General features: G+C 73.0%; 71 protein-coding genes, 1 tRNA gene and 4 pseudogenes (1 of these 76 running past the window's edge). 45 read left to right on the top strand and 31 right to left on the bottom strand.

Annotated features, from left to right (window positions below; all coding sequences use genetic code 11):
• The first annotated feature begins 72 nt into the window (after positions 1 to 72).
• From ACFVXG_RS22415 to ACFVXG_RS22395, 5 genes are all read left to right on the top strand, one after another.
• Positions 73 to 405, top strand: coding sequence for a hypothetical protein (locus ACFVXG_RS22415; protein WP_387930006.1), 333 nt, complete (start codon positions 73 to 75; stop codon positions 403 to 405).
• A 143-nt stretch (positions 406 to 548) separates the two neighbouring features.
• Entirely contained in the window at positions 549 to 1,427 is an 879-nt protein-coding gene (locus tag ACFVXG_RS22410) for a segregation and condensation protein A (RefSeq protein WP_387930005.1), read from the top strand.
• Positions 1,428 to 1,699: 272 nt separating this feature from the next.
• On the top strand, positions 1,700 to 2,293 hold the full coding sequence (locus ACFVXG_RS22405) for an SMC-Scp complex subunit ScpB (RefSeq protein ID WP_387930014.1): 594 nt from the start codon (positions 1,700 to 1,702) through the stop codon (positions 2,291 to 2,293).
• Positions 2,294 to 2,357: 64 nt separating this feature from the next.
• Positions 2,358 to 3,740 carry a pseudouridine synthase gene (locus ACFVXG_RS22400; RefSeq protein WP_387930003.1) on the top strand — a complete coding sequence of 461 codons (1,383 nt, stop codon included), beginning with the start codon at positions 2,358 to 2,360 and terminating at the stop codon, positions 3,738 to 3,740.
• Positions 3,741 to 3,965: 225 nt separating this feature from the next.
• Entirely contained in the window at positions 3,966 to 4,973 is a 1,008-nt protein-coding gene (locus ACFVXG_RS22395) for a helix-turn-helix domain-containing protein (RefSeq protein ID WP_387930002.1), read from the top strand.
• A 43-nt stretch (positions 4,974 to 5,016) separates the two neighbouring features.
• Here ACFVXG_RS22395 and ACFVXG_RS22390 read toward each other — a convergent pair whose 3' ends face one another.
• Genes ACFVXG_RS22390 through ACFVXG_RS22380 form a run of 3 tightly spaced genes read right to left on the bottom strand, consistent with a single transcriptional unit; the run spans position 5,017 to position 9,294 of the window.
• Complete coding sequence (locus ACFVXG_RS22390) at positions 5,017 to 5,379, bottom strand: DUF952 domain-containing protein (RefSeq protein ID WP_387930001.1); 363 nt, start codon at positions 5,377 to 5,379, stop codon at positions 5,017 to 5,019.
• A 54-nt stretch (positions 5,380 to 5,433) separates the two neighbouring features.
• The gene (locus ACFVXG_RS22385) at positions 5,434 to 7,029 is read right to left on the bottom strand and encodes a mucoidy inhibitor MuiA family protein (RefSeq protein WP_387929999.1); all 1,596 of its coding nucleotides are present in this window, start codon (positions 7,027 to 7,029) and stop codon (positions 5,434 to 5,436) included.
• Between the two features lie 3 nt (positions 7,030 to 7,032).
• On the bottom strand, positions 7,033 to 9,294 hold the full coding sequence (locus ACFVXG_RS22380; RefSeq protein ID WP_387929997.1) for a DUF4139 domain-containing protein: 2,262 nt from the start codon (positions 9,292 to 9,294) through the stop codon (positions 7,033 to 7,035).
• Positions 9,295 to 9,662: 368 nt separating this feature from the next.
• On the opposite strand from ACFVXG_RS22380, the gene ACFVXG_RS22375 reads away from it, so the two are divergent.
• The 4 genes from ACFVXG_RS22375 to der all read left to right on the top strand — a co-directional run bounded on the left by ACFVXG_RS22375 (position 9,663) and on the right by der (position 14,434).
• Positions 9,663 to 10,748, top strand: a complete 1,086-nt coding sequence (locus ACFVXG_RS22375) for a prephenate dehydrogenase (RefSeq protein ID WP_387929996.1) — start codon at positions 9,663 to 9,665, stop codon at positions 10,746 to 10,748.
• 91 nt (positions 10,749 to 10,839) lie between these two features.
• Positions 10,840 to 11,988, top strand: a complete 1,149-nt coding sequence (locus tag ACFVXG_RS22370; RefSeq protein ID WP_387929994.1) for a DUF4419 domain-containing protein — start codon at positions 10,840 to 10,842, stop codon at positions 11,986 to 11,988.
• Between the two features lie 120 nt (positions 11,989 to 12,108).
• The gene (gene cmk / locus ACFVXG_RS22365; RefSeq protein WP_380531289.1) at positions 12,109 to 12,822 is read left to right on the top strand and encodes a (d)CMP kinase; all 714 of its coding nucleotides are present in this window, start codon (positions 12,109 to 12,111) and stop codon (positions 12,820 to 12,822) included.
• Between the two features lie 160 nt (positions 12,823 to 12,982).
• Positions 12,983 to 14,434 (top strand): ribosome biogenesis GTPase Der, encoded by a 1,452-nt coding sequence (der, locus tag ACFVXG_RS22360; protein WP_387929992.1) that lies wholly within the window; start codon positions 12,983 to 12,985, stop codon positions 14,432 to 14,434.
• Positions 14,435 to 14,576: 142 nt separating this feature from the next.
• Here der and ACFVXG_RS22355 read toward each other — a convergent pair whose 3' ends face one another.
• On the bottom strand, positions 14,577 to 15,278 hold the full coding sequence (locus ACFVXG_RS22355) for a hypothetical protein (RefSeq protein ID WP_387929990.1): 702 nt from the start codon (positions 15,276 to 15,278) through the stop codon (positions 14,577 to 14,579).
• Between the two features lie 115 nt (positions 15,279 to 15,393).
• The gene (locus tag ACFVXG_RS22350) at positions 15,394 to 16,284 is read right to left on the bottom strand and encodes a hypothetical protein (RefSeq protein WP_387929989.1); all 891 of its coding nucleotides are present in this window, start codon (positions 16,282 to 16,284) and stop codon (positions 15,394 to 15,396) included.
• Positions 16,285 to 16,877: 593 nt separating this feature from the next.
• On the opposite strand from ACFVXG_RS22350, the gene ACFVXG_RS22345 reads away from it, so the two are divergent.
• The 7 genes from ACFVXG_RS22345 (at position 16,878) to ACFVXG_RS22315 (ending at position 22,882) form a co-directional block, all read left to right on the top strand.
• On the top strand, positions 16,878 to 17,657 hold the full coding sequence (locus tag ACFVXG_RS22345) for a transglycosylase family protein (protein ID WP_387929987.1): 780 nt from the start codon (positions 16,878 to 16,880) through the stop codon (positions 17,655 to 17,657).
• Positions 17,658 to 17,872: 215 nt separating this feature from the next.
• Entirely contained in the window at positions 17,873 to 18,250 is a 378-nt protein-coding gene (locus ACFVXG_RS22340) for a transglycosylase family protein (RefSeq protein WP_387929985.1), read from the top strand.
• Positions 18,251 to 18,371: 121 nt separating this feature from the next.
• Positions 18,372 to 19,019 (top strand): alpha-ketoglutarate-dependent dioxygenase AlkB family protein, encoded by a 648-nt coding sequence (locus ACFVXG_RS22335; protein WP_387930012.1) that lies wholly within the window; start codon positions 18,372 to 18,374, stop codon positions 19,017 to 19,019.
• Positions 19,020 to 19,250: 231 nt separating this feature from the next.
• Complete coding sequence (locus ACFVXG_RS22330) at positions 19,251 to 20,111, top strand: acyl-CoA thioesterase (protein ID WP_387929983.1); 861 nt, start codon at positions 19,251 to 19,253, stop codon at positions 20,109 to 20,111.
• Between the two features lie 214 nt (positions 20,112 to 20,325).
• A complete protein-coding gene (locus ACFVXG_RS22325) occupies positions 20,326 to 21,114 on the top strand; it encodes a DUF1684 domain-containing protein (RefSeq protein ID WP_387929982.1) in 789 nt (262 codons plus the stop codon).
• 196 nt (positions 21,115 to 21,310) lie between these two features.
• On the top strand, positions 21,311 to 22,657 hold the full coding sequence (locus ACFVXG_RS22320) for an MFS transporter (protein ID WP_387929980.1): 1,347 nt from the start codon (positions 21,311 to 21,313) through the stop codon (positions 22,655 to 22,657).
• A gap of 151 nt (positions 22,658 to 22,808) precedes the next feature.
• Positions 22,809 to 22,882 (top strand) — tRNA-Pro (locus tag ACFVXG_RS22315).
• Positions 22,883 to 23,273: 391 nt separating this feature from the next.
• On the opposite strand, the gene ACFVXG_RS22310 is transcribed toward ACFVXG_RS22315, so the two are convergent.
• Entirely contained in the window at positions 23,274 to 24,518 is a 1,245-nt protein-coding gene (locus ACFVXG_RS22310; RefSeq protein WP_387929978.1) for a tyrosine-type recombinase/integrase, read from the bottom strand.
• A gap of 560 nt (positions 24,519 to 25,078) precedes the next feature.
• Here ACFVXG_RS22310 and ACFVXG_RS22305 point away from each other — a divergent pair.
• Positions 25,079 to 25,459, top strand: coding sequence for a hypothetical protein (locus ACFVXG_RS22305; RefSeq protein ID WP_387929976.1), 381 nt, complete (start codon positions 25,079 to 25,081; stop codon positions 25,457 to 25,459).
• 60 nt (positions 25,460 to 25,519) lie between these two features.
• On the opposite strand, the gene ACFVXG_RS22300 is transcribed toward ACFVXG_RS22305, so the two are convergent.
• The 8 genes from ACFVXG_RS22300 to ACFVXG_RS22265 all read right to left on the bottom strand — a co-directional run bounded on the left by ACFVXG_RS22300 (position 25,520) and on the right by ACFVXG_RS22265 (position 42,223).
• Complete coding sequence (locus ACFVXG_RS22300) at positions 25,520 to 25,891, bottom strand: hypothetical protein (RefSeq protein WP_387929974.1); 372 nt, start codon at positions 25,889 to 25,891, stop codon at positions 25,520 to 25,522.
• 47 nt (positions 25,892 to 25,938) lie between these two features.
• Positions 25,939 to 27,096, bottom strand: coding sequence for a hypothetical protein (locus ACFVXG_RS22295; RefSeq protein WP_387929972.1), 1,158 nt, complete (start codon positions 27,094 to 27,096; stop codon positions 25,939 to 25,941).
• Between the two features lie 205 nt (positions 27,097 to 27,301).
• Positions 27,302 to 28,765 (bottom strand): hypothetical protein, encoded by a 1,464-nt coding sequence (locus tag ACFVXG_RS22290; RefSeq protein WP_387929970.1) that lies wholly within the window; start codon positions 28,763 to 28,765, stop codon positions 27,302 to 27,304.
• A gap of 44 nt (positions 28,766 to 28,809) precedes the next feature.
• Entirely contained in the window at positions 28,810 to 30,627 is a 1,818-nt protein-coding gene (locus tag ACFVXG_RS22285; protein ID WP_387929968.1) for a discoidin domain-containing protein, read from the bottom strand.
• Positions 30,628 to 30,675: 48 nt separating this feature from the next.
• On the bottom strand, positions 30,676 to 31,197 hold the full coding sequence (locus tag ACFVXG_RS22280; protein ID WP_387929966.1) for a hypothetical protein: 522 nt from the start codon (positions 31,195 to 31,197) through the stop codon (positions 30,676 to 30,678).
• A gap of 37 nt (positions 31,198 to 31,234) precedes the next feature.
• Positions 31,235 to 35,248 carry a discoidin domain-containing protein gene (locus ACFVXG_RS22275; protein WP_387929964.1) on the bottom strand — a complete coding sequence of 1,338 codons (4,014 nt, stop codon included), beginning with the start codon at positions 35,246 to 35,248 and terminating at the stop codon, positions 31,235 to 31,237.
• Between the two features lie 12 nt (positions 35,249 to 35,260).
• Positions 35,261 to 37,453: a hypothetical protein gene (locus ACFVXG_RS22270; protein ID WP_387929962.1), complete on the bottom strand. Its 2,193-nt coding sequence runs from the start codon at positions 37,451 to 37,453 to the stop codon at positions 35,261 to 35,263.
• A gap of 6 nt (positions 37,454 to 37,459) precedes the next feature.
• A complete protein-coding gene (locus tag ACFVXG_RS22265) occupies positions 37,460 to 42,223 on the bottom strand; it encodes a DUF6603 domain-containing protein (protein WP_387929960.1) in 4,764 nt (1,587 codons plus the stop codon).
• Positions 42,224 to 42,893: 670 nt separating this feature from the next.
• Between ACFVXG_RS22265 and ACFVXG_RS22260 the strand changes: the two genes are divergently transcribed.
• From ACFVXG_RS22260 to ACFVXG_RS22230, 7 genes are all read left to right on the top strand, one after another.
• The gene (locus ACFVXG_RS22260; RefSeq protein WP_387929958.1) at positions 42,894 to 43,268 is read left to right on the top strand and encodes a YidB family protein; all 375 of its coding nucleotides are present in this window, start codon (positions 42,894 to 42,896) and stop codon (positions 43,266 to 43,268) included.
• Between the two features lie 632 nt (positions 43,269 to 43,900).
• Complete coding sequence (locus tag ACFVXG_RS22255) at positions 43,901 to 44,725, top strand: hypothetical protein (RefSeq protein ID WP_387929956.1); 825 nt, start codon at positions 43,901 to 43,903, stop codon at positions 44,723 to 44,725.
• Between the two features lie 41 nt (positions 44,726 to 44,766).
• Entirely contained in the window at positions 44,767 to 45,762 is a 996-nt protein-coding gene (locus tag ACFVXG_RS22250) for a TauD/TfdA family dioxygenase (RefSeq protein WP_387929955.1), read from the top strand.
• A gap of 10 nt (positions 45,763 to 45,772) precedes the next feature.
• The gene (locus ACFVXG_RS22245; RefSeq protein WP_387929953.1) at positions 45,773 to 46,036 is read left to right on the top strand and encodes a DUF1259 domain-containing protein; all 264 of its coding nucleotides are present in this window, start codon (positions 45,773 to 45,775) and stop codon (positions 46,034 to 46,036) included.
• A gap of 85 nt (positions 46,037 to 46,121) precedes the next feature.
• Positions 46,122 to 46,733: a DUF5753 domain-containing protein gene (locus tag ACFVXG_RS22240; protein WP_387929951.1), complete on the top strand. Its 612-nt coding sequence runs from the start codon at positions 46,122 to 46,124 to the stop codon at positions 46,731 to 46,733.
• Positions 46,734 to 46,832: 99 nt separating this feature from the next.
• Positions 46,833 to 46,997, top strand: a complete 165-nt coding sequence (locus ACFVXG_RS22235; protein ID WP_387929949.1) for a hypothetical protein — start codon at positions 46,833 to 46,835, stop codon at positions 46,995 to 46,997.
• A 225-nt stretch (positions 46,998 to 47,222) separates the two neighbouring features.
• Positions 47,223 to 48,227: an SEC-C metal-binding domain-containing protein gene (locus ACFVXG_RS22230; protein WP_387929947.1), complete on the top strand. Its 1,005-nt coding sequence runs from the start codon at positions 47,223 to 47,225 to the stop codon at positions 48,225 to 48,227.
• Between the two features lie 293 nt (positions 48,228 to 48,520).
• Here ACFVXG_RS22230 and ACFVXG_RS22225 read toward each other — a convergent pair whose 3' ends face one another.
• Entirely contained in the window at positions 48,521 to 49,780 is a 1,260-nt protein-coding gene (locus ACFVXG_RS22225; RefSeq protein WP_387929945.1) for a hypothetical protein, read from the bottom strand.
• 337 nt (positions 49,781 to 50,117) lie between these two features.
• Here ACFVXG_RS22225 and ACFVXG_RS22220 point away from each other — a divergent pair, with 337 nt between their 5' ends.
• A complete protein-coding gene (locus tag ACFVXG_RS22220) occupies positions 50,118 to 51,569 on the top strand; it encodes a hypothetical protein (protein WP_387929943.1) in 1,452 nt (483 codons plus the stop codon).
• 135 nt (positions 51,570 to 51,704) lie between these two features.
• Here the strand turns inward: ACFVXG_RS22220 and xerC are convergent, their stop codons facing one another.
• The 6 genes and pseudogenes from xerC to ACFVXG_RS22190 all read right to left on the bottom strand — a co-directional run bounded on the left by xerC (position 51,705) and on the right by ACFVXG_RS22190 (position 55,592).
• On the bottom strand, positions 51,705 to 52,694 hold the full coding sequence (xerC, locus tag ACFVXG_RS22215; RefSeq protein WP_387930010.1) for a tyrosine recombinase XerC: 990 nt from the start codon (positions 52,692 to 52,694) through the stop codon (positions 51,705 to 51,707).
• A 51-nt stretch (positions 52,695 to 52,745) separates the two neighbouring features.
• Positions 52,746 to 52,955 (bottom strand): annotated as a pseudogene (locus ACFVXG_RS22210) (Arm DNA-binding domain-containing protein); the annotation flags it as partial.
• Between the two features lie 1,100 nt (positions 52,956 to 54,055).
• Entirely contained in the window at positions 54,056 to 54,346 is a 291-nt protein-coding gene (locus tag ACFVXG_RS22205; protein WP_387929941.1) for a DDE-type integrase/transposase/recombinase, read from the bottom strand.
• A gap of 161 nt (positions 54,347 to 54,507) precedes the next feature.
• A pseudogene (locus ACFVXG_RS22200) lies at positions 54,508 to 54,759 on the bottom strand (IS3 family transposase); the annotation flags it as partial.
• Complete coding sequence (locus tag ACFVXG_RS22195) at positions 54,756 to 54,896, bottom strand: hypothetical protein (RefSeq protein WP_387929939.1); 141 nt, start codon at positions 54,894 to 54,896, stop codon at positions 54,756 to 54,758. The gene ACFVXG_RS22195 and the pseudogene ACFVXG_RS22200, both read right to left, overlap by 4 nt.
• A gap of 534 nt (positions 54,897 to 55,430) precedes the next feature.
• Positions 55,431 to 55,592 carry a hypothetical protein gene (locus ACFVXG_RS22190; protein ID WP_387929937.1) on the bottom strand — a complete coding sequence of 54 codons (162 nt, stop codon included), beginning with the start codon at positions 55,590 to 55,592 and terminating at the stop codon, positions 55,431 to 55,433.
• 37 nt (positions 55,593 to 55,629) lie between these two features.
• On the opposite strand from ACFVXG_RS22190, the gene ACFVXG_RS22185 reads away from it, so the two are divergent.
• Genes ACFVXG_RS22185 through ACFVXG_RS22170 form a run of 4 tightly spaced genes read left to right on the top strand, consistent with a single transcriptional unit; the run spans position 55,630 to position 62,627 of the window.
• Complete coding sequence (locus tag ACFVXG_RS22185) at positions 55,630 to 57,156, top strand: macro domain-containing protein (RefSeq protein WP_387929936.1); 1,527 nt, start codon at positions 55,630 to 55,632, stop codon at positions 57,154 to 57,156.
• Positions 57,153 to 57,815, top strand: coding sequence for a hypothetical protein (locus ACFVXG_RS22180; protein ID WP_387929934.1), 663 nt, complete (start codon positions 57,153 to 57,155; stop codon positions 57,813 to 57,815). Before ACFVXG_RS22185 ends, ACFVXG_RS22180 begins: the two co-directional genes overlap by 4 nt.
• A gap of 4 nt (positions 57,816 to 57,819) precedes the next feature.
• Positions 57,820 to 58,473, top strand: coding sequence for an RES family NAD+ phosphorylase (locus ACFVXG_RS22175; RefSeq protein ID WP_387929932.1), 654 nt, complete (start codon positions 57,820 to 57,822; stop codon positions 58,471 to 58,473).
• The gene (locus tag ACFVXG_RS22170) at positions 58,470 to 62,627 is read left to right on the top strand and encodes a CHAT domain-containing protein (protein WP_387929930.1); all 4,158 of its coding nucleotides are present in this window, start codon (positions 58,470 to 58,472) and stop codon (positions 62,625 to 62,627) included. Before ACFVXG_RS22175 ends, ACFVXG_RS22170 begins: the two co-directional genes overlap by 4 nt.
• 19 nt (positions 62,628 to 62,646) lie before the next feature.
• Here ACFVXG_RS22170 and ACFVXG_RS22165 read toward each other — a convergent pair whose 3' ends face one another.
• Positions 62,647 to 64,539, bottom strand: coding sequence for a caspase domain-containing protein (locus ACFVXG_RS22165; RefSeq protein ID WP_387929928.1), 1,893 nt, complete (start codon positions 64,537 to 64,539; stop codon positions 62,647 to 62,649).
• 337 nt (positions 64,540 to 64,876) lie between these two features.
• On the opposite strand from ACFVXG_RS22165, the gene ACFVXG_RS22160 reads away from it, so the two are divergent.
• The 8 genes from ACFVXG_RS22160 (at position 64,877) to ACFVXG_RS22125 (ending at position 74,487) form a co-directional block, all read left to right on the top strand.
• Positions 64,877 to 65,212 (top strand): hypothetical protein, encoded by a 336-nt coding sequence (locus tag ACFVXG_RS22160; protein WP_387929926.1) that lies wholly within the window; start codon positions 64,877 to 64,879, stop codon positions 65,210 to 65,212.
• Positions 65,213 to 65,264: 52 nt separating this feature from the next.
• Positions 65,265 to 67,055, top strand: coding sequence for a hypothetical protein (locus tag ACFVXG_RS22155; protein ID WP_387929925.1), 1,791 nt, complete (start codon positions 65,265 to 65,267; stop codon positions 67,053 to 67,055).
• The gene (locus ACFVXG_RS22150) at positions 67,052 to 67,237 is read left to right on the top strand and encodes a hypothetical protein (RefSeq protein WP_387929924.1); all 186 of its coding nucleotides are present in this window, start codon (positions 67,052 to 67,054) and stop codon (positions 67,235 to 67,237) included. The genes ACFVXG_RS22155 and ACFVXG_RS22150 overlap by 4 nt, the downstream gene beginning before the upstream one ends.
• A 20-nt stretch (positions 67,238 to 67,257) precedes the next feature.
• Entirely contained in the window at positions 67,258 to 67,839 is a 582-nt protein-coding gene (locus ACFVXG_RS22145; RefSeq protein WP_387929922.1) for a hypothetical protein, read from the top strand.
• 66 nt (positions 67,840 to 67,905) lie between these two features.
• Positions 67,906 to 69,480: an AAA family ATPase gene (locus ACFVXG_RS22140; protein WP_387929920.1), complete on the top strand. Its 1,575-nt coding sequence runs from the start codon at positions 67,906 to 67,908 to the stop codon at positions 69,478 to 69,480.
• A 574-nt stretch (positions 69,481 to 70,054) separates the two neighbouring features.
• Complete coding sequence (locus ACFVXG_RS22135) at positions 70,055 to 70,543, top strand: DUF2690 domain-containing protein (protein ID WP_387929918.1); 489 nt, start codon at positions 70,055 to 70,057, stop codon at positions 70,541 to 70,543.
• Complete coding sequence (locus tag ACFVXG_RS22130) at positions 70,543 to 73,584, top strand: hypothetical protein (protein WP_387929916.1); 3,042 nt, start codon at positions 70,543 to 70,545, stop codon at positions 73,582 to 73,584. The genes ACFVXG_RS22135 and ACFVXG_RS22130 overlap by 1 nt, the downstream gene beginning before the upstream one ends.
• A 480-nt stretch (positions 73,585 to 74,064) precedes the next feature.
• Complete coding sequence (locus tag ACFVXG_RS22125; protein ID WP_387929914.1) at positions 74,065 to 74,487, top strand: hypothetical protein; 423 nt, start codon at positions 74,065 to 74,067, stop codon at positions 74,485 to 74,487.
• 159 nt (positions 74,488 to 74,646) lie between these two features.
• Here ACFVXG_RS22125 and ACFVXG_RS22120 read toward each other — a convergent pair whose 3' ends face one another.
• The 6 genes and pseudogenes from ACFVXG_RS22120 to ACFVXG_RS22095 all read right to left on the bottom strand — a co-directional run.
• Complete coding sequence (locus ACFVXG_RS22120; RefSeq protein ID WP_387929912.1) at positions 74,647 to 75,147, bottom strand: hypothetical protein; 501 nt, start codon at positions 75,145 to 75,147, stop codon at positions 74,647 to 74,649.
• Positions 75,144 to 81,776: an RHS repeat-associated core domain-containing protein gene (locus tag ACFVXG_RS22115; RefSeq protein WP_387929911.1), complete on the bottom strand. Its 6,633-nt coding sequence runs from the start codon at positions 81,774 to 81,776 to the stop codon at positions 75,144 to 75,146. The genes ACFVXG_RS22120 and ACFVXG_RS22115 overlap by 4 nt, the downstream gene beginning before the upstream one ends.
• A 259-nt stretch (positions 81,777 to 82,035) precedes the next feature.
• Positions 82,036 to 82,773 carry a hypothetical protein gene (locus ACFVXG_RS22110; protein WP_387929910.1) on the bottom strand — a complete coding sequence of 246 codons (738 nt, stop codon included), beginning with the start codon at positions 82,771 to 82,773 and terminating at the stop codon, positions 82,036 to 82,038.
• Positions 82,774 to 83,078: 305 nt separating this feature from the next.
• Positions 83,079 to 83,555, bottom strand: a complete 477-nt coding sequence (locus tag ACFVXG_RS22105; protein ID WP_387929909.1) for a hypothetical protein — start codon at positions 83,553 to 83,555, stop codon at positions 83,079 to 83,081.
• A 1,074-nt stretch (positions 83,556 to 84,629) separates the two neighbouring features.
• The gene (locus tag ACFVXG_RS22100) at positions 84,630 to 85,451 is read right to left on the bottom strand and encodes a tyrosine-type recombinase/integrase (protein ID WP_387929907.1); all 822 of its coding nucleotides are present in this window, start codon (positions 85,449 to 85,451) and stop codon (positions 84,630 to 84,632) included.
• Between the two features lie 8 nt (positions 85,452 to 85,459).
• Positions 85,460 to 86,238 (bottom strand): annotated as a pseudogene (locus tag ACFVXG_RS22095) (integrase core domain-containing protein); the annotation flags it as partial.
• 448 nt (positions 86,239 to 86,686) lie between these two features.
• On the opposite strand from ACFVXG_RS22095, the gene ACFVXG_RS22090 reads away from it, so the two are divergent.
• On the top strand, positions 86,687 to 88,762 hold the full coding sequence (locus ACFVXG_RS22090; protein WP_387930008.1) for a DUF2075 domain-containing protein: 2,076 nt from the start codon (positions 86,687 to 86,689) through the stop codon (positions 88,760 to 88,762).
• 56 nt (positions 88,763 to 88,818) lie between these two features.
• Here ACFVXG_RS22090 and ACFVXG_RS22085 read toward each other — a convergent pair whose 3' ends face one another.
• The 3 genes from ACFVXG_RS22085 to ACFVXG_RS22075 form a co-directional block, all read right to left on the bottom strand.
• Positions 88,819 to 88,947 (bottom strand): DUF6408 family protein, encoded by a 129-nt coding sequence (locus ACFVXG_RS22085; protein ID WP_387929905.1) that lies wholly within the window; start codon positions 88,945 to 88,947, stop codon positions 88,819 to 88,821.
• A gap of 566 nt (positions 88,948 to 89,513) precedes the next feature.
• Positions 89,514 to 91,415: a DNA/RNA helicase domain-containing protein gene (locus ACFVXG_RS22080; RefSeq protein WP_387929903.1), complete on the bottom strand. Its 1,902-nt coding sequence runs from the start codon at positions 91,413 to 91,415 to the stop codon at positions 89,514 to 89,516.
• Between the two features lie 515 nt (positions 91,416 to 91,930).
• The gene (locus ACFVXG_RS22075) at positions 91,931 to 92,959 is read right to left on the bottom strand and encodes a methyltransferase (RefSeq protein ID WP_387929901.1); all 1,029 of its coding nucleotides are present in this window, start codon (positions 92,957 to 92,959) and stop codon (positions 91,931 to 91,933) included.
• A 279-nt stretch (positions 92,960 to 93,238) separates the two neighbouring features.
• Between ACFVXG_RS22075 and ACFVXG_RS22070 the strand changes: the two genes are divergently transcribed.
• The 7 genes and pseudogenes from ACFVXG_RS22070 to ACFVXG_RS22040 form a co-directional block, all read left to right on the top strand.
• Positions 93,239 to 93,910 carry a DUF1707 domain-containing protein gene (locus tag ACFVXG_RS22070; protein WP_387929899.1) on the top strand — a complete coding sequence of 224 codons (672 nt, stop codon included), beginning with the start codon at positions 93,239 to 93,241 and terminating at the stop codon, positions 93,908 to 93,910.
• A 487-nt stretch (positions 93,911 to 94,397) separates the two neighbouring features.
• Positions 94,398 to 108,761: a type I polyketide synthase gene (locus ACFVXG_RS22065; protein WP_387929897.1), complete on the top strand. Its 14,364-nt coding sequence runs from the start codon at positions 94,398 to 94,400 to the stop codon at positions 108,759 to 108,761.
• Positions 108,762 to 108,800: 39 nt separating this feature from the next.
• Complete coding sequence (locus ACFVXG_RS22060; RefSeq protein ID WP_387929896.1) at positions 108,801 to 118,424, top strand: type I polyketide synthase; 9,624 nt, start codon at positions 108,801 to 108,803, stop codon at positions 118,422 to 118,424.
• A 61-nt stretch (positions 118,425 to 118,485) separates the two neighbouring features.
• A complete protein-coding gene (locus ACFVXG_RS22055) occupies positions 118,486 to 138,213 on the top strand; it encodes a type I polyketide synthase (protein ID WP_387929894.1) in 19,728 nt (6,575 codons plus the stop codon).
• A 154-nt stretch (positions 138,214 to 138,367) separates the two neighbouring features.
• Positions 138,368 to 153,340: pseudogene (locus ACFVXG_RS22050) on the top strand (type I polyketide synthase); the annotation flags it as partial.
• A gap of 41 nt (positions 153,341 to 153,381) precedes the next feature.
• On the top strand, positions 153,382 to 170,094 hold the full coding sequence (locus ACFVXG_RS22045) for a type I polyketide synthase (protein WP_387929892.1): 16,713 nt from the start codon (positions 153,382 to 153,384) through the stop codon (positions 170,092 to 170,094).
• A 31-nt stretch (positions 170,095 to 170,125) separates the two neighbouring features.
• Positions 170,126 to 182,803, top strand: partial view of an SDR family NAD(P)-dependent oxidoreductase gene (locus ACFVXG_RS22040; protein WP_387929891.1) — the 5' portion only. It continues 2,136 nt past the right edge of the window; the window shows 12,678 of its 14,814 coding nt (coding positions 1-12,678); it begins with the start codon at positions 170,126 to 170,128; its stop codon lies beyond the right edge, outside the window.

Below are 182,803 nucleotides of genomic sequence, written 5' to 3'. Positions count from 1 at the left end.
GGCCCGCCGGCGCGGCCCCCCCCCCCCCCGCGGGCCGCCGGGGCCCTGGCCGCCGCCCCGGCCGGCCCCCCCGTGTCCCCCGCCCGCGCCCCCGCCCCCGCGTCGGCCGGCCGCGCCCACCCGGGCGCGGCCGAGGAGCAGCCCGGCGCCAACGGACGCGCCCGGCCGCGCGGCCGCGCGCCGCGCCGCCCGAGCGGGCGCGAGCGGCACGACGAGAAGATCACCGTGTACGTGTCCGCCGAGGAGCTCATGGACCTGGAGCACACCCGGCTGGTGCTGCGCGGCGAGCACGGCCTGGCCGTGGACCGCGGGCGGATCGTCCGGGAGGCCATCGCGGTGGTCCTGGCGGACCTGGAGCAGCGCGGCGAGGCCTCGATCCTGGTCCGGCGGCTGCGCGGCCGCTAGGCCCGTCTGCGGGCGGCTCCGGCCCCGGGAGGCGCCCGGGCTGCCCGTGGTGGCGTGCCGAGGGCCCGTGGCGGGCCCGTGGACGGCGTGTCGGCGGCCCTCCGGGCGGGACGGCCGGTGCGGGCGGGCGAAGATGGAACGTCATGCCGAGCACCGTCGAGCCAGCCGCCAGCGCCGTGAACGCCACCGAGGAGGAGTCCCGGGGCGGGTTCCGGGTGCGGCTGGACAACTTCGAGGGCCCCTTCGACCTGCTGCTCAGCCTGATCGCCAAGCACAAGCTGGACGTCACCGAGGTGGCCCTGGCCACCGTGACGGACGAGTTCCTGGCGCACATCCGGGCGATGGGCCCGGACTGGGACCTGGACGCGGCGACCGAGTTCCTGGTGGTGGCCGCCACCCTGCTCGACCTCAAGGCCGCCCGGCTGCTGCCGGTGGCCGAGGTCGAGGACGAGGCGGACCTGGCCCTGCTGGAGGCGCGTGACCTGCTGTTCGCCCGGCTGCTGCAGTACCGGGCGTACAAGCGGGCGGCGGCGCTGTTCGGCGAGCGCTGGGCGGCCGAGCTGCTGCGGCGCCCCCGGACCGTCGGGCTGGAGCCCCGGCACGCGGAGCTGCTGCCCGAGGTGGTCATCACCATCGGCCCGGAGGGGCTCGCCCGGCTGGCGGCCAAGGCCATGGAGCCGAAGCCGGCGCCGGTCGTGTACGTGGACCACATCCACACCCCGCCGGTGAGCGTGCGCGAGCAGGCCGCGCTGGTGGCGGCGCTGCTCACCGGGCTCGGCGAGGCCTCCTTCCAGCAGCTGGTCGCGGACGCGCCGGACACCCTGGTGGTGGTCGCCCGCTTCCTGGCGCTGCTGGAGCTCTACCGGGAGCGGGTGCTGGCCTTCGAGCAGCCGGAGGCGCTCGGCGAGCTGCGGGTGCGCTGGGTGGCCGAGGAGGGCCGGGGCCCGGTCGAGGTGACGGACGAGTTCGACCGGCCCGCCGGCGGGGCGGAGCGGGCCGAGGAGGAGGACGGGCGGCGATGAGCGGCGGGAACGACGGCGGGCGGCCGGTGCGGCGCCCGCTCGGGCTGCCGGGGCGGCCGCGGGCGGAGGAGTGGCTGGAGCCGGCCTTCGAGCTGCTGCCGGAGCCGGTGGCGGCACCGGCGGCCGGGGACGCCGAGCTGCGGGTCGTGCACCAGAAGTCGGCTCCGTCGACTTCCGGTGCGACTTCCGGTGCGCCGGAGCCGGTCGGATCCGAGCCGGTCGAAGCGGAGCCGGTCGGGCCGGGGCTGCGGGCCGAGCTGGAGGCGATCCTGATGGTCGTCGACGAGCCGGTCGGCGAGGAGCGGCTGGCCGGGGTGCTGGAGCGGCCGCGGGCCGAGGTGGCCGCGGCGCTGCGCGCGCTGGCCGCCGAGTACGCGGCCCAGGGGCGCGGGTTCGACCTGCGGCTGGTGGCCGGCGGCTGGCGGTTCTACAGCCGGGAGAGCTGCGCCGAGGCGGTCGACCGCTTCCTGCTGGACGGCCAGCAGGCCCGGCTGACCCAGGCCGCGCTGGAGACCCTGGCGGTGGTCGCGTACCGGCAGCCGGTGTCCAGATCGCGGGTTTCCGCCGTCCGCGGTGTGAACTGTGACGGCGTGATGCGTACCCTGGTACAGCGAGGACTGGTGGAAGAGGCCGGATCCGAGCCCGAAACAGGTGCGATCCTGTATCGGACGACGAAATACTTCCTGGAACGGATGGGGCTCCGCGGCTTGGACGAGCTGCCGGAGCTCGCTCCCTTCCTGCCCGAGGTCGACGACGTGGAAGCGGAGTCCCTGGAGGGCACGATGATCGCGGAGGCGGTCGCCACCGCTGCCGTGCAGGCCGCGGACGGCAGTGGCGAGGCCGATCGGGCAACGCCCGATCGGTAGGGGGAGGTGAGGTCGGCCGAAACGACCGCACATCCCAGACGAAAAACGACGTACGGACACTTTGATGCGTAGCAGTGGCAACGGCAGGAACGGCAGCGGCGGCGGCAGCGGCAGCGCTCGCGGCGGACAGGGCGGGGGCCGGGGCGGCTCCTACGGCGGTAGCAGCGGCGGCGGTCGCGGCGGCTCGGGGTCGGGTTCGGGCTCGCGCGGCGGTTCGTACGGCGGCGGTTCGTACGGCGGCAGCGGCGGCGGCGGTTCGTACGGTGGCGGCTCGGGTTCGCGGGGCGGCTCCTACGGCGGCGGCTCGGGCGGCGGCGGTTCGTACGGTGGCGGCTCGGGTTCGCGGGGCGGCTCCTACGGCGGCGGCTCGGGCTCGGGTTCGAGCTCGCGCGGCGGCTCCTACGGGCGTGACGGCGGCCGCCGGGACGACCGGCGCGACGACCGTCGTGACGACCGCCGCTTCCCGGACCGCCCGCTGCGGCCCGAGGAGCGCAAGTACGACCGCCCCGAGTTCGGCGGCGGCCCGAACGCCACCCCGGCCCGCGGCGGCTTCACCGGTCGACGCCCCAGCCCGGCCCCGCGCCCGCGCCGGGAGGGCCAGGGCGCCCCGGGCGACCCGCGCCGCCAGCCGCAGCGCTCGCGCGAGCTCCAGGCCAAGATCGAGGACGCCGTGCTGGCCCGGCACGACAAGCCGGCCGTCAAGCTGCCCAAGACCTTCGGCGAGCCCGAGGGCGAGCGCCTGCAGAAGGTGCTGGCCCGGGCCGGCATCGGCAGCCGGCGCGCCTGCGAGGAGCTGATCGAGCAGGGCCGGGTCGAGGTCAACGGCAAGCTGGTCACCGAGCAGGGCAAGCGGGTCGACCCGGAGAAGGACGAGATCAAGGTCGACGGCCTGACCGTCGCCACCCAGTCCTACCTGTTCTTCGCGCTCAACAAGCCGGCCGGCGTGGTCTCCACCATGGAGGACCCGGACGGGCGCCAGTGCCTGGGCGACTACGTGACCAACCGGGAGACCCGGCTGTTCCACGTCGGCCGGCTGGACACCGAGACCGAGGGCATCATCCTGCTCACCAACCACGGCGAGCTGGCCCACCGCCTCACCCACCCGAAGTACGGCGTGACCAAGACCTACCTGGCCGCCATCCAGGGCCCGATCCCGCGTGACCTGGGCAAGCAGCTGGCCAAGGGCGTGGAGCTGGAGGACGGCTACGCGCGGGCCGACAGCTTCAAGGTGATCTCGAACGTCGGCAAGAACTACCTGGTCGAGGTGACCCTGCACGAGGGCCGCAAGCACATCGTCCGCCGGATGCTGTCCGAGGTCGGCTTCCCGGTCGAGAAGCTGGTGCGCACCCACTTCGGTCCGATCGCCCTCGGCGACCAGAAGTCGGGCTGGCTGCGCCGCCTGACCAACCCCGAGGTCGGCCAGCTGATGCGTGAGGTCGGTCTGTAGGACCCCGGCCGTACGGCCGTTGTTCGTCGGAGGGTCCCCCGCCCGTGGTGGCGGGGGACCCTCCGACGTGTGTGTGAGCCGGGACGCAACCGCTGGTCACGGCCTTGTCAGCGCCATGATCCGTGGCAGAGGATGGCCACCGGACCACCGCCCCGCCGAGTGGCGGGACTGCGCCAGGACCGGCGCCGGAGGGGTGTTCCGCGGCGAACAGGGGGAGACGGCGTCGTGTCCGATGCAGCACTGGGGCGGTCCGCCGGACATGCGCTCGGCCCGTTGGGGCTGGCCGAACCGGACGGGCGGGTGTACGCGGCGCTGGTCGCCAATCCGCAGTCCACGGCCGAGGAGCTGGCCGGGAGCTGCGGCCTGACGCTCCAGCAGGGCGTGCGCGCGCTGGACCGGTTGGCGCAGCAGGGGATGGCCACCCGGGCACCGGTGGACCGGGAGCGCTACCTGCCGGTCGCCCCGGACGTGGCGATAGGGACCCTGATCGGCCACCGGGAGTCCGAGCTGCGCAGTGCCCGGGCCGAGATGCACCGGCTGATGGACGCCTTCCGGGAGGCCTCGCGGTACACCGACCCGGCGCACTCGGTGGAGGTGCTGACCGGTGGCGAGGCGATCGCCCAGCGGCTGGAGCACATCACCGGGACCAGCCAGTACCAGGTCCGGGGCTTCGACCGCCCGCCGTACATCCAGGACCCGGTGGCGGCGATGCCGCTGCAGCGGCGGCGGATGCGGGAGGGCCTGCGGTTCCGGACCGTCTACGACCGGGAGGCGGTGGCCTGGCCCGGCCGGCTGGAGAAGAACATCCTGGTCGGCGTCGCGGACGGCGAGGAGGCGCGGGTGCGGCCGACGCTGCCGATGAAGATGATCATCTCGGACGACCGGATGGCGATCATCCCGATCAGCGTCGGCGACAGCGTGCTGGACGCGGCCTACGTCATCCACCCCTCGGCGCTGCTGCAGGCGCTGGACACGCTGTTCGAGGCCGAGTGGGAGCGGGCCGTGCAGCTGCAGGCCGCGATCGGCACCGGGGAGGCGTCGGGGGAGCCGGACGCCGACCACCGCAAGCTGCTCGGACTGCTGGCCGCCGGGCTGACCGACGAGTCGATCGCCCGGTCGCTGGGCTGGAGCGCCCGGACCACCCAGCGGCGGCTGCAGGCCCTGATGCGCTCGCTGGGCGCCACCACCCGCTTCCAGGCCGGGATGGCGGCCCGGGAGCGGGGGTGGCTGTGAGTCGGAGCGGTTGTCGGCCGGGAGGCGCGCTCTGGTCGGCTGCTCAGCTCCAGGGGCTGAGCGAGGCCCAGCGGCCGTCCGGGCCGCGCTCGACCTTCTCCAGGCCGACCACCGCGGAGCGGTTCAGCCGCCCGTAGATGTGCGGGAACAGGACGCCGGGGGTGGCGCCGGGCGGCGGGGCGCCGTGCGCGGCCTCCCACTTGACCATCGGCTCCACCAGTGCCTCCTCGATCAGCAGCACCATCAGCGGGTCCGGGGTGTCGGCGTAGAAGGAGTTGGCCACCGCGAGCGCCGTCTGCTCGTCCGCCGAGCAGTGGATGAACCCGTCGGTGAGCAGCGAGGCGGTGGCGTACGGGCGGCCGGGGTCGGACAGCCAGTCGTCCAGGGGAGCGAGATGGAGGATCATGTTCCTTTTGTACCCGCTTTCCGGTCCTGAGCGGTCGTCACGGGCCCTCCGGCGTCACAGCCCGGCCACCTTGGCGGCGGCCGAGACCTCGTACACCAGGGTGAGGCTGCGGCGGGCGCCCGGGCCGAGCGGGACGTCCCAGCGGACGATGCCCTCGGCGTCGAAGGAGTCCGGCGCCGGGGAGCACTCCTCCTTGCGCAGCCGCACCTCGACCGCGGCCACCTCCGAGACCGGCACCCGCTCGCGGACCGTGACCAGCTGCTCGTCGTGCTCCTCCGGGCCGGAGAAGCGGGACAGGTGCAGCCGGACGGTGCGGGTGGTGGTCTGGCGGCCGCTCAGGGCGGCGGTGCTGCGGCGCTCGTCGGTCTCCCGGACCACCCGGTAGCCGTCCGTACTGCCGAAGGACAGCTCGGCGTCGGCGCCGGCGGCGGTGAAGCGCAGCTCGCCGCGGCCGGTGAAGCCGCTGCCGCGGACCAGCTCGACCGGGCCGGCCAGCAGCGGGTGCCCGGCCGCGTTGCGGAACCGGACCACCTGGGTGACCAGCGGGGACAGCTCCGGGGCGCAGGCGTACTCGCTGCTCGCCGGGCCGGTGAAGGCGCCCAGCGGGACCCGGTGCGCCCGGCCGTCCGAGGGGACGGTGGCCGGCGCGGGGGCGGGCAGCACCCGGACCTCGCCGCCGTCGTCCAGGCCGGGGACGGCGGCTCCCGGGCCCAGGGTGGTGACCTCCTCCTCGCGCAGCTCGACCTCGACGGTGCGGCGCTCCTCGTCGGTGCGCTCGCGCAGGCTCAGCAGGTCCTCGGTGAGCGCGGGCGGGTCGGTGGCGAGGGCGGAACGGGCGGTGGAGAAGGTGAGCCGGGCGCCGGTCCAGTCCTCGCCGGTGCGCTGCCAGACCACCGCCTCCGACTCCAGGCGCAGCCCGGCGCCGTCCAGGACGGCCCGGTACGAGGGGCGCCACAGCGCGCAGGGCACCAGGTGGTGGACGGTCAGCGCGGCCGGGCCGGGGCGCTCGGCCTCGACCGTGAGCTCCAGGTGGGCGTGCAGCTCGGCGGGCTCCTCCTCGGCCTCGTCCAGGGCCAGCAGGGCCTGGGAGCGCTCCTGGTCCAGGCGGCGCAGCCGGGAGCGGGCGGCGCGCAGCTCCTCGGCGTAGCGCTCGCGCTCGGCGTCCACCCGGTCCAGCTCGCGGGCCCAGCGGGTGCGCTCGATCTCGCCGACGCCGGCGCCCTCGCCGACCTCGCGCAGCAGGTCCGCGGAGAGCTGGGCGAGCAGGGCGAGCCGGGCCTCCAGACGGGCTCGGGTCTGGTCCGCGAGGCGTGCCTCGGCCTCCAGGCCGTGCAGCTGGTGGCGCAGCGCGGAGTCCGCCGGGCCGGGCGGCAGCGGGGCGCGCGGGGACCAGGAGCGCACCAGCCGGGCCTCCAGCACCCGGGTGCCGGGGGCGGCGGACTCCGCGCGCAGGGTGCGGTCGACGGCGAGGGCGGTGAGCGGGCCCAGCCGCAGCCGCTGGACGCCCGCGGCGAGTTCGACGGTCACCGTGCGTTCGACCTGGGCGCGGTCCTCCAGGCAGGTGACGGCGGTGACGGGGAGCGGAACGGCGAGCGGGAGGAGGAGCGGGACGGGGAGGGGGTCTTGGAGGGGAACGGTCTCTTCGGTCATCTGTCAGTTCCTCCGGTTTCCGCCGACGATGGCCTTTCCGGCCGGGATCTTGATCTGGTAGCCGCCGTCCAGCTCGGTGCGGCCGCCCGGCGGCAGCTCCACCCGCCAGAGCCGGGTGCCGGCCGGGCACTCCGGGGTCGGGACGGTCGGGGCCTGCCAGTCGGCGCGCTCCTCGATCCGGATCTCGGCGTCGGAGGCGACCGGAACGCGTTCGCGGACCTCGACCGTGACGGGGCGGCCGAGCCGGTTCGCCAGCTGGACGTGCACCCGGTGGTCGAGCACGGTGCTGTTGCCCTTCAGCATGCCGGTGGCGGACTCGTGCAGCTCGGTGCGGCGCGCCACCTCGACGCTCTCCGTGACGCCGATGCCCAGGCTCCGGGTGCCGCCCGGGGCGAGGGTCGGCAGGGCGGCGGTGAGCAGGAACTCGTCGTCCACGGTGACCTCGACCGGGCCGGCCAGCACGGCGCGGTCGGTGTGGTTGACCAGCACCAGGGTCGCGTACACCTTCTCCTCGACGGCGGGGACGGTGACGTACTCGGGGCGGACGGAGAGCGGGATCTCGTCCACCGTGACGGTGTGCCAGGTGCCGTCGGAGGGGACGTCGGCGCGGGCGGCGGCGTCGAAGCGGTGGTCGAAGGAGCCGGCCGACGCGCGGGGCGGGACGGCGTGGCGGGGGAGGGTGAGGCCGGTCAGGCGGGGGCCCTGGTGGAACCGCTGCCGGGTGTCGTGCCCGGCCCGGGCCGGGTCCGGGCGCAGGGTGCCGCGGCGGCCGGCGGGGGCGTCGGGGCCGGCCAGCTGGAGGCCGGGGTAGTCGAGCAGGTCGGCCTCGGGGACGAAGCCGGTGCCGGGCGGCGGGGTCGCGCTGCGGCGGCCCCTGGAGCGGCGGGCCTCCTCCTGCGGGGCGTCGCCGAAGGCCTGGGCCATCGGGGCACCGCCGGGGGCCGGCGGCACCGGGGCGGCGGCCGGGCTGACGGCCGGGGCGGGGGCGCTGGGCGCGGGCGGGCCGGCGTAGCCGCCGTAGCCGGCGAAGCCGGGCGGTACGGGGGCGGAGGGCGGCTCCGGGACGGCGAGCATTCCGCCGTCGGACGGGCCGGCGGGCGCCGCCTCGTCCGCGAGGAACTCGCCGCGGGGGCCGGCCGGGCGGGCGCCGCCGAGCCGGGCCGAGAAGCGGGGGCCGGGCTTGGGCGCGCCGGGTGGGACGGGGAGCGGGACGCCGGTGCGCTTGGTGCGGTGGGGGGCGGGGCGGTCGGCCGTGGCCGTGTCGTAGCCGGTGAAGAGGTCGGACAGGCCGGCCGGGGGCTCGCGCCAGCCGGAGGGCGGCGGGGTGGGCTGGCTGCGGCCGATCCGCAGCGAGGCGAGTCGGGGCAGGTCGGTGCGGCGCTCGAGGTCGGCGGTGGACAGGGCCAGCCGGACGCCCGTCCAGTCCTCGCCGGTGTGCTGGGCGACGGCGGCGCGCAGGACCAGCTGGGCGGTGTCGGCGCCGGTGCGGTGGCTGAGGCGGTAGGCGGGCACCCAGCGGGCGGTGGGGACGCCGTACTCCAGCTCCAGTTCGATCCGGTCGGGGGTGGGGGTTGGGACTGGGGTTGGGGTTAGGGCGGTGTCGGTGGCGGGGGTGGTTTCGGGGTCGGGGGTGGTCAGGGTGAGCAGGACGGTTTCGGTGGTGCCGACCGGCTCGGTGCGCTCGGCGGTGGACGTCCGGTCCAGCCGGTCGGCGGCCAACTGGCGCTCGTGGTCGGCGAGTTCGATCTCCCGGGTGAGCTGCTCGGCGCGCTCCTGGAGGCGGGCCAGTCGCTCGTCGACGAAGTCGGCGAGCTCCAGCCAGGCGTCCGCCGGGGTGCGGCGCAGCGGCTCCTCACGTCGGCGCTGCGGCGGGACGGCGCGCAGCGCGGCGGTCTCGGCGATCGCGGCCAGGACCAGCCGGTGGCGCTCGTTCAGTGCGCTCAGACGTTCTTCGGTCTCGTCCAACTCGCGCCGCAGCTCGGGGAGTTCGCCCGGATCGCGGAGCTCGGCGAGCGCTTCGAGGCGGGCCTCGACCACCGCCGTGCCGGCCGGACCGGAGAGCACCCTGGCCCGCAGCGAATCGGCCCGCAGCGAGTCGGGCAGGCCGGTCAGCCGCAGCCGTCCGCCGGGCGGGAGCGGCACGGTGGCCCGGCGTCGGCACACCGCGCCCTCGGCGTACACCACGACGGAGTCCAGGACCGACGGGTGGGCCGGTACGGTCGGCCGTTTCGACGGCCCGGTGTGACTGCTGTGCTGATCGTCCATGCGCATCCCCTTCGTTCGCGTCCGGTCGCCCGGTGTGCCGCGGCTCGCCCCGTCGCCCCCCGGGCGGCCAGTCTGCCCCGCCCGGGGCCGGGCGTCGCCGGATTTGCCGGGGCACGGCGTGTGCACTGTGGGGGACGGGACGCGGAGCGCGGTGGTTGCCGGGGTCGGGGGTCGGCGGGGGTCGTCGGGTGGGAGGATGGGGCGCGGGCGCTCCCGGTCGGGCCCGGTCGGGCACGTTGGTCGAGCACCGTCCGTCGTTGGGCAACACCTGTCGTCGAGCACCGCCTGTCGTCGAGCACCGCCTGTCGTTTGAGCACCGCCGTGAGAACCGTCCAGTCGAGAACCGTGATCGAGGAGAGCCACCCGCCATGCGCACTGCCGTCGTCGTCGGCACCGGACTGATCGGCACCTCCGCAGCCCTGGCCCTGGCCGCACGCGGGCTGACCGTCCATCTGGAGGACGCGGACCCGGACGCCGCCCGCACCGCCGAGTCGCTCGGCGCCGGCATCACCGAACCGGCCGAGGGCCCGGTCGACCTGGCGATCATCGCCGTCCCGCCGGCCCTGGTCGGCAAGGTGCTCGCGGACTGCCAGCGCCGCAACCTGGCGCACTGGTACACCGACGTGGCCAGCGTGAAGTCCGGCCCGGGCGGCGAGATCGCCGCGCTCGGCCTCGACACCGTCCACTACATTGGCAGCCACCCGATGGCCGGCCGCGAGCGCTCCGGGCCGCTGGCCGCCCGCGCCGACCTGTTCGAGGGCCGGCCCTGGGTGCTCACCCCGACCGCCGACACCGACACCGACACGCTCAACGCCGCGCTGGAACTGGTCGCGATGTGCGGCGCGGTGCCGATCGTGATGGACGCCGCCGCGCACGACCGGGCCGTGGCCCTGGTCTCGCACGCCCCGCAGCTGGTCTCCTCGCTGGTCGCGGCCCGGCTGGAGCACGCCGACGAGACGGCCATAAGGCTCTCCGGCCAGGGCGTGCGCGACGTGACCCGGATCGCCGCCTCCAACCCCGGGATGTGGGTCGACATCCTCTCCGCCAACGCGGGCGCGGTGGCCGACGTGCTGGCGGAGGTCGCCAACGACCTGGGCGAGACCGTCACCGCGCTGCGCGCCCTGGCGGCCGAGGAGGAGGGCGCGCGCCGGTCCGGCGCCGAGGGCATCGAGGCGGTGATGCGGCGCGGCAACACCGGGCAGGCCCGCATCCCCGGCAAGCACGGCGCCCCGCCCACCCGGTACGAGACCGTCGCGGTCGTCCTCGGCGACCAGCCGGGCGAGCTGGGCCGGCTGTTCGGGGAGGTCGGCGAGGCCGGGGTCAACATCGAGGACGTCCTGATCGAGCACTCGGACGGGCAGCAGGTCGGCTTCGTCCAGCTGTCGGTGGCGCCGATGGCGGTCAAGCGGCTCACGGCGGCGCTGCGCGCGGGCGGGTGGAGCGTCCGGGACTGACAATCCGGGACTGATGTTCCGGGGTGGTCGGTGAGGGGCCGGTCGGTGACGGGCCGGGTGGTGCGGGGCCGGGTGGTGAGGGGGAGCGGGCGTGATCATCGAGTTGCCGCTGGGGGAGACCCGGCACGGGTTCGCGGGTGAGCCGGTGGACCTCGGGAACGAGCGGTTCCTGCGGGCGGTGGTGGGCGGCGGGTTCCTGGTCCGCCACCGCAGCGTGGCGGCGATGGTGGAGCGGCCGCGACCGCGGCCCGTCCGGCCGGAGTTCTCCGCGCCGGAGCCGGCCGAGCCCGAGCCGACCTGGAGCCTGCTGCTGCGCGCCGCCCACACCGCCTTCGCGGAGCACCTGCCGCTGAGCCTGTCGCCGGACGTGCTCTGGTACGCGGTGGTGCACGAGGTCGCGGTGCACGTACGGATGTACCCGCCGCGCTACCGGGCGCTGTTCGGCGCGGCCGACCGCTCGCGGGTGCTCGTCGTGCGGGACGACACGCTGGTGGGCGGCGACGCCGACTGGGCGCGGTCGGTGCGGCTGGTCCGGGAACCGCTGACGGCGGCCCTGGGCGCGGAGCTGGTCGAGCTGTTCCGGCCCGGGTTCTCGACCACCACGCCGGACGACGAGGCCTCGGCGCTGGTCGCGCTGATGGACGTGGTCAGCCCCTACTACGACTTCCGCTGGGAGACCCGCTGCGGCATCCCCCGGATCCGGCTGGAGGGCACCGCCGAGGACTGGGCGCTGCTCGCGGACCGGGTGGACGTGCTGGCCGAGCGCTTCGACTGGCTGGTGCCGTGGTTCGCCGAGCTGCGCCCGGTGCTGGCGGAGATCGCGGCCACGGCGGCGGGCGGCCCGGTGGACGAGGGCTTCTGGCGCTCGCTGTACAAGTGGGAGTCGGTGTCCGGCGGCCCGCTGGTGACCGGCTGGCTCACCGCCTTCTTCGCCCACACCCAGACCCCGGACGGGCCCCGGCTGCGGCAGACCTTCTGCTGGCGCGAGGCCGCGGGCACCTCGTACCACCGGGACGCCTTCGCGGTGAACGACTTCCCCTCGCACCTGTCCACCGTGCCGTTCGTCTGGGACCTCCTGGGCGTCGAGCGGTCCATGGTGCTGGTCGGCGGGGTGCTCGGGATCGAGCGGGACGGGGAGTTCCTGCGGCCCCGGCTGGGGCACGCGGTGCTGGAGGTGCAGCGGGAGCCCGTCGACCCGGCGGACGAGCAGGCGGACGTCCTGCCCGGGACGGGGTGGTGATCGGCCCGGGACGGGGTCCGGCCGCGGTCCATTAACCTTGAGGGAGACAATCCCCGGCCGTCCGCCCCCACAGGCGTCCGGCTCCCATGTTCTCAGCATGCTCAGAGAGAGGTTCGCCCCGTGGACACTGCCGACCGAGCGCACGCCCCGGTCGTCGTCGCCATCGACGGACCCTCCGGCTCCGGCAAGTCGACCGTCTCGCGGGCGGTCGCCGCCCGGCTGGGCCTGAGCTTCCTGGACACCGGCGCCATGTACCGGGCGATGACCTGGTGGATGCAGGCCAACGACGTGGACGTCGACGACCCGGAGGCGGTGGCCGTCGCGTGCGGCAAGCCCGTCATCGTGTCCGGTACGGACGCCGACGGGCCGACCATCACGGTGGACGGCCAGGACGTCTCCGGCCCGATCCGGGGCCCCGAGGTGACGGCGCAGGTCAGCGCGGTCGCCGCGGTGCCGGCCGTGCGGGCCCGGCTGGTGGAGCTGCAGCGCGGCTGCGCCGAGGTCGCCGAGCGCGGCATCGTCGCCGAGGGCCGGGACATGGGGACCGTGGTGTTCCCGCAGGCCACCGTCAAGGTGTTCCTGACCGCCTCCGAGTCGGCCCGGGCCGCGCGCCGGGCGGCCGAGCTGCGGGCCAAGGGCGTGGACGAGGCGACCATCACCGCGATGGCCGCCGACCTCGCGCGCCGCGACGCCGCCGACTCCTCCCGGGAGACGGCGCCGCTGACCCAGGCCGCGGACGCGGTGCTGGTGGACACCAGCGAGCTCACCCTGGAGCAGGTGATCGGCCGGATCACCGCCCTGGTGGAGGAGCGGGCCGGGCTGTCGTCGGTCTGACCGGCTGACCATTTTTTGGTCGTATCGGCCGACCGGCCGATCATTGAACGAACCGCGGGCCGTCAGGCGCCGCGGACGAAACCATCGCGCTGCCCCAGCGGGGCAGGTACGCACGGCACGCCCCTGGGAAGGGCCGGGCCGGGAAACGGAACAGACGAACATGACCGAAGAGCACTCCGCCGGCCCCGGCGAGCTGGACGCCGCCGACTACGCCGAGTACATGGCCCTGGCCGCCGAAGAGGGCTTCGACCTCGACGGCTTCGACGGCGTGGACGGCGCCGAGCTCGTCCGCCTGCCGGTGCTGGCCGTCGTCGGCCGCCCGAACGTCGGCAAGTCGACCCTGGTGAACCGCATCATCGGCCGCCGCGAGGCCGTCGTCGAGGACAAGCCGGGCGTCACCCGCGACCGGGTCACCTACGAGGCCAGCTGGAACGGCCGCCGCTTCAAGGTGGTCGACACCGGCGGCTGGGAGATCGACGTCCTCGGCATCGACGCCATGGTCGCCGCGCAGGCCGAGCTGGGCATCGAGCAGGCCGACGCGGTCCTGTTCGTCGTGGACGCCACAGTCGGCGCCACCGACACCGACGAAGCCCTGATCAAGCTCATCCGCCGGGCCGGCAAGCCGACCGTGCTGTGCGCCAACAAGGTCGACGGCCCGTCCACCGAGGCCGAGGCCGCCTACCTGTGGTCGCTGGGCCTGGGCGAGCCGTTCCCCGTCTCCGCCCTGCACGGCCGCGGCTCCGGCGACCTGCTGGACGCCGTCATGGACGCGCTGCCCGAGGCCCCGCCGCAGACCTTCGGCGACGCCGCCCCCGGCGGCCCGCGCCGGATCGCGCTGATCGGCCGACCCAACGTCGGCAAGTCCAGCCTGCTGAACAAGGTCGCCGGCGAGGAGCGGGTGGTCGTCAACGAGCTGGCCGGCACCACCCGCGACCCGGTCGACGAGATGATCGAACTCGGCGGCAAGACCTGGAAGTTCGTGGACACCGCCGGTATCCGCCGCCGGGTCCACCTGACCGCCGGCGCCGACTTCTACGCCTCGCTGCGCACCTCCGCCGCGCTGGAGAAGGCCGAGGTCGCGGTCGTCCTGATCGACGCCAGCGAGACCCTCGCCGAGCAGGACACCCGGATCATCACGATGGCCGTCGAGGCCGGGCGCGCCGTCGTCGTCGCCTACAACAAGTGGGACCAGATCGACGAGGAGCGCCGCTACTACCTGGAGCGCGAGATCGAGCGCGACCTCGTCCAGGTGCAGTGGGCCCCGCGCGTCAACGTCTCGGCCAAGACCGGCCGGCACATGGAGAAGCTCGTCCCGGCGATCGAGACCGCGCTGGCGGGCTGGGAGACCCGCATCACCACCGCGCGTCTGAACGCCTTCCTCGGCGAGCTGGTCGCCGCCCACCCGCACCCGATCCGCGGCGGCAAGCAGCCGCGCATCCTGTTCGGCACCCAGGCGGGCATCCGTCCGCCGCGCTTCGTGCTCTTCGCCTCGGGCTTCCTGGAGGCGGGCTACCGGCGCTTCGTCGAGCGTCGTCTGCGTGAGGAGTTCGGCTTCGTCGGGACGCCGATCTCGATCTCGGTGCGGGTCCGGGAGAAGCGCAAGCGGAAGTAGCAGTGAGCAGGTAGTAGTAGCAGTACGAGCTGGAGGGCTCCGTCACCGGTGGTGGCGGGGCCCTTCGGTCGTTCCGGGACCTGCTGAGCCAGGGGCGTCGGTGCCGCGCGGGCCCGTCAGCGGTGCCGACCGCGCGGGTACGTCAGCGGTGGTCGCCGGTGCGGCCCGGGGGGAGCGAGAGCATCTGGCGGTGGCGGCCGCCGGTGGGGGGCGGGGCGGTGGCGAGGCCGGTGGCGGTGCCCAGGACCGGGGAGGGGGCGGGCGGCGGGGCGGGCACCGTGTGCGGGGCCGCGCCCAGGTAGCCGGCGGCGACCCAGCCCTGGCCGTGACCGCCGCTGGTGGCGGAGGCGGCCGTGGCGGCGACGGGCTCGGGGTGGGGGTGGGCTTGGGGCTGGGGGTGCGGGTGGGCGTGGCTGTGGCCGTGGTGGTGGGACTGGGCGTGCGCCGGGTGCTGGTTGTGCGTCGGGTGCTGGGTGTGGTGCTGGTGCGGGGAGTGGTGCTGGGTGTGGGGCTGGTGCGACTGCGCCGGCATGAACGAGGGGAGGCCGGACGGCTGGCCCCCGTAGGTGTGGACGGCCTGGTGCTGCGCCGACGGGTACGGGCGCTGCTCGCCGAGCAGCGGGTAGCCGTCGCGGATCGCGAAGCCGGTGAACCTCAGGTCCTCCTCGCCCGAGCGGTCGCCGGGCAGGGCGCGGAACAGCCGTCGGTACTCGGAGTACAGCTCGTCGTAGATCGGGGTCGTCGAGTGCGGGTGCTCCGCGTCGTACGACGGGCGCATGCCCGGGATCGAGCGGGGGGCGGTGGTCGACCGTCCGGCGGGTGCGGAGACGTCGTAGCTGTACACGTAGGGGCCAACGAGTGAGAGGCGGCGGGGATGCGGGGGCGTTCGGCGTACGGAGGGGCGGGCGGGAGGCCGTAGCCGGGCCGCGGCCGCCCGCCCGTCGCACCGGGGCGGCGGATCAGGTGCCGGCGAGCGGGAGGGAGGCGGCGACCACCTGGCCCAGCGCGACCGCCCGCTCCAGCGCCTGGCGCAGCAGGTCCTCGCGGGGCTGGCGGCCGACCATGCCGGCCGGGACGGCGTACATGGTCACCTCGGAGAGCTGGCTGGCGGCCATCCGCCAGGCGTCGGTGACCTGGAGCGGCTGGTGGGCCTGCCACCAGCCGGTGCTGCCGCCGGCCGCGGCGGGCTGCAGGATCGCGTGCAGCTTGCCCATGGCGACCAGGACCGACCAGCCGGGCAGCTGCTCTGGGGTCTCGTCGAGGTCGGCGACCGGCTGGAAGCCCGCGTCCTGGAGCAGGTCGAGGAACTCGTCCTCGCCGGAGGTGCTGCCGGGACGGCCGACCGGGCCGGTGGGCTCGACCACCAGGGAGGCGTGGCCGACCTTGCCGTGCAGTACGAGCCCGCAGGTGATGCCGAGGATGGCGGCCTGGCCCGGGGCGGTCGGCTGGGTCACGGGACCGCCGGGCGCGGTCGGCGCCGGGACGGAGAGGTCCGGGGCGGTGAGGTCCGGGACGGCGAGGTCCGGGCCGGTGAGGTGCGGGGCGGGGACGGTGAGGCCCGGAGCGGCGGGCTGCGTCTGGTTGATGCTGCGGACGGCGCCGACCAGCTGCTCCTCGGCGACCGGCACCACCTGCGAGGGGATGCAGCGGGCGTGGGCGAAGGCCAGGACCGCCGTCTCGTCACCGACGAACAGCACCGTGCTGGTGGGCTCCACGTGGGTGTCGCCGGGGGTGCGGCAGGAGGTGCATTCGTAGCTGTCGGGGGCGCGGTCGCCGCCGAGTAGGCGGTCGGCCTCGTCGTCGCCGATCTCGGACCGGACCTCGTCGCTGACGTCGAGCATGCGCGGCACGGGTTCTCCTCGGATGGGTGCGGGTGGGGTCATGGGGGCGGACACGGGGAGGTCGCCATGCCCAACGGGCCCTTGTGTCAGGCGTCACGGGTGCCCGACGAGGCTGACGGGAATTGCCCCGGATCCGACCGCGCCGCGTGTTCTCCTGGTCGCAATCTGTCGATGTCGGTGACAGGACTGCCGGATTGAAACGGTGAGGTGAGTCACGCCGACTCGATGTTTGATCTAGGAATCAATGGCCAAAGTGGACATTTCGGGCATGATTGTGTGGCTATTACCGCCGGTAACCCTTCGCTGAGCTGGGAAGACCGGTGGAGTTTTGGTTTCCCCACCGACCGGCACCTAGCTTTCTTGGCGGCGCAACGAGCGCCACCCGGGTTCACCCCCGACGCACCGCTCCCCGGTTCCGACCGGGCGCGGCAGGTGCCCGCCGACGCGATCGCTCGAACAGGTCGCCGGCGAGCGGCTGGGTGGCCAGGGCGGCAGAGGCACGTCCGACACGTGCACGGCCGTCCGACGGACGCGGCAAGTGAACGAGGCCCTTTCCAGGGTCTGGTTCCGCATGCCCGCCCGGGGCTGTCGAGAGGAACCCCATGACCTTCCGTAACGAGAACGCCGCTGCCACCACCACCGCCGCCACCAAGCGCAACCGCGTTCGGATGGCCGTCGTGGCGGGCGCCGCTGTCGCGGCCCTGCCGGTGGCCGGCCTCGTCACGGCCACTTCGGCCTCCGCCGCCCCCGTCTCCACCTGGGACGCTGTCGCCCAGTGCGAGAGCGGCGGCAACTGGGCCATCAACACCGGCAACGGTTTCTACGGCGGTCTGCAGTTCACCTCCAGCACCTGGGCCGCCTTCGGCGGCACCGCGTACGCCGGCCAGGCCAACCAGGCCACCAAGGCGCAGCAGATCTCCGTCGCCGAGAAGGTCCTCGCCTCCCAGGGCCCCGGTGCCTGGCCGGTCTGCTCCGTCAAGGCGGGCCTGACCAAGGGTGGCGCCCCGGCCGCCGTCGACACCACGGCCGGCACCTCCGCCGCCAAGCCGGCGCAGACCCCCGCGCCGAAGACCGCCACCCCGAAGGCCGCGGCCGCCCCCAAGGCCGCCGCGCCGAAGGCCGCTGCCCCGAAGGCCGAGGCCGCCCCGAAGGCCGCTGCGCCGAAGGCCGACGCCGCGCCGAAGAAGGACGCCGCCAAGTCCTGGACCGGCTCCAACGACGCCAAGCCGGCCAAGGGCGACTACACCGTCAAGTCCGGTGACACCCTGAGCTCCATCGCCGCCGCGCAGGGCCTGGACTGGCACGAGCTGTACAAGAACAACGCCAAGGTCGTCGGTGGCAACCCCGACCTGATCTTCCCGGGTCAGACCCTGAGCATCTGAGGCAGGCTGAGCTGACCCCTGGTCGCTCGCCGGTCCGTCACGGCCGCTCCTCCGCCACGCGGGGGAGCGGCCGTCGGCGTTCCCGGCGTGTCGGGGCGGTGTGGCGGCAGACCTCTCTAGGGTCGGCTGCCGTGCCGCATTCGTATGACGATCGGACAGGTCGGGTTGTGGTCCGGGCCGTGGTCCGGGCTGTGCTCCGGGTGGGTGCCGCTGCGGTGGCCGCCGTAGTGGTGGGGGTGGCCGCGGGGGTGGGTGGCGTACGGGCCGGTGCGGCCGTGCGGGTCGCGGACCTCATCTGGGACGAGCTCGCCGACTGCGAGAGCGGCGGCGACTGGCGGGCCGACACCGGCAACGGGTTCTACGGCGGTCTGCAGATCCGGCCGACCACCTGGGCGGACGCCGGCGGGCTGCGCTTCGCCGACCGGCCCGACCACGCGGGCCGGCGGGAGCAGACCACCGTCGGGGAGGAGATCCTGCGGCAGCAGGGGTGGGAGGCCTGGCCGGCCTGCGCGCGGGAGCTGGGGATGATCGGGCCGGGGGAGGGGGCGCGGCTCGTGCGGGAGGATGGAGGATGGTGGGGTGATCCAGGGTGAGCTGTTCGGTGACCGGTTCGGTGACGAGTTCCGTGACCCGTCGGGTGACCTGTCGGGTGAGCGGCCGGGTGAGCCGGCCGGTGACCCGTCGGGTGAGCGGCCGGGTGAGCGGACCGCCCGGGTGCGGTCCGAGTCGGCTCCCGGGGCCGTGCTGCTGCCCGGTTGGCTGGACCGGGCCGCGCAGCTGCGACTGGTCGCCGCCTGCCGGGAGTGGGCCCGCCCGCCGGCCGGGCTGCACAGCGTGCGGATGCCCACCGGCGGGGTCATGTCGGTGCGGATGGTGAGCCTCGGCTGGCACTGGTACCCCTACGGGTACGCGCGGACCGCCGAGGACGGCGCCCCGGTCAAGCCGTTCCCGCCCCTGCTCGGGGAGCTCGCCCGGCGGGCGGTGGCGGAGGCGTACGGCGACGCGGTCGGGGAGGTGGCGGGCGCGGCGGCCTACGAGCCGGACACCGCGATCGTCAACCACTACCCGCACGGCGCGAAGATGGGCCTCCACCAGGACCGCGACGAGCGCGCGGACGCGCCGGTGGTCTCGTTCTCGCTGGGCGACACCTGCGTCTTCCGGCTCGGCAACACCGAGACCAGGACCCGGCCGTGGACGGACCTGGAGCTGCGCAGCGGGGACCTGCTGGTGTTCGGCGGGCCGGCCCGGTTCGCGTACCACGGGGTGGTGCGGACGCTGCCGGGGACGGCGGATCCGGGGCTGGGGCTGGACCTGGTCGGGCGGCTCAACGTCACGGTGCGGCAGTCCGGGCTGGGGGCGTAGCCCGGGGGCCGTCCGTTCGTCCGTCCGCCCGTCCGCCCGTCCGTTCGTCCGTCCGTTTGTCTGGGCTGTCGTCCCGGCTGTCGTCTCGTCTGCTCATGGTTCGTTCATTCGTTTCGTTTACTCGTTCGAGTGAATCGGCCGTTGGGAGTCGGTGAGCGGGAATGTCCCGGGTCGCTGGAGAATTCGAGTGAGCTGGAGAACTCGATCGGAATCACGAGAGGGAGCGCGCGCATGGGTACCCCCGTCGACGACCTCGTCGATCTGCTCGACCTGGAGCAGATCGAACTGAACATCTTCCGCGGGCGCAGTCCCGAGGAGGCTCTGCAGCGCACCTTCGGTGGCCAGGTCGCCGGGCAGGCGCTGGTCGCGGCGGGGCGCACGATCGAGGACGCGCGCCCCGTCCACTCGCTGCACGCGTACTTCCTTCGCCCCGGGCTCCCCGGCGTGCCGATCGTCTACCAGGTCGACCGGCTCCGCGACGGCCGTTCCTTCAGCACCCGCCGGGTGCTCGCCATTCAGGGCGGTCGGTCGATCTTCGCGCTCACCGCCGACTTCCACAGACCGGAGGAGGGCAGCATCGAGCACCAGTACCCGATGCCGGAGGTCCCGGCGCCCGAGAGCCTGCCCAGCGCCCTGGACGAGGTGGGATCCCGGCTCGGCGAGCTGCCCCCGTTCATCAGCCGCCGCCAGCCCTTCGACATCCGCTACGTCGAGCGCCTGCGCTGGAACAAGAAGGACCTGGTCGACGTCGAGGCGCGCAGCGGCGTGTGGCTGCGCACCAACGGCCCCCTGCCGGACGACCCGCTGATCCACGTATGTGCTCTCACCTACGCCAGCGACATGACGCTGCTGGACGCCGTGCGCGCCCCCGTCGAGCCGCTCTGGGGCACCCGGCACTTCGACATGGCCTCGCTCGACCACGCCATGTGGTTCCACCGGCCGTTCCGGACCGACGACTGGCTGCTCTACCAGCAGGAGTCCCCGATCGCCCACGGCGCGCGCGGCCTGGCCCGCGGCCAGATCTACGACCGGTCGGGGCAGCTGGTGGTGTCGGTGGTGCAGGAGGGCCTGTTCCGGCCGTTGAAGGGCTGACCGTCGGTGTTGAAGGGCCGGCCGTCGGTGTCCCGGCCCGGGTGTCGGTGCTCCAGCTGCCGTCTGTTGCCGCCGCATTGCAGTCTCCTTTCGGGTGCGGCGGCCTGCCCGGTCCGTGGAATGATCCGCACCGGCGGTCGGTGTTGTGCAGGATGACCGATACGGACGGCCCGAACGGCGGGCCGTCCGCGGACCGGACCGGGAGGGTTGACCGATGACGGCGACGGCCGCGGAGGACTGGAAGCACTGGAGTGACGGGCGGGCGGCGTCGGTGAGCGCGCTGCACGGCCAGCTCGCACTCACCGGCACGCACTGGCTGGAGCCCGAGCCGGTCGAGGTCCCGGGCCTGCCCGGGCTCTGGTGGGCCGACGCCGAGGGCGTCCGGGTACGGGCGGCGGCCGGCGACGGCATCACCGTCGACGGCGCCGACGGGCCGGTGGACGGCGAGGTGCTGCTGCGCCCGGACACCGACCCGGCCGCCGACACCGCCACCCTGGGCGACCTGCTGCTCGTCCCGATCGAGCGGGAGGGCGAAATCGCCCTGCGGGTCTTCGACCCGTCCGCGCCGAGCCGGACCGGCTTCGCGGGCATCTCCGCCTACCCCTACGCGCCCGAGTGGGCCGTCCCCGCCGTCTACACCCCCTTCGAGGAGGAGGGGCAGTCGGTGGTGGTCCCGAACGCGGACGGCAAGGACCGGCCGCTGGCGATCACGGGCCGGATCGAGTTCACCGTCGCCGGTGAGCACCGCACCCTGACGGTCGGCCGCTCCGGACAGCACCTCACCGGCGTCATCGCCGACGCCACCAGCGGTATCGACACCTACCGCTTCCGGTTCATCACCCTGCCGGCGCCGGACGACGAGGGGCGGACGGTCCTCGACCTCAACCGGGCCTACCTGCCGCCCTGCGCCTTCGCGGACCACTTCATCTGCCCGTTCCCGCCGCCGGGCAACCGGCTGGACTTCGCGGTGGAGGCGGGGGAGAAGCAGGTGCTCACCAGGTAGTCCGCGGGGGCCGGGGCGGCGTGCCCGGTCTGTTGTGTTCGGTCTGCTGTGCTCGGGTCGTCGTGCCCGGTCCGTCGTGCTCGGTCCGTCGCGGCGGGCCGAGCACGGGTGGGGGCCGTGCCTTCCCGCCGATTGAGGTGTGCAGGGCGGGACCCGGTGTCGGGTGCGGCGGGGGCCGGGGCAACCATGGACCGTTGTGACCAGCAACCAACCTCCTGATACCCCGACCGCCGACGCCGCTTCTGCCCCCGAGCCCGTCGCCGTCCCCTCTTCCAGCCCCTCCTCCCGTCCCTCCCCCTCTCCGGCCGTCCCCTGGTACCGGCGGGCCTTCGCCGACCTCAGCCCGCTGCGCGAGAACGCCGACTACCGCCGGGTCTGGTCCGGGCAGGCGGTGTCCTCCATAGGCCAGCAGATGACCGCGGTGGCCGTCTCCGTCCAGGTCTACGACCTGACCGGCTCCGCCTTCGCGACCGGCCTGGTGGGACTGTTCTCGCTCGTCCCGCTGGTCGCCTTCGGCCTGTACGGCGGCGCGATCGCCGACACCGTCGACCGCCGCAAGCTGGGCCTGGTCGGCTCGGCCGGCCTGGCCGCCGTCTCCGCCCTGCTCGCCGCCCAGGCCCTCGCCGGACTCAGCCTGGTGGCGCTCCTCTACGCCGCCGTCGCCCTCCAAGCCGGGTTCTTCGCGCTCAGCTCGCCCGCCCGCTCGGCGATGATCCCCCGGCTGGTCCCCGCCCACCAGCTCCCGGCGGCGAACGCCCTGAACACCGTCAGCATGAACCTCGGCCTCACCGTCGGTCCGATGCTCGGCGGCGTCCTGATCGGCGCCTTCGGCGCCCAGGCCGCCTACCTCGTGGACACCGTCGCCTTCACCGGCACCCTCTACGCCGTGTGGCGCCTGCCCGCCATGCGGCCGGAGGGCGAACGCAAGGGCCGCGCCTCCGTCCTCGACGGCCTGCGCTTCCTGCGCGAGCAGCCCAACCTGCGCACCAGCTTCCTCGCCGACCTCGCCGCGATGATCTTCGGCATGCCCCGCGCCCTCTTCCCGGCGATCGCCGCCACCTTCTACGCCGGGGACGCCCGCACCGTCGGCCTGCTCGTCTCCGCCCCGGCCATCGGGGCCCTGATCGGCGCGCTCTTCTCCGGCTGGGTCGGCCGGGTCCGCCGCCAAGGCGTCGCGATACTCGCCGCCGTCTCCGCCTGGGGCCTCGCCATCGCCGCCTTCGGCGCCCTCCACAACCTCTGGCTCGGCCTCCTCCTGCTCGCCGTGGCCGGCTGCGCGGACACCGTCAGCATGATCTTCCGCAACACGATGATGCAGGTCGCGGCCCCCGACGAGATGCGCGGCCGCCTCCAGGGCATCTTCATCGTCGTCGTGGCCGGCGGCCCCCGCCTCGGCGACTTCGAATCCGGCGCCGTCGCCGCCCTCAGCAACCCCGCCACCTCCGTCATCACCGGCGGCCTCGCCTGCGTCGCCTGCGTCCTCCTCCTCGCCGCCCGCCGCCCCGCCTTCCTCACCTACGACGCCCGCCACCCCACCCCCTGACCCCCCACTCCACCCCACCCCCGAAACCTGGCAGCGAGCACCCCCCGACGTGCTGTATTGTTTTCCACGTCGCCGGGACAACAACCGGAGACAAGGTCGAGAAGCCAAACCGGCAAGGCCCCCCAGGCCCCACCGCAAGGCACCGAGACCACGGGACGTGGCGCAGCTTGGTAGCGCACTTGACTGGGGGTCAAGGGGTCGCAGGTTCAAATCCTGTCGTCCCGACTGTGAAGTCGGTTGTGAGGGCGGGTACTTGGGAAACCGAGTGCCCGCTCTTTTGCTGTGGTGGTCGCAGTGTGGTCGCGGGCGCTCGTTCGCGTCATTCCAGGGGGCGCATTTGGGGGCGTGGGGCGCTTAGATGTAATCGATATGCGGCTTTTGCCTGTTCGGTCGAGGTGACTGAGCGTAGTTCTTCGTTGAGTGGGCTTCTGCCCCGTGTCGAAGCGGCATGAGTTCCCGGAAGTGGGCATACCTGTGGAGCCCGCGGCGTCAGGTGTGGTGACTCCGGGGCTGAGTGGATGTCAGTGATGGACCGGCGGTTCCGGCCGTTTAGCTGGTCCTTGCCGCCTTCTGGGCGGGCCCGGCGGACCGGGGTGGCTATAGCCGTGCGGTTGTGTCAGGCCGCGTGACTGAACAGCGGGTTCGGCAAGGGACTGGCGAGGGTGTCGGCGCCGTATCGGGCGCGGGCTTCGGCGAGGTGGAGCCTGGTTTCGATGGTGTGGACCGCGGCCATGGCGACATCCCAGGTCAGGTGGCTGTAGATGTTCGCGGTGGTCGACAGGGTGGAGTGCCGCAGGGTCTTGGAGATCACGGCCATGGACACGTTGCCCTCCAGAGCGAGGGTGGCGGCGAGATGGCGAAGGTCGTGGATGGTGACGTGGGGGAGTCCGGCCTGTTCGCGCAGTTCGTGGAAGCGTCGGCGGACGGCGGCGGGGTGGAGGGGCTTGCCGTCGGTGTCCTGGAAGACGTGGCCGTTGCCCGGGGAGGTGTTCTTGGCCATCGCGCGTTCGAGGGCGGCGGCGACGCGGTCGGACAGGGGTACCCAGTTGCGGCTCTTCTTGGTCTTCGGTGCGGTCAGGACGAGTTCGTGGTTGTCGATCGCGGAGAGGGTGTGGCGGATGTACATGACGCGGTCGTCGAGCCGCACGCACGGGCGCTGGAGGCCGAGGGCCTCTCCCTTGCGCAGGCCGGTGCCGATGATGACCTCGAAGAGGTCGGCGAAGGCGGGGTCGACGCCTCGGCAGTGACTCAGGAAGGCGACGGCCTGTTCCGCGGTCCAGGGGACGCGTTCGGCGGCTTGGGGCCTGCGCATGGGCAGGGGCTGGGCGGCGTTGTAGGGGAGGCGGTGGGTGCGCACGGCGGTGCCCAGGGCGCTGGAGAGTGTGGCGAGGCAGTGGTAGACGGCCTGGCGTCCGCGGCCGGCTTCGAGCTGCTGGTGGGTGTAGGCGGCGATGTGGTCGTGGGCGAGCTCCTCCAGGCGCAGCTTGCCGAAGACGGGGATGAGTTCGCAGAGCGCGTAGGTGCGGTAGCGGGCGTAGGTGGTGGGCTTGAGCAGGAACTCCATGCCCTTGAGCCACTTCGTGAGGTAGGCGGCCACAGTCTCGTGCGGGTCGGCGTCGAAGCCCAGCAGACGCCCCTCCAGGAAGCGCCGAAGCGCCGTCTCGGCGTACCACTCGTCCTCGAACCCGCCTCGGCGTATGGTGCGCCTGCGGCCCGTGAGGGAGGGGATGTCGACGGCGAAGGTCCACGTGCCGTGATCCTGCTCGGCGAGGCGTGGGCACCCGGCGCCGAGTTGGCGCCGGTCGGCGTCCCGGCATCCGCAGCGGCGGTAGACCCGGCCCGGCCGTCCTGACGTGCGCACTTCGTGTACCTCCTGTGGCTGTGACTTCTTGATCAGTTCACGGAGGCTACCTACGCCGAGATTGGATGATCGTCTGCGACCACCATGCGATCACCAACGCGGAAATGGGGCTCTGACCTGCGGTTCACGGTGAGGACCCGCACCTGGGCGTGCCAATGGACGGGCAGGCTGCCGTGGTGCCCGTCATGGTCGATGCGGGCACGCGGAAACCGTCACCGTACGTGACTGCCTGGGGCCCTGTTCTGGAGGCCCGTCCGGGCGGCAGGGGCTGTCTCCTGCCCCGACGTGGCTACGCAGTGTGAACGGCCAGTCGGGGTGCCCGGCCGTGCGCGGCATTGGGCCGCCGAGGCCGGGGTGCCCTGATCCGCGACAGGTGGTTGCGGCAGGCGATTCAGGTGAGCCGGCCGCGGTGGGCGGCCGCGGCTTCGCGAACGAGTTGGGCGAAGTGGCTGTGGCTGCGGTTCTGACGCTGTTCCGCCTGCTCGTCGTTCCAGTCCTCCAGGCCGTCGTCGAGGTCGTCCTCGTCGTCGTATTCGTCGTGGAGGAGGTGGCAGCCGTGGATGCCGGCGAGGAGGTCTTCGAGCAGGTCGGGGGGCGGGTCGTTTGGGGTCGAGCGGGGTCAGGCGCAGGCCGGTGTCCTCGGGGTCGGTGTCCGGGCCGGTGTACTGGGCGAGGTCGTCGTCGATGTCTTCGAGTTGTTCGCGCAGGCCGGCGGGGTCGGGGAGGAGGCCGTCGGCGATGTGGAGGGCGTGCCGCACGAGGCCGGTGACCGCGTCGTACGGGGAGGCGCCGGCTTCGAGGAGTTCGAGGACGAGGGCGGGGGTTTCGTGGCGGAGAAGGCGAGGAGTGGTCGCAGCGGGCATGGGGCCGGCTCACGCGATGGACGGCAGACGACACCCGTGGGAGCCGACTGGATGCCGCATCTCCCGACTGCTGCCTGACCAGCGTCTATGGGGAAGCGGCGTTTGCGAGAGTAGCGGCGGCGAAGGTGTACAGGGCCTTCACGGTGGTGCTGAGCGGGGCCCTGGTGTCCAGAGTGAGCGCGGGCTGTTCGGGATCGGACCAGGACCGCCGCTGCTGTTGTGCACCGCCCGCACGCACCCCGCGCAGGCCAGGTTGCACAGGTCGGTGAGTTCCACCTGCAGGAACTGGGGAGTTGGCGTCGGCCGCCCTGGTTCGAGCCCGTAGCGGTCGAAGCCGTCGGTGACGAGGAACTTCCGAAAGCGCTCCTGCACCTCGATCGGCCGCGCCTGCTCGGGCATCACCCTGGTGACCGTTGGCCATTTGCCGATGGAAAGATCCTGCCCGATCCCGGAGAACCCGAGGCCGTGTTCTGCCTGGACGAGTTCGGCCCGCTCGGCCTCCAGCCCCATCCTCACAGCACGGCGGGGGAGTTCGTCGGCGAAGACGAATCGCGGGATCAGGCGCTTCCGAGGGGGACCCAGTAGAAGGCGGGGTTTGAGCTGGGGGACTTGGCGAGGGTGAATGATTCGCCCTTGCGGACCATGAGCATCGTCACGGCATTGCCCCCTGAGTAACCCGGGGTCTGTCCTGGCGGCTTCAGGTTCGGTGTCGTGTGGGCGGAGACCTGGGTGGGTCCGGCTGTGATGGTGAGGCTTGAGGGGGAGGTGGCCACCACGGTGGCGATCTGGCCGATGAGCAGGCCGGCGGTTCCGGCGGTCATCGGTCCGTGGGGGGCCGTGTAGGTCTCGTACGGCCCGAGCGAGTCCCAACTGCCGTTCTGCTCAAGGTTTCCGTTGACGGTGAGCGCGCCGTCGACGGTGGTGCCGGGGATCTCGATGCGCTCGCCGCTGCCGGCGTCCATGCGGTCGGTGAAGACCGTGGAGGTCGGGCCGATCTCGGGGAGGCGGACGTTGCCGGTGACGGTGATGTCGTTGAGGAAGTAGATGGGATTCCTTGAGGTGCCGGAGGTGCTGAGGAACTTGCTTGCCTGGAGGGTCCCTTGGAGGGTCAGGTTGTTGGCTTCGACGTCGGACTCCCGAACGGTCACGGTGGTGGAGAGGTAGTGGTGGATCACCTGGCCGGTGGCGCTGCGGGTTCGGGCGTCGAGGACGAAGGTGGTGGTTCTGTAGAGCGGGTGGGTGGTGTAGCTGGGGCCGGTGACCTCCTTGCTGGTGTCGTCCCAGGAGAGGTGGTACTCGGTGCCCACCGGGCTTCCTTCCCAGACGAGCGTGGCCCGTTGGCCGTGGAGGACCTGAGGCTTGAGGCAGCAGAAGTCACGGAAGAAGAAGGTGGTGTCGTTGGTCGCCACGACGTGGGTGGTGGTGGAGCGGGTTGTCCAGTCGGTGCCGGTTGCGGTGTCTTCGGTGACGGTGATCTGCGCGTCGGCGGCACTGCGGGTGGCGGGGATGGAGGACAGGACGAGGGTGAACTTGCGGCTGTCGTCGAAGGTGACGTCCTCGTGCACGGTCTCAGGGGTGCAGGTGTAGGTGGCGGTGCCGGGGGTCGTGCTCCTGACGATGCGCCAGGTGGTGCCCTTGCTGTCCTGGCAGGCCGCTCCGACCGGCGCGATGTCCTGGGTGAGGTCGGACTCCTGGGCGCCGAAGGGGAGCGTCACAGCGATTCCGCGGCACTTCACCCCAGTCGATGAGGCGGTGTCGGCCGGTCGGGAGAAGGTGAGTTGGAGCGTGGTCGTCATTCCTCCGTCAGGACCTGACCCGGTGAACCGGCGGGAGACGATGTCGAGTTGCAGGAGGCTTGTGCCGGGACTGGCAGCCAGAAACATGGGTGAACCTCGCGGCGTATCGGGGTACCGGGTGCGGTTACGGGGCAGGGGTTCCGTCTGCGGCGGTGTCCGGGCCGCTGGGGGTGCTCGCCCCTCCTGCTCCGGCGAAGCCGAACGGAATCCAGTAGAAGTGGGCGAGGGTGGGATTCGAGTTGTTGCCCACCTCGTCGTGGTGGGTGATGGTGAAGGATTCGTTCGGGCGGACGGCGAGGACGGCGGTGCAGGCCACCTCGGGGGACGAGGACGGTGTCGCGTTCTTCGTCGCGCTCGCGTGGACCGTTCGCCCGCCGGCCTCGATGGTGATCATGGAGGCGATCCAGTCGGCCCTCTGGAGTTCTGCCCAGCCGATCACCAGGCCGGCGCTTCGGGCGGTGATGGGGCCTGCTTTCCCGCCCACTCTCAGCGTGTAGAGGGTGCCGGCTCCGATGAGGTCCGCGCTGCCCTTCAGCTGGAACTGCCCGGCGACTCTCAGGAGGTCTGCGCCGGTGGAGACGTTCGCGGCGATGTCGATGGGTGACTGGTTCTTGCCGCTGATGTTTCTGGTGTAGAGCGTCCCGCCTCTGCCGATGCTGAGGTCTCCGTGGGCCAGGACGGGGCCGGAGATCTGAAGGAGGCCGGGGAAGGTGATGGGGCGGATTCGGTCGGTTCGGAGGGTGCCCCGCACGGTCATCGCGGCGGCCCGGACGTCCGAGTCCTTGACGATGACGGTGGTGGAGAGGAGGTGATGGATGACCTGACCGGTGCTGCTGCGGGTCCGGGCGTCGAGGACGAAGGTGGTGGTCTCGGTCAGCTCGTGGGTGACATAGCTGGAGCCGCTGACGACCTTCGTGCCGCTGAAGGCGTCCCAGGAGAGGTAGTACGTGGTGCCGGCGCCGTGGCTCCCGTCCCAGATCAGGGTTGCGGCCTTGCCCCGCTCCACCCGGGGACGCAGGGCGGAGAACCGGCGGAAGAAGAAGATGCTGCCGGATTTGTTGATGGCCGGGATGACCAGCGAGCGGGGCTTCCAGTCGTTGCCGGTGGCCGTTTCCTCGACGACGGTGAGTTGGACGTCGCCCGGGGTCGGGTTGATGGGGATGGAGCCCAGGATCAGGGTGAATCTACGGACGCCCTCGAAGGTGACCTGCTCCGTGGGGTTGTCGGGGACACAGGTGAAGACGATCTCGGTCCCGCTGGTGGCGGGAGTGACGCGCCACGGGGTGCCCTTGCTGTCGTGAAAGCCCGGGTCGATGGCGGCGGGGTTGTCGGTGAGGTCGGTGGCGTCGGGGCCGATGGGGAGGGAGACGGTGATCTTGCGGCACTTGACGGCGGGCGCGTTCGGGTCGACCGGGGTGTCCGGGTCGCCGGGGTAGTAGCGGCTGCTGGTGCCGTCGCCCGGCTTGGAGAAGGTGAGCTGGAGGGTTCCCTCTTCGGTCCTGCCCGGGGTGGAGACCGCGAACTGCGGTGGATCGGAGACGAGTTCGAGTCGGAGCAGGGCTTCGGAGGGGCCGGAGTCGAGGATCATGCGGACCTCACGGGGGAGGGGGCAGGGGTTCTGGGCACGGCGGATCAGGTGGTGGTGCGGGTGCTGTCCGCGAAGCCGAAGGGAATCCAGTAGAAGTGCGCGGGCGCGGAGCTTGATGCGGCCCCCTTGTCGATGTGCGCGATGACGAACTTCTCGCCCTTGCGGACCGCGAGCACGGCGCAGGACCTGTCTCTTCTCCCGATGTCGAAGGTGCAGGCGACGGCGCTGACGGTTTGGCTCCCCGAGGTGATCCTGATCAGGGACAGCCTGTTCGCCGGCTGCCCGGTGACCTCCGCCTGGCCGATCACGAGGCCGGAGGTCGTGGCGGTGACCGTCTGCTCCTGGCCCGCGCGCAGCGTGTAGGGCGTGGACGGTCCGATGATGTCCACGCTCCCGCCCACCTGGAGCGGTCCGTTGACCGTGAGGGTCTTGCCCGCGGCGATGATCGCGCTGTCGGTGATGCGCAGCGGTACGGTGCCGCTGGGAGCGATGCGGTCGGTGCGGAGGGTCTTGCTGTGGCCCAGCGTCAGGGAATCGCCCAGGGTGACGTTGCCCTCGATGGTGATCCCGCCGGCGTTCGTGGCCGCGACGTTGTCGACGCCGACGGTGCGCTCGTGGTGCACGGTCACGTTGCCTGCTCGGATGTCGGGGTTCCTCACGGTGACGGTGGTGGAGAGGTAGTGGTGGACGGTCTGGCCGGCGCCGTCCAGACTCTGGGCGTCGAGGACGAAGGTGGTGGTGTCCGTGAGGTTGTGGGTGGTGTAGGTGGGGCCGGTGACAGGGATCTGCTTGCCGGAGCCGTCGGTGACGGTTTGGTCGTCCCAGTAGAGGAAGTACTCGGTGCCGACGGCGTTTCCCTCCCAGACGAGGGTGGCGGGCGCCCCTCGCTCGACCTGGGGGCGCAGGCACGAGAAGGAGTCGAAGAAGAACTCGCTCGTCTCCTTGTTGACGGTGGCGATTCCAGTGGTGACGGTCTCCCAGTTCTGCGGGAGGGCCGCGGCCTCGAAGACGCTGATGACGGCCGGGACCGGGGAGTCTTCGAGCATCTCCAGGCGCAGATAGCGGACGGGGATGGGGGTTTCGGCGTGGGAGCCGTAGGGGAGAGGCCACCAGATGGAGACCGGCCCGGTGCCGTTGTGGAGCTCGGTCCAGGTGTCGCCGTCCGCGGAGGCTCGCAGGCTCATCGGGCGAGGAGCCGGTGCGGGATCGCCGACCCGCATGCAGATGACCCGTGTGGAGATGACCGGCTTCGCGCTGCCGAGGTCGATGGTGATCCGGTCCCCGCGTCGGGGCGCGATGCCGCTGTTGTGGGCCGTACTCCAGTCTCCGTCCAGCATGAGGTCGAGGGGCGTGGTGTTCCCGTTGACCGGAATGGTGGAGGTGGCGGTGGCCGGAGGAACCTCGTACACGGCGGCGGTCTTCGCGGTGACGGTGAGTTGGGCGTCCCCGGGGCTCCTGTTGACGGGGATGTTGCTGAGGACGAGGGTGAACGTCCGGCTCGTGTCGAAGACGACCGACTCGGTCGGATTGTCGGGAACACAGGTGAAGGTCGCCGCGCCGGCGGAGGTGGCCCGCTCCACACGCCAGGGGGTGCCCTTGGTGTCGCGGGCGACCGCATGGATGTCGGCGGGCCTGGCGGTGAGATCGGCGGCCTTGTCGCCGACCGGCACGGTGACGGTGATCGCGCCGCACCGGGTGTGAAAGCCGGTAGTGGTGTGGCGGAGGGTGAAGTGGATGTCGCCCGTCTTGTCCTCGGTTGCCGTGGAGGTGGTGAACTGCCTGGGCACGGTGGTGGTTTCGAGGCGGAAGGCGTGCGGAGCACGGGAGGGTAGTTCGTCGTCGGGGTCGGTGGTCGGTGGCATGAGTGCCTCCAGGGCGCCGGCGTTCGGGGCCGCACGGGGTCGCGCGCGTCAGCTGTTGCGGTCGGCGGGGCGGGTGCCGATGGGCAGGGCGATGGTGTGGGTGCGGTAGGAGGCCGGCGCCGTGGCGGTGTCCTCGGTGATGCGGAGGTGGGCGGTGACACCGGTGGTCGTGGTGAGGGGGAACCCGTCGAGGGTCAGGGTGAGGGCCCAGGTGCCGTCGAAGACGGCTTCCTGCCGCGGGTTCTCGGGGGTGCAGGTGAACAGCGTGCGGTCCTGGTGGGCGGTGTTCTTGAGGATGTGCCAGGAACGGCCCCGGGTGGCGCTGTAGGTGGTGTCGATGCTCTCGGGCTGTGCGGTCAGGGCTCCGGGGTGCGTGCCGGTGGGCAGTTCGAGGGTGATGCCGCGACACCTGACGGAGCCCGGGGCGTTGCGGCTGCGCGTCACGGTGATGTCCAGACGGCCGTACTGCGGATGCTGAGGCGTGCTGGAGGTGAGGACCTCCGGGACGGTGGCGAGGGTGTAGGTGAGGTGCCCGCTGGTCTCGGGCTCGGTGGTGCCGGGTGTCGTCATGGGCGGTCGTCCTTCGGCGAGCGGACAGGTGGTGTGGTCAGGGCTGCGGGTCGGGTTCGGCGGCCGCGGGCCGGAGCTGGAGGTATCCGGCGCGGGCGGTCGGGGCCGGGTCGTCGGGGTGGGCGAGGTGGTCGGCCGGGACCAGGGGCAGTTCGTCCCAGGCGAGGGGACCGGTGTCGGTGGCCTGCGGCTGGGCCCAGGTCCAGGTGCCGTAGCGGCTGGAGAGCGGCGGGACGACCAGGGCGTCGTCCTCCGGGGAGTCCGGTGTCGTCGCGCGGTTGCTGCGGACGGGTGCGAGCAGCGGGTTCAGCCGGAACGAGGCGCGGATCTCCGCGAGCGCTTGGTGCACGAGGTCGGCGTCGAGTTGCAGGCTGTGCACCGGCAGGATGTCGGTGGTGGCGTGGACGGGCAGGTGGGGGTGGGCCAGCAGGGTGAGGCGGCGGGTGCGGGGGTGGTCGGCCGGGCGGGCGGGCAGGGCCAGGTCGGTGCCGTCCGTGATGCGCTGGAGGTAGGGGTCGCTGCCGACGGGGTCCACCGCGTGGAGCCGCCGGTAGTCGACGTCCTGGTCGGGTTCGGCGCGGAAGTAGCCGATGAGTCCGTCGTCCAGGTCGAACGGGTCGCCCAGGCGGATCGCCCAGGTGTCGTCGGTGTACGGCGCCTGGAGCGTGTCGGGCACGGTCGGCCAGGAGGGGTCGGTCAGCGGGGGGCCTTGGAGCTGTAGGTCCAGGGCGGTGTGGATCAGGGCGACGGGGCGGCCGATGAGCACACCGGGGAGCCGGTCGTCCGTGGGGACGGGGTCGACGATGGCCCGCAGGCTCTTGTCGACGGTCTTGACCAGGGCCTCGAAGGCGGCTGGGGTGTCCTTGGGCAGGGCGGCCAGGAACCCGTGCAGGTGCGGGTGGTCCTCCTTGAACCGCCCGTCGCTCAGGCCGGTGTAGGGGGAGTGCGGCAGTGGGGTGTACGCGGGGGCGCGGGTGCTCCCACCGGTCGTGATCACGCGCAGTTCGCCGAGTGCCTCTCCGGCGGGCCCGTAGACGCCCACCGTCTGGTCGAGGTAGTTGACCAGGAGCCAGCCCGCGAGCCTGGGGGTGAACGCGAGGCGGGTGTCCTGGAGCAGGCGCGGCGGCAACTGGACGAACCGCTCCGGGTTGTTGGGCGGAGGGGATGTGTACAGGGGCCGGTTGGGCGTGACCGAGGCGGTACGTACGGGGTACTGGTCGTACTGGCGGCCTGAGACGACCAGGTCGATGCGGCGGCCGAAACGGTCGACGATGCTCAGGTCGGTGAAGGCGAACTGCCCGGCACGGACGGGCTGGAAGCGCCGCTCGTTGCGGCCGCCGGCGCCGTCGGGCACGTGGTTCTGGTCCCCGGTGAGGCCGGCGATGCCGGCCTCGGTGGGGAGTTGGGCGCCGCCGTCGAGCTGCAGGAGCCAGTCGTTGAACCCGTCGAGGGTCTGGGACAGGACGTCGAGTTGTTCGAGCTCCTCGCGCAGCGCGGTCAGGGCCGCGGTGTCGGCGCCGGGGTAGGTGGCCAGGTAGCGGGCCAGCTGGGCGCGGGCGACGAAGACGGTGGTGGGGGCGAGGAAGGAGCGGGAACGGAACAGGCGCTGCAGGCGGTCCGGGTGCTCGCCGCCCGTGAAGTCGGCGGGCGGTGCGCCGGTGCCGTTCCAGGTGTAGCTGTAGGAGTCCGGGCCGCTGCCGGGTTCGGGCGCGCGGAAGGTCCAGTGGTAGCCCGCCTCGGTGCGGTAGGGGGTGGGGAAGTAGTTCAGCTTCCACATCAGGAACATCGGCAGCCAGGCCTGCTCCCACGGCTCGGTGTACTCGGCCAGCGGGCCCTCGGCATGCGTGCCGGGGTTCTCGATGATGGTCTGCAGGGCGGTCCGGCCGGAGACGCGGGTGAAGGCCGCACGGTGCAGCAGCGAGAACTCCGCGAGCAGGGCGGCGCAGGGGGCGGGCAGTCCGGCGATGCCCGGGTCCAGGGGTGCGCCGTCGTCTGGACCGGGCTTCCAGCTGTCGCCGATCCGGACCTTCCGCAGCAGGTTGGACGGCAGGCGGCAGGGGAGCGGGTCCTCCTCGTCGCGGGTCAGCGGCCTGGCGGCGCCGGCGGAGCCCTCGACCAGCAGGACCGGGTCGGAGGGCCGGTAGAAGCCGTCCTGTGCGGTGCGCTGGAGCTGGAGGTGCCCGGCCAGGCCCCGGCCGGAGGCCCAGGCGTCGATCGCGGCTTGCGGGTCCTGGCCCGCGGGGATGTTCGGGAGCTCGGCCCGCAGGGCGGCGACGAGCTCCAGCTGGGTCGCGGTCGACGCGGCCAGGCTGCCCTCCCGGTCGGGATCGACCTGGTAGGCGCAGTCGGCCTCGAAACCGGGATCGAGGTCGTCGGGGCGCTGGTCGACGGGCGTGCGGTAGAGCCACCACAGGGCCCACAGCCGCCATTGGCGCTCCGCCAGGACGGGCAGCGCGGCGTCGTGGGCGGCCTGGTCGGCGTTGAGCTGCTCCAGCCAGGCAGGAACGAGGTCGGACCGGGACGCGGGCGAGGTCGGCGGTTCGGCGCCGGGGCGCGGGACGATCCGCCAGGTGTGGCCGCCGTCGGAGCCGGCGAACCAGCTCTTGTGGGTGATCTCCTGGAGGTCGCGGTCCCCGTCGGCGCCGTCGAAGGTGTCCAGCGTGCCGTGGAACAGCGCGCTGAACAGCCGTGCGGTGCGCGGGGATCGCGTCTGCCGGTCGACCAGGGCGGGGGCGGCTTCGCCGAGGCTGTGCCCCAGGGCGATCTTGAGGACGTCGACCTGTTCGGGGCGCTTGTCCGGGGCGGGGGCCTGTCCGTCGCGCTGCCAGGTCAGGCCGAGGGCGGTGCCGCTGTACAGCGTGCGGCTCACCGCAGGGGCGGCGGTGGCCTGGAAACTGCGCACCGCGATTGGTTCGGGGCTGTCCGCGAGCAGTTCGATCCGCAGGTAGCGGGCCGTCAGCGGGGCGGCGGGGGCGTACTCCAGGACCGGGCTTCCCGCCGCGAAGTCCTGGTCGTACGGGGCGGGCCAGGTCGTGCCGTCCAGGGACGCCTGGAGGCGCACGGCCGGGAGCAGGTGCTCGCCGCGCGGATCGCCGAGCCGGACCCGGACGGCGCTGACCTGCTGCTCGCTGCCCAGGTCCAGGGTGATCCGGCCCGAGCGCGCCGCAGGGCCCGCGCTGAGGTAGTAGGTGTCCGAGCGGTGGTCCAGGATGTTCTCGATGCCGTGGGGCTCGGTGGTGCCCAGGGTGGTGGCGGCGGTGCGTCCGGCCAGGGTCCAGCCCAGGGCCCCGATCACCTCGGCGGGTGAACCGGTGCTGCCGGGCGGCAGCAGCCCGGGGATGTCGGCCGCCTGGCGGAGGATGTCCTTGGAGACGTCGCTGTACCAGCCGACGACCAGGTAGCTCAGGTCGGCGGGAGGCGGATAGCTCTCCGACTCCTTGAGGTCCGACAGGTCGTCGTGGATCGAGAAGACCTTCTCGTGGTACGGCTGGTAGGCGGCGAAGGTGGGCAGGCCCGCGCCCACCGCGGTCAGGAACAGCTCGTGGTCACCGCGTTCGCGCCACGGCCCGTCGGCGAGCAGGTGGATGCGGCCCAGCCAGTCGACCTGCGGCTTCTCCAGCCGGGGGTTGAGGTAGCTGTTGATGAACAGGGTGCCGTCTTCGTAGTCGTCCTCGTCCTCGGGGTGGTCGCTGAGCAGGTAGTCGCTGTGCACGATCCAGCCGGCCGCCTTGCTGACACCCCGCACCTCGGAGTACCGCACGACCAGCCACCGGTTGGGCACCAGCGGGAAGCGGGTCTGCCCCGTGCTTTCGTCGACGAATCCCTCGGTCAGCGCCTCGGGCAGCTGCCACTGGACGTGGACCCCTTCGAACGTCTCGTCCAGGTCGACGCGGTCCCCGTTGGAGAAGGCTTCGGGCTCGGCCGCCGTCTTGTCGCGCAGCATGGCCCGGAAGCTGGGCCGGACGCGGTAGAAGGGATGGGTCGTCCGCACGGTCTGGTTGGCCAGCAGGGCGTGGACCTCGACCGGCACGATCAGTTCGGTGTCGCTCATGACCGCCTCCTTCTAGAACGTGCTGCCAGGAGGCAGCAGCCGCTGCTCCAGCGGGGCGTTGACCAGCTCCAGGGCGAACTGGCTCGGGGAAAGGTCGGGCAGCCCGAGGAAGGCGGCGAGGGCCGGGACCAGGCCGCCCGCGCCGCGCAGGTTCAGCACGTCCGGCTGCGCGCCGGCGCGGCCCGGCCGCAGGTGGGCGCTGAAGACGTCGGAGGTACCCGGTGCCGGGAACTCCGTCCCGGCGTCGTACCCGAGGTCGGGGCCGGTCAGGTTGCGCAGGCTGATCCGCTGCTCGCCGTTGATGCCGAAGTGGATGCCCTGGCCGGGTTCGCGGATGACGACCTTGTCGGGGACGGCGTCCCACAGCAGGAGCAGCACGTCGGGGCCGAGGTGGTCGCGGCGCAGCTCGCTGACGGGCTCCGCGCCGGGGCCGCAGGTGGCCAGGAGGTCGAAGTCGGGCCAGGCGGGGACAAGGGCGGAGCGGATGAGCAGGCCCGCCACCGGCAGCTCGGTGCTGCGGGCGCGGCCGAGGCGTTCGCACAGCAGCGGGTTCAGATCGCGGTCCACGCTGGTGTGGGCGCCGACGTCGGTCGCGCCGGCGACCAGGGCCGCGATCCAGTCGGGGTCGATGCGGAAGGCCCGCATGCTCTCCGGGGGCAGCATCCGAATGTCGGGGACCAGATGGTCGAACGGCACCCCGTGCAGCAGGCCGAGGCGTTCGAGCCACTGCGGCAGGGTGGGGGTGCGGGCGTCGGCGACCGTGCTCAGGGACTGGCGGACGCGTGGGTCGGCGAGCAGCGCCGGCAGGTCCGGGCGGGCGGTGCGCACCTGCGGGGGAGAGGGCGGGGCCTGGACGAGCGGGGCTTGCAGGGCCTGGACGAGCCCCCGGAAGGTGTCCGTGGCCAGGTCGCGCAGAGCCGCCGCGCCGGGCAGGGCGTCGGGGTCGTTCGCGGCGCGGGCTGTATCGGTGGCCAGCGCGGCGAGGGTGGCGGCGCGGTTGGACAACTCCCGGCGGGCGGCGGTGAGTTCGCCGGTGTAGTCGGGGTCGGCCAGGGCGATGGTGCGGCCCAGGGTCCACGCGGAGGCGTAGCTGACGTCGAACAGTCCGTGCTCGCGGTCGTAGATGAGGGCGTGGTCGGCGGTGGTGTGCGGTCCGGGGGTCGCCGGGGCGGGCACGGGGGGCGCGGTGAGCGGGGTGAACGGGCCCCGGTACCAGGCGTAGGTGTCCTCCCCGGACAGTGCGCGGTAGGCCACGGGGGCGTAGCCGTTGCGCAGCCGGGTCCTCGCGTACCGCTGCTCCGGGGTGTCGGCCACGGTGTCGGCCACGGTGGTGGCCGGGGTCAGGCGCAGGGCCAGGTTCTCCGGATCGTCCGGGTCGGGGGCCGCCAGGTGGCGCAGCAGCTCGCCCGGGTTGACGTGGCCGTCGGGGTCGTTGGTGAAGGCCCAGGACCACAGGCTGCACAGCCGTACCCGCTGGGTGCCGGGTGGCAGGGTGGTCAGGTGGTCGAGGTGTCCCTGGAGGGAGACCAGGTGCGCCGCGTAGGCACCCGGGGCGCGCGGGAACCGGTTGGCGGCGAGCACCCCGTACCGGCCCTCGGTGGGGACCTCGCCGCGATGCCGCGAGGGGGTGCGCACGTCGCGCATGTGGGCCAGGTAGAACAGCTCGTTCTGGCGGGGCACCACCGCGGTGAACACCTCCGCGGGTACGTCGATGGTGCGGCACTCGCTGTCCTCGTCGACCGGTCCGGTCAGTACCGGGCCGACGGTGCCCCGCTCGCCCGGCTCACGCAGCGCGCGCACCGTGCGCCGGGTGAACTCGCCCTGGGCGGACGGGTCGTCGTCCACCTCGCCGGCGGCGAAGACGAGCAGCGCCAGCCACGGCTCGTGCGCCTCGGCGGTACGGCCCGGCAGTTGCCGCTCCCAGGGCAGGAGGGCCCGGTTGAAGGTGATGTGCGGCAGGACGTGGGTGTAGTGGCCCGCCGAGCCCGCCGGAGGGTAGGTGGCGTGGACGGTGGTGGGGTCCAGGAAGAACTGGGCCCCGCGGACCTCGTAGCGGTCCTCGGCCACCGGGAGCGGGTCAGCGGTGTCGACGGGCACGCCGTTGCGGGTGAGGACCTGCCGCACTCTGATCGTGTAGACGCCGGCCGACGCTGCGGGCTGCAGGTAGTCGTAGAACGTGACGTCCAGATCGGGGGGTGTGGTCATGGCAGGTCACCTCGCGCCGGTCGTGGTCAGGTACGGGGGGTCGGTCAGGGTGGAGGCGGCCAGGTCGGCGTAGCGGTCGAGCGGGCCGTCGGTGCCGGGTGCGACTCCGAAGGCGGCCAGGGCCTGGTGCACCTTGCTGCGTGTGGCCGAGGTCGCGGCGAGGGTGCTGGTGATCACCCCGACGCTGCGCGGGTCCGCGACGGGCGGCGGACCGGCGACGGAGGTGTCGCGCAGGGGGAGGTTCCCGCCGGGCACCAGCGTCACGCCCAGGGCCGCGGAGGTCACCGGGCCCAGGTGCGGGCCCAGGGTCGGGCCCGGGACCTCGATGGTCAGGCCGGTCAGGCAGTTCGGGATCAGGCCCGGCTGCTCAAGCTCACGCCTGGTGTCGTCCAGCGGCGGCTTGCCCCAGAGGGCCTGCGGTACGCCGTCGGTGACGGCGGTGATCTTCCAGTCGTTCTGCTGCCATCCGTACTCGCTCTCCCCCGGGCTCAGGATCTGGACGCGCTGCTCGCTGACCACGCCGGTCAGCCGCATCGGCCGGATGTCCACGCGGGCCTCGTCGCTGCCCGCGATCAGGTGCCCGTTCACGGTGATCTTCGAGGAGGGCAGCGCCGATTCGACCCCGATGGTGAACCCGTCCATGCGCACCAGGACCGGTGCGTTCGCCGCGGCGCGGGCCCGGGCTTCGCCGGGGCTCACGTCGGGCAGTTCGCAGCCGTTCTTGGGTACGGTGCGCAGGGGTGCCGGGAGCTGGATGCTGAACTGCTCCCAGGGGATGGCGGGTGGTCCTTGGCGGTCGGCGCCGAATCCGAGGGTGAAGGAGATGAACCAGACCTTGACCTTCGCGCGGCCGCCGAGCGGGGGCAGCCACAGGTCCAGGCTGACACCGACCTCCAGGGAGATGCGCTTCCGGATGAACCACACCTTGACGGTGGCGGCGACCCCGATGCGCATCCCGTAGGAGATGTCCGCGTAGAAGGGCTTCCACTGCACCAGGGCGTCGAAGTGGGCGTGGAACCAGGCCTGGACCCGGATGCCGTGGTGGGCGTCGTACTCGGCGGACAGCGCTCCGCCGATCATGAAGGCGCCGTCGGTCAGGGCGGCGTAGGCCTGGGCCTTGACCGTGATCGGCCCGCGTTGCCAGAGCATGCCGATCCGGGGCGGCCTGGGGTAGTGGGCGGGGACGGGGAACTGGGGGTGGTAGCCCCCCGCGGACAGCACGAAGCCCTTGCCGACCCCGCCCGGGAGGGACTTGCCCCACACGTACAGCGAGATGCCGCCGGTGAGTCGGGCCGCGGGGTCGAGGATGTAGGAGCCCCCGGCGATGACCGCGTCCATGGAGAAGCGGCCCAGGGCCGAGTCGAAGACGAGGACGAAGTCGACGACGACCTTTCCGAGCGGGCCGATCGCCAGTGCCTGGCCGGTGGGCGGCGGGGACGCCTGGGTTAGGCCCGCGCCACGGACGGTGGGCGGCAGGGACAGGGTGGTGCTGCCGGCGAGCAGGGCCTTCCAGCCGCCCTGGCCCCATTCCACCAGGGCCAGCACGCGGGCGTCGATGAACTGGTAGACGGTGAACTGGAGTCCGCCCGCGACCCAGTACCGGCCCTGGGCCGGGGTGACCCAGCCGCCGGGCCCCGCCAGTTCGTTCAAGGCCTGACCGGGGGTCAGCGGCGGCTCCCCGGGGGCGGCCGTTCCCAGGCGCTTGACCAGCGGGAACCTGTCGATGTCGGTGATGGAGGGGGTTCGGACGGTGCTGTTGATGCCGAACCCGAGCGCGATGCCGGTGACGGTGACCGGGCCGATCGCGAACAGGCCGTTGGCCCGGCCGGACGTCACCTCGGCGTAGGCGAACAGCGAGGTCCAGCCCTCGCGGTTGCGGGCCCAGCTGCCGACCACCTGCAGCGCGAGCAGGTCCTGCACGTCGATGCGGCCCGTTCCCGCCAGCGCCAGGTCGAACTCCGCTCCCAGGTCCAGCCGTACCAGCGCGCCGGCGATCTCCACCCTCGGCGGTCCCGGGTACTCGAACCCCACGCCGGCGCCCTTGAGCACGGGCAGGACCTGGAGGTCCTTGTCGATCCCGAGGCCGAGGCCGACCAGGTCCAGGGTCAGCGGGCCGATGGCCATCGAGGCGTCGAAGGCGAGGTACAGCAGTCCGTAGCCCAGGCCGAGCCGGGCGCGGCTGAACCGCACCGGACCGACGGTGAAGCCCTCCAGTTCCGTGCCGGGGTCCGACGCCCGTTCCCGGCCGAGCACCACGTCGTGGCCGGCGGCGGGCAGGGGCCGCTCGGGATACACCAGCGGAATGGGGTTGCCGGTGCCCGGCGTGAGAGCCGCCCACAGCTGCACGCCTTGGGCGAGGTCGCCGGAGAGGAGTACCGGCAGTGGGCACTTCCCGGGGATCTGCGAACCTGCCACGACCGTGTTGAGCGCGTCCACCGCGGCCGCCGGCCACGGCTGCTCGGCGTAGGCCAGGTGGATGCCCGACAGGGTGATGTCCCTAGTGGGCGGGACCTCGCCGACGATCACCGGCAGGTCGGAGGCCCTCGGCTCGACGCCGGCGCGGATGGCCACCAGGCCGCGGCGCCGGGTGGCGTCGGAGGTTTGGGCGGCGTCGGCGGGCTGGGTGGCGACCAGCCACCCGAAGCCGGAGGTGGCGGCGGTGACGACGAGGAGGAGGGTCTTGAAGTTGTAGGACAGGGTGGCGGCGTGCAGCTGGGGGTTCAGCGCGGCGGGGACGGCGTCCGCCGACACGTCCACGCCCAGGAACTGTGCGAGGTCTGTCGCGGAGATCCCCTGCTTGTCCTGCCACTGGGCGGTGACCGACTCCGGCCGTGGCACCGTGGGCACGGGGACGGTGAACTCGATGCTGAAGCGGCCGGGCAGCTCCAGGCGGATGCTCGGGAACCTGGGGTGAACGCGGAAGTCGTTCAGGTCGATGTCGAAGCCGAGGCCCGGCAGGGCCAGGAGGACGCCGCCGCCGAGTTCGAGCGTCGCGTCGAAGACCAGGCGCAGCACCCACCTCGGGTCGATCGGCGGCGGCGTCCAGTCGATGCCGTCCTGGCCGGGCCAGGACAGGCCGATCCGCGAGACGGTCAGCGGCCCCAGGCGCTGGTCCGGAATCTCCAGCCAGTCGAGGGGCGGGGGTTCGAGCGGAGGCGGCCAGGGGATACCCGTCCGTACCGACGGCAGGTCGGGGAGCTTCCAGTCCAGGTCCAGGGAGGTCCCCGGTAGCCACGGCCCCCCGCCCGAGGAACCACCGCCCGACCGCTCGGACAGCTGCGGCCACCAGCCACGCAGGGAACCGATCCAGGTGTTCAACCGGTCGACCTGCAGCCGGGGCAGTCCGGTGACGAGCGCCGCCAGGCCGATCCCGTTCAGGAGGAAGCCGTCGAATCCGTCCAGCAGGTCACCGAGGTAGGGGAGATCCGCGAGCCAGGCGCGCAAGCCGTCGATGCCGATCAGCGAGACCCTGCCCCAGGCGGTTCCCCACTGGGGCAGCGCGGGCAGTGCGGCGAGGACGATGCGCAACTGCCCGGCCTGCGCGGTGAGTCCGAGGCTCCACGCGTCGAGGTCCAGTCGCAGCCCCAGGGCGGGAAGCGGTGGCAGGAAGATGTCCGGAAGCGCGGGGAGGTCGATGCCGAACAGGCGCGCCAGGGCGGGGAGAGTGGCTGCGGAGTTCGGGAGCCACCCGGTCAGCAGGCCGGGGCCGGGCCGGCCGGGGAACCCGGGGTCGGGCAGGTCCAGGGTGGGGACGTCGAAGCGCAGCGTGCCGTCCGGCCAGGCCAGCGACAGAGCGCGCAGCCGGCCCGTCACCCCCACGTCCCCCGACTGGGGGAAGGTGAAGTCGAAGCCCAGGTCCGGCAGTTCCAGCTGGAGCCAGCCCAGGTCGAACGACGCCTCGAACGTGACGGCGAGCCCGCTCGCGGACCACGACAGGCCGAACCCCGACAGCTCCAGCCGCATCGGCCCCAAGGCGAGCTGGCACCCGGGGAAACCGGGCCAGGAAGCCGGCGTGTTCACGGGCGCCACACACAGCCGCTCCCGGTCGGGAAGCAGGCAGGAGGCGCCCACCCACAGACCTGCCGCCAGAGCATGGTCCGGCAACGACGGCCACCACTGCCCGGGATCGGGGACGGCCGCGGCCACGGCGGCGTTCACCACGCCGCCGTCCGCGGCGGACAGCTCACGTCCCACCGCGATCAGCTCCAGACCGCGCACCCCCACCCGGTCACCGTCCGGGATCCGCTCCCCGACATGGGGCAGGTCGGACAAGGAGGCGTGCACGTCCGTCAATCCGGCCAGTGCCACCAGACCGCCGCCGGCGCGCGGCGCGGCGAACACCACGCGGAGCCGTTCGGTTTCCGCGAGGACGACCACCGACCCCGAACCGAAGTCGTAGACCAGCGACAGGCTCGGGAGGTCCGCCAGGAACACGCCCGGCGCACCGGTCAGGTCCACCCCCCACAACTCGGCCAGGGCGCTGATGGTCGCGCCCATCCGCACCCGTACCGACAGCCCGGTCACCAGCTTGCGGGCCTGGTCGCAGGCGAACGCCAGCTGCAGCTCCACCGCCGCCCCGGCCACCCGCACCGTCCCGGCCAGCGACAGCGCCTGGAGGTCGATGTCGTGCGCCTGCTCCACCACCAGCCGGCCACCGGCCTTCAGCAGCGCCCGCAGTTCCGGCAGCTCCCACTCCCATCCCGGCTCCAGGACGAACTCCCCGCCTGGCAACGGAAAGCCGGCCAGCAGGTCATCGACGGACACAGGCATGACACGTCTCCTCATCAATTCACGCGAGGCAGAGTCGTTCGGCTCAGGCATGAGGCTGCCGCGGCTTGATCACGGCCGCAGTACCAGGACGGACGCCGGAATCTCGACCACACCCCCTGCGGCCGCCTGTTCGAGGAGCTTCCGAACGTCTTCCACGCGTGCTGTCACAGCGGCCCAACCTTCTACTCGCGGCAAAAGGGGTAGGCGGAATCACGCGCCCACCCTGATGCCGGGCCTGACGTGTCCGCTGCGAGGAGCCTAACCAGGCGGACACCCAGAGCGCGCACGTACCTACGATGCGTGACGAAGATGGCTGGAAGTCGCCGCCTGGACCAGCCGCAGAGAGGGCGACGATCGGCTGACTGCGCGCCGCCGGCCGTCATGCCGGTCCTGCCCACGGGCCGGCCCATCAAAGCCGATGTTGCGCCGCCTCCTTCCAGGGCGTGACACGGCGACCCCTCGATCCGTTGGGGTGATGGCTTGCTGACGCCACGTCATAGAAGGATCAATGCGCGTCGGCAGCGAGCCGGCAGTCGAAAGAGGTACGCCCGAGACCATGGGCCCGCCACGACGGAGGTGCCCGAGTTGGCAGTGAGCCCTGCCGGCTACCACTCCCGAGGCGCCGACGTCTCAACAACGCCCGCGTGGAGATCAGAGGAGATCGAGAAACATGAGTGACGCTGAGCTGTCGCAGACGAGCGATGCACAGAGCCCGGGAACGGTCGAGCTGTCGTTGCCGCAGCTGGCTTCCTGGATCGGCCCCGGCCCCAACGAACCGGTGACCGCTGCCGAGATCGCTGACGCGATCGATCAGGAAGACCTGGGCCGAATTGCCGCCACACTGGGCAAGGACCCAGCCGATGCCGCTGCCTACCTGGCCCAGAACCTGCCGAAGGCAACTGACGCAGCAACATCGGCCCAGTCGGCAACGCCGACCACCCGAAGCCTCGGTGGCGCCGGGGACGTGCTGCTGGTCATCTTCTACGGCATCCCCGACCAGATCACCCTTCAAGAACCCTCGCAAGGCATCAGCTTCACGCTCTGAGCCGAGCTCTTCGTCCAGTCTCGGCACGCTCGGTGTTTCCTGATCGACTCGGCGCGTTTGACGGTCTCGCCTACGTCGCGGCACCCGGTGCGCCGCTTGCCCCCTGAGCCGGGCTGCCTGGGCCCCACCGGGACCACCTTGGCGCGGCCGGGCCGGGCAGGCCGTCCTGGCCCGGTAGCCGCGAAACCCGCGCCGCACTCACGTGGGAGCGAGGCGGCGGGGTTCTGCCGTCGGCCACTGCCCAGAGGCGGTGCAGGTCCTCGGCGAGGGGCGCGAGACGGCGCGCTGGCGCGCAATCAAGGTTTCGTGTGGCGTGTTCCTGGCGAACTATTCCAACCATGGGCTTATCTCCGGTTGCCGATCACCCTGCCGTTGCCGTCTTCCGTGAACCCCGAGGCGGGCGGCCCGCCCCGGTGTTGGGCCCGCGGGTCGACGCCGAGGCGCAGCGGACCGCGCGCGTGCTGGCCGAGATGGCGACCCATGGCAGACCTGTCGAGCGGAGCGCAGCGTTACGGCAAGCCGCGGCGACGGCACGGGAGTTGGTAGCCGCGCTGTCGGCCCTGGCTCCGGTCGTGTCCGGGGAGGCCGTTCCGGCGGATTCCACCAGCCAGTCGTACTTCCGGGTCCGTGAGGTGGAACTGTCGGACCAACAGGCCGCCCTGCACGGCGCTCTGGTCATCCACCGAGGTCTGGACGACCTGTGTGAAGCCCCGCTCTCGGGCGCCGACCTGGCGCTGGAGGTGGCCGGGATGCGGCAGGCAGTGCTCGACCTCACCGGCGCAGCGCCGGGTGCCGACCCTGGGCCCGTCTCGTCGGTGATCGTCCCCGAGCCCGGTGAGGGGGCGCCGCTGGAGAGTGTGTGGAGTGCTCGGTGGCTCATCGGGCACCAGGTCCATGTCCTGTTCAACATCTGCGCCGCGGTCGCCGTGACCGACGCCGCCCGCCGCCTACGGGACGGCGACGTCGACACCGCACTGCCGCGGCTGGCCGACGCGACGGTGTACGTGCGCGGCTTCCCGGCGGCCATGAACCACGCCAGCACGATCCCGGCCGACTACTACATGGCCGCGGTCCGCCAGACCATGGCGCCTCCATGGACGGACGTCCCGCTGAGCGGGCGCCAGCACCGCGGCTACAAGCTGTTCCGGGCCGCGATGAAGGACCTGCTGTCGCTGCTCCCCGACTCCTACGAGCAACTTGCCTCCCGCGCCCCGGAACTGGCTGAGGCACGGGGCGCTCTGCTGGAAGCCGACATCGTGGACGCCGAACGGCACGTCACCCTCGCGTACTCGATGGTGCACCTGCGCCGCTCCATCGCCCAGCGGCCCGAAGGACCCGACAACGCCGTCGCCGAACTGCGGCTCATGCGCCACCGCCGCGCGGCCCAGTACGCCCCCCTGATCCGATTCGGGGACCACTACATCGCCGACGCGGTCGCCGACCTGCGCCACTCCTGAGTCCGGTCGCCCACCATTCGCACCCCCAGGGAGGAGCCCCGATGCCCGCCAGCACGCCCAACACCGCCGTCGCCGCCGACTGGAACCTGGACCCGGCCGACGCCGACGCCAGCGAACGCCTGGCCCGCACCCTGACCGCCGACCGGCGCGACCAGGTCGACAGCCCCGACTGGGTGGCACGGGCCCGCGACACCTGGGACGAACTCCCGCTGCCCCTGCGCCGTGCGGTGCGCCGCTTCCGCAGGCACTCCGGCCCGCACGGCACCCTGGTGATCGGCGGCCTGCCCGTCGACCGGGCAGCCCTGCCACCGACACCGGCTGTACCCGGCTCGGTCCAGCGCCAGGCCACCGTCCCGGCCGCGCTGCTCACTATGGTGGCCTGCGGGCTCGGCGAGCCGCTCGCCTACCTGGCCGAGAAATCCGGTGCCCTCGTGCAGGACGTCGTGCCCGTGCCAGGGCAGGAGACGTTCCACGGCAACGCCGGATCGGCGCCGCTCTCCTTCCACACCGAGAACGGCTTCCACCCCCACCCACCCGACTACGTCGTCTTCCTGTGCCTGCGCGCCGACCACGACCGGATCGCCGGCATGCGCGTCGCCGGCATCCGCCAGGCACTTCCGCTGCTCACCCGAGCCGGCCGCGAGGCCCTGTTCGCACCGGAGTTCATCACCACACCACCGCCGTCCTTCGGACCCGACGCCGCGAGTGGGGCCGACGCCGAACCCAGGCCGGTGCTGTCCGGAGCGGCCGAGGACCCCGACATCCGTATGGCCCAACTCGTCACCACCCCGCTCACCCCCCGAGCCACCACCGCGCTGGCCGAGTTCGGCCGTGCCTGCGAGGCGACCGCCCGCACCCTGCACCTGACCCCCGGCGACCTGGTCATCATCGACAACCGCGTCACCGTCCATGGTCGCACCGCCTTCCAGCCCCGCTACGACGGAGCGGACCGCTGGCTGCAACGCACCTACGTCACCACCGACCTGCGCCGCTCCCGCGACCACCGACCCGACGACGGCCACGTACTCGCCCGTTGAGAGCCTGCCGGTGGTCACCGAGGAGGAACTTCCTCGGGCCACCGACGCCCTACATGCTGGCGGCTGGGAGCAGACCGCAATCCACAAGCACCTGCTCGCCCACGAGCCGGTCATCTGGTGGCCCCACTTCCACGGCCTGGCTGACGACCCGGAGGACTTGGCACGCGCGTTGAAGCGCGCCTTGAATGCCCCCGCCACCCCGCCGGCCGCTGCGGCGAGCCTGCCCCCGGCGCTCGACCGCCAGGCCTGCCTGCTGACGGGGAGCGGAGCCTAGCCCTTCGGTGTCTGTCAAGGCTGTACTGGCGGCGGAGCAACCAACTCCCGGACAGGCGTCACCATCCACTGGAACAATCTCGCGTATGGCGACAGCATCGGGCTCGGCCGACAGCAACTGGGACGACCTTCTCCGGCAAGGAACCGGCCCGGTACAGGAGTCCTTCCTGGACCTTGTCAGGAAGACTCGGCACTACGTCGGCTACTCGCCAAACATCGTGTGGGGCAACCTCCAGACACCCCGGTACGCCGAGGCCATGCTGCGCCTGGTCGTCGACTTCCACGGCATCCCTGACGACATCGGAGCCGGCGTCGCAGCCCGGACGGCCCGCGCCCGGTTCATCGGACAGGAAGGCCGGACCTACCACGTCCTTCTTGGGGAACAGGCCCTGCTGACGAGCATCGGCGGCCCCGAGGTGATGCGCGGTCAGCTACGCAGGCTGACCGAGGCTCTCTCCCTGCCCGGGCTCACGCTCGGGATCGTGCCGGCCAGGGCCCGGCTGCTGGTCTACCCGGGCGACGGCTTCGCCATCTTCGATGACCGCAGGGTGGAGGTGGAGGGCTTCCGGGGCGGCGAGACCATCACCGCCCCGGACCGCCTCGCGGTCTTCCGCAAGGCCTTCGACCGCCTCCAGCCGTCCGCGGTCTACGGCACGGCCGCACGCGACCTCATCGAGAACGCGCTCAGCGGAACCTGACAGCTGCAGCGCGACGTACGGAGGGGAGGCCGGGGACCTGCCTGGCTACTTCCCGAGCAGAGCGAGAGAGCGCGCGACTACCGAGGACTGGAGGCTGGAATGACGTCGCAGGGCGGCGGCACCACGGAGGACGAGAACGGCTGGACGGGACTCGCGCTGCTCATCGTCATGCTCGTCGTGGCCGCGGCTCTGTGGCAGGGAGCGACCTGGGCCTGGAGCAACCCGCTCGCCGCAGTGGCCGTCGGCAGAGGGCCACGTTCATGACCCCGCCGCGCCGCTGGCAGTAGCTGCGGCGAGGTGCTCGGTCTGGGACCACTTTGGGGCTACAAGCGATGGGTGCTCGCGGGTGCCGATGGGCTGCGGTTTCAGGTGGGCATCGGTGATGCGACGGCTGTCGGTGGTGGGTGCGTTCCTTGGTTTCCCGGGTGTTTGTCGTACATCGCCCATATGCTCGCTGCGAGGTGCAGCGAAGATCATCTAGGAGCAGGCGTGAAACCCGGAGACATCACCATCCCTCAGCGCCTGGGGCATCTCAGTCGCGACCCTCGTGGGTATCCAGTGATCGCGACGGTAAACCGTGACACTGACGGCGTCGACTTCGGTTCGATCGACGAGCACCGGAAGCTGGTCCTCGCGACCTTCGACTGGTGCGCGGTCTGCGGTTTGCCGTTCCGCGACGAGGCGCGGTGGCAGTTCGTCATGCATATGCCGGAAGGCGGCAGCGTCGACGCCATCTGGAGCGGCGAGGCCCCGGTGCACGAGATCTGTGGTGTCTATGCAGCACAGGTGTGTCCGTTCCTGTCGTCTCAGGGCGCGCGCCTGGGTGACGACGGTCGTCGAGGCCAGCGTCGACCGGCCAGCGTGCTTGCGGCCGGCTACGCGAGCACGGATGCGGTGGAGATCAAGACCTCCGGACTGCAGGACGACATGTACGTCGTGCACTTCTCCCACACCTCCGCCGTCGGCAAGTTCACCTACTCCGACCGCAGCGAACTGCACGACCGCTACCAGGAGTTGCTGGCAGCAGAGACGCACATCGAGCTCTCTCCCAGCGAGAAGACCCTGGTGGACCGCTTCAACGCCACCAGTACGCCACCAGGCGAGGACGACCCCGGCGCGACGGTCACCGGCGCGGCCGTCATGGCGGGGGCGGGATACGCCCGCAACGTCTTCCGCCTGAGCGGGATGAAGACCTTCCACGGGTCTTCGTACGCCACCATCGCGGCGGCGTTCCTCACCGACGACGGGCTGCGTGGGGCAGCGGAGACGTTCCCCGATGAATCCGGCCGAGCGGCGGCCCAATGGCTACTTGAACAAGGTGACCACCTTCCTCCGGCGCTTGCTCGCTGGCGGGCGCACGGCAGTGCACAGACGACTGGCCGTACGGCTCCCAAGGCCAAGCCCACGGGACCAGGACGTTCGGTCCCGAAGAACGCCGCGTGTCCCTGCGGCTCTGGCCGGAAGGCCGGCCGTTGCCACCCGGCGGGGCTGTGAGGCGCCGAGTACGCCGGGAGTGATAGTGAGTCGGCTGCGGCACGCCGGCCAGGCCCGATGGCAGCGGGTGGGCGCGCAGGCTGTTGTCGAGCACCTCTCGTTCTGTTCCCCCGGTCGGCGCGCCGCGCCGGCCGACGACCGTACGCGGCATCCGGGCGGCGTCGGGGCGGCGCAGGACCGGGACGGTGCGGGACCCGCCATCCGCGCACCAGCTCTGCAGGCTCTCCGCCGATGATCTCCTTTGTCGAACCTGCCGGGCGCAGCCGTGCCATCCGACGGGCCCGGCCCGCCGGTCACTCCTCCTCGTCGTCTTCCGGCTGCCAGGCCCGGAGCAGCGCGTGAACGGGAAGTGCGGAGTCCGGCACCGCGAGTCGGGTGACCGGCATGGCCGTGGAGGCTCCTGCGATGAGGTGCTCGCCGATCAGATGCGGGACGAGGAGTGCCGCCGTGCCGGCCGGCCAGTCGACCGCGACCTGGTAGGTGGCGATGACGGCTGCCTCCCACGCGGTCAGCGGATCGTGGGCCCGTTCCTCGTAGGGCTCCTTCTCGGCGGCGGGGACCTTGACGGCGACGAGCTGCCGCGGGGCTTCGCTGCGCAGGGCGGCCTGCCGGCGGGCTTCGGAGATCCAGTCCGCGACGAGTTGCTCGAACGCGGCCTCGGCTTCCGGCCGGCCCTTGCGGCGGCGGCCGAACGCGTCGTCCACCACGGAGGACACCGCCCAGCCATTGTCCTCCAGGCGGCTCCACGACCAGGACGCCCGGCGCTCCCAAGCATGCCAGGCGCGTCGCATCACCTTGGCCGCATCCGCTCCGAGACCCGCGAACTCCGGGCCCGGTGTGAACTCCGGGGCCGGGAGCAGCCCGACCGCCGCGGCCTCCACCAGCGGGACCGGCTGCACCAGGGCGGCGAACGCCCGACGCTCCTCGTCGATGACCTCGGCGAGCCGGACCTGCAACGGCTCGGCCCAGGGCCGCAGAACGGGGAACGCCTGGAGAGCCGTGTTGCTCCTGAGTAGGACGCTGTACAGGTATCGCCAGTGCTCATGGTGGTGGCGTCGCGTCTCCCGGGCGCGGGAGTAGCGCTCCCAGGCCTCGTCGTCGAAGTCCTCTTCCTGCTCCTCGGCTTCGCCATCCGTCTCGTCCGACGGCTCACCCGTACTGCTTGGGGGGTAATCGCCGGTGGCCAGGGCGAGGGCGGCATCTGCTTCCTCCGCCTTTTCCTCCTCCGAGTCGGGTTCGCGGTCGAGCCAGATCTTGAGGCTGCCGATGTCGATGACCGCCGCCAGGAGTTTGAGGAGCGGGCTGTCGGCGGGAAGTGGCCAGCGGCACGTCCCGCACAGCCGTCCCACAGCCTCACCCAGCGGGATCTCAGCGCTCCGGACGGAGGATGCCGACCGCAGCAAACCGCAGTCTTCGGCGCCGTGAAGCTTGCCCTTGCCGGACGCCGTGGCATAGCAGGTGAGGGGGACGTTCCCGGCAGGGCCGAGAGGAATCTCCGGAGTGAACGTGTGGCCGAGCGGAACAAGACGGACTGCGGCGGTAGTCGACGGCATGCTGGCACGCTAGCCGTTCCCACTGACACCCGTGCTGATATCCCTCCGCTGCCCTCCAACAGCGGCCATACGCCACGGAATCCCCGAGACCGTGGCCGCCCGGGCTGCTGTGTCGTCAGAGGCACAGCGACATCGCGGGGGACAACTCCTCGGCGACTCGGGTACGGTGTCGGACAGGGCCAGGTCCGGATCGCCGACAGCATCGGCGGAACCAGCCTCGGCCGATTTCTTCTCCACCGTCCGGAGGCACGTCAGCAACGCGCCCACCAGCGGAACTCCACCCCCTCCCGCGCCGCCCTCCGCACGGCGCGCCTTCCACCGCACCGGAGTTCCCCGCATGCCCGAGCACCAACTCACCGCCTCACCCCGCGACTTCTTCTGCGAACACACCCCCAGCAAGAGCCGCGTCCTCGCCCTCCTCTCCCACGACAACGGCCCCGACTCGCTCCAGGCCGTCCTCACCTGCCGCGACCCCGAACTCGCCCACCACGCGGCCGAACTGCTGCGCCGGACCCTGAGCCGGGCGGCGGGTGCCCTTCATGCGGAGTCCGTGGACGGGCTGTGCGTGCAGTTGCCGGACGCTCCGGCGTCCTCGCTCCGGCAGGCCGTGGCACACGTGCTCGCCGGCACCTGGCCGGCCGCCGCCGGAACGCTGATCACGTGGCCCGAAGGATCCGAGCGCCAGGACCCGGGTCAGGACGACGACGGCGAGGGTGGCGGCGACAACGACGAGGCCCCGGAATCCGGTGGCCCCGCGCGGGGTGAGGCGCGGCTGCGGGACCTGCCGGGCCAGGTCGTACGGATCACTTCGCTCCGTGAGTTCCACGTCTACGACCGGCAGGCCCTGCTGGACGCCGCGGGCGAGCAGGGGTGGGAGCCGATGCCGGCCGACCAGCTCGACGATGACGACCCGCACGACGTGGTCGGCGCGGTCATGTGGCTCGCGGACCCGCCTGCCGACGTCGATGGGGCGGACGCCCTGACCGAACGCAGCCATATCTCTCTGCTGCGGCGGAACAAGGGCGACGAGGTCGCCGAGTGGAGCGCGGAGCCGGTCGTGGTGGACTTCGGCCCCGGCCCGCGTGCCGCCAAGGCCGGGGAGTCTCCTGAGCACAACCGTGGGGAGGAACTTCCTGATTTCGCGGCGCTCTTCCCTGTGGAGCCTCCGCACTGCGAGGACCCGGAGTGCGAGGAAGAGAGCTGCTTGTGGCAGCTGACTCCCCGCACGGCCGACCTCCTCCACACCGCGCTGTCGCTGCTGGCCGACGAGGCGTACGAGGACGCCGAGGAACTCGGTGACGGGCGCCTCGTACCGGATGAGCACGAGGGAAATTGGGGGGTGTTCCCGCGGCTGCCGAAGCTGACCTTCGCCACCGACCTCCAGTGGCGGCGCCGCTTCGCCCGCGCCGCCGACGACCTCGCCGACGACCTCGAACGAGGCCACTGGCCGCGGCCGACCTGCACCGCCGAGGAACTCGCCCTGCACCTCGCCATCGACGACGCCGGCGACAGCGCCGACGAACTCGGGGACGACTCCGACAGCACCGGGCACGGCACGCACAGCACGCTGCCGACGCACCGCGACGACTACGACTTCGGCGCCTGCACGGACATGTTCTTCCAGGACACCGACGTCCTCATGCTCTACAGCTCCCGCTTCGACGGCATCGAGGACCCCGACGGCGACGCCAACCGGCAGCTTGGTATGGGCGACCTGCGCGCGCAGGCATGGTTCGAACCCTTCGGGAACGTCACGGCCCGCGACCCCCACCGCGGCTTCCGCCGCTGAACGGCCGAGCCCGCGCCGGACGGCGGGTGGAGGCACCTTGCGTGCCTCCACCCGCCGTCCGCGGCAACCGGGGAGGAAGACCGACGGGCCCTTTCGGCCCGGCACGGCAGCTCGACCGACCGACCGACCGGGCGGCTATGCGGCGAGCGGCAGGTCGTCGTCGCCACGGGGGACGGCTCGGAGCCGGTCCGTCTGGGCTTGGTCGAGTGCTCGGGCGAGGGCGTTGACGGCCTGGTCGGCGGAGTCCTTGAGGAGGTGGCCGTAGAGGTTGATCGTGATCGCCAGGGTGGCGTGGCGCAGGGTCTTGGACACGATGGCGATGGGGATGCTTTCGGCGATCATGATGCTGGCCGCGGTGTGGCGCAGGTCGTGCAGGCCGATCCGGGGGAGTCCGAGTTCGGCGGTGCGCTTTCGGAGCTGGTCGAGGACCCACTGGGGCCGCAGGGGCGATCCGTCCGCGTGGGCGAAGACGAGGCCCTCCAGTCGGCTCTGGGGGTGGGCGGCCATCTGGATCGCGGCTTGGCGGTGGAGGGCGGTCATGACTCTGGGGGAGAGGCTGATCCAGGCGCGGCTGGCCTCGGTCTTGGGCTCGCGGAGGTGGATTTTCCCGTTGTCGATGGCGGCGAGGGTCCAGCGTACGTAGAGCTTGCGATCCATGAGGTGGACGTCCGACCAGTGCAGGGCGAGGATCTCGCCGCGGCGCATACCGGTGCCGAGCATAACCTCGAACAGGTCGGTCAGCTGGTCGGCGTAGTGCTCGGCCCCGTGGCGCAGGAAGGTGGCGGCCTCGTCGGGGGTCCAGCAGGTGCGCTCGGCGGCGCGGGGCCGGGCCGGGACGGAGTGCTTGGCGGAGTTGTAGCGCAGCCCCCAGGTGCGCACCGCGTGGTTGAGGGCGTTGCGCAGGGTGGAGACGATCCGGTAGACGGTGGTCTTGCCGCGCTTGGCCTTGCGCTGGGCGGCGATCCAGCGCGCGATGTGCTTCGGCCGCAGGTCGGGCAGCCGGTAGTGGCCGAAGGCGGGGATCAGGTCCCGCTCCACGCACGCCTCGTAGCCGGCGTAGGTGGTCGGCGCGAGTTCCTCCTTCTTCACCTCCAGCCACTGCCGCAGGAAACTCGCCACGGTCATGCGGCGGTCCTCGTAGACGCCACGCAGCTCACCGTCCAGCACCGCCCTCATCTCCCGCAACGCCTCCGCGCGGCTGGCGAACCCGCCACGCCGACGGGTCTTTCGCTTCCCGTCCTCAGGAGCCAGGTCGACGCAGTACGTCCACGACCCGTGACCCGCCTCCTCCAACAACCGCACACACCACGGACCCAACTGCCGCCCCTGCCCGTCCGAACAACCACACCGCCGGTACACCCGACCACGCTGCGCACGCTGTCCCATGAGCTTCCCCTTCTCTCGGACTGGGTGGTGCCTCTGGGGCAAGAGTGGCTGCCGTGTCGGATGTGGCGGCAGAGCGTGCGGGGCGGTGCGCGAAGCACTCAGAACCAGACGGCGACGACACGCCCAAGACGACACACCGCACGGAAGATCACTGCCCGCAATCGGTGGGTAGGCGACCATGATCCGCCCGCAGGAGTCGGCTCCGTGGGTCGGCCGACGGCATCGACGCAGGCGCAGTCGGGCAGGCGCGACGCTGCTCGCTGAAGGGCCGACAGATCTCGATCACCGGCAGTAGCCGCGGTGGGGCGGTCGGCCTGGGGACCACTTTGGGACCACACGGGATGAGCGCTCATGAACGCTGATGGTCCGAAACGGACACTTCTGCACGAAGTAAACACTGAGCAACGGTCAGCTCTCTGCGCCGGCGATTCCGCTGAGAAGTCCCAATTCACTTGTGCCCCAGGATGGTTGAGCAACAAAGAAGCCGAGGCCGCGAGGCCTCGGCTGCCGACAATAGTTGAACCCCTTGACTGGGGGTCAAGGGGTCGCAGGTTCAAATCCTGTCGTCCCGACTGGGGTTCGCCCCATTGTCGCAGGTCAGAGGCCGTTTTCTCGTTCGCGAGGAAGCGGCCTTTGGCGTGCTCTGGGGTCTGCCTCTCACATTCGTCTCACGGTTTTCACAGGTCGACGGCGGGGCTGGCGGCTGGCTCGGCGTCGCAAGCGGGTTGGTTTGTGTGTTTTTCTCGCTTATGTCGGATTTGTTGACCACTGTAATGAGTTGGATGGTTGCCCGCCGTGATCGGCGATTATGGTCAGACGGTTCGCACTTGACGCATCTGCCATCGATCAAGTGCGCGCCGGAGGGTCCAGCAGCCGCCCAAGCGCCGGGCGAGCTGGGCTGCTTCGTTCGAGGGGTCCCTGTCCAGCGCGTCACCGACGCCGCGCGGACCTGGCGGCCGTGAAGGCGCTCGCACCGGACCGCCGTCATGTCAATCAACAGGCTCTATCTACAGGCTGGTTACGCGTCCATTTGATGTGCGGACGATGAGTCGGACAGCCTGTTGGGCCTTCACCCGTGAAGGTGGACACGCGGTTGGTTGTCACGCGGCGAGCGTGAGCTTAGCGGTGTGGTGTCGGCGTTCGTATTCATTGGGGCTGGGATGGCCGTTGGCGGCGGCGGGTGTTGTAATCGAGCGGGTGACGCCCAGGCCGGAGCACAGGTCGGTGAAGACCCTGGACCCGTATTGCGCCCTGTGGTCGGAGTGGGACACAGCCCCATCCAAGCCGCCGCGGGTCGCGGCTGCCATCCGCAGCGCGTCGGCGACCAGGCCGGTGCGCATGTGGTCGGCGATCGTCCAGCCCACGACCTTGCGGTTGAAGCAGTCCAGCACGGGTCGTGAGGTAGAGGAACTCCCCGTCTGCCAGGGGTAGATAGGTGATGTCGCCGATGTACTTGCGTCCCGGTTCGGTGGCGGTGAAGTCCCGCTGGAACAGGTCCGGGACCGTCTGGGCGTCCGGGGTCGGGGACGGTGGTGCGGCCTCTTCTGCGCAGGCGGATACCGGCGATGGAGTACGTCCGCATGACCCGGGCGGCCCGTTTGTGGTTGATCGGCGTCCCGGTTTTGCGGAGTTCCGCGGACACCCTGCGCGAGCCGTAGGCGCCGCCGAAGTCGGTGTGGATTCTGCGGATCTGTTCGGCCAGGATCTGGTCCTCGCGTCGGCGGACGGCCCTGGCGTCGGCCCCGCTGAGCCACTCGTAGTAGCTGGACCGGTTGAAGTCCAGGACCTGGCACAGCCGCTTCACCTCGTAGGTGTCGCGGTGGTCGTGGACGAACTGGAAGCGGCTCGCCAGTTCGTCTCGCCGGCGAGATACTTGGCGGCCTTGCGCAGGACGTCCCGTTCGGTGGCCAGCTTCCGCTCGCTCGCTTCAAGTTCGGCCACCCGGGCCTCCAGCTGCCGGAACCGCTCGTCCGGATCGTCGGACGCGGTCGGCTGTCCTGCCCTGACTGTGGCTGTGCCGCCTTGCAGCGGCCCGGTGGTGGCGATGCCGCGGCGTTCGCGGTCCCCGCAGCACCCACTCTCGTAGCGTCGCCCTATTGATGCCCAGGTCAGCGGCGATGTCCTTGTAGGTCGCCCGGGGCGTGGACTCGTACGGGGCCACGGCATCGGCCCTTGAACTCGTCCGAGTAGTCCTTCATCGCCATCGGCGGTGTTCTCGTTCGCTCCAAATCAAGCAGATCCAGTATCAGCGTGTCCACCACTCAGGGCGAAGGCCCATCGACTCCTGGAAGCTCGATGAGCACATGGGCTCTTTCGTCGGGCGCGGCGAGCTCGATGTTCACGGCTCTACCCGCTGCCTGCGCGCACCACTGCATCATCTCGGTAAGAGCGTCAGGCTGCTGAGGTGGCAGGTGCCTGTTACGCGTTACCCACTCGTCCGATATTTCGTAGGGCAGCCGTGGCGGTTGAGCTGCGTCACCAGTCGGCGACCGCGCCGAGGAGATCCGTGGCCAGCGGATGGCCGAGGGCCCGCAAGGTCCCGCCACCTCGCAGGGCGTCGACGGGAAGAAGATCCGTGGACAGGAAGCGGAATATCGGCACCGACACGACGGGCCTGCTGCTGGTGGTGCTCGTCACCGCCGCGAGCGTGCAGGACAACGCCGTTGGCCGATAGTTGCTGATCGCGGTCTCAGTCGACCACCCGACCATTGGCAAGGCCAAGGCCAAGGCCAAGGCCAAGGCCAAGGCCAAGGCCTGGGCCGATTTGGGCTACAAGAACACCGTCGTCGAACACGGCGCCACGCTCGGCATCGACGTCGAGATCGTCCGCCGCGACCCCGCCGCCAGGGGTCTGTCATCGGGGACGCTGCCGTCGATCACCAGAGGCTCTGTAGATCGGCTTCGACCCGCGGAGCGATCCGCGTGCCGTTGTCCGGCGGGTGCCCGAGGTGCGCCCGGAAAGCGACCCGAAGCCGCCCGGGCGGGGTGGTTGGATGGGAGGGCGGATCCAGCTTGTCGCCGCCGTTGGCACGGTGCGATCCTTTCGGGCATGCTGCACAGCGACCTGCCGGACCACGCGTCAGTTCTCAGGGAGGTGCGGGAATTGCGGCGAGTCGGCCTGGTGCGGCTGCGTGAGCTGGAGCTCCCGGCGCTGGCCCGGGCCGCAGACATGATCGACCTGCCGGCCGGGCGGGAGTCGCGGCCCGCCGCTGTGGAGCGGCTGCTGCGGCTGGCGGTGACGCGAATCGATCCCGGCAACCTTCACGCGGCCGCCGAGTACAGCCTCGGCCTGGCCCAGGGCACTCGCGACTGGCCGCCCGCCGACCGTCGGAAGCATGCCGCGGGCGTGTACGGGGTGAGCGTGGAGCGATTCCGCAAGCACCACGAGGCGCTGGTGCTGGGTGAGGTTGCCGAGCAGGTGATCCGGATGGCCGCGCGGGCGGGGCAGCCGGGTCGGGCAGTGCAGCCGCGCCAGGCGGACCAGGCAGGGGAGGCGGGGGAGGTCGGGCCGCTCTCGCCCGCGTCGTCGGGTCACCGGTCGCTGCGGGTCCGGGTGGGCGAGCGGACCGCTCTGGTGACGGTGCACGTCCACCCCGTCGATCTGCTGCGCGATGTGGACGTCGTGGTCTCGCCGACCAACACCTATCTGGCACTGCCGGAGCCGTACAAGTCGTCGGTGTCGGCGTCGCTTCGGCGGGTGGGAGCGCTGCGCGGGCCGACCGGGGAGCTCGTCGAGGACCTGGTGCACGAGGAGTTGCGGAGGTGGGCCGTCCGGCACGGGGCGCCGGGCCGGGCGGTCCTGCCGGGAACCGTGGCGGCGGTCGGGGCGGGGGCGCTGGTGGAGCAGGGCGTTCGGCGGGTTTATCACGCCGCGGTGGCGGTCCCGCGCCTCGGGACGAACGACTACGACGTGCTGCCGGCGGACGTGACCCGGGCGGTCGCCCGGGCGTTCGCCGTGCTCGCCGAGGAACACCGGCAGTTCGATCCTCCGCTGCGCTCGATCTGTCTTCCGCTGCTCGGTTCCGGCCGGGGCGGGCTGCCGTACGAGGTCAGTCTCGGCATGCTCTGGGCCGCGGTGGAGGCCGAACTGATCCGCGGTGCGCAGTGGGAGGTGCACCTCGTGGTGCGGCGGGCCGCCGCCGCAGACATGATTGAACGTCAACTCACGGCAGTGAAGGCCGTCGACGGAAGGACCCGATGAACCCGTACCAGGTGCTTGCGGCGGCCGCCGCCGACTGGGACCGGTTGGTCGGCCTGCTGGAACCCGCGTCGGGCCGCCAACTGGAGGCGCGGCTACAGGCGTTGAGATCCGCCGAGCAGGACGGGCCGGCCCGTCTGCGGGCGGCCGAGGAGGCGGCCCGGCTGCTGCTGGAAGCGCTGCCGGACGCCGAGTCCGGACGGCTCGACGACGCGTCCGGTGCCCGGTTCGCCGGGGACCCGCAGGACCGGTCGCACCTCGGCTTCCATGCGGACGACCTGGCCGTGCTGGTGCTTGACGGCCACCGCATGGTCGGCCCGGTGCTCGGCCCGATCCGGGCGAGGATCCTGGCCGTACCGGCGCTCGACCCCGACGAGGTGCGGCTGCTGGGCGGTGATCCGGGTGCTGCCGGGCTGCTGAGGTTGACCGGGCCCGGCGGGAGGCTGCGGCTGCCCGGCTTCCAGTTCGGCGTCGCGGGCACGCCGTTGCCGACGGTGGTGGAGGTCAACACCGTTCTGGACGCCGAACGCGACCCGTGGGGCGTCGCGGACTGGTGGCTGTCGGCCAACGCCTGGCTGGGCGGCGACCCCGCCGACCTGCTCGGCGCCGGGCGGGACGGCCAACTCATCGACGCGGCACGGTACCTGTCGGAGGAGGAGTAACCGGATGGCGAACACCAGGCCTCCGCGGGTGCTGCCGGGCATGCCCGCCAAGCTGACCCTGCCGGCCGGCACCCCGCTGTACCGGCTGCACGCGGCCCGCCACCCGGCGACCGCGTTCAATCCCGTGCCCGCCCACTGCCTCTACGGCGGCGGCCGTTTCGACGCGACCAGGTGCGACCCGTTCGGCTATCTCTACGCCGGGCTCACCGCCGAGTCGGCGGTGTGCGAGTCGCTGCTGCGGTCGGTTCCGTTCGATCCGGGCGGGACGCCGCGGCTGGTGCCGAGGGCCGCGGTGCGCGGCCGCCGGCTATCCTTCCTGCGGCTGGCCGCAGAGCTGGACGTGGTGCCTCTGGTGACCGGCCGGGAGCTGGCGAGTGTCGCCCAGGACTCCTGGCTGGTCCAGGCGGAGGCCGCCGAGTACCCGTTCACCCGTGACTGGGGCCACTGGATCCGTGAGCACACCGACCCGTGGGCGCAGGGCTTCCTCTGGCCGTCCAAGCGTGAGCCCGGCGACCGGGTGGTGGTTTTGTTCGGTGACCGCTGCGTGCCGGATGTGATCGAGGAGATGGGCGTCCCGCCGGTCGACTTCGACACCGCCGAGGGGGAGAGGCGGCTCAACTCCTTGCTGGAGCCCTACCATGCGAGGATCGCCCCGTGACGCCGGAGCGGGCGATGGACCGGGACCCGGACGGGGTCTCCGACGACGAACTGCGGGCTGAGCGGGACGAGTTGCTGGAGCAGCTGGCGGGTCTGCGGGCGGACGACCCGCAGGCGCCGACGGCGTGGGCGGTCGCCGGGGACTTCAGCTACCAGCTCTTCCTGCGGCAGGCACGCCCGGAGGACCTGGACCTGGCGGACGAGGCGTTCGAGCGGGCCTTCGCCCGGCCCGGCGACGAGGAGATCGACGACGAGGAGATCTGGGACGCCTGGCGGATCCTCCGCGCTCGCGTGCTGCTGTTCCGGTTCGACGACCGGCCGCAACCCGAACTGCTCGACCAGGCCTGGGCGTTGCTGGTCGACGGCCTGGCCGAACCGGTCGCCGGGTCGTCGTTCGAGCACCTCAGAGTGCTCGGCAGGTACCTGGTGGCCCGGCTCGCCCGGTTGCGGTGGGTGCAGGCCGACGACCGGCCCGCCCCGCAACAGGCGGCTCTGCTCGCCGAGGCGCTGCGCCGGTACGACGCCGCGCTCGACGACCACGCACCCGGCAGCCCGGAGGCCGCCGAACTGCACGGGGAGGCCGGTGCACTGCACCACGAGCGGTACCGGACCGGCGGTGACCCGCCCGACGCGCAGGCCTCCGTCCGGCATTACCGCGCGGCCCTCGAGGCGGCCACGCCGGACAACGACGTCCCGCTGCTGTGCTACGGACTCGCCACCGCCCAGATGGTGCACGGCCGGCGCGCCCGGGACCGGGACCTGCTGACGGAGGCCCGGACCCAGTTCGGCCGCGCGCTGGTCGAGGCCGGCGAGCGATCCGCGGAGCGACCGTGGTGGGGCCGCGAGGCAATAGCTCGGATGGTCTACATCCGGGCGATGCTCTGGTGGCACTGGGACGACAGCACCCAGGTCGGGCCCGCCGAGGCGGAGTTGGTGCCACTGCTCGCCGAGCCGGATGCCGTCGAGGAACTGCTGCCCACGTACCTGGACTGCTTCGGACGGCTGCTCTACCAGCGTGCCACCGAGCGCGACGACGACGCCGGACGAGACCGGGCGCTCCACCTGCTGCAGCGGGCTCTCGACCGCTGGCAGCCCGAACGCGACGGCGGCTCGGCCGCACCGCTGGGCCTGCTGGTGGCGACTCTCCAGTGGGCACGCTACCGGGCGGACGGCGACCCAGCGCGCCTGCCGGTGCTCGCTGTGGCCAGCGGGCGTGCCCTCGACGACGAGAGCCAGGGCGCCGAGTTCCGGCGGATGGCCGTCATGTGCCACGGCTGGGTCAGACACGAGCTGGTGCGCCAAGGCCTTGCCGAGGCGGGTCCCGAGCTCGACGCCCTCTTCCAGGAGGCCCACCTCGCCACCATGGGGACGATGGCGGACGTCGAACACGGCGAGGCCTTCCTGAACCTCAGCGATCAGGAGTTCAACGGTCTCGCCAACGACATCGGCGGCCTCGACCGGCTACCCGCGGAATTCGACCGGCTGTACCGGACCTGGCACGAGATGGACCCGGACAGCCGCGAGTCGGGTGAGTCGGCCGCATTCTTGTACGGCCTGGTGCCGTTGCTCGATCCGCACGGCACGCACGTCACTGCCGAGCAGAAGACCGCGCTCCTGCAGGCCGCACTGCAGCACCGGAAGGGGGATGCCGCCGGGCTGAGCAACGTCCACGCCATCGCCGGCTTGATCGGCCTGAACGAGGCGACAGCCGGAGACGGGTCGGGCCTGGAAGGGGCGCTGGAGCACATCGATGCGGCCCGCGATCTGCGCACCGGCCAGGACGGGCGGGTGACCGACGGCATCGAGCTGCTGCGCTCGGCCGTCCAGGGCCAACGAGGTCAACTGCGCGGCGGTCTCGACGAGGTGGAGACGGCCGTGAGCGCCATCGCCCGGTTGCGCGACCGGCCCGGTACCACCCCCTACCTCCGGTCGCTCATCGACGGCCAGGTCGCGGGTATCGAGGCCATTCGGTACGCGCGGCAGGGCGACCTGGCCGGCACCGATCGGGCCATCGCGCGGCTCGCCGAGGTCCACGGCGCGCTCGACTCGGACGACCCCGCCCGCGGGGAGCTGTGGACGCTGCTGGAGAACGCCCGGATGGGCCGCGACCAGCTCGCCAGGAACCTGGGCGTGCCGACCGCCGCCACGGCGACCCACGGCGGCGCCACCCTCGACGAACTACGCCGCCAAGCTGCCCGGCTGCCGCGCGACCGCCGTGCCTGGGTACTGGGCGACGCGGGTATCGCCCGTACCGCACGGGCGATGGAACGGCCCGACCCCCGGCTGCTCGACGAAGGAATGACTCTGATCCAGGAGGCCTTGGACCTGTCCGACGAGGGAAGCGACGACTGGCTGCGCTACGCCTTCACGCTGGGCAGCACCCACTGCGCCAAGGCCTCCGGGAACGGCGACCGCCGCGAGCTGGGGACCGGCATCGACCTCCTGGAGCGGGCCGCCCGGCTGGCCGGCGGCCCCGAGCACCGGCTGTGGGCGGTGTGCAGCCTGACCCTCGGCCGGGCCTACCGACTGCGCGCCGACCCAGCCCGCGACGACCGCCGCCGGGGACGCCTCGCCGGGCTCGAGTCGCTGCGTGGACACTCCTGGGCGGCGCTGCTCCAGTCCGGCACCGGGCACGCCGCCGAGGGCGCGGCCGAGGCCACCGCCGCGGCCCTGGAGGTGGCCGCCTGGTGCCTGGCCGACGACGTCCCCGAAGCCGCCGTCCAAGCACTGGACGCCTGCCGCGGACTGGTGCTGCACGCCGCGAACACCGCGATGACGGTGCCCCAGCTGCTGACCGCCACCGGCCGGCCCGACCTGGCGGAGGAGTGGCGGGCCGCGGGTGGCGCCGAACTGCCCGGCGGAGCGGACGGCTTGACCGGGTCCGGCGGCGTCCCGAGCGAACTGCGCCGCCGCGTCCTGACCGCGCTGACTGCCCTCGGCCCGGACGGCGGGCCGTCGGCCCGGCTGCTGGGCACCCCGGCCCCCGCAGAGATCGGTAAGGCGCTGCGCAGTTGCCGGGCGGACGCCCTGGTGTACCTGGTGCCCGCCTCCGACGACCGCGGCGGGGCGGCGGTCCTGGTCACCGCAGACGGTGGCGCGCACTGGCTGCCGCTGCCGCTGCTGAAGGAGGATGCCGGACCCCTGCGGGCCTACACCCCGGCCGGCCGGTCCGTCCGGGACATGGGGCCGGCCCCGTACGCTGCCGCACCCGACTCGACCTCGCTGCGCCGGCAACTGGACCGGCTGTGCTCCTGGGCCTGGTACGCGGCGGTCAAGCCACTGCTGGACATGCTCGTGCCGCCACCCGGCCGCACCCGCCCGCCGTCGCTGATCCTGGTGCCCATGGGCGCCCTCGGCGTGGTGCCGTGGCACGCGGCCTGGTCGGAGCCGGACGCCACCGGACGCCGCCGGTACGCCGTCGAGCAGGCCGAGATCTCGTACGCCGCCTCGGCCCGGCTGCTGTGCGACGTGGCTGCCCGGCCCGCCGCACCGCACACCGGCGCCGCCCTGGTGGTCGGAGATCCGACCGGGGACCTGCGCTACGCCGGTGAGGAGGCGGACGCGGTGCAGCGGGCCTTCTACCCGCGGGGCAGCTTCCTGGGGCGGCGCGCGGCGGGCGAGGCCGACGGCCCGGGCACGCCGGCCGAGGTGCTCGCCTGGCTGCGCCGTGGCGGTGGTGGCGTCCTGCACTTGGCCTGCCATGCCACCGTGGCCGCCAACCAGCGCTACAGCTCGTACCTCTCCTTCAGCGACGGTGAGCTGGCCGCCGAGGAGCTGACCGAGGCGGCCGGTCGGGGCGGCGACGGGCTGGAGCTGGTGGTCCTGGCGGCCTGCTGGAGCCACGTGTCCGGGCGCGGCCACAACGAGGCGTACAGCCTTGCCACGGCGTTCCTGGTGGCCGGAGCCCGATCGGTGATCGGCTCGCTGTGGCCGGTGCCCGACGACGCCACCTCCGTCCTGATGTACATGACCCACCATTTCCTGCGCCGGGAGCAGGAACAGCCGGGCCGGGCGCTGCGCCGCGCCCAGCTGTGGATGCTCGACCCGGACCGCCGGCTGCCGCCAGGTATGCCCGACGCGCTGGCCGCCCGCGCCGCCGCGGTGGAGCCGGACGACCTCTCGGCCTGGGCCGGCTTCACCCACCTGGGGCAGTGACGGCTGCAGTGACGGCGGATCAGCCCGGGACGACCGTGCGGAGCGGGAGGGTGAGCGCCGCCCAGCGGCCGGGGGAGGGCGCCGGGCGGCCGGGCAGCATGTCCCGGCTGCCGCCCGGGGCGAGCGGGCGGAACACGCCGTCCGCCGACCGGCCCGCCTGCCGGTCCGCGGGCAGCGTCGGATCCCAGGGCCCGAACTGGAACGGCACGGTGTTCAGTTCGCCCTCCGCCACGATCAGCTTGAGCCAGTCACGGACGTAGGCGCCGGGCCGGACCGGGCGGGTGGACGGGAGACTGAGGTGAACCGGATCGCCGTCCAGCGCGTAACCGGTGCCGCCGGGGGCGATGAAGGCTCCGGGGAAGAGGACCGACCGGCTGGCGTAGCTGTCCGTGAGGTTCAGCAGGACGCACCAGAGGGCCTTGCCCGTCGAACGGTTGTGAATGCGGACGGACACCCTCGGCTCCTGCCAGCCGCCCGGCCCGCGACCGTAACTGCGGAGGATCTCACCGGAGCCCTCGGGCATGATCGGGCCACCGCCGTCCCAGGGCGTCACCTCGACCCGGACGTGGGATCCGAGCGAGGGATCGGGGTTGGCGAGGTCGCGCAGCTGATGCCAACCGGCCAGGTGGACGAGGCAGTCGACGATCCGCCGGGCGTCGGCCGTGCCGTCCCACGGCAGCGCCGGGACGGCGGGGGATCCGTCCCGGAACAGCACCCGGGCCTCCGCTCGGTCCAGGACGACCCGCAGCAGGGTCCCGGGCGCGTCCCGCGGATCGTCCACGAGGTGAAGCAGCGGCGAGCGGGCGGTGCGCAGGGCGTCGGTCAACTCGGCAGCCACCGCAGGGCGTTCCAGTGCCTCCACCAGTGCCGACACCGGCGGCAGGGCCAGCGCGGAGAGCGTCACCGGGTAGCTGAGCGCCGGATCTGGCGACCAGTCGGACGGCTCCACCAGGGTCCGGTCGACCCGGACCTCCCGGGCGGTCAGCAGGTGCCGGTCCTGGCTGTCGGGCCCGGGCTCGACGCTGAACTCGGTACCGCCGGTGATCGGGCCGGCGCGCAGCCCGTGGACGGTTCCACAGTCGACCTCCCAGCCCGAAGCGCCGTGGCGGAGCAGGTGAGGGCTCGGGGCACGGACGGCTCCGCCGAGGAAGGGCCGGTCGGCCGGACCGCCGGCCTCCAGGGGGAGCAGGACGGGGTGCTGGCGTTCACCTGAACCCTGCACCCGGCACTGCACGGCCGCCATCAGCCGGCGGTAGCTCAGCTCCGGGCCGCCCTGCTGGCCGAGCGCGCCGAGGAGTGCGTGCGTGAACACGCCGTGCCTGCGCCCGTCGAACCAGTCCTCGAACGCGGGCTGGTTCAGCCGACTCGCGGCCAGCAGGACGTGACCCGGCCCGGCCGCGGGACCGGTGAGGTCGCGGGCCGTCGCGAGCGCCCCCCAGGACGGATCCGGTGGAAGGAGGCGCGCGCTGCCCTCGGCGTCCCGGGTCGCGCCGCCCGAGAAACAGCAGTCGAGGACCGCGACGACATGGGCGCCGCGGGCGGCGACCTCGTCCAGCAGGGCCCCCAGCTCCTTGTCCAGCAACGGCCCGTCGGCGCAGACCAGGGCCTGGCAGCGGCCGGTGGATTCGATCTTCAGCTGTTCGGCCGTGGCGTCGAACTCGGTCCCGTGGCCGGAGAACCAGAGCAGTGCGGTGTCCTGCGGCCCCGCCTGCCCGAGATGCCCGCGGATGCCGTCGGTGACCGCACGCACGGTGGCGTCGGTGTCGAGCAGCGTCCGCACGACCGGCTTCGTCACCTGTGCGTCCAGCCAGCGCCCGGCAGCCGACGCGTCATTGACGCACCCCTGGAGCGAAGCGCGGCCGAGCGCCGAGTAGTCGTTGATCCCCACCAGGAGTGCAAAAACCGTCCTCATGGGCAGAAGTGTTCCAGGCGGACACCGCCCCGGCGGTCCGGTCGACCGGGCGAATGGTGGGCGGGAACAGGTCGTCATCCGGCCATGCGCGTGCGATCACCTGCACGGCTTCGCAATATGGCAGTGCGATCACTATCCTTCCCTTCTCGACCGCGCGGTGTGAGCGCGGTGTCACTCCATGGTCATCGGGGGATTCATGGGTTTCATTGAGCAGCCCCGCCGCGTCGTGCGACCGGGCCAGGCGACCGCGCCCGGTCGGGCCGCGGCGAGCGGTCCGGCCACCGGCGGGCGACCGCCACAGACCCGCGTCGGGGCGGACCGGCTGCGCGCGAGGCCGGTGGACCTCCTGAATGCCGTACGCCGACTCGACGCCGGGCTCGACCCGGCCGCCTGCAGCGAGTTGGCCGACTGGCTCAAGGAGCACTACACCACCGAGTTCGGCGACGTCCCGCTCGGCTTCCTCGCCACCTGCTACCTCGGTGCACCGTACGTCGACCACCAGCTGAACCTCTTCCACTCGATCGTGGACCACTTCGCACCCGGGGATCCGATGCCCCAGCCCTTCGCGGCCGCCCGGATGCTGGTGCGCACCGGCGCCTACGCCTTCGTCGAGGTGTACGACGGCGGCCTGGTGCTGCCGGTGCTCCCGGACGGCAGCGTGGTACGCCCGTGAAGCCGCCCCGCCAGCCGCCCCGCCGACTGCTCCACCGTGAACGGAGACCCGCATGACAGAGGTGGACCACGTCCTGCGCAACCAGGTGGCGCAGGTCGACAGACTCGTGCACCGGCTCTCCGAGCAGGTCGGACAGGTGTCCGGCCAGGTCTCCGCCGTCGGCATCGCGCAGCAGCAGACCCAGAGCGACCTGCAGCAACTGCGCGCCGACTTCCTGGCCTTCGCCCACCAAGCGCAGCTGACCGCCAACGTGCAGCGGGCCGAGACCCGCATCGGTGTCATCCAGGACAAGGTCGACCACGAGTTCGGCCACCACAAGGTGGTCCGGCGCACCGCCGTCGGCATGCTGCAGGCCTTCGACCTCGGCCTGGTGTCCGAGGCGACGGTGACCTCGGTGAGTGAACAACTGATGATCCAGACGCCGCGCTACTGGCTCGCGCCCGCCCTGGTCGCCCTCGCGGCCTGGTCCGCCGACGATCCGGCGCTGTGCGAGCGGGCGGTGGACGAGGCGTTCCGGCGCTCACCGGAGCGCACCTCGCTCCTCTTCGCGCTGGTGCTGCGCAGACAGGGCCGCCAGCAGTCCGCGGTGCGGTGGCTGCGGCACTACCTGATCGCCCAGGACCCGGCCGCGCTCGGCCGGGAGTTCGCAGTCATCCTGGAGTCCATCTCGCAGGGGGCCTTCGGCGCGGGCGGCCGCGAGATGCTGCACGAGACGCTCGGGCGGTGGCGCGAGACCCTGCTCGGCGACGACGAGGCCCGGGCCGCCCAGGTACGTCGGTGGCGTGCGGAGATCGACAGCCTGCGCGCACCATCGGCCGCCGGCGAGTTCCCCCGGCTCTCGCAGGTGTCCCCGCAGTGGCCGCAGTTGGACGCCGTACTCGCCTCGGCCCGGGCCCAGCAGGCGATCCTCGCCAAGTACACCGCGATGATGGCAGGCGAGTCCCTCCCGTCCGAGCGGCTCGAGGACGCCATCGACGACATCCTGGACCGGCTGGTCTCGGAGTACGACAACGAGGAGCTGCCGCTCCGCCGCGACCTGGCGTTCAACCAGGCGGTGGTGGCGTGCGACGGGGACCTGGACGCCGCCAGGCAGGCCGTGGACGTGGACTCCGCTTCGCTGGAGGAGACGCTCGACTACCTCACCATCCAGTCCACCGCGGCGCTCAACCCCTCGGCCATCGGTGCCTCGGCCTCCACCCAGCGGCTCGCTGTCGCCGCCTGCCACGAGTGGTTCGCGCAGGCCCACGCCGGCTTCAGCCGGGACTACCGGATGGCCGAACCGCCGGACGTCCACGCGGTGTTCGCCACCAGCCACACCTTCGGGGCCCAGGTCTTCAACCTGCCGCAGTGGGCAGGTTCGTTCAACACCCCGCTCCCCGCCCTGGAACAGTCGCTCGCCCAGCACTGGGACCAGCACACCGCGCCCTTCCTGGCCTCGCTGGCCTACCCGCTGCAGCGCCAGCTGGTCATGCTCGGCGGCGCGCTCGCGCTGCTGCTGATCGTCGTCGGCCCGATGGACATCGCGGTCGCCCTCGGCCTGGCGGTCTTGGCCGGCGGCATCTGCGGACTGGTGCTGTACACCCGCTCCGAGGCCGCCCGGAAGGCCACGGACTCAGCCAAGGGGCTGCTGGCGCGCGCCAAGAACGACTCCATCCACCAACTGCGCGGCGCGTGCGCCGAGTACACCGACTGGAAGACCGCCTACCGGAACGCGGACCAGGTGGAGACCCGGACCCGCGAGTTCATCGGCTCACTGGCCGCCGCCGGCCACGCCCACAGCCCGTTCGACGGGCGCACCGTCCGACCCGCCGACGCCACGCCGCAGTCCGGAGGAACGCAGTGACCACGCCCTACACCGCCCCGCCACCACCGCGTCGCCCCGCCGCGTCCCCGTGGGCGGCCAGCCCCAAGCCCACCACGGAGCGGGCCACCAGCCGGCTGCGCCGAATCGTCGAGGGCCTGCCGGACTGGGAACCGCTGCCGCCCGGCGAGGTGGTGGTGCGCCGCCCCGGAAGCGGGCTGTGACACCGGCCTGGCGGCGGCGCGTGACACTGGCCAAGCAGCAGGCAGCGCAGGCACCCGGACCTCTCGGCGGCCCGTACCACGCCTGGGCCGACTTCCTGGAACGCTGGTCGGCGGGCGAGCCGGTCGACGACACCGGCCTGCCCGCGCTCACGCCCGCCGACTTCCCCGAGGACACCTGGCAGCGGCTCGGGGCGCGGCTCAGGGAAGCGCTCCAACAGCGCCTCCAGGCCTGGGCGGACGCGCTCGTCGCGGCCGTCAACGCGGCAGACGACGAGTTCGCCGCGGGCCGCGCCCTCGCCCAGGCCCGAACCGGGCTGCACCGGATCCGGGTGCTCGCCGGCCACCCGCAGCTCCCGGCCGACCTGAGGGAGAAGCTGACCGCGATCATCGACGAGCAGACCCGCCGGGCCCAGCAGGACCTGGAACGCGAGCTGGAGCGCTGGGCGTCGCGCGAGCACGACCAACAGGCCGTCGACGCCCGCCGCCGCACCCTGCGCGACAACCCGCTCACCGCCGTCATCACCGCCTCGCCCCCGGCCGACCCGGGCGGCTGGTCCTACGACCCCGCCGACGGGCCGCGCCGCCGCATCGTCCCGGGCTGACCGCGTCTTCGACCCACCGTCCTACCGCCGTCCCGCCGTCCCGCCGAACCGAGACCCGAGGCCCAGATGTCCAACTACGCCGAGAGCCGAGACGACCTCGACAACTACCTCACCGCGCGAGTACCGGTGATCGGCCTGCGTACCATCGAGCAGCAGCGGGCGTTGCGGCTGGTGAAGGAGGTGGCGACCCGGTCGCGCCGTAGCAGCCAGCCGTTCTGGATCTACACCAGGGCCACCGGCCTGCGCGACCTGCGCTCCAACGCCACCGTCCAGGACGACCGCTCCCTGACCGGCGCCATGGAGTTCGCCGCCGCCCAGTTCACCAGCCGCCCGCAGGCCACCCTGATCCTGGTCGACCCGGACGGGCTGGAGACCGACACCCACTTCACCCGGCACGTCGCCGAACTCGCCCGGCTGGCCGACGCCAACGCCGGCAGCATCGTCCTGATCACCGACAGCCCGATCTGGAGCGGACTGCAACGGCTCGGCATGAGCCTGCAGCTCGAACTGCCGGACGCCGACGAGATGTACGGCACCATCAAGAGCTTCCTCGACGACCACCACGGTGTGGTGCCGATCGAATGGAACGAGGACGACGCGCGCCGCGCCTCGGAGTTTCTGCTCGGCGTGACCGAGGCCGAAGCGGTCAACCTGATGGCCACCATCGTCGCCAAGGGATCGGTCCAGCGCGACGACGTCCTCGCACTGGCCCGGGCCAAGGACCGGATCTTCAGCGACCTCGCCGGCCTCGAGCGGGTCCAGCTCAAGGCCTCGGACTACTCCGTCGGGGGCCTGAGCAGCCTGCGGGGATGGCTCCAGCGCAAGCACGAACTGATGCACGCCGATCTGCGCGGCACCGACCTGCGGCCGCCGCGCGGCGTGTTGCTGGTCGGCGTGCCCGGCTGCGGCAAGTCGCTGTCCGCCAAAGCCATCGCCTCGCAGTGGCAACTCCCGCTCTACCGGCTCGACATGGCGAGCATCCACGGCAAGTACCTCGGCGAGTCCGAGGGCCGGATGCGGGAAGCGCTGGAGACCGCCGACCGGGTGGCGCCGTGCATCCTGTGGATCGACGAGATCGAGAAGGGGCTGGCCGGCAGCCACGACATGTCCGGCGTGCCGCAGCGCATCATCGGCCAGTTCCTCTTCTGGCTCCAGGAGTCGGACTCCCGCGCGTTCGTCGTCGCCACCGCAAACGACGTCCGCAGCCTCCCGCCCGAGCTCCTCCGCAAGGGTCGCTTCGACGAACTCTTCTTCGTCGACCTCCCCGACGCACAGGACCGCAAGGAGATCATCGATCTCTACTACCGCAAGTACGTCAAGGTCGAGCCCGACCCGAACCAGGTGGACCGTCTCGTCGACCTCTCCGAGGGATTCGCCGGCTCCGACATCGAAGCCGCCCTCCACGAGGTCGGAGCCGAGGTGCACCTCAACGGCGGAGCCGCCAAGCTGCTCCCGTCGTTCGTGCTCGACACCTTCGCCAACACCACGCCGCTCAGCCGGACCAACCCCGAACAGATCGAGGAGATCCGTACCTGGGGCCGCGACCGAGCCGTCCCGGCCGGCCGCACCACGACCACCACGACGTCCGGCACCTCCGGCACCTCCGGCACACCCCGCCGTGTCGTCTTCATGGGCGAGTAACCGGCCGCCCACGCGTGCGCCGGGGGTCTGTACTGTAAACGGCTCTGTCCCGTAATCGGTGGTAACCGCGCCACGAATAGCGGAGGAACCCGGTCGGACGTCGCCGGTGTGAGACGCCGGTATTCCTGGCCCAATATCGCCATTCGCTACGGGGTTGAGATACCAGTCGGCCATTACGGTGCCCGCATCCGAGGCATGGTGGCCACACCGAAAATCGGTTCTGTAGCGATCGAGCCCTTAGCGGAACATGGAATTCCATTCAGCCGGCGCAAGTAGCCTGCAGGATTCGTACGCAAGCGGACAATCGTCATAAGGGTGACGATCCGTGGCTTCCTCTGTGCTCGCATAGAAATTGGACACCTTTGACCGTTCGTGTCGGTTCCGCAGAAAATGCGTAACGCGGACATTCGATCTTGGCTGATAGCCGCCCTTGACGGCCAGTGATCCTCATTACAAAGATGTGTATGCGACCCGACTGCTCTGTCATTTAAGGAGTTGGGCGACAGAAATGTCAACCATTCGGTTCGGATGCGAGTCCGCCGCAATTCTCGGACAGTCAATGAGGAGTGATTCCGTGCGCTCATTAGTGAGAGCCCTCGCCTGTGCGGCCCTGGCCATGGTGGCCGTACTGCCGGCGACGCCTGCCCACGCGGCCCCGTCCTGCCAGTACGGCACCTGCGAAGGCAAGGACCCGGCGGCCTCGGGCTGCATCGACGACCAGGAACTCCTCCAGGAGATCCTCGGCCCGAACGCGTCCGTGCGGCTGATGCGTTCACGGGCCTGCGGCGCGACCTGGGAGGAAGCGACCGTGCAGCAGAGCTCCAACGAGTGGACCGCAAGACTGTGGAGCATCGCCCCGGAGGGCGGGGTCGAGAGCAGCTGGGGTCTGACCTACGAGGTCAAGACGACCTATCCGTACACCGCCAGGTCGATCATGAGGGACTGGCGCAAGTCCGTCCGGGTCTGTGATCAAGCCGGGACAGAGGATCGGGACCGCTTCAAGGCACCGAGCCCCACCGGCGGCGACGACGACCTGGGCTCGGTCTGCGGGGAGTGGTTCTGATGACCCAGCGCCCCTTCCGTGCGCCGATCCGCCGATCCCGCCGGGTCCTGACCACCGGCGCCCTCACCGCGGTCCTCGTGACCACCCTCCTGCCCCAGGCCGACGCCCAGCCGATCCCCTCCACCTCCGGCTCGAACGTGGTGGCCAACGCCAACGCCGCAGTACCGTCCCCGGAGGGCAATCTGGGCACGGGCTGGCGGTCGTCGACGGACCAGCTGATCACCGCAGCCGGCGACGAGACAGGCTTCCACATCTACCGCGCCCAGGAGAACAAGGCCTTCGCCTGGGACACCCTCTCCACTCTGACCGCCCCGCTGCCCGACGGCGGTACTTGGAGCGGAAACCTCTGCGTCACCGGGTCGGGACGGTACGCGGTGGCCGTGTACGCACCGACCGCGGCTGCCAACCGAGCCGAGGGCATGGACGCGGGCGGCTACGCTGCTGTGGTGGACACCGCCACCGGCCAGGCCCGGCAGATCGCCGCCCGGGTCTCCCTGGCCTATTTCTCGCCGGCCTGTGGCTCGGGCGAGCGCGTCCTGCTCAGCCGGTACGGCGGCGCCGAGGGCAAGACGACCGAGGTCCTCGCGGTGGACGCCGAGACCGCGAAGGTCACTTCAACCGTGCGCAGCGATCAGCAGATCACCAACCTGACCCCGTCCGCCGAGGGCGACTACGGCGTGGCCGACGGCTCCGTGGTGCGAGTCGGCGGCGACGGGCGCACCGAGAAGGTCGCCTCGCCCGCAGGCCGGGTCTTCACTCTGAACGCCGCCCCCGACGGCGGTCTCGACCTACTGTCCGCCAAGGGGCAGCGGGCCGTCGCGGAGCACTGGACCCGGCAGGGCATGACCGGGCTGGGCGACGCCCCGCTGGACCGGCTACAGCTGTTCCGGCTCGGTGACGGGCGCAACGCCCTGGTGGGAGAGACCACCGGACTGAAGAAGGGCGCCGCCGAGGCGCCCGTCGCGCTCCCGGCGGAGAAGCCAGTTGCCGCGCTGTCCCAGCAGGGCCACCTCGCTGCCGAGGACATCCAACCCGCCTGGGTGGCCCGTGCAGTGAACTCCGGCGCGGGCGCGGAGAGCAACGCGCCTCAGATGACGGCCCGGGTGCGCGCCATGCACAGCGGCGCCCAGCTCACCGGTTCAGTTACCACTGACCCGTCGGCGCCTACGATGCTCACCGACGCGGTGGCGGGATCTGGGCGGGCATCGGAAGCCACGAATAAGCCCCAGGCGGGTCAGTCCCTCCTGTCCGGCTCTCTCGGGGACATCGGTTCCTGGGGAGACGTCACCGGCGGTCCGGCCAGCAAGAACCCCGCTGACGAGCCCAACTGGTCCACCCCCAAGTGCGCGGTGAAGCGGAACGACCCGAACTACCAAGCCCTGCAGGTCACTCCGGCGATGGTCCAGTGGGCGGTGGACCGGGCGGTCACCAACAGCCTGACCATCCAGAGGCCCGCGAACTACCTGGGCACCGGGCAACCCGCGTACTCGGTCCAGGCCATGTTCCCCGAGCCGGGCATCGGCCCGCAGAAGGAGAAGGGCCTGGTCCCCGCGCAGGTGCTGCTCGGCCTGGTCGCTCAGGAGAGCAACCTGTCCCAGGCGACCTGGCACGCCGTGGCCGGTGACTCCGGCAACCCGCTGATGGGTGTCTACTACGGCAACGACAACCTTCTGCGCACCGCCGCCGACGCCACGGCCGGGCGTACCACTCCGGTCGCCATCAACTACGGCAAGGCGGACTGCGGTTACGGCATCGCCCAGATCACCGACGGCATGACCGCTGCCGACAACAAGACCTGGACGCCGGCCCAGAAGGCCGCGATCGCGACGGACTACGCCGCCAACATCGCTGCCGCCCTCCAGATCCTCGAGAACAAGTGGGAGATCGTCCGCGCTGCCGGCATGCTGCCCAACGGCGGAGACCCCCGGTACATCGAGAACTGGTACCTGGCGCTGTGGATCTACAACTCCGGCTACTACCAGCAGGGTGCGGACCCGAGCGGGTACTACGGCCTCGGCTACCGCAACAACCCCTCCAATCCGATCTACCCCGCCAACCGCCAGGGCTTCCTGCGGGCCTCCTACGGGGACGCGGCCAAGCCGGCCAACTGGCCCTATCAGGAGAAGGTGCTCGGCTGGGCGGAACGCCCGCAGAACGACTACACCGGCAAGATGGCCTACGCCCAGCCGAACTTCTCCTACCTCCACACCCTCAACCTGCCCACCAACTACTCGCTGTTCTGCGGGCCCACCAACCACTGCACCCCCGGAACCGGCTGCCCGGCGCTCAACAGCAGCTGCTGGTACCCGGGGCCGGCCGTTTCCTGGATCGACAGCCCCAGCGACCTGAATGCGTCCACGCAGAAGCTGGCGTACTCCGGCTCTGACCCCGAGCCGCAGATCGTCGCCCGCTACCCGATGCCGGACTGCATGCTGCCGTCCACCTGGGACACTGCCAACACGGTAGTCGTGCACACCCAGCTCAACCCTGGGAAGAACGCTTTCAACTGCACTGGTAACCAGGACAACGGCAAGTTCACGCTGCGCACCGGTGACAACTACTCGCACGCGGCCTACCTCGCGCAGATAGACCTGCACCAGTTCGGCGCGGGCTACAACGGCCGTATGTACTTCACTCACACATACGACAGCAGCACCGGAACGCAGCGGCAGTACTACGGATACCTGGGGCAGTTCCCGCCGCAGGTTCCCATCAACATCTCGCACCGGGTGGTGGCCACTTGGGCTCCCGACCTGACCCAGCCCGCCTACCGGATCTTCGTCCACCTGCCCAGCCACGGGGCCCAGGCAGCCAGTGTGCCCTACCTGATCTACACGGGCTGCGGTGACGATGGCCTCAAGCCCAACGTCACCGTGCTGGACCAGTCGCAGACCAAGGACCACGGACAGGGCTGGTACCAGCTCGGCGGTGCCAAGATGATCCTCTGCTCCGGTGCCCGCGTCCAGATGAGCAACCTGGTGGACACCAAGGACTTCAGCGGCCCGGACGTCGCGATCGACGCCGTGGCCTTTACGCCCTGACGAACCGACAGTGCAGCGCTTCCGGCCGGGGGCGGATCCCGCCCCCGGCCGACCAATCCCATCGCCGGGGCGGCCTCGCAGCCGCCCCGGCCCGTCAACCGAGAGGCCGATCACGTGACACGCCCCAAGCACCGAAGGGGAGCCGCCCTGCCAGTCCTGGCCGTGGCGCTGGTGCTTCCCCTCGCCGGCTGCGCCTCCGACCCGACGCCGTCCGTGAGTGCCGCGTCATCCGGGACGACGCCGGGGCCGGTCGTGACCTCGGCCGCACCCGGTGCGGCCCCGGCTGTGACCTCGGCTGCACCCGGTGCGGCTCCCTCGTCCTCGGCACCGCGAACCGGCGGCAGCGGAGCGGCCAAGGGCGGAACAGCCGGGGGTGGGGCCGCGGACGAGAGCCAGACACCGAGCGCACCGGCTACCGGTGGGCTGCAGCCTCCTCGCTGGCGAACCGCCGCGATCACCTCGGTCAAGGACACCGACCTGGTGCAGCGGTTCAAGGAACACTGGGGCCTCGACTTCATCACCCAGCAGGTCAAGGGCGTCCCCGGGACCCTGCCCGACCACGTCTGCTACCAGGCGCTCAAGAAGCTCTCAGACGGCCACAGCATCTCCATCGAGATACGCGCCGACCACGAGGGCAACCCACGCACGATCCTCGCCGTCTCCCGCGGGAAGACTGACGACACGTCGGTGGCGAATCTGGTGGATGCTCTGAACCTCGGTCTCAACGGACAGGCAACGGAGGACCAAAAATCCTGGGTGCGCGGCCAGTTACGGAGCCAGCAGCCAGGCTTCCCGGCCCAGCCCACCGTTCCCCGGCTGGTCGCTGGCGGATTGAACGCCGGTGTCAGCATCACGGATGAGTACATGTCGCTCGAGATGACTGCCGACGCACCGCGGCCCTGATCACCGCCCGACCAGCGGCCGTGGTGTGTCATCGACGGTGAGTTGGCTGACGTCGCTCACTGTGGCGGTACACGATGGTCGATTCGGGGAGAGCCGAAAACGCGCTCCGGCCCCCAGGACGATCCCGGAGGCCGGAGCGGTCACGCGCAGGGAGACCGGTCAGTTCTCGCTCGGCGGGAACACCACGTGTTCACCGAACCGCACGAGGAAGCGCCAGGACTCCTTGCGTTTTGAGCTGGTGGGCAGGATGTCGACCCTGATCCCGTGCTCCATCATGATCCGCAGGTCGCCTTCCGGCGCCCGTTCGACAGTCAACACCTTGGGTGCCATTCGGTCGAGATACTCCTGCAGGGCCTCGGCCCCCGTGTCGAACTGGAGCCGCTCGTCCTCACCCTTCGGCGGGTTTCCCCTGCGGGTCGGCACCATGTCGTCGGATCCGACGAAGATCCTCCCGTGCTGGACGATCCGGAACGGGCACTCGATGTGCAGAGCGAGTTCGCTACCTGTGGCAGTGTCTGAACTGCCTGGCACCGTCCAGGAGAGGTCTCGGCCGAAACCAACCAGACCGGTGTACCCGATGCGACCAAGGAAGCCGAATGGCACGCCGATGAGTTGCCCGAGCACCGGACCAGGAGTTCGCGGGTCGATGCTGTCGGTCATCCTTCACATCCGAAAAGCTTCTTGAGAGCGGAACGGATGCCCTGGTACCCGAGCCCCCTGCCAGTGACGTAGGAGTGCGCCTCGGCCACCTGCGCGGGAGTCAGTTCATTGCCTGCACCGCGGATGCCGTTGATCTCGTTGATCACATCGTTCACCTGCTTGTTCTGCCGCTTGTTGCCTTTCGGGGTGTGATTGCCGTCCTCCTCGGTAACCTCCGCGTCGGAGTCATCGTAGTTCCAGTTCTGGACGCCTGAGGTGTCCAGCGGAACGCTGGTCGGGTTGGACCCGGCGGCCGCTCCGGCGCTGGCAGGACGGTCCCGGTCGTTCTGCCACCCCTTGGCCTTGCTCAGCACCGTGGTCACCGTGGCGGTTACTGCCACTGCGACCACCACAGCCACGACGACCGCCGCAGCTACTGCGATGAACGGGATGGCCGGAAGGGCGAAGAGGAAGCGCCCGGACGGGTCGGTGGCGTTGAGCGGATTGCCGTCGGTGTAGCCGTAGGTGCTCCGGGTGTTCCGCACCGCCGGGTCGACGGTGAGGAACTGTGCGGTCGCCGGGTCGTAGTACCGGGCCCGCAGGTACTGCAGGCCGGACTCGGCGTCCGTGTACTGACCCGCGTACCGTAGCGGTGTGGAGACGGTGCCGCTCTGGCCGGCCGGTGCGCCGTACACGGTGTAGGCGAAGCTGCCGACGACGTTGCCGGCGGCGTCGGTCAACGCCCGGGTGGAACCCAGCTGGTCGTGGAAGTACCACTGGGTGCCCGTGGCGGACACCTGTTCCACCGGTGCGCCGCCGGGCCCGTAGAGGTAGCTCGTGGTGCCGTCCGACAACAGGTTCGGATTGTCGGCGTTGTCCCAGGTGAACGCTGTGGTGGTGGCGCCGACGGTCTTGGCGGCTCGCAGGCCATTGCCGTCATACTTGTAGGACGCGGTCGTCGTGCTGTTGCCGAACGAGGTGAGCTGGCCCTCCTGGTTGTAGCCGTAGTTGGTGCTCCCGCCGGGGCCGGTTGCCTTGGTGCGGTTCCCCTGCGGGTCGTACTGGTAGGTGGTGGCACCGCCTGGCGGGGCGGCGCAGGTACCGTCGGCCGATGCGACCGCGTCCGCGCTCCAGCAGAGCTGATTGGCGTGGTCGAAGCCCTGAGCGGTGCTGCCGACTCGGATCGGGTTGTCGGCGGCGTCGTACTCGAAGGCTGTCGTGACGCCGCCCGCGGTCGCCGACTTGACCTGCTGGAGTGGGGTGTACTGGTAGGTCTGGCCGGTGCCCGGGAGGCTGGTCGGGGTCTCGGAGGCGAGCTGGCCAGCCTTGTCCCGGGCGTAGGCGAGTGAGGCCAGAGTGGCCGCGCCTTGGCGCAGGGTGTCGGAGACCGTCGACCCGGTGTCGTCGCGCACGGTGGTGGCCGTGGTGCCGTTCGGGTAGGTGGTGGACGTCCAGCGGCCGTCCGGGTCGTAGCCGAAGGTGGTACTGCGGTTGTTCCAGTCCTTCAGTCCGGTCAGCCGGTTGTCCTTGTCGAACGTGCGGGTGACGGTCCGGGTGGTGGAGCCCGGGTAGGTGATGGTGGTCAGGTTGTTGTTGCCGTCGTACCCGTATCCGACGGTGGATCCGGCGCCGTTGGTCTGGGAGGCGAGGCGGCCGAACGGGTCGTAGGTCCAGCGGCTGGTGCCGGTGGCGTCGGTGATCGCGGCCTGGCGGCCGGCGGCGTCGTAGCCGATCGAGCCGACCGCCGGGGTGCCTGGGTCTGAGTAGGTGATCGAGGTACGGTGCCCCGAGGCGTCGTAGGTGTTGGTGGTGGTTCGGCCGGCCGGGTCGGTCAGAGTCTTCTGGTGGCCCGCGGCATCGTAAGCGGCGCTGGTGGTTCGGCCGGCCGGGTCTGTCCGGCTGGACTGGCGACCGACGGCGTCGTAGCCGTAGGTGGTGGTGGCACCAGCTCCGTCGACCGTGGTGGCCACGGTGGAGTCGGGGTTGTAGGTGGTGGCGAGCGTGGTGCCGTCAGGGCGGTTGACCGCGGTCGGCCGGTCGAGCGCGTCGTAGCCGAAGGTCGTGGTGAGGCCCTTGGCGTCGGTGGTGCTGGTACGCCGGCCGTTGGCGTCAAAGGCCGAGGTGCTGGTGTGGCCGAGCGGATCGGTGGAGCCGGTCCGGTTCCCCCAGGCGTCGTAGGTGTAGCGGTAGCAGCCCTTGGCCGGCGGGCTGCAACCGGGGACCGTCCCGGCGGCGGTTCCGCTCGGCAGGACGGTGCTGGTCAGCAGGCCCCGCTGGACGTCATAGCCGTAGCGGGTGATATTCCCTGAGGCATCTGTGGAGCTGGTGATGCTTCCGGTGGCGTCGTAGCTGTTCGCGGTGGTGTTGCCGCGGGCGTCGACGACCCGGCTGGCGTCCCCTGGGTGGACGGCGTCGTCGTAGTAGAAGCTCACCGTCTGGGCCGGGGCGGAGCCGTCGACGGGCTCCCGGACCAGACTGGTCGGCAGCTGATAGCCCCCTCCGGCGCTGTTGGTCCCGCCGCCCGCGACGGCGATGTGGCCGGCTTCGTCGTATCCGTACCCGGTCCGGAGGCCGTCCGGGCCGATGACCGAGATCAGGTTGTCGCGGTCGTCGTACGACCTGGCGGTGGTGAAGCCGCGCGGGTCACTGGCCGAGGTCTGGTTGCCGTGGTCGTCGTACGTGTAGGTGCGGAGGTTGCCGAGCGGATCGGTCTGGGCGGTGACGCCGAGGCTGACCGGATCGTAGGTGTAGCTCCAGGTTCCGGCGTCGGCGGTGCCGTAGCCCCTGGTCTCGGACTGCAGCAGCCCGTTCTGATAGCTGTACAGGGTCTTGCGGCTGCCCGGGCCGGACACCAGGGTCTGCCCGGCGGTGAGCCCGGCGCCGCTGTCGGGGCCGTAGATGAAGGTGGTGGACCCGCCGAGCTGGTCGGTCTGGACCTGCACCCGCTGGGCGGAGTCGTAGGTCATCGCCACGACTGGGGCCGGGGTGGCGCTGGAGCCGTACTGGGCCGGCCAACGCATCGAGTTGAGCAGGTGGTTGGCGGTGTAGCCGTACTGGAGGTGGTCGTCGTCCTTGGGAGCTGGGGAGCGGGTGGTACCGACCCCGTAGACGTCGGTGAGGTTGCCGTTCTCGTCGTAGCGGTAGTCGACCTGGCGCCCGGCGCTGTCGGCGAGGCCGGTGATGTGGTTGCCGGTCCAGGTGAGCGTGTAGCTGCGTCCGCCGGGGTCGGTGATGGTGCTCAGGTGGTCGGCGCCGTCGTAGGCCAGGGTAGTGGCGTAGGGTGGCGAGGCTTTGCTGCCGGCGGTGTCGGTCTCGGAGAGCAGACGGCCGGTGCCGGCATCGAAGGTGAAAATCTCCGAGTTCTTGCGAGTGAAGGTGTAGGTGGAGCCGCTCTTGGCGAGTGCCGCGTTGAAGCGTGGTGCCGACGGCGTGTAGTTGCCCGAGCTGCTGACAAACGGTACCTGCGAGCCATCCTCCTGGCTGATCGTCACATTTCCGCTGCCGGAGTCGGTGACGGCCCTCAGGTTGTACGAGTGGGTCCAGCCCCAGCCGAACGGCCCGTCCGTAGCGAGGGAGCCGCCGGGGCCGGCCGGGTCGGCGGTCACGGACGCGTAGCTGCGGGTGAACTTCAGCGGCATGCCGCGGCCGGGCGTGGCGAGGTCGGTGAACTGCTCGCCGAAGTAGCCGGTGCTGGTGTCGACCGGGTCACCGGCGGTTCGGCGCACGCAACCGCACTGCACCCATGACGGGTTGCTGCCCTTGGGCGCGTCCTGGATGCCGGGCGGGCCGCCGATCGGCTGGCCGGGGGTGCCGCCCATGGGGATGAAGGCGACGGCGTCGTATGCGACGTCGTAGTCGGCATAGTTGATGTTGCCGGCGCCGGTTACCTCGCTCCTGTTGGTGAGCTGGAGGTTGCCACCGTTCTGCATCGCGAAGGTGCCGATGGTGACCCACTCATCGGTGCCCCAGTTCTGGTTCACCCGGATCTTCCACGGTGCCACCCCGCCACCGGGGTTGATGACGTAGACCACGTTGGTCGCGGTCGCGGCCGTGGAAGGGAGATGGATCTTGATCTTGTAGTACTGAAGCTTGGGCAGGTTCGGCGTCCAGGTTCCGGTGTTGATCAGGTCCGGGTTGGAGCCGTCCTCGGTGTGGGTGAACAGCATGTGCCCGCCGAAGCCGACACCGAGCTGATGGGTATCGATCGCACCGATCTTGTCCCCGGCGGCGTTGGTGCCGTAGGCGTAGCTGAAGCTGCCGCTCTGCGACCAGTTGGCCGGTGTGCCGCAGCCGACCAGGTTCAGCGCCGGCTGGCTCTGTGACTCGTCGACGATGACGGGCGAGCCGTAGCCGGCGTCGCGGACCTTGGCGGAATCCAGCGAACAGACCGGCGGGTGCGGGTGCGGCTTGACGACGGCGGGCTCGGTGGAGCCGGGGCCGGCCGTGTAGCCGCTGGTGGCGCAGGTGGTCGCGCAGTCCGGGATGAAGGTCACCTGCTGGTGCCACCAGCACTGCGAGCTCGCCAGGGTGCAGTACTTGGGGTTCGCGGCGCCGGTCGGGTCACAGTTGTTGTCCGCAGTGCAGAAGGAGGTGACGGGCGGGATCTGCAGCCACGTCTTGCCGCCGTGGTAGTCCGGCTTGGGGTAGGCGGGCTGGTTGAAGCGCAGGATCGGCTGGCCGATCCAGCCCATGATCCGCTCCTGGTACGGCCAGCTGGCCGGGTGACGTGCGTCGTCGTAGGTGTTCTTCAGATACGGCGCGCGGCTCGGCGGGTAGTCCGGGTTGCGAGGGTTGTTGGCCCAGCCGAGACCCCAATTGCCCTCGGCGCTGGTGCAGGTGGGGCCGGGGACACAGCCGGTGGTGTTGCCGAACGCGGCGGTGGGCTGGATCCCGGAGTTGTAGGCCCAGGCAGCCAGGTACCAGTTCTCCAGGTAGCGCGGGTTGCCTCCGTTGACGGTGATGCCGGCGTCGTAGAGCTGGTTCCAGGTCCGTTCCAGGATCTGCAGACCGGCGGAGACGTTCTCCTGATAGTCGACGGCGATCTTGGTCTGGCCGTTGACCGAATAGACGGTGTCGCCCTTGGACATGCCGTTGGTGACCTGGCCGAGACCGTAACCGCAGTCGGCCTTGGTGTAGTCCATCTTGGAGATGGAACCGCGGGCGCCGTAGTAGTCGCCGACCAACGCGCCGCCCGGGATACCGGGCAGGGCGTGCCAGGAGGCCTGGCTGTAGTTGCTCTCCTGGGCCACGATCGCCTGGTAGACGGATCGCGGTACCGAGTCGAAGGTGTCACCGGCCGGGTGCTTGAGTGGCACCCGCGCGAAGTCGCCGTTCGGCGCGTACGCGGCCAGGCCCAGGTTGGCGAACCCGGCCGGGCGGGTGTAGGCGGAGCCGGCCAGCAGACCCTGCTCGGCCATCTCGATGGCCCAGGACACCTGCGCGGTGCCCGGCTGCATGACCTGCCGGTTCTCGGCGAGCCGGTCGACGGCGCACTTGGGCGTCCCAGCTGACGCGACGGCGGCGGGGGCGGCATCGACCGCAGGGGCGTTGGACGCGGGTGCGGAGCTCTCGGCGGGGGCCGTGCCCTCAGCCGACGCCTTGCCCGGAGCCGGCGTGGGCGGAGTGCCGCCTGCCGGAGCCGGTGCCGGGGCGGGCAGCGCGGTCGCCGGTACGGCCTCGGGCTTCGCTGCGTCCCGGGTGAGGAACTGCTCGCCGGCCGCGGCTACCATCAGCGGGACCGACGCGGTGCTGTCCTTTCCCGGGCCGATGGCGGCAGCGCCGTCCAGCGAGACGTCGGTGGCCCCGAAGGGCAGCTTGCCGCTTGCCACCTGGCGTACACCGGATTTTCCGTCGACCTTCGCGGCCCCGACGGCGACGGCGTGACCGCCGCGGCCCTGGTGCAGCCGGAGTGCGTCGGCCGGTCCCTCTCCGAGCTCGGACAGCTTGCCGCCCTGCTCCCGGACGAGGGTGGCCGACTTCTTCCCGTCCTTCTGCACGACGAAATCCACCGCGCCGTTGGCGCCCGGCCGCAGGTCGTAGGCGAGACCGTCGAGCTGGGCGACCCTTTCCGGTTTGCCGGGGGCGTCGCCCGAGGCGGGCGGGATCCGCACCAGGGCGGCCCCCTGGGTGCCGACCGGGCGGTCGGCGGTCGGGACGATCGAGGTCACCTGGCCGGCCACGGTGACGGCGTCGGTGACGGCGCCGGTTGGCAGATCGACCGTCAGAACCTGGGTGGTCTGCTGGTCGAACCCCGGGTTGGCGGTGAAGACGGCGGTCTGACTGGTGCCGCAGCCAGGCGAGTGGTACTTCAGCGCCACACCGGAAGCGACCGGCTTGACCGCGCCATTCGACAGGTCGATGGAGTAGGCGAGCGCGCCGTGGTCTCGGGCGTCGGCCCGGTTGACGGCGCCGGCCGGAAGCACGGACACCGCAGCGAACCGTCCGTCACCGGATACGCACTGGTAGCCCGTCCAGGACTCGTCGTCGATGCCAGTGGGGTGCAGCAGCGCAACCTCGCGCCAGTGGTACGCACCGGCGCCGGTCGCCACCGCGAGGTGGTAACCGGCGCTGTCCCCCCAACCGTTGAGCAGTACGTCTTCCGCCGGACCGAGGTCGGCGGCAGAAGGCTCGGGCGCAGGGGCAGGCGACACGGGCGGGGCTGCCTGGGCGGGCCCGGTGGCCGACATCACCCCCGCGATCAGTGACAGAGCCAGTAAGGCCGTGCCCGGTAGGCCGAGGCGTGGCCGTATGCGGCGGGACATGTGATCTCTCCTGATGAGATGGATCGGATGGTCGTACCGGCCGCAGGACCCGGCCGGGTGGTGCAGGTCGGGGACGAGGAGTTCCGGGGGCCGGGAGTGTCCGCGTGTGTCCGGTTGGGCCGCTGCGCCCGGCCTATGTGCTGTCCCGTCAGGTGATGGCGGCGATAGCGGACTTCACGGACGCCGTGATCCGCGCGCGAGTCTGAATCAGGGCGGGTTGATTCTGCGTGATCTGATTTCGCTGGATTTCGCTCTCGACGTCGAACCAGACCATGACCAGGCCAGTCCGCTCCTTGCAGTCGACGTCCGTGGTCGCGACCGCGATCTCCCCCTTGTTCGGGCCGGATCCGGTCCGACGCGTCAGCTTGAAGGCCTCCATCGGATCGGCGGCCTGATACCCCTTCTCCGCCATGCACGCGGACCACCGCCGGATGGCCTGCTGCACCCGGTCGTCGGCCTTGGCGGTTTCGAAGCTCTCGACGTCCAGCCTGTCCGGCACAGAGGTGTCGAGCTTCCCGCCGACCTGGTCCAGGCTCTCCCCCATGCAGCCGCCGCGGGGAACGGTCGCGCCGTTCCGGGCCGATGACACCTCGGGAGAGTCCGGTGCCGGTGCGCTGTGTCCGGTGAGCACGACAAGTTCCTCCGGCGGCATCCGCGTAACGGGGGGCGGGCTCCAGCCCTCGTCCGCGAGGTCGTAGCCGTACTTCTCCGCCTGGGCCCGGTCGGTGAGCCCGTACCGGCGGGCCATGTTGGTGTTGTCCCAGATGCTCGCCAGGTTGAGAGTGCGCTCGGGCGCGTTGTAGGTGAGGCCGAACCGTGCCATGCAGTCGTGCGTCAGTTTGTCCACGGCCCGCTCGATGGCCCGGTTCTCCTCGTAGGTCTCCATGTAGGCGGAGAGTGGGAGCGAGAGTCCTGCGGCGAGCCCGGACTGCGGCGTCGTCGGCGGTGACCCTGTGACCGCGCCGCCTCCGGCCCGGGACCCGTGCCCGGGCTGGGACGACTCCGAGCAGGCAGCGGTTCCTAGGAGGGTGCAGCTGGCGACCAGGATGGTCGTGGCGGTCCGGAGGTACTGACGGGAACGCGGGCGGAGCCGGGCACTGATCACTGCTTCCCTTCCTCGGGTGGGTACGTACTCCGCCTGGTGCCGGGTCGGACCGGCACCAGGCGGAGTCGGCCTTTGCACGGGGCCGGTCAGCCCCAGTGCTGAGACGCGTTGTTGTTCTTCAGCTGCGAGTCCAGGTTGGTCCCGACGTTGCAGCCCCAGCTCCCTGGGATCAGCTGTGAGTGGCCGCCGTAGTTGGAGTAGTAGTAGACGCGGTAGTTCGCCGTGCTCGGGCAGGACTTGGCGGCGGCGGCGTTGTTCTTCACGCTCGCCCCGCTCCCGCTCCCGTTGCCACCGGAGAACACGTAGCGGTACCCGGGCTCCCCCGCGTAGTCCGGGACGTTGCCGAAAAACTTGGCGTAGGAGCTGTAGTTTTGCCCATCACTGGTGTTCGAGTTGAAGTAGATGAACATCACGTTCGTATCCGTCTGGCAGTCCGAACCGGTCTTAGCACAGTTGTCGGACACTGAGACATCGGCGCGGGCCTCACCGGCGAGGACGATCGGGACGATGGCGAGCGCCAGGACAGCCACACGGGCCGCCTTGACGAACTTCGCGGTGCGCATACAGGTCTCTCCTCCTCCTGGGCGGAAGGTGCTGAACGAACCGATAGCCGGGCCGCGTGAAATATGCCAGCGGCTCAGGAGTTGGAGCAATGCATTTGCGGATTCCCGCATCCCGACATGCATCGAGATTCGGCCTAAATGGTCAATCAGATATGGTCGGTTTGTGGCAGAACTGTCTGGAGTGGACGAGATCGGTTCAGGCCGAACAAGTCGTTTCCGGCCATTTTCGGCCCGATCCCGCCCCTGCCTACCGGATTCACCTGCTCCGGAAAGGTCGGTAAGCAGATTTCCCGGTATGTGGATCGTCCTCAAACGTGCTTCTTCGTGCCGATTCAAGAACCATGTCGCGATGGACCCGGTGCGGGCGGGTGGAACAGTCCTCGGAAATTTTTCCAGTAGCGCCACGAGTACTGGTCCCAGGTCATTCGAAAAGGATGAATCGCAGCCCAAACCGGCACCGCTCGGGCAGTCCGTTCCCGTGGCGGCTCCTGCCGCCTGCTGCGAAGCCCGCAGTCGCCGACGGGTCCGCCGAGTGGCCCCACCAGGCCGTGCTCTCGCCCCGGGCTCGGACAGCGGGGCGGTGATTGCAGCCATGGTTGACAAAGCTGTAGTCCGCCTCGCCGGGCGGTTCCGGCAAGGGTGGAATTGTCCAGGCCGGCCTGCTTGACGTACCAGCAGGCCAGCGGTCTTCCCAGGGTCAGCCTTCGGCATGCCTTCTCCGCCAGCACGATCAAGGTCATCCAGTTCGACGCCCACTGGACCCAGCAGCAGACCTACCAACCCAGAACCAGGACGAGCGGCCCGTCTTGGCTCGCCTGCCGACTCGTGACCTGACCTACGCCTCCGGAATGAGCAACGGAGTCGCTGGTCGGCGCCACCATAGGGGCGTGAGGAACGCCATTCTTGAACTCGCCCTCGCTCGCCGCCTCTCACGCGCCTCTCACGGACCGAGCGTCATGAGGTGTCATCAGGCGTCATGCATGGCCGACGAGGTAGGCCCTGACCTGCGGGATTCGGACTGATGAACACAAGTCGGACATCCTTTCGACCACTGGGGGTCAAGGGGTCGCAGGTTCAAATCCTGTCGTCCCGACAGTGATGTCGGAGCCCCGCTGACTGGACGAAGGTCCAGGCCGGCGGGGCTTTTGCTGTTTCCGAGGCAGGGTTGGCGCACGAGTCGCAGGTGGCGGCCGGGGGACTCCGGCGGACCACTTCGGGACCAGGGGCCTCACGGGGCCTGCTCAGGTGTGCGCCCAGCGCCTCGCCGGCCAGCTCGATCGAGGGCCGGTCGGGGTGCGGGTACCGCTGCGTGGTGGCCAGCGATCCGTGCCCGGCGATCTTGCGCAGGACGTGCAGCGGCACCCCGGCGTCGGCCATCCACGTCAGCCCTGTGCGCCGGAGGTCGTGCCGCCGCAGGTGCTCGTAGCCGAGCGCGACCACCACCGCGTCCCAGTGCGTCGCGTCCCGCAGGGCCGCGGTGGTGATCCGCTCGCCTCGCGGGCCGGTGAACAGCCGCGCCATCGGGTCTTGGTCGATCACGTCCAAGCGCCAGGCCACCAGTTCGCGGATCTCCGGGATCAGCGGCACCGTCCGGCGCCGCTTGCCCTTGGTCCCCTTGTCCACCAGGCCACCGGGCGCGGTTGTGGTCTGCCGGCACAGGTCCCACGTCCAGCGCTTCCGATCGAAGTCCGTGCGGCGTACGCCCGAGACCTCTTCGATGCGGGCCGCCGTGCACGGCGCGAAGCGCACCATGTCGCCCCAGCCGCCGAAATCCCCGTGCGAGCGCTGGACCAGGCCGGTGGCGAGCTTGTCCAGTGTCTCCCAGCCCGGCAGTGCCAGGGCGCGGGGGTCGTCGAGTTCGTCTTCGGCCCTGCGCTTGCCGAAAACCTCATCCACCCTGCTCGGGCTGCATGTTGGTACTCGTGGAGGAGGCCGCCGAGTCGGTCGGTGCGGCGTATGTTCAGGCGGGCGATGTGTTTCGGATTGTCGATCGGCTGGGGAAGGGCACGGAGGGGGCGGGCGTTCGCGATGTCCTGCTGCGGCCTGTGCTTGTTGTAGAACTTCTCGAACTCCCGCAGGGCGTGGAGTAGGTGCCGCTCGTTCCAGATCAGGGTGCGGTCCAGTAGTTCTCGGCGGCTGGTTTGTACCCATCTCTCCATGATGGTTCATACGGGGGACCCGGATGCCGCTGAGGACGACCTGGATCCCCGTGTCGGCGAGGACGACGTCGAACAGTTCGGGGACCTTCCCGTCCCGGTCCCGGATCATGCAGCGGGCTCGGTAGCCGGCGTCTTCGAGGTCCATGACGAGATTCTTCGCTGCCTGTGCCACCCAGGGCGCGGATGGAGCGCATGGTGCGCCGTCGGCCTGGGTGCTTCGGCCGGGATTGGGCGGCGTGGCGGCGGGCTACGAGGTCGCGGTGCCAGCGCAGCACGGTGTCCGGCCGCACCAGTAACCGCATCCGACGCAGCACCTGCGTCGGCGGACTCTGCAGCAGTGCGGCCAGGAATGCCCGGTCGCTTGGTGCGAAGCGGACCCGCTGTCCGTTCAGCTGCCGTTCCAGCACGGTGATCTGATGGCGGAGGGCCAGGATCGCCACGTCTGTCTCGCGGTCGCTCATCGGCAGTAGCCGAAGTATCGCGAACGCGTTCGTCATGGCCAGGTAGGCCAGTCGCAGCAGCACAGTCGATCATCATGCTGCGGACCTCGTCGGGCTCTGCCAGAGTGCTGGCTCGACCGACGATGGTGTCACGAGTGCACTCTCGCGCAGTGCCCCTCGCCAGGGCGGATGACGCTATCGGTAAGGGCAGGGCGCCCTTGGCTGCTGGCCGGGGCCGAGGGTATCGACTGGTTCAGCTCCTTGGAGGCGCTGGTCAGTTCATCAGTCGGGGGCGATCTGGGACCACGCGCTATTCACCTCCGCCTTGAGGGCTTTTGCGCGGCTGGGCCTTCGCCCGGGATGAGGATGATCTCTTGATGCACGTACCGCCGCTGAGCATTGTGTACTGACGGCCGCTTCTCCACGTAGGATCGGCGGTACTGTTTGCGGCCCGACAGGCTTCCCGCTGAGGACATGCCCCCAACCCGCACGAATCACTCGTGGTCTGGTCTGGGGGAGTCCCTTCGTGCCCATGCTCCTGCTGAAGTTGTCGGCGCAGGATCTGCTCACTCTGAACTCGCGTCGCCGGATGGTGCCGCACCTTGCCGAACGGTGGCGAAAGTTCCGGGAGCACGAGGCTTCGGAGACGGAGCGGTTCGCGTGGGCGGAGAGTCTGATCTGTCTGGCGAACGATTTGGTCGCCGCTGATCGTGGAAATGTTCAGATGGTCGTCGAGTGCGCCGCGACTGCTGACGAGGACATCAAGGGGAGCAGTCCCAGGCTCGTGGACGTCGTCCTGGTGGGCCGCCACCCGCGCGAGAATCGGCCGTCCGTCCAGCTGGTGGAGCTGAAGCGTTGGTCGACCGTGACCAGGGTCGAGCGGGTCATTGCGGACCAGATCTACGTGGCGGGCCTGGCGAAGCCCAAGAAGCACCCTGCGCTGCAACTGCGCGAGTACTACGATGCGTTCACCGGCAGCCGGGGCCCCTTCGGCACGGTCGACATCGAGTGCGGCGGCTTTGCCTACCTGCACAACGCCACTGAGGACTCTGTCCGTCCGCTGATCGACGTGGACGCACCGACGGGCGTCTATGCGCAGGTGTACACCGGTGATCGTCGCCGCCGTTTGCTGACCGACTTGCAGAGACACTTTGCCGCCGACGGCGGCGGTACCGAGGCCGAGCTGCTACTGCAGGGCATCGGCGTGCGCAATGCACCGCTGCTCGACGCGATGATGTGGTCCCGGGGCACGGACACGGTCTTCACCCTGCGGGGGCGGCAGAAGGAGGTGGCTGATCAGATCCTGGAGACGGCTGCCAAGGTACTGCCCTCCTCGAAGCAGCCCGCGCTGGTTCCGGACGAGCGACGAATGGTTTTCCTGGTGACCGGTGGCGCAGGCACCGGCAAGAGCGCTATCGGCCTGCAGATCAAGGCGGAGTTGGAGGCCGCCGGCCGGAACGTCAACTACGCCAGCGGGAGCAGGGCCTTCAACGCGGCGATGCAGGAGCACGTCGGTGTCGGTGACCGGGAGTTCAAGGAGACCTTCACCTACTTCTTCGACTACGTCACGACGCCCGACCCGCTGCTCGATCTGCTGATCTGCGATGAGGCACACCGACTCCGTGATCGCTCCGAGAACCGGTTCTGGCCGCCGGAGAAGCAGGGATCTCGGCCGCAGGTGGACGAACTCCTCGATGCGTCCCGGCTGACGGTGTTCTTCCTCGACGAAGGCCAGATCGTTCGTCCGAAGGAGGTCGGCACGGTCGACCTGATCCAGCAGGCGGCTGATCGGCGCGGAGCCAAGGTGGTGCGGTACGGCCTCCGCGAGCAGTTCCGATGCGGTGGCAGTGACGCGTACGTCCGCTGGGTGCACGCGCTGCTCGGTATGTCGGATGACGAACCTGAGCACTGGACACCGGACGGCTTGATGCATGTCGAGGTGGTAGACACGCCGGACGCGCTCAGGGACATCATCCTCGGCGAGGAGAGCGCCGGGGCATCCGCGCGCATGGTGGCCGGCTACTGCTGGCCTTGGACCGAGCCTCTGGGCCGGGAGAAGCGACTGGAGCGGGATGTCAGGATCGGTGACTGGCACGAGCCGTGGAACGCGAAGAGCGACAGCTTCTGCGCGGACGGCGTCCCTCCCGGTGTCAGGTGGGCGATGCACAAGAACGGCATCGGCCAGATCGGCTGTGTGTACACCGCACAGGGCCTCGAGTGGGACTGGTGCGGAGTGATCATGGGCGATGACATGGTGCGCCGGGACGACCAGTGGGTGTTCCGCCGAGGCAAGGAGACGGAGAAGTCGGCGCAAGGTGTAAGACGGGTGAGAGTTCCAGGATCGCTTGATCCGAAGGTCAGTGCGAGCAGTGTCGGTGACGAGGAGTTCGCCCGCCTGATTCGGCACGCCTACCACGTGCTGATGACCCGGGCCAGCCGGGCGACGGTGCTCTATTCCACGGACGAGGAGACCAGGGCCTACCTCAAGGGCCTTGTCGGGGAGACCGAGATCCACGGATTGCGGCCGACTCGGGAGAGCTTGCCATGGCATCACGCCCGTCCGAAGCGGGGGCGGAAGAAGCCCAAGAACGACCTTCGGTTGTTCTGACGGAAGGTGTGGAAAGGTGGAAGTGGCGGGCTCGCCGGGCCCGCCACTGACCTGCGTCAGAAGAGCAGGTGCGCCACCGAGGTCAGCGCCGCCACCAGCATGTTGGAGGCGACTCCGACGACGACGTCGGTGAGGATCTTGCGGATCCGTCCACGACGCGCAGGCTTGTACTCGATCGAGGTCATGCGGCCATCCCCAGGTAGTGATGTCGGAATGGCAGGGGGCACCCTACCGGGCAACCACGCTCACGTCAGATGTTGACCACCTGACGGGCACAACCATCCGTCAATCGCCGCCTGTTGAGGGCGCATGGAACCTAGGCCTCGTACCCTCCGGGAAGGTGCGCAGCGCAATGATGTTACCGCGTGGACGCGTTGGCGTCGGGGATCAGCGAGCGGAACCTGGCAGGGCGCACGCCGGTCCGTCGCCATGCCACGCAGGGGCAGAAGCAAAGGGCTCACCGTCGGCGCGCGGAGCTGTCGCGTCAGCGCTGCCGTGGGATGGGTAGGGGCTCATGGCAGTGCGAGATCAATGACCTGTCCTCGCGGTGGAGTTCCGCGGATTCCCACTCAAGGCGGATCACACCGTCGGCCAGGGAGCAAGCGCCACGCCGGCGTTGGCCGGATGGCCGGTCATCGGCCCGCAGGCAGCCACTCCACTGGTCGCAGGCCTGCGCACTGGCGGTGGCACGGCGAACAGGTCTTCCGAGGCGAACCCCGGGAGCCCGTCGGCCCGGCGCGGTGAGTGCCGATCAGCCGCGACGGCCGTGCACCACCTCGATCTGCTCCACCTGTTGGCCGGCCACCAGGTTCCGCAGTTTGGCGCGTGTCTCCGGGTCCGTCGAGTAGACGACCGTTCCGATCATTCCGCGTGTCAGCAGCACCTTGTAGGTGTTGCGGATCAGGCGGTCGATGTCGGCATCGGAGGTGGACTTGCGGAAGACGGGGTCCTTGGACGCTGTTCGGTCGGTGATCCAGCGGTCGGTCCGCCAGACGAGGTCCGGCCCGAGGATGACGCCGCTCCAGTCGTACTCGAAGCCCTGGGCGGTGTACACGCAGCCGACCTGGCCGAAGCCCGCTGGGTCGGTGGCCCATAGTGCGGCCGGAGGGGCGCCGGCGATCGAGCGGTCGCCGTAGACGTTCCACGGCCGGGCCCAGTCACCGATGTGTACGTCGAGGGGGAGCGGGTCTCCTGGGGCGACCTTCGTCGTCCACTTCCAGCAGTATCCGGCCGACATGCGGGCGCCGTATCCCTCCGCGCGCCGGGCGTCGAGGAAGCCCTCCAGCTCCTCGGGGCTGTCCACGACTTCCAGGGCGACCTTGCCGTCGGGCTCCCAGCCGACCGGTCCGCCGGGCTCGAGGTCCAGCAGGCGTACCACCCAGTGCAGGTAGGCGTCGCTGCCGCCGCAGCGGAACTGGCTGTCCAGCTCGACCACCTGGCAGTCCAGGCCCTTCACGGCGGCGGCCGCCCTGATCTGGGCCACCGTGCCCATCTCGCCCGGCCGGACGACCTGGTGCTCGTCCAGCAGGAACACGGGCACCCGGGCGGCGTCGATCAGCTCCTCGATCTGGGGCTTGCCGGTGCGCTGCGCGGCCCGGGTGTAGCGGTTCGCCGACGTCTCCCGGATCCGGTGGGCCTCATCGCAGATCAGCACGTCCAGGCCGTTGCGTTCGGCGGTCATGAAGCTGTTGAAGTACTTGAACAGCTCCTGCACCTGCTTCTTCCGCGCCCCGGCCATCCGGCGCATGGTCGTGGTGAACGAGCTGGACCCGGTCGCGTGCAGGGCCGTGACGCCACGACGGTACAGATCACCCAGGAGGGACAGCGCGATGACGCTCTTCCCGGTGCCGGGGCCGCCCGTGATGACGACGACCTCCTTGTGGTCGGACTGCTGCGCCTGGCGCACCGCGCGCAGCACCAGCTCGTAGGCGACCCGCTGCTCGTCCAGCAGGACGAACTGCTCGCGCTCGCGGACCTCTTCGGCGGCGACCGCCATCAACTGCTTGGACGGGGTTACCTTGCCCGCGAGCAACTGGTCCGCCGCCTCGGCGCCGGAGACCGGCTTCAGCTTCGAGCGGAGGTACTGGACGAACTCTCCGCGGCGCTCGGCGGTGAAGAGCCGGCCGCGTTCGTCCTGCGGCACCTCGTAGAGGCCCTGGACGCCGAACTCCGTCGCGTTGTGAAGGAAGGCCACCCCGGACAGCCGCTCGGGATGGGCGGCGAGCGCGCCGTTGAAGGAGATCAGGTAGTCGCAGTAGCCGCGGACCTGCTCGATGGGGTTCAGCACCGGCCGCGTGTAGGCGTCGACCCGGCAGAGCAGCGGCTCGCCGTCCTCCGGAAGCGCGCTGCTCCACTGCTTGAGCTCGACCACCACGTACGACGGCTCGCCCGTGCCCGGGTGGACGCCGGCGAGTATGACGTCAGCTCGCTTGCTGTTGAGCGGCAGAGAGTACTCGAGGAGTACCTCCACCATGCCGAGCCCGGCGTCCAGCAGCGCGGTGGTCAGAATCGGGATGCTCCGCTCCCAGGACCGCACCTCGGACGGGCTCGGCTTGTGGCCGTGCTTGTGGACGAACTGGTCGATGAGGCGCACGAACAGTGATCCGGCCAGGCTCTCGGCGGCGACCGCGGAGGCGGAGTCGCGGAACAGCAAGACATGCTCCCAGGCAGCACGAAGTGACTCGTGCGGGTGGGGGCATGTCCCTGGAGGGAAGCCCGGCGGGCCGCGCTGATGACAGGGCTAAACCTACAGCGGAGAGTCTGAGCTCGTGCCGAACACCTGAGCCTCCACCAACGCATGGCGGAGCGGGGAATGGGTGACGGAGGCAGCTTGCGTGGCCGACAGAGCCCCGGAACGGCCCCGTCCGGACCGGGCTACTCCAACGGCTTGGGCCCCGAGAGCTGCGACGTGGAAGGCGTCGGCAAGGCGGAAGTCCAGCGTCGCGCGGTCGAAGGGCGGCGAGGTGTTCGGTGACTGGGGCGGCGGGGAGGTTGCGGGCTGGCCGTGCCGGGTGCGTTGGTTGCAGGTTGGGGGCTCGATGGGCTGGCTGGTTCGGCGGGTGGGCTCGGCGGGGTTCTGGTGTGGGTGGCCGTGGGTGGTGGGGCTGGGGTTGACCCCGACGGCGGGGGGGCTGCGGCGCGTCCGGGGTCGGGGGCGGGGGTAGGTGGTCAGGGGGTGGGGGCGAGGGTGCAGGAGGTGACGCTGAGGTCGGCGGGGCAGGGGGTGATGGAGAGGACCTGGAGGCCGGCGGCGGCGGCCTCGCGGCGCATGTCGGCCTCGGTGCGCTCGCGGGTGTCGGGCTCGCCGACGACCATCTTGATGACGTTGCGGAAGGCGGCGCCGGAGTCGTGCTCGGCGAGGGGGTCGATGACCAGGAGGGTCGGGACGGCGTCGGGGGTGGCGTCGGCGGCCATCGCGCGGCGGATGTTGCTCAGGATCCGTACGCCGCTCTCCGAACTCCAGTCGTGGAGGACGTTCTTGAGGATGTAGAGGTCGCCGCCCGCGGGGACCTCGGCGAGGATGTCGGCGGGCTGGAAGCTGAGCCGCTCGACGAGGTCCTGGTCGCCGGAGGCGCGCAGGTCGGCCTCGGCCCGCCGGCAGGTGTCCGGGCGGTCGACGCAGACGCCCCGGAGGTGCGGGTGGGCCTTGAGGATGGTCTTCAGGAGGGTGCCGTTGCCGCCGCCGACGTCGATGACGGTGCGGACGTCCTCGAACGGGACGTGCTCGGCCAGCACCGTTCCGATCGGACGGGCCCAGTCCTGCATGGCGAGGTCGAAGATCCGGGCGGTCTCGGAGTCCTTGTCCAGGTACTCGTAGAGCGGGACGCCGAACACGTGGGGCATGACCGAGGTGCCGGTCCGGACGGCCTCGGTGAGCCCGCCGGCGGCGGCCTGGCCGTACAGGCCGCAGAGCAGCGCGGTCAGGTGGCGGATCGACTCCGGGTGGTCGGTCCGGAGCTGCTCGGACTGTGCCGAGTTGGCGTAGCGGCCGTCCTCGTCCTTGGTGAAGACCTCCAGCGCCGTGAGGGCCGTCATGAGGGAGACGAGCGCGGTGCGGTCCGCCCCGACCGCCTCGGCCAGCTCCTCGGGCGTGGCCGGGCCGTTCGCGAGGGCGTCGGCGATGCCCAGGCGCGCCGCCGCGCCGACCGTGGCGGAGGTGAAGGATCCCATGACCAGACCCAGCAGCGGTGTTCCCATGGCCCCGTTCACTTCCTAAGCTTCGATGGCGGGTTGCGGACGACGGTCCTTGCGGCAGACGGTAGCCGGGGCCACTGCCCCGCGTCGCGTCGTTCAACTGCACTGTGCCGTCAGGTGAGTTCGCGGGCGCCGGCGGACCGGGTGGCGCTTCGCGCCCGGTCCGGACGTGAAGGGCCCGCCAGTTGAACAGCGTCGGATCTCCGGCTTGCGCTGGGGGGCCGACGCACTGTCATGTACCGTTTGGACGTGAATCTCCCAGAGGAAGATCAGGCTGGTGACATGACGGAAGACAGGTCGTCGGACAGTCACAGCGTCGGGGAGGTGCCCGCGGGGGGCATCAGGGCTTCGCACGCCGACCGGGACGAGGTCGTCGAGATCCTCCGCGACGCCGCCGCGGACGGCCGGCTCACGGCCGAGGAGCTCGACGAGCGCCTCACGGCGGCGCTGAACGCCCGTACGTTCGGCGAACTGGCCAGGCTGACCCGCGACTTGCCGGTCGCCCCGCTTCCCGTGCCCACCCCCGCCTCCCGCGCCGAGGTCGGCCGCCGAGGGGGAGGGGGCAAGGACCTGGTGGAGATCAACCAGCGCTTCGGCACCCTCCGGCGGATGGGCCCCTGGGAGGTGCCGCGCCGGCTGGAACTGCGGATGCACGGCGGCGACGTCAAGCTCGACTTCACCCAGGCGGTGATCACCCACGACACCCTCGACCTGGACGTCTACCTGAGCATCGGCGGCGACCTGGTCATCGTGGTCCGGCCGGGCATCGTGGTGGCGACCCACGAACTCAACGTCGGCGGGGGCGACCTCAAGATCCGGGTGCCCAAGTCCGACGGGAACGTGCCGGTCGAGCTGCGGGTGAACGTGACCGGGCGGCTCCGGGCCGGCGACGTGGTGGTCAGGTACCCGCGTCGGACGCTCGGGCAGTGGATGCGCGGGGAGAGCGCGCTCTGAGGCCCTGAGGGTCGGAGGGTCTGAGGCTTTGGGGCCCTGAGGTTTTCGGGTACGGCCGGACGGTGGTCCGGCGCAGGAGGAACAGCGGAGGGTGGCGACCGGCTCGCAGCAGCGGCCGGTCGCCACCCTCCGTGTCCGTGACGGGCGCTGCGCGCGGACCCGTACGGTCGCCGGGCGGTCCGCCGGAGGAACCACTGGACCTGAATAGCCTGCCGTGGTATTCAATGCAATCCGGATCCGGCTCCCGTGCGGACCGGTGGATCGAGTGTCGGATTCCTCGATTCCGAGCGCGGGGCGCCCGGTTCAAGTGTTCAACTGCCACGTTGCGCCGCCCAAACGGGGCTGGATACGTTCCTGTGGCTGGTGGGATCGATCTTTTGCAGGTATTGGGAAATCCCGATTCAGCGTAATTCCGCGGTAATCCCGCACCGCGGCTGTGCAGATCCATAAATGGCATATCCTCGGCAAGCAGGGGTGGCGGAATTAAATGGCCAACGAAGACAGGCTCCGCGATTATCTGAAGCTCGTGACGGCTAATCTGCGTCAGGTCCGTCGTCGCCTCGCTGAGGTCGAGGAACGGAGCCAGGAGCCGATCGCGATCGTCGGCATGGGCTGCCGCTTCCCCGGCGGGGTGCGCAACCCCGAGGAGCTGTGGAAGCTGCTCGCCGACGGCTCGGACGCGATCGGCCCGTTCCCGCAGGACCGCGGGTGGGACCTCGAGAACCTGTACGACCCGGATCCCGACCACCCGGGCACCTCGTACGCCCGCCACGGCGGATTCATGTACGACGCCACCGAGTTCGACGCCGGCTTCTTCGGGATCAGCCCGCGCGAGGCGGTCACCATGGACCCGCAGCAGCGCCTGCTGCTGGAGGTGGCCTGGGAGGCGCTGGAGCAGGCGGGCATCGACGCCGCCTCGCTGCGCGGCAGCCGGACCGGTGTGTTCGCCGGCGCCTACAGCCAGGGCTACGGCACGGATCCGGCGGCGCAGAGCGGAGGGTCCGAGGGCCACCTGCTCACCGGGATCTCGACCAGCGTCACCTCCGGCCGGGTGGCGTTCACCCTGGGCCTGGAGGGCCCGGCCGTCACCATCGACACCGCGTGCTCCTCGTCCCTGGTGGCCCTGCACCTGGCCGCCCAGTCGCTGCGCTCCGGTGAGTCCTCGCTGGCCCTGGTCGGCGGCGCGACGGTGATCTCCAGCCCGTCCGTCTTCGTGGGCTTCTCCCGCCAGCGCGGGACGTCGGTGGACGGGCGCTGCAGGTCCTTCGCCGCCGAGGCGGACGGCTCCGGCTGGGCCGAGGGCGTCGGCGTGCTCGTGGTGGAGCGGCTGTCGGACGCGCGCCGCAACGGGCACCAGGTACTGGCGGTGATCCGCGGTTCGGCGGCCAACCAGGACGGTGCGTCCAACGGTCTGACGGCGCCGCACGGTCCGTCGCAGCAGCGGGTGATCCGCGCGGCGCTGGCGAACGCCGGGGTCCGTGCGGACGAGGTCGACGTGGTGGAGGCGCACGGTTCGGCGACCACGCTGGGCGACCCGATCGAGGCCGAGGCGCTGCTGGCCACGTACGGCCAGGAGCGGTCGGAGGGCCGGCCGCTGTGGCTGGGTTCGGTGAAGTCGAACATCGGGCACACCCAGGCGGCTGCCGGTGTGGCGGGTGTGATGAAGATGGTGCTGGCGCTGCGGAACGAGCAGCTGCCGCAGACCCTGCACGTGGACGAGCCGACCCCCCACGTGGAGTGGGCGGCCGGTGACGTCAAGCTGCTGGCCGACTCGGTCGCGTGGCCCGCCGGGGAGCGGGTGCGCCGCGGTGGCGTGTCGTCGTTCGGCATGAGCGGCACCAATGTGCACATCATCCTGGAGGAGGCCCCGGCCGAGGACGGCGCGGCCGCGGAGGCCCCCGACGGTGACGCCGAGGGCGCCGAGGGTGCCGACACCGTGGACGAGTCGGTCGTCGAGGTCGAGGCGGCTCCGGCCGCTCTCGCGGTGGTCGAGGGCGGTCCTGCGGCGTGGCTGGTGTCCGGCCGTACGGCGGAGGCGCTGGCGGGGCAGGCGGAGCGGCTGGCCGGCTGGGTGTCGGCGCGTCCGGAGCTGGTGCCGGGCGAGGTGGCGTGGTCGTTGGCGGCGACGCGTTCGGTGTTCGAGCACCGGGCGGTCGTGGTCGGCGGTGAGCGGGCCGAACTGGCCGGTGGTGTGGAGAGCTTGGCGGCTGGTGTGCCGTCGGGTTCGGTGGTGTCGGGTGTGGCCCGGACCGGTGGTCGGACGGCGTTCGTGTTCGCGGGTCAGGGTGCGCAGTGGGTCGGTATGGGCCGGGACGCCGCGCAGTCGAGCCCGGTGTTCGCGGCGCGGCTGGCGGAGTGTGAGGCGGCGCTGGCGCCGTTCGTGGACTGGAAGCTCTCCGAGGTTCTGGAGGGTGCGGAGGGTGCCCCGGGGCTGGACACGGCGGATGTCGTGCAGCCGGTGCTGTGGGCGCTGATGGTCTCGCTCGCGGCGGTCTGGGAGGCCGCGGGTGTCACCCCGGACGCCGTCGTCGGCCACTCGCAGGGTGAGATCGCCGCTGCCACGGTGGCCGGGATGCTGTCCCTGGAGGACGCCGCCCGCGTGGTGGCTGTCCGGGCGCGGGCGCTGACGGGTCTGTCCGTCGAGGGTTCGATGGTGTCGGTGGTGATGCCCTCGGCGGCGGTGCGGGAGATCGTCGACGGCTTCGGTGACCGTCTGTCGGTGGCCGCGGTGAACGGCCCGGCCGCGGTGGTGGTCTCGGGTCAGCCGGAGGCGTTGTCGGAGTTCGAGCGTGAGCTGGCTTCGCGCAAGGTGTTGCGGTGGCGGATCCCGGCGACGGACTTCGTCGCGCATTCCCCGGCGGTGGAGCCGCTGGAGGCGGTGCTGGCCGGGGAGTTGGCGGGGATCGCGCCTCGGGCGGGCCGGGTGCCGATGATCTCGACGGTGACCGGTGAGTGGCTCACCGGCACCGAGGTGGACGCCTCGTACTGGTACGCCAACCTGCGCCGGATGGTCCGTTTCGAGGAGGCCGTCCGCACCCTGCTGGGCGGTGGGTACGGGTCGTTCGTCGAGGTGTCGACGCACCCGGTGCTCACCGCCGCCGTCGCGGAGACGGCGGAGGACGCGGGCGTCGCGGATGTGCTGACGGTCGGCACCCTGGAGCGGGACAACGCGGGCGCGGCCCGTCTGGTCACCGCGCTGGCGCAGGCCTACGTCGGCGGCCTTCCGGTCGACTGGAAGACGGTGCTGCCGGCCGCCGAGCCGGTGGACCTGCCGACGTACGCGTTCCAGCGTCAGCGGTACTGGCTGGAGCCCTCGGCCGCGGGTGCGGCGGCCGTCGGTGCTGACGGCACGGGCAGCGAGGCGGAGGCCGCGTTCTGGGCCGCCGTCGAGAACGGGGACCTGGCCCGCATCGCCGACACGCTGGCCCTCGAGGACCGGCAGCAGCTCGCCGAGGTGTTGCCCGCCCTGGCGTCCTGGCGCCGCCGCGAGCGCGACCGCTCGGCGACGGAGGGCTGGCGCTACCGCGTCACCTGGACGCCGGTGACCGAGCGGCTCTCGGGTGCGCCGTCCGGCAGCTGGCTGGTCGTCACCCCGGAGGGCCGGAGCGAGGACGGACTCGCCCGGCAGTGCGCTGCCGCGCTGTCCTCCCGCGGGGCCGAGGTCGTGTTCGTCGAGGTCCCGGCCGGCTCCGTCGACCGGACCGAGATCGCCGCGCTGATCCAGGCGGCGCAGCAGGGCACCACCGAGGTGTCCGGCGTGCTGTCGCTGCTCGCGACCGACGAGACCCGCCTGCCCGCCCACCCGGCGGTGACCGGCGGCCTCGGCGCGACCCTCGCCCTGGTGCAGGCCCTCGGCGACGCCGAGATCCCCGCCCCGCTGTGGGTCGCCACCCGCGGCGCCGTCGCGGCCACGCCCGGCGAGGCGCCGGACGGCCCGCTGCAGTCGCAGGTCTGGGGCTTCGGCCGCGTCGTCGCACTTGAACACCCGGACCGCTGGGGCGGGTTGATCGACCTGCCGGCCGAGTTCGACGAGCGGACCGCGGGCCTGCTGACGGCTGTCCTGGCCGGCTGCGGCGAGGACCAGGTCGCCGTCCGGCGGACCGGTCTGCTGGCCCGCCGACTGGTCCACGCCCCGCAGCCCAAGGACGCCCGGGACTGGACGCCGAGCGGCAGCGTGCTCGTCACCGGTGGCACCGAGGCGATCGGCGGGCACGTCGCCCGCTGGCTGGCCGAGCGGGGTGCGGCCCGACTGGTCCTGACCGGCACCACCGGCACCACCGGCCCCGCCGCCCCCGGTGTCGCGGCGCTGGCGGCCGAACTGGCCGCGCTGGGCAGCGATGTGGACGTCGTGGCCTGCGACGCCGCCGACCGGTCGCAGCTGGCCGGCCTGCTCGACCGGATCCCGGCGACCGGGCCCGCCCTGTCGTCCGTCCTGCACCTCGCGGAGGCCATCGACAACACCCCGGTCGACGCCCTGGACCTCGCGGAGTTCGCCGAGGTCCTCGCCGCCAAGGCGGACGCGGCGGCCTGGCTGGACGAGCTGACCGCCGGTCTGGACCTCGACGCCTTCGTTCTCTTCTCCTCGGTCGCCGCGGTCTGGGGCGGCGGGCAGCAGCCCGGGTTCTCGGCGGCCAACGCCTACCTGGACGCCCTGGCGGAGAGCCGCCTGGCCCGGGGCCTGGCCACCACCTCGGTGGCCTGGGGCCCGTGGAGCGTCGGCGCGATGGGCGCCGGGGCCGACGGCGCCCAGCTGGAGCGCCGCGGCCTGCGCCTGATGGGCCCCGACCTGGCCATCCGTGCGCTCGCCCGGATCCTGGACGGCGGCGAGGCGCTGACCACGGTCGTGGACGTGGACTGGGCGCGGTTCGCCCCGCCGTTCACCCTGCGCCGCCCCAGCCCGCTGATCGAGGGCGTGCCGGAGGCCGTCGAGGCCCTGGCCGGCGACGGGACCGAGCAGGCCGCCGACCAGGCCGCCGCCACGCCCCTGCGCCAGCAGCTGGCCGGCCTGCCGGCCGCCGAGCAGGACCGCACCCTGGTCAACCTGGTCCGGGCCGAGGCCGCCGGTGTGCTGGAGTACGCCTCCCCGGAGGCGGTCGGCAGCAGCCGGGCCTTCAGCGAGCTGGGCTTCGACTCCCTGACCGCCGTCGAACTGCGCAACCGCCTGGGCGCCGCCACCGGGCTGAAGCTGCCCGCCACGCTGCTCTTCGACTACCCGAGCCCGACCGTCCTGGCCGGCTACCTGCGGGAAGAGCTGCTGGGCGACCGGGCCGCGAGCGCCGGCGCGCTCGTCCCGGCGAGCACGGTGCCGCTGGACGACGACCCCGTGGTGATCGTCGGCATGGCCTGCCGCTTCCCCGGCGGGGTGCGGACCCCGGAGGACATGTGGGAGCTGCTGGACTCCGGCACGGACGCGATCGGCGCGTTCCCGCAGGACCGCGGCTGGGACCTGGACAGCCTCTACGACCCGGACCCGGAGAACCCCGGCACGGCGTACGTGCGCCAGGGCGGATTCGTCTACAACGCGGCCGAGTTCGACGCCGGGTTCTTCGGCATCAGCCCGCGTGAGGCGCTGGCGATGGACCCGCAGCAGCGGCTCCTGCTGGAGACCTCCTGGGAGGCCCTGGAGCGGGCCGGCATCACCCAGTCGGCGCTGCGCGGCAGCCGTACCGGCGTCTACACGGGCGCGAGCTACACGGGCTACGGCCTGGTCGGGCCGGACGCCTCGGAGGGCCTGGAGGCCCACCTGCTGACGGGTACCACGACCAGCGTGCTCTCCGGCCGGGTGTCCTACACCTTCGGCCTGGAGGGCCCGGCCGTCACCGTCGACACGGCGTGCTCCTCGGCGCTGGTGGCGGTCAACCTGGCCAGCCAGGCGCTGCGTTCGGGCGAGTGCTCGCTGGCGCTGGCCGGTGCCGCGTTCATCGCCTCCACCCCGGACCTCTTCGTCTGGGTGAGCAAGCAGCGCGGCCTGTCCCCGGACGGCCGGTGCAAGTCCTTCGCGGCCGCGGCCGACGGCATGGGCGTCTCCGAGGGCGCGGGCATGGTCGTCCTGGAGCGGCTCTCCGACGCCCGGCGCAACGGGCACCCGGTGCTGGCCGTGGTGCGCGGCTCCGCGATCAACCAGGACGGCGCGTCCAACGGCCTGACCGCGCCCAACGGCCCCTCGCAGCAGCGCGTCATCCGCGCCGCCCTGGCCGAGGCCGGACTGACCACCGCCGACGTCGACGTGGTCGAGGCGCACGGCTCCGGCACGGTGCTGGGCGACCCGATCGAGGCGCAGGCCGTGATCGCCACCTACGGCCAGGACCGGCCGGAGGGCCGGCCGCTGTGGCTGGGCTCGGTGAAGTCCAACATCGGCCACACCCAGGCCGCGGCCGGCATCAGCGGGCTGATCAAGATGGTGCTGGCACTCCAGCACAAGAACCTGCCGGCCACCCTGCACGCGGACGAGTCCTCGCCGTACGTGGACTGGTCGGCCGGCGACGTCCGCCTGCTCACGGAGTCGCGGCCGTGGCAGACGGACGGACGCCCGCGCCGGGCCGGGGTGTCCTCGTTCGGGGTCAGCGGCACCAACGCCCACCTGATCCTGGAGGAGGCCCCCGACCCGGCGGACGAGGTCGTCGCGCACCTCGCGCAGCCGCAGGCCCCCGCGCTCCTCGACGCCCCCGAGGCCGGTGCCTGGGTGCTGTCGGGACGGACCGCGGACGGCCTGCGCCGCCAGGCGGCCCGCCTGGCGGAGTACCTGGCCGCGCAGCCGGAGACGGACCCGGCGGACGTGGCGTGGTCGCTGGCGGCGACCCGCTCGGTCTACGAGTACCGGGCCGTGGTGGCCGGGACCGCCCGCGAGGAGCTGGCCGCGGGCCTGGCCGCGCTGGCGGCCGGGGAGCACGCCCCCGGCGTGGTCGCCGCGACGTCGGCCGCCGCCGAGTCGAGCGAGCCGGTGTTCGTCTTCCCCGGCCAGGGCGCCCAGTGGGCCGGCATGGGCCGGGAGCTGCTGGCGGCGTCGCCGGTGTTCGCGGCCCGGATCGCCGAGTGCGAGCAGGCGCTCGCGCCGTACGTGGACTGGTCGTTGACCGAGGTGCTGGCCGGCGCCGACGGCGCGCCCGCGCTGGACACCGCCGACGTGGTCCAGCCGGCGCTGTGGGCGGTCATGGTGTCGCTGGCCGCCGTGTGGGAGGCCGCGGGCGTGGTGCCGGGCGCGGTGGTCGGCCACTCCCAGGGCGAGGTCGCGGCCGCGACGGTGGCCGGGATCCTGTCGCTGGAGGACGCGGCCCGGGTCGTGACGGTCCGCAGCCGGGCGCTGTCCGGGCTCGGCACCGGCGGCGCGATGCTGTCGGTCGTCATGCCCGCCGCGGCGGTGCGCGAGCTGCTCGCCCCCTGGGGCGACCGGCTGGCGGTCGCGGCCGTGAACGGGCCCGCCGCCACCGTGGTGTCCGGCGAGACGGAGGCGATGGCCGAGTTCGGCGCCGCGCTGGCGGCCCGGAAGGTCATGCGCTGGCCGATCCCGGTGACCGACTTCGTGGCGCACTCGGCCGGGGTGTCCGCGCTGGAGGGCGTGCTGACCGAGGGTCTGGCGGGGATCCGGCCGCAGGCCGGCCGCGTCCCGCTGTTCTCCACGGTCGAGTGCCGGTGGATGAACGGCGCGGAGCTGGACCCCGGGTACTGGTTCGCCAACGTCCGCCGGACCGTCCGCTTCGACGAGGCCGTCCGCGAGCTGGCCGCGGCCGGGAACCGCACGTTCATCGAGGTGTCCCCGCAGCCGGTGCTGACCGGCGGGATCGCCGAGACGATCGAGGACCTCGGCACGGCCGGGACCCCGGTGATCACCGGGACGCTGGACCGCGAGCACAGCGGCCCCGCGCGGCTGCTGGCGGCGCTCGCCCAGGTGCACGTGGGCGGCACCTCCGTCGACTGGCAGCGGGTGCTGCCCGCCGCGCACCGCACCGACCTGCCCACCTACGCCTTCCTGCACCAGCGCTACTGGCTCACCGGCTCCCGCCTGGCCCCGCCGGCGGCGCTCGGCGGGGACGGCGCCTCCTCGGAGGCCGAGGCCCGGTTCTGGGCGGCCGTCGAGGGCGGCGACCTCGAGCAGCTCGCCGACACCCTGGCGGTGGACGGGCAGCGCTCCTTCGGCGAGGTGCTCCCGGCCCTGGCGACCTGGCGACGCCGGGAACGGGACCGGGACGTCACCGGGAACTGGCGCTACCGGGTCTCCTGGGCGCCGGTCACCGACCCGGCACCGGCCAAGCCGGCCGGCACCTGGCTGGTGGCCGTCCCGGCGGACCGCACCGGTGCCGCCGCGGACCTGGTCCGGGCCTGCGTCCGCGCGCTGACCGCGCGGGCCGACCGCGTCGAGGTGGTCGAGGTCGACAGCGGCGCGGCGCGCCGCGAGTCGCTGGCCGCCGACCTCGGCCGGGCCCTGCACGACGACGACGCGGACGCCCCGGTGCGGGTGACCGGCGTGGTGTCGCTGCTCGGCCTGGACGAGGCGCCGCTCCCCGGCCTGCCGTCCGTGCCCGCCGGCCTGGCCGGCACCCTGGCCCTGCTCCAGGCGCTGACCGACGCCGCGATCAGCGCCCCGCTGTGGACGCTCACCTCCGGGGCGATCGCCACCGGCCCGGGCGACCCGCTGACCAGCCCGGTGCAGGCCCAGACCTGGGGCCTCGGCCGGGTGGTCTTCCTGGAGCAGCCGGACCGCTGGGGCGGCCTGATCGACCTGCCCGCCGTGCTCGACGACCGCGCCGCGAGCCGCCTGTGCACGGTCCTCGCCGGCTGCGGCGAGGACGAGGTGGCCATCCGGCCCGCCGGCATCCTGGGCCGCCGCCTGAACCGCGCCCCCCAGCCCAAGGACGGCCGGGACTGGACGCCGCGCGGCACCGTACTGATCACCGGCGGGACCGGAGCCGTCGGCGGGCACGTGGCCCGCTGGCTGGCCGGCCGCGCCGAACGGCTGGTCCTGGCCAGCCGGTCCGGCAGCACCGCCCCGGGCGCCGTGGCACTGGCCGCGAGCCTGGCGGCCGCCGGGACCGACGTCGAGATCAGCAGCTGCGACAGCGCGAGCCGCGCCGACCTCGCCGCGGTCATCGACCGCATCGGGGCGGGCGGTCCGCCGCTCACCGCGGTCATGCACACCGCCGGTGTGCTCGACGACGGCGTGCTCGACGGCCTCGACAACGAGCGGCTGGCGAGCGCCCTCGCGCCCAAGGCCGCCGGTGCCCGCCACCTCGACGAGCTGACGGCCGGTCTGGAGCTCGACGCGTTCGTGCTGTTCTCCTCCGCCGCCGCCACCTTCGGCGGCGCCGGCCAGGCCAACTACTCGGCCGCCAACGCCTTCCTGGACGCGCTGGCGCAGAACCGGCGCTCGCGCGGCCTGCCCGCCGTCTCGGTGGCCTGGGGCCCGTGGGCCGGCGAGGGCGTCTCCGGCGGCAGCGAGGCGGCCCGGCAGCGGCTGCGCCGAAACCGCTGGGAGGTCCTGATGGACCCCCGGACCGCAGTGAAGGCGCTGGGCACCGCGGTGACCGGCCCGGACACCGTCCTGACCGTGATGGACCTGGACTGGCCCGCCTTCGCGGCCGCTCCCGGCCAGGCGAAGATCCTGGACGTCCCGTTCCTGCGAGACCTGCCCGATGCCCAGCAGCTGAAGGCGGCCCAGCAGACCGGGACCGTCGGCGGGCGGCAGGCGGAGGGCGAGCTCGCCCAGCGGCTGACCGGCCTGTCCCGGGCCGAGCAGGACCGGATCCTGGTGGACACGATCCGCGAGGAGGCCGCCGCCGTCCTCGACTACGCGAGCTCCGACGAGGTCGAAGCCGGGCGTGCATTCAGCGAGTTGGGCTTCGACTCGCTGACGTCGGTCGAGCTGCGCAACCGGATCGCCACCGCGACCGGGCTGCGCCTGCCGGCGACGCTGATGTTCGACTACCCGACCCCGACCGTGCTGGCCGAGCACCTGCGCGCCGAACTGCTCGGCGCGCTGGCCGACAACGCGGCCGCGGCCGTCGTGCCGACCGCGGTGGTCACCGATGACGAGCCGGTCGCCATCGTCGCGATGAGCTGCCGCTTCCCCGGCGGGCTGAACACCCCCGAGGAACTCTGGAAGCTGCTGGCCGCGGGCGGCGAGGGCATCTCCGGCTTCCCGCAGGACCGCGGCTGGGACGCGGACGCGCTGTTCGACCCCGACCCGGCGAACGCCGGGACGACCTACGCACGGGAGGGCGGCTTCCTCCACCAGGCGAGCCGGTTCGACGCGGGCTTCTTCGGGATCAGCCCGCGTGAGGCGCTGGCGATGGACCCGCAGCAGCGACTGATGCTCGAACTGTCCTGGGAGGCCCTGGAGTCGGCCGGGGTCGACCCGGCCTCGCTGGGCGGCTCGCGCACCGGCGTGTTCATCGGCGGCTACTCGTCGAACTACGCGCTGGCCAGCATGCAGCTGGGCGGCCGGGAGGGCGCCGGGCAGGTGGAGGGCCACCTGGTGACGGGGAACGCGACGAGCATCATCTCCGGCCGGGTGTCCTACGTGCTGGGCCTGGAGGGCCCGGCGCTGACGGTGGACACGGCGTGCTCCTCCGCACTGGTGGCGCTGCACACGGCCGCCCAGGCGGTGCGCTCGGGCGAGTGCTCGCTGGCCCTGGTCGGCGGCGTCGCGGTGATGGCGACGCCGTGGGAGATGGTGGGCTTCGCCCGCCAGCGCGGACTCGCGGCGGACGGGCGCTCCAAGGCCTTCTCGGCCCGGGCCGACGGCATGGGCATGGGCGAAGGCGCCGGAATGCTGGTGCTGGAGCGGCTCTCCGACGCCCGGCGCAACGGGCACCGGGTGCTCGCGGTGGTGCGGGGCTCGGCGATCAACCAGGACGGTGCGTCCAACGGTCTGACCGCGCCGAACGGTCCCTCGCAGCAGCGGGTGATCCGGGCGGCCCTCGCCAATGCCCGGCTGACCGCCGCCGACGTGGACGTGGTCGAGGCGCACGGCACCGGCACCCCGCTCGGGGACCCGATCGAGGCGCAGGCGCTGCTCGCCACGTACGGCCAGGAGCGGGCCGGGGAGCAGCCGCTGTGGCTGGGCTCGGTGAAGTCGAACATCGGCCACACCCAGGCGGCCGCCGGTATCGCCGGTGTGATGAAGATGGTGCTGGCGCTCCAGCACGAGGAACTGCCGCGCACACTGCACGTCGACGAGCCCTCGCCGCACGTGGACTGGGCCTCGGGCGAGGTGCGGCTGCTGGCCGAGCCGGTGCCTTGGCCGGCCGAGGGCCGGGTCCGCCGCGCGGGTGTGTCGGCGTTCGGTATCAGCGGGACCAACGCGCACGTGATCGTGGAGGAGGCCCCGGCGGCCGAGGCCGTCGAGGTCGACCAGGTGCCGGAGACGGTGCCGGTGCTGCCGGGTGCGGGTGCCTGGGTGGTGTCGGGCAGGACGGCCGAGGGGCTGACGGCTCAGGCGGGTCGGCTGGGGGAGTGGGTCGCCGCGCGGGCTGAGCTGGAGCCGCGGGACGTGGCGTGGTCGCTGGTGACGACGCGTTCGGTGTTCGAGCACCGGGCGGTCATGGTCGGTGGCGAGCGGGCCGAACTGGTCGATGGTGTGGCGAGTCTGGCGGCCGGGGTTTCTTCCGGTGCGGTGGTGTCGGGTGTGGCGCGGGCCGGTGCCCGGGTGGGTCTGGTCTTTGCGGGCCAGGGTTCGCAGTGGGCCGGGATGGGCCGGGGACTGTACGAGGGCAGCCCGGTCTTCGCCGAGGTCTTCGACCGGGTGAGCGGGCTGCTGGAGCTGGAGCTCGGGATCTCGGTGCGGGACGTGGTGCTCGGTGCTGAGGGCGTCGACGAGGCGCTGGCCGATCAGACGCTGTATGCGCAGGCCGGGCTGTTCGCCTTCGAGGTGGCGGTCGCGGCGGTGCTGGCGGCGTCCGGTGTGGTGCCGGATGCGGTGGTGGGTCATTCGGTGGGTGAGGTCGCGGCCGCGTATGTGGCCGGTGTGCTGTCGCTGCCGGACGCGGCCCGTCTGGTGGCGGCGCGGGCCCGGCTGATGCAGGCGCTGCCGAGTGGTGGTGCGATGGCGGCCATCAACGCGCCGGAGGCGGAGGTCGTTGCGACGCTCGCCGAGGGTGCCGTGATCGCGGCGGTCAACGGTCCGGAGTCGGTCGTGGTTTCCGGTGAGGTCGAGGCCGTGGACCGGGTCGTGGAGCTGTGGCGGGAGCAGGGTCGCCGGGTGCGGCGGCTGCGGGTCTCCCACGCGTTCCACTCGCCCGCGATGGACCCGGTGATCGGCGAACTGACCGCTGTGGCCGAAGGGTTGGAGTACGGCCGTCCGCAGGTGATGTGGGCGGGTGCGCTGACCGGTGAGCTGGTCACCGAGTGCGAGGCCGGTTACTGGCCGGCGCAGACCCGTCAGGCTGTGCGCTTCGCCGACGCCGTCGCCGCGCTCGCCAAGCAGGGTGTCACGGTGTTCATCGAGGTCGGCCCCGACGGCTCCCTGTCGTCGCTGGGTTCGGACATCGTCGCGGGCACCGGGAACGAGGACGCCGTCTTCGTCCCGCTCCAGCGCCGTAACGACGAGAGCGTCCCGAGCCTGGTGACCGGCCTGGCCCGGGCGTACGTCAACGGTGCTTCGGTGGAGTGGAGTTCGGTGCTGCCGACCGCTTCGCCGGTCCAGCTGCCGACCTACGCCTTCCACCAGGAGACGTACTGGCCCAAGGGCGTCCAGACCTCGCCGAACACCGGCGGGGAGGGGACGGGCACGGCCGCCGAGGCCCGGTTCTGGGCCGCCGTCGACAACGGCGACCTGGCCGAACTCGGCGACACCCTGGCCCTGGAGGACCAGCGGTACCTCGGTGAGGTGCTGCCGGCCCTGGCGTCCTGGCGGCGCCGCGAGCAGGACCGGTCGGCGACCGTGAACTGGCGCTACCAGGTGAGCTGGGCGCCGGTGGCCGACCCCGCCCCGGCCGTGCTCTACGGGCACTGGCTGCTGGTGGGCACGCCCGAGCAGGCCGGGGGCGAGCTGTGGCAGGCGTGCGTGCGGGCGCTGACCGCGCGCGGCGCCGAGGTCGTGACCCTGGCGACCACCGAGACCGCCGACCAGGGGCTGATGGCCGCGCGGATCGCCGCGACGCTGCCCGAGGCCGAGGTCTCCGGCGTGGTGTCGCTGCTGGCCCTGGACGAGACGCCGCTGCCCGGTCACCCGGTGCTGGCGAACGGCCTCGCCGGGACCCAGACGCTGATCCAGGCCCTGATCGCCGAGGGCGTCCACGCACCGATGTGGGCGCTGACCCGCGGTGCGGTGGCCACCACCCCGGACGAGGCGCTGACCAACCCGGTGCAGGCGCAGGCCTGGGGGCTCGGCCGGGTCGCCACCCTGGAACACCCCGACCACGGCGGCGGTCTGATCGACCTGCCGGCCGAGTTCGACGACCGGGCCGCGGAGCTGTTCTGCGCGGTGCTGGCCGAGTGCGGCGAGGACCAGGTCGCGATCCGTCCGGCCGGGATCTTCGGCCGCCGGCTCACCAGGGCCGCCCGACCGCGCGGCGTCGCAGGGCAGTTCGTGCCGCGCGGCACCGTACTGGTCACCGGTGGCACCGGTGCGATCGGCGGGCACGTCGCCCGCTGGCTGGCCGACCGCGGTACCAAGCGGCTCGTGCTGACCAGCCGCTCCGGGGCCGGAGCCGCGGGGACGGCCGCCCTGGCGGCCGAACTGGCGGCCACCGGAACCGAGGTGGACGTGTTCGCCTGCGACGCCGCCGAGGACGCCGCCCTGGCGGGAGTGCTCGCCAGGATCGGTGCGGGCGGCCCGCCGCTGACCGCGGTCATGCACGCCGCCGGCCTCGGGCAGGCCACCGCACTGGACGACGTCACGGTGGAGGAGACGGCCGCCATGCTGGCGGCCAAGGCCGCCGGCGCCGCGAGTCTCGACCGGCTGACCGCCGACCTGGACCTGGACGCGTTCGTGCTGTTCTCCTCCATCGCGGCGACCTGGGGCAGTGGTCTCCAGGCCGGCTACGCGGCGGCGAACGCCTACCTGGACGCCCTGGCGGAGAACCGCCACGCCCGCGGCCTGGCCGCCACCTCGGTGGCCTGGGGTCCGTGGGGCGGCGGCGGGATGACCGACGCGGAGGGCGCGGCCGCGATGACCCGCCGCGGCCTGCGCCTGATCGACCCGGGCCAGGCGATCCAGGCCCTGGCCCAGGCACTTGACGGCCGGGACCGGCTGCTCACCGTCGTGGACGTGGACTGGGCGCGGTTCGCCCCGCCGTTCACCCTGCGCCGCCCGAGCCCGCTGATCGAGAGCCTGCCCGAGGTCATCGAGGCCCTGGCCGGCAACGGTGGCGACGACGCCCAGGCCGACCCGTCGGCCGGGAACGCGCTGGCGCTGGAACTGGCGGGCCTGTCCCGGGTGGAACAGGACCGACTGCTGATCGACCTGGTCCGGACCGAGGCCGCCGCCGTCCTGGGACACGCGAGCATCGAGTCCGTCGAGGCCGACCGCGCCTTCAACGACCTCGGCGCCGACTCGCTGACCGCCGTCGAACTGCGGGACCGGCTGGGCGCGTCCACCGGACTGCGCCTGCCCAGCACGCTGCTGTTCGACTACCCCACCTCGGCCGCCCTCGCCGACCACCTGCGGGCGGGCCTGACCGAGGAGACCAGCCCGGCCCGGCCGGTGCTGATCGAGCTGGACAAGCTGGAGGGCATGCTCGCCGGTCTCGCCGGCGACGCGGAATCCGCCCTGATCACGAACCGCCTCGAAGTCGTGCTCTCCAAGTGGAGGGAGGCTCGGGCACAGACCGCCGAGACCGGAGTTGCGGAGAAGCTCGAATCGTCAACCGACGACGAAGTCTTCGATTTCATCGGCAAGGAACTCGGAATCCACTGACTCGGCCAACGCCGCGACTTCTTCGACGAGGTGACGTAAGTGAGCGAAGAGAAGCTCCGCTATTTCCTCAAGCGGGTGACCGCTAACCTGCACGAGACCCGGCAGCGTCTGCAGGAACTGGAAGACGCCGGCGGCGAGCCCATCGCCATCGTCGGCATGGGCTGCCGATTCCCCGGGGGTGTGCGCAACCCCGAGGCCCTGTGGGAACTGCTGGACGCCGGGCGGGAATCGGTGGCCGGGCTGCCGCAGGACCGCGGGTGGGCCTTCGGCGAGCCCGGAGGCCCCGGCGCCGCCGAGGTCCAGGCGGGCAACTTCATCTACAGCGCCACCGAGTTCGACGCCGGCTTCTTCGGGATCAGCCCGCGTGAGGCGCTCTCGATGGACCCGCAGCAGCGCCTGCTGCTGGAGGTGGCCTGGGAGGCACTGGAGCGGGCCGGGATCGACCCGGCCTCGCTCCGGGGCTCGCAGACCGGCGTGTTCGCCGGCGCCTCCGCCTCCGGGTACGGCTGGATCACCGGCAAGCAGGGCGAGCTCGACGGTCACGTGATGACCGGCAACGCCACCAGCATCCTGTCCGGCCGGGTGTCCTACACGCTGGGCCTGGAGGGCCCGGCGGTGTCGATCGACACCGCGTGCTCGTCGTCCCTGGTCTCGCTGCACCTGGCCGCCCAGGCGCTGCGCTCCGGCGAGTGCTCGATGGCGCTGGTCGGGGGCGCGTTCGTGGCCGCCACCCCGGTGCTGTTCACCGACTTCAGCACCTCGCTCGGCCTGTCGCCCGACGGGCGCTGCCAGGCTTTCGGGGCCGGGGCGAACGGCATGGGCGTCGCCGAGGGCGCCGGTGTCGTGGTGGTGGAGCGGCTGTCGGACGCGCGCCGCAACGGGCACAAGGTCCTTGCCGTGGTGCGCGGTTCGGCGATCAACCAGGACGGTGCGTCCAACGGTCTGACCGCCCCGAACGGTCCGTCCCAGCAGCGCGTCATCCGCGCGGCGCTGGCCAGCGCCAAGCTCTCGACGGCCGACGTGGACGTGGTCGAGGCGCACGGCACCGGCACCCCGCTCGGCGACCCGATCGAGGCCCAGGCGCTGCTCGCCACCTACGGGCAGAACCGCCCGGAGGACCGGCCGCTGTGGCTGGGGTCGGTGAAGTCCAACATCGGGCACACCCAGCAGGCCGCGGGCATGGCCGGGATCATCAAGATGGTGCTGGCGCTGCAGAACGAGCAGCTGCCGCAGACGCTGCACGTCGACGAGCCGACGCAGGAAGTGGACTGGTCGGCCGGCGAGGTGCGCCTGCTGGCCGAGCCGGTGGCGTGGCCCGCCGGGGAGCGGGTGCGCCGTGGTGGCGTCTCCGGGTTCGGGATGAGCGGCACCAATGTGCACATCATCCTGGAGGAGGCCCCGGCCGAGGACGGCGAGGTCGCGGAGGCGCCCGCCGGGGACGCCGAGGGCGCCGAGGGTGCCGACACCGTGGACGAGTCGGCCGCCGAGGTCGAGGCGGCTCCGGCCGCTCCCGCGGTGCTGGAGCTGGACGGGCTGGCGGCCTGGGCGGTCTCGGGCCGGTCGGCCCAGGGGCTGACGGCCCAGGCGGGCCGGCTGCGGGACTGGGTGTCGGCGCGTCCGGAGCTGGTGCCGGGCGATGTCGCGTGGTCGCTGGCCGCGACGCGTTCGGTGTTCGAGCACCGGGCCGTGGTGGTCGGTGACGACCGTACCGAGCTGCTGTCCGGGCTGGGCGCCCTGGGGAGTGGCGTCCCGGCCGCTTCGGTGGTTTCCGGGGTCGCGCGTTCGGGTGGTCGGACGGCGTTCGTGTTCGCGGGTCAGGGTGCGCAGTGGGTCGGTATGGGCCGGGACGCGGCGCTCTCGAGTCCGGTGTTCGCGGCGCGGTTGGCGGAGTGTGAGGCGGCGCTGGCGCCGTTCGTGGACTGGAAGCTCTCCGAGGTGCTGGCGGGGGCGGAGGGTGCTCCGGGGCTGGACACGGCGGATGTCGTGCAGCCGGTGCTGTGGGCGCTGATGGTCTCGCTCGCGGCGGTGTGGGAGGCCGCCGGGGTGACGCCGGACGCTGTCGTCGGCCATTCGCAGGGTGAGATCGCGGCTGCGACGGTGGCCGGGATGCTCAGCATCGAGGACGCGGCCCGGGTGGTGGCTGTCCGGGCGCGGGCTCTGACGGGTCTGTCCGTCGAGGGTTCGATGGTGTCGGTGGTGATGCCGTCGGCGGCGGTGCGGGAGATCGTCGACGGTTTCGGTGACCGTCTGTCGGTGGCCGCGGTCAACGGCCCGGCGGCCGTGGTGGTCTCGGGTGAGCCGGAGGCGTTGTCGGAGTTCGAGCGTGAGCTGGCCTCGCGCAAGGTGCTGCGGTGGCGGATCCCGGCGACGGACTTCGTCGCGCACTCCCCGGCGGTGGAGCCGCTGGAGGCGGTGCTGGCCGGGGAGTTGGCGGGGATCGCGCCTCGGGCGGGCCGGGTGCCGATGATCTCGACGGTGACCGGTGAGTGGCTCACCGGCACCGAGGTCGACGCCGCCTACTGGTACGCCAACCTGCGCCGGATGGTCCGCTTCGAGGAGGCCGTCCGCACCCTCCTGAGCGGTGGCTACGGCTCGTTCGTCGAGGTGTCGACGCACCCGGTGCTGACCGCCGCCGTCGCGGAGACAGCGGAGGACGCGGGTGTCGCGGACGTGCTGACGGTCGGCACCCTGGAGCGGGACAACGCGGGCGCCGCCCGCCTGGTCACCGCGCTGGCGCAGGCCTACGTCGGCGGCCTTCCGGTCGACTGGAAGGTTGTTCTGCCGGCCGCGGAGTCGGTGGACCTGCCGACGTATGCCTTCCAGCGTCAGCGGTACTGGCTGGAGCCCTCGGCCGCGGATGCGGCGGCCGTCGGTGGTGACGGCACGGGCAGCGAGGCGGAGGCCGCGTTCTGGACCGCCGTCGAAGGCGGGGACCTGGCCCACATCGCCGAGGTCCTGGAACTGGACGACCGGCGTTCGCTCGGCGAGGTGCTGGAGGCGCTGACCTCCTGGCGCCGCCGCGAGCGCGACCGCTCGGCGACGGAGAACTGGCGCTACCAGGTGACCTGGGCGCCGGTCTCGGACCCCGACTCCGCCGCGCTCACCGGCCGTTGGCTGGTGCTCGCCGACCGGGCCGAGGACGAGCTGACCCGGTCCTGCGTCCGGGCGCTGGCCGCCTGCGGCGCGGACGTCACGGTCGCCGAGCTGCCGACCGACGCCGTGGACCGGTCCGAGGTGGCGCTCGCCATCGCCGAGGCGCTGCAAGGCTTCGAGGCGCCGGCCGGCATCGTGTCGCTGCTGGCCCTGGACGAGACCCCCGTACCCGGGTACCCGGCCGTCCCCCGGGGCTTCGCCACCACGCTGGCCGCGGTGCAGGCCCTGGGCGACTCGGGCATCGAGGCGCCGCTGTGGGTGCTCACCCGCGGCGCCGTCGCGGCCACGCCCGGCGAGGCCCTGACCAACCCGCTGCAGACCCAGATCTGGGGCTTCGGCCGCGTCGTCGGCCTCGAACACCCGGACCGCTGGGGCGGGTTGATCGACCTGCCGGCCGAGTTCGACGAGCAGACCGCGGGCCGGCTGGCCGCCGTCCTGGCCGGCTGCGGCGAGGACCAGGTCGCCATCCGCCCGGCCGCGATCCTCGGCCGCCGGCTCACCAGGGCCGGTCAGCCGCACACCGGCGCCGGGCAGTGGACGCCCGGCGGCAGTGTCCTGATCACCGGTGGCACCGGTGCGATCGGCGGGCACGTGGCCGCTTGGCTGGCCGGCCGGGGTGCGCGGCGGCTGGTGCTGACCAGCCGGTCCGGCCCGGCCGCCGCCGGTCTGGCCGCGAAGGCGGCCGAACTGGCCGCCCTGGGCGCCGACGTGGACGTCCTGGCCTGCGACGCCGCCGAGCGGTCCGACCTGGCCGGGGTGTTCGACCGGATCGCCGCGACCGGCCCCGCCCTGTCCGCGGTGTTCCACACCGCCGGTGTCGTCCAGCACAACACCGTGCACGAGACCGACCTGGCCGAGACGGCCGCGGTGCTGGCCGCCAAGGCCGCCGGCGCCGTCCACCTGGACGAGCTGACCGCCGAGCTGGACCTCGACGCCTTCGTCCTCTTCTCGTCGATCGCCGCGACCTGGGGCAGTGGCCTCCAGCCCGCCTACGCCGCGGCCAACACCTTCCTGGACGGCCTGGCCGAGTACCGCCGGGCCCGGGGCCGGACCGCGACCTCGGTGGCCTGGGGCTCCTGGGGCGGCGGTGGCATGACCGACGAGGACGGCGCCGCCCAGGGCAGCCGCCGCGGTCTGGTCGTCATGGACAAGGACCGGGCCGTGCAGGCGCTGGCCCAGATCCTGGACGGCGGCGAGGAGCAGCTGACCGTCGCCGACATCGACTGGGAGAGGTTCGCCCCGCCGTTCACCCTGCGCCGTCCCAGCCCGCTGATCGAGGGCCTGCCCGAGGTCGTCGCGGCCCTGGCCGACGAGCTGCCGGACGCTCCCGGGGACGACCCGGCCGGCGGTTCGGACGCGAGCGCGTCCTGGAAGCAGCGGCTGGCGGGCCTGTCGCGCCTGGAGCAGAACCGGGCGCTGGTCCTGCTGGTGCAGACCCAGGCCGCCTCGGTGCTCGACTACGCCTCGCCCGAGGCCGTCGAGGCCACCCGTGCCTTCAGCGACCTGGGCTTCGACTCGCTGACCTCGGTCGAGCTGCGCAACCGGCTCAGCGCCGCGACCGGACTCCGGCTGCCCGCGACCCTGCTGTTCGACGCCCCCACGCCCACGTCCGCCGCCGAGTTCCTGCTGGCGCAGCTGGCCGGGCTCCCCGACGCCGCGCAGAGCGCTCCGGTGGTGGCGGCGGCGACCGACGAGCCGCTGGCGATCGTCGGCATGGCCTGCCGGTACCCGGGCGGTGTGACCGGCCCCGAGGCGCTGTGGGACCTGGTGGCCGGCGGGACCGACGCCATCTCCGTCCTGCCGGAGGACCGCGGCTGGGTCATCGAGGGCCGGGGCGAGGCCGCCGAGGGCGGCCCCGTCCGGGCCGGCGGCTTCGTCTACGACGCGACCGGCTTCGACGCGGGGTTCTTCGGCATCAGCCCGCGTGAGGCGGTGTCGATGGACCCGCAGCAGCGGCTGCTGCTGGAGGTGGCCTGGGAGGCGCTGGAGCGGGCCGGTCTCGACCCGGCGGCGCTGCGCGGTTCGGCGACCGGTGTGTTCGCGGGCGCGTCCGCCTCGGGTTACGGCTGGAGTTCCGGCCTGCAGGGCGAGTTGGACGGGCACCTGGTGACCGGGATCTCGACCAGCGTGGTGTCCGGCCGGGTGTCGTACGTGCTGGGCCTGGAGGGCCCGGCGGTGACGGTCGACACCGCGTGCTCGTCCTCGCTGGTGGCCCTGCACCTGGCCTGCCAGGCGGTGCGCTCCGGGGAGTGCACGATGGCCCTGGCCGGCGGTGTCATGGTGGCGGCCAACCCGCTGCTGTTCGACCAGTTCAGCCGGCAGATGGGGCTGGCGCCCGACGGCCGGTGCAAGCCGTTCTCGGCCGCGGCCGACGGCATGGGCCTGGGCGAGGGCGCGGGCATGCTCGTGGTCGAGCGGCTGTCGGACGCCCGGCGCAACGGGCACCAGGTGCTCGCGGTGATCCGCGGCAGCGCCACCAACCAGGACGGTGCGTCCAACGGTCTGACGGCGCCCAACGGTCCGTCGCAGCAGCGCGTCATCCGCGCCGCCCTGGCCAACGCCGGGGTCCGCGCCGACGAGGTCGACGTGGTGGAGGCGCACGGGACGGGCACCCCGTTGGGTGACCCGATCGAGGCGCAGGCGCTGCTGGCGACGTACGGTCAGGAGCGCGGCGACAGCGGTCCGTTGCGCCTGGGCTCGGTGAAGTCGAACATCGGGCACACCCAGGCCGCGGCCGGTGTGGCCGGTGTGATCAAGATGGTGATGGCGCTGCGGAACCGGGAGCTGCCGGGGACCCTGCACGCCGCCGAGCGCTCGCCGTACATCGACTGGTCGGCCGGTGAGGTCGAGCTGTTGACCGAGGCCGTGCCGTGGACGGCCGAGAACCGGGTGCGTCGTGCCGGTGTCTCGTCGTTCGGCATGAGCGGCACCAACGCCCACCTCATCCTGGAGGAGGCCCCGGTCGCGGACGCCGAACCGGCGGCCGTCGAGGTCGAGGCGGCTCCGGCAGCTCCCGCGGTGGTCGAGGGCGGTCCGGCGGCGTGGCTGGTGTCGGGCCGGTCGGCCCAGGGGCTGACGGCCCAGGCGGGCCGGCTGCGGGACTGGGTGTCGGCGCGTCCGGAGCTGGTGCCGGGCGAGGTGGCGTGGTCGTTGGCGGCGACGCGTTCGGTGTTCGAGCACCGGGCGGTCGTGGTCGGTGGCGACCGTGCCGCGCTGGCGTCGGGCCTGGAGGGTCTGGCGCTCGGTGCGTCGGCCGCCTCGGTGGTGTCGGGTGTGGCCCGGACCGGTGGTCGGACGGCCTTCGTGTTCGCGGGTCAGGGCGCGCAGTGGGTCGGCATGGGCCGGGACATGCTGGCGGCGTCGCCGGTGTTCGTGGCTCGACTCGCGGAGTGTGAGGCGGCGCTGGCGCCGTTCGTGGACTGGAAGCTCTCCGAGGTCATCGAGGGGGCGGAGGGCGCCCCGCGCCTGGACACGGCGGATGTCGTGCAGCCGGTGCTGTGGGCCCTGATGGTCTCCCTCGCGGCGGTCTGGGAGGCCGCGGGTGTCACCCCGGACGCCGTCCTGGGCCACTCGCAGGGCGAGATCGCCGCTGCCACGGTGGCCGGGATGCTGTCCCTGGAGGACGCCGCCCGCGTGGTGACCGTCCGGGCGCGAGCCCTGACGGGTCTCGCCATCCAGGGCTCGATGGTGTCCGTGGTGATGCCCTCGCCGGCGGTGCGCGAGCTCGTCGACGGCTTCGGTGAGCGGCTGTCGGTGGCCGCGGTGAACGGCCCGGCGGCCGTGGTGGTCTCGGGTCAGCCCGAGGCGCTGTCGGAGTTCGAGCGTGAGCTGGCCTCACGCAAGGTGCTGCGGTGGCGGATCCCCGAGACCGACTTCGTCGCGCACTCCCCGGCGGTCGAACCGCTGGAGACCGTGCTGGCCGGGGAGTTGGCGGGGATCGCGCCGCGGGCGGGCCGGGTGCCGATGATCTCGACGGTGACCGGTGAGTGGCTCACCGGCACCGAGGTCGACGCCGCCTACTGGTACGCCAACCTGCGCCGGATGGTCCGCTTCGAGGAGGCCGTCCGCACCCTCCTGAGCGGTGGCTACGGCTCGTTCGTCGAGGTGTCGACGCACCCGGTGCTGACCGCCGCCGTGACGGAGACCGCCGAGGACGCCGGTCTGGACGTCCTGAGCGTGGGCTCGCTGGAGCGCGACAACGGCGGCGCGGCCCGTCTGGTCACCGCGCTGGCGCAGGCCTACGTCGGCGGCCTTCCGGTCGACTGGAAGACGGTTCTGCCGGCCGCGGAGTCGGTGGACCTGCCGACCTACGCCTTCCAGCACCAGCACTACTGGCTGCAGGCCGCCGCGACGGCGTCCCCGGTGGGCGGCGACGGTGCGAGCACCGAGGCGGAGGCCGCGTTCTGGGCCGCCGTCGAGGGCGGCGACCTGGCCCGGCTCGCCGACACGCTCGCGATCGAGGACCGGCAGCAACTGAGCACCGTCCTGCCCGCCCTGGCGTCCTGGCGCCGGCGGGAGCAGGACCGCTCGGTGACGGAGAACTGGCGTTACCGCGTCACCTGGGCGCCGGTCGCCGACCCCGCTCCCGCCCGGCTGTCCGGGCAGTGGCTGGTCGTGCTCCCCGCCGGAGGGGCGGATGCCGCCTTCGCCGAGCAGTGCACGGCGGCGCTGAGCGCCCGTGGTGCCGAGCTCGTCGTCCTGGAGGCCGCGGCCGCGGCCGACCGGAAGCTGACCGCGGAGCGGATCCGCGCGGTGCTGCCGGAGTCCGGGTTCGCCGGGGTGGTGTCGCTGCTGGCCCTGGACGAGACCCCGGTGCCCGAGCACCCGGTGGTTCCCGGGGGCTTCGCCGCGACGCTGACCCTGGTGCAGGCGCTCGGCGACGCCGAGGTGGGCGCACCGCTGTGGGTGCTCACCTCCGGTGCGGTGGCCGACGGACCGGGCACCGGCCCGGCCCGGCCGGTGCAGACGCAGGTCTGGGGCCTGGGCCGCGTGGTGGCGCTGGAGCACCCGGACCGCTGGGGCGGGTCGGTCGACCTGCCCGGCACGGTCGACGAGCAGGCCGCAGGCCGGCTGGTCGCCGTCCTGGCCGGCTGCGGCGAGGACCAGGTGGCGGTCCGTCCGGCCGGGATCCTGGCCCGGCGACTGACCCGCGCCCCCCACCCCCGGGCGAGCGAGCAGCAGTGGACGCCCGGCGGGACCGTCCTGGTCACCGGTGGCACCGGTGCGATCGGCGGGCACGTGGCCGGTTGGCTGGCAGGCCGGGGTGCCCGGCGGCTGGTGCTGACCAGCCGGTCCGGTCCGGCCGCCGCCGGTCTGGCCGCGCGGGCCGCCGAACTGGCCGCCCGGGGCAGCGATGTGGACGTCGTGGCCTGCGACGCCGCCGACCGGTCGCAGCTGGCCGGCCTGCTCACCCGGATCCCGGCGACCGGCCCCGCCCTGTCGACGGTGATGCACACCGCCGGCATCGGGCAGGCCACCACGGTGGCGGACACCGACCTGGCCGAGACGGCCGCAGTGCTGGCCGCCAAGGCCGCCGGCGCCGTCCACCTGGACGAGCTGACCGCCGGTCTGGAGCTCGACGCGTTCGTCCTCTTCTCGTCGATCTCGGCGACCTGGGGCAGCAGCGTCCAGCCCGCCTACGCCGCGGCCAACACCTTCCTGGACGGCCTGGCCGAGCGGCGCCGGGCCGAGGGGCTGCCCGGCACCTCGGTGGCCTGGGGCCCCTGGGGCGGCGGCGGCATGACCGACGCCGACACCGCCGCGTGGATGGCGCGGGGCGGCCTGATGGTCATGGACGAGGACCACGCCGTGCAGGCGCTGGCCCAGATCCTGGACGGCCGCGAGGGCGCCGTCACGGTGGCCGACGTGGACTGGGCGCGGTTCGCCCCGCCGTTCACGCTGCGCCGCCGCAGCCCGCTGATCGAGGGCCTGCCCGAGGTCGTCGCGGCGCTGGCCGGCGGGACGGCGGACCCGACGGCCGACCCGGCGGCGGGCGAGTCCCTGAAGCAGCGGCTGGCGGGCCTGTCCCGGGCCGAGCAGAACCGGGCGCTGGTCAAGCTGGTCCAGGCCCAGGCGGCCTCGGTGCTCGACTACGCCTCGCCCGAGGCCGTCGAGGCCACCCGGGCCTTCAGCGACCTGGGCTTCGACTCGCTGACCTCGGTCGAGCTGCGCAACCGGATCGGCGCCGCCACCGGACTCCAGCTGCCGGCCACGCTGCTGTTCGACTGCCCCACCCCGGTGGTGCTGGCCGAGTACCTCTGGAACGAGGAGTTCCAGGACGAGGCCGGCCCGGCGTCCCTGGTCGAGGAGGTCGACCGGCTCGGGTCGCTGCTGACCGGGGCGGCACCGGACGAGAAGACACATCAATTGATCACCGATCGGCTGCAGGGGCTCCTTTCCCAGTGGCTGGAGGTCGGCGCCCCGGCGGAAAGCCAGGCGGTCGCGGAGAAGATCGGGTCCGCAACGGACGACGAGATATTCGAGTTCATTCACAGGGAACTCGGCAGGTAATTGGTTGTCCGTGCTTGCGGCTAGCAGGCTTGCTTTTCAAGAACTGGAATGGTGAGATCCGATGGCGAACGAAGAGACTCTCCGGGACTACCTCAAATGGGTGACGACCGACCTCTACAACACGCGGCAACGCCTGCGTGAGGTGGAGGAACGGGGTCACGAGCCGATCGCGATCGTCGGCATCGGCTGCCGTTACCCGGGCGGGATCCAGGCCCCCGAGGATTTCTGGAACCTGCTGGCCGAAGGCCGTGACGGGGTCGCCGGAATTCCGACCGACCGCGGTTGGAACCTCGACGACCTCTACGCGGAGGACCCGGACGGCATTTCGCAGGTGCGGGAGGCCGGATTCATCGCGGACGCCAGCGGATTCGACGCCGGATTCTTCGGCGTCAGTCCGCGCGAAGCGGTGGCGATGGACCCGCAGCAGCGCGTGCTGCTGGAGGTCTGCTGGGAGGCGCTGGAGCGCGCGGGCATCGACCCGACCTCGCTGCGCGGCTCGCTCACCGGCGTGTTCGCCGGTGCCGCGCTGTCCGGTTACGGCTTCGGCACGGACGAGGACCTGGACGTCCACCTGATGACCGGGACCTCGACCAGCGTCATCTCCGGCCGGGTCTCGTACTCGCTGGGCCTCGAAGGCCCCGCGGTGACCGTGGACACCGCGTGCTCCTCGTCCCTGGTGGCGCTGCACCTGGCGGCCCAGGCGGTGCGCTCGGGCGAGTGCTCGCTGGCCCTGGCCGGCGGTGTCACGGTGACCGCCATCCCCATCATGTTCACCCAGTTCTCCAAGCAGCTCGGGCTGGCCCACGACGGACGCTGCAAGGCCTTCTCGGCCGAGGCCGACGGCATGGGCATCGCCGAGGGCGCCGGCATGGTCGTCCTGGAGCGGCTGTCCGACGCCCGCCGCAACGGGCACCCGGTGCTCGCGGTGATCCGCGGCTCCGCGATCAACCAGGACGGCGCCTCCAACGGCCTGGCCGCGCCGAACGGCCCGTCCCAGCAGCGCGTCATCCGCGCCGCGCTGGCCAACGCGCGCCTGTCGACCACCGACGTGGACGTGGTCGAGGCGCACGGCACCGGCACCACCCTGGGCGACCCGATCGAGGCCCAGGCCGTGATCGCCACCTACGGCCAGGGCCGCCCGGAGGAGGCCCCGGTCTTCCTCGGCTCGGTGAAGTCCAACATCGGCCACACCCAGGCCGCCGCCGGTGTCGCCGGTGTCATCAAGATGGTGCTGGCGCTGCGCAACCAGCGGATGCCGCAGACCCTGCACGCCCAGGAGCCCTCGCCGCACATCGACTGGACGGCCGGTGACGTCCGGCTGCTCAACGAGCCCCAGGCCTGGCCCTCCGGCGAGCGGGTGCGCCGCGGCGGCGTCTCCTCCTTCGGCGTCAGCGGCACCAACGCCCACGTCATCATCGAGGAGGCCCCGGCCGAGGACGCCGAGCCGGTGGAGGCCGTCGAGGCCGACGCGCCGGGCGACGCCCCGGCCGAGCAGAGCGCCCCCGAGGCCGCCCCGCCGGTGGTCTCGGGCGCCGCGGCCTGGCTGGTCTCCGGACGCTCGGCGGACGGGCTGGCCGCCCAGGCGGACCGCCTGCGCGACTGGCTCTCCGCCCGGCCCGCGCTGGAGCCCGCCGAGGTGGCCTGGTCGCTGGCGACCACCCGCGCCGCCTTCGAGCACCGGTCCGTCGTCCTGGGCGCCGAGCGCTCCGAACTCATGGGCGGCCTCGGCCAGTTGGCCGGAGGCCTGCAGAACTCCTCGGTCGTCACCGGGGTGGCGCACACCAGTGCGCGGTCCGTCTTCGTCTTCCCGGGCCAGGGCTCGCAGTGGCTCGGCATGGCCCGCGACCTCGCCGCCTGCAGCGACGTGTTCGCCACCCGCCTGGCCGAGTGCGAGGCCGCGCTGGCGCCGTACGTGGACTGGAAGCTCGCCGACGTGCTGACCGGCGCCGAGGGCGCGCCGGAACTGAAGGCCGCCGATGTGGTCCAGCCGGCGCTGTGGGCCGTCATGGTCTCCCTCGCGGCGGTCTGGGAGGCCGCCGGGGTGACCCCCGACGCGGTCGTCGGCCACTCGCAGGGCGAGATCGCCGCGGCCACCGTCGCGGGCATGCTGAGCCTGGAGGACGGCGCCAGGATCGTCGCGCTGCGCTCCCGGGCGCTGCGGGCGATCACCGGCATCGGCGGGATGCTGTCGGTGACCGAGCCGGCCGCCCGGGTCGAGGAGCGGCTGGCCCGCTGGGACGGCCGGCTCTCCCTGGCCTGCGTCAACGGGCCCTCCGCGGTCGTGGTCTCCGGCGAGGCGGCCGCTCTGCGCGAGCTCCAGGAGGAACTGCAGGCCGACGGCGTGCGCGAGCGGATGGTCGCCGTCGACTACGCCTCGCACTGCGCCCAGGTCGAGCGGCTGGAGGAGGAGATCGCCGCCCTGCTCGCCGGCGTGACGCCGCGGGCCGGACGGATACCCATGGTCTCCGCCGTCACCGGCGAACTGCTGGACGGCGAGGACCTGGACGCCGGGTACTGGTACCGGAGCCTGCGGGCCACCGTCCGCTTCGAAAAGGCGGTGCGCACCCTGGCCGGCCTGGACCACCAGGTGTTCATCGAGGTCTCCCCGCACCCGGTGCTGCTCGCGCCGATGACCGACACCCTGGAGGAGGCCGCCGTCGAGGCCGGCCCGGCCGTCCGGCCCGGGGCCGTCCTCGGCACGCTGCGCCGCGACGACGGCGGCGCGATGCGCCTGCTCACCTCGCTCGCCGAGGCCTTCGTCGCCGGTGTGGCCGTCGACTGGGCCAAGGTGCTGCCCGTCGCCGAGTCCGTCGAACTGCCCACCTACGCCTTCCGCCACCAGCGGTACTGGCCCAAGGGCATGCTGGCGCTGCCCGGCGCCGCCAAGGCCGGCGACGGGGACCCGGCCTCGCTGGGCCTGGGCTCCGTGAGCCACCCGCTGCTGCGCGCCGTGGTCGAACTGGCCGGCGAGGCCGAGCTGGTGTGCACCGGCCGGCTGTCGCTGCGCACCCACGCCTGGCTGGCCGACCACGCCGTCGGCGGCGTGGTCCTGCTGCCGGGCACCGGCTTCGTCGAGATGGTGGTGAGCGCCGGCCACCAGGTGGGCTGCTCGCTGATGGAGGAGCTGACGCTGCAGGCGCCGCTCGTCCTGCCCGCCGACGGCGCCGGCGTCCAGGTCCAGGTCGTGGTGGCCCCCGCCGACGAGGAGGGCCGCCGCCAGGTCGACGTGTTCTCCCGCCCCGACCGCCCCGAGGAGGAGGAGCAGGTCTGGGTCAAGCACGCCGCCGCGGTGGTCGCCCCGACGCAGACGTCCCCCCGGGCGGAGGAGGACCTCACCGTCTGGCCGCCGCGCGGCGCCCAGAAGCTCGACATCAGCGACCTGTACACCGTCCACCTGGCCGACATCTACGGCCCGGCGTTCCAGGGCCTCCAGGCCGTCTGGCGCCGCGGCGAGGACATCTTCGCCGAGGTCGCGCTGCCGGAGGAGGCCGGGGACGCCGGCTCGTACGGGCTGCACCCGGTGCTGCTGGACGCCGCGCTGCTGGCCGGTGTCGTCGCCGAGGCCGCCGAGGCCCAGGAGTCCGGCGGCGACGCCGAGCAGGGCCAGATCCGGATGCCGTTCGCCTGGACGGGCGTGGAGCTGCACGCCGCCGGGGCGCCGGTCCTGCGGGCCCGGCTGCGCCGGGACGCCCAGGGCGGCCTGACCCTCACCGCGGCCGACGCCACCGGCGCGCCCGTGGTCTCGGTCGCCTCGTTGATCACCCGGCCGGTCTCGCCGGACCAGCTGCGGGCGGCCGGCGACGAGTGGATCCGGGACGCGTTCTTCACCGTCGAGTGGGCCCCGCTGGCCCAGGGCGCGGTCCTCGACGGGCCGTGGGCGCTGGTCGGCGCCGACCGCTTCGCCGTGGCCGAGCAGCTGGCCGCCGCGGGCGTCCAGGTGCGCCGCTACGCCGACATCGCCGAACTGGCCGCCGCCACCGGCGCGGGCGAGGCCGCCCCCCGCGCGGTGCTCGCCTGCGTCGGCGGCGAGGACGCCGACGGCGTGACCGTGGCTGCCCGGCAGGCCGCCGGCGAGGCCCTGCACCTCGCCCAGGAGTGGCTGGGCGCACCGGAGTTGGAAGCCGCGCAGCTGGTGGTCCTGACCCGCGGCGGGATGGCCGTGCAGGCCGGCGACCGGGTGGCGGACCCGGCGGCCGGTGCGGTCTGGGGCCTGCTGCGCTCGGCGCAGCTGGAGAACCCCGGCCGGATCGTGCTGGCCGACCTCCCCGCCGACGGCGGCGAGGGCGAGGTCGCGGCGCTGCCGACCGTGCTGGGCAGCGGCGAGCCGGAGCTGGCCGTCCGGGACCGGAAGGGCTACGGCCGACGCCTGACCCGCCCCTCGGGCGAGCTGGTCGTCCCCGACTGGACCGTGGCCGCCGCACAGCGCCCCGAGGGCGAGGAGCGGCGCACGGTGCTCGTGACCGGCGGCACCGGAACGCTCGGCGGCGTGGTCGCCAAGCACATGGTGGCCACCGGGCGGGCGGGCGGCGCCGTGCTGCTCAGCCGCTCGGGCCCGGGCGCCGCGGGCGTCGCCGCGCTGGCCGCCGAGGTGGCCGCGCTGGGCGGCTGGGTCCGGGTGCTCGCCTGCGACGTGGCCGACCGGGACGCGCTGGCCGGTGTGCTGGCCGCCCTCCCGGCCGACGGCGCGCTGGGCTCGGTCTTCCACGCGGCGGGCATCATCGACGACGGCATGGTCGACTCGCTGAGCGCGGAGCGCGTGGCGGCGGTCATGCGTCCCAAGGTCGACGCCGCCTGGCACCTGCACGAGCTCACCCAGGGCCTCGACCTCGACCACTTCGTGCTGTTCTCCTCGGTCGCGGCGGCCTTCGGTGGCGCCGGCCAGGCCAACTACGCGGCCGCGAACGCCTTCCTGGACGCGCTGGCCGGCCACCGGCGGGCCGCCGGCCTGGCGGGCACCGCGCTGGCCTGGGGCCCCTGGATGCCCGAGGCCGGCATCGGCCGCGACCTCGACGAGGTGATGCTCCGACGGATGACCGGCTCGGGCCTCGCCGCCCTGAGTGAGCACGAGGGCCTGGCCCTGCTGGACCTGGCCCTGGAGCGGACCGAGGCCATCCTGGTCCCGGCCCGGCTGGACAAGGCCGCCCTGCGCGCGCAGGCGGCCGCCACCGGCGTCCCGGCGCTGTGGCAGGTGCTGGCCGACGAGATCATGCCCCGCCGGGCCGCCGTCACCTCCGCCGCCGGTGCCACCGGCACCAGCGCCGCGGACGTGCTGCGCCAGCAACTGGCCGGGCTGCCGGCCGCGGAGCGCGACCGGGTGCTGCTGGACCTGGTCCGCAGCCACGCGGCCGCGGTGCTCGGACACGCCTCGGGCGACGCGATCGAGGCGAACCGCCCGTTCACGGACCTGGGCTTCGACTCGCTGATCGCGGTCGAGTTCCGCAACCGGATGAACCCGGCGACCGGCCTGCGCCTGCCGGCCACCCTGGTGTTCGACTACCCCAGCCCGGTCTCGCTCGCCGCCATGCTGCGCGAGCAGCTCGCCGGGGACCTCGCCGACCTCGCGGACGCGGCCGGCCCGGCGACGACCGTCGCGCTCGCCATGGACGAGCCGATCGCGATCGTCGGCATGGCCTGCCGCTTCCCGGGCGGCGCGGTCGGCCCGGAGGAGCTGTGGCAGATGCTGGCCACCGGCACCGACGGGCTGTCCACCTTCCCGACCGACCGCGGTTGGGACCTCGACGCCCTCTACAACCCGGACGTGGACAACGTCGGCACCTCGTACACCCAGGTCGGCGGCTTCGTCCAGGACGCCAGCGCCTTCGACGCCGGCTTCTTCGGGATCAGCCCGCGCGAGGCGCTGGCGATGGACCCCCAGCAGCGCCTGCTGCTGGAGACCTCCTGGGAGGCGCTGGAGCGCGCCGGGATCGCCCCGGCCTCGCTCCGGGGCTCGCAGACCGGCGCCTTCGTCGGCGGCTACGGCTCCTCGTACCTCGCCGTCACCATGGCGGACGAGGAGGAGGTGGAGAGCCTCGGGGCGCACCTGATGACCGGCAACGCCGCCAGCGTGCTGTCCGGCCGGGTCTCCTACACGCTCGGCCTGGAGGGCCCGGCGGTGACGATCGACACCGCCTGCTCCTCCTCACTGGTCGCCCTGCACCTGGCCGCCCAGGCCCTGCGCAACGGCGAGTGCACGCTGGCCCTGGCCGGCGGTGTCACGATCATGGCGAGCCCGGACGGGTTCCTGGCCTTCTCGCACGCCCGCGGTCTGGCCGAGGACGGACGGTCCAAGGCCTTCTCCGACGACGCCGACGGCATGGGCATGGCCGAGGGCGCGGGCATGCTCGTGGTCGAGCGGCTGTCGGACGCCCGCCGCAACGGGCACCCGGTGCTCGCGGTGATCCGCGGTTCGGCGATCAACCAGGACGGTGCGTCCAACGGTCTGACCGCGCCGAACGGCCCGTCCCAGCAGCGCGTCATCCGCGCCGCCCTGGCCAGCGCCCGACTCTCGACGGCCGACGTCGACGTGGTCGAGGCGCACGGCACCGGCACCACCCTGGGCGACCCGATCGAGGCCCAGGCCCTGCTGGCCACCTACGGCCAGGACCGCGGCGAGCGCGGCTCGCTGTGGCTGGGCTCGGTGAAGTCCAACCTGGGGCACACCCAGGCGGCCGCCGGTGTGGCCGGTGTGATGAAGATGGTGCTGGCGCTGCAGCACGAGCAGCTGCCGCGGACGCTGTACGCGGACGTCCCGTCCTCGCACGTGGACTGGGAGGCCGGTGACGTCCGACTGGTGAACGAGCCGGTGCCGTGGCCGGCCGGGGAGCGGGTGCGCCGGGCCGGCGTGTCGGCCTTCGGCATCAGCGGCACCAATGTGCACGTCATCGTCGAGGAGGCCCCGGCCGAGGAGGTCGAGGCCGCGGACGCCGCGGGCGTGGACGACGCGGCGGACGGTGCCGCCGACGCCGTCGAGGCGCCGGAGACGGCGCCGGTGGCGGCTGGTGCCGGCGCCTGGCTGGTGTCGGCCCGCTCGGCCGAGGGGCTGGCGGCCCAGGCGGGCCGGCTGCGCGCCTGGGCGGTGGCCCGGCCGGAGCTGGAGCCGGCGGAGGCGGCGTGGTCGCTGGCGACGACGCGTTCGGTGTTCGAGCACCGGGCGGTCGTGGTCGGTGGCGGGCGGGCCGAGCTGGTGTCGGGGCTGCAGAGTCTGGCGGCCGGTGTGCCGTCGGGTTCGGTGGTGTCGGGTGTGGCGCGGCCGGGTGCGCGGACGGTGTTCGCGTTCGCCGGTCAGGGCTCGCAGTGGGTCGGCATGGGCCGTGAACTCGCCGAGGTGAGCCCGGTGTTCGCGGCGCGCCTGGCCGAGTGTGAGGCGGCGCTGGCGCCGTACGTGGACTGGAACCTGGACGAGGTGCTGGCCGGTGCCGAGGGCGCTCCCGCGCTGGAGGCCGCCGATGTGGTGCAGCCGGCGCTGTGGGCCGTCATGGTCTCGCTCGCGGCGGTCTGGGAGGCCGCGGGCGTCACGCCGGACGCGGTCGTCGGCCACTCGCAGGGCGAGATCGCGGCGGCGACCGTGGCCGGGATGCTGTCCCTGGAGGACGGTGCCCGGGTGGTGGCGCTGCGCTCCCAGTCGCTGAAGGTGTTGGCGGGCCTGGGCGGGATGCTCTCCGTGAGCACCTCCGCCGCCGTCGCGGAGGAGCGCATCGCGCGCTTCGGCGAGCGGCTGTCGCTGGCGGCCGTCAACGGCCCCTCGGCGGTGGTGGTTTCGGGTGATCCGCAGGGTCTGGAGGAGCTGAAGGCGGAGTTCGAGGCCGAGGGCGTCCGCGCCCGGATGGTCGCCGTGGACTACGCCTCGCACTCCGCCCAGGTCGAGCGCCTGGAGGAGGAGATCCGCTCCGTCCTGGCGGGTGTGACGCCGCGTCGCGGACGCGTGCCGATGGTCTCCGCCATGACGGGGGAGACGCTGACGGGCGAGGAGCTGGACGCCGCCTACTGGTACCAGAGCCTGCGCGCGACGGTGCACTTCGAGCGCGCGGTGCGCACCCTCGCGAGCCAGTACTGCCAGGTGTTCGTGGAGGTCACCCCGCACCCGGTGCTGATGGGCGCGATGAACGACACCCTCGAAGAGGCCGCCCAGGAGGCCGGCCCCGGCGCGGTGCCGGCGGCCGTCTGCGGCACGCTGCGCCGCGACGAGGGCGGGACGGCCCGTCTGGTCACCTCGCTGGCCGAGGCCTTCGTCAACGGCGCCACCGTCGACTGGACGGCTGTTCTGCCGTCGACCGACGCGGTCGAGCTGCCGACGTACGCCTTCCAGCACCAGCGGTTCTGGCCGCAGGGCGTGCTGGCCCTGCCGACCTCGGCGGGCTCGGTCCTCGGCGGGGACGGTGCGAGCACCGAGGCGGAGGCCCGGTTCTGGGCGGCCGTCGAGGGCGGGGACCTGACGCAGCTGGCCGACACGCTGCTGGTGGACGGTGACCGTCCGTTCAACGAGGTGCTGCCGTCGCTGGCGTCCTGGCGGCGCCGCGAGCTGGACCGGTCGGTGACCGCGAACTGGCGCTACCGGGTGAACTGGGCGGCGATCACCGAGTCCGACTCGCGTGTCCTGTCGGGTACGTGGCTGCTGGTGGTTCCGGCCGGGTTCGACGGGCAGTCGTACGGTTCCGCGCTGGCTGCCCGTGGCGCCGAGGTCGTCGTGGTCGAGGTGCCCGCCGGGTCGGTGGACCGGGCCGAGGTGGCCGCGCTGCTGGCCGAGGCGGTGGAGCCGTCCTCGGTGGCGGGTGTGCTGTCGCTGCTGGCGCTGGACGAGACGGTGCTGCCGGAGTACCCGGTGGTGACCGGTGGCCTGGCGACGACGCTCGCCCTCGTGCAGGCGCTGGGTGACGCGGCGGTCTCCGCGCCGCTGTGGCTGGCCACGAGCGGTGCGGTGGCGGCCGGTCCGGGTGAGGCGCTGGCCAACCCGGTGCAGGCGCAGGTGTGGGGTCTGGGCCGGGTCGTCGGCCTGGAGCACCCGGAGCGCTGGGGCGGTCTGGTCGATCTGCCCGAGGTGCTGGACGAGCGGGCGGCTGCCCGGCTGGTCGCGGTGCTCGCGGGCTGCGGCGAGGAGCAGGTCGCGATCCGGACGGCCGGGATCCTCGGCCGCCGGCTCTCGCGGGTGCCGCAGCGAGGCGGCGAGGACGGCTGGACCCCGCGTGGCAGTGTGCTGATCACCGGTGGCACGGGTGCCATCGCCGGGCACGTCTCGCGCTGGCTGGCCGGTCGCGGTGCGGAGCGGCTGGTGCTGACCGGCCGGTCCGGTCCGGCGGCAGCCGGCATCGCGGCGACCGTCGCGGAGCTGGCCGGGCAGGGTGCGCGGGTGGACGTCGTCTCCTGTGATGTGACGGACCGTTCGGCGCTGGCCGGGCTGGTGGACTGGATCGGGGAGACCGGTCCGGCGCTGTCCTCGGTGCTGCACACGGCAGCCGTCCTGGACGACGGCGTGGTGGACCGGCTGTCGGTGGACCGCCTGGAGACGGTGCTGGCTGCGAAGGCGGCGAGCGCGGTGTACCTGGACGAGCTGACCGCGGGCCTGGACCTGGACGCCTTCGTGCTGTTCTCCTCGGCCGCGTCCACGCTGGGCGGCCCGGGCCAGGGCAACTACGCGGCGGCCAACGCCTTCCTGGACGCCCTGGCGGAGAACCGGCGCAGCCGGGGCCTGGCCGGTCTCGCGGTGGCCTGGGGCCTGTGGGGCGGTGGCGGCCTGGCGGAGTCCAACGAGGCGATCCGCTCGCGGATGCGCCGGATCCCCATGCCGCCGATGGACCCGCAGCTGGCCGTGCGCGCCCTGGCCGAGTCGATGGCGGGCCCGGAGCCCGTCGTCACCGTGATGGACGTCGACTGGCGGCAGCTGGGCTCGGCGCCGGGCACGGCGGACGTGCTGGACATGCCGCTGGTGCGCGACATGCCCGAGATCCGGCGCCTGGCCGCCGAACGGGCGGGGGCCGGCGACACCACGCGCAGCGACGGCGAACTGGCGCGCCGCCTGGGCGGGTTGGGCCGGGCCGAGCAGGACCGGGTGCTGACCGACGTGGTGCGGGCCGAGGCGGCGGCCGTCCTGGGCCACTCCTCGGCGGACATGGTGCAGGCCCGGCAGGCCTTCAAGGACCTGGGCTTCGACTCGCTGACCGCCGTCGAGCTGCGCAACCAGCTCAACGCGGCCACCAGGCTGCGGCTTCCGGCCACGCTGGTGTTCGACTACCCCACCCCGGTCGCCCTCGCCGAGTTCCTGCGCGGCGAGCTGGTCGGGGAGCAGACGGCCGAGGCCGCCGCCCCGGTGGCCGTGGTCACGGGCCCGGTGGTGGACGAGCCGCTGGCGATCGTCGGCATGGCCTGCCGCTTCCCGGGCGGCGCGGGCACCCCCGAGGAGTTCTGGGAGCTGCTCAACGCGGGCGGTGACGCGGTGGGCGGGTTCCCGACCGACCGCGGCTGGGACCTGGACGGGTTCTTCGACCCCGACGGGGGCTCCGGCACCTCCTCCACCGAGTCGGGCGCGTTCCTGCGGGACGCGGCGGGCTTCGACGCCGGGTTCTTCGGGATCAGCCCGCGTGAGGCGCTGGCGATGGACCCGCAGCAGCGGCTCATGCTGGAGACCTCCTGGGAGGCGCTGGAGCGGGCGGGCATCGACCCGGCCTCGCTGCGCGGCTCCTCCACCGGTGTGTTCGCCGGCGGCTTCGGCTCCGGCTACGCCATCGGCATGGCGCTCACGGGCCAGGACGGTTCGGGCGTCGAGGGCCACCTGATGACCGGCAACTCGACCAGCGTGCTGTCCGGCCGCGTCTCGTACGTGCTGGGCCTCGAAGGCCCGGCGGTGACGGTCGACACCGCGTGCTCCTCCTCGCTGGTCGCCCTGCACCTGGCCGCCCAGGCCGTGCGCTCGGGTGAGTGCTCGCTCGCGCTGGCCGGTGGTGTGACCGTCATGGCGACGCCGTTCTCCTTCGTGGAGTTCTCGCGGCAGCAGGGCCTGGCGACGGACGGCCGGTGCCGGGCGTTCTCCGAGGACGCGAACGGCACGGGCTGGGCCGAGGGCGCGGGCGTCCTCGTGGTGGAGCGGCTGTCGGACGCCCGGCGCAACGGGCACAAGGTGCTCGCGGTGATCCGGGGCTCGGCGGTCAACCAGGACGGTGCGTCCAACGGCCTGTCGGCGCCCAACGGCCCCTCGCAGCAGCGGGTGATCCGGGCCGCGCTGGCCAGCGGTCGCCTGACCGCCGCCGACGTGGACGTGGTCGAGGCGCACGGTACGGGCACGACGCTCGGTGACCCGATCGAGGCCCAGGCGCTGCTGGCCACGTACGGCCGGGAGCGGGGCGGGCACGGCCCGCTGCGGCTGGGGTCGGTGAAGTCCAACATCGGGCACACCCAGGCCGCGGCCGGTGTGGCGGGCGTCATCAAGATGGTGCTGGCGCTGCAGAACGAGCGGATGCCGCAGACGCTGCACGCCGAGGTGCCGTCCTCGCACATCGACTGGTCGGCGGGCGAGGTCGAACTGCTGACGGAGTCGGTGCCGTGGCCGGCGGGCGGACGTCCGCGGCGCGCGGGCGTGTCGGCGTTCGGCATCAGCGGGACCAACGCCCACATCATCGTGGAGGAGGCCCCGGCGGCCGAGGCCGTCGAGGCCACCGAGGCACCGGAGACGGAGCCGGTGGTGTCCGGGGCCGGTGCGTGGGTGCTCTCGGGCCGCTCGGCGGACGGTCTGACGGCCCAGGCCGGTCGGCTGCGGGAATGGGTCTCGCAGCGGCCGGAGCTGCAGCCGGCGGATGTGGCGTGGTCGCTGGCCGCGACGCGTACGTCCTTCGAACACCGGGCGGTCGTGCTCGGCGCGGGGCGCGATGAGCTGATGTCGGGTCTGCAGGGCCTCGCCGCCGGGGTCTCCTCCGGTGCGGTGGTGTCGGGCGTGGCCCGGGCGGATGCCCGGGTGGGTCTGGTGTTCGCCGGGCAGGGGTCGCAGTGGGCCGGGATGGGCCGGGGGCTGTACGAGGGCAGCGAGGTGTTCGCCGGGGTCTTCGACCGGGTGAGCGGGCTGCTGGAGTTGGAGCTCGGGATCTCGGTGCGGGATGTCGTGCTGGGGGCCGAGGGCGTCGACGAGGCGCTGGCGGACCAGACGCTGTACGCGCAGGCGGGTCTGTTCGCGTTCGAGGTCGGTGTGGCCGCTCTGCTCCAGGCCGCTGGCGTGGTGCCGGATGCGGTGGTGGGTCATTCGGTGGGTGAGGTCGCGGCCGCTTATGTGGCCGGGGTGTTGTCGCTGCCGGATGCGGCGCGTCTGGTGGCGGCGCGGGCCCGGTTGATGCAGGCGCTGCCGAGTGGTGGTGCGATGGCGGCGGTCAACGCGCCGGAGGCGGAGGTCGTTGCGACGCTCGCCGAGGGTGCCGTGATCGCGGCGGTCAACGGTCCGGAGTCGGTCGTGGTCTCGGGTGAGGTCGAGGCCGTGGACCGGGTCGTGGAGCTGTGGCGGGAGCGGGGTCGCCGGGTGCGGCGACTGCGGGTCTCGCACGCCTTCCACTCGCCGGCGATGGACCCGGTGCTCGACGAACTGACCGCTGTCGCGGCTGGGTTGGAGTACGGCCGTCCGCAGGTGATGTGGGCGGGCGCGCTGACCGGTGAGCTGGTGACGGAGTGCGAGGCGGGCTACTGGCCGGCGCAGACGCGTCAGGCCGTGCGCTTCGCCGACGCCGTCGCCGCGCTCGCCAAGCAGGGCGTCACGGTGTTCATCGAGGTCGGCCCCGACGGCTCCCTGTCCTCGCTGGGTTCGGACATCGTCGCGAGCACCGGGAACGAGGACGCCGTCTTCGTCCCGCTCCAGCGCCGTAACGACGAGAGCGTCCCCAGCCTGGTCACCGGCCTGGCCCGGGCGTACGTCAACGGCGCTGCGGTGGAGTGGAGTTCGGTGCTGCCCGCCGGTTCACCGGTCGAGCTGCCGACCTACGCCTTCCGCCACCAGCGGTTCTGGCCGGAGGGCATCCTGGCGATGCCGGTGGCCGGTGGGGACGGTGCGAGCAGCGAGGCGGAGGCCCGGTTCTGGGCGGCCGTCGAGGGCGGGGACCTGACGCAGCTGGCCGACACGCTGGCGGTGGACGGTGACCGTCCGTTCAACGAGGTGCTGCCGTCGCTGGCGTCCTGGCGGCGCCGGGAGCTGGACCGGTCGCTGACCGCGAACTGGCGCTACCGGGTGAACTGGGCGACGGTCGCCGAGCCCGACTCGCGGGTGCTGTCGGGGACGTGGCTGCTGGCGGTTCCGGCCGGGTTCGACGGGCAGGCGTACGGTTCCGCGCTGGCTGCCCGTGGCGCCGAGGTCGTCGTGGTCGAGGTGCCGGCCGGGCTGGTGGGCCGGTCCCAGGTGGCCGCGCTGCTGACCGGGGCCGTGGCGCCGGCCGGCGTGGCGGGTGTGCTGTCGCTGCTGGCGCTGGACGAGACGGCGCTGCCGGAGCACCCGGTGGTGACCGGTGGCCTGGCGGCGACGCTCGCCCTCGTCCAGGGGCTGGGTGACGCGGCGATCTCCGCGCCGCTGTGGCTGGCCACGAGCGGTGCGGTGGCGGCCGGGCCGGGGGAGACACTGCCCAACCCGGTGCAGGCACTGGCATGGGGCCTGGGCCGGGTCGTCGGCCTGGAGCACCCGGACCGCTGGGGCGGTCTGGTCGACCTGCCCGAGGTGCTGGACGAGCGGGCCGCTGCCCGGCTGGTCGCCGTGCTCGCGGGCTGCGGCGAGAACGAGGTCGCGGTCCGGTCCGCCGGAATCCTGGGCCGTCGGCTCACCCGCGCCTCGCAGCTGCGCGGCAAGGACCGCTGGACCCCGCGCGGCAGCGTGCTGATCACCGGTGGCACGGGTGCCATCGCCGGTCACGTCTCCCGCTGGCTCGCCGAGCGCGGCACCGAGCGGCTTGTTCTGACCAGCCGCTCCGGCCCCGCCGCTCAGGGCGCGGCAGCGCTCGCCGCCGAGTTCGCGACGGCCGGCTCCGCGGTCGAGATCGTCGCCTGTGATGTGACGGACCGCTCGGCGCTGGCCGGGCTGGTGACCTGGATCGGGGAGACCGGTCCGGCACTGTCCTCGGTGCTGCACACCGCCGCCGTCCTGGACGACGGCGTGGTGGACCGGCTCTCGGTGGACCGCATGGAGACGGTGCTGGCCGCGAAGGCGGCGAGCGCGGCGCTCCTGGACGAGCTCACCGCGGACCTGGACCTGGACGCCTTCGTCCTGTTCTCCTCGATCTCCTCCACGCTGGGGGCCGCGGGGCAGGGCAACTACGCGGCAGCCAACGCCTACCTGGACGCCCTGGCGGAGAACCGGCGCAGCCGTGGCCTGGCCGCGCTCACCGTCGCCTGGGGTGCCTGGGCCGGCGGCGGCATGGCCGAGTCCAACAGTGTGGTGCAGGCCCGGGTCAAGCGCGGCCCGATGCCCGCCATGGACCCGCAGCTCGCCGCCCGCGCCCTGGGCGAGGCGCTGGAGGGACCGGACGCGCTGGTGACCGTGATGGACGTGGACTGGGCGCAGCTGGCCTCCGGGCCCGGCGCCGCGGACCTGCCCGAGCGGCCGCTGGTGCGGGACCTGCCCGAGATCCGTCAGCTGGCCGCGGGCGGCGGGGCCACGGCCGCCGTGGTCCGCAGCGAGAGCGAGCTGGCGCACCGGCTGGCCGGGCTGGCCCGCGCCGAGCAGGAGCGGGTGCTCACCGAGCTGGTGCGGGCCGAGGTCGCGGTCGTGCTGGGGCACGCCTCGGCCGACGCGGTCGAGGACCGGCGCGCGTTCAAGGACCTGGGCTTCGACTCGCTGACCGCCGTCGAACTGCGCAACCGGCTGAACGCCGCGACCGGCATCCGCCTGCCCGCCACGCTGGTCTTCGACTACCCGACCCCGACGGTCCTCGCCGAGTTCCTGTGCGGCGAACTGACCGGCAAGGTGGCGGCTGCCGCCGCTCCGGTGGCCGTGGTCACCGGCCCGGTGGTGGACGAGCCGCTGGCGATCGTCGGCATGGCCTGCCGCTTCCCGGGCGGGGCCGGCACTCCCGAGGAGTTCTGGGAGCTGCTCAACTCCGGCGGTGACGCCGTGGGCGGGTTCCCGACCGACCGCGGCTGGGACCTGGAGGGCTTCTACGACCCGGAGCGCGGCAACGCCGGGACCTCGTACACCCAGTCGGGCGCCTTCCTGCGGAACGCGGCGGAGTTCGACGCCGGGTTCTTCGGCATCAGCCCGCGCGAGGCGCTGGCGATGGACCCGCAGCAGCGTCAACTGCTGGAGACCTCCTGGGAGGCGCTGGAGCGGGCGGGCATCGACCCGGCCTCGCTGCGCGGCTCCTCGACCGGTGTCTTCGCGGGCGGCTTCGCCTCGGGCTACGGCTTCGGCGTGACCCTGGCGAGCCAGGGTGACTCCGGTGCCGAGGGCCACGTGATGACCGGGAACGCGACGAGCGTGCTCTCCGGCCGGGTGTCGTACGTGCTGGGCCTCGAAGGCCCGGCGGTGACGGTCGACACCGCGTGCTCCTCCTCGCTGGTCGCCCTGCACCTGGCCGCCCAGGCCGTGCGCTCGGGCGAGTGCTCGCTGGCCCTGGCCGGCGGTGTCACCGTGATGGCGACGCCGGGCACGTTCATCGACTTCTCGCGCCAGCAGGGCCTGGCGGCCGACGGCCGGTGCCGGGCGTTCTCCGAGGACGCCGACGGCACGGGCTGGGCCGAGGGCGCGGGCGTGGTCGTCGTGGAGCGGCTGTCGGACGCCCGGCGCAACGGGCACAAGGTGCTCGCGGTGCTGCGCGGTTCGGCGGTCAACCAGGACGGTGCGTCCAACGGTCTGACCGCGCCCAACGGTCCCTCGCAGCAGCGGGTGATCCGGGCGGCGCTGGCCAGCGGCCGGCTGACCGCCGCCGACGTCGACGTGGTCGAGGCGCACGGCACGGGCACGACGCTCGGTGACCCGATCGAGGCCCAGGCGCTGCTGGCCACCTACGGCCAGGAGCGGCCGGAGGACCGGCCGCTGCTCCTCGGCTCGGTGAAGTCCAACATCGGCCACACCCAGGCCGCGGCCGGTGTGGCGGGTGTCATCAAGATGATCCTCGCGCTGCAGCACGAGCGGCTGCCGCAGACGCTGCACGCCGAGGTGCCGTCCTCGCACGTGGACTGGGCGGCGGGCGAGGTGCGGCTGCTGACCGAGCAGGTGGCCTGGCCGGCCGACGGCCGGGTGCGGCGTGCGGGTGTGTCGGCGTTCGGCATGAGCGGCACCAACGCGCACGTCATCCTGGAGGAGGCCCCGGCGGCCGAGGCCGTCGAGGTCACCGAGGCGCCGATCGCGGACCCGGTGCTGCCGGGTGCGGGTGCCTGGGTGGTGTCGGGCAAGACGGCGGACGGTCTGACGGCCCAGGCGGGTCGGCTGCGGGAGTGGGTCTCGCAGCGGCCGGAGTCGGAGCCGGCGGAGGTCGCGTGGTCGCTGGCGACGACGCGTACGTCCTTCGAGCACCGGGCGGTCGTGCTCGGAACCGAGCGCGACGAGCTGATGTCGGGTCTGCGGAGCCTGGCTGCCGGTGTGTCGGCGGCGTCGGTGGTGTCGGGCGTGGCCCGGGCCGGTGCCCGGGTGGGCCTGGTGTTCGCCGGTCAGGGGTCGCAGTGGACCGGGATGGGCCGGGGGCTGTACGAGGGCAGCCCGGTCTTCGCGGAGACCTTCGACCGGGTGAGCGGGCTGCTGGAGTTGGAGCTCGGGATCTCGGTTCGGGACGTGGTGCTGGGGGCCGAGGGCGTCGACGAGGCGCTGGCCGATCAGACGCTGTATGCGCAGGCCGGGCTGTTCGCCTTCGAGGTGGCGGTCGCGGCGGTGCTGGCGGCGTCCGGTGTGACGCCGGATGCGGTGGTGGGCCACTCGGTGGGCGAGGTCGCGGCCGCTTACGTGGCCGGAGTCCTCTCCCTGGAGGGCGCCGCCCGTCTGGTGGCGGCGCGGGCCCGGCTGATGCAGGCGCTGCCGAGCGGCGGTGCGATGGCGGCCATCAACGCCTCCGAGGCGGAGGTCGTTTCGACGCTCGCCGAGGGTGCTGTGATCGCGGCCGTCAACGGCCCGGAGTCGGTCGTGGTCTCCGGTGAGACGGAGGCCGTGGACCGGGTGGTGGAGCTGTGGCGGGAGCAGGGTCGTCGGGTGCGGCGGCTGCGGGTTTCGCACGCGTTCCACTCGCCGGCGATGGATCCGGTGATCGGCGAACTGACGGCTGTGGCCGAGGGGTTGGAGTACGGCCGTCCGCAGGTGATGTGGGCGGGTGCGCTGACCGGTGAGCTGGTGACGGAGTGCGAGGCGGGTTACTGGCCGGCGCAGACCCGTCAGGCGGTGCGCTTCGCGGATGCCGTCGCCGCGCTCGCCAAGCAGGGCGTCACGGTGTTCATCGAGGTCGGCCCCGACGGCTCGCTGTCCTCGCTCGGCCCCGACGCCGTGGCAGGGGTCGACGGTGAGGAGGCCGTGTTCGTCCCGCTCCAGCGGCGCGACGACCAGGGCGTCAACGGCCTGGTGACCGGCCTGGCCCGGGCGTACGTCAACGGTGCTGCGGTGGAGTGGAGTTCGGTGCTGCCGACCGCCTCGCCGGTCGAGCTGCCGACCTACGCCTTCCGCCACCAGCGGTTCTGGCCGGAGGGCATCCTGACGCTGCCGACGCTGTCCCCGGCGGGCGGCGACGGTGCGAGCACCGAGGCGGAGGCCCGGTTCTGGGCGGCCGTCGAGGACGGGGACCTGGCCCGGATCGCCGACACGCTGGCGATCGAGGACCAGCAGCAGCTCGGTGAGGTGCTGCCCGCTCTGGCGTCCTGGCGACGTCGCGAGCAGGACCGGTCGCTGACGGCCAACTGGCGCTACCGGGGCGGTTGGTCGGCTATCGCCGAGCCCGACTCCCGGGTACTCTCCGGCACCTGGCTGGTCGCCGCCCGTACCGGCTCGGCCGATGACCTGACGCGCCAGAGCGTGGCCGCGCTGGCTGCCCGTGGTGCCGAGGTCGTCGTGGTCGAGGTGCCCGCCGGGTCGGTGGACCGGGCCGGGGTGGCCGCGCTGCTGGCCGAGGCCGCGGAGCCGTCCGGTGTGGCGGGTGTGCTGTCGCTGCTGGCGCTGGACGAGACGGTGCTGCCGGAGCACCCGGTGGTGACCGGTGGTCTGGCCGGCACCCTGAGCCTGATCCAGGCAGTGGGCGATGCCGGGATCTCCGCGCCGTTGTGGCTGGCCACGCGTGGTGCGGTGGCAGCCGGTCCGGGTGAGGCGCTGGCCAACCCGGTGCAGGCCCAGGTGTGGGGTCTGGGTCGCGTCGTCGGCCTGGAACAGCCGGACCGTTGGGGCGGGTTGGTCGATCTGCCCGAGGTGCTGGACGAGCGGGCGGGCGCCCGGTTGGTCGCGGTGCTCGCGGGCTGCGGTGAGACCGAGGTCGCGGTCCGGTCCGCCGGGATCCTGGGCCGTCGGCTCACCCGGGCCTCGCAGCCCCGGGGCAAGGACGGTTGGGCGCCGCGCGGCAGCGTGCTGATCACCGGTGGCACGGGTGCCATCGCCGGGCACGTCTCGCGCTGGCTGCCCGGTCGCGGTGCGGAGCGGCTGGTGCTGACCGGCCGGTCCGGCCCCGCCGCCACCGGCATCGCGGCGACCGTCGCGGAGCTGGCGGCCCGGGGCACCCGGGTGGACGTCGTCTCCTGTGATGTGACGGACCGCTCGGCGCTGGCCGGGCTGGTGACCTGGATCGGGGAGACCGGTCCGGCGCTGTCCTCGGTGCTGCACACGGCCGCCGTCCTGGACGACGGCGTGGTGGACCGGCTGTCGGTGGACCGCCTGGAGACCGTACTGGCCGCGAAGGCGGCGAGCGCGGTGTACCTGGACGAGCTGACCGCGGGCCTGGACCTGGACGCCTTCGTCCTGTTCTCCTCGGCCGCGTCCACGCTCGGCGCAGCCGGTCAGGGCAACTACGCGGCGGCCAACGCCTTCCTGGACGCCCTGGCGGAGAACCGGCGCAGCCGCGGTCTGGCCGCGCTCACCGTCGCCTGGGGTGCCTGGGCCGGCGGCGGCATGGCCGAGTCCAGCAAGGTGGTCCGGGCGAGGGTCAAGCGGGCCCCGATGCCGGCGATGGACCCGCAGCTCGCGGTGCGGGCACTGGGCGAGTCGCTGGACGGGCCGGACGCCGTCGTCACGGTGATGGACGTCGACTGGGCCGAGCTGGTCGCCTCGCCCGGCCCGGTGGATCCGCGGGAGATGCCGCTGGTGCGGGAGCTGCCGGAGATCCGTCGGCTGGCCGCCGCGCGCACCGACGGCAGTGCCGCGGTCCGCGAGGAGGGCGGACTGGCCCGTCAGCTGGCCGGGCTGACCCGCGCCGAGCAGGAGCGGGTGCTCACCGACCTGGTGCGGGACGAGGTCGCGGTCGTGCTGGGGCACGCCTCGGCCGACGCGGTCGAGGACCGGCGGGCGTTCAACGACCTGGGCTTCGACTCGCTGACGTCGGTCGAACTGCGCAACCGGCTCAACGGCGCGACGGGTCTTCGACTGCCGGCCACGCTGGTGTTCGACTACCCGACCCCGAACGCCCTTGCCAGCTGGCTGCGAACCGAGATTGTCTCGGACGAAGCGGTGTCGGTGCCGATCCTTGCCGAGCTCGACCGGCTCGAGGCCGCCCTCCGTACCGGGTCGATGGACGACCCGGTGCGCGAGGAGGCCACCGACCGACTCCGTCGGCTGCTGGACGCCATCGGCGACCAGGCCGCCGACAAGAGCAAGAAGCGGCGCGAAGCGGAACTCGAGGGCGCGACCGACGACGAGCTGTTCGCTCTCGTCGACGAGCTCGAGTGACGCCTGTCCGGCCCTGAGGGGCTCTGCTCGAACCGGGCTGTCCCGCGCGTTCCGTGCGCGCGGGGCAGCCCGCCCCTGCCTTTGCCCGAAAAACCACTGCTGGGAGACGACCGTGTCCGACGGGGACAAGCTTCGTAGTTACCTAAAGCGGGCCATCGCTGACGCTCAGGACGCCCGCGCCCGGCTGCGCGAGGTGCAGGAGCAGGCCGCGGAGCCGGTGGCGATCGTCGGCATGGCGTGCCGCTTCCCGGGTGGTGCGGACAGCCCGGAGGAGTTCTGGGAGCTGCTGTCCTCGGGCGGTGACGCGGTGGGCGGGTTCCCGACCGACCGCGGCTGGGACCTGGACGACGTCTACGACCCGGACGGCGAGCGCGAGGGCACCTCGTACGTGGCGCAGGGCGCGTTCCTGCGGGACGCGACCCGCTTCGACGCCGGGTTCTTCGGGATCAGCCCGCGCGAGGCGATGGCGATGGACCCGCAGCAGCGCCTGTTGCTGGAGACCTCGTGGGAGGCGCTGGAGCGGGCGGGCATCGACCCGGCCGCCCTGCGGGAGACGGCGACCGGGGTGTTCGCGGGCGGCTTCGGGTCCAACTACGGGATCGGCGTCTCCTGGTCCGCCGAGGCCGGGTCCGGCGTCGAGGGCCACCTGATGACCGGCAACGCGACGAGTGTGCTGTCGGGCCGCGTCTCGTACGTGCTCGGGCTGGAGGGCCCGGCGGTGACGATCGACACCGCGTGCTCGTCCTCGCTGGTCGCCCTGCACCTGGCCGCCCAGGCCCTGCGGTCGGGGGAGTGCACGCTGGCCCTGGCCGGCGGTGTCACGGTGCTGGTGTCCCCGGGGACGTTCGTGGAATTCTCCCGGCAGCAGGGGCTGTCCGCGGACGGCCGGTGCCGGGCGTTCTCCGAGGACGCCGACGGCACGGGCTGGGCCGAGGGCGTGGGCATGCTCGTGGTGGAGCGGCTCTCGGACGCGCGCCGCAACGGGCACAAGGTGCTGGCGGTGCTGCGCGGTTCGGCGGTCAACCAGGACGGTGCGTCCAACGGTCTGACGGCGCCGAACGGTCCGTCGCAGCAGCGGGTGATCCGGGCGGCGCTGGCCAATGCGCGGCTGTCGGCCGCGGATGTGGACGTGGTGGAGGCGCACGGCACGGGTACGACGCTGGGTGACCCGATCGAGGCGCAGGCGCTGCTGGCCACCTACGGTCAGGACCGGCCGGAGGAGCGGCCGCTGCTGCTGGGGTCGGTGAAGTCGAACATCGGGCACACCCAGGCGGCTGCTGGCGTGGCCGGTGTGATGAAGATGGTGCTGGCGCTCCAGCACGAGGAGCTGCCGCCCACGCTGCACGCCGAGGTGCCGTCCTCGCACGTGGACTGGTCGGCGGGCCAGGTGGAGCTGCTGACGGAGTCGGTGCCGTGGCCGGCCGGGGAGCGGCCGCGGCGTGCGGGCGTCTCCTCCTTCGGCATCAGCGGGACCAACGCGCACGTGATCGTGGAGGAGGCCCCGGCGGCCGAGGTCGCTGCGGTCGGCGAGGCCGCCGAGCCGGTGGCCCCCGTCGCGGACCCGGTGCTGCCGGGTGCGGGTGCCTGGGTGGTGTCGGGCAAGACGGTGGACGGTCTGACGGCTCAGGCGGGTCGGCTGCGGGAGTGGGTTGCCGCGCGGGCTGAGCTGGAGCCGCGGGACGTGGCGTGGTCGCTGGCGACGACGCGTTCGGTGTTCGAGCACCGGGCCGTGGTGGTCGGTGGCGAGCGGGCCGAACTGGTCGATGGTGTAGCGAATCTGGCTGCCGGGGTTTCTTCCGGTGCGGTGGTGTCGGGTGTGGCGCGGGCGGGTGCCCGGGTTGGTCTGGTCTTCGCGGGTCAGGGTTCGCAGTGGGCCGGGATGGGCCGGGGGCTGTACGAGGGCAGTCCGGTCTTCGCGGAGACCTTCGACCGGGTGAGCGGGCTGCTGGAGTTGGAGCTCGGGATCTCGGTGCGGGATGTCGTGCTCGGTGCCGAGGGTGTGGACGCCGAGCTGGCGGACCAGACGCTGTATGCGCAGGCCGGGTTGTTCGCCTTCGAGGTGGCGGTCGCGGCGGTGCTGGCGGCGTCCGGTGTGGTGCCGGATGCGGTGGTGGGTCATTCGGTGGGTGAGGTCGCGGCCGCGTATGTGGCCGGTGTGCTGTCGCTGCCGGATGCGGCGCGTCTGGTGGCGGCGCGGGCCCGGCTGATGCAGGCGCTGCCGAGTGGTGGTGCGATGGCGGCGATCAACGCCTCCGAGGCGGAGGTCGTTGCGACGCTCGCCGAGGGTGCCGTGATCGCGGCGGTCAACGGTCCGGAGTCGGTCGTGGTTTCCGGTGAGACGGAGGCTGTGGACCGGGTGGTGGAGTTGTGGCGGGAGCGGGGTCGCCGGGTGCGGCGGCTGCGGGTCTCGCACGCCTTCCACTCGCCCGCGATGGACCCGGTGATCGGCGAACTGACGGCTGTGGCCGAAGGGTTGGAGTACGGCCGTCCGCAGGTGATGTGGGCGGGTGCGCTGACCGGTGAGCTGGTCACCGAGTGCGAGGCGGGCTACTGGCCGGCGCAGACCCGTCAGGCTGTGCGCTTCGCCGACGCCGTCGCCGCGCTCGCCAAGCAGGGTGTCACGGTGTTCATCGAGGTCGGCCCCGACGGCTCCCTGTCCTCGCTCGGCCCCGATGCCGTGGCAGGGGTCGACGGTGAGGAGGCCGTGTTCGTCCCGCTCCAGCGGCGCGACGACGAGAGCGTCAACGGCCTGGTGACCGGCCTGGCCCGGGCGTACGTCAACGGCGCTGCGGTGGACTGGAGTTCGGTCCTGCCCGCCGGTTCGCCGGTCGAGCTGCCGACCTACGCCTTCCGCCACCAGCGGTTCTGGCCGGAGGGCGTGGTGTCGCTCACCCCGCCGGCGGTCGGCGCGGACGGCGCGAGCAGTGCGGCGGAGGCCGAGTTCTGGGCCGCCGTCGAGAACTTGGACCTGGCCCGCATCGCCGACACGCTGGCGATCGAGGACGGGCAGCAGCTGAGCGAGGTGCTGCCGGCCCTGGCGTCCTGGCGGCGCCGCGAGAAGGACCGGCTGGCGACCACGGGCTGGCGTTACCGGGTGAACTGGGCGACGGTCGCCGAGTCCGACTCGCGTGTCCTGTCGGGTACGTGGCTGCTGGTGGTTCCGGCCGGGTTCGACGGGCAGGCGTACGGTTCCGCGCTGGCTGCCCGTGGCGCCGAGGTCGTCGTGGTGGAGGTGCCCGCCGGGTCGGTGGACCGGGCCGAGGTGGCCGCGCTGCTGGCCGAGGTCGTGGAGTCTTCGGCGGTGGCGGGTGTGCTGTCGCTGCTGGCGCTGGACGAGACGGTGCTGCCGGAGCACCCGGTGGTGACCGGTGGTCTGGCCGCCACCCTGGCCCTGATCCAGTCGCTCGGTGACGTCGGGGTCGAGGCGCCGTTGTGGCTGGCCACGCGTGGTGCGGTGGCGCCCGGTGCGGGTGAGGCGCTGGTCAATCCGGCGCAGGCGCAGGTGTGGGGCCTGGGTCGCGTGGTGGCGCTGGAGCACCCGGACCGTTGGGGCGGTCTGGTCGACCTGCCGGAGGTGCTGGACGAGCGGGCCGGAGCCCGGCTGGTCGCGGTGCTTGCGGGCTGTGGTGAGACCGAGGTCGCGGTCCGGTCCGCCGGGATCCTGGGCCGTCGGCTCACCCGGGCCTCGCAGCTGCGCGGCAAGGACCGCTGGACTCCGCGTGGCAGTGTGCTGATCACCGGTGGCACGGGTGCCATCGCCGGGCACGTCTCGCGCTGGCTCGCCGAGCGCGGCACCGAGCGGCTTGTTCTGACCGGCCGCTCCGGCCCCGCCGCCACCGGCATCGCGGCGACCGTCGCCGACCTGGCCGTGCGGGGTACGCGGGTGGACGTCGTGGCGTGCGACGTCAGCGACCGTTCGGCGCTGGCCGGGCTGGTGGCCTGGATCGGGGAGACCGGTCCGGCGCTGTCCTCGGTGCTGCACACGGCCGCCGTCCTGGACGACGGCGTGGTGGACGGCCTCTCGGCGGAGCGGTTGGCGTCCGTGCTGCGGGTGAAGGCCGAAGGCGCCGTCCTGCTCGACGAGTTGACCGCGGACCTGGACCTGGACGCCTTCGTGCTGTTCTCCTCGGCCGCTTCCACGCTGGGCGCGTCCGGTCAGGGCAACTACGCGGCGGCCAACGCCTTCCTGGACGCCCTGGCGGAGAACCGCCGGGGCCGCGGACTGCCCGGCCTGTCGGTGGCCTGGGGCGCGTGGGGCGGTGGCGGGTTCGCCGAGTCCAGCGAGGCGGCGCGGGCCCGGGTCAAGCGCGGCCCGATGCCGGCCATGGACCCGCAGCTCGCCGCCCGCGCCCTCGGCGGGGCACTGGACGGCCCGGACGCCGTCGTCACCGTGATGGACGTCGACTGGGCCCTGCTGGTCTCCGCGTCGGGCTCGGCGGACCTGCGGGAGGTGCCGCTCTTCCGCGACCTGCCCGAGGTCCGCCGGCTCGCCGCCCGAGGGGCCGGGGCCGAAACCCGTACCGAGGGTGAACTGGCCCGCCGACTGGCCGGGTTGGGCCGGGCCGAGCAGGAGCGGGTGCTGACCGACGTGGTGCGGTCCGAGGTCGCGGTCGTGCTGGGGCACGCCTCGGCCGACGCGGTCGAGGACCGGCGCTCGTTCAAGGACCTGGGCTTCGACTCGCTGACCGCCGTCGAGCTGCGCAACCGCCTCAACGCGGTGACCGGCGTCCGGCTGCCCGCCACCCTCGTGTTCGACTACCCCACCCCGCTGCTGCTGGCCCGCTTCCTGCGCGGTGAACTGACCGGCGAGGCAGCCGGATCGGGCGCGGCCGTCGCGGTGCACGCCGCAGCCGCGGACGAGCCGCTGGCGATCGTCGGCATGGCCTGCCGCTTCCCGGGCGGGGCCGGCACTCCTGAGGAGTTCTGGCAGCTGCTCAACTCCGGCGGTGACGCGGTGGGCGGGTTCCCGACCGACCGCGGCTGGGACCTGGAGGGCGTGTACGACCCGGACGGTGAGCGCGAGAACACCTCCTACGTGGCGCAGGGCGCCTTCGTCCGGGACGCGACCGAGTTCGACGCGGGGTTCTTCGGGATCAGCCCGCGTGAGGCGCTGGCGATGGACCCGCAGCAGCGCCTGCTGCTGGAGGCGTCCTGGGAGGCGCTGGAGCGGGCCGGCATCGACCCGTCGGGGCTGAACGGCAGCGCGACCGGCGTCTTCGCCGGTGGCTACGCCTCGGGCTACGGCTTCACCCTGGCGGGCGAGGAGAACGCCGGCGTCGAGGGCCACCTGCTGACCGGCAACGCGACCAGCGTGCTCTCCGGGCGCGTCTCGTACGCGCTCGGCCTGGAGGGCCCGGCGGTGACGATCGACACCGCGTGCTCGTCCTCGCTGGTCGCCCTGCACCTGGCCGCCCAGGCGCTGCGCTCCGGCGAGTGCTCGCTCGCGCTGGCCGGCGGCGCCACGGTGATGGCGACGCCGGGCATGTTCGTCGACTTCTCGCGGCAGCAGGGGCTGTCCGCGGACGGCCGCTGCCGGGCGTTCTCCGAGGACGCCGACGGGACCGGCTGGGCCGAGGGCGTGGGCATGCTCGTGGTCGAGCGGCTCTCGGACGCCCGGCGCAACGGGCACCCGGTACTGGCCATGCTGCGTGGCTCGGCGGTCAACCAGGACGGTGCGTCCAACGGTCTGACGGCGCCGAACGGTCCGTCGCAGCAGCGGGTGATCCGGGCGGCCCTCGCCAATGCCCGGCTGTCGGCCGCCGATGTGGACGTGGTCGAGGCGCACGGTACGGGCACCACTCTGGGTGACCCGATCGAGGCGCAGGCGCTGCTGGCGACCTACGGCCAGGACCGGCCGGAGGGGCAGCCGCTGTGGCTGGGGTCGGTGAAGTCCAACATCGGACACACCCAGGCTGCGGCCGGTGTGGCCGGTGTCATCAAGATGATCCTCGCCCTGCAGCACGAGCGGCTGCCGAAGACCCTGCACGCCGACGACCCGTCCTCGCACGTGGACTGGGCGGCCGGTGAGGTGGAGCTGCTGACGGAGTCGGTGCCGTGGCCGACCGGGGAGCGCCCGCGTCGGGCCGGGGTGTCCTCGTTCGGGATGAGCGGCACCAACGCCCACGTCATCGTGGAGGAGGCGCCGGCGGCCGAGGTCGTCGAGGCGCCGGAGACAGTGCCGGTGGTGGCGGGTGCCGGTGCGTGGCTGGTGTCGGGCCGGTCGGCCGAGGGGCTGACGGCCCAGGCGGAGCGGCTGCGGGAGTGGGTCGCGGGGCGGCCGGAGTTGGAGCCGGCGGAGGTGGCGTGGTCGTTGGCGACGACGCGTTCGTCCTTCGAGCACCGGGCGGTCGTGGTCGGGACCGAGCGGGCCGAACTGGCCGGTGGTGTGGAGAGCTTGGCGGCCGGTGTGCCGTCGGGTTCGGTGGTGTCGGGTGTGGCGCGGCCGGGTGCGCGGACGGTGTTCGCGTTCGCGGGTCAGGGTTCGCAGTGGGTCGGTATGGGCCGTGAACTCGCCGTGGTGAGCCCAGTGTTCGCGGCGCGGCTGGCGGAGTGTGAGGCGGCGCTGGCGCCGTATGTGGACTGGAAGCTCGCCGATGTGCTGGCGGGTGCCGAGGGTGCGCCGGAGTTGAAGGCTGCCGATGTGGTCCAGCCTGCGCTGTGGGCCGTGATGGTGTCGCTCGCGGCGTTCTGGGAGGCCGCTGGGGTTGAGCCTGCTGCTGTGGTGGGTCACTCGCAGGGTGAGATCGCGGCGGCGACCGTCGCCGGGATGCTCAGCATCGAGGACGGTGCCCGGGTGGTGGCGCTGCGCTCGCAGTCACTGAAGGTGCTGGCGGGTCTGGGTGGGATGCTCTCGGTGAGCAGCCCTGCCGCTGTGGTGGAGGAGCGGATCGCGCGCTTCGGTGACCGCCTGTCGCTGGCGGCGGTCAACGGGCCCTCGGCCGTGGTGGTTTCGGGTGATCCGGAGGGTCTGGAGGAGCTGAAGGCGGAGTTCGAGGCCGAGGGTGTGCGCGCCCGCTTGGTCGCGGTGGACTACGCCTCGCACTCCGCGCAGGTGGACCGCCTCGAAGCGGAGATCACCGCGGTTCTCGCCGGGATCAGCCCCCGGCGCGGCCGTATCCCGATGGTCTCCGCCATGACCGGGGAGACGCTGACGGGTGAGGAGTTGGACGCGGCGTACTGGTACGCGAGCCTGCGGGCGACCGTCCACTTCGACCGCGCGGTGCGGACCTTGGCCGCTCAGGGTCACCAGGTGTTCGTGGAGGTCACTCCGCACCCGGTGCTGATGGGCGCGATGAACGACACCCTCGAAGAGGTCGCCCACGAGGCGGGCCCGGGCCTCGTCCCGGCGGCCGTCTGCGGCACGCTGCGGCGTGACGAGGGCGGGACGGCCCGTCTGGTCGCCTCCTTCGCCGAGGCCTTCGTCAACGGCGCCAGCGTCGACTGGACGGCCGTCCTGCCGTCCGCCGGCCCGGTTGAGCTGCCGACGTACGCCTTCCAGCACGAGCGGTACTGGCCGCAGGGGATGCTGCCCCTGTCGCTGGCGGGCGCCGGTCAGGACCCGGCCTCGCTGGGCCTGGGCGCGGTGGACCACCCGTTGCTCGGCGCGGCTGTTGAACTGGCCGGTGGCGCGGGCCTGGTGTGCACCGGGCGGCTGTCGGTGCGTACCCACCCGTGGCTGGCCGACCACTCTGTTGGTGGGGCGGTGCTGCTGCCGGGTACCGGGTTCGTGGAGATGGTGGTGCGGGCCGGTGACCAGGTGGGCTGCGGCCTGCTGGAGGAGCTGACGCTCCAGGCGCCGCTGGTCCTGCCCGCCGACGGTTCCGGTGTCCGGGTCCAGGTCGTCGTCGCCGACGCCGACGAGGACGGGCGGCGGACGGTCGAGGTGTACTCGCGCCCCGACGCCGCCGACGCGCAGCAGGGCTGGGCGCAGCACGCGAGCGGCGTGGTGGCCCCGGCCCCGGCGGCCTCGCGGGCGCCGGAGGAGCTGGCGGTCTGGCCGCCGGAGGGCGCGACCGCGCTCGCCGTCGACGAGCTGTACGAGGTTCGGCTGGCCGAGGTGTACGGCCCGGCGTTCCACGGTCTGCGGGCCGCCTGGCGCCGGGGTGAGGACGTGTTCGCCGAGGTGGTGCTGCCGCAGTCGGTGGCACGGGAGGCGGGGGCGTTCGGTCTGCACCCGGTGCTGCTCGACGCGGCCCTGCACGCCGCCCTGCTGGCGGGCACGCCCCTGTCGGACGCGGAGCCGGAGGGCGGGCCGGACGGGGTCCGGATGCCGTTCGCCTGGACCGGCGTCGAGCTGCACGCCGGCGGCGCGTCGGTGCTGCGTGCCCGGCTGCGGCGCGACACCCGGGGTGGTCTGGCGCTGACGGCCGTGGACCCGGCCGGTGCCCTGGTGGTGTCGGTGGAGTCGCTGGTCAGCCGACCGGTGTCGGCCGACCAGCTGCGGGCCGCCGACAGCGGGGCGGCGGGCGCGCTGTTCGTCGAGGAGTGGGCGCCGATCGCCGGTGCCGAGGTTGCGCCCGGGGACTGGGCGCTGGTCGGTGCCGACCGGTTCGGCCTGGCCGAGGAGCTGGCGGCCGTCGGCGTGCCGGTCCGGTCGTTCGCCGGCCTGGCCGAGGCCGCGGCGGCGACGGAGGCGGGCGAGGCCGCGCCGGACGTGGTGCTGGTCTGCGTCGGTGCGACACCGGAGGCCGATGAGGCCCCGGAGGCCGCCCGCCGGCTCGCCGCCGACGCGCTGGCCCTGGCCCAGGAGTGGCTGGACGAACAGCGCCTGGAGTCCGCCACGTTGGTGGTCGTCACCCGCGGCGGTGCGGCCGTCGGGGGCGGTGAGGCCGTGGTCGACCTGGCCGCCGCCGCGGCCCGGGGCCTGCTGCGCTCGGCGCAGGCGGAGAACCCCGGCCGGCTGGTCCTGGTCGACCTGCCCGCCGCCGGTACGGACGGGCGGATCGCCCTCCTCCCGTCGGTCCTCGCGGCCGGCGAACCCGAGCTGGCCCTGCGCGGCGAGAGTGCCTTCGGGCGCCGGCTCAACCGTCCGTCCGGCGCTGGAGCAGCGGTTGAACAGCCTGCGGGCCCCGTCGCCGACGGCCCCCGGACGCTCCTGGTGACCGGTGGGACGGGCACGCTGGGCGGTCTGGTGGCCAAGCACCTGGTGGTGACCGGGCGGGCCCAGGGCGTGGTGCTGACCAGCCGTTCCGGGCCGGCCGCCCCCGTGGTGGCCGGGCTGGCCGCCGAGCTGGCGCAGCTCGGTGCCTGGGTCCGGGTCGTGGCCTGCGACGTCGCGGACCGGGACGCGCTGGCCGCGCTGCTGGCCGCCGTCCCGGCCGACTGCCCGTTGGGCTCCGTCGTCCACGCCGCCGGGATCATCGACGACGGCGTGATCGGCACCCTGACCGCCGACCGGCTGGCCGCGGTCATGCGGCCGAAGGCCGACGCCGCGTGGCACCTCCACGAACTGACCCGGGGTCTCGGCCTGGAGAACTTCGTCCTGTTCTCCTCGGCGGCCGGGATCTTCGGTGCTCCGGGGCAGGGCAACTACGTCGCCGCGAACGCCTTCCTGGACGCGCTGGCCGGCCACCGGCGGGCCGCCGGCCTGGCGGGCCTGTCGCTGGCCTGGGGCCCGTGGGTGCACGAGGCGGGCATCGGCCGGGACCTGGGCGAGCACCTGCTGACCCGGATCAGCCGCTCCGGGGTCACCGCCCTGGGTGCGGACGAGGGCCTGGCCGTGATGGACGAGGCGATGGCCCGCGGCGAGGCCGTCCTGGTGCCCGCCCGGCTGGACCTGGCGGACCTGCGGGCGCGCGCCGCCCGTACCGGTGACGTCCCGCCGCTGTGGCGGGCGCTGGCCGGGGGCCGGGTCCGCCGGTCGGCCGCCGCCCAGGCCGCGAGCGGCGCCGACGCCGCCGACGCGCTGCGCCGCCGGCTGGCCGGCCTGTCCGGCCAGGAGCGCGACCGTACGCTGCTGGACCTGGTGCGGGCCCATGTGGCAGCCGTGCTGGGGCACGCCTCCGCCGAGGCGGTCGAGCCCACCCGGGCGTTCACCGACCTGGGCTTCGACTCGCTCACCGCGGTGGAGCTGCGGAACCGGCTGCGGACGGAGACCGGGCTGCGGCTGCCGGCCACGCTGGTCTTCGACTACCCCACCCCCGTCGCCCTGGCCGCGCTGCTGCGCGGCGAGCTGGCGGGCGACCTGCCCGCCGCGGCCGGCCCGGTCCGGCCGTCCGGCGCGGTGACGGACGAGCCGGTCGCGATCGTCGGCATGGCCTGCCGGTTCCCCGGCGGCGTCGACGGACCGGAGGAGCTGTGGGCGCTGCTGGCCGGGGGCCGGGACGCGATCGGCCCGTTCCCGCAGGACCGCGGCTGGGACCTCGACGCCCTGTACGACCCGGACACCGAGCACGCCGGAACCTCCTACACCCGGGAGGGCGGCTTCCTCCAGGACGTCAGCGGCTTCGACCCGGCGTTCTTCGGGATCAGCCCGCGTGAGGCGCTGGCGATGGACCCGCAGCAGCGGCTCCTGCTGGAGACCTCCTGGGAGGCCTTCGAGCGGGCCGGGATCGACCCGGCCTCGCTCCGGGGCTCGCAGACCGGTGCCTTCGTCGGCGGCTACAGCTCGGGGTACGCCGCGATGAGCCTGGACGGCGATTCGGAGTTCGAGGGCATCGACAGCCACGTGATGACCGGGAACGCGACCAGCGTGCTGTCCGGCCGGCTGTCGTACACCCTCGGCCTGGAGGGCCCGGCGGTGACGATGGACACGGCGTGCTCCTCGTCGCTGGTGGCGCTGCACCTGGCCTGGCAGTCGGTCCGGGCCGGGGAGTGCTCGCTGGCGCTCGCCGGCGGCGTCACGGTCACGGCGGCCCCGGACGGGTTCATCGCCTTCTCCCAGGCCCGCGGTCTGGCGGTGGACGGGCGCTCCAAGGCGTTCGCCGCGTCCGCCGACGGCATGGGCATGGCCGAGGGCGTGGGCATGCTCGTGGTCGAGCGGCTCTCGGACGCGCGCCGCAACGGGCACCCGGTGCTGGCGGTGATCCGCGGCTCGGCGATCAACCAGGACGGCGCGTCCAACGGTCTGACCGCGCCCAACGGCCCGTCCCAGCAGCGCGTCATCCGCGCCGCCCTGGACAACGCGGGTCTGGCCGCGGGCGACGTGGACGCCGTGGAGGCGCACGGCACCGGCACCAAGCTGGGCGACCCGATCGAGGCCCAGGCGCTGCTGGCCACCTACGGCCAGGACCGGCCGGAGGACCGGCCGGTCCTCCTCGGCTCGGTGAAGTCCAACATCGGGCACACCCAGGCCGCTGCCGGTGTGGCCGGTGTGATGAAGATGGTGCTCGCGCTGCAGCACGGGGAACTGCCGCCCACGCTGCACGTGGACGAGCCGTCGCCGCACATCGACTGGTCGGCCGGGCACTCGCGGCTGCTCACCGAGTCGGTGCCGTGGCCGGCGGGGGAGCGCCCGCGTCGGGCCGGGGTGTCCTCGTTCGGGATGAGCGGCACCAACGCGCACGTCATCCTCGAGGAGGCGCCCGCCGAGGACGCCGCCGAGGACGCTGCCGAACCGCGGGCCACGGCCAGCGGGCCGGTGCTGTCGGGGGTCGGCGCCTGGGTGCTGTCGGGCCGGTCGGCCAAGGCCCTGTCGGGGCAGGCGGGTCGGCTGCGCGAGTGGGTGGCCGCCCGGCCGGAGGCCGAGCCGGCCGACCTGGCGTGGTCGCTGGCCGCGACCCGGTCCCTGTTCGAGCACCGGGCCGTCGTGGTCGGCGGTGACCGCGCGGAACTCGTGGCGGGGCTGGACAGCCTGACGGCGGGTGCGTCCGCCGGGTCGGTGGTGTCGGGTGTGGCCCGGGCCGATGTGCGCCCGGTGTTCGTCTTCCCGGGTCAGGGTTCGCAGTGGGTCGGTATGGGCCGTGAACTCGCCGCGGTGAGTCCGGTGTTCGCGGCGCGGCTGGCGGAGTGCGAGGCGGCGCTGGCGCCGTATGTGGACTGGAAGCTCGCCGAGGTGCTGGCGGGTGCCGAGGGTGCGCCGGAGTTGAAGGCGGCGGATGTCGTCCAGCCCGCGCTGTGGGCCGTGATGGTCTCGCTGGCCGCCGTGTGGGAGGCCGCCGGGGTGGTTCCCGAGGCGGTGGCCGGTCATTCGCAGGGTGAGATCGCCGCTGCCACGGTGGCTGGGATGCTCAGCATCGAGGACGGTGCCCGGGTGGTGGCGCTGCGCTCGCAGTCGCTGAAGGTCCTGGCGGGCCTGGGCGGGATGCTGTCGGTGAGCAGCCCTGCCGCTGTGGTGGAGGAGCGGATCGCGCGCTTCGGTGACCGGCTGTCGCTGGCGGCCGTCAACGGGCCGTCCGCCGTGGTGGTTTCGGGTGATCCGGAGGGTCTGGAGGAGCTGAAGGCGGAGTTCGAGGCCGAGGGCGTGCGCGCCCGGTTGGTCGCGGTGGACTACGCCTCGCACTCCGCGCAGGTCGAGCGCCTGGAGGAGGAGATCCGCTCCGTCCTGGCGAGCGTGGCACCGCGTCAGGGCCGTATCCCGATGCTCTCCGCGATGACCGGCGAGACGTTGACGGGTGAGGAGTTGGACGCGGCGTACTGGTACGCGAGCCTGCGGGCGACCGTCCACTTCGACCGCGCGGTGCGGACCCTGGCCGCTCAGGGTCACCGGGTGTTCCTCGAGGTCTCCCCGCACCCCGTCCTGCTGGGCGCGGTGACGGAGTCGCTGGAGGAGGTCGCGCTGGAGGCGGGTGCGGCCGCCGTGCCCGCCACGGTGTGCGGCACGCTGCGCCGCGACGACGGCGGTGCGACCCGCCTGGTCACCTCGCTGGCCGAGGCCTTCGTCAACGGCGCCCCCGTCGACTGGACGGCCGTCCTGTCGGCCGGTGAGCGGGTGGACCTGCCGACGTACGCCTTCCGGCACGACCGCTTCTGGCCGAAGGTCCCGTCGGCGCCGACGGCCGGCTCCCCGGCCTCCGGCGGGGACGGCTCGGGCACGGCGGCCGAAGCGGCGTTCTGGGCGGCCGTCGAGGGCGGTGACCTGGAGCAGCTGGCGGACACCCTGGCGATCGAGGACCGGCAGCAGCAGCTCGGCGAGCTGCTGCCCGCGCTGACCTCGTGGCGGCGCCGCGACCTGGAGCGGTCGACCACCGCGAGCTGGCGCTACCGGATGGGCTGGGCGCCGGTCGCCGAGCCCGACCCGGGCGTGCTGTCCGGCACCTGGCTCGTCGCGGTCCCCGCCGAGGCGGCGGCCGACGACCTGGTCCAGGGCTGCGCGCTCGCGCTGGGCATCCGCGGTGCCGACGTCGCCGTGGTGGAGGTCCCGGCCGGGACCACGGACCGCGACGTGCTGGCCGCCCTGCTCACCCGGACGCTCGGGGACGCGGGTGCGGAGCCGGGCGGCGTGGCCGGTGTGCTGTCGCTGCTGGCGCTGGACGAGACGGTGCTGCCGGAGCACCCGGTGGTGGCCGGCGGTCTGGCCGCCACCCTGGCCCTGATCCAGTCGCTCGGCGACGTCGGGGTCGAGGCGCCGCTGTGGCCGGCCACCCGCGGCGCGGTCTCGGCCGCGCCCGGCGAGGTGCCGACCAGTCCGGCGCAGGCGCAGGTGTGGGGTCTGGGCCGGGTCGTCGGCCTGGAGCACCCGGACCGCTGGGGCGGGCTGGTCGACCTGCCGGAGGTGCTGGACGACCGGGCCGGAGCCCGGCTGGTCGCGGTGCTCGCCGGCTGCGGTGAGGACCAGGTCGCCATCCGGCCGTCCGGGATCCTGGGCCGCCGGATGAGCCGGGCCGCCGAGGCGCGCGGCGAGGGGCGCTGGACGCCGCGCGGCAGCGTGCTGATCACCGGCGGCACCGGCGCGATCGCCGGGCACGTGGCCCGCTGGCTGGCCGACGGGGACGCTCCGCGGGTGGTGCTGACGGGCCGTTCCGGTCCGGCCGCCGCCGGCGTCGCCGCGACCGTCGCCGGCCTGGCCGCCCGGGGGACCAGCGTGGACGTCGTCTCCTGTGACGTGAGCGACCGCTCGGCGCTGGCCGGGCTGGTGGCCTGGACCGGGCAGAGCGGCCCCGCGCTGTCCTCGGTGATGCACACCGCCGCCGTCCTGGACGACGGCGTGGTCGACCGCCTCAGCCCGGCGAGGCTGGAGACGGTGCTGGCGGCCAAGGCCGCGAGCGCCTCCTACCTCGACGAGCTGACGGCCGATCTGGACCTGGACGCCTTCGTGCTGTTCTCCTCCGCGGCGTCGACCCTCGGCTCCGCGGGGCAGGGCAACTACGCGGCCGCAAACTCCTACCTCGACGCCCTGGCCGAGAACCGGCGGGCCCGCGGCAAGGCCGGTCTGTCGGTGGCCTGGGGCCAGTGGGGCGGCGGCGGCCTGGCGGAGTCCAAGGAGGCGATCAAGGAGCGGATGAAGAAGCTCCCGATGTCGGCGATGGACCCGGAGTTGGCGGTCCGGGCGCTGGGCGAGTCGCTGCAGGGCCCTGACGCCGTGGTGACGGTGATGGACGTCGACTGGGCCGTGCTGGCGCAGACCGCGGTGGACCTGCCGAAGGCGCCGCTGGTCCGGGACCTGCCGGAGGTCCGCCGGCTCGCCACGGCCGGCGCCCGCGCCACCGAGGCCGCGGCCCCCGCCGGGGGCGACCTGGGCCGCCGGCTGGCGGGCCTGGCCCGCGCCGAGCAGGAGCGGCTGCTCACCGACCTGGTGCGGGCCGAGGCGGCCGTCGTCCTGGGCCACGCGTCGGCCGAGGGGGTGGAGGCCCAGCAGGCCTTCAAGGAGCTGGGCTTCGATTCGCTGACGGCGGTGGAGATCCGCAACCGGTTGAACACTGCGACCGGACTGCGGGTGCCCGCTACGTTGATTTTCGACTACCCCACTCCGGTGGCGGTGGCCGCCTGGCTGCGCACCGAACTCGCCCCGGACGAGACGGCTTCGGTGCCCGTGCTCGACGACCTCGACCGGCTCGAATCCAGCCTGTCGGGTGCTGCGCCCGACCAGGAGACGAGCGAGCGGATCACGAGGCGGCTGCAGAGCATTCTGTCGAGGTGGATCGAAGAGCAGGGCGAAGCGGAGTCCGGCACCGGCGAGGTCGAACTCGAGTCGGCCACACCCGACCAGGTGTTTGAGTTTCTCGACAAGGAACTTGGTCTGTCCAACTAGTTACTTCGCGCTAATTGACGGCATTTTGGTAAGGGGTCACTGTGGATAACCAAGAGAAACTTTTCGACTACCTCAAGAAGACCGCGGCCGAGCTCCAGGAGACGCGCAAGCGCCTGCACAAGCTGGAGGCCGGAGAGTACGAGCCGCTGGCGATCGTGGGCATGGCGTGCCGCTACCCGGGCAACGTCGAGAGCCCGGAGGACCTGTGGGAGCTGCTGGCGTCCGGCGGTGACGCGGTCGGCGAATTCCCCACCGACCGCGGCTGGGACCTGGAGAGCATCTACGACCCGGACCCGGACAAGTCCGGCCGCTCGTACACCAATTCCGGGGCGTTCGTGAAGGACGCGAGCGGATTCGACGCCGCGTTCTTCGGAATCAGCCCGCGCGAAGCCGTCGCCATGGACCCGCAGCAGCGGCTCCTCCTCGAAGTCGCCTGGGAGGCCCTGGAGCGGGCCGGAATCGACGCGGGGACCCTCAAGGGCAGCAAGACCGGTGTCTTCGTCGGTGGTTTCACCTCGAACTACCTGGTGAACCTGGAGCTGGCGGAGGGGGGCACGGCCGGGCTGGAAGGTCACATGATGACCGGCAACCTGACCGCCGTGCTCTCGGGCCGGGTGTCGTACGTCATGGGCCTGGAGGGCCCCGCCGTCACCGTCGACACCGCGTGCTCGTCCTCCCTGGTGGCGCTGCACCTCGCCTGCCAGGCGATCCGCGCCGGGGAGTGCTCGATGGCACTCGCCGGTGGTGTGACCGTCCTCGCCCAGCCGGGCATGTTCGTCGAGTTCTCCCGGCAGCAGGGCCTGTCGGTGGACGGCCGCTGCCGGGCCTTCTCCGACGACGCCAACGGGACCGGCTGGGCCGAGGGCACCGGCATGATCGTCGTCGAGAAGCTCTCCGACGCGCGCCGCCACGGCCACAAGGTGCTCGCGGTGATCCGCGGTTCGGCGATCAACCAGGACGGTGCGTCCAACGGTCTGACCGCGCCCAACGGCCCCTCCCAGCAGCGCGTCATCCGCGCCGCGCTGGAGAACTCCCGGCTGTCGGCCGCCGACATCGACGCGGTGGAGGCGCACGGCACCGGCACCAAGCTGGGCGACCCGATCGAGGCCCAGGCGCTGCTCGCGACCTACGGCCAGGAGCGGGCCGGCGACCAGCCGCTGTGGCTGGGCTCGGTGAAGTCCAACCTCGGGCACACCCAGGCCGCCTCCGGTGTGGCCGGTGTGATCAAGATGGTGATGGCGCTGCGCAACGGCCAGCTGCCGAAGACCCTGCACGTGCACGAGCCCACGCCGCACGTCGACTGGGACGCGGGCGAGGTGGAGCTGCTGACCGAGCCGGTCTCCTGGCCGGCCGGTGAGCGGGTGCGCCGCGCGGGCGTGTCCTCGTTCGGCGGCAGCGGCACCAACGCCCACCTCATCCTGGAGGAGGCGCCCGCCGAGGAGGCCGCGGCCGAGCCGGCCGAGGAGACCGCTCCGCCGGTGGTGGCGGGTGCCGGCGCGTGGCTGGTGTCGGGGCGGTCGGCGGACGGACTGGCCGCTCAGGCCGGTCAGTTGCGCGACTGGGTCGCGGCCCGGCCGGAGGCCGGTGAACAGGACGTGGCGTGGTCGCTGGCGACCCACCGCGCCACCTTCGAGCACCGGGCCGTCGTGGTGGGCGGCGACCGGGCCGAGCTGGTGGCCGGTCTGGAGAGCCTGGCCGACGGCCTGCCCAGCGGCTCCCTCGTCTCGGGTGTGGCCCGGGCCGATGTGCGCCCGGTGTTCGTCTTCCCGGGGCAGGGTTCGCAGTGGGTCGGCATGGGCCGTGAACTCGCCGCGGTGAGCCCGGTGTTCGCCGCCCGCCTGGCCGAGTGTGAGGCGGCGCTGGCGCCGTACGTGGACTGGAAGCTCGCCGAGGTGCTGGCGGGTGCCGAGGGTGCGCCGGAGTTGAAGGCCGCCGATGTGGTGCAGCCGGCGCTGTGGGCGGTGATGGTCTCGCTGGCTGCCGTGTGGGAGGCCGCCGGGGTGGTTCCCGAGGCGGTGGCCGGGCATTCGCAGGGCGAGATCGCGGCGGCGACCGTCGCCGGGATGCTCAGCATCGAGGACGGTGCCCGGGTGGTGGCGCTGCGCTCGCAGTCGCTGAAGGTCCTGGCGGGTCTGGGCGGGATGCTCTCGGTGAGCAGCCCGGCCGCCGTGGTGGAGGAGCGGATCGCGCGCTTCGGCGACCGCCTGTCGCTGGCCGCCGTCAACGGCCCGTCCGCTGTGGTGGTTTCGGGTGATCCGGAGGGTCTGGAGGAGCTGAAGGCGGAGTTCGAGGCCGAGGGCGTCCGTGCCCGGTTGGTCGCGGTGGACTACGCCTCGCACTCCGCGCAGGTCGAGCGCCTGGAGGAGGAGATCCGCTCCGTCCTGGCGAGCGTGGCACCGCGTCAGGGCCGTATCCCGATGCTCTCCGCGATGACCGGCGAGACGCTGACCGGTGAGGAGTTGGACGCGGCGTACTGGTACGCCAGCCTGCGGGCGACCGTCCACTTCGACCGCGCGGTGCGGACCTTGGCCGCCCAGGGCCACCGGGTGTTCCTCGAGGTCTCCCCGCACCCCGTCCTGCTGGGCGCGGTCACGGAGTCGCTGGAGGAGGCCACCCGCGCCGCCGGCCCCGGGGCCGTCCCCGCCGCCGTCTGCGGCACCCTGCGCCGCGACGACGGCGGCGCGACCCGCCTGGTCACCTCGCTCGCCGAGGCCTTCGTCAACGGCGCCCCCGTCGACTGGAAGACCGTCCTGCCCGCCGCCGGGCAGGTGGACCTGCCGACCTACGCCTTCCAGCACGAGCGGTTCTGGCCGAAGGGGACGCTCGGCGAGCTGCGCTCGTCCCGCCCGGGCGGCGGCGACCCGATGTCGCTGGGCCTGGGCGCGGTCGGCCACCCGCTGCTCGGCGCGGCGATCGAACTGGCCGGCGGCGCCGGCCTGGTGTGCATGGGCCGGCTGTCGCTGCGCACCCATGCGTGGCTCGCCGACCACGCGGTCGGCGGGGTCGTCCTGCTGCCCGGAACCGGCTTCGTCGAGCTGGCGGTGCGGGCCGGCGACCAGGTGGGCTGCGGCCTGCTGGAGGAACTGACCCTGCACGCACCGCTGGTGCTGCCCGCCGACAAGAGCGGGGTCCAGCTCCAGGTCGTCGTGGCCGCGCCCGACGCGGAGGGCCGTCGCCGGGTCGAGGTGTTCTCCCGCCCCGAGGAGGCGGGCGCGCAGCAGGCGTGGGACCTGCACGCGAGCGGCGTCGTCGCCCCCGTCCTGACGACCGGGAAGGCCGACGAGGACCTGGTGGCCTGGCCGCCGCAGGGCGCCGAGCCGGTGGACGTCACCGACCTGTACCCGGTGCACCTCGCCGAGGTCTACGGCCCCGCGTTCCACGGCCTGCGGGCCGCCTGGCGCCGCGGTGAGGACGTGTTCGCCGAGGTGGCGCTGCCGGAGCCGGTGGCGCAGGAGGCGGGCGCGTTCGGTCTGCACCCGGCGCTGCTCGACGCGGCCCTGCACGCCTCGGTCCTGGCCGCGCCGGTCGTCGAGGCCGAGCCGGGCCAGGTGCCGATGCCGTTCGCGTGGACCGGCGTCGAGCTGCACGCCGGCGGTGCCTCCGTCCTGCGGGTACGGCTGCGCCAGGACGCCCAGGGCGGCCTGTCGCTGACCGCCGCAGACGCCACCGGCGCCCCGGTGGTGACCGTCGGCTCGCTGGTGAAGCGACTGGTCTCGATGGACCAACTGCGAGCCTCCCAGAACGAGTTGAACGACTCCCTGTTCGTCCAGGACTGGACCCGGGTGGTTCCGTCCGACCTTCCGGCCGGCAGCTGGGCGCTGCTCGGCGCCGACCGCTTCGGCCTGGTCGACGGGCTGGGCGCGGCGGGCGTGGAGGTGCGCTCCTTCACCGGCACCGCCGAGCTGGCCGCCGCCGTCGAGGCGGGCGAGGACGGCCCGGGCACGGTGCTGGTGTGCGCCGACGCCCTGCTCGGGGTGGACCACGACGCGAGCATCGACGGCGACGCGGGCCCCGACCTCCCGGAGACGGTCCGGCGGGCCGGCGCCGAGGCGCTGCGGCTGGTGCGGGAGTGGCTGGACGAGCCGTGCCTGGACGGCGCGCGGCTGGTGGTCGTCACCCGCGGCGCCGTGGAGGCGCTCGGCGAGGCGGCGACGGACCTGGCCGCGGCCTCCGTCCGGGGCCTGCTGCGCTCGGCGCAGGCGGAGAACCCGGACCGGCTGCTCCTGGTCGACCTGTCCGCCGTCGACGCCAGGCAGCAGATCGCCCTGCTGCCCACCGTGGTCGCCGCCGACGAGCCCGAGCTGGCGCTGCGCGGACAGGACGCCTACGGCCGTCGGCTGACCCGCCCCTCCGGCGAACTGGTGCCGGTGCTCTGGCCGAGCGAGCCGACCGCCGATCCGGCGGCCCGTTCGCTGCTGGTGACGGGCGGGACCGGAACCCTGGGCGCGCTGGTGGCCCGCCACCTGGCCGCGACCGGACGGGCCGGCGGCGTGGTGCTGACCAGCCGCTCGGGCCCGGGAGCCGCCGGGGTGGCCGCCATCGCGGCCGAGCTGGCGGAACTGGGCGTCTGGGTCCGGATCGTCGCCTGCGACGCGGCCGACCGGGACGCGCTGGCCGCGGTGCTGGCGGCCGTCCCGGCCGACTGCCCGCTGGGCTCCGTCGTCCACTCCGCGGGCGTCGTCGACGACGGCGTGATCGCGTCGCTGACGCCGGAGCGGCTGGCCGCGGTCATGCGGCCGAAGGTCGACGCGGCGTGGCACCTGCACGAACTCACCCGGGACCTGGACCTGGAGCACTTCGTCCTGTTCTCGTCCGCGGCCTCGACCTTCGGCGCGGCCGGCCAGGGCAGCTACGTCTGCGCCAACTCCTTCCTGGACGCGCTGGCGGGCTACCGCCGGGCCGCGGGCCTCGCGGGCATGTCGCTGCAACTCGGCCCCTGGATGCACGAATCCGGCATCGGCCGCAACCTCGACCGGACCTCCCTCTCGCGCATCGACCGGGGCTTCGTCCCGCTCGGAGCCGAGGACGGCCTGGTCGTCCTGGACGTCGCGCTGGGCCGGGACGAGGCGGTGCTGATGCCCGCTCGCCTCGACGTGGCCGCGCTGCGGGCGCAGGCCTCGGGCAGCGCGGACGTCCCGCCGCTGTGGCGGACCCTGGCCGGCGTGTCCGTCCGGCGTGCCACCGCCTCGGCCGCGGCCCCCGGCGCGGGCGCCGACGCGGCCGACGCGCTGCGCCGACGGCTCGCGGCGGTCTCCGGCGCGGAGCGCGACCGGGTGCTGCTGGACCTCGTCCTCGCCCACGTCGCCGCCACCCTGGGGCACGCCTCGGCCGACGCGATCGACGCCGGCCGGCCGTTCACCGACGTCGGCTTCGACTCGCTGACCGCCGTCGAACTGCGCAACCGCCTGAACGCCGAGACCGGCCTGCGGCTGCCCGCGACGCTGGTCTTCGACTACCCCACGCCGGCCGCCCTGGCCGCGCTGCTGCGCGGGGAGCTGGCGGGCGACCTGCCCGCCGTCGCCGCCTCCGCGGCGCCCGTGCCCGCCGTGATCGCCGCCGACGAGCCGATCGCGATCGTCGGCATGGCCTGCCGCTTCCCGGGCGGCGCGGTCACCCCCGAGGGGCTGTGGCAGATGCTGGCCTCCGGCTCGGACGCGATCGGCCCGTTCCCGCGGGACCGCGGCTGGGACCTCGAAAGCCTCTACCCGGACTCCGACCCGGAAGGCTCGGAGTACACCCAGGCCGGCGGGTTCGTGCAGGACGCCAGCGCGTTCGACGCCGGCTTCTTCGGGATCAGCCCGCGTGAGGCGCTGGCGATGGACCCGCAGCAGCGCCTGCTGCTGGAGACCTCCTGGGAGGCCTTCGAGCGGGCCGGGATCGACCCCGCGTCGCTGCGGGGCAGCCAGACCGGCGCCTTCATCGGCGGCTACAGCTCCCGGTACGCGACCGACGTGCCGCTGGAGGGCACCGAGGTCGTCGAGGGGCACCTGGTGACCGGGAACGCGACCAGCGTGCTCTCGGGCCGGCTGTCCTACACCTTCGGCCTGGAGGGGCCGGCGGTGACGGTGGACACCGCCTGCTCGTCCTCGCTGGTCGCCCTGCACCTGGCCGCCCAGGCCCTGCGGGCCGGCGAGTGCTCGCTCGCCCTCGCCGGCGGTGCCACCGTCACCGCCACCCCGGGCGTGTTCGTGGCCTTCGCCAAGGCGGGCGGCATCTCGCTGGACGGGCACTGCAAGTCCTTCGCCGCGGCGGCGGACGGCTCCGGCTTCGCAGAGGGCGCGGGCATGCTCGTGGTCGAGCGGCTGCCGGACGCCCGGCGCAACGGGCACCAGGTGCTCGCGGTGATCCGGGGCAGTGCGATCAACCAGGACGGTGCGTCCAACGGTCTGACGGCGCCCAACGGCCCCTCCCAGCAGCGCGTCATCCGCGCGGCGCTGGCCAACGCCGGGGTCCGCGCCGACGAGGTCGACGTGGTGGAGGCGCACGGTTCGGCGACCACGCTCGGCGACCCGATCGAGGCCCAGGCCCTGATCGCCACCTACGGCCAGGAGCGGTCGGAGGGCCGGCCGCTGTGGCTGGGTTCGGTGAAGTCGAACATCGGGCACACCCAGGCCGCGGCCGGTGTGGCCGGTGTGATGAAGATGGTGCTGGCGCTGCGCAACGAGCAGCTGCCGCAGACACTGCACGTGGACGAGCCGACCCCCCACGTGGACTGGTCGGCCGGCGAGGTACGGCTGCTGACCGAGCCGGTGGCGTGGCCCACCGGGGAGCACGTACGCCGGGCCGGTGTCTCCGGCTTCGGCATGAGCGGCACCAATGTGCACCTCATCCTGGAGGAGGCCCCGGTCGCGGACGCCGAACCGGCGGACACCGAGGTCGAGGCGGCTCCGGCCGCTCCCGCGGTGGTCGAGGGCGGGCCTGCGGCGTGGCTGGTGTCCGGCCGTACGGCGGAGGCGCTGGCGGGGCAGGCGGAGCGGCTGGCCGGATGGGTGTCGGCGCGTCCGGAGCTGGTGCCGGGCGAGGTGGCGTGGTCGTTGGCGGCGACGCGTTCGGTGTTCGAGCACCGGGCGGTCGTGGTCGGCGCCGAGCCCGGCGAGCTGGTGTCCGGGCTGCGGGGGCTGGTCGCGGGTTCGCGGTCCGCTTCGGTGGTGTCCGGGGTTGCGCGTTCGGGTGGTCGGACGGCGTTCGTGTTCGCGGGTCAGGGTGCGCAGTGGGTCGGGATGGGCCGGGAGGCTGCGCTCTCGAGTCCGGTGTTCGCGGCGCGGTTGGCGGAGTGCGAGGCGGCGCTGGCGCCGTTCGTGGACTGGAAGCTCTCCGAGGTTCTGGAGGGGGCGGAGGGTGCTCCGGGGCTGGACACGGCGGATGTCGTGCAGCCGGTGCTGTGGGCGCTGATGGTCTCGCTCGCGGCGGTGTGGGAGGCCGCCGGGGTGACGCCGGACGCTGTCGTCGGCCATTCGCAGGGTGAGATCGCCGCGGCGACGGTGGCCGGGATGCTCAGCATCGAGGACGCGGCCCGGGTGGTGGCTGTCCGGGCGCGGGCTCTGACGGGTCTGTCCGTCGAGGGTTCGATGGTGTCGGTGGTGATGCCGTCGGCGGCGGTGCGGGAGATCGTCGACGGTTTCGGTGAGCGTCTGTCGGTGGCGGCGGTGAACGGCCCGGCGGCGGTGGTGGTGTCGGGTGGGCCGGAGGCGTTGTCGGAGTTCGAGCGTGAGCTGGCTTCGCGCAAGGTGCTGCGGTGGCGGATCCCGGCGACGGACTTCGTCGCGCACTCCCCGGCGGTGGAGCCGCTGGAGGCGGTGCTGGCCGGGGAGTTGGCGGGGATCGAGCCTCGGGCGGGTCGGGTGCCGATGATCTCGACGGTGACGGGTGAGTGGCTCACCGGCACCGAGGTCGACGCGGCGTACTGGTACGCGAACCTGCGGCGGATGGTGCGCTTCGAGGAGGCCGTCCGCACGCTCCTGGGCGGTGGGTACGGGTCGTTCGTCGAGGTGTCGACGCACCCGGTGCTCACTGCCGCGGTCGCGGAGACGGCGGAGGACGCGGGTGTCGCGGACGTACTGACGGTCGGCACCCTGGAGCGGGACAACGCGGGCGCCGCCCGTCTGGTCACCGCGCTGGCGCAGGCCTACGTCGGCGGCCTTCCGGTCGACTGGAAGACCGTCCTGCCGGCCGCCGAGCCGGTGGACCTGCCGACCTACGCCTTCGAACACCAGCGGTACTGGCTGCAGGCCGCCGAGGCACCCGTGCCCCTGCTGGGCGGCGACGGTGCGAGCACCCAGGCGGAGGCCGCGTTCTGGGCCGCCGTCGAGGGCGGCGACCTGGCCCGCATCGCTGACACGCTGGCGATCGAGGACCAGCGGCAACTCAGCGCCGTGCTGCCCGCCCTGGCGTCCTGGCGCCGCCGCGAGCGCGACCGCTCGCTGACCGAGGCCTGGCGCTACCGCATCACCTGGTCGCCGGCGACCGAGCCGGGCGGCCTCGCCCGACTGTCGGGCCGGTGGCTGGTCGTCCTGCCCGCCGGGGAGATCGACGGCGACGTGGCCCAGGGCTGCGTGGCGGCGCTGTCCTCCCGTGGAGCCGACGTCGTCTTCGTCGAGGTCCCGGCCGGCACCGTCGACCGGGCCGGTATCGCCACGCTGATCCAGGCGGCGCAGCAGGGCACCACCGAGGTGTCCGGCGTGCTGTCGCTGCTCGCGACCGACGAGACCCGCCTGCCCGCCCACCCCGTGGTGACCGTGGGTCTGGCCGCGAGCCTGGCCCTGGTGCAGGCCCTCGGCGACGCCGAGGTCCTCGCCCCGCTCTGGATCCTCACCCGCGGTGCCGTCGCCACCTCCCCGAGCGAGGTGCTGACCAGCCCGCTGCAGTCGCAGGTCTGGGGCTTCGGCCGCGTCGTCGGCCTCGAACACCCGGACCGCTGGGGCGGGTTGATCGACCTGCCGGCCGTCCTGGACGAGCGGACCGGCGCGCAGCTGGTGACCGTGCTGGCCGGCTGCGACGAGAACCAGGCCGCGCTGCGGCCGGCCGGGATCGTGGGCCGCAGGCTGACCCACGCCCCCCAGCCGTCGGTGACCGGGACCTGGGAGCCGACGAACGGAACCGCGCTGATCACCGGTGGTACCGGTGCGCTCGCCGGGTACGTCGCCCGCTGGCTCGCCGGACGCGGCATCGAGCGACTGGTGCTGACCAGCCGTTCCGGTGCCGGTGCCGCCGGCGTCGCGGCCCAGGCGGCCGAACTCGCCACCCGGGGCACCGGCGTGGAGGTGGTGGCCTGTGACGCGGCCGACCGGTCGCACCTGGCCGGGCTGCTGGAGCGGATCGCCGCGACCGGCCCCGCGCTGGGCACGGTGGTGCACACCGCGGCGGTGCTCGACGACGGCGTGATCGACGGCCTCTCGCCGGCCCGCCTGGAGTCGGCGCTCGCGGCCAAGGCCGCCGGCGCGGCCCACCTGGACGAGCTGACCGCGGACCTGGACCTGGACGCCTTCGTCCTGTTCTCCTCCGTGGTGGCCACCACCGGCGGCCCCGGCCAGGCCAACTACGGTGCGGCCAACGCCTACCTGGACGCCGTGGCCGAGAACCGGCGCAGCCGCGGCCTGGCCGCGCTCGCCGTGGCCTGGGGCCCGTGGGCGGCCGGTGTCGCGCAGGGCTCCGAGGCGGCGCGCCAGCGGCTGGCCCGCAACCAGTGGGAAGGCGTGATGGACCCGGAGCTCGCGGTCCGCGCGCTGGGCGAGGCGCTGGACGGCCGCGACACCGTGCTGACGGTGACGAACATCGACTGGTCCGTCATCCTCGCGGCGCCGCAGTCGGCGGCGAGCCTGCTGGAGGTCCCCCTGATGCGGGACCTGCCGGAGGTCACCCGGCTGGGCGCGATGCTCGCCGAGGTCCCGGCGGCACCCGTCGAGCAGGACCTGGCGGCCCGCCTGGCCGGCCTGGGCCGGGCCGAGCAGCGCCGGGCGCTGACCGAGCTCGTCCAGGCCAAGGCCGCGCACGTGCTCGGCCACGCCTCGTCCGACACGGTCGGGGTCAACCGCGCCTTCAGCGAACTCGGCTTCGACTCGCTGACCGCGGTGGAACTGCGCAACGACCTCAGCTCCGCCACGGACCTGCGGCTGCCCGCGACCCTGCTGTTCGACTACCCCACCACGGCGGCGCTGGCCGACTACCTGGAGGCGGAGCTGCTGGGGGCGGTGCCGGACGGCGCCGACGCGCCGGCGGCCGTGCCCGCCGTGATCGCCGCCGACGAGCCGATCGCGATCGTCGGCATGGCCTGCCGCTACCCCGGCGGCGTGGTCGACCCCGACGGGCTGTGGGCCCTGCTGGCCTCCGGCGGGGACGGGATCTCCGGCTTCCCGGAGGACCGCGGCTGGGACCTGGAGGCCCTCGGCAACGCCTCGTACGTCCAGGCCGGCGGGTTCGTGCAGGACATGAGCGGCTTCGATGCCGGGTTCTTCGGGATCAGCCCGCGTGAGGCGCTGGCGATGGACCCGCAGCAGCGCCTGCTGCTGGAGCTGTCCTGGGAGGCCGTGGAGCGGGTCGGCATCGACCCGGAGTCGCTGCGCGGCAGCGCGACCGGCGTCTTCGTCGGCGGGTACACCTCCGGCTACGGCTACGGCGCGGACATCGAGGGCATGGCCCACCTGATCACCGGCAACGCGACGAGCGTGCTGTCCGGCCGGGTGTCCTACGCGCTGGGCCTGGAGGGCCCGGCCGTGACGGTCGACACGGCCTGCTCGTCGTCCCTGGTGGCGATGCACATGGCCGCCCAGGCGCTGCGCTCGGGCGAGTGCTCGATGGCGCTGGCCGGCGGTGTCACCATCCTGGTGAGCCCCGAGGGCTTCGTCGGCTTCAGCGAGCAGAGCGGCCTCGCCGCGGACGGGCGCTGCAAGGCGTTCTCCGCCCAGGCGGACGGCATGGGCTTCGCCGAGGGCGCGGGCGTCCTCGTGGTCGAGCGGCTGTCGGACGCGCGGCGCAACGGGCACCAGGTGCTCGCGGTGCTGCGGGGCAGCGCGACCAACCAGGACGGTGCGTCCAACGGTCTGACGGCGCCCAACGGTCCCTCGCAGCAGCGCGTCATCCGCGCCGCGCTCGCCAACGCCGGGCTGACGACCGCCGACATCGACGTGGTCGAGGCGCACGGCACCGGTACCAAGCTGGGCGACCCGATCGAGGCGCAGGCGCTGCTGGCGACCTACGGCCAGGAGCGCGGCGACAGCGGTCCGTTGCGCCTCGGGTCGGTGAAGTCGAACATCGGGCACACCCAGGCAGCCGCCGGTGTGGCCGGTGTGATCAAGATGGTGATGGCGCTGCAGCACGAGCAGCTGCCGAGGACCCTGCACGCCGACGAGCGGTCGCCGCACGTGGACTGGTCGGCCGGTGCGGTGGAGCTGCTGACGGAGTCGGCGGCGTGGCCGGCCAACGGCCGGGTGCGCCGAGCCGGCGTGTCCTCGTTCGGCCTGAGCGGCACCAACGCGCACGTCATCCTGGAGGAGGCCCCCGCGGTCGCCGAGCCGACCGGGTCCGGTGACTCCGGCGAGTTCGGCGAGTTCGGGGCCGACGGCCGGGCCGACGTGGCCAAGGTCGTCGAGCCTGGCGAGGCCGCGGCCTGGCTGGTCTCCGGCCGGTCGGCCGAGGGGCTGGCCGGGCAGGCGGAGCGGCTGTACGACTGGGTGTCCGCGCGGCCGGAGTCGGAGCCGGCGGAGGTGGCGTGGTCGCTGGCGACGACGCGTTCGGTGTTCGAGCACCGGGCGGTCGTGGTCGGTGGCGGGCGGGCCGAGCTGGTGTCCGGGCTGCAGAGTCTGGCGGCCGGTGTGCCGTCGGGTGCGGTGGTGTCGGGTGTGGCGCGGCCGGGTGCGCGGACGGTGTTCGCGTTCGCTGGGCAGGGTTCGCAGTGGGTCGGTATGGGTCGCGAACTCGCCGCTTGCAGCGACGTGTTCGCCGCCCGTCTGGCCGAGTGTGCGCGGGCGCTGGCGCCGTATGTGGACTGGTCGCTGGACGAGGTGCTGGCCGGTTCCGAGGGCGCGCCGGAGCTTCTGGCCGCGGATGTGGTGCAGCCGGCGCTGTGGGCCGTGATGGTCTCGCTGGCGGCGGTCTGGGAGGCCGCCGGTGTCGAGCCTGCCGCTGTGGTGGGTCACTCGCAGGGCGAGATCGCCGCTGCGACCGTCGCTGGGATGCTCAGCGTCGAGGACGGTGCCCGGGTGGTGGCGCTGCGCTCGCAGTCGCTGAAGGTCCTGGCGGGTCTGGGCGGGATGCTCTCGGTGAGCAGCCCGGCCGCTGTGGTGGAGGAGCGGATCGCGCGCTTCGGTGACCGGCTGTCGCTGGCGGCGGTCAACGGGCCGTCGGCGGTGGTGGTTTCGGGTGATCCGGAGGGTCTGGAGGAGCTGAAGGCGGAGTTCGAGGCCGAGGGCGTCCGCGCCCGGATGGTCGCGGTGGACTACGCCTCCCACTCCGCGCAGGTGGACCGTCTGGAGGAGGAGATCCTCTCCGTCCTGGCGGGTGTGACGCCGCGTCGTGGACGGGTGCCGATGGTCTCCGCCATGACCGGCGGGACGCTGACGGGTGAGGAGTTGGACGCGGCGTACTGGTACGCGAGCCTGCGGGCGACCGTCCACTTCGACCGTGCGGTGCGGACGTTGGCCGCTCAGGGTCACCAGGTGTTCGTGGAGGTCACTCCGCACCCGGTGCTGATGGGTGCGATGAACGACACCCTCGAAGAGGTCGCGCTGGACTCGGCGTCGATACCGGCCGCCGTCTGCGGCACCCTGCGCCGCGACGACGGCGGTGCGAGCCGCCTGCTCACCTCGCTGGCCGAGGCCTTCGTCAACGGCGCGCCCGTCGACTGGACGGCTGTTCTGCCGTCCGCCGAGTCGGTCGAGCTGCCGACGTACGCCTTCCAGCACGAGCGTTACTGGCCGCGTGCGGCTGCGCCGTCGCTGGGCGGGGACGCGGTGTCCCTGGGCCTGGGGGCGGTGGGTCACCCGCTGCTGGGTGCGGCTGTTGAACTGGCCGGTGGCGCGGGGCTGGTGTGCACCGGGCGGCTGTCGGTGCGTACCCACCCGTGGCTGGCGGATCACGCGGTCGGCGGGGCGGTGCTGCTGCCCGGTACCGGGTTCGTGGAGATGGTGGTGCGGGCCGGTGACCAGGTGGGCTGCGGTCTGCTGGAGGAGCTGACGCTCCAGGCGCCGCTGGTCCTGCCCGCCGACGGTTCGGGTGTTCAGGTCCAGGTCGTCGTCGCCGACGCCGATGAGGATGGACGGCGGACGGTCGAGGTGTTCTCCCGCCCGGATGCTGCCGAGGCGCAGCAGGGCTGGGTGCAGCACGCGAGTGGTGTGGTGGCCCCGGCCGAGGGTGGCGCCGTCGCGGAGGAGGACTTCGCGGTCTGGCCTCCGCGTGACGCCACGGTCGTGGACGTCACCGGCGTGTACGAGGCCGGCGCGGGCGCGTCGTACGGCTACGGTCCCGCCTTCCAGGGGCTGCGGGCGGTGTGGCGCCGCGGCGAGGATCTCTTCGCCGAGGTGGCGCTGCCCGAGGATGTCGCCGCGGACGCGGGCTCGTTCGGCCTGCACCCGGCGCTGCTGGACGGGGTGCTGCACGCCAGTGCCCTGGTCACCGGTGCCGAGGACGGCGAGCCGGGCAAGGTGCGCCTGCCCTTCGCCTGGACGGGTGTGGAACTCCACGCGAGCGGTGCTTCTGTTCTTCGGGCCCGGCTGCGCCGGGACGTCCAGGGCAGTCTGACGATCGCCGCGGCGGATGCCACGGGAGCCCCGGTGGTGTCGGTCGCCTCGCTGATCACCCGCGCGGTGGCAGCGGACCAACTCCGCTCCAGGGATGCGGCGATGGACTCCCTGTTCACCGTGGAGTGGGCCCCGATCGCCGGTGCCGAGGCCCCGTCCGGGGACTGGGCGCTGATCGGTGCCGACCGGTTCGGCCTGACCGAGGCGCTGAACGCCTCCGGTGTGCCGGTGCGGTCCTTCGCCGACCTGGCCGAGGTGGCCGCTGCCGCTGAAGCGGGGGAGATCGAGCCTGCTCTGGTCCTAGCCTGTGCCGGTGACCAGGAGGGTGGTGGCGACCCGGCCGAGGGTGCCCGCCGGGCTGCCGGTGAGGCGCTCGGCCTGGCGCAGGACTGGCTGGCCCAGGAGCGCCTGGAGGATGCCCGCCTGGTGGTCGTCACCCGTGGCGGTGTGGCTGCCGCGGCCGGTGAGCGGATCGCCGATCTGCCCGCTGCCGCCGTCTGGGGTCTGCTGCGTTCGGCGCAGTCGGAGAACCCCGGCCGACTGGTCCTCGTCGACCTGCCCGCCACCGGCGGCCAGGCCACGACCGACCAGGCCGCAGCTGTCCTGCCGACGGCCCTCGCCACCGGCGAGCCGGAACTGGCCGTTCGCGGCAACGCGGCCCACGCCCGGCGGCTGGCCCGTCCGGCGGGTGAGCTGGCGGTGCCCGAGGGTGGTCTGTGGCGACTGGAGCCGGATGCCGGCGGTTCGCTGGAGGGCCTGGCCCTCGTGGCGGCGCCGCAGGCCGGTGAGCCGCTGGGTGTCGGGCAGGTCCGGGTGGCGGTCCGTACGGCGGGTCTGAACTTCCGCGATGTGCTGATCGGCCTGGGCATGTACCCGGGCGGCGGTGTGATGGGCAGCGAGATCGCCGGAACGCTCCTCGAAGCGGGCCCCGGCGTCACCGGACTGGCCGTCGGCGACCGCGTGATGGGTGTCGCGGAGGGCGCGTTCGGCCCGGTCGCCGTGACGGACGCGCGCCAGCTGGTGCGGATCCCGGCCGGCTGGACCTACGCCGAGGCGGCCGCCGTCCCGAGCGCGTTCATGACGGCCTGGTACGCCCTGGTCGACCTGGCCGGTGCGAAGCCGGGCCAGCGGGTGCTGGTGCACGCGGGTGCCGGTGGTGTCGGCATGGCCGCGATCCGGATCGCCCGGCACCTGGGCCTGGAGGTGTTCGCCACGGCGAGCCGGGCCAAGTGGCCGGTGCTGGCGGGGCTGGGCCTGGACGAGGCGCACATCGCCTCCTCCCGCGATGCCGGGTTCGAGGCGGCCTTCCTCGCGGCCACGGGCGGTGAGGGCGTCGACATCGTCGTCAACTCCCTGGCGGGCGAGCTGACGGACGCGTCGCTGCGGCTGCTGCCGCGCGGCGGGACCTTCGTCGAGATGGGCCGTACCGACGTGCGCGACGCGGACGTCCTGGCGGCTGAGCACCCGGGGGTCGGCTACCGGCCCTTCAACCTGGGCGAGGCGGGCCCCGAGCGGCTGGGCGCGATGCTCGGCGAGATCGTCGGACTGCTCACCACCGGTGAGCTGACCGGGCTTCCGGTGCGGGCCTGGGACGTGCGGCGGGCGCGCGAGGCGTTCCGCTTCATGCAGCAGGCGCGCCACACCGGCAAGCTGGTCCTCACCGTCCCCGCCGACCTGCACGCACCCCGCAACGACGGCAAGGTCGGCAAGTCGGCGCTGGTGACGGGTGGTACGGGCACCCTGGGCGCCCTGGTGGCCAAGCACCTGGCGGCGACCGGGCGCGCCGACGGGTTGGTGCTGACCGGCCGGTCGGGCCCGGCCGCCCCGGGCGTGGCCGCGCTGGCCGCCGAGCTGGCGCAGCTCGGTGCCTGGGTGCGGATCGCGGCCTGTGACGCCGCCGACCGCGACGCCCTGGCCGACGTCCTGGCGACGGTCCCGGCGGAGGCCCCGCTGACGACCGTCGTCCACACGGCCGGTGTCCTCGACGACGCGACGATCGCCTCGCTGACCCCGGAGCGGCTGGCCGCGGTGATGCGGCCGAAGGCCGACGGCGCGTGGAACCTGCACGAGCTGACCCGAGGCCTGGACCTGGAGCAGTTCGTCCTGTTCTCCTCGGCCGCGGCGACCTTCTCCAGCCCCGGCCAGGGCAACTACGTGGCGGCCAACGCGTTCCTGGACGCGCTGGCGGCCGACCGCCGGGCCGCCGGCCTGCCGGGCACCTCGCTGGCCTGGGGCATGTGGGCCGACGCCAGCGCGCTGACCGGGCGGCTGAGCGAGTCCGAGCGAGCCCGCATCAGCCGCGGCGGTGTCGCGGCGCTGAGCGCGGAGGAAGGCCTGGCCCTGCTCGACCTGGCCTCGGCCCGGGACGAGGCGGTGCTGGTGCCGGCCAAGCTGGACCTGGCCGGGCTGCGGGCGCAGGCCGCCCGCAGCGCGGAGGTCCCGCCGCTGTGGCGGGCCCTGGTCACCGCCGGGGCGGGGCGCCGCAGTGCGGCCTCGGGAGCCGTCGGCGCGGACTCGCTGCGCCAGCAGCTCTCCGGGCTGTCCGAGCAGGAGCGGACGCGCCTGCTGATCGACCTGGTCCGGTCCCACGTGGCAGCGGTGTTGGGGCACAACTCCGCCGAGGCGATCGAGTCCACCCGGGCCTTCACCGACCTGGGCTTCGATTCCCTCACCGCGGTCGAGCTGCGCAACCGCGTCAGCACCGCCACCGGGCTGCGACTGCCGGCCACGCTGGTGTTCGACTACCCCAACCCCACGGAACTGGCCGCGTTCCTGCAGGAGAAGCTGCTGCCGGAGCTGGTTGAACATGGCGGGACGGACGCCGCCGAGGAGAAACTCCGGAAGGCGCTCGCGACCGTGCCGCTGTCCAGGTTCCGTGACGCCGGGCTCATGGAGGCGCTGATGCGGCTCGCCGACGTCCGTGACGACGCCCTGATGGGCGACCAGGGCGAAGACGTCGAGGACATCGACGCGTTGGACGCCGACAGCCTGATCCGGCTGGCCCTTGACGGCGAGGCGGAGTGATGTTGATCAAGCTCGATGCGTGGAGGCAGCGATGACCGGACAGGCCGACAAGCTCCTTGAAGCGCTGCGCGCCTCCGTGAAGGAGACCGAGCGGCTGCGGCAGCGCAACCGCCAGCTCGTCTCGGCGGCCTCGGAGCCGCTGGCGATCGTCGGCATGAGCTGCCGGTTCCCCGGGGGCGTGACGACTCCCGAGGAACTGTGGGAGCTGCTCGCCGCCGGTGGGGACGCGATCTCCGGCTTCCCGGGGGACCGGGGTTGGGACACCGAGGGCGTCTACGACCCCGACCCGGACCACCAGGGCACGTCCTACGTGGTCGAAGGCGGGTTCCTGCGGGACGCGGCCGGGTTCGACGCGGGGTTCTTCGGGATCAGCCCGCGTGAGGCGCTGGCGATGGACCCGCAGCAGCGCCTGCTGCTGGAGACCTCCTGGGAGGCGCTGGAGCGGGCCGGGGTCGACCCGGCCGCGCTCCGGGGCTCGCAGACCGGCGTGTTCGTCGGCGTCGCCCCCTCCGACTACGTCGCGCACCAGTCCCTGCAGAACATGGAGGGCCTCGACTGGCACCTCATGACCGGTGGTGCGGCCAGCGTGATGTCCGGCCGCATCTCCTACCTGCTCGGACTCCAGGGCCCGGCGGTGTCCGTCGACACGGCGTGCTCCTCCTCCCTGGTGGCGCTGCACCTGGCCTGTCAGGCCGTGCGCTCGGGCGAGTGCTCGCTGGCACTGGCCGGCGGCGTCACGATCATGGCCACCACCATGGGCTTCGTCGGCTTCTCCCGGCAGCGCGGCCTGGCCGAGGACGGGCGCTGCAAGGCGTTCTCCGCGCAGGCGGACGGCATGGGGATGGGCGAGGGCGCCGGCATGGTCGTCGTCGAACGGCTGTCGGACGCGCTGCGCAACGGGCACCAGGTGCTCGCGGTGGTGCGCGGTTCGGCGGTCAACCAGGACGGTGCGTCCAACGGTCTGACGGCCCCCAACGGTCCCTCGCAGCAGCGGGTGATCCGGGCGGCCCTGGCCAATGCCCGGCTGTCGGCCGCCGATGTGGACGTGGTCGAGGCGCACGGCACGGGCACCACGCTCGGTGACCCGATCGAGGCCCAGGCGCTGCTGGCGACCTACGGTCAGGACCGGCCGGAGGGCCAGCCGCTGTGGCTGGGCTCGGTGAAGTCCAACATCGGCCACTCCCAGCAGGCCGCCGGTGTGGCCGGTGTCATCAAGATGGTGATGGCGCTGCAGCACGAGCAGCTGCCGAAGACCCTGCACGCCGACGAGCCCTCGCCGCACGTGGACTGGGCGGCCGGTGAGGTGGAACTGCTGACCGAGTCGGTGCCGTGGCCGACCGGGGAACGCACCCGCCGGGCGGGCATCTCGTCCTTCGGGCTGAGCGGCACCAACGCCCACATCATCATGGAGGAGGCGCCGACCGCCGAGGCCGCCGCCGAGGCCGACCAGGCGCCGGAGACGGCGCCGGTGGTGTCCGGGGCCGGCGCGTGGCTGGTGTCGGGCAAGACGGCCGAAGGGCTGACGGCCCAGGCGGAGCGGCTGCGGGACTGGGTCGCCGGGCGGCCGGGGCTGGAGCCGGCGGAGGTGGCGTGGTCGCTGGCGACGACGCGTTCGGTGTTCGAGCACCGGGCGGTCGTGATCGGTGGCGAGCGGGCCGAACTGGCCGGTGGTGTGGAGAGCTTGGCGGCCGGTGTGCCGTCGGGTTCGGTGGTGTCGGGTGTGGCGCGGCCGGGTGCGCGGACGGTGTTCGCGTTCGCGGGTCAGGGTTCGCAGTGGGTCGGTATGGGCCGGGAACTCGCGGCCTGTAGCGACGTGTTCGCGGCTCGGTTGGCGGAGTGTGAGGCGGCGTTGGCGCCGTATGTGGACTGGTCGCTGGACGAGGTGCTGGCGGGTGCCGAGGGTGCGCCGGAGCTTCTGGCCGCGGATGTGGTGCAGCCGGCGCTGTGGGCCGTGATGGTGTCGCTGGCGGCGGTGTGGGAGGCCGCGGGGGTTGAGCCTGCTGCTGTGGTGGGTCACTCGCAGGGTGAGATCGCGGCGGCGACGGTGGCTGGGATGCTGTCCCTGGAGGACGGTGCCCGGGTGGTGGCGCTGCGTTCGCAGTCGCTGAAGGTGTTGGCGGGTCTGGGCGGGATGCTCTCGGTGAGCAGCCCTGCCGCTGTGGTGGAGGAGCGGATCGCGCGCTTCGGTGACCGTCTGTCGCTGGCGGCGGTCAACGGGCCGTCGGCGGTGGTGGTTTCGGGTGATCCGGAGGGTCTGGAGGAGCTGAAGGCGGAGTTCGAGGCCGAGGGTGTCCGCGCCCGGATGGTCGCGGTGGACTACGCCTCGCACTCCGCCCAGGTGGATCGTCTGGAGGAGGAGATCCTCTCCGTCCTGGCGGGTGTGACGCCGCGTCGCGGACGGGTGCCGATGGTCTCCGCGATGACCGGCGAGACGCTGACGGGTGAGGAGTTGGACGCGGCGTACTGGTACGCGAGCCTGCGGGCGACCGTCCACTTCGACCGTGCGGTGCGCACCCTCGCGGGCCAGGGGCATCAGGTGTTCGTGGAGGTCACTCCGCATCCGGTGCTGATGGGTGCGATGAACGACACCCTCGAAGAGGTCGCCGAAGAGGCGGGCCCGGGCTCGGTGCCCGCGGCGGTATGCGGCACGCTCAGGCGTGACGACGGCGGCGCGACGCGCCTGCTCACCTCGCTGGCCGAGGCCTTCGTCAACGGTGCTCCCGTGAACTGGACGGCCGTTCTGCCGGCCGCCGAGCGGGTCGAGCTGCCGACGTACGCCTTCCGGCACGAGCAGTTCTGGCCGCCGGCCGCGGGGCCGGTGCTCGGCGGGGACGCGGTGTCCCTGGGGCTGGGTGCGGTGGGTCACCCGCTGCTGGGTGCGGCTGTTGAACTGGCCGGTGGCGCGGGCCTGGTGTGCACCGGGCGGTTGTCGGTGCGCACCCACCCGTGGCTGGGTGACCATGTGGTCGGTGGGGCGGTGCTCCTGCCGGGTACCGGGTTCGTGGAGATGGTGGTGCGGACCGGCGACCAGGTGGGCTGCGGTCTGCTGGAGGAACTGACCCTCCAGTCGCCGCTGATCTTCCCGGTCGAGGGCGGCGGGGTGCAGGTCCAGGTCGTCCTGGCCGCGTCCGACGCGGAGGGCCGACGCGGGGTCGAGGTGTTCTCCCGCCCCGATACCGCCGAGGCGCAGCAGGGCTGGGTGCAGCACGCGAGCGGTGTGGTCGCCCCGGCCGAGGGCAGCGCCGTCGCGGAGGAGGACTTCGCGGTCTGGCCTCCGCGCGGCGCCACGACGGTGGACGTCAGCGGCATGTACGAGTCGCTGGCCGACACCCCGTACGGCTACGGCCCCGCCTTCCGGGGGCTGCGGGCGGTGTGGCGCCGCGGTGAGGATCTCTTCGCCGAGGTGGCACTCCCGGAGGCGGTGGCGCAGGAGGCCGGGTCGTTCGGTCTGCACCCGGCGCTGCTGGACGGGGTGCTGCACGCCAGCGCCCTGGTCGCCGGTGGCGAGGAGGGTGAGCCGGGGACGGTGCGGCTGCCGTTCGCCTGGACGGGTGTGGAACTGCACGCGAGCGGTGCGTCTGTTCTCCGGGCCCGGCTGCGCCGGGACGCCCAGGGCAGTCTGACGATCGCCGCGGCGGACGCCACGGGAGCCCCGGTGGTGTCGGTGGCCTCGTTGATCACGCGCCCGGTGGCGGCCGATCAACTCGGTGCCGCCGTCAGCACGGTGGCGGATGCGCTGTTCACCGTGGAGTGGACCCCGATCGCCGCTGCTGAGACCCTGCCCGGGGACTGGGCGCTGGTCGGTGCCGACCGGTTCGGCCTCGCCGAGGCGCTGAACGCGTCCGGTGTTGCGGTGCGGTCCTTCGCGGGACCGGCCGAGCTCGCGGCCGCCGCTGAAGCGGGGGAGATCGAGCCTGCGCTGGTCCTGGCCTGTGCCGGTGGCCTGGACGGCGCTGGCGACCCGGCCGAGGGTGCCCGTCGGGCTGCCGGTGAGGCGCTGGGCCTGGTCCAGGGCTGGCTGGCCGAGGAGCGCTTGGAGGACGCCCGGCTGGTGGTTGTCACCCGTGGGGGTGTGGCTGCAGCGGCCGGTGAGCGGATCGCCGATCTGCCGGCGGCCGCAGTGTGGGGTCTGCTGCGTTCGGCGCAGTCGGAGAACCCCGGCCGGCTGGTCCTCGTCGACCTGCCCGCCGGTGGGCCCGGTGCGCACGACACCCTGCTCCCGTCCGCGGTGGGCAGTGGTGAGTCGGAACTGGCCGTCCGTGGTGGGACGGTGCACGGGCGGCGGCTCGCTCGTCCGGCGGGTGAGCTGGCGGTGCCCGAGGGCGGTCTGTGGCGGCTGGAGCCGGATGCCGGCGGCTCGCTGGACGGGCTGGCCTTTGTGGCCGCGCCGCAGGCCGGTGAGCCGCTGGGTGTCGGGCAGGTCCGTACGGCGGTCCGTACGGCGGGTCTGAACTTCCGCGATGTGCTGATCGGCCTGGGCATGTACCCGGGCGGCGGTGTGATGGGCAGCGAGATCGCCGGAACGGTCGTCGAGACCGGCCCCGAGGTGACCGGCCTGACGGCCGGTGACCGGGTGATGGGCGTCGCCGCGGGCGGCTTCGGTCCGGTGGTGGTCACGGACGCGCGCCAGCTGGTGCGGATCCCGGCTGACTGGTCCTACGCCGATGCCGCGTCGGTGCCCGTGGCCTTCATGACGGCCTGGTACGCCCTGGTGGACCTGGCCGGTGCGAAGGCCGGCCAGCGGGTGCTGGTGCACGCGGGTGCCGGTGGTGTCGGCATGGCCGCGATCCGGATCGCCCGGCACCTGGGCCTGGAGGTGTTCGCGACCGCGAGTCCGGCGAAGTGGCCGGTGCTGGCGGGGCTGGGCCTGGACGAGGCGCACATCGCCTCCTCCCGCGATGCCGGGTTCGAGGCGGCCTTCCTCGCCGCCACGGGCGGTGAGGGTGTCGACATCGTCGTCAACTCGCTGGCGGGTGAGCTGCTCGACGCGTCGCTGCGGCTGCTGCCGCGCGGCGGGGCGTTCGTCGAGATGGGCCGTACCGATCTGCGGGACGCGGACGTCCTGGCGGCGGAGCACCCGGGGGTCGGCTACCGGCCGTTCGACCTGGGCGAGGCCGGTCCGGAGCGGCTGGGCGCGATGCTCGGCGAGATCGTCGGGCTGATGGCCACGGGTGAGCTGACCGGGCTTCCGGTGCGGGCCTGGGACGTGCGGCGGGCGCGCGAGGCGTTCCGCTTCATGCAGCAGGCGCGCCACACCGGCAAGCTGGTCCTCACCGTCCCCGCCGATCTGCACGCACCCCGCAAGGGTGGCAAGTCGGCGCTGGTGACGGGTGGTACGGGCACCCTGGGCGGTCTGGTGGCCAAGCACCTGGCGGCGACCGGGCGCGCCGACGGGCTGGTGCTGACCAGTCGTTCGGGTCCGGCTGCTGCCGGGGTGGCCGCGCTGGCCGCCGAGCTGGCGCTCTCGGGCACCTCGGTCGAGGTGGTGGCATGTGACACGGCTGAGCGGGAGGCGCTGGCGGGTCTGCTGGCGCGGATCCCGGCGGAGCGTCCGTTGCGTACGGTGGTCCACACGGCCGGTGTCCTCGATGACGCGACGATCGCCTCGCTGACGCCGGAGCGGGTGGCCGCGGTGATGCGGCCGAAGGCCGACGGCGCCTGGCACCTGCACGAGTTGACGCGCGGCCTGGACCTGGACGCGTTCGTGCTGTTCTCCTCGGCCGCGGCGACCTTCGGTGTCCCCGGCCAGGGCAACTACGTGGCGGCCAACGCGTTCCTCGACGCGCTGGCGGCCGACCGCCGGGCAGCAGGTCTGCCGGGCACCTCGCTGGCCTGGGGCCTGTGGGCGGACGTGAGCGGCCTGACCGGGCAGCTGAGCGACGCCGACCGGGCCCGGCTGACCCGCGGCGGGGCCGTGGCCCTGAGCGCGGAGGAAGGCCTGGCCCTGCTGGACCAGGGGACCGCCAGGCCCGAGCCGCTGCTGGTCGCGACCCGGCTGGACCTGGCCGGGCTTCGGGCGCAGGCCGCTCGCACCGGTGACGTCCCGCCGCTGTGGCGGGCCCTGGTCACCGCCGGGGCCGGCCGTCGGACCGCGGCCTCGGGCGGCGCCGGCGCGGACTCGCTGCGCCAGCAGCTGTCCGGGCTGTCCGAGCAGGAGCGGACCCGCCTGCTCACCGACCTGGTGCGGACCCACGTGGCAGCGGTGTTGGGGCACTCCTCGGCCGAGGCCGTCGAGCCCGGCCGAGCGTTCACCGACCTGGGCTTCGACTCGCTCACCGCGGTCGAACTGCGCAACCGCCTCGGCACCGCCACCGGGCAGCGACTGCCGGCCACGCTGGTCTTCGACTACCCCAACCCGGTCGCGCTCGCCGGTCACCTCCGGGCCCGACTCGTCGGCGACGACGAGCAGCCCGTGCACCTGCTGCCGGTGCGTCCGGCAGCGGCGGGATCCGACGAGCCGATCGCGATCGTCGGCATGGCCTGCCGCTTCCCCGGCAACGTGAACGACCCCGACGGGTTCTGGCAGGTGCTCGCCGCCGGAACGGACGCGGTCTCCCGCTTCCCGGAGGACCGCGGCTGGGACGTCGAGGGGCTCTACGACCCCGACCCCGAGAGCGTCGGCACCTCCTACACCCGGGAGGGCGGCTTCGTCGCGGACGCGGCCGGCTTCGACGCCGGGTTCTTCGGCATCAGCCCGCGCGAGGCGCTGGCGATGGACCCCCAGCAGCGACAGCTGCTGGAGACCTCCTGGGAGGCCCTGGAGCGGGCCGGCCTCGACCCCGGGGCGCTGCGCGGCAGCCCGACCGGCGTCTTCGTCGGAGGCTTCGCGTCGGCCTACGGACTCGGCCTGGCCACCGGGAGCGAAGGTGCCGAAGGACACCTGACGACGGGCTTCGCCACGAGCGTGATGTCGGGCCGGGTGTCGTACGCGCTGGGCCTGGAGGGCCCGGCGGTGACGGTCGACACCGCGTGCTCGTCCTCGCTGGTCGCCCTGCACCTGGCCGCCCAGGCGCTGCGCTCCGGCGAGTGCTCGATGGCGCTCGCCGGCGGGGCCACCGTCATGGCCACCCCGGACGGGATCGTCGGGTTCAGCCAGCAGCGCGGCCTCGCGGCGGACGGGCGCTGCAAGGCGTTCTCCGCCCAGGCGGACGGCATGGGCTTCGCCGAGGGCGCCGGCATGGTGGTCCTGGAGCGGCTGTCGGACGCGCGCCGCAACGGGCACAAGGTCCTTGCCGTGGTGCGCGGTTCGGCGGTCAACCAGGACGGTGCGTCCAACGGTCTGACGGCGCCGAACGGTCCGTCGCAGCAGCGGGTGATCCGCGCTGCGCTGGCCAATGCGCGGCTGTCGGCCGCGGACGTGGACGTGGTGGAGGCGCACGGTACGGGCACCACGTTGGGTGACCCGATCGAGGCGCAGGCGCTGCTGGCGACCTACGGCCAGGAGCGGCCGGAGGACCGGCCGCTGCTCCTCGGCTCGGTGAAGTCCAACATCGGGCACACCCAGGCAGCCGCCGGTGTGGCCGGTGTGATCAAGATGGTGATGGCACTGCAGCACGAGCAGCTGCCCCGGACGCTGCACGCGGACGAGCCCTCGCCGCACGTGGACTGGTCCGCCGGTGAGGTGGAGCTGCTGACGGAGCCGGTGCCGTGGCCGGCCGGGGAACGCCCGCGTCGGGCCGGGGTGTCCTCCTTCGGCATCAGCGGCACCAACGCGCACGTTCTGCTGGAGGAAGCGCCCGCCGAGGTCGTGGAAACCGTCGAGGCGCCGACGGCGGCGCCGGTGGTGTCCGGTGCCGGCGCGTGGCTGGTGTCGGGTCGGTCGGCCGAGGGGCTGGCCGGGCAGGCGGAGCGGTTGCGGGAGTGGGTCGCCGGGCGGCCGGGGCTGGAGTCGGCGGATGTCGCTTGGTCGCTGGCGACGACGCGTTCGGTGTTCGAGCACCGGGCCGTCGTGGTCGGGACCGAGCGTGCCGGGCTGGTGTCGGGGCTACAGAGTCTTGCGGCCGGTGTTCCCAGTGGCGCTCTGGTGTCGGGTGTGGCGCGGCCGGGTGCGCGGACGGTGTTCGCGTTCGCGGGTCAGGGTTCGCAGTGGGTCGGTATGGGTCGTGAACTCGCCGAGGTGAGCCCGGTGTTCGCGGCGCGGCTGGCCGAGTGCGAGGCCGCGCTGGCACCGTATGTGGACTGGAAGCTCGCCGAGGTGCTCGCCGGTGCCGAGGGCGCGCCGGAGCTTAAGGCTGCCGATGTGGTGCAGCCGGCGCTGTGGGCCGTCATGGTCTCGCTCGCGGCGGTCTGGGAGGCCGCCGGGGTGACGCCGGATGCGGTCGTCGGCCACTCGCAGGGCGAGATCGCGGCGGCGACGGTGGCCGGGATGCTGTCCCTGGAGGACGGTGCCCGGGTGGTGGCGCTGCGTTCGCAGTCGCTGAAGGTGTTGGCGGGTCTGGGCGGAATGCTGTCGGTGAGCGCCTCTGCTGCTGGGGTGGAGGAGCGGATCGCGCGCTTCGGTGACCGTCTGTCGCTGGCGGCGGTCAACGGCCCCTCGGCGGTGGTGGTTTCGGGCGATCCCGAGGGCCTGGAGGAGCTGAAGACGGAGTTCGAGGCCGAGGGCGTCCGTGCCCGGATGGTCGCGGTGGACTACGCCTCGCACTCCGCGCAGGTGGACCGCCTCGAAGCGGAGATCACCGGTGTCCTCGCCGGGATCAGCCCCCGGCGCGGCCGTATCCCGATGCTCTCCGCCATGACCGGCGAGACGTTGACGGGTGAGGAGTTGGACGCGGCGTACTGGTACGCCAGCCTGCGGGCGACCGTCCACTTCGACCGTGCGGTGCGGACGTTGGCCGCCCAGGGTCACCAGGTGTTCGTGGAGGTCACTCCGCACCCGGTGCTGATGGGCGCGATGAACGACACCCTCGAAGAGGTCGCCCACGAGGCCGGCCCGGGCATCGTCCCGGCGGCCGTCTGCGGCACGCTGCGGCGTGACGAGGGCGGGACGGCCCGTCTGGTCGCCTCCCTCGCCGAGGCCTTCGTCAACGGCGCCACCGTCGACTGGACGGCTGTTCTGCCGGCCGCCGAGTCGGTCGAGCTGCCGACGTATGCCTTCCAGCATGAGCGTTACTGGCCGCGTGCGGCTGCGCCGTCGCTGGGCGGGGACGCGGTGTCCCTGGGTCTGGGGGCGGTGGGTCACCCGCTGCTCGGCGCGGCTGTTGAACTGGCCGGTGGCGCGGGCCTGGTGTGCACCGGGCGGCTGTCGGTGCGCACCCACCCGTGGCTGGCCGACCACGCCGTCGGCGGGGCGGTGCTGCTGCCGGGTACCGGCTTTGTGGAGATGGTGGTGCGGGCCGGCGACCAGGTGGGCTGCGGCCTGCTGGAGGAACTGACCCTCCAGGCGCCGCTGGTCCTGCCCGCCGACGGTTCCGGCGTTCAGGTCCAGGTCGTCGTCGCCGACGCCGACGGGGACGGACGGCGGACGGTCGAGGTGTTCTCCCGCCCGGATGCTGCCGAGGCGCAGCAGGGCTGGGTGCAGCACGCGAGCGGCGTGGTCGCCCCGGCCGAGGGCAGCGCCGTCGCGGAGGAGGACTTCGCGGTCTGGCCTCCGCGTGACGCCACGGTCGTGGACGTCACCGGCGTGTACGAGGCCGGCGTCGACGGGCCGTACGGCTACGGCCCGGCGTTCCAGGGGCTGCGCGCCGCCTGGCGCCGTGGCGGGGACGTGTTCGCCGAGGTGGTGCTCCCGGAGACGGTGGCGCAGGAGGCCGGGTCGTTCGGTCTGCATCCGGCGCTGCTGGACGGGGTGCTCCAGGCGAGTGCCCTGATCTCCGGTGCCGACGAGCCGGGGACGGTGCGGTTGCCGTTCGCCTGGACGGGTGTGGAACTGCACGCGAGCGGTGCGTCTGTTCTTCGGGCCCGGCTGCGGCGCGACGCCGCAGGCAGCCTGACCCTGACGGCGGCGGACGCGGTGGGCGCTCCCGTGGTGTCGGTCGCCTCGCTGATCACCCGCCCGGTGGCGGCCGATCAACTCGGCGCTGCCGCGAGCACGGTGGCGGACTCCCTGTTCACCGTGGAGTGGACCCCGATCGCCGCTGCTGAGACCCTGGCCGGGGACTGGGCGCTGATCGGTGCCGATCGATTCGCTCTGGCCGAGGCGCTGAGCGCCTCCGGTGTGCCGGTGCGGTCCTTCGCGGGACCGGCCGAGCTCGCAGCCGCTGCTGAAGCGGGGGAGATCGAGCCCGCTGTGGTCCTGGCCTGTGCCGGTGACCAGGACGGCGGTGGCGATCCGGCCGAGGGTGCCCGCCGGGCTGCCGGTGAGGCGCTGGGCCTGGCGCAGGAGTGGCTGGCCCAGGAGCGTCTGGAGGATGCCCGCCTGGTGGTCCTCACCCGTGGGGGTGTGGCTGCCGCGGCCGGTGAGCGGATCGCCGATCTGCCCGCTGCCGCAGTGTGGGGTCTGCTGCGTTCGGCGCAGTCGGAGAACCCCGGCCGACTGGTCCTCGTCGACCTGCCCGCCACCGGCGGCCAGGCCACGACCGGCCAGGCCACGACCGACCAGGCCGCGGCCGTCCTGCCGACGGCCCTCGCCACCGGGGAGGCGGAACTCGCCCTCCGGAACGGGGCGGCCCACGGGCGGCGGCTGACCCGTCCATCCGGCTCTCCGACGGCAGTTGAACGAAGGTGGTCCGACCACCACGCCGGCCGAACCGCGCTGGTGACGGGTGGTACGGGCACGCTGGGCGCCCTGGTGGCCAAGCACTTGGCGGCGACCGGGCGCGCGGACGGGCTGGTGCTGACCAGTCGTTCGGGTCCGGCTGCTGCCGGGGTGGCTGTGCTGGCCGCCGGGCTGGCGCTCTCGGGCACCTCGGTCGAGGTGGTGGCATGTGACACGGCTGAGCGGGAGGCGCTGGCGGGTCTGCTGGCGCGGATCCCGGCGGAGCGTCCGTTGCGTACGGTGGTCCACACGGCCGGTGTCCTCGATGACGCGACGATCGCCTCGCTGACGCCGGAGCGGGTGGCCGCGGTGATGCGGCCGAAGGCCGACGGCGCCTGGCATCTGCACGAGTTGACGCGCGGCCTGGACCTGGACGCGTTCGTGCTGTTCTCCTCGGCCGCGGCGACCTTCGGTGTCCCCGGCCAGGGCAACTACGTGGCGGCCAACGCGTTCCTGGACGCGCTGGCGGCCGACCGCCGGGCGGCCGGTCTGCCGGGTACCTCGCTGGCCTGGGGCCTGTGGGCGGACGTGAGCGGTCTGACGGCGCAGCTGAGCGATGCCGAGCGCTCCCGGATGAACCGCAGCGGGAGCGCCGCGCTGAGTGCGGACGAGGGCCTGGCGCTGATGGACCTGGCCCTCGCCCGGGACGAGGCGGTGCTGGTGCCGGCCAAGCTGGACCTGGCCGGGCTGCGGGCGCAGGCCGCCCGTACCGGTGACGTCCCGCCGCTGTGGCGGGCGCTGGCCGGCCGTCCGGCCCGGCGCAGCGCCGCCTCCGGCGGGGCGGGCGCGGACTCGCTGCACCGGCAGCTCGCGGCGCTGACCACCGCGGACGGGGACCAGCTGCTGCTGGACCTGGTGCGCGCCCACGTGGCAGCCGTGCTGGGCCACTCCTCGGGCGAGGCGGTCGAGCCCGGCCGGGTCTTCACCGACCTGGGCTTCGACTCCCTCACCGCCGTCCAGCTGCGGAACCGCCTCACCACGGCGACCGGGCTGCGGCTCCCGGCCACTCTCGTCTTCGACTACCCGAGCCCGGCCGCCCTCGCGGGGCACCTGCGCGGGCGGCTCGGCGGCGGGCCGGCCACGGCCGTACGGGCCCCGGCCCCGGTCGGAGCGGCGGCCCACGACGAGCCGATCGCGATCGTCGCGATGAGCTGCCGGTTCCCGGGCGGGGTGACCGGCCCCGAGGACCTCTGGCGGATGATGGCCGACGGGCAGGACGCGATCTCGGCGTTCCCCGCCGACCGGGGCTGGGACCTGGAGGCCCTGTACGACCCGGACGCCGCGCACGTCGGCACCTCGTACACCCAGGCCGGCGGGTTCGTGCAGGACGCCAGCGCGTTCGACGCCGGGTTCTTCGAGATCAGCCCGCGTGAGGCGCTGGCGATGGACCCGCAGCAGCGGTTGCTCCTCGAACTCTCCTGGGAGGCCTTCGAGCGGGCCGGGATCGACCCGGCGTCCCTGCGCGGCAGCCAGACCGGCACCTTCGTGGGCGGGTACACGTCCGGCTACGAGATGAGCGTGCTGGCGCACGGCGGTGCCGAGGCCGAGGGCCATCTGATGACGGGGATCGCGACCAGCATCCTGTCCGGCCGGCTGGCCTACACCTTCGGCCTGGAGGGGCCGGCGGTGACGGTCGACACGGCCTGCTCGTCGGCGCTGGTGGCCCTGCACCTGGCTGCTCAGGCGCTGCGCTCCGGCGAGTGCTCGATGGCCCTGGCCGCGGGCGTGACGATCATGGCCACGCCGGGCACCTTCGTGGAGTTCTCCCGCCAGCGCGGGCTCGCCCCGGACGGCCGCTGCAAGGCGTTCGCCGCGGCGGCGGACGGCACCGGCTTCGCCGAGGGCGCGGGCGTCCTGGTGGTGGAGCGGCTGTCGGACGCGCGGCGCAACGGGCACCAGGTGCTCGCGGTGCTGCGGGGCAGCGCGACCAACCAGGACGGTGCGTCCAACGGTCTGACGGCGCCCAACGGTCCCTCCCAGCAGCGCGTCATCCGCGCCGCGCTCTCCAACGCCGGC

The sequence above is a fragment of the Kitasatospora sp. NPDC058162 genome (assembly GCF_042884005.1).
In the GTDB taxonomy this organism is placed as follows: Bacteria; Actinomycetota; Actinomycetes; order Streptomycetales; family Streptomycetaceae; genus Kitasatospora.
This window is presented reverse-complemented; position numbering and strand designations above follow the sequence as displayed.

Excerpts from the sequence above, each read along its gene's own strand:
- ACFVXG_RS22085 (WP_387929905.1), bottom strand. The coding sequence starts at position 88,947 with ATGACCTCGATCGAGTACAAGCCTGCGCGTCGTGGACGGATCCGCAAG.
- ACFVXG_RS22105 (WP_387929909.1), bottom strand. The coding sequence starts at position 83,555 with ATGCGCACCGCGAAGTTCGTCAAGGCGGCCCGTGTGGCTGTCCTGGCG.
- ACFVXG_RS22285 (WP_387929968.1), bottom strand. The coding sequence starts at position 30,627 with ATGCCACCGACCACCGACCCCGACGACGAACTACCCTCCCGTGCTCCG.
- ACFVXG_RS22265 (WP_387929960.1), bottom strand. The coding sequence starts at position 42,223 with ATGCCTGTGTCCGTCGATGACCTGCTGGCCGGCTTTCCGTTGCCAGGC.
- der (WP_387929992.1), top strand. The coding sequence starts at position 12,983 with ATGACCGAAGAGCACTCCGCCGGCCCCGGCGAGCTGGACGCCGCCGAC.
- ACFVXG_RS22305 (WP_387929976.1), top strand. The coding sequence starts at position 25,079 with ATGCCGGCGAGGAGGTCTTCGAGCAGGTCGGGGGGCGGGTCGTTTGGG.
- ACFVXG_RS22220 (WP_387929943.1), top strand. The coding sequence starts at position 50,118 with ATGCCCGAGCACCAACTCACCGCCTCACCCCGCGACTTCTTCTGCGAA.
- ACFVXG_RS22090 (WP_387930008.1), top strand. The coding sequence starts at position 86,687 with ATGCTCCTGCTGAAGTTGTCGGCGCAGGATCTGCTCACTCTGAACTCG.
- ACFVXG_RS22300 (WP_387929974.1), bottom strand. The coding sequence starts at position 25,891 with ATGGGGCTGGAGGCCGAGCGGGCCGAACTCGTCCAGGCAGAACACGGC.
- ACFVXG_RS22290 (WP_387929970.1), bottom strand. The coding sequence starts at position 28,765 with ATGATCCTCGACTCCGGCCCCTCCGAAGCCCTGCTCCGACTCGAACTC.
- ACFVXG_RS22385 (WP_387929999.1), bottom strand. The coding sequence starts at position 7,029 with ATGACCGAAGAGACCGTTCCCCTCCAAGACCCCCTCCCCGTCCCGCTC.
- xerC (WP_387930010.1), bottom strand. The coding sequence starts at position 52,694 with ATGACCGTGGCGAGTTTCCTGCGGCAGTGGCTGGAGGTGAAGAAGGAG.
- ACFVXG_RS22330 (WP_387929983.1), top strand. The coding sequence starts at position 19,251 with ATGGGTACCCCCGTCGACGACCTCGTCGATCTGCTCGACCTGGAGCAG.
- ACFVXG_RS22235 (WP_387929949.1), top strand. The coding sequence starts at position 46,833 with ATGACGTCGCAGGGCGGCGGCACCACGGAGGACGAGAACGGCTGGACG.
- ACFVXG_RS22165 (WP_387929928.1), bottom strand. The coding sequence starts at position 64,539 with ATGAGGACGGTTTTTGCACTCCTGGTGGGGATCAACGACTACTCGGCG.
- ACFVXG_RS22225 (WP_387929945.1), bottom strand. The coding sequence starts at position 49,780 with ATGCCGTCGACTACCGCCGCAGTCCGTCTTGTTCCGCTCGGCCACACG.
- ACFVXG_RS22075 (WP_387929901.1), bottom strand. The coding sequence starts at position 92,959 with ATGGGAACACCGCTGCTGGGTCTGGTCATGGGATCCTTCACCTCCGCC.
- ACFVXG_RS22400 (WP_387930003.1), top strand. The coding sequence starts at position 2,358 with ATGCGTAGCAGTGGCAACGGCAGGAACGGCAGCGGCGGCGGCAGCGGC.
- ACFVXG_RS22345 (WP_387929987.1), top strand. The coding sequence starts at position 16,878 with ATGACCTTCCGTAACGAGAACGCCGCTGCCACCACCACCGCCGCCACC.
- ACFVXG_RS22405 (WP_387930014.1), top strand. The coding sequence starts at position 1,700 with ATGGTCGTCGACGAGCCGGTCGGCGAGGAGCGGCTGGCCGGGGTGCTG.
- ACFVXG_RS22180 (WP_387929934.1), top strand. The coding sequence starts at position 57,153 with ATGAACCCGTACCAGGTGCTTGCGGCGGCCGCCGCCGACTGGGACCGG.
- ACFVXG_RS22155 (WP_387929925.1), top strand. The coding sequence starts at position 65,265 with ATGACAGAGGTGGACCACGTCCTGCGCAACCAGGTGGCGCAGGTCGAC.
- ACFVXG_RS22055 (WP_387929894.1), top strand. The coding sequence starts at position 118,486 with ATGGCGAACGAAGAGACTCTCCGGGACTACCTCAAATGGGTGACGACC.
- ACFVXG_RS22270 (WP_387929962.1), bottom strand. The coding sequence starts at position 37,453 with ATGACCACACCCCCCGATCTGGACGTCACGTTCTACGACTACCTGCAG.
- ACFVXG_RS22240 (WP_387929951.1), top strand. The coding sequence starts at position 46,122 with ATGGCGACAGCATCGGGCTCGGCCGACAGCAACTGGGACGACCTTCTC.
- ACFVXG_RS22390 (WP_387930001.1), bottom strand. The coding sequence starts at position 5,379 with ATGATCCTCCATCTCGCTCCCCTGGACGACTGGCTGTCCGACCCCGGC.
- ACFVXG_RS22140 (WP_387929920.1), top strand. The coding sequence starts at position 67,906 with ATGTCCAACTACGCCGAGAGCCGAGACGACCTCGACAACTACCTCACC.
- ACFVXG_RS22070 (WP_387929899.1), top strand. The coding sequence starts at position 93,239 with ATGACGGAAGACAGGTCGTCGGACAGTCACAGCGTCGGGGAGGTGCCC.
- ACFVXG_RS22280 (WP_387929966.1), bottom strand. The coding sequence starts at position 31,197 with ATGACGACACCCGGCACCACCGAGCCCGAGACCAGCGGGCACCTCACC.
- ACFVXG_RS22410 (WP_387930005.1), top strand. The coding sequence starts at position 549 with ATGCCGAGCACCGTCGAGCCAGCCGCCAGCGCCGTGAACGCCACCGAG.
- ACFVXG_RS22375 (WP_387929996.1), top strand. The coding sequence starts at position 9,663 with ATGCGCACTGCCGTCGTCGTCGGCACCGGACTGATCGGCACCTCCGCA.
- ACFVXG_RS22260 (WP_387929958.1), top strand. The coding sequence starts at position 42,894 with ATGAGTGACGCTGAGCTGTCGCAGACGAGCGATGCACAGAGCCCGGGA.
- ACFVXG_RS22380 (WP_387929997.1), bottom strand. The coding sequence starts at position 9,294 with ATGGACGATCAGCACAGCAGTCACACCGGGCCGTCGAAACGGCCGACC.
- ACFVXG_RS22110 (WP_387929910.1), bottom strand. The coding sequence starts at position 82,773 with ATGGAGACCTACGAGGAGAACCGGGCCATCGAGCGGGCCGTGGACAAA.
- ACFVXG_RS22175 (WP_387929932.1), top strand. The coding sequence starts at position 57,820 with ATGGCGAACACCAGGCCTCCGCGGGTGCTGCCGGGCATGCCCGCCAAG.
- ACFVXG_RS22065 (WP_387929897.1), top strand. The coding sequence starts at position 94,398 with ATGGCCAACGAAGACAGGCTCCGCGATTATCTGAAGCTCGTGACGGCT.
- ACFVXG_RS22275 (WP_387929964.1), bottom strand. The coding sequence starts at position 35,248 with ATGAGCGACACCGAACTGATCGTGCCGGTCGAGGTCCACGCCCTGCTG.
- ACFVXG_RS22325 (WP_387929982.1), top strand. The coding sequence starts at position 20,326 with ATGACGGCGACGGCCGCGGAGGACTGGAAGCACTGGAGTGACGGGCGG.
- ACFVXG_RS22120 (WP_387929912.1), bottom strand. The coding sequence starts at position 75,147 with ATGACCGACAGCATCGACCCGCGAACTCCTGGTCCGGTGCTCGGGCAA.
- ACFVXG_RS22250 (WP_387929955.1), top strand. The coding sequence starts at position 44,767 with ATGCCCGCCAGCACGCCCAACACCGCCGTCGCCGCCGACTGGAACCTG.
- ACFVXG_RS22130 (WP_387929916.1), top strand. The coding sequence starts at position 70,543 with ATGACCCAGCGCCCCTTCCGTGCGCCGATCCGCCGATCCCGCCGGGTC.